This window comes from Halalkalibacter sp. HAAS-P013, assembly GCF_056619925.1.
In genome coordinates this window covers 57,672-221,505 of sequence record NZ_JBWQTU010000012.1, presented here as the reverse complement: position 1 = coordinate 221,505, position 163,834 = coordinate 57,672, and the positions used below count along the sequence as shown (strand labels likewise).

155 protein-coding genes, 2 rRNA genes, 1 pseudogene and 3 riboswitches are annotated in these 163,834 nt (G+C 39.5%); of the genes and pseudogenes, 123 read left to right on the top strand and 35 right to left on the bottom strand.

What is annotated here, in order from left to right:
• The 10 genes from AC1FXP_RS16885 to AC1FXP_RS16840 all read left to right on the top strand — a co-directional run.
• Nucleotides 1-223: ribosomal RNA gene (locus AC1FXP_RS16885) — 23S ribosomal RNA — on the top strand; the annotation flags it as partial.
• Nucleotides 224-328: 105 nt separating this feature from the next.
• A 5S ribosomal RNA gene (gene rrf / locus AC1FXP_RS16880) occupies nt 329-444 on the top strand.
• Nucleotides 445-1,215: 771 nt separating this feature from the next.
• Nucleotides 1,216-1,743: an RNA polymerase sigma factor gene (locus AC1FXP_RS16875; RefSeq protein WP_480063180.1), complete on the top strand. Its 528-nt coding sequence runs from the start codon at nt 1,216-1,218 to the stop codon at nt 1,741-1,743.
• The gene (locus AC1FXP_RS16870) at nt 1,727-2,491 is read left to right on the top strand and encodes a hypothetical protein (RefSeq protein WP_480063179.1); all 765 of its coding nucleotides are present in this window, start codon (nt 1,727-1,729) and stop codon (nt 2,489-2,491) included. Before AC1FXP_RS16875 ends, AC1FXP_RS16870 begins: the two co-directional genes overlap by 17 nt.
• A gap of 201 nt (nt 2,492-2,692) precedes the next feature.
• Nucleotides 2,693-2,953, top strand: coding sequence for a hypothetical protein (locus AC1FXP_RS16865; RefSeq protein ID WP_480063178.1), 261 nt, complete (start codon nt 2,693-2,695; stop codon nt 2,951-2,953).
• Between the two features lie 34 nt (nt 2,954-2,987).
• A complete protein-coding gene (locus AC1FXP_RS16860; RefSeq protein WP_480063177.1) occupies nt 2,988-3,131 on the top strand; it encodes a hypothetical protein in 144 nt (47 codons plus the stop codon).
• A gap of 297 nt (nt 3,132-3,428) precedes the next feature.
• Nucleotides 3,429-4,145: a hypothetical protein gene (locus AC1FXP_RS16855; protein ID WP_480063176.1), complete on the top strand. Its 717-nt coding sequence runs from the start codon at nt 3,429-3,431 to the stop codon at nt 4,143-4,145.
• A gap of 463 nt (nt 4,146-4,608) precedes the next feature.
• On the top strand, nt 4,609-4,854 hold the full coding sequence (locus AC1FXP_RS16850; RefSeq protein WP_480063175.1) for a hypothetical protein: 246 nt from the start codon (nt 4,609-4,611) through the stop codon (nt 4,852-4,854).
• Between the two features lie 368 nt (nt 4,855-5,222).
• Nucleotides 5,223-6,407, top strand: a complete 1,185-nt coding sequence (locus AC1FXP_RS16845) for a KamA family radical SAM protein (protein ID WP_480063174.1) — start codon at nt 5,223-5,225, stop codon at nt 6,405-6,407.
• Nucleotides 6,408-6,709: 302 nt separating this feature from the next.
• Entirely contained in the window at nt 6,710-7,516 is an 807-nt protein-coding gene (locus AC1FXP_RS16840; RefSeq protein ID WP_480063173.1) for a LysM peptidoglycan-binding domain-containing protein, read from the top strand.
• 759 nt (nt 7,517-8,275) lie between these two features.
• On the opposite strand, the gene AC1FXP_RS16835 is transcribed toward AC1FXP_RS16840, so the two are convergent.
• Nucleotides 8,276-9,739, bottom strand: coding sequence for an alkaline phosphatase (locus AC1FXP_RS16835; protein ID WP_480063172.1), 1,464 nt, complete (start codon nt 9,737-9,739; stop codon nt 8,276-8,278).
• 788 nt (nt 9,740-10,527) lie between these two features.
• Entirely contained in the window at nt 10,528-10,977 is a 450-nt protein-coding gene (locus AC1FXP_RS16830; RefSeq protein WP_480063171.1) for a hypothetical protein, read from the bottom strand.
• A gap of 317 nt (nt 10,978-11,294) precedes the next feature.
• Here AC1FXP_RS16830 and AC1FXP_RS16825 point away from each other — a divergent pair, with 317 nt between their 5' ends.
• The 3 genes from AC1FXP_RS16825 to AC1FXP_RS16815 all read left to right on the top strand — a co-directional run bounded on the left by AC1FXP_RS16825 (nt 11,295) and on the right by AC1FXP_RS16815 (nt 12,910).
• Nucleotides 11,295-11,507, top strand: a complete 213-nt coding sequence (locus AC1FXP_RS16825; RefSeq protein ID WP_480063170.1) for a hypothetical protein — start codon at nt 11,295-11,297, stop codon at nt 11,505-11,507.
• 165 nt (nt 11,508-11,672) lie between these two features.
• Nucleotides 11,673-12,224 (top strand): DUF2179 domain-containing protein, encoded by a 552-nt coding sequence (locus AC1FXP_RS16820; protein ID WP_480063169.1) that lies wholly within the window; start codon nt 11,673-11,675, stop codon nt 12,222-12,224.
• A 212-nt stretch (nt 12,225-12,436) separates the two neighbouring features.
• Nucleotides 12,437-12,910, top strand: coding sequence for a hypothetical protein (locus tag AC1FXP_RS16815; protein WP_480063168.1), 474 nt, complete (start codon nt 12,437-12,439; stop codon nt 12,908-12,910).
• A gap of 149 nt (nt 12,911-13,059) precedes the next feature.
• Here AC1FXP_RS16815 and AC1FXP_RS16810 read toward each other — a convergent pair whose 3' ends face one another.
• Nucleotides 13,060-13,503, bottom strand: a complete 444-nt coding sequence (locus tag AC1FXP_RS16810; RefSeq protein ID WP_480063167.1) for a GNAT family N-acetyltransferase — start codon at nt 13,501-13,503, stop codon at nt 13,060-13,062.
• Between the two features lie 214 nt (nt 13,504-13,717).
• Between AC1FXP_RS16810 and AC1FXP_RS16805 the strand changes: the two genes are divergently transcribed.
• The gene (locus AC1FXP_RS16805; RefSeq protein WP_480063166.1) at nt 13,718-14,239 is read left to right on the top strand and encodes a CBO0543 family protein; all 522 of its coding nucleotides are present in this window, start codon (nt 13,718-13,720) and stop codon (nt 14,237-14,239) included.
• Nucleotides 14,240-14,445: 206 nt separating this feature from the next.
• Here the strand turns inward: AC1FXP_RS16805 and AC1FXP_RS16800 are convergent, their stop codons facing one another.
• Complete coding sequence (locus tag AC1FXP_RS16800) at nt 14,446-16,170, bottom strand: WG repeat-containing protein (protein WP_480063165.1); 1,725 nt, start codon at nt 16,168-16,170, stop codon at nt 14,446-14,448.
• A gap of 142 nt (nt 16,171-16,312) precedes the next feature.
• Here AC1FXP_RS16800 and AC1FXP_RS16795 point away from each other — a divergent pair, with 142 nt between their 5' ends.
• Nucleotides 16,313-16,444, top strand: a complete 132-nt coding sequence (locus tag AC1FXP_RS16795; RefSeq protein ID WP_480063164.1) for a hypothetical protein — start codon at nt 16,313-16,315, stop codon at nt 16,442-16,444.
• A 78-nt stretch (nt 16,445-16,522) separates the two neighbouring features.
• Nucleotides 16,523-16,675 carry a hypothetical protein gene (locus tag AC1FXP_RS16790; protein ID WP_480063163.1) on the top strand — a complete coding sequence of 51 codons (153 nt, stop codon included), beginning with the start codon at nt 16,523-16,525 and terminating at the stop codon, nt 16,673-16,675.
• A gap of 52 nt (nt 16,676-16,727) precedes the next feature.
• On the opposite strand, the gene AC1FXP_RS16785 is transcribed toward AC1FXP_RS16790, so the two are convergent.
• A complete protein-coding gene (locus tag AC1FXP_RS16785; protein ID WP_480063162.1) occupies nt 16,728-17,216 on the bottom strand; it encodes a hypothetical protein in 489 nt (162 codons plus the stop codon).
• Between the two features lie 426 nt (nt 17,217-17,642).
• Here AC1FXP_RS16785 and AC1FXP_RS16780 point away from each other — a divergent pair, with 426 nt between their 5' ends.
• From AC1FXP_RS16780 to AC1FXP_RS16715, 14 genes are all read left to right on the top strand, one after another.
• The gene (locus AC1FXP_RS16780; RefSeq protein WP_480063161.1) at nt 17,643-18,938 is read left to right on the top strand and encodes an S-layer homology domain-containing protein; all 1,296 of its coding nucleotides are present in this window, start codon (nt 17,643-17,645) and stop codon (nt 18,936-18,938) included.
• A gap of 215 nt (nt 18,939-19,153) precedes the next feature.
• The gene (locus tag AC1FXP_RS16775) at nt 19,154-19,897 is read left to right on the top strand and encodes a sulfite exporter TauE/SafE family protein (RefSeq protein WP_480063160.1); all 744 of its coding nucleotides are present in this window, start codon (nt 19,154-19,156) and stop codon (nt 19,895-19,897) included.
• 359 nt (nt 19,898-20,256) lie between these two features.
• Nucleotides 20,257-20,484, top strand: a complete 228-nt coding sequence (locus AC1FXP_RS16770; RefSeq protein ID WP_480063159.1) for a KOW motif-containing protein — start codon at nt 20,257-20,259, stop codon at nt 20,482-20,484.
• Nucleotides 20,485-21,111: 627 nt separating this feature from the next.
• Complete coding sequence (locus AC1FXP_RS16765) at nt 21,112-21,903, top strand: alpha/beta fold hydrolase (RefSeq protein ID WP_480063158.1); 792 nt, start codon at nt 21,112-21,114, stop codon at nt 21,901-21,903.
• 88 nt (nt 21,904-21,991) lie between these two features.
• Nucleotides 21,992-24,514, top strand: coding sequence for an EAL domain-containing protein (locus tag AC1FXP_RS16760; protein WP_480063157.1), 2,523 nt, complete (start codon nt 21,992-21,994; stop codon nt 24,512-24,514).
• Between the two features lie 268 nt (nt 24,515-24,782).
• Nucleotides 24,783-25,406, top strand: a complete 624-nt coding sequence (locus AC1FXP_RS16755) for a hypothetical protein (protein WP_480063156.1) — start codon at nt 24,783-24,785, stop codon at nt 25,404-25,406.
• 373 nt (nt 25,407-25,779) lie between these two features.
• A complete protein-coding gene (locus tag AC1FXP_RS16750; protein WP_480063155.1) occupies nt 25,780-26,706 on the top strand; it encodes a ParA family protein in 927 nt (308 codons plus the stop codon).
• 13 nt (nt 26,707-26,719) lie between these two features.
• Nucleotides 26,720-27,301: a hypothetical protein gene (locus AC1FXP_RS16745; RefSeq protein ID WP_480063154.1), complete on the top strand. Its 582-nt coding sequence runs from the start codon at nt 26,720-26,722 to the stop codon at nt 27,299-27,301.
• Between the two features lie 212 nt (nt 27,302-27,513).
• Nucleotides 27,514-28,419 carry a PEP/pyruvate-binding domain-containing protein gene (locus AC1FXP_RS16740; RefSeq protein ID WP_480063153.1) on the top strand — a complete coding sequence of 302 codons (906 nt, stop codon included), beginning with the start codon at nt 27,514-27,516 and terminating at the stop codon, nt 28,417-28,419.
• A complete protein-coding gene (locus AC1FXP_RS16735) occupies nt 28,416-30,062 on the top strand; it encodes a PEP-utilizing enzyme (RefSeq protein WP_480063152.1) in 1,647 nt (548 codons plus the stop codon). The genes AC1FXP_RS16740 and AC1FXP_RS16735 overlap by 4 nt, the downstream gene beginning before the upstream one ends.
• Nucleotides 30,049-31,383, top strand: a complete 1,335-nt coding sequence (locus AC1FXP_RS16730; protein ID WP_480063151.1) for an MFS transporter — start codon at nt 30,049-30,051, stop codon at nt 31,381-31,383. The genes AC1FXP_RS16735 and AC1FXP_RS16730 overlap by 14 nt, the downstream gene beginning before the upstream one ends.
• An 894-nt stretch (nt 31,384-32,277) precedes the next feature.
• Nucleotides 32,278-33,144: a transporter substrate-binding domain-containing protein gene (locus AC1FXP_RS16725; protein ID WP_480063150.1), complete on the top strand. Its 867-nt coding sequence runs from the start codon at nt 32,278-32,280 to the stop codon at nt 33,142-33,144.
• Between the two features lie 82 nt (nt 33,145-33,226).
• On the top strand, nt 33,227-33,862 hold the full coding sequence (locus AC1FXP_RS16720) for an amino acid ABC transporter permease (protein ID WP_250095735.1): 636 nt from the start codon (nt 33,227-33,229) through the stop codon (nt 33,860-33,862).
• Complete coding sequence (locus tag AC1FXP_RS16715; RefSeq protein WP_480063149.1) at nt 33,859-34,581, top strand: amino acid ABC transporter ATP-binding protein; 723 nt, start codon at nt 33,859-33,861, stop codon at nt 34,579-34,581. The genes AC1FXP_RS16720 and AC1FXP_RS16715 overlap by 4 nt, the downstream gene beginning before the upstream one ends.
• A 66-nt stretch (nt 34,582-34,647) precedes the next feature.
• On the opposite strand, the gene AC1FXP_RS16710 is transcribed toward AC1FXP_RS16715, so the two are convergent.
• Both AC1FXP_RS16710 and AC1FXP_RS16705 read right to left on the bottom strand, forming a co-directional pair.
• Nucleotides 34,648-35,838 (bottom strand): YecA family protein, encoded by a 1,191-nt coding sequence (locus tag AC1FXP_RS16710; RefSeq protein WP_480063148.1) that lies wholly within the window; start codon nt 35,836-35,838, stop codon nt 34,648-34,650.
• A 227-nt stretch (nt 35,839-36,065) separates the two neighbouring features.
• Nucleotides 36,066-36,245: a small acid-soluble spore protein H gene (locus tag AC1FXP_RS16705; protein WP_250095733.1), complete on the bottom strand. Its 180-nt coding sequence runs from the start codon at nt 36,243-36,245 to the stop codon at nt 36,066-36,068.
• A gap of 291 nt (nt 36,246-36,536) precedes the next feature.
• Between AC1FXP_RS16705 and AC1FXP_RS16700 the strand changes: the two genes are divergently transcribed.
• From AC1FXP_RS16700 to AC1FXP_RS16680, 5 genes are all read left to right on the top strand, one after another.
• The gene (locus tag AC1FXP_RS16700) at nt 36,537-38,108 is read left to right on the top strand and encodes a response regulator (protein WP_480063147.1); all 1,572 of its coding nucleotides are present in this window, start codon (nt 36,537-36,539) and stop codon (nt 38,106-38,108) included.
• Nucleotides 38,108-39,184: a HEAT repeat domain-containing protein gene (locus AC1FXP_RS16695; RefSeq protein WP_480063146.1), complete on the top strand. Its 1,077-nt coding sequence runs from the start codon at nt 38,108-38,110 to the stop codon at nt 39,182-39,184. The genes AC1FXP_RS16700 and AC1FXP_RS16695 overlap by 1 nt, the downstream gene beginning before the upstream one ends.
• Nucleotides 39,181-40,581 carry a glycosyltransferase family 2 protein gene (locus AC1FXP_RS16690; RefSeq protein WP_480063145.1) on the top strand — a complete coding sequence of 467 codons (1,401 nt, stop codon included), beginning with the start codon at nt 39,181-39,183 and terminating at the stop codon, nt 40,579-40,581. The genes AC1FXP_RS16695 and AC1FXP_RS16690 overlap by 4 nt, the downstream gene beginning before the upstream one ends.
• A gap of 213 nt (nt 40,582-40,794) precedes the next feature.
• Entirely contained in the window at nt 40,795-43,986 is a 3,192-nt protein-coding gene (locus AC1FXP_RS16685; RefSeq protein WP_480063144.1) for a hypothetical protein, read from the top strand.
• 27 nt (nt 43,987-44,013) lie between these two features.
• Nucleotides 44,014-46,035: a sensor histidine kinase gene (locus tag AC1FXP_RS16680; RefSeq protein WP_480063143.1), complete on the top strand. Its 2,022-nt coding sequence runs from the start codon at nt 44,014-44,016 to the stop codon at nt 46,033-46,035.
• Here AC1FXP_RS16680 and AC1FXP_RS16675 read toward each other — a convergent pair whose 3' ends face one another.
• Nucleotides 46,036-46,701 carry a response regulator transcription factor gene (locus AC1FXP_RS16675; RefSeq protein ID WP_480063142.1) on the bottom strand — a complete coding sequence of 222 codons (666 nt, stop codon included), beginning with the start codon at nt 46,699-46,701 and terminating at the stop codon, nt 46,036-46,038.
• A 396-nt stretch (nt 46,702-47,097) separates the two neighbouring features.
• Here AC1FXP_RS16675 and AC1FXP_RS16670 point away from each other — a divergent pair, with 396 nt between their 5' ends.
• The 8 genes from AC1FXP_RS16670 to AC1FXP_RS16635 all read left to right on the top strand — a co-directional run bounded on the left by AC1FXP_RS16670 (nt 47,098) and on the right by AC1FXP_RS16635 (nt 56,971).
• Nucleotides 47,098-48,360: an ABC transporter substrate-binding protein gene (locus AC1FXP_RS16670; protein WP_480063141.1), complete on the top strand. Its 1,263-nt coding sequence runs from the start codon at nt 47,098-47,100 to the stop codon at nt 48,358-48,360.
• A 71-nt stretch (nt 48,361-48,431) separates the two neighbouring features.
• On the top strand, nt 48,432-49,388 hold the full coding sequence (locus AC1FXP_RS16665) for a carbohydrate ABC transporter permease (RefSeq protein ID WP_480063140.1): 957 nt from the start codon (nt 48,432-48,434) through the stop codon (nt 49,386-49,388).
• On the top strand, nt 49,358-50,191 hold the full coding sequence (locus AC1FXP_RS16660; RefSeq protein WP_480063139.1) for a carbohydrate ABC transporter permease: 834 nt from the start codon (nt 49,358-49,360) through the stop codon (nt 50,189-50,191). Before AC1FXP_RS16665 ends, AC1FXP_RS16660 begins: the two co-directional genes overlap by 31 nt.
• 11 nt (nt 50,192-50,202) lie before the next feature.
• The gene (locus AC1FXP_RS16655; RefSeq protein WP_480063138.1) at nt 50,203-51,957 is read left to right on the top strand and encodes a glycoside hydrolase family 2 protein; all 1,755 of its coding nucleotides are present in this window, start codon (nt 50,203-50,205) and stop codon (nt 51,955-51,957) included.
• A gap of 236 nt (nt 51,958-52,193) precedes the next feature.
• The gene (locus tag AC1FXP_RS16650) at nt 52,194-53,219 is read left to right on the top strand and encodes a family 43 glycosylhydrolase (RefSeq protein WP_480063137.1); all 1,026 of its coding nucleotides are present in this window, start codon (nt 52,194-52,196) and stop codon (nt 53,217-53,219) included.
• Between the two features lie 141 nt (nt 53,220-53,360).
• Entirely contained in the window at nt 53,361-54,584 is a 1,224-nt protein-coding gene (locus AC1FXP_RS16645) for an ROK family transcriptional regulator (protein WP_480063136.1), read from the top strand.
• Between the two features lie 95 nt (nt 54,585-54,679).
• Nucleotides 54,680-55,726: an aldose epimerase family protein gene (locus AC1FXP_RS16640; RefSeq protein ID WP_480063135.1), complete on the top strand. Its 1,047-nt coding sequence runs from the start codon at nt 54,680-54,682 to the stop codon at nt 55,724-55,726.
• Nucleotides 55,727-55,966: 240 nt separating this feature from the next.
• Nucleotides 55,967-56,971, top strand: coding sequence for an S-layer homology domain-containing protein (locus AC1FXP_RS16635; RefSeq protein ID WP_480063134.1), 1,005 nt, complete (start codon nt 55,967-55,969; stop codon nt 56,969-56,971).
• A 130-nt stretch (nt 56,972-57,101) separates the two neighbouring features.
• Here AC1FXP_RS16635 and AC1FXP_RS16630 read toward each other — a convergent pair whose 3' ends face one another.
• The gene (locus AC1FXP_RS16630; RefSeq protein WP_480063133.1) at nt 57,102-57,296 is read right to left on the bottom strand and encodes a hypothetical protein; all 195 of its coding nucleotides are present in this window, start codon (nt 57,294-57,296) and stop codon (nt 57,102-57,104) included.
• A 288-nt stretch (nt 57,297-57,584) separates the two neighbouring features.
• Between AC1FXP_RS16630 and AC1FXP_RS16625 the strand changes: the two genes are divergently transcribed.
• Together AC1FXP_RS16625 and AC1FXP_RS16620 are read left to right on the top strand one after the other, a co-directional pair.
• Complete coding sequence (locus AC1FXP_RS16625) at nt 57,585-59,120, top strand: hypothetical protein (protein WP_480063132.1); 1,536 nt, start codon at nt 57,585-57,587, stop codon at nt 59,118-59,120.
• 426 nt (nt 59,121-59,546) lie between these two features.
• Nucleotides 59,547-60,233, top strand: a complete 687-nt coding sequence (locus tag AC1FXP_RS16620) for a response regulator transcription factor (protein WP_480063131.1) — start codon at nt 59,547-59,549, stop codon at nt 60,231-60,233.
• A 114-nt stretch (nt 60,234-60,347) separates the two neighbouring features.
• On the opposite strand, the gene AC1FXP_RS16615 is transcribed toward AC1FXP_RS16620, so the two are convergent.
• Complete coding sequence (locus AC1FXP_RS16615) at nt 60,348-60,947, bottom strand: CBO0543 family protein (protein ID WP_480063130.1); 600 nt, start codon at nt 60,945-60,947, stop codon at nt 60,348-60,350.
• 1,135 nt (nt 60,948-62,082) lie between these two features.
• Here AC1FXP_RS16615 and AC1FXP_RS16610 point away from each other — a divergent pair.
• The 4 genes from AC1FXP_RS16610 to AC1FXP_RS16595 all read left to right on the top strand — a co-directional run bounded on the left by AC1FXP_RS16610 (nt 62,083) and on the right by AC1FXP_RS16595 (nt 64,725).
• A complete protein-coding gene (locus AC1FXP_RS16610; protein WP_480063129.1) occupies nt 62,083-62,298 on the top strand; it encodes a YkvA family protein in 216 nt (71 codons plus the stop codon).
• 124 nt (nt 62,299-62,422) lie between these two features.
• A complete protein-coding gene (locus tag AC1FXP_RS16605) occupies nt 62,423-62,992 on the top strand; it encodes a sigma-70 family RNA polymerase sigma factor (protein ID WP_480063128.1) in 570 nt (189 codons plus the stop codon).
• Nucleotides 62,985-64,166, top strand: coding sequence for a hypothetical protein (locus AC1FXP_RS16600; protein WP_480063127.1), 1,182 nt, complete (start codon nt 62,985-62,987; stop codon nt 64,164-64,166). The genes AC1FXP_RS16605 and AC1FXP_RS16600 overlap by 8 nt, the downstream gene beginning before the upstream one ends.
• A 28-nt stretch (nt 64,167-64,194) precedes the next feature.
• Nucleotides 64,195-64,725, top strand: coding sequence for a hypothetical protein (locus tag AC1FXP_RS16595; RefSeq protein ID WP_480063126.1), 531 nt, complete (start codon nt 64,195-64,197; stop codon nt 64,723-64,725).
• A gap of 84 nt (nt 64,726-64,809) precedes the next feature.
• On the opposite strand, the gene AC1FXP_RS16590 is transcribed toward AC1FXP_RS16595, so the two are convergent.
• Both AC1FXP_RS16590 and AC1FXP_RS16585 read right to left on the bottom strand, forming a co-directional pair.
• Nucleotides 64,810-66,036, bottom strand: coding sequence for an efflux RND transporter periplasmic adaptor subunit (locus AC1FXP_RS16590; protein ID WP_480063125.1), 1,227 nt, complete (start codon nt 66,034-66,036; stop codon nt 64,810-64,812).
• 17 nt (nt 66,037-66,053) lie between these two features.
• Nucleotides 66,054-66,728, bottom strand: a complete 675-nt coding sequence (locus AC1FXP_RS16585; protein WP_480063124.1) for a hypothetical protein — start codon at nt 66,726-66,728, stop codon at nt 66,054-66,056.
• A 439-nt stretch (nt 66,729-67,167) separates the two neighbouring features.
• On the opposite strand from AC1FXP_RS16585, the gene AC1FXP_RS16580 reads away from it, so the two are divergent.
• Nucleotides 67,168-67,776: a thermonuclease family protein gene (locus AC1FXP_RS16580; RefSeq protein ID WP_480063123.1), complete on the top strand. Its 609-nt coding sequence runs from the start codon at nt 67,168-67,170 to the stop codon at nt 67,774-67,776.
• A 504-nt stretch (nt 67,777-68,280) separates the two neighbouring features.
• Here the strand turns inward: AC1FXP_RS16580 and AC1FXP_RS16575 are convergent.
• Nucleotides 68,281-68,562, bottom strand: coding sequence for a hypothetical protein (locus AC1FXP_RS16575; protein ID WP_480063122.1), 282 nt, complete (start codon nt 68,560-68,562; stop codon nt 68,281-68,283).
• A gap of 370 nt (nt 68,563-68,932) precedes the next feature.
• Between AC1FXP_RS16575 and AC1FXP_RS16570 the strand changes: the two genes are divergently transcribed.
• The gene (locus tag AC1FXP_RS16570) at nt 68,933-69,241 is read left to right on the top strand and encodes a hypothetical protein (protein ID WP_480063121.1); all 309 of its coding nucleotides are present in this window, start codon (nt 68,933-68,935) and stop codon (nt 69,239-69,241) included.
• A 59-nt stretch (nt 69,242-69,300) separates the two neighbouring features.
• Here the strand turns inward: AC1FXP_RS16570 and AC1FXP_RS16565 are convergent, their stop codons facing one another.
• The 3 genes from AC1FXP_RS16565 to sda (AC1FXP_RS16555) form a co-directional block, all read right to left on the bottom strand.
• The gene (locus tag AC1FXP_RS16565) at nt 69,301-69,450 is read right to left on the bottom strand and encodes a hypothetical protein (protein ID WP_480063120.1); all 150 of its coding nucleotides are present in this window, start codon (nt 69,448-69,450) and stop codon (nt 69,301-69,303) included.
• A 97-nt stretch (nt 69,451-69,547) separates the two neighbouring features.
• On the bottom strand, nt 69,548-69,727 hold the full coding sequence (gene sda, locus AC1FXP_RS16560) for a sporulation histidine kinase inhibitor Sda (protein WP_480063119.1): 180 nt from the start codon (nt 69,725-69,727) through the stop codon (nt 69,548-69,550).
• Nucleotides 69,728-69,893: 166 nt separating this feature from the next.
• Nucleotides 69,894-70,058, bottom strand: coding sequence for a sporulation histidine kinase inhibitor Sda (sda, locus tag AC1FXP_RS16555; protein WP_480063118.1), 165 nt, complete (start codon nt 70,056-70,058; stop codon nt 69,894-69,896).
• A gap of 133 nt (nt 70,059-70,191) precedes the next feature.
• Here sda (AC1FXP_RS16555) and AC1FXP_RS16550 point away from each other — a divergent pair, with 133 nt between their 5' ends.
• From AC1FXP_RS16550 to galT, 5 genes are all read left to right on the top strand, one after another.
• Nucleotides 70,192-71,301 (top strand): ATP-binding protein, encoded by a 1,110-nt coding sequence (locus AC1FXP_RS16550; RefSeq protein WP_480063117.1) that lies wholly within the window; start codon nt 70,192-70,194, stop codon nt 71,299-71,301.
• A 231-nt stretch (nt 71,302-71,532) separates the two neighbouring features.
• Nucleotides 71,533-72,747 (top strand): ROK family transcriptional regulator, encoded by a 1,215-nt coding sequence (locus tag AC1FXP_RS16545; protein WP_480063116.1) that lies wholly within the window; start codon nt 71,533-71,535, stop codon nt 72,745-72,747.
• 129 nt (nt 72,748-72,876) lie between these two features.
• Complete coding sequence (locus tag AC1FXP_RS16540; protein ID WP_480063115.1) at nt 72,877-74,061, top strand: galactokinase; 1,185 nt, start codon at nt 72,877-72,879, stop codon at nt 74,059-74,061.
• Entirely contained in the window at nt 74,062-75,069 is a 1,008-nt protein-coding gene (galE, locus tag AC1FXP_RS16535) for a UDP-glucose 4-epimerase GalE (protein WP_480063114.1), read from the top strand.
• Nucleotides 75,070-75,086: 17 nt separating this feature from the next.
• Nucleotides 75,087-76,601, top strand: a complete 1,515-nt coding sequence (gene galT / locus AC1FXP_RS16530) for a UDP-glucose--hexose-1-phosphate uridylyltransferase (protein ID WP_480063113.1) — start codon at nt 75,087-75,089, stop codon at nt 76,599-76,601.
• A 358-nt stretch (nt 76,602-76,959) separates the two neighbouring features.
• Here galT and AC1FXP_RS16525 read toward each other — a convergent pair whose 3' ends face one another.
• Genes AC1FXP_RS16525 through AC1FXP_RS16515 form a run of 3 tightly spaced genes read right to left on the bottom strand, consistent with a single transcriptional unit; the run spans nt 76,960 to nt 77,650 of the window.
• Nucleotides 76,960-77,136, bottom strand: coding sequence for a YvrJ family protein (locus AC1FXP_RS16525; RefSeq protein WP_332629777.1), 177 nt, complete (start codon nt 77,134-77,136; stop codon nt 76,960-76,962).
• Between the two features lie 60 nt (nt 77,137-77,196).
• Nucleotides 77,197-77,412: a DUF2922 domain-containing protein gene (locus AC1FXP_RS16520; RefSeq protein ID WP_480063112.1), complete on the bottom strand. Its 216-nt coding sequence runs from the start codon at nt 77,410-77,412 to the stop codon at nt 77,197-77,199.
• Nucleotides 77,413-77,446: 34 nt separating this feature from the next.
• Nucleotides 77,447-77,650 carry a DUF1659 domain-containing protein gene (locus AC1FXP_RS16515; protein ID WP_250095696.1) on the bottom strand — a complete coding sequence of 68 codons (204 nt, stop codon included), beginning with the start codon at nt 77,648-77,650 and terminating at the stop codon, nt 77,447-77,449.
• Nucleotides 77,651-78,004: 354 nt separating this feature from the next.
• Between AC1FXP_RS16515 and AC1FXP_RS16510 the strand changes: the two genes are divergently transcribed.
• Complete coding sequence (locus tag AC1FXP_RS16510) at nt 78,005-78,163, top strand: YjcZ family sporulation protein (RefSeq protein ID WP_480063111.1); 159 nt, start codon at nt 78,005-78,007, stop codon at nt 78,161-78,163.
• 220 nt (nt 78,164-78,383) lie between these two features.
• Here the strand turns inward: AC1FXP_RS16510 and AC1FXP_RS16505 are convergent, their stop codons facing one another.
• Together AC1FXP_RS16505 and AC1FXP_RS16500 are read right to left on the bottom strand one after the other, a co-directional pair.
• The gene (locus AC1FXP_RS16505) at nt 78,384-80,039 is read right to left on the bottom strand and encodes a S8 family peptidase (RefSeq protein WP_480063110.1); all 1,656 of its coding nucleotides are present in this window, start codon (nt 80,037-80,039) and stop codon (nt 78,384-78,386) included.
• A gap of 269 nt (nt 80,040-80,308) precedes the next feature.
• Nucleotides 80,309-81,331, bottom strand: coding sequence for a C40 family peptidase (locus AC1FXP_RS16500; RefSeq protein WP_480063109.1), 1,023 nt, complete (start codon nt 81,329-81,331; stop codon nt 80,309-80,311).
• A gap of 293 nt (nt 81,332-81,624) precedes the next feature.
• Here AC1FXP_RS16500 and AC1FXP_RS16495 point away from each other — a divergent pair, with 293 nt between their 5' ends.
• Nucleotides 81,625-82,476, top strand: a complete 852-nt coding sequence (locus AC1FXP_RS16495; protein ID WP_480063108.1) for a DUF6612 family protein — start codon at nt 81,625-81,627, stop codon at nt 82,474-82,476.
• 44 nt (nt 82,477-82,520) lie between these two features.
• Here AC1FXP_RS16495 and AC1FXP_RS16490 read toward each other — a convergent pair whose 3' ends face one another.
• Both AC1FXP_RS16490 and AC1FXP_RS16485 read right to left on the bottom strand, forming a co-directional pair.
• Nucleotides 82,521-83,453: a polysaccharide deacetylase family protein gene (locus tag AC1FXP_RS16490; RefSeq protein WP_480063107.1), complete on the bottom strand. Its 933-nt coding sequence runs from the start codon at nt 83,451-83,453 to the stop codon at nt 82,521-82,523.
• 462 nt (nt 83,454-83,915) lie between these two features.
• Nucleotides 83,916-86,930: a CotH kinase family protein gene (locus tag AC1FXP_RS16485; RefSeq protein WP_480063106.1), complete on the bottom strand. Its 3,015-nt coding sequence runs from the start codon at nt 86,928-86,930 to the stop codon at nt 83,916-83,918.
• Between the two features lie 206 nt (nt 86,931-87,136).
• Between AC1FXP_RS16485 and AC1FXP_RS16480 the strand changes: the two genes are divergently transcribed.
• Both AC1FXP_RS16480 and AC1FXP_RS16475 read left to right on the top strand, forming a co-directional pair.
• A complete protein-coding gene (locus AC1FXP_RS16480; RefSeq protein WP_480063105.1) occupies nt 87,137-87,889 on the top strand; it encodes a VTC domain-containing protein in 753 nt (250 codons plus the stop codon).
• A gap of 15 nt (nt 87,890-87,904) precedes the next feature.
• On the top strand, nt 87,905-88,594 hold the full coding sequence (locus AC1FXP_RS16475; RefSeq protein WP_480063104.1) for a DUF4956 domain-containing protein: 690 nt from the start codon (nt 87,905-87,907) through the stop codon (nt 88,592-88,594).
• Between the two features lie 696 nt (nt 88,595-89,290).
• Here the strand turns inward: AC1FXP_RS16475 and AC1FXP_RS16470 are convergent.
• Nucleotides 89,291-91,288, bottom strand: coding sequence for an acyltransferase family protein (locus AC1FXP_RS16470; RefSeq protein ID WP_480063103.1), 1,998 nt, complete (start codon nt 91,286-91,288; stop codon nt 89,291-89,293).
• Between the two features lie 311 nt (nt 91,289-91,599).
• Nucleotides 91,600-92,424, bottom strand: a complete 825-nt coding sequence (locus AC1FXP_RS16465) for a tetratricopeptide repeat protein (RefSeq protein ID WP_480063102.1) — start codon at nt 92,422-92,424, stop codon at nt 91,600-91,602.
• 229 nt (nt 92,425-92,653) lie between these two features.
• Between AC1FXP_RS16465 and AC1FXP_RS16460 the strand changes: the two genes are divergently transcribed.
• The 9 genes from AC1FXP_RS16460 to AC1FXP_RS16420 all read left to right on the top strand — a co-directional run bounded on the left by AC1FXP_RS16460 (nt 92,654) and on the right by AC1FXP_RS16420 (nt 102,562).
• A complete protein-coding gene (locus AC1FXP_RS16460) occupies nt 92,654-94,072 on the top strand; it encodes an N-acetylmuramoyl-L-alanine amidase (protein WP_480063101.1) in 1,419 nt (472 codons plus the stop codon).
• A 178-nt stretch (nt 94,073-94,250) separates the two neighbouring features.
• Nucleotides 94,251-95,135 (top strand): UTP--glucose-1-phosphate uridylyltransferase GalU, encoded by an 885-nt coding sequence (galU, locus tag AC1FXP_RS16455; RefSeq protein ID WP_480063100.1) that lies wholly within the window; start codon nt 94,251-94,253, stop codon nt 95,133-95,135.
• Nucleotides 95,136-95,145: 10 nt separating this feature from the next.
• Complete coding sequence (locus tag AC1FXP_RS16450; protein WP_480063099.1) at nt 95,146-96,288, top strand: polysaccharide pyruvyl transferase family protein; 1,143 nt, start codon at nt 95,146-95,148, stop codon at nt 96,286-96,288.
• Nucleotides 96,289-96,304: 16 nt separating this feature from the next.
• A complete protein-coding gene (locus AC1FXP_RS16445) occupies nt 96,305-97,648 on the top strand; it encodes an O-antigen ligase family protein (RefSeq protein WP_480063098.1) in 1,344 nt (447 codons plus the stop codon).
• Nucleotides 97,641-98,759: a glycosyltransferase gene (locus AC1FXP_RS16440; RefSeq protein WP_480063097.1), complete on the top strand. Its 1,119-nt coding sequence runs from the start codon at nt 97,641-97,643 to the stop codon at nt 98,757-98,759. Before AC1FXP_RS16445 ends, AC1FXP_RS16440 begins: the two co-directional genes overlap by 8 nt.
• On the top strand, nt 98,746-99,225 hold the full coding sequence (pssD, locus tag AC1FXP_RS16435) for a PssD/Cps14F family polysaccharide biosynthesis glycosyltransferase (RefSeq protein ID WP_480063096.1): 480 nt from the start codon (nt 98,746-98,748) through the stop codon (nt 99,223-99,225). Before AC1FXP_RS16440 ends, pssD begins: the two co-directional genes overlap by 14 nt.
• Complete coding sequence (gene pssE, locus AC1FXP_RS16430; protein WP_480063095.1) at nt 99,222-99,701, top strand: PssE/Cps14G family polysaccharide biosynthesis glycosyltransferase; 480 nt, start codon at nt 99,222-99,224, stop codon at nt 99,699-99,701. The genes pssD and pssE overlap by 4 nt, the downstream gene beginning before the upstream one ends.
• Before the next feature lie 12 nt (nt 99,702-99,713).
• Nucleotides 99,714-101,270 carry a murein biosynthesis integral membrane protein MurJ gene (murJ, locus tag AC1FXP_RS16425; protein ID WP_480063094.1) on the top strand — a complete coding sequence of 519 codons (1,557 nt, stop codon included), beginning with the start codon at nt 99,714-99,716 and terminating at the stop codon, nt 101,268-101,270.
• A complete protein-coding gene (locus AC1FXP_RS16420) occupies nt 101,267-102,562 on the top strand; it encodes a UDP-glucose dehydrogenase family protein (protein WP_480063093.1) in 1,296 nt (431 codons plus the stop codon). The genes murJ and AC1FXP_RS16420 overlap by 4 nt, the downstream gene beginning before the upstream one ends.
• A 72-nt stretch (nt 102,563-102,634) precedes the next feature.
• Here AC1FXP_RS16420 and AC1FXP_RS16415 read toward each other — a convergent pair whose 3' ends face one another.
• Nucleotides 102,635-104,503, bottom strand: a complete 1,869-nt coding sequence (locus AC1FXP_RS16415; RefSeq protein ID WP_480063092.1) for a SpoIID/LytB domain-containing protein — start codon at nt 104,501-104,503, stop codon at nt 102,635-102,637.
• Between the two features lie 358 nt (nt 104,504-104,861).
• Here AC1FXP_RS16415 and AC1FXP_RS16410 point away from each other — a divergent pair, with 358 nt between their 5' ends.
• Nucleotides 104,862-105,926 (top strand): glycosyltransferase family 4 protein, encoded by a 1,065-nt coding sequence (locus tag AC1FXP_RS16410; RefSeq protein ID WP_480063091.1) that lies wholly within the window; start codon nt 104,862-104,864, stop codon nt 105,924-105,926.
• A gap of 58 nt (nt 105,927-105,984) precedes the next feature.
• Here AC1FXP_RS16410 and AC1FXP_RS16405 read toward each other — a convergent pair whose 3' ends face one another.
• The 3 genes from AC1FXP_RS16405 to AC1FXP_RS16395 all read right to left on the bottom strand — a co-directional run bounded on the left by AC1FXP_RS16405 (nt 105,985) and on the right by AC1FXP_RS16395 (nt 108,542).
• Nucleotides 105,985-106,998 carry an LCP family glycopolymer transferase gene (locus AC1FXP_RS16405; RefSeq protein ID WP_480063090.1) on the bottom strand — a complete coding sequence of 338 codons (1,014 nt, stop codon included), beginning with the start codon at nt 106,996-106,998 and terminating at the stop codon, nt 105,985-105,987.
• 438 nt (nt 106,999-107,436) lie between these two features.
• A complete protein-coding gene (locus AC1FXP_RS16400; protein ID WP_480063089.1) occupies nt 107,437-107,841 on the bottom strand; it encodes a secondary thiamine-phosphate synthase enzyme YjbQ in 405 nt (134 codons plus the stop codon).
• A 62-nt stretch (nt 107,842-107,903) separates the two neighbouring features.
• Nucleotides 107,904-108,542, bottom strand: a complete 639-nt coding sequence (locus tag AC1FXP_RS16395; protein ID WP_480063088.1) for a YigZ family protein — start codon at nt 108,540-108,542, stop codon at nt 107,904-107,906.
• A gap of 248 nt (nt 108,543-108,790) precedes the next feature.
• Here AC1FXP_RS16395 and AC1FXP_RS16390 point away from each other — a divergent pair, with 248 nt between their 5' ends.
• The 13 genes from AC1FXP_RS16390 to csrA all read left to right on the top strand — a co-directional run bounded on the left by AC1FXP_RS16390 (nt 108,791) and on the right by csrA (nt 118,841).
• Nucleotides 108,791-109,924, top strand: coding sequence for a sensor histidine kinase (locus tag AC1FXP_RS16390; protein ID WP_480063087.1), 1,134 nt, complete (start codon nt 108,791-108,793; stop codon nt 109,922-109,924).
• A 56-nt stretch (nt 109,925-109,980) separates the two neighbouring features.
• Entirely contained in the window at nt 109,981-110,685 is a 705-nt protein-coding gene (locus tag AC1FXP_RS16385; protein ID WP_480063187.1) for a response regulator, read from the top strand.
• A 161-nt stretch (nt 110,686-110,846) separates the two neighbouring features.
• Nucleotides 110,847-112,211 carry an ATP-dependent helicase ComFA gene (locus AC1FXP_RS16380; protein ID WP_480063086.1) on the top strand — a complete coding sequence of 455 codons (1,365 nt, stop codon included), beginning with the start codon at nt 110,847-110,849 and terminating at the stop codon, nt 112,209-112,211.
• The gene (locus AC1FXP_RS16375) at nt 112,208-112,906 is read left to right on the top strand and encodes a ComF family protein (RefSeq protein ID WP_480063085.1); all 699 of its coding nucleotides are present in this window, start codon (nt 112,208-112,210) and stop codon (nt 112,904-112,906) included. The genes AC1FXP_RS16380 and AC1FXP_RS16375 overlap by 4 nt, the downstream gene beginning before the upstream one ends.
• A 55-nt stretch (nt 112,907-112,961) precedes the next feature.
• Nucleotides 112,962-113,402: a TIGR03826 family flagellar region protein gene (locus tag AC1FXP_RS16370; RefSeq protein WP_480063084.1), complete on the top strand. Its 441-nt coding sequence runs from the start codon at nt 112,962-112,964 to the stop codon at nt 113,400-113,402.
• 78 nt (nt 113,403-113,480) lie between these two features.
• Nucleotides 113,481-113,741 carry a flagellar biosynthesis anti-sigma factor FlgM gene (gene flgM, locus AC1FXP_RS16365; protein ID WP_480063083.1) on the top strand — a complete coding sequence of 87 codons (261 nt, stop codon included), beginning with the start codon at nt 113,481-113,483 and terminating at the stop codon, nt 113,739-113,741.
• An 18-nt stretch (nt 113,742-113,759) separates the two neighbouring features.
• Nucleotides 113,760-114,254, top strand: a complete 495-nt coding sequence (locus AC1FXP_RS16360) for a flagellar protein FlgN (protein WP_480063082.1) — start codon at nt 113,760-113,762, stop codon at nt 114,252-114,254.
• A gap of 26 nt (nt 114,255-114,280) precedes the next feature.
• Nucleotides 114,281-115,858, top strand: coding sequence for a flagellar hook-associated protein FlgK (flgK, locus tag AC1FXP_RS16355; protein ID WP_480063081.1), 1,578 nt, complete (start codon nt 114,281-114,283; stop codon nt 115,856-115,858).
• Nucleotides 115,859-115,874: 16 nt separating this feature from the next.
• On the top strand, nt 115,875-116,747 hold the full coding sequence (gene flgL, locus AC1FXP_RS16350) for a flagellar hook-associated protein FlgL (RefSeq protein WP_480063080.1): 873 nt from the start codon (nt 115,875-115,877) through the stop codon (nt 116,745-116,747).
• A 20-nt stretch (nt 116,748-116,767) separates the two neighbouring features.
• Nucleotides 116,768-117,349 carry a DUF6470 family protein gene (locus tag AC1FXP_RS16345; RefSeq protein WP_480063079.1) on the top strand — a complete coding sequence of 194 codons (582 nt, stop codon included), beginning with the start codon at nt 116,768-116,770 and terminating at the stop codon, nt 117,347-117,349.
• A 308-nt stretch (nt 117,350-117,657) separates the two neighbouring features.
• Nucleotides 117,658-118,023 (top strand): hypothetical protein, encoded by a 366-nt coding sequence (locus AC1FXP_RS16340; RefSeq protein ID WP_480063078.1) that lies wholly within the window; start codon nt 117,658-117,660, stop codon nt 118,021-118,023.
• Nucleotides 118,024-118,166: 143 nt separating this feature from the next.
• Complete coding sequence (gene fliW / locus AC1FXP_RS16335; RefSeq protein ID WP_480063186.1) at nt 118,167-118,616, top strand: flagellar assembly protein FliW; 450 nt, start codon at nt 118,167-118,169, stop codon at nt 118,614-118,616.
• Nucleotides 118,617-118,841 (top strand): carbon storage regulator CsrA, encoded by a 225-nt coding sequence (gene csrA / locus AC1FXP_RS16330; protein WP_480063077.1) that lies wholly within the window; start codon nt 118,617-118,619, stop codon nt 118,839-118,841. It abuts the gene before it with no gap.
• Between the two features lie 50 nt (nt 118,842-118,891).
• Here the strand turns inward: csrA and AC1FXP_RS16325 are convergent, their stop codons facing one another.
• Nucleotides 118,892-119,230, bottom strand: coding sequence for a DUF192 domain-containing protein (locus AC1FXP_RS16325; protein WP_480063076.1), 339 nt, complete (start codon nt 119,228-119,230; stop codon nt 118,892-118,894).
• Between the two features lie 235 nt (nt 119,231-119,465).
• Nucleotides 119,466-119,548, top strand: a riboswitch (cyclic di-GMP riboswitch).
• A gap of 83 nt (nt 119,549-119,631) precedes the next feature.
• Between AC1FXP_RS16325 and AC1FXP_RS16320 the strand changes: the two genes are divergently transcribed.
• The 13 genes and pseudogenes from AC1FXP_RS16320 to AC1FXP_RS16260 all read left to right on the top strand — a co-directional run bounded on the left by AC1FXP_RS16320 (nt 119,632) and on the right by AC1FXP_RS16260 (nt 134,079).
• On the top strand, nt 119,632-119,805 hold the full coding sequence (locus AC1FXP_RS16320; RefSeq protein ID WP_480063075.1) for a Flp family type IVb pilin: 174 nt from the start codon (nt 119,632-119,634) through the stop codon (nt 119,803-119,805).
• Between the two features lie 92 nt (nt 119,806-119,897).
• On the top strand, nt 119,898-120,389 hold the full coding sequence (locus AC1FXP_RS16315; RefSeq protein WP_480063074.1) for an A24 family peptidase: 492 nt from the start codon (nt 119,898-119,900) through the stop codon (nt 120,387-120,389).
• A complete protein-coding gene (locus AC1FXP_RS16310; protein WP_480063073.1) occupies nt 120,386-120,763 on the top strand; it encodes a TadE/TadG family type IV pilus assembly protein in 378 nt (125 codons plus the stop codon). Before AC1FXP_RS16315 ends, AC1FXP_RS16310 begins: the two co-directional genes overlap by 4 nt.
• 2 nt (nt 120,764-120,765) lie before the next feature.
• Nucleotides 120,766-121,671: a pilus assembly protein TadG-related protein gene (locus AC1FXP_RS16305; protein WP_480063072.1), complete on the top strand. Its 906-nt coding sequence runs from the start codon at nt 120,766-120,768 to the stop codon at nt 121,669-121,671.
• Between the two features lie 17 nt (nt 121,672-121,688).
• Nucleotides 121,689-122,237, top strand: a complete 549-nt coding sequence (cpaB, locus tag AC1FXP_RS16300) for a Flp pilus assembly protein CpaB (protein WP_480063071.1) — start codon at nt 121,689-121,691, stop codon at nt 122,235-122,237.
• Nucleotides 122,234-123,421, top strand: a complete 1,188-nt coding sequence (locus tag AC1FXP_RS16295; RefSeq protein WP_480063070.1) for a CpaE/TadZ family protein — start codon at nt 122,234-122,236, stop codon at nt 123,419-123,421. The genes cpaB and AC1FXP_RS16295 overlap by 4 nt, the downstream gene beginning before the upstream one ends.
• 12 nt (nt 123,422-123,433) lie before the next feature.
• Complete coding sequence (locus tag AC1FXP_RS16290; protein WP_480063069.1) at nt 123,434-124,786, top strand: TadA family conjugal transfer-associated ATPase; 1,353 nt, start codon at nt 123,434-123,436, stop codon at nt 124,784-124,786.
• A gap of 2 nt (nt 124,787-124,788) precedes the next feature.
• Nucleotides 124,789-125,751: a type II secretion system F family protein gene (locus AC1FXP_RS16285; protein WP_480063068.1), complete on the top strand. Its 963-nt coding sequence runs from the start codon at nt 124,789-124,791 to the stop codon at nt 125,749-125,751.
• Between the two features lie 138 nt (nt 125,752-125,889).
• The gene (locus tag AC1FXP_RS16280; protein ID WP_480063067.1) at nt 125,890-126,687 is read left to right on the top strand and encodes a type II secretion system F family protein; all 798 of its coding nucleotides are present in this window, start codon (nt 125,890-125,892) and stop codon (nt 126,685-126,687) included.
• Between the two features lie 146 nt (nt 126,688-126,833).
• Nucleotides 126,834-128,609, top strand: a complete 1,776-nt coding sequence (locus AC1FXP_RS16275; protein ID WP_480063066.1) for a LysM peptidoglycan-binding domain-containing protein — start codon at nt 126,834-126,836, stop codon at nt 128,607-128,609.
• A 226-nt stretch (nt 128,610-128,835) separates the two neighbouring features.
• Nucleotides 128,836-131,331, top strand: a complete 2,496-nt coding sequence (locus AC1FXP_RS16270; RefSeq protein WP_480063065.1) for a sensor domain-containing protein — start codon at nt 128,836-128,838, stop codon at nt 131,329-131,331.
• 278 nt (nt 131,332-131,609) lie between these two features.
• Nucleotides 131,610-131,696: riboswitch (cyclic di-GMP riboswitch) on the top strand.
• Nucleotides 131,697-131,707: 11 nt separating this feature from the next.
• Nucleotides 131,708-131,989 (top strand): annotated as a pseudogene (locus AC1FXP_RS16265) (PP2C family protein-serine/threonine phosphatase); the annotation flags it as partial.
• A gap of 11 nt (nt 131,990-132,000) precedes the next feature.
• The gene (locus AC1FXP_RS16260) at nt 132,001-134,079 is read left to right on the top strand and encodes a flagellar assembly protein A (protein WP_480063064.1); all 2,079 of its coding nucleotides are present in this window, start codon (nt 132,001-132,003) and stop codon (nt 134,077-134,079) included.
• A 105-nt stretch (nt 134,080-134,184) separates the two neighbouring features.
• Here AC1FXP_RS16260 and AC1FXP_RS16255 read toward each other — a convergent pair whose 3' ends face one another.
• The gene (locus tag AC1FXP_RS16255) at nt 134,185-135,918 is read right to left on the bottom strand and encodes a methyl-accepting chemotaxis protein (RefSeq protein WP_480063063.1); all 1,734 of its coding nucleotides are present in this window, start codon (nt 135,916-135,918) and stop codon (nt 134,185-134,187) included.
• A 26-nt stretch (nt 135,919-135,944) separates the two neighbouring features.
• On the bottom strand, nt 135,945-136,406 hold the full coding sequence (locus tag AC1FXP_RS16250; RefSeq protein ID WP_480063062.1) for a chemotaxis protein CheX: 462 nt from the start codon (nt 136,404-136,406) through the stop codon (nt 135,945-135,947).
• Between the two features lie 118 nt (nt 136,407-136,524).
• A riboswitch (cyclic di-GMP riboswitch) is annotated at nt 136,525-136,611 on the bottom strand.
• A gap of 265 nt (nt 136,612-136,876) precedes the next feature.
• On the opposite strand from AC1FXP_RS16250, the gene AC1FXP_RS16245 reads away from it, so the two are divergent.
• The 15 genes from AC1FXP_RS16245 (at nt 136,877) to AC1FXP_RS16175 (ending at nt 147,187) form a co-directional block, all read left to right on the top strand.
• The gene (locus AC1FXP_RS16245) at nt 136,877-138,226 is read left to right on the top strand and encodes a flagellin N-terminal helical domain-containing protein (protein ID WP_480063061.1); all 1,350 of its coding nucleotides are present in this window, start codon (nt 136,877-136,879) and stop codon (nt 138,224-138,226) included.
• A gap of 100 nt (nt 138,227-138,326) precedes the next feature.
• On the top strand, nt 138,327-138,884 hold the full coding sequence (locus AC1FXP_RS16240; protein ID WP_480063060.1) for a hypothetical protein: 558 nt from the start codon (nt 138,327-138,329) through the stop codon (nt 138,882-138,884).
• Between the two features lie 348 nt (nt 138,885-139,232).
• A complete protein-coding gene (locus AC1FXP_RS16235; RefSeq protein ID WP_480063059.1) occupies nt 139,233-139,472 on the top strand; it encodes a hypothetical protein in 240 nt (79 codons plus the stop codon).
• Nucleotides 139,473-139,486: 14 nt separating this feature from the next.
• A complete protein-coding gene (locus tag AC1FXP_RS16230; RefSeq protein ID WP_480063058.1) occupies nt 139,487-139,687 on the top strand; it encodes a YjfB family protein in 201 nt (66 codons plus the stop codon).
• Nucleotides 139,688-139,783: 96 nt separating this feature from the next.
• The gene (locus AC1FXP_RS16225) at nt 139,784-140,158 is read left to right on the top strand and encodes a flagellar protein FlaG (protein WP_480063057.1); all 375 of its coding nucleotides are present in this window, start codon (nt 139,784-139,786) and stop codon (nt 140,156-140,158) included.
• A gap of 261 nt (nt 140,159-140,419) precedes the next feature.
• Nucleotides 140,420-142,225, top strand: coding sequence for a flagellar filament capping protein FliD (gene fliD, locus AC1FXP_RS16220; RefSeq protein ID WP_480063056.1), 1,806 nt, complete (start codon nt 140,420-140,422; stop codon nt 142,223-142,225).
• A 30-nt stretch (nt 142,226-142,255) separates the two neighbouring features.
• Complete coding sequence (gene fliS / locus AC1FXP_RS16215) at nt 142,256-142,666, top strand: flagellar export chaperone FliS (protein ID WP_480063055.1); 411 nt, start codon at nt 142,256-142,258, stop codon at nt 142,664-142,666.
• Nucleotides 142,666-143,028: a flagellar protein FliT gene (gene fliT, locus AC1FXP_RS16210; protein ID WP_480063054.1), complete on the top strand. Its 363-nt coding sequence runs from the start codon at nt 142,666-142,668 to the stop codon at nt 143,026-143,028. The genes fliS and fliT overlap by 1 nt, the downstream gene beginning before the upstream one ends.
• Before the next feature lie 159 nt (nt 143,029-143,187).
• A complete protein-coding gene (locus AC1FXP_RS16205; RefSeq protein WP_480063053.1) occupies nt 143,188-144,066 on the top strand; it encodes an Rpn family recombination-promoting nuclease/putative transposase in 879 nt (292 codons plus the stop codon).
• A 164-nt stretch (nt 144,067-144,230) separates the two neighbouring features.
• Complete coding sequence (sigY, locus tag AC1FXP_RS16200; protein WP_480063052.1) at nt 144,231-144,773, top strand: RNA polymerase sigma factor SigY; 543 nt, start codon at nt 144,231-144,233, stop codon at nt 144,771-144,773.
• The gene (locus AC1FXP_RS16195; RefSeq protein WP_480063051.1) at nt 144,757-145,095 is read left to right on the top strand and encodes a YxlC family protein; all 339 of its coding nucleotides are present in this window, start codon (nt 144,757-144,759) and stop codon (nt 145,093-145,095) included. Before sigY ends, AC1FXP_RS16195 begins: the two co-directional genes overlap by 17 nt.
• Nucleotides 145,082-145,300 carry a transcriptional regulator gene (locus AC1FXP_RS16190; protein WP_480063185.1) on the top strand — a complete coding sequence of 73 codons (219 nt, stop codon included), beginning with the start codon at nt 145,082-145,084 and terminating at the stop codon, nt 145,298-145,300. Before AC1FXP_RS16195 ends, AC1FXP_RS16190 begins: the two co-directional genes overlap by 14 nt.
• Nucleotides 145,301-145,320: 20 nt before the next feature.
• Nucleotides 145,321-145,503 carry a PLD nuclease N-terminal domain-containing protein gene (locus AC1FXP_RS16185; protein ID WP_480063184.1) on the top strand — a complete coding sequence of 61 codons (183 nt, stop codon included), beginning with the start codon at nt 145,321-145,323 and terminating at the stop codon, nt 145,501-145,503.
• Nucleotides 145,504-145,511: 8 nt separating this feature from the next.
• Nucleotides 145,512-146,408, top strand: a complete 897-nt coding sequence (locus AC1FXP_RS16180; protein WP_480063050.1) for an ABC transporter ATP-binding protein — start codon at nt 145,512-145,514, stop codon at nt 146,406-146,408.
• Nucleotides 146,405-147,187, top strand: coding sequence for an ABC transporter permease (locus AC1FXP_RS16175; RefSeq protein ID WP_480063049.1), 783 nt, complete (start codon nt 146,405-146,407; stop codon nt 147,185-147,187). Before AC1FXP_RS16180 ends, AC1FXP_RS16175 begins: the two co-directional genes overlap by 4 nt.
• A 145-nt stretch (nt 147,188-147,332) precedes the next feature.
• On the opposite strand, the gene AC1FXP_RS16170 is transcribed toward AC1FXP_RS16175, so the two are convergent.
• Nucleotides 147,333-148,271 (bottom strand): DUF6612 family protein, encoded by a 939-nt coding sequence (locus AC1FXP_RS16170; RefSeq protein ID WP_480063048.1) that lies wholly within the window; start codon nt 148,269-148,271, stop codon nt 147,333-147,335.
• 545 nt (nt 148,272-148,816) lie between these two features.
• Here AC1FXP_RS16170 and cspD point away from each other — a divergent pair.
• Together cspD and hpf are read left to right on the top strand one after the other, a co-directional pair.
• Nucleotides 148,817-149,014 (top strand): cold-shock protein CspD, encoded by a 198-nt coding sequence (gene cspD / locus AC1FXP_RS16165; RefSeq protein WP_034634086.1) that lies wholly within the window; start codon nt 148,817-148,819, stop codon nt 149,012-149,014.
• 545 nt (nt 149,015-149,559) lie between these two features.
• Nucleotides 149,560-150,111, top strand: coding sequence for a ribosome hibernation-promoting factor, HPF/YfiA family (hpf, locus tag AC1FXP_RS16160; RefSeq protein WP_332629863.1), 552 nt, complete (start codon nt 149,560-149,562; stop codon nt 150,109-150,111).
• Between the two features lie 147 nt (nt 150,112-150,258).
• Here the strand turns inward: hpf and AC1FXP_RS16155 are convergent, their stop codons facing one another.
• Nucleotides 150,259-150,912: a glycoside hydrolase domain-containing protein gene (locus AC1FXP_RS16155; RefSeq protein ID WP_480063047.1), complete on the bottom strand. Its 654-nt coding sequence runs from the start codon at nt 150,910-150,912 to the stop codon at nt 150,259-150,261.
• Between the two features lie 212 nt (nt 150,913-151,124).
• Between AC1FXP_RS16155 and secA the strand changes: the two genes are divergently transcribed.
• The 10 genes from secA (at nt 151,125) to AC1FXP_RS16105 (ending at nt 163,274) form a co-directional block, all read left to right on the top strand.
• Complete coding sequence (secA, locus tag AC1FXP_RS16150; RefSeq protein WP_480063046.1) at nt 151,125-153,635, top strand: preprotein translocase subunit SecA; 2,511 nt, start codon at nt 151,125-151,127, stop codon at nt 153,633-153,635.
• A gap of 63 nt (nt 153,636-153,698) precedes the next feature.
• Nucleotides 153,699-154,803, top strand: a protein-coding gene (prfB, locus tag AC1FXP_RS16145; protein ID WP_480063045.1) for a peptide chain release factor 2 whose coding sequence is annotated in 2 segments (ribosomal slippage) — nt 153,699-153,770 and nt 153,772-154,803 — 1,104 coding nt in all. Because the reading frame shifts where the segments join, the coding sequence is not laid out codon by codon here.
• A 227-nt stretch (nt 154,804-155,030) separates the two neighbouring features.
• Complete coding sequence (locus tag AC1FXP_RS16140) at nt 155,031-155,900, top strand: YitT family protein (RefSeq protein ID WP_480063183.1); 870 nt, start codon at nt 155,031-155,033, stop codon at nt 155,898-155,900.
• A gap of 72 nt (nt 155,901-155,972) precedes the next feature.
• Entirely contained in the window at nt 155,973-156,326 is a 354-nt protein-coding gene (locus AC1FXP_RS16135) for a c-type cytochrome (RefSeq protein WP_480063044.1), read from the top strand.
• Between the two features lie 246 nt (nt 156,327-156,572).
• Nucleotides 156,573-157,259, top strand: a complete 687-nt coding sequence (gene ftsE, locus AC1FXP_RS16130; RefSeq protein ID WP_480063043.1) for a cell division ATP-binding protein FtsE — start codon at nt 156,573-156,575, stop codon at nt 157,257-157,259.
• The gene (gene ftsX, locus AC1FXP_RS16125) at nt 157,249-158,142 is read left to right on the top strand and encodes a permease-like cell division protein FtsX (protein WP_480063042.1); all 894 of its coding nucleotides are present in this window, start codon (nt 157,249-157,251) and stop codon (nt 158,140-158,142) included. The genes ftsE and ftsX overlap by 11 nt, the downstream gene beginning before the upstream one ends.
• Nucleotides 158,143-158,227: 85 nt before the next feature.
• Complete coding sequence (locus tag AC1FXP_RS16120) at nt 158,228-159,583, top strand: murein hydrolase activator EnvC family protein (RefSeq protein WP_480063041.1); 1,356 nt, start codon at nt 158,228-158,230, stop codon at nt 159,581-159,583.
• Between the two features lie 640 nt (nt 159,584-160,223).
• Nucleotides 160,224-161,693: a S41 family peptidase gene (locus AC1FXP_RS16115; protein ID WP_480063040.1), complete on the top strand. Its 1,470-nt coding sequence runs from the start codon at nt 160,224-160,226 to the stop codon at nt 161,691-161,693.
• 115 nt (nt 161,694-161,808) lie between these two features.
• Complete coding sequence (locus tag AC1FXP_RS16110; RefSeq protein ID WP_480063039.1) at nt 161,809-162,996, top strand: PDZ domain-containing protein; 1,188 nt, start codon at nt 161,809-161,811, stop codon at nt 162,994-162,996.
• Between the two features lie 53 nt (nt 162,997-163,049).
• Nucleotides 163,050-163,274, top strand: a complete 225-nt coding sequence (locus AC1FXP_RS16105) for a DUF2198 family protein (protein WP_480063038.1) — start codon at nt 163,050-163,052, stop codon at nt 163,272-163,274.
• Between the two features lie 56 nt (nt 163,275-163,330).
• Here AC1FXP_RS16105 and AC1FXP_RS16100 read toward each other — a convergent pair whose 3' ends face one another.
• Complete coding sequence (locus AC1FXP_RS16100; protein WP_480063037.1) at nt 163,331-163,810, bottom strand: universal stress protein; 480 nt, start codon at nt 163,808-163,810, stop codon at nt 163,331-163,333.
• Nucleotides 163,811-163,834: the final 24 nt, after the last annotated feature.

Genomic DNA, 163,834 nt, shown 5'->3' with positions numbered 1-163,834 from the left:
CACCGCTGGTGTACCAGTTGTTCCGCCAGGAGCATAGCTGGGTAGCTACGTGTGGACGGGATAAGTGCTGAAAGCATCTAAGCATGAAGCCCCCCTCAAGATGAGATTTCCCATGGAGTTAATCCAGTAAGACCCCTTAGAGATGATGAGGTTGATAGGTCTGGTGTGGAAGCGTGGCGACACGTGGAGCTGACAGATACTAATCGGTCGAGGACTTATCCAATAAATGATTCTTGATTTGTTTCTATAATACATTATCTAGTTTTGAGAGAACCATCTCAAATGTGAACTAAGATACTCTGATAGAGAATCCGATGTTCAATAATAGTCTGGTGGCGATAGCGAAGAGGTCACACCCGTTCCCATGCCGAACACGGTCGTTAAGCTCTTCAGCGCCGATGGTAGTTGGGGGCTTCCCCCTGTGAGAGTAGGACGTTGCCAGGCACCCTAAAAGCATTCCCTTGAGGAATGCTTTTTTTATGTGCATAAATAGAAGAGGGGCGTTGAAGAGCTCTGTTCCGGAGGAACAGCATCTTCCTCGAATGGGCCGATGGTTATTACAACGTGATTATGCTTCTTCGAAAGAACATCATGTCCCCCTGTGAGACGAACCCTTTCTCTTCGTAACACGTCGTGAAACACATCTAGGAAATACTACATGTCCAATCATCCCCGTAGAAGAGAAAGGGTGAGCCAGGACGTTGCCAGGCAGGGCACGCTGCGCATGGAAATAGGAGAGACGGACATACGCTGCATAATAGTAGTGCACCCGAAGGAGCAACATCATCCTCGAATAAGCCGATGGTTACATCGTGAAAAGACATCTTGAAAAACATCATGTCCCCCTGTGAGACGAACCCTTTCTCTTCGTAACACGTCGTGAAACACATCTAGGAAATACTACATGCCCAATCATCCCCGTAGAAGAGAAAGGGTGAGCCAGGACGTTGCCAGGCAGGAACGCACCGCATTGAAGAGCAATGAAGGGATGAATCCACCTGTCAGAAGAGCGCCCGAAGGAGCAACATCTTGGGACGATAGTTAATAAATAATTGCTTCGACAGAAAAACACCCAATTTGGACAGAAAGAGGCTCATAAGACCTCGTTCGTATACTGCCAATAGATTAATGAATGGTAAGTACTTTAAAAAACGCGACTTTTTTTAATAAATAACGTCTAAGTAACAATGAACATAAATGCTAGGAGGAAGAACCTTGTCCAATGTTAAACAACAAGTGATTACAGAATGGTACTCACAGTATAGCAATTCTATTTTTAGTTATATTTTACTAATGATTCATGAACATCAACTAGCTGAGGATCTTACACACGAAACATTTATAAAAGCCTATAAAAAGTATGATTCTTTCAAAGGGGATTCCAGTCCGAAGACATGGTTGTTTTCCATAGCGCGTTATACAACGATTGACTATGTAAGGAAACGAAAACCTGTTACTTATCTTAAAGAATTATTTAGTTTGAAAACGGATAAAAGTCCTTTGCCAGATGAGGTTGTTCAAATAAAGGAAAACTCAAGAGAATTATTTGACGCATTAAGTCAATTAAAGAAAACCTATAGGGACGTCATTATCCTTAGAAAATTAAAAGAGTTTTCCACTAAAGAAACAGCGGAAATCCTAAATTGTTCTGAGAGTAAAGTAAAGTCTACGTTAAATAGAGCGATTCCAGCTTTAGAAAAACAACTTCTTAAGGAGGGATATTTACATGAAAACTCAATTTGATGAACGGTTGAAGCAATTAGATGATGATATTCATTGGAACAAACAGAGAAACCAAAAGGTGAAGAAAGAGATCGTAGCTGAAATAGAGACGTATGAAGTGAAGCCTTCCAATATAAAAAATATGCTTGTTTACTCCTCTAGTATCATTGCTTTTGCATTATTTGCTTTTTTAATTGGGGTGAATATGGTTTCGATAAATGAAGGTCAACGATCGTCTAATGAAAAGAACGTGGAAACTATAATAGAAGACAATACGGAAGAAAACGATCTAGATGAGTATGAATGGATAGAAACGAATGATGAGCTCGATCTTGAAGATGAAGTAAAGCTAACAGAAGACAGAAGTACGTGGACAGAGGAAGAAATGTTAAATGATCTATCCGCAGGCATTATATTAACTCATCGTCAATTAACTAAATTCGTTGAGGGTGAATGGTCTCTTGATTATCATACTGTAGAAGATCAACAGATTATTTCAGATCTATTTTCCTATGTAAGTCGGGCAGGTACAGCGGCCTTTCATTTATCTGCTGACAACTATCTTTATGTTGATTTAATGAATTTGAATTCCGTTTTAGGAGAGGCCTTTCAAAACCAAGACGACGATGGATTACTGTTAGCATATCAAGTCGTTCATGATCTCGATGTTGCTTACAACGGTTATGAGGATGATAAAGGTCCGTTTGGGGTTACATTGTATAGAGATGCGACTTATGATGTTGTAAGGACTTATCTAGGACGGGAGTAAGGTTTTTGCCGGAGAAGAGTAAGTAGCTTCTCCGGCAAAAAACAAATTAGCTTCGAAAGCATAGATAGTTGAATTTTATTATTAATAGGTATGACTAAGTTTGAAAAGTGAAAAGGAGGTACCGTATGAAAAGGGTAAAGGTCTTTTTATGGCTATCTTTACTAGTTGCTTTTCTAACTGCTTGTGGTGGAGAAGAACCGGTTGGAGAGGTTGAACCCTGAAGAGGTAATCGAGGAAGAGCCAATTGTTGAGGGAACGGACGACCTAACAGGTGATTATCCATATCCAGAGGATGATAGTGAAACAGGTGAAGGAGTATTAATTATTCAGACTGTAAGTGGGGACTCATCTGAAGGTGACGTACCGGTGATGTTTGTGTCAGATGATACAATCGTTACTCAGATTGGATACATAATTGAAAACTTTGATGGAGACAAAGAAGTGTTCTTTTTATATAAATGAGTTGTTTGTTGAAGCTGCACAAGGCGGCGAACTGATGCAGTCTGCATTGGATCTATATGACTGGATGCTTGAACCTGCAGAGTACGAAGTCACGGCTGTACAGTACGAAGGAAATGATCCGAACGAAGATGTTGTACATTTATCGAAAGCTCAGTATAGAATTGAAGAAGGCAGTTAAGAGGACAAAGGGACAAGATACCTTGTCCTCTTTTGAGTGTATATTATATCTTTTTAATCCGATTGTGAAACGCTTATAGCGCTACGCGATACGGATAAGCCTTGAAATAATACAATAAAAGACTTGTACATCAACAAAATGAAAGATTACAAGAACCAGAGTTTGAGATGCCCGATACATATAAGATTCTAACAAGAAAGGGGCTTTGTGCCTCATTTTCATGTTTTGTATCGCAGGGCGATATATCCTTGCAAATTTATTAAAGAACCTTCATATTTAATAGAAAGGAGGTATGATATGCGACATGATATACAACCGAATGAACGATCTTTCTCTACCAAGGAAGTAGCAGAGGAAGCAGGGATAGCAACCCCCACTGTTCGAAAGTATGGCCAAATCTTAGAGCGAAATGGATATGAGTTTTTGAAAGATGGCGACCGGCGTATCTTTGTTCAATCCGATATTGAATCGCTTATAGCGTTACGCGATACGGACAAGCCCCTAGACGATACAGCTAAAGACCTTGTGTATCAACAAAGAGAGAGGTTAGAAGGATTTAAACAAACAGACATAGCGATACCCGATACATACGACAACTTACCTCGCGATCCCGATCAAATAAAAGAGATCCTATTGTTTTTATCCAATGAACTCGCAGCTACACGTGAAATGAATGCTGAATTGACAGAAAGTATGTCTCAGCTTAAAACAACGGTTTCACGGCTCCAGCAAGATCATCATGTGATCAGTTCCACTATTGGAAATTCAGCACAAAGAACTCATGCTAAAATAGAAAAGTTAACGGAGCAACAAAAGTTCCATTACGAAACATTGCTGCAACAAGAACAACAAAAAAGTGAATTCTTACAACAACAATTACAAAACTTGCGGGAAGAACAGAAACAAGAGTGGCGCACACAAAATGATTTTAATAAACGTTTAGAAGAAGCGATACAAAAACCTAAAGACAAAGACAAGTGGGATTGGATTTTCTCTTTATTTCGAAAATCATAGGTTCGGAAGCTGGCAGTCTACGAATGCAGTTTAGTTTCGCTAATGGGTAAAGGGAATCGATTGAAAAAAGTGAGAGTGGATAGCGAATGGCTACCTGCTTTCACTTATTTTATGTTCGTGTGGAAATTTGTCGTACCTTGTATTTCCCGAGGAATATATGATATCTGCTTACGGTTTATTAAAGTGTTAATCGTTTAGGGGGAGAAGAGGTAAACTTCTTAAGTATCACCGATAGCGTTACTCGATATGGAAAGGTTCCTTAGACGATATAATCAATAGGGGTCTAATAAAACGATATTTGATCTATATGGCAAAGAATGAGGTCTAGCGTATTTTGGGTTGCGTATGCGTATCGCAGGACGATATAACTTGTTATTAATTACCTGAAGTTTGCTGGTAGCTATCGTTTCAGACAGACACCTAGTTTCCCCTTTCGCATATAGTACCAAAGGGGGTGTTTTGTATGAATTGGCAGCAAAAAATTAGTCACTTAATGGGGCAGCCTGTTGGAGTTTCATTTACAAACGGTCAAGGAACATCAGGTATATTGTGTGATGCTAAAGATGGACAACTATATATTATGGAATATATGTACCATTCTCAGTTCGCTTTAAAGCACTATGATTATAGAATGATTCAAGATATTAACGGATTTCCGCCTTGTCAACAGCAACATCATAATCACCACCACCAGCAACCACTATATTAAGGAACAAGCAAATGGAAAGCCGGCTCAAAGCGAGTGGGCTTTTTCTGTGAGTATAATCCAACGTCACATCTGAAATGAGTGGGACAACGGACCTGTCCCTATGTCCCGTGTCCCTATGTCCCGGAAATCGGAGATAGGAGACTGTAAGGCGAGTGTTATGGCGATAAGGTGCGCTTGTATCCTGAAGAGGACGATTTTCTTGTTAGCCGGTGGCACAGGCATATGTTACGATTGAAGGGAAAATACATAGATTTGTTTTCTTTGTGAGCATGCTCAGCCGAATATCTCACCTAAGAACCTACTAAAGCGGGTTGCTTCATGCTTGAAGTAAGAATCTACATACGTTGATTTATTCAGAGGAGGGTACTATGGCACAACCAAAATATTATATGAATCTTGATAAAATTAAAGAGATACCAGAAGAGGAAAAGGCAAAACTAAAGAAGATTACAGAAAAGTACGTGTTTCGTGTAAACGATTATTATTTAAGTTTAATTGACTGGAGCAATCCGAACGATCCAATTCGTAAGCTAGTGATTCCAAATGAAGGGGAACTAGAGGAATATGGTCGTTGGGATGCATCGGATGAGGATACGAATTATTCCGTCCCTGGTTGCCAACATAAATATGCGACAACAGCTTTGCTGATTGTGTCAGAAGTGTGTGGGGCTTATTGTCGTTATTGCTTCCGAAAGCGTTTGTTCCGAAACGATGTCAAGGAAGCGATGAGTGATGTCGAGCCTGGTCTGAAATACATTGAAGAGCACCCAGAAATTAATAATGTTCTATTAACGGGTGGGGACTCTCTTATTTTAGCTACGAAGAAACTTAGAATGATTATTGAGCGTCTGCGTGCGATTGATCATGTGAAAATTATTCGCTTAGGCTCTAAAATGCCTGTTTTTAACCCAATGCGAATTTACGAAGATGAGGAATTGCTCAAATTAATTCGTGAGTACTCGACAGCTGAAAAACGGATTTATGTGATGGCACACATTAACCATCCTGTTGAAATTACAGAAGAAGCCAAAAGAGGGTTCCAAGCTCTGCATGATGCTGGTGCGATTGTCGTCAATCAGACACCTGTTTTAAAAGGAATTAATGATGATCCAGAAGTGTTAGCAGAACTACTGGATAAATTGTCATGGGCTGGCGTTACACCTTACTATTTCTTTGTGAATCGTCCAGTTGCTGGGAATAATGATTTCGTTCTTACTTTGAAAGAGCTTTATGACATTGTTGAAAAAGCAAAAGCGAAGACGTCAGGATTAGGGAAACGAGTACGGCTATCAATGAGTCATACGAGTGGAAAGATCGAAATTTTAGCCATTGAAGATGGAAAAGCTTACTTGAAATATCATCAGTCACGTGATGACGAGTACGGGAAGTTTATGGTTCTTGACTGTCCTGATGATGCGGCGTGGTTTGATGATTTGCCTGGAAATGAACAGTATTGGAAGAAGCCAGAGAAGAAAAGTGAAGAAGTTGTTTCGGTGAATGAGATGCCGGATATGCCAAGAAAGAAGAAGAGAGAGCGTGTGGCGCAGTTGTAAAGGTGCTTTTCACCATCCGAGTTTTTTATCAATTGTTTCTTGAAAGCCAACTTATAGCGAATGAAGAGCAAAAGCATATACGCTTTTGCTCTATTTTTTTATGGAATAAAAAGTGTTTCGAGTATTAGATTTGTATAGGGTAATTATTGAGAGGTACTGGTATCTCAAACTATGTAATCAAACATCTCATATGAAAATGGGACGAGGAACCTGTCCCTCTGTCCCGCCTCTGTCCCAAGAAGGAATATCCTCTCCGTTCCCCATCATACATATAAGGAGCAACCAAAAAGGGAGAGGGAATTATGACCATTATGTTCGGAACCCATATCATTCATACGGTTCAACCTGGAGATACCGTTTACCGCCTTTCTGTTCAATATGAAAGTACAGTGGATGCCATTGCTCGGGCCAATGTCTTGTATCCCCCTTTTGTAGATCCATATACGATCTACCCTAATCAGATACTCGTGATCCCAAAGGTAATTTCAAATGAAACGGCGACTCTTTACGTCATTCGACGAGGCGATACAATTGGAGCGATTTCGCAGCGATTTTCTAGTTATCCAGAGCTTTTAGTTGGGATCAATATCACGATACAAAATCCAAACTTCATTTTCCCTTATCAACAAATTCAAGTGCCAGCAGTGATTTATGAGGTGGATACTGGAGATTCCCTCGCCTTGATCTCAGAAAGATTAGGGATATCAATCCAGACCATCATTGATGCAAATGCTGGGCGGATTACGTTCTCCCCAGATGTACTTTATGTAGGGATGAGACTGATCATTCCTCTTCCGATGTCACAGAATATTGTTGTTACACAGCCTTTCCCTGGGTCTGTTATCCGTGATAACCAATTTATTACCGGATATGCTCGAGCTTTTGAAGCCAATGTGCTGTATCGGATGGTTGATGATAATGAAGTTATCGTTACAGAAGAAACGTTCACAACTGCAGATTATGGAGCACCTTCTTATGGGCGCTTCCGGGATAGCATTCCATTTGATAGGGAGCCAACGACCAGTGGAGGGGTATTGCAGGTGTATACGAGGAGTGCGAAGGATGGGTCGGTTCAGGATCTTGTTCAGGTGAGGGTTTGGTTTGGGTGAGGTTTGGTAGTTGGGTAAGGAGAGGGGGAATTGTTCCGAAGCCACTATATCAATAGCTGAGATTCGAGAGTTCTTATAACCTATAATTAAAATACATCTTTTCTGTTAGATTACTTCACGTGATTGCTTACAGCTCATCTAATGCTTGATAAGATAAAGACATCAAAGAGGGCAGAACATTCGGGAGGTAATCAATATGACAACTACAGGTTTAAGAAATCCAGGAATTTTCACTTTGATTGGACTTACATTTTCAGTGTTTTTTAATAGATAAGATGGTGTTAAAACTACCAGTTAGCAAAAGAGCTAATTGGTAGTTTTTTTCTGTCTATCCTATTGAGTAGAGTCGATTGGGACTCTGAAAAACCAAAGTGGCTCAGAATAGAGAAGAAAAGTCGTTCATTCCCGCCTTTTCTGTACCCACTATTTTATGTGTGTGGAAATTTGTCGTACCATGTATTTCCCGAGGAATATAACATGCCTATATAATAAAATGTGAATCGATGAGAGGAAGAAACGGAAAATTTCATAAACGTATCGCCCATATCGCTGCGCAATACGGGTAGTCCCTAACATTATCTTATGTTTTGTTTCGTATCGCAGGGCGATATAACCTTGGAAATAGCCTTAGTCGCAACAGCGTAAAAGCGTCTGCGTGGTAAGCATAATTATTCAAAAATAAGGATAGTGTTAGCAATATGTTATTTGCTGACCACTATCCTTATTTTTGATATTCCTCTAAAAAAGTTTCAGCTGTTACTAATTTCCTTGAAGTTCAAATTCAAAACCACTAATTTCGGCAATCATTCTTGGAATTTCTGTATTATCAAGTACACCATTAAATTTTTCGGCTCCTACACCAACAGTGAAGACTGGAACCATTTCTCCCGTATGTCCACCTGTGGCACTTTCTTCCCGTACTTGTCGGTCGATCACTCCAGCACGGTAATGATGAGCAATAATACTGCCTACTTCCCAACCAATTTCGTGAGCTAGAATAAGGCGTCCTTCAGGGTCGTTATTATCCCAAACATTCTCTTGGAATTGGCTTATTTCTTCATCTGTTAATTCAATGTTCGCATATTCTGCAAACACTTCACGGATGCTTTCAGCTGTGAAATTGCCTGTATCTTCATCTAATTCTAATTGTTGTGATATATACTCTGGAGAAACTCCTACTTCTTTTAAAGCTTCCATATCCATGACCTCTGTTGCTGCAATACCCATTGTTTCATGGTCAGCAAGTACAACGACTAATGTTTCACCATCTTCTTTTGCCCAATTAACCGCATATTCTACAGCATTATCAAATTCAATCGTTTCTTTCCAGATTCCTACGAAGTCAGCGGCGTGAGAGGCATGATCGATTCTTGCGCCTTCAAGCATAAGGAAAAACCCATCTTCGTTTTGCGATGCAGCCTCAATGGCTTTTTGAGACATTTCCACTAACGTCGGCTCTTCACTGTCCATTACCTCTCGATCGCTTACATAATTCATAAATGATGGGTGAAACAACCCTAGTAGTTTTGAGTCTTCGGTTGGTTTATAGTTATTCAACTCATCCTTATTGCGAACGACATCATAGCCTTCCTCTTCAAAGGAAGCGATTAAATTTGTACCATCTTGTGCATCAGGAAGAAAAAAGTTTTCTCCGCCACCTAATGCGATGTTGTAACGGCCTTCGAAAATTTGCCTTGCAATTTCATCTTGTCCTGCCCGATCTGGAACCTTTGCAACAAACCCCGCAGGAGTGGCATCGGTAACGGTATTAGTGGAAACAATACCAACCGTTTTTCCTTGCTCTTTAAAAATGTCGATCAGACTTGTTAATTCGTCACCATCAGGTCCAACGCCAAGCATACCGTTATTCGTTTTGTCCCCGTTCGCTAGTGCTGTTCCAGCAGCTGCAGAGTCGGTGACAATATTGTTTTCAGAGTATGTTCTAGAAAGAGCCACATTAGGAAGGGTTTCCATGAACAACTCTCCTTCTTTTCCATGCTCAAATAAGCGGGCAATTTCCATCTGTCCCATTCCCATGCCATCACCAATCATGACAATGACATTTTTCGGTGATGATTCATCAGCTTCAGTAGCTTGCTCTTCTTGAGCAGGATCATCAGCAGGGGTTTCCTCAGTTGGTTGGTCAGCGTTTTGTGGGGTACAAGCCACAATTGCAAGTATTAAGTATGTTAAAAATATAACACTAACGCTCTTTTTCAACATTTAATATCCTCCTTATGTATGTCGTATCGTTATTAGGGTTGTTGAAAAAGTTGGAAATTATGCGTGGAGAAGCGATGAAGTCCGAATTGCTTTGAAAAGCTGGAGGAAAAGTCGTTCATAGGAGAGATGAAGGCCTGAACCGCTTGAAAGCTGGAGGAAAAGCCGCTCATGGGAGGAGTGAAGACCTGAACCGCTTGAAATGCGAGAGGCAAAGTTCTTCATAAGAGTGATGAAGACACAGATCGGTTGAAAAACTGGAGGAAAAGTCGTTCATAGGAGTAATGAAGACCCGAACTTCTAGAAATGCAAGTGGAAAAGATATTCATAGGATTGTTGAAGGCCTGAATCGCTTGAAGTGCTTAAGGAAAAGTCTTTCATAGAGGCGATGAAAGCCCAAATCAATTGAAATCCAAGAGGAAAGGTTCATCAGATTTCTCATCTATCCGAACAAACTGCTATTATGAATAGATCTAGTTTGGAGAATTCTTAAAACCTATAACTAAAATACATCTTTTCTGTCAGATTACTTCACGTGATTGCTTACAGCTCGTCTTCTGCTTGATAAGATAAAGACATCAAAGAGAGCAGATCGTTCAGGAGGTAATCAATATGACAACTACAGGTTTAAGAAATCCAGGAATTTTCACTTTGATTGGACTTACATTTTCGGTGTTTTTTAATAAATAAGATGGTGTGTTAAACCTACCAGTTAGCGAAAGAGCTATTTGGTAGGTTTTTTATTTTATTCTATTAAGAAATGGGACGAGGAACCTGTCCCCCTGTCCCCTCTATTCCTTATAGTCCCACATAATTCTGGGTTCCTCGTTATCTAAGGATACATACGTATATTGGACAAACTGGAAGCGTCCATATTTCCCGTTATAATCTTTTGTCACGATCACTTCATATACTTCTATCGGCTCAGACTCCTCAGTCATTTTCCAATTTTTTATTTTATTTGGCCTTGAGGTGGAAAATGTGTACGTATCTGCTCCAAAATGATTCATAAATGTATGAACTCGATCCTGCATATAAGAAGACTTTGAAAAGCGATCTTTCATCTTTGGATGGAGCAACTCCCAGGAAGAAGCGAAATCAGCTTTTTGTTCTGCTTTATAAAATTCATTTACAAGGTTGCTAGCTTGTTTAGATTGGGAGGGGATCAGAATAAAAAGTAAACTAATGATGGCAATGACGGATGGGATGATAAGGATGAGTGGAGATTTATGTTTACGCATAGGACTCACCTTCTTTTTCAAGGGTTGTATCAGATTTTATTCTCGATTGGGACAGAATATGAGTTTGATTTTGGCTTAATGGGACAAATATTCGGTGTTGAATTAATTTTGGGTTAGCGGAAACTGCTGTAAGGGAAAACTACTAAATTGATTTAGTGAAAGGTGGATAATTACCATGTTATACACCTACTTTTCCACATTAAGCAAGATATTCACAGGGGAAGCTACAACTTTTTTTACTATTGTATAAGATTATCCACAGCTAATTCCTTTTTAAAAGAAGTGTTTTATGTTTATAATAGTTCTATAGAAAGGTGATGGTGACAATCAAACCGACTGATCAGTTAGCCCAAAAGCGCTGGCAAGCTATGCCGGGTGAAATTAGAAAGAAGCTTGAAGATAACGTATTTTGTTCCTCATGTGGAGTGACAACGATCGTAAATTATGAAGTCGATTCTACGGATTTCATGATCATTTTAAAGGGTTATTGTAAAAAGTGTAACGGGCAAGTAGCGAGAGTGATAGATTGATATAAAGGAATAACCACCTGTTCTCTATTGTAAGAGCAGGTGGTTTTCTTTTATTCTTACCTTAAGTTTATAAAATACCCCTCAATGTAAAGGGAATAGTGTAGATTCAAAAATGAAATCCTGTTACACTACACAAGTTGAACATTTTAGGGGGAAGGTGAGACGATGCTACAAGCACTGATTATTTTCATAGCCCAGTTGTTATTTGTTCCCGTGCTCACATTGAGAACGATCATGATGGTCAAGGGGATGAAGGAAAAGGCAGCGGTGCTCGGGATCCTTGAAGGACTTATCTACGTTGTTGCACTTGGAATTGTCTTTAGTGATTTATCGAATTATTTAAATATGGTTGCCTACGCATTAGGTTTCGGTATTGGTGTATATATCGGTCAGCTGATCGAACAAAAACTGGCGATTGGATACGTTTCAATTGAAGTGAACATTATGAATAAAAATGAAAAGCTAACGAGCCACTTGCGAGATGAAGGCTTCAGTGTCTCGATGTCTGAAGTGGAAGGGATGAATCACGCTCGTAGATTTCGACTTGATTGTACCGCTAGACGTGATCGTGAAGAAGAGTTTATGAAGATTGTAAGTACGCATGAGCCGAATGCGTTTATCATTTCTTATGAGCCACGGAATTTTAAAGGTGGATATATTACAAAGGCGATGAAGAAGAGGAAAGAAAAGCGGGATAAGGCGGTTCGTGCGTCGTAGTGGTAGGTTGATTGCATAAGGGGGAAAGCTGAGTGGGGTTAGCACTCAGCTTTTTTTGCTTTAATTAGATTGAAGGATTTCAAGAGTTATATAGGTATAATGTATTATGTAAATGTCTATCAATACCTATAAAACCATTGTATTCCAACTACTTTTATAGTAAATTAGAAAATGTGTTTCTTATAGAGAAAAGAGAAAAGGGGAATTTACTTATGAAAAAGTACAAAATGAAGACAGTTTTAGCGAGTGTGGTTGTTGCATCAATGGCTTTAACGGCTTGTGGAAACGAGGAGGAAGCAGCTGAAGAGGTTGCTGCAGACCTAGTGGAGGAAGTGGATGCTGAAGCTGAAGAAGATGCAGATGCAGCAGACATTGACTATACATATGAGTTAAATCTTGACGGACGTACACTAACGTTTAATTGGGAAGCAACAAACTTTGAGCTTTCTGTAGACAATTATGGTGTTGAAAACGTAGATGGTGAAGGACATGCTCACTTATGGTTTAAGGCAGAAGGGGAAGAAGGTTCAGGGACACGTGTTGGTATTAACGACTACAACTTCACAACTGAGTTAGACCCGGAAGATTTCCCAGCTGGAACATATGAAGTAGAAGTTGAATTAGCAGAGAATAACCATACTTCTATTCCTGGAACACAAAAAATTGAAACGGTTGTTATAGATTAATTAGGAAAGAGACTAGCTTTAGGTAGTTTATTCTTGAAATAATAGCGCAAGTTCTTCAACAAACGAAGCAGTTTTCTGGAAGAAGAACTAGTAAAAATGAATGGGGGTGTCTCAAAAGGTCTGTTTTTGACCTTTTGGGACACCCCCACCTATAACAATGACAAATCATTTTTCCATTCCATTACGTATTCTTGCTGTTTAGTATCCTCGTCTATTAGTTCTTCTTTTACTACAAAATCATTTTTTTGATAAAAACGAACTGCTATTGAGTTTTCTTTATATACTTTTAGTTGAATAACATTTCTTTGCTTTTTGATGAAGTGTAACAATTCTTTTCCATACCCATGATTTTGGTAAGGAACATCAACAAAGAGTGCTGCTAAATAGTCACCTACCATTGAAATAAAACCTACGACTTTTGATTGATGGTATATAACATAGGTTTCCGACATTGGAATATACTTCTCTTTCATCTCTACTTTCTTTGATTTCCAATATCTGGGTTCGGTGAAACTATGTGCTTGTATTGAACCTCTATACCAAATATTTATTAATGAATCGATATCACATTCTTTATATATTGCTATATTCATAAAATTAAACAACACCTCCTTTTTATGTTGTTTTGAATATATCTCATTATTTATTTTATCAAAATTTAATTACATTAAGGTCAATCGAACAGCATTCGCAAGCTTGTTTAAAGTAAAGTCTAATAAATCTAAACATAAAGGTATCTTACTTTACATAATTTCTTTTTCTAAGGAAAAAATAAAATAATCAATTTGTGAAGGAAATGATAACCTTATGCATATCGTCTATAACCTTTTGTATTTTTTAGCAGCATGGCGTTGGGGGGATTGGAGAAACTGGCAAAAATATTATCCAACAATCCTCTTTCTTATTTTATGTGACCTACTACATAATTTCTTAGCTTATAATCAAGTTTTATGGATATACCATGAAACCTTATTACCAGAACTGCTTCCGAATCATACAACGATCTCATTATTGTATATGCTGGTGATGTATCCTGCGACGATTTTAATTTATTTGAAGTATTTCTTTAGAACTGATAAATGGAGTAACAGGGTCTTTCATTACGTTTTATGGGTTAGCATATATACTATAGTTGAGTATATAAACATCCATGTTGGTTTATTTTCTCATTACACCGGTTGGGTCATGTGGCACTCAATATTATTTATTATGATGATGTTTATTTTATTTCCAATACATTATAAAAAACCTCTTTTGGCATGGGGGATTAGCTTGCCAATTATCTTACTAATAGTGCTGAACTTTGACTTACCTCTGTATTTTAAGTAACTTTTAGAAAACTAGGTTTATCACCTTGAACTGCGGGTGGTTAAGAAATTTTATACATAGTGAAAACCTCAGACAACCATAAAATTGTCTGAGGTTTTCGTATGCTATTTGTTCGGTTCTTGGTCGTTAACCATTTTATTAACACTACTTTCCCTTCCAGAGCTGAAGCCGGAACTCTAGATGACCGACCTCTTTTTGGAAATTTATCAACCTCTAAAAGACTTCCAAAACGCTCCATCGACATCAATCAAATCCATAATCTCCTTAAAAGGAATCGTAAACGAAGGAAAGCCGAATACATAGGCGGCAATCTCATAAGGTTCAAAATAAATGGTAAGGGACTCTTCGTTTACATAAAAGGGTTGGTCAGGTTGAATGCCTTTGTATTGGTCAGGGAAGTAGTGTTGTGGTTCTGCTTGAATCTGTTTTTCGATGATATCACTAATGACCTTTACATAGTCACTGTCAGGTTTAAAAAGATCTTTGAGCTCATAGATCGTTCCTGTCTTTAGATCGATGGGCACATGTGCTTGATAGGGCATGCCATGTGCTGCACCAAACGGGTAGTCATATCCTTCTAATTTGAGAACGAGTAGATTTTTTTGAAAGAAGGAGACCGAGAAATCGCCGTAATAGCCAAAGTCTAATTGAGTGGGAGGAATAGGGACTACTTTTGATTTTTGTTCGAGTACGTCATTTACGTGTTTCTGAGCTTCAAGGTTTGTCATTCCGTTCACGTTTGGATAATAGACGAGGTAATCTTTATTAGGACTATATTTCCTAATAAGAATTCGATATTGATCATTTAAAGGGAAGCTAGTGTTTGGTTGATAGATGATTCTCCCTGTTTGATCATAGTAGGACAAACTGTGGTCGACATTCGCTTGAATAATCCCTCCAACAAGCCGTACGGTGCCGACACCTGGAATGATCGGGAGCGATAGGGCGCGCCTTCCGCTTAGATCAATAAAAAAAGTGGTTCGATCGGCTGTAACAGAGCTTAATCCTTCCTGATATTCACCTACAGAATCATATAGAAAATCGGTCAAGATTCCCCCAGCTGTTGTAGCAATCCCGTACCGTGAGCCCGCAAATGGCTGTTTTGGATCACGAGCGATTCCGACGGCTACTCTTTGATTACCTAATTGTGTCATATCATTATAGGTAGGTGATATGAGTAAAGTTCCGTTTATATCAATTAATCCGTATTTGTTCTCTATTCCCTCGGCCATGTTTATAACGGCTCTGCCATCTCGAAAAGGCGATGCGTACGTATATTGAGGTTGAATTACAATTCGACCTTGTTCATCTACATAGCCCCATTTGTCTTGAAACGTTTTACTAAAAGCGATCAGTCCTTCACTATAACTCATCATAGAGCTGTATGGATAGGTTTGAAGAGTCTCACCGTTTCGATTAATCAGTGCATATTCATTTTCATTAATTTTCACAAGTGCTTTGCCGTCTCTGAAATCATAGGCTGTATCAAATTGTAGAGGAATCTTTTCATTTCCTCGTTCATCTAAATACCCATAAAGATACCGAGCATTACTTGTATCAGCGAATACAGCACGTTGATCCTGATAGGGCATAATGAGTCCGTATGATTTCTTTGTCAGCTCTTGGCCTGCTTCATTAATGACTTTATATCCGTCTTCATAAAGGACAACAGCACGGCCTTCTGTAAAAGGCATAATTGAATCGTATTTAGGTGGGATCACAAATTTACCTGCTTGATCAATCATGCCAGCTTTTCCGTTTGTTCTCGCAATCGCAAGTCCATTAGGTTGAAAATCATCAGCTTCCTCAAATTGAGGTTGGATAATGAATTGTCCTCTGTTGTTGATATATCCCCATCTTTTCCCTTCTTTTGTGATGATGTAAGCAGGGAGGAGGGCGGTGATTCTTCGTAGTTTTGGATTTAATTTCATTGTTGATTCACTCCGTGTGTCGTTTGTCTAGATAGTATATGGTCGGAGAATTTGGTGGGTGCTTACGACATGAAGCACATTCTTTTTTAAACATGTGGAATCCTGTGAATGTAGTGATTTTATAAGAAAGGAGGGATTTGTGATGAAAAAGCAAGGAAAGCAAAATGGTAAAGGTGCTAAGGGCAGACAAGAGCAGATGCAAAAGGACCAGTCTTCTAGAGATCAAATGCAGCCGGTACCTCAGCCAAAGGATTATGAAGAAATAGAGTATTAAGGATGTAAGGCTTAATGCAGAAAAATAGTGATCACCTCCCCTGAATCAGAATAACCTGTAAAAAGAGGGAGGGGTTTTATGATTCTATTAACAAATCTGAAATCTTGGTTCAAGAAACAAACTAATTCAACCGAGCTTACCTATTATGAAGTCATGCACTTTAAGTCAATCGGCTACAAGGAAATGTATGATAACTATCGCCTTCATGAAAAAAATAAGATAGAGGTTTAAAGCAAAGGGGCTGTCCCAAAAGGTAAAAAACATACCTTTTGAGACACCCCTTTTATTTGCTTATAGTCCGCTGGAAGACCTTATTTCTGTTAAAGTCCACTAGGGAAGATTCAGAGGGCTCCAGCATAAACTCTTCATGCTTTTGTTTTTCTGATAACTTATGTTTAATTTGAGTTTTTTCTAGGGATTCAGGCTTCTCTTCTACTAAAGGTGCCTTTTGCATGCCGGATAGCCACGTTTCAAGCTTATACGTTCCTCGATCAATGATATGGCAAAGATCTTCAAGCGTATCAACTAATTCAACTAAACAATCCAACCCACTCTTAAACTCAGCAACACCTGTGCCTGTAGCTTTATCAGATGAATGCTCCATTTTGTACAAGACTTCATGGTATCGGAATTCAATATAACAACTGCTACGGTCCCAATTGTAGTCGAAATAGGCCACATTTAAACGCTTCATAATCTTTACAAGCTTTCGTTCACACATATCTTGTTCTTTGCTATATGACGTTTTGAATATTTTTAAAATTTTGAGCATGCTAATCACCTTCCTATTTTTATCCCTAGTTTTACAATCCGTTCACCTGTTATCTCTGTTTTCTACAAAATAAGCAAATCCCCTTTTGTAATCGTTTTACATATATCGACTTTGTTTTACAGGAAACAGTGCTGACTGCATTTCGTGAGACGACATAATCCTGTTCACTGCTACGGTTCAGACGGATTTAAAGATTGTCTAAAATTGTAAGGTATTGTTGAAAAGTTTTTTAGATAATTGATAGATTTATAAAAGTATGAAAGATTTGAAAAATGTAAGACTTCAAAGAAAAATAGAATAGACTCCTACATTTACAATTACTTACCATGAGATAATTCTATACTTCATGTCCTTTTCGTTAGTAAATCTGCTATGATACTACCTGTTGTGATTTTCATAGATTACTAAACAAGGGCGGGGAATTTATTGGTAAAAATAACATCTAAGATTGTCCTTTCAATAGTTTTGGTATTTTCATTACTAGCGGTAGGAACTCAGTCAGCTTACGCGGCTCTTTTTGATCCGCTGCCGTTTGAAGATAGAGAGTTAGGGAAAAATAGTAACGCATATAACCCAATGACGATTAGACCGAATACTGAAGAACAAAAACGTTTTATTCAAGAGGTTACTCCTTATGCTGTAAGGGCAAGTGAACAATGGGGAGTGCCGGCTAGTGCTATCATTGGTATGTCTATATTAGAAAGTGGATATGGAACGACGAGAATTGCTTATTATGCAAATAACCTTTTTGGAATCAAAGCGTGGGGATTTAATCCTGCTAACGCTTGGCAATTAAAAGGTCAGCCTGATGAGGATTTTGAAAGAACGATTCCGATTATTGAAAATTTAGGGGCAGACCGTATTATTTTTGATGAAAGTCAAAGAAGAGATAATTGGTACAGACAATTCAACTCTTATGAAGATGCGTTTAATTTCTTAGCAGGGACCCTTCTTCAAAATCAAAGATACGGCTTTGCTCGTGAGAAATACCAAACGAATTTGGCAAATGGTATGAGTATTGAGGATGCATCTAGACAATATTTATTTGATATTGCTCATGCAGGGTATAACCATTTAGGTGGATCTTATTACCGTGATGCAGTAGGAAGAATAATGAATCAGTGGAACCTATTTGAGCATGATCGTCGAGATAATGGAAGTACAAAAAGTACGAATGGGTCAGTATTCAGTGACGTTAATGGACATTGGGCTGAAGAATCGATACTATTTGCAGCGGAAAAAGGCTGGCTTAATGGTCACTCTGATCAAACGTTTAGACCAAATCATCATTTAACTAGAGCACAAGCAGCAACGATTCTTACTAATTTCTTAAACTTACAGTCTGAGGGCACTCCTGTTCGTTTTAATGATATATCAACGAATTTTTGGGCATTCGATGCTGTTAGCTTAGTTGCACAAAATCAAATTATGAACGGTACAGGAAATGGAAATTTCTCACCAAGTACCAACGTAACTAGAGCACAAGTGGCTCAAATTTTTTACAATGCTGGATTTTATACGCAACCAGCACAAAATACAACAAGAGCTTTTTCTGATGTGAGAGATGATCATTGGGCTGTAGTTGCGATTGAAACAATGAGACAAGAGGGGATTGTTAACGGATACTCAGACGGCACGTTTAAGCCTAATCAACCAATGACAAGAGCCCAATTGGCTGCGATTATTCATCGTTTATATGAAAACAATGAAATAAATAAGTAACTTGAGTGAAGAGAAACGATGGTTCGTTTCTCTTCACTTTTTTAGTTGTTGAGTTCCATGAAGCTTCAGACAGTAAGTGGCTCAGTTTGGACAGGAAGCATAAATAATATCCATTGTTGCTAATCAAAAAGTGAAGAGGTGAATGCTATTTTTGTTATAATTAAAACTAGTTTGCTTTTTGTAGTTTATTTTATACTGAAAGGTTCGCTATTTATATGATGTTAGAGTTAGCAATTATCTTTTTGATTCTCCTATTTGGGAGTTTTATTCAAGGGGTTAGTGGCTTTGGTTTTGGGTTGATCGCCATGGGCTTCTTACCTTTAATGTTTACAGTGAAAGAAAGTACGCTTCTAGTTGTGTCGCTCGCCTTAGTACTGTCAGTGAGCATTGCTTTGCAATTGTTTAAGCATATCCAGTGGCGGTCAATACTTGTTATTTTGTCTGCTGCGCTAGTTGGGCGTGTCGGTGGATTTTTTGTTTTGCATAATTATGGAGACCTAGAAATTCTAAAGGTATTCCTCGGTGTGTTTTTACTTTGTGTGGTTATTTATTTGTTCCGAAGCAAACCGCCGAATCCGGATAAAAAAGTGAATGGAACATGGCTTCCGATCATTTTAGGATTAGGTGGAGGTCTAATCGGCGGAGTGTTTGCTGTCGGTGGGCCATTTTTTGTGTTTTATTTTCTTTTGCTTTTTCATAACAACAAATATGCATACAGCGCCAATCTTCAGGTGACATTTGTTATGACCGCGATTATGACAGTGACGCTGCACGGAGTAAGTGGTGACTTTTCGTTAGATTTTCTAGGGTATTTCTTAGTTGGGCTTGTTAGTGTCTTGGTCGGCTCACGTCTTGGTGTAGCTCTCTTTGCGAAGCTTTCTCAGCAAAATATTAAAAAGATCGCAGCTATTGTTGTCGCGATTGCAGCAGCTAACTTGATGGTGACAGCTCTTCTTTAGGGCTTTGGACAGTATAATGGTGAGTTTGGACAGCAAATAAAAGTGCGAGCGATTATGTAGTGCCGGGAAAGGGGAAACCACTAAAAAAGGAAAATCACCTATTTCAGTACCCTCGATTATGTAGCAATGACTCCGCACGTTGCTCGTCTGCTATGAGAAAACCACTCATAGCAGGCTATTTAAATTATTGCAACGGCTCCGTACATTGCTTAGAGGGCACTAAAAAAGGAAAATCACTTATTTCAGTACCCTCGGGAAAGGGCGATAGCTTATTTTTCCCAGCAGTTTTAATAAATAAAAGCACTACAATCGTCAAATGCTTATGATAGTAGTTATTTTGTTCAAAAGGAGATGTGTTCATGTCTGATGTAACAGAAAAACAAGAAAAACAAGAAAAACCCCCAGTCGAAGTACAAATTGACGACAGAGTTCAAGTAACAAAAGGGGAGTACAAAGGGGAAAAAGCAACAGTTATCAACATTTACAATAATACGATTGCGGTTAATTTTGATGACATAAAACAAAATGATGGCAGCAGCATGCGGACCGTTGTGAAGCATGATAGTTATAAAAAAATGGGTAACTAAATATCCCCTCTCTAACCAACCCCACTCAGCACATGGTATCTTCACATTCGCTCTTCTTTGATTTTTTCTCCGAGCATTTTTTGTACGGTCCTAAAGAAATAGATGGAGGGTTGTTTTGATGTGATTACATTTCTGTTGAAAGACGGTACTTTTAAATGCAGTGATGACTATGGATACGGCGTCATTGATCGAGAAACTTAATTTTAACGAGCGTTGAGCGATCAACGCTCGATCCCATAATGAAAATATTTAAAATATGGTTTACCTGCTTCAACAAATGAGCTTAGAATAATAGCTGGCACAAACGAAGCATCAATTGACTTATTAAACTCCTCTTAAATGTGCGAACTGTTCAATTCTTCCTGATTTCATCAGAATTTCCCCTTTAATACGACGTTTTAATTGTATATAAAGAAAGAAGAAAAGCGTTAGTTTATGGAAATTAATGATAATTTTAACTATTTTTTTGATAATGAAGAAATCCCATGTTACCAAATGTTTCACTTTGCTAGTTTCTACTGGAAGAAATATAATAAGAGAGTAAGATTCTCTGTATAACAGATATTCCATAGTAGTATAACTTTCTTGATATAATTTAAAAATAGCCAAAATATAAGAGGTTTCGATATGGAAAAAGAAACGATTATTTTTTTGCATGGGATTGTCGGAAATAAGAATGCGTTTAAAAAGGAAATAGAGATGTTGCAAGGTGACTATCGTTGTATTTCGTACGACCTATATGATGTGAAGGACTCTGAAGTGGACGGGCTACCTATATTAGATGTTTTCATTGAGCAGCTTTATCGTAAGTATATTCAAGGGAATGTCAAAAAGGCTCATTTATGCGCACTTAGCTTCGGGAGTATTATCGCTCAGGCTTTTTCAAAAAAGTATCCTGAATTGGTAACGAGTATGACGTTTGTAGGCGGATATTGTTGTAATGTACCTTCGCAATTCAGTGAAAATCTCATTCGAGTGTTAGAGGAAAAAGAGAAATATGACTATAAAATGTGGTTAAAACAATATGCGACTATGCTGAATCCGAATAGTTCATTTATACGTGAAGACTCGGAATCTATCTTTTTAAATTATGCTCTCCAAGTTCATCCTAAAGTATTGAATAAAGCGATACGATTGCAGCTTGATTTCGATTCAAAGTCAGTGTTACTTGGAACGGAAATCCCTGTATTGTGGGTGATGGGAGAATATGATGTGGTGTATAAAAGTACGCTTGTCAATTTAAAGCAGTATCTTCCTTATGTGAAATATGAAGAAATAAAATATGCTGGGCATGTAGCTCATGTTCACCAGCCTGATCAGTTTCTATCAATATTTGAATCTTTTCTACGATATGACAAAGAACATATGACTAAAGAAGTGTTTATTTCCGACCATGAATTTTTTGAGACAGCCATGTAAAATTGGTTTGGGTTTGTTTCTTTGCATTGGATTTCCTTTGTAGAGGGTTTTTAAAATAGCTTGTTTTAGGTAAAAGGAGGTGCAAGCTGTGTCTATTAAAAAGAAATTACCGTTAATTTTTACGTTATTGGTCTTATGTATTTTAATTGCTCATAGTTCATTACATTACATGCGTTCGAAAGATAAACTTATCGATTATAAGGAAAGAGAAATAGAATTAATTACTCAGGAAATATCATATCAGGTAGAAAACGCCAAGGGCGGCGCTTTGTATGTTGAAGATATTATGGGAAGAGAGTTACGAACGGCTTCAATCGCTATTAGAAACTCCTTGCCTGCCAACTACGAAGATGTCACAAATGAACAGTTAATTGAGTTGGCCGAAGAACTGATGATATCTCATATTACCTTATTTGCTGAAACAGAGGATGACATCATTGGCGTAAAATCGTCTGATCCTGATCAGATTGGGCTGTCAACAAATCAATGGCTGTTTTGGTATGATGCCTTCAAGCAGCTATTCGCATTAGAGCCTGTAACAGTGGAGGAGGGGTTAGCTCTTCCTGAATATTGGACAGGTCCTATTGAAATAGCTACAAGTAATCCTGATCATACGGATAAGTGGGGATATTACTATGATGGATCTACGGATTATATTATTAATCCGTACAATCGTGATAACGAGGTACTTGAGTATGAGAAGCGGTTTGGCCCTGGGAACATCATTGAACGTTTTACAGATAAACTGGAAGGTGTCCTTGAGCTAACTGTAATTAATCCGGAGAGCTTTGGGAAAGAGATGGAAGAGCTTTATCTTGATTGGAATAACTTTATCCGGATTGCGGACCAACCGATTTGGTATGGGACATATGAATATGGCAATCAGGACGTCGATGTAGAGTTCGTTCAAGTAGCTGTAGAAACAGGCGAATCACAGAATTATATAGATGAGATCAATGGAAAATTGGTTTCAAAAACATTTGTTCCAATTGACCTGGATACACAGGATCCTTATGTCATTGTATTATCGTATGACTATAGCTTAATTGAGAACGAGTTAAGAAATGAATTATGGCAACACCTCCTTTTATCAATTCCATTTGTTTTTGGTGTGTTCCTTACAAGTTTCATATTCTCGCGTTCGATTACGAAACCGATTGGATACATTGTTGAAGAGGTAAATGAGATTGCTGGAGGAAATTTTGGGAGAAATATCGAGTTAAAAAGAAAAGATGAGCTTGGTCATCTTGCGCAAAATGTTAGTGCGTTATCCAATTCTCTGCAGTGTTATGTGAACGATTTAAAAGAGAGCCAGGAAGTGATTAAATTCCAAGCTTACCACGATCCGCTCACAGGTCTACTTAACAGAAGGTACTTCCAAGAAGAGTTAGAGCAAAGGCTAGAACAAGCCAAAGGAACTGGAGAAACAGTCGCTGTCTTGTTTATTGATATCGACCGCTTCAAAGATGTGAACGACACGTTAGGTCATGCCAAAGGAGACCAATTAATCCAATTGATTTCTAAACGAATCCAGAGTTGCCTGACTAAAGGAAATAGTGTTTTGACGAGACAAGGCGGAGATGAATTTGTTATTTTGTGCAGCAAGCTTGAAAAAGAAGAGGTTATGACGATTGCTGATACGATTGTAGAGAAGGTTAACCAACCTTTTTTCTTGGATGAAACTGAAGTCACAGTAAGTGCGAGCTGCGGCATAAGCCTGTATCCGGAACATACTGACAATATGGATACTCTGATAGTAAATGCGGACGGAGCGATGTATGTTGCCAAGAAAAAGGATGGTAATAAAGCGATACTTTATGACGAGAAAATCAGCATAGAGATAAACAAGAAACTACGTATTGAAGCGCGCTTAAGAAAAGCAATAAAAAATAAACAGATTGAAGTTTATTATCAGCCAAAAATCGATGCCAAAAAGGATAAAATGACGGGAGTAGAAGCGTTACTCAGATGGACAGATGAAGAGCTTGGATTTGTACCTCCAGACAAGTTTATTGCTGTTGCCGAGGAAACAGGACTCATTAATCCATTGTGGGAAATTGCCATGAAAAATGCTTGTTCCCAGGTCACAAAGTGGAATGAAGGTCGAGTCGAACCATTAAGTCTTGCGGTGAACTTCTCTGCGAAACAGTTCCAGGATCCGTGCTATTTAGTCAGACAAGTGAAAGAAATCCTTGCTGACTGCGGGTTAGCACCCGAACATTTTGAAATAGAAATTACAGAAAGCACCCTCCTTTTCAATTCGAAAGAAACGACTAGGGCGTTAAAGGGATTACAAGAATATGGAATTTCCATTTCAATTGACGATTTTGGAACAGGCTATTCTTCGTTAAGCTATTTAAAGACATTGCCGATTAATTGCCTGAAAATCGACCGCTCCTTTATTCAAGATATAAGGGAGGATCATAGTAATTCTGAAATAGCAGAAACGGTTATTCACCTCGCGCGTGGCTTACGCCTGCACGTTATCGCTGAAGGGGTAGAGGAAGAATATCAGAAAGAGTTTCTGATGAAGAATAACTGCTATCACATGCAAGGCTATATGTTTAGTAAACCGGTTTGTGCGGAGGAGTTGGAGAGGTTGTTGGGGTAGGTGGATGTTACGTAAAGTTTGTCGATTGACCGAGTGTTGTTGCACTCGGTTTGTTTTCGTTTAACAGTGGGCGTGTGTTGGCTTTTTATAATAAAATACCCATAGTAATTATTTGTAGTGAGATAATAACTATGTATTAATCAATTGTTGTTCTATCGATAGCTTACCTCATAAGTCTTGAATTATTCGAACATAACGGTGAAAACCCAAGAACTAACAGTGTAAAATCCCCCTTTTTAAGACAGTTTATAAAAAGGGGGGATGTAATATGAGAAAAATTACGATGTCAGTTGCTGCAGCCGCGATTTTGGTCAGTGGTCTTGCAGGCTGTGGAGTGGATAATCAAGCAACTGATATGGGAGCACAGCAACAACAAGGTATAGGTGCTGCAGATCGCCATAGTGCGTTTGGAGTTGATAGAAGAGGTCCAGGCGTAGGGGTTCGTAATGATTTGGGAGGTCGAGTCGACCATGATGGTGGTTTTTTTAGAGGTCAAGGTCGTGATCCCGGAGAAGTTGAAGTAGGTCAGGATCGTCCGAGAGGATTTGGGACAGACTTTGGCCAAGGTCGAGCTGGCGGATTTTTTGGATTAGAGGGAGATAGACAAGGAGAAAGAGGGACGGCTCAGGGTCAAACCAGAGGGGCTGGTCGTCAAAATGGACAGAATTTAAGGAGAGATCATGACCGAATTGGTGGACAAAATCAGGTCCAACGAAATGGTCTAACGATTCAAAGTTTACTTTCGCGTATTCAAGACATTGATGGCGTAAAAGAAGCACGTATGAGTGACAATGTGATTGAGATTACAGTGGATGATGATGCTGATAAAGAGGAAGTTAAGCGTAAAGCAGAGAAAATAGCTGAGGGGAAGACGCTTAGGCTGGCAAATTAGATATTGTGTTTCAGAAGTACTAAAAGATACTGGTAGACAAGTAGAAGGGCAGAGTTTTACCATTAAAAACCTTTCGGATGAAAGAAAACGCTATAGTTTTGTGGTTGAGTTGGATGGGAATCCAGAAGGTATTAAAGTAATGACTAGTAATAACCTAAATGTGAATGCGGGCAAAACGCAGCAAGCAGGTGAGATTGAGTATAAAGCTTATTTGGTTACTAAAAACTAGGTCACCACCCCAATTTTGTCAAAAGCCTCCTATTACAAAAAAAGTAATAAGAGGCTTTTTTTCTATTGGCATTTCTCTAGCTCATAACAACAGGAAACATCCCGACACTCCAACATATACATCTACAAGAATGGGGGGGATGGAGTGACAGTTATTTCAGTCATGAACTACAAAGGTGGAGTGGGGAAAACGACGCTCTCAGCGAATCTGGCTGCGGAGTTGGCCTTTCGTGGGAAGAAGGTATTGTTAATTGATTTAGATCCACAGACGAATTTGACCTTATCGTTTCTTAGTTTTGATGAGTGGCGGAATTATGATCGCAAAGGAAGGACGATTAAGCATTGGTATGATCAGTTTTTGGATCAGGATATTGATTCAGCGCTTACGGAGCTGATTGTAACACCGAGTCGGGTGAATCTTCAGTTACAGGCTTATGATTCAGGGGGAAGATTGGATTTAATATGTTCGCATTTGGAGTTAATAAATGTCGATATGGAGCTTTCGAGTAGGCTTGGTGGGAATACGGATCGAACGATTAGAAGCAATTATTTGCGGGTGATGTCGCGGCTTAAGACGAAATTAGATGAAATCAAAGGTGAATATGATGCAGTGATTATCGACTGCCCGCCTAACTTTAATCTTGTGACACAAAACGCGATGGTGGCGAGTGACTTTTACATCGTACCAGCAAAGGCTGATTATTTATCGACGCTTGGGATTGATACTCTTTCCAAGCATGTTACCGAGCTAACGAAAAAATACAATTTGTACACGAGTGAGATTGATCATTCGGACTGGCGAGCCATTTCTCCAAAGATGTTAGGGATTGTGTTTACGATGGTCTCGTATTACGGGCAGAAACCGATTGCTGTTCAACAGGAGTATATTACTCAAGTCAAACGAGAATATCACTGTCTCACTCATTTTCTACGTGAGGGTCAAACTTTGTTTGCGGGTGCTCCTGGATTTGGTATTCCTGTTGTCCTGAAACAAGGAAGCAGTCATCAAAACATTCGGACAGAACTCGTGGAGCTTGTTAGTGAAATGATGAAACTAGCCGCGATCAAGTAGTAGGAGGAAGCAAATGTCAAAGAAAGAAGTGGAGCAGGCATTGAAGCTTGTATTAAAATTTGTTGAACAACTGACGAATGAACAATATGAAAAGCTAGTAAATAATGAAGCAAGTATCTGCTATGTTGAGGAGCACCGTAAAGGTAATAGTGATGTCGAATTTGAAAAACTGAAAGTAAGGATGATAGAGGAACAAGATGTCGAGAAAGTATTGAGAAGAAAAACGAAAAAGGAGATAGTAGAGTTTTGTCATTATTACAACATCCCAACGGTGACGAAGGACACGAAGACCCTTTTATACGAAAAAATAAGTGAGAATTTTCAAATTGGAGCTGGTGCTTTCGAAGTCGAGGAAAAAGATACGATAGCGGATATAGGGAAGGATCTTCAGAAGATTGAGGATGTCGAACAAGCGTTAGATTTTTTAAGGAAAGAAGAAAGTCTCCATACGAAGTCCAACGTTATCAAGCTTGCTAAATCTTTGGATGTGTTTGTGAATCAGAAGCAGAGCAAGCAGGGCATTTTAAATAGAATTGTTGATTCGGTGGTAGGAGCGAAGGTTAGGGCAAGGGTGATTCGTGGTAGAATGCCTTGAAGAAGGAGAAGCACAATACCATAAAAGGGAAGTACTGATTAGGTGCTTCTCCTTTTATGGTGTTATAAGCTAGTTTACTTTAATAAGTTATAGGACTAATTCCCTAAAGAATGTTGAAATCTATAGATGATTATGTAAAAATTGTGTTATTATTGTAAATTTAATTACATAAAGATGAAACTTAAGTAAATTTTGTTAGGAGGATATATCCTTTGTACGTATTATCACTTGTAGATTGCCATGTGAACAGCAAGGAACAAGTAGGTTCTAAAGCTATGAACCTATCAATCATGAAAAAGGCATTCCCATCGATTCCAGATGGTTTCGTTGTGACATCAGAAAGTTTCGGAACGTATCTTAAGCAAAATCAAATTGATCTTGAACAGAAAGAAACGATTCTAGAGTCCATTTTGTGCGGGGTGTTTCCCGAAGAAGTAGAAAAGGAGATAACGTGTGCCTACGATTCGCTTGTTGGAACATATGATGCGGTTGCGGTTCGTTCTTCTTCGGCAATGGAGGATTTGCAGGGAGCATCGTTTGCCGGACAGTATGAGACGATACTAAATGTTACAACGAAGCAGGATCTGTTTAACAGCATAAAACGATGCTGGGCTTCTTATTTTTCAAGCGATGTCCAAAATTACGCGAGTAACCATGACATTGCGCTTGAGGATCTTCGTATGGGAGTCTTTGTACAAGGGATGGTTGATGCAGAAGTATCTGGTGTAATCTTTAGTGCTAATCCGGTTACAGGGAATGCGGGAGAAGTGCTGATTAATGCAAGCTATGGCTTAGGAGAGGCGATTGTAGATGGCAGTGTAACGCCTGATATGTATATTGTAGGGAAAGAGACAAACCAGGTGACTAGAGAGTTAGGCGATAAGGAGGTCCAAGTAGTTCGAACTGAGAAAGGGAATGAAACAGTTGACGTTCCTTCAGAATTACAGGGAGTGTTTTGTTTAGAGGGAGAAGAAGTATGGGAGCTCACGGAGCTTACAGTTGATATAGAAAACTACTTCAACCACCCGGTAGATATTGAGTTTGCGATAAGCAAGAAAGATATTTTTATATTACAAGCAAGGCCGATTACGACGTTGAAAGGGGAACATTTAGCATGAGCAGCGAATTGCAGAGCGTAGATTTCAAAGACTTTAAGAAAGAGTTATTTTTAGCAGAGGAAGACAAACATGTTTTTTGGGAAATTGATGGGGCACATTTTCAAAAGCCATTAACACCGCTATTTTCCTCGTATATGGTTCCAGCTTTAAGTGCAGGTACATTGGAAGCATTTGAAAAGTTGAAACTACCGGTGAAGCAGTTTCATGCAAAGATTGCCAACGGCTATTTCTATCAAACGGTACCTATGCACGATGATCCAGAAGCAAGAGTCAATGAGCATAAAGCAGCGATGCAGTCAGTGTTTCCAAGAGCAACAGAGATTTTAAATGAGTACGTAGCAGAAACGATTTTGCCGTTTTATAGCAAATTAGATGAGTATAAAAGTTTGGATCTTTCTTTAGAAGAAGCAAAGAAGGCTGTATTAGAGCTGTATGAAATGTACAGAAAGATTTGGTCGATTCATTTTGAAGTAGTCATGCCAAGATTGTCTTTAGGCGTCGCTCTTGAAGAGGTGTACGGGGCTCTTTTACAAACAGAAAATACAACAGAAGTGTATGATTTATTACTAGGTGTAATGAATAAGTCGTTAGAGACAGATCGTGAGTTGTGGAAGCTGTCGCTAGTCGTAAAAGGCTCGAGTGTGCTGTCAAAAGTGTTCCAAGACACAGATGTAGAGCAACTGCATGCAGCACTGCAAGATGTAGAGGAAGGCCGTGCATTCCTTGCAGCGTTGGAAACCTTCCTCAAGGAGTATGGGTACCGCACTGCAGTGAGTCATGAGTTTGCGGAGGAAACTTGGGTTGAGAATCCATACCATGCCTTGAAAGTGATCAAAAACTATTTAGAGAAAGACTTTGATTTTGAAGCAGAGTTTCAAGAGGTGATTGAAAAGAGGGAAAAGAAAGTAGAAGAAACACTTGCTCGTATGCCTGAAGGAGAACTAAAAGAGACATTCAAAGCTCTTCACGCGATGGCATTGAATGTGTGGGGACTAGATGAGGATCATCACTTCTATATCGATGCGATGCTTCCGGCAAAAGCAAGACCGTTTCTCCTAATAGTAGGGCAGACGTTAGTCAATCATTCGGTGATTGATCATAAAGAAGATGTTTTCTTTCTATATTTAGATGATTTAGTCGAGTTGCTGAAAAATCCAACTTCAGCTACTGCGTTAATTGAAGAGAGAAAAGAAATGCATCGTCAAAATGAATCGATGACTCCGCCTCCATTTTTTGGTCCGCAGCCAGAAGGTCCTGTTGATCCGATCGTTGAGCGTGTATTTGGAACAAAAATGGCTGATTTAGATGAAGCGACGAAGAAATTCACCGGTTACTCGGGTTCGCAAGGGACACATACAGGTACGGTAAGAGTCGTACGTGACCAAAGTGAGTTCGACAAAGTGAAAAAGGGCGACATTCTTGTTTGTAAAACAACGACCCCTCCTTGGACGGTTCTGTTTAATTTGGCTGGTGCGATTGTGACAGATGTAGGTGGGATTTTATCGCATGCGGCAACCGTTGCAAGAGAATATGAGGTGCCTTGTGTCATCGGTACAAAAATTGCAACGGCTACACTAAAAGATGGAGATGTTGTCACGGTTGATGGAACAAAAGGAGAAGTCATTATCCGTGAACAAAACTAATTATCAGCTCATACTGCTAGGGATATTAACAGGAACCTTTTTGGTTCCTGTTAATTCTACCATGATCGCGGTGGGGCTTCCGGTGATTGCGGGTGACATTCAAGTATCGATTCCGCAAATCACGTGGGTCGTAACGATCTATTTAATCATCATGGCTGTTGCACAGCCCATTGCAGGCAAGTTAGGTGACATGTATGGAAACAAAAAAGTCATGACGATTGGATTTCTTTTGTTTTTGGTTTCTTCTATAGCTTGTGCGTTCTCTTATAATATCCTTTCGCTGATTATCTTTCGCTCGTTGCAAGCACTTGGGGGCGCGCTCGCTACTCCTAATGCAACAGCGATTATTCGATATGTGATGCCAAAAGAGAAGCTAAGCAATGTCTTTGGGATCTTTGGTCTTTCAATGGGACTCGGGGCAGCGATTGGTCCGTTAGTTGGTGCGGGATTGATTGGATGGATAGGCTGGCAAGCGATTTTTTGGGTGAATGTTCCGTTTTTGCTTTTTTCCCTAATTCTAACTTGGACTTTAGTGCCATCTGTTAATGTTGAAACAAAGCAGGCCCTAGACGTTCTTGGTTCGTTGTACTTAGGTGTGATGCTCACACTGATTACTTTATTTGTCACAAACCCTGAATTTGTAAGCGTTTGGACGATTCTGTTATTACTAGTTAGTATCGCGTTATTTATTTTCCAGGAAAGAAGGGTGAAATCGCCAGTAATTGAGTTTGCCTTATTTAAAAACATTGGTTTTTCAAGCTCTAATGTTTCTATTTTTATCAATAACTTTGTTATGTATAGTACGGTTCTTTTTGTCCCGATTATTTTAGTGATGTATGATTATCCGATTGGGTCAGTCGGTTTGCTATTGTTTGCCTTTTCGCTAGCTATGTCGCTTTCATCTTTGTTTGGCGGGAAACTAGCTAATCGTTATGGGAAGGAAAGGGTCATTGCACTCTCGTTTTTCCTGCTTTGTATGAGTGTGTTGTTGTATTTTGGATTTGGAGAGCAGGCCTCTTCTCTTTATATGACGCTCGTGCTCATTCTAGGCGGCACTTCAGCTGGGATGGGTGTTGCATCGATGCAAGCTGCCAATCTAGAGTCGGTACCTAAGGAAAAGTCAGGAGCGGCATCTGGTATCTATTCAACATTTAGATATATGGGAGGTATGATGGCTTCTGCGAGTGTAAGCTTGTTAGCGGGAACGAGTCTTTTATATGTGCTGCTGCTTGTCTTCTCAGTTGTGGGTCTGGTTATGTCTGGTATACTGACAGTGCGAAGTCGTAGTAAGGGAGAGAGTTCCGTTGCAGAGGGAGCCTGATTTATAAGGGTTCTAAGTACAAATTTCCTAAAGGTTGTTGCAATAATATTTCCTCGTAGTGAAATGGAGCGGAAGTCACTCGACTCCTGCGGGATGAAGAGGAAGGCCACTGAAAAAGGTACGGTTTTGACTTTTTTCAGTGGCCTTTAAGCAATGAGCGGAACCGTTGCTTTGTCTTAAAGCCTGCTATGAGTGGGTTTCTCATAGCAGGCGCGCAACGTGTGGAGCCATTGCTACTTCCTCGAATCCGCTAAAAAGGACTTTTTCAGTGGCTTCGCAGCCGAGGAGGCTCGGCACCTCCTTGCGGGTGCGAGTGACTGGAGCGCAATGGAACGAACATATGGAGGACACCGAAGCCATAAAAACAACAAAGTATTGCGAAAACAGCCTTTCTAAAAGAAGTATTCTAAATATAGATTTACTGGGACATTATCTGACAAGTTTGCTTACAGCTCTTTGGATGCTTGGTATGATTAACTCAAGTTAAAGAGATGAACAAACAGGAGGTAATAATGATGATGACAAGCACAGAACTTAGAAACCCTGGATTCCTAACGATGATGGCTCTTACTTTTAAGGTATTTTTTAATAAATAAATAATAAATATGAAGCTGAGCTCCTAGTTTGGGGGCTCAGTTTTTTTTACGCAGATTTGTTGCTGTATGAACCTTTCACACCCTCGAATAGAGCATTCAAGAGTATACCCAGTTATTTGGGAGGAAAACAAAAGGTTGACAACATGACCTACTCTGATCCGATTCAGTCCATGAATAAACGATAATTTCATAATTTACACAATTTGCCTAATGACGAAATTGTGTATAAAGTTAGAAAAGTCAAAGATTAATTTAGTTTACCTAAATATTGAATGTTGAACTAAAAGGGGGAAGCAAGATGAAGGGAACACACGGTCAAAAGAGAAAACACGTGTCAATGAAAAGTACATTAATGGCGTTGTTCACGGCCGCATTGTTAATGATGCTTGCAGCTTGTGGAACAGCTGAAGAAACGCAAGATGAGGAGCAAGCAGGTAGTGAAGCTGGGGAGGAAACGACGGAACAAGAAGCAACGGAGCCAGCAGAAAAAGAAGAAATTAAAGTGGCTGTCGTACAAGACTACCCGCCATTTGAATATATTGTTGATGGGGATTTAACAGGATTTGATATTGACATTGTTGAGGCCATTGCTGAGCTGCAAGGGTTAGAAGTTAGCTGGGAGATTATGCGATTTGATGGAATTATTCCAGCGTTACAAGCGAATCAAGTAGATGCGGCGGTTTCGGCAATTACAATTCGTGAAGATCGTGCGGAGGTTGTTGATTTTACACAACCATATTTTGAATCTGGTCTATCACTTGTTGTTCCAGTAGATAGTGAGATTGAGAGCGTTGAAGATTTAGAGGGAGCACAGCTTGTTGCAAAACAAGGAACATCAGGTCTTGAAAAAGCGAGAGAGTTTGCTGAAGAGTATAACGGAAATGAAGTACAGGTTCTTCAAGAAGATGCAACGATGTACATGGAAATTATATCTGGAAACGCAGATGCGATGATCAATGATTATCCAAGTGTAGCGTACAAAATTGCCTTAGATGGTGACGATTCTGACGTTCGTATTGTTGGGGATCGCTTAACGGGAGAAGATTACGGAATTGCCGTTTCTAAAGGAGCAGAAGGCTTGCTTGAGTTGATGGATGAGGGCTTAGCGGAAATTATGGAAAACGGCACATATGATGAAATTTATGATCGTTATTTTGCAGAGTAAAAGAGTTAAAAAGGTGTGGCTGAATACAGTCTCACCTTTTTTCACAAAGAGAGGGTGTTGAACAATCGGAACGTTAGAGATCATGATCGATGCCTTACCAGTGCTATTAAAAGGGTTGTGGTGGACTGTTGTTATTACCGTTATTTCTCTTTTAATTGCACTCGTAATCGGTTTAGTTTTAGGGTTATGCAGCATCTCAAGAAACAAACTGCTAAAAGCTATTGCAACGATCTATGTAGACATTATTAGAGGAACACCGATTTTGGTACAAATTTTGTTTATTTATTTTGGTTTGCCAGCAGGGACAGGAATTACGATGTCGGCGTTAACGGCCGGGATTATTGCGATTAGTATTAATGCCGGGGCTTACTTAGTCGAGATTTTCCGTGCAGGAATCAACTCGATTGATAAAGGGCAAATGGAAGCTGGACGTACGCTTGGTTTTTCATACGGGGAAACGATGCGGTTAATCATTTTGCCCCAGGCTGTCCGTCGGATGATTCCGGCATTTGTGAATCAGTTTATTGTTAGTATTAAAGACACGTCGCTTCTTTCTGTAATCGGGATTGCAGAATTGACGATGTCTGGTCAGTCGATCTATGCGATGAACTTCCGGGCATTTGAAATTTTAGCGTTAGTCGGTATTTTGTATTTTGTTTTAATTTACGCACTGACGTTATTTTCTCGTTGGCTTGAAAGGAGACTTGATGTCACATGATAAAAATAGAGAATTTACGTAAGTCTTTTGGGGACTTAGAAGTACTTAAAGATATTAATGCAGAAGTGAAGGAACGTGAAGTGGTCTGTGTCATTGGTCCATCAGGTTCTGGGAAAAGTACGTTTCTACGCTGTATTAATCGATTGGAAGAGCCTACGGGCGGATCGGTTTACATTGAAGGAACAGATATAACTGACCCAAAAAATAACATTAACAAAATGCGCCAAAGGCTCGGAATGGTGTTTCAGCAGTTTAACCTTTTCCCGCATATGACGGTGTTGGAGAATGTGACGGTTGCTCCGAAGCGCCTGAAAGGGAAAACAAAGGCGGAAGTGGAGCAGCTTGGGAAAGAGCTGCTTGAAAAGGTTGGTTTATCAGATAAAGCAGGTGTATACCCAGATAATTTATCTGGGGGACAGAAGCAGCGTGCAGCGATTGCGAGAGCGCTTGCGATGGAGCCCAATATTATGCTGTTTGACGAGCCTACCTCGGCATTAGACCCAGAGATGGTCGGCGATGTGTTAGCGGTCATGAAGGATCTTGCTAAAGAAGGAATGACGATGATGATCGTGACCCATGAGATGGGGTTTGCTAGAGAAGTCGCGGACCGTGTGATCTTTATGGATGGCGGGTATATTGTCGAAGAAGGGAAACCTGAAGACTTGTTTGGAAATCCTCAGCATGAGAGAACGCAGGCGTTTTTGTCGAAGGTGTTGTAGAATTTGAGAGAAGCTCTGTAGACTGGTGTCTGCAGAGCTTTTTGTGTTGCTTTTTTAGGAGATTTATTAATTCCCACAACATTTTTTATACTTCTTTTTACTCCCACATGGACATGGATCGTTTCGGCCGACCTTTTGTTTCGTTTTCATGTCATAGACTTTGCTCCGGTCAGAAGGTAATGGTCGTAAGAATTTCTTCTCTGTTTGAAAGACTTCATGCGGAGTATGGCCTTTTAAAATCCACTGCCTTGTGTTATTCATAAAATCCATTAGTTGATCCATTGCTGCTTGTACGTCTTTGATACTGTCGAATTCGATATAATCTTGCAACATATCAAGAAGTTCAGATGGTTGTTGTCCCGTTTGAATCGCTCCTTGGAACTCTTCTACAATATCATCAGCTTCTTGCTGGTTTATATTAGTATGTTTTAGTAGATATTGAGCGAATTTACGATAGTTAGCGTTTCGTTCTGTATAATATGGCGTCCCTGATTCTAGCAGTTTTTCTTTAGAGAATGGATAATATTCCAGATTGCTTCGCATCTTTTGTTCGGTTAGTACTTCTTCTGGATGTAAGACCTCAACATGTGAGAAGTAATCTACGTGAGGCTCTATTTCATCATAGTATAAAAGAGAATCGTAAATCACATTGAAAAATTCAAGTAAATCGATGTCGGTTTTTGTGTATTGTTCAACCATTTTTAGCAATGTGTCTACCGGCAGCACTCCATAGAAGTAAAGCATTCCGTACGTAAGTTTGATCCACTCTGTATTTCGTTTTATTGTGGCCATTGCGTTCTTGTCTTTTTCTAAGGAAGTGAGTTGTTTGACCATATCTGTTGGCATTGCTAAAACCTTTTCGCCGTTATAAGTTCCCGTCAGGATAAATCCAGTCGTCCGAAAATAATCGATTTGTTCCAACTCGAGCCAAGGGGCTTTGATCACTCCACCTTTTTGAATGAGTTTTTTCAAAATGCTGTAGCGCTCTGTATCCCATGTTAAGAAAAGATTCTCAAATAAAGATGGGATCTTTTCGTGAAATAACGCAACTAATTCTGTTTTATTCAAGCTGCTTGCGTTTTTAATAGAGTAAAGTTTGCGGATGTCATTTAATTCATCTTTAGTCAGCAATTTTAAGCTTTCATTAAGTGTAGAAGGAATAGAAAGGTTGCTCCAATATTTTCTATTAATTCGTTGGTTTGTCATTTTTATTTGTTTGTCGAGCTCATCATAATGATGTTGCTTTTGATTGTCCATATGTATCACCTCTAGATCGGTGCGTTGGTTTCCGATTTCGTTTTGCGAGCTTGTCCTGATTATATAGGATTTATTGGTGGTTTGTATAGGTTGAGGGGGAGATAAGTTTTTTTAAAAAAAAGGAGGGGGCAGATCTAAAAAGTTCGATCATCTTCTCTCCACGATAGCTGCTTAAGCTAGATCAACCTCTCATCACTTGAATGAGAGGTTAATTTGTTTTGGGGAGCTTATTGCTCAGTTAACTCGTTTACCGAAACACTTTGTTTGCTGTTTGGATTATCTAGTGGATGAACTGTAGCTTGTCCACTACCTTGATCTACATGCTCAATGTAAACAGCTTGTCCGTTATACATCACGTTTTTCATTTCTGTTGATGAGCAGATTTGTTGTGCGCGCTGTGCGTCCATAATGGCTGTACCTCCTTTGGATTTTAACATTTATACTATTTGTCTTCTGCCCGGAAGATATACAGAATTTGTGGAAATGATTTCTTCTTTTTGCTGGAAGCTAGTATGAGGAGCGGATATGTCGGTTGGACAGAAAGTAGATCTAGAAAAAATGCTAATAGGTGTTAATGAAAAATGAGATTTGTAAAATAAAGGGCTTTTTTTATGACTTTAAGTCACTACAACAGGACTTTCTTCCTGCATACAATAAACATATACTATTTGAAAAATCGAAAATAAGAGTGATGCATAATGGCATTTTCAAAAATGGAATTGAACCAGTATTTTTGGGAGAGAAGTAAGAAGGAGTTAGCAAATTATTTAATTCTTGCTAAAAAGGATAACCATTTTTTTGATAATACGGATCAGGTACAAAACGTGTATGATTCTCTTCAGAAAATAAAAGATAGCGCCTACTTACTTCATGAAAAAGATATTCATTTACTTGTCGTTTATTTATTAAAACAGTTTAAAAAGAAGAGAGTATTTGTAACCGTACCGCAAGAAAAAAAAGCAATAATCTTGTTTGGGTTAAAAACATTATTGAAACTCCTTCTAAAGTATACAGACGATCTTTATGAAAAAAAAGAGTCTGAACAGAACGCTATCATTCTTGTTTATGATCATGACGAACTGTTTGTTCAATGGTTACAGGATGAGTTCGTTCATTCGCCATTTCATATTCTTTTAGTGAAACCCGGTGATATTGTCCCACTTATGTTACAAAAAGCTCCACAAGCGGTTTGTATAAATTTGTCGGAACCATCATTTCTCAAATCTATTCGACAGTATGAGCAATTGTCACATATCCCTTTGATCGGATTCTGTTCAAAAGTAAATGAAGAGCATCTACGGATGGGGGTTGATCATGTCATACAGAAGCCTTTTTCAGCCCAGTTACTAGCTTCATATTTAGTAAACAGTATCCGAAATAACAGGAGTTTAGCGCGCTCCACTTATAGCATCCAACAAATTGAAATGTCACAGATTATAGAAAAAGAGTGGCAGAGGTATAAGGACTCTCACGCTCCATTTACATTAATACACATCCGATTACAAGTAGCCCAATCGCCTCACGAACTACGAGTAGAAGAAATCTCTATGTATATGCAGCAGCTTTATCATCAAATATCGAAAAAGATGAAAAGTTACGCAGAGATAAGAGGGTGGGATCAACAGTCTATTATGGTGATGCTGCCGATGTCAACGATTGAGAACACACCTACCTTTATTGAAAAGGTCGAGACGTTGCTTACAGAAATGCAAGATGAGTTAAATCTATCGTCTCTAGTAAGAATTCGAGTAATTGAGAGTGAACATACGTATAGCGGTTATAAAAATATGGTGAAGCGATTAGAAACGGCTGTTGTTCACAGCAAAAGAACGGTCTACTATTTTTCTCGCTTTATAAAGCCTTGTGTAAGTGAAACGATAAAGAAGCCGAAAGTACTAATTGTAGATACGGACCCCATTTCACCAACGATCTTACGTAGTCATTTTCAGGCAAAAGATTGGGAAGTGAGAATTTGTTTAGATGTTGAAAAGGTTTGGGAGGAAGCTATGGAATTTTCTCCGAACATCGTTATAAGTGAAACGAAAATGGATGGGCTGGATGGTTTGACGTTTTGTAAAGAGATTCTTCAAATGCCTCAATTTGCAAACGTTATCTTTGTTTTCTTGAGCGTTCAGCGCTTAAGCCAAACGATTATTCGAGGGCTCGAGGCGGGTGCTGATGATTATATTTTCAAGCCATATGACGTAGAGGAAGTGGAGGCACGATTACTTAAAAGTTGGAAGAAGATTGCGAAGAAAGGGGAAGGATAATGCTATTTTTTTCTCTGCTCATTGTCTTTTCATGTATCGTTTTTCTGTTATTGGTGATGCTGCTCGTTTCCCTTATTATCCGAAAAGCAATCTTTAATCATCAAACGAAAAAAAAGGAACAGTATTATGAATGGATGTATCCAAAGCTAAGTGCTTATATATGTACAGGAAACAAGGCTTTTACTCGTGGACTGTATCCTAAAGAAAAATGGAAGCGTAAGGTAATCCTTAATATTTTAGCGAAAGTGATTTCAACTATTAACCGACCTCAAGAAATTCAGCGTATCCAAGAATGGTGTAAAATAAACGGAATCACGAACCAATTGAGGAAGGGAATGGAAGACAAGCGTTGGTGGGTTGCTGCAGAAGCGATTCGACTTGCTGGAAAACTGCAATTGGTGGAATTATCTCCATCTATCGCTAAGAAATTGAGCTCAAAAAGGGATGATATTTGGCTCGATTCAGTTCGGACGCTTAGCTTGATGGATCAAAATAAGGATACGATTCGTTTTCTCGCCGAATCCGGTCATAAGGTGAAAGCCGCTACGTTGTTTCAAACAGTTGAGATTTTAGCAGCTGGGAACGAACAGGATATGGAGATGATGCTGTCATCTGTTCAGCGCTGTATTCCACCGGTGCAGCTTGTGTTTATAAAGGTGTTTGAGTTAAGACGGCTCGTGCGGGCGCTCCCATTTCTTGAGGAGTCGTTAGCTTCACATATTGATGCAGAAATGCGCCTGCAGTCGTTAAGAGCGATTGCTTCGATCAGAGTAACTTCGATGCCGGATCAGATTATTACTTTTTTAACTTCTCCGTCTTGGATGGAACGCTTGAGAGCGTTGGAAGTTATTCAAGCTTGTCATATCAAAAGTGCTTTGCCGTTATTTGAACAGTTGTTAGCTGATGAGAATTGGTGGGTTCGGCTGCGCTCGGCGGAAGCTTTATTCGACTTTGGAGTGAGCGGGAGGAAAAAGCTCGCGTGGTACAGCCAATTTCATACAGATTTATATGCTTGTGATATGGCGAAAAAAGTTTTATATGAGAAGGGAAAAAAGAAGGAAAAGATGATTATATGACGTTCTTTTACCAGCTTTTTTACTTGTTTAATATGTTCATTTTTCTTTATGTTTTGTTTGTTGCTTTGTTGTACTTATTCCTGCTGATTTTATCTTTGATTCACATTCGAAAGCATATGAAAAGCTTGTATAACCAAAAATATGAAGAACTAAGTGTGTCGCCTCTTACCCCGCCTGTATCGGTTATTGTGCCAGCTTATAACGAAGAAATTACGATTGAAAATAGCATTCTCTCTTTTTTAAATCTTAACTATCCAGAACATGAAGTGATTGTCATTAATGATGGCAGTCAGGACCGGACGTTAGATGTCTTACTAGAACGTTTCAATTTGTTTCAGATTCCAAAAGCGATCAGTCAAAAAGTTCCTACGCAATCTATTCAAGCTGTGTACCGTTCAGTTCAATATCCTAATTTGATGGTGATCGACAAAGAGAACGGGGGGAAGTCGGATGCGTTGAATGCGGGTATTAATGCGTCTAGTTGTCCTTATTTTTGTACAGTTGATGCAGACTCAATCTTAGAGCACGACGCATTACTGCGGACGATGGGGCAAGTTGTTGAAGGAGACAATGTGATTGCTTGCGGAGGCATCATTCGGATTGCCAATGGCTGCCGCATCCGTAACGGGAGGGTCGAGAAAGTAAGTTTGCCTAGAAATGTTGTGGCTTTGCATCAGGTGATTGAATACTTGCGATCTTTTTTAACGGGACGAATCGGCTTTTCTAAAATTAATGGGTTGCTAATTATTTCTGGAGCCTTTGGGATCTTTCGGAAAAAAGATGTTATTGAAGTTGGGGGCTACTCTACAAAGACGGTTGGAGAAGACATGGAGTTGGTCATCCGTTTACAAAAGAATTTGTATCGAAAAAAGGAGAAAGCAAAGGTACTCTTTGTGCCCGATCCGGTTTGTTGGACGGAGGCACCTGAAAGTTTGAGAGTTTTGTATAGGCAGCGGTCGCGGTGGCATATCGGATTGCTGGAATGTCTTCTGCTTCATAAAGAGACAATATGCAACCCGAAATACAAAAATATGGGACTCATATCGATGCCATATTTCCTCTTTGTCGAATTGTTAGGACCTACTCTTGAGTTAATCGGTCTCATTCTCGTTCCTATCGGCTTATACTTAGGGATTATTAATGTTCCTTTTGCAATAGTCTATGTGATTGCGACGATTCTATTTGGTATTTTCTTATCGCTAGGAGCTATTTTATTAGAAGAAATCAGCTTTCGAAAGTATTCGAGGGTTCGAGATTTAGTCAAATTAGCTTTTTTTTGTTTCGTTGAAGCACTTTGGTTTCGGCAGATTAATGCTTTTTGGAGAACGTGGGCGTTTATACGGTTTCTCAAAAACGATAAAGCGTGGGGCAATATGGAGAGGAAGGGGTTTCACTGAGGCCACTGAAAAAGGTGTGGTTTTTACCTTTTTCAATGGCCTTTAAGCAATGAGCGGAACCGTTGCTTTGTCTTAAAGCCTGCTATGAGTGGGTTTCTCATAGCAGGCGCGCGACGTGTAGAGCCATTGCTGCTTCCTCGAATCGGCTAAAAAGGACTTTTTCAGTGCCCTCGTTTCACTCTTCCTCTAAGTAACTAAAAAGGAGGCCGTTGTATGAGAATCATTATAAAAATAATGATTGCTTTGTCCATATTTGTAGTAATGGGTCTTCCTTGGATTGTATGGCATTTTCAAGAAGAGCGAGTTGTCAATGTGGCTATTGTTGATAAAACGGTTCCAGACTCGACGTATCGGGAGCATAAAGGATTAACATGGCTTCTGAATCATTTTAAGTATATAAAAAGCGAGGAATTTCCTAGAAGTGAGAATAGAAGATATGAACTGGAAAGCGATTATTTCGGCTTTTTTCCACTTGAAGAGGAGGAGTATGAAATTATTGAGCTGCCTTCTGCTCTTCCATCCGTCGATCTGGTCTATGTGGCAGATACGTATGGTGTTTACGAAGAGGAGTTTTATGGGGTAAATATGGAAGGGAACCGATCGGAGAAAATCTATGGTGGGATGACAATGGAAGAGTTGAATACGATTAAGAACGAACTCTTTCAAGGAAAAACGTTAATCATGGAATTTAATACGTTCGCATCGCCCACGGCGCCTAATGTCAGAGAGCAAGCCTATGATTTGTTAGGAATCAAGTGGACGGGGTGGATTGGTAGATATTTCGAAGATCTTTCAAGTGAGGAAGTGCCTGTGTGGGCCATTCAAAATTATGAAGAACAAGAACAATATCCATGGACTTTTCAAGGGGCAGGGATGGTTTTTGTCGATGAAAAAAATGACCGAGTTCTCGTCCTGGAGGAAGGTGGAGAGTTAGGGAGGCGAGCTTGTCAACTGACATTTACCGAGAAAGGGCAAGAACGTTTTGGTTTGAAGGGAGACTACTATTATAACTATTGGTTTGATATTAATGAAGCAATCAATGGAAGCGAAGTCCTAGCTACCTATCAGTTGGATGTGACGGAAAAAGGGCGGAAAAGGCTTGAGGAGTTTGGAATTCCGGTTACCTTCCCGGCAGTTGTTCAAAATTCTCAATCGAACTATCAAACGTACTATTTTGCAGGTGACTATGCAGATACGGATGACGTTCCTTTCTTCTACCAAGTCTATGGAGTAGATAAGCTGTTGCAGTGGTTTAGCTTAGACTCGAAAACGAGCTTAGCGCCATTTTTTTGGAAGGTGTATGTGCCGATGATGAAACAGATTTTAGAAGATGTGTATGAGCAAAAGCAGTCGTATGAAACGGTTAGTCATGACATTGATACTGACGGAAGTATCAAGCTGAATGCCCGGACACATGGGAAGAAGTTTCAAGTTAGGAGAGACGGAGGTTGGACAGATTTCACGATAAAGGGAGTGAATGTCGGTATTGCCTTACCTGGAAAATGGTTCACCGATTTACCGGATCGCGAAAGAATCTATTTGGAGTGGTTTGAGAAAATAGGCGAGATGAATTCGAACACCGTTCGTGTTTATACGTTAATGGATCCGTCTTTTTATCGTGCTCTTTATTTATACAATCAGCAAAACGAAGAGAATCCTTTATGGCTCATGCAGGAGATATGGCCATTTGAGTCGTTGATGGAAGAAGACTACCAATCTAGTGCTTATAAAGAAGAGTTTTTACAAGAGATTCGTTACGTCGTTGATGCCATTCACGGCAACGCGTCGATTGAAGAGCGGAGCGGAAGAGCCTATGGTGAATATCGCTTTGATGTTTCCCCTTATTTACTCGCTTATCTCGTGGGCAGAGAGTTTGAGGCAGAAGAAGTGATAACGATGAATAAGTATGATAATGGCTATGTGTTTAAAGGTGACTATCTTGGCGCTGAACAAGGAAGTCCTTTTGAAAACTGGTTAGCTTTTAATTGTGATTATTTAGTAGCGTATGAATCGGAGAACTATCAATGGCAGCATCCGGTTGGAATTGTCAGCTGGCCAACTCTCGATCCGTTGGAACATGATTCTGAGTGGAATGTGGAAGGTGACAAATCGTTACGATGGAATGACAGTGTATCGATCGATATTCGTCACTTTACGATGGAGCCTAAAATGAAAGCCGGTTTCTTTGGTGCGTACCATATTTATCCAAACTATCCTGATTTTATGAACAACGAGGAATCGTTTAACGATTATCATGATGACGAAGGGAGATTGCGTTACGGAGGCTATTTACAAGCATTTATGGAGACACACGGTGAGTATCCAGCTGTAGTCGCCGAATTTGGGTTAGCAACGGGGATGGGGAATGCTCATGTGAGCCCTGATGGCTATCACCACGGCAGTTTATCCGAAACGGAACAGGGAGAGGGCACGGTTCGGATGATGAAAGCAATTCTTAGAGAAGGGTATGCTGGAGGACTCATTTTTGAGTGGATCGATGAATGGGCAAAAAAGACATGGACGACTGAGTCATTTATGATTCCATATGAGAGACATGTGCTATGGCATAATGTGATTGACCCTGAGCAGAATTACGGGTTACTAGCCATTGAAGCGATCGAACCGGAAGAACCGGAATTAACGATTTACGACCATGACGATCAGTACATTCAAAAAATTAACGTCGCTCATAATGAGTCGTTTTTGTATTTGGATGTCGTCTTCGATCGACCTTTGGACTTGACCAACTATCAATTATTTATAGGTTTGGATACGTATGACCGGAAAAAAGGAGAGCGGCGTTATCATCCTGATCTCTCTGTGGAGGCCCCTTCAGGAATGGAGTTTTTAATTAGCATAAGAGAAAAAGGAGATGCACAGCTCCTAGCGATTCCAAGTTATAATAAAGGGGAGTTGACATTAGCTTCAACTCGAGCAACAGATGGCATTTTTACAGAAATTCGACCATTAATTAATGCTGCGGTCTATATGAAAAATGGGGAATGGACAGAGGCGATTTATGAAGATGCCAGCAAGCTTCGTTATGGTCCTTTTAAAGGGACATATTCTCACTGGTACAAACATGAAAACTCGTTATTAATTAGGATTCCTTGGGGACGAATTAATGTAACTGACCCCTCTAGTCGAATGGTGTTGCATGATCAAAGAACCTACACGTACTACCCCGAAAGAGACACGTTTCAGACGGTCCAAACGGATGGCTTTTTGATCACCGCTGTATTGCAGGAAAATCATGATGGGAAGATTGCTGACCTCTTCCCAGGTACGAATTTTATCGAACGCCCTCCTTTATATACGTGGCCAACGTGGGAGTTCCCTCAGTATGAAGTGCGTTTGAAGGACAGCTATTCGATTATTCAAGAATACTTCGGTACGATCCCATAAGATATGAAAAAGGTAGGGGGGAGGCAAATGAAACGAGCTGTTATGCTCATTTTCATGTTGTGTATGGCTTGTCTCATAGTGCTTCATACAAACATGTTTGCAAAAGCTGAATCAAGATTCGTCATAGATGATTCAAATCATGATCAAATTGTGTCGCTAGAAGGTGAATGGGAATTTTATTGGGGACAATTGCTCACTCCAGGTGTGGATCACTTTTTGGACTTGGAGCCAGATTTGGTTCAAGTCCCAGCATCCTGGAAAGACCAGGTGGCAATTGGAGAACCGATCCCAAAAGAGGGATATGCAACGTATCGTACTCAACTGGAAATTCCTGCAGAGGAAGTCGGAAAAAACAAAGCTTTGTATGTCAGGCATGTAGGAAGTGCTTATGATCTATGGATTGATGGCGACAAAAAAAGCAGCATCGGAGTAGTGGGAACAAATGGAGAAGAAGAAGTTCCAATGATGCGCCTGAAACTTGTTTTTTTTGAACCGAAACAAGAAACCATTGAAATCGTCGTTCAAGTTTCCAATCATTCGTTCCGTGAAGGAGGAATCTTTGGCGATGTTTTATATGGGAGTCCTGAAGCACTGATTCCAGCCATATTAAAGAATTTGGTCAAAGATCTATTTCTTATTGGTGGCCTATTTCTCATTGGTTTGTATCATCTAATAATTTTTGGTTTTTGGAAAAGAGAGCTTCCGATTTTAATGATCGGCCTCGGTGGAATAGCAGTTGCTGTAAGAATGTTATTGCTAAATGAATATCTTGTATTTTTGTTAGTTCCGGTGATAAGCTGGGAGTTCATGGTGAAATTGGAGTATCTCATAGAAGTAGGAGCTTTCTTGTGCCTTGTTCTTTTGATGAAGTTTATGTATCCAAAGGAAGTACAGAAAATGCCGCTAGCAATTGCCAGCCTTTTTGCTGGAGTGGTTAGCTTATACATTCTCTTTTCACCTACTCATTTGTTTACGGAGACGATGCTGATCCATGTGCTGATTATGGCTCTCATTCTGATTTATTTTGTTTTTTACGTTGGCATGTTAGCTGCAGTTAGAAAAAGAGAAGGGGCGATTGTTAATCTTATTGGGGTTTCGATTATTATGATGGCGGCCATCAATGATGCCCTCTATTGGACTCAACTAATTCAAACGATCAATCTCCTCGAGTTTAGCATTGTATTATTTATTTTATTTCAAGCAGTTATTATTTCTTATCGTTACTCGTTACTCTTTCATAAAAACAAGCAACTTACCAATGAGTTGATGACGATCAATCAAACACTTGAGAAAAGAGTTCAAGAACGAACACAAGAGTTAGAAGAAAAAAGAGATCAATTAGTGCAAAAGAGACAGATTCGAACGAAAATGTTAGCAAATATTGCCCATGATCTAGGGTCACCTATCGTGGGGGTCCAAACATACTTACAGCTGATGAAAGAAGGAAAAGTAAAGAGTACTGATCAGATTCTACATCAGCTATTAGCAAAAATGACTTATATGAAACGCCTTGTTACGGATCTATTCGAATTATCAAAGCTAGAGTCAAGAGAATTATCATTTCAGTATGAAACTATGAGTGTGAAAGCATTCGTACAAAAAGTTAGTGAAAAGTTTTCTTCCGACTTAAAGCGCCACAACATGGAACTAGAGATGGGAGAAATTGAAACAAAACTGGCTGGAGAAGAAACCTATATTCATATTGACTTATGGCGTATTTTCCAAGTTCTTCAAAATTATATCGACAATGCGATCAAATTTAGCGGCCATAAAGCTTCGACAATCACGTTGAACTGTTACTCTCGTCAGAAAGAGGCTGTGATTTGCGTAGAAGTAGTGGATTACGGGATTGGTATTTCTGAGGAAGACTTGTCACAAGTGTTCCATCGTTTTTATAAAAAGCGAGAAGGAAACGGAGGAGGAAGCGGACTTGGATTGACCATCTCAAAAGAAATTATCGAGCAGCATAACGGCAAAGTCGGAGTCGTGAGTGAAAAAGAAAAGGGAAGTACCTTTTCTTTTACATTGCCGATTGTTCGTCCAGAGTAACTATTGTTGACGTTTTGATAAATATTCAATCGCTTCTCGGCGGTTTTTTACTTGGAGTTTGTCATAGATGTTGGTTAAGTAATTTTTGATCGTTCCTTCACTTACAAATAACTTTTGAGCAATTTCTCGGTTCGAGAGCCTTTTGAACAAAAGGCTCATTACTTCTTTCTCTCTATGGGTAAACAGATTACTAGATGAGATAAACGACGGAAGTAAGGTACTTTCGTCATTTGATTTCCCCTCTAATAAAAATTTCGACAACTTTTTCGCTGCATCAGGTGAAATTAGGTGCTGTCCGTCTGCAACATCTCGGATGGCTTTTATTAATTTCTCGAAGTCAATCCCTTTAAGCAAGTAGCCATTTGCCCCATAAGCGAGTCCTTCAATAACATAATCTTCTTCATTGAACGTTGTTAAAAGCAGGATCGGAACGTTTAAGTTTAATTTCCGTATTTTTTTTATGCATTCAATCCCACCCATGACAGGCATTTTTATATCGATGACGGCAATATCAGGCTGGAGTTTTTGGATTTTATGGATCGCGTCTAAGCCATTTTCGGCTGTACCAACAACTTGCATATCTTTCTCATCGTTAATGACGATTTCTATACCTGTACGAAAAAACTCATCATCATCGACGATCAAGACATTTAATATTTTCATCATGTAAAACCACCTTTTTTCAGAAAGTTCCGTCTACGTTTGTAGGTATATAGTAACATGTGAGTATACTATTATTCTATATAAATAATGTCGGAGTATTCTTTGTTTTTTTTGAAAGGGATGGTGGGTAGAATATAACATTTAAGCATCTAAAAAATTTCCTGTGGAAGAAACGTGAAAGAAAAATCAGGAACAAGAAAATGAATCGCGCAAGAACATAAAAATAAATTAATTTAATTAATTAATGGTAAAGCCGGAAATTCGGTCTATAATAGGTGTATACATTGTATATTTAAGTTTGAAAACTAGTTGACAGCGTTTGCATATGGGTATATTATGATTATAAATTAAATTAATTAACTAATTTGATTTGGTTCTTCAAATAAAGGGGGAATAGTAATGAAAAGGTTTTTAAGTGGAAAGTTATTGATCATTCTTTTATTAGTAGGGTTAGTTGCTTGTGGTAATGACGAGGGCTCAGGCACAGCTGGTGAAGATACTAAAAGTGCTGCAGGAGGAGAACAAATCACGTTATGGGTTCCTTTCTCTGGTCCGGATGGTCCGAAGATGCAGGAAATCGTTGACGCGTTTAACACATCTCAAGATGAGTTCTCTGTAAACTATCAAGTTGTTCCTCAATCTGAGTACTATACGACAGTTGATTTAACATTAAACGACAATCGCAATGTACCTGATTTAATGGTTATGCATGGTAATCAAATTCTTACTTATGTGGAAAATGACCTTTTGAAAAATTTAGATGATATTACTGGTGAAACAGTTAATCTAGAAGATTACAACGAGAATGCATTAGAAGGTGCGATGGTTGATGGAGAACTATACGGAATTCCGCTAGATATTCACCCGTTAATGTTCTATTGGAACAAAGATCTATTTGAAGCGGCAGGTCTAGATCCGGATGTACCACCAACAAATCGCGAAGAGTTCGTAGAGTTTGCGCAAAAGTTAACCGATGGCAATGGTCAATATGGTTATGTTGTACCAACTTTATGGCCGCAACAATTTATTATGCCGACAATTGTCTATCAAAATGGCGGTAAGTTAATTGATGATGGACAAGTACTTTATGATTCAGAAGAAGTAGTAGAAGCATTAGAGTTCCAACGTTCTTTAATTACGGAGTATGGTGTATCGCCGTCTGATGTTCAACAAGATGGAGAAGTTACTCTATTCTTACAAGGCAAAAACGCAATGCACATGAATGGCCCATGGATGCTGCAGCAATGGGAAGATGCAGGCATGAACTTTGGTGTAGCGCCGGTTCCTATGCTTGGTACGGAGCAGCAAGCTGTTTTTGGAAACTCACATAACTTTGTTGTTCCAGAAGTCGTAGGAGAAGAAAAGCACGAAGCGATAAAGCAATTCTTAAGTTTTACAGCTGAAAATGGGATGGCATGGGCTGAATCTGGTCAAGCACCTGCTTCAAAAGCGATATACGAAAGTGCTGAGTTCCAAGAAATGAAGCAACAGCCTGAGGTTGCAAAGCAGTTTGATTATACGCAATTCTCACCTCGAGTTCGTAACTGGGGACAATTATCAGACCCTCTAATGGAAGCGATTAACGAAGTGCTTCTTGGGCAAAAAGAGCCAAGAGAAGCATTAGAAGAAGCGACCAATCGAGCTCAACAACGACTTAACTAAACATGGGAGCAGGGTTACCCTGCTCTTTCCTATTAAAAATACGAAAGATTAATGAAAAGGGGGGGGATTGGATGAAAAACTCAAAACTATCACAATTAACCTCGTTCTTGTTTGTTTTACCTTATTTTGTGATGTTTGTTTGCTTTCTCTTAATTCCAATCATTTATGGAATATATATTAGTTTTCATAGTTGGGATTTGCTTTCGAAAGATCGACCTTTCGTAGGATTACAAAACTATATTGCTATTTTCGATCCAAGTTCTCATCTTAACTCTGTTTTCTTTAATGGGTTATTTAATACATTTAAGTTTGTTATCTTTTCGGTTCCATTATTAGTTGTGATTGGTTTGTTATTAGCATTGCTCGTAACGAATTTACCGAAAAAAATTCAAGGGTTTTTCAGAACGGTTTACTTTATACCATATGTTGTATCTGTGTCGGTAATAGCGATTGTGTGGTTATGGCTTTTAGATACGAACTCTGGTCTAATTAACGAATATTTAAGTGTATTAGGTCTTGATCCGATCCCGTGGCTGACAAGAATTCCTTATGCGTGGATTTCGATTGTCGTTGCTACGCTTTGGTGGACGATTGGATTTAATATGATTCTGTTTATAAATGCGTTAAATGAAGTATCTGAAGAATTATATGAGTCTGCATCGATTGATGGTGCTAGTCCATGGAAGAAATTGATTCATATCACATTGCCAACCATTCGACCTGTGATGTTGTTTGTGTTCATTACATCAACGATTGCGTCATTTAATGTGTATGGGCAGCCGTACTTAATGACAAGGGGCGGCCCGGGGAATCAAACAGAGGTTTTACTTATGAGTATTGTCGATGAAGCCTTTTCTCAGCGTCAGTTAGGATCCGCTTCGGCTATGGCGATCTTAATGGCACTAATAATGATTGCAATATCAGTAATTCAATTTAGAATCAATCGGGCAAGTGAAGAAGGCAAATTTAAAAGGAAAAACAAGAAAGGAGTGGGAGTATGGGCAAAAGGAAAAAATCAATCCTTCTAGTTAGTATAGCTGTAGTGGTCGCGATCCTCTTTTTAATGCCTTTATTCTGGATGCTTTCCACTTCTTTTAAAACAGATACAGAAGCGTTAACAGGCGGATTAAATTGGATTCCGCAAAATTTTACGATTGAAAACTATACGTACACGTTATTAGGAGAAGGGTTGAACGTACCGGTTATTAGATGGATGTTTAACTCGATTTTCGCTGGTCTTGTTGGAACGTTGATCATTGTTTCGATCGATGCGATGGCAGCTTACGGATTAGCGCGGTTAGATGTTCCTTTCAAAAAATATCTATTCCCGCTATTTGTTAGTACGTTAATGATTCCGTTTGTGATTACATTTTTACCAATGTACATGCAATTTAGTAATCTAGGTTTATTAAATACGTATGCGGCTTTAATTTTGCCATATACAGCGAATGCGTTTGGCGTGTTTTTACTCTATCAATTTTTTAAAGTATTCCCGAAAGAACTTGAAGAAGCTGCAAAATTAGATGGTGCTAATAAATGGCAAATTTTCATCCGTATTGTCGTTCCTTCTGCTAGACCAATTTTATGGACGTTGTCTATCTTCTCTTTCATGATGATCTACAACGATTTCTTATGGCCGCTTGTTGCGACAAGTTCCCCAGAAATGAGAACGATCGCTACAGGTATCGCTGTTATGCAGCAAGGAAGCTTTGTTTCATCATACGGAAAATTAATGGCGTTAACGTCGATTGCGACGATTCCGGCAGTGATCGTGTTTATCATCGGACAGCGCTACTTCATTAAAGGTGTTACACAATCTGGTATTAAGTAAGGAGAGATAACATGAGTACAATTCGAAACGAATATCCACGACCTCAGTTCGTGCGTCAGGAATGGTTAAATTTAAATGGTGAGTGGGATTTTGCTTTTGACGACGAGAACCGTGGCTTAAAAGATAAATGGTATAAAGAATTTCCACAATCAATGAAAATAGTAGTTCCATTTGCTTATCAAACTGAGAAAAGCGGGATTAATGATCATAGTTTTCATGATGTTGTTTGGTATCGCAGGACTTTTACAGTAAGTGAAGATTGGTTAGACCAAGAGTTAATTCTGCACTTTGGAGCCGTTGACTATAAATCTTGGGTTTATATTAACGGGGAGCTTGTGACATTCCATGAAGGGGGAAATACACCGTTCTCAGCAAATATCACGCCACACTATAACAAAGATGGTGAGAATGACATTGTTGTACGAGTGGAAGACCCGTCAGAAGATGTAACGATCCCAAGAGGGAAGCAATATTGGCATGAGCAGTCTGCATCGATTTTTTATACAAGAACAACTGGAATCTGGCAGCCGGTTTGGCTCGAGCCAGTTTCTGAGAAAAAAATTGAAGGCGTCCGCTTTACGCCGGACATTGATCGAGGGGATATTATTGTCGAATACGATGTACCAAAAGATACGTCATTGACGATTAAAACAACCATCTCTTTTGGTGATCAAGTTCTCGTAGAAGAAGAATCAAAAGTACTAGAATCATATATTAAACGAAGCTATAATTTGCGCAATCGCTTTACGGATCGAAGCAATGTTCATGACGATGGCTGGTATTGGACTCCAGAAAATCCGAATTTATTTGATGTCAATATTAAGCTAGTAAGTGAAGGTGAAGTGCTAGACTCCGTTGATACGTATTTTGGGATGAGAAAGATTTCAATTGAAAATGGAACGTTTAAGCTTAACAACAAGCCTTACTTCCAAAAGCTAGTGCTTGACCAAGGGTACTTCCCGGGTGCGTTATTAACAGCTCCGGCAGATGATGATCTAAAGGGTGACATCTTAGTATCGAAGGAAATGGGTTTTAACGGTGCGAGGAAACACCAAAAAGTCGAAGATCCACGTTATTTATACTGGGCTGATAAACTAGGATTTTTAGTTTGGGGCGAGATGGCGAACTGCTCAGAGTATAGCGAAGAAGCTGTTCGCCGAATGGTAACAGAGTGGGTAGATGTTGTAAAACGTGATTACAACCATCCGAGTTTGATCGTGTGGGTACCTCTAAACGAAAGCTGGGGAATCTCGCGTGTTGCTCATGAAAAACAACAGCAGGACCATGCAACATCGATGTACTATTTAACAAAATCAATCGATACGACACGTCCTGTTCTTTCTAATGAAGGATGGGAGCACACGATTTCAGACATTTGCGGAATCCATAACTATAAATCTGCTGAGCATATTAAACAATCATATGAAACGGTTGAACGTGCGATTAGTACTGAGCCGGCGAATCGTGTCATCTATGCAGAAGGATATGAGTATCGCGGGGAACCGATTCTTATTACAGAGTATGGCGGGATTGCATATAAAGTGGATGAGCAAGATGGCTGGGGCTATTCATCGGTAAAATCAAGTGAGGATCTGATTGAGGAATATCGTAAAGTGACAGGGGCCATCTATCAATCTGATATTTTACAAGGGTTTTGCTACACGCAATTAACCGATGTTGAACAAGAGATTAACGGACTGTTAACATACAACCGCGAACCGAAGTGCGACTTAGCTAAAATCAAAGAGATTAATGATCAAAAATAGTTACAACCAAGCGCCTTGTGAAATGAGATGGCATTGAAAAGCGTTTGGAAAGTTATTCAAGGAAGCCGCAATGGCTCCACGCGTTGCGCGCCTGCTATGAGAAAACCGCTCATAGCAGGCTTTAAAAGATTGCAACGGTTCCGCTCATTGCATAGAGAGTACGGCAAAGGGAAAAAACACCCTTTTCCGTACTCTCTACAGGGCGTTTCTTTATAACAAAGGAAAGGAATACTATAATGAAAAAGTGGTTTTTATTATTTGTACTTGGAGGTTTACTCATGACAGGCTGCCAATCTAAAGAAGAAAAAACATTTCAAAATCCAGTATTTGAACCGGTTATTGCCGATCCTTCGATTGTTCATGCGCACGATGGATACTTTTATGTGTACGGGACAGAGGATCATTTTGGAGATGAACGAGGTCAACCGTTGATTCCGATCATAAGATCAAAGGATTTAGTCGAGTGGGAGTATGTCGGAGAAGCACTAGAAGCGAAGCCAGAGTGGAAGGACCAGGGCTTTTTATGGGCTCCAGATATTGTACACAGAAATGATAAGTACTATTTATATTACGCGGTTTCAACATGGGGCGACCCGGACCCTGGAATCGGGATCGCGATTTCTGAGAACCCTGAAGGACCATTTGAGGATCTTGGAAAATTATTTACAAGCTCAGAAATTGATGTTCGCAATTCGATTGACCCGATGTTTTACGAGCATGATGGGAAAAATTATCTTTTCTGGGGCAGCTTCCACGGCATTTATGGAGTGGAGCTCAGTGAAGATGGGCTTGAAGTCACAGGGGAAAAATTTAGAGTCGCAGGGAATGCCTTTGAAGCACCATATATTATCGAGCGCGACGGATATTTTTACTTTTTTGCCTCACTTGGTTCATGTTGTGAAGGGTTAAATAGTAAATATAGAGTCGCTGTCGGCAGAGCTGAATCGATTGAAGGACCTTATCTCGATAAGGACGGAAACGATCTTCTTGATTCTGAGGGGACGCTAATCCTAAAAGGTGAGCCAGCCGAAGATAGTGAGTCTGTGTTTGTTGGTCCAGGACACAACGCCATCATTACGGATGATGAAGGTACGGATTGGATTGTATACCATGCGATTGAACGTGACAAACCTTATTTGCCACTCGGGGCAACGAGACGACCATTAATGATTGATCCGATTATTTGGGAAGATGGCTGGCCGACAATTGAAGGCTTAGTCCCGAGCAGCACGCCTCAGAAGGCACCTATTTTTAACGATTAAGTTGGTAGAAAGTTTTAGTTTTAGCAGGCTAACTTATTGACCAACCTTATGTAATATATGATACTTAAGCTAATTAAAAAATTAAATTAATGAGTCGGAAGAAATAGTTCAAATGTGAATCTAAATTGAAGGCGGATGAATATGGTTTATAAAACAGGTAGTTTCGAAGGGATGAAGTCACTTAATCAATCAACAATATTAAATTTAATACGGTTAAAAGGTCCCATTTCTAGAGCGGAAATTGCCAAGATCACGAAATTAACCCCGCCTACTGTTGGAGGGCTAGTAAATGAGTTAGTAGAAAAAAACCTCATCATTGAACAAGAATCTAGCAAATCAAACGTCGGTGGCAGAAGGCCGATTATGCTAAGCATTAATTCCTCTGCTTATTTTGTGATTGGCGTCTATGCAGCAGCGGAAGTGGTTCGGGTCGTCATTGCTACGCTTGATGGGAAAATCACATTTGATTACGTTCAAAAAATAACAACCTTACCGACAAAGAGTGAGTTTCTTGCAATGGTCAAAGAAAGCATCCATTATGTTCTCACGGAACATGAGGTTGATAAGAAATACATTCTTGGATTAGGTGTGGCTATGCATGGGATGGTGAATCCGGAAAAGGGATTGGCTATCTTCTCGCCTCACCTGCAGCTTCGTGATGTCCCGTTAAAGGATGTACTAGAAAATGAGTTTAACATCCCTGTAATGGTTGAAAATGATGTCCGTGCTTTGGTTATTGCAGAAAACTGGTTTGGCCAAGGACAAGGCGTTTCCGATTTTCTTTGTTTAAGTGTTGGCCGCGGGGTTGGTTCCGGAATTTTTATTAATAATGAAGTGTATCGAAGTTCATTTAATACAGCAGGAGAAATTGGTCATACGATTGTAGATGTCAACGGACCGGTTTGCCGCTGTGGGAACAGAGGCTGCTTGGAAGCGTGTGCATCAGAAACCTCTATTTTAGAGCGGGCACAAGAGGCAATCGAGTCAGGCAGGGAAACCATTTTGGCAGATTGGACGAACGGTGATGAGTCTATTTTATCAATTGAGTTGGTTTTTAAAGCAACCAAAGAGGGAGATCAGCTAGCGAGGACAATTTTAGAGGAAACAGGCAGGTCTCTAGGAATTGCAACCGCGAATATGATCAATATTCTTAAGCCGTCTAGAATTATATTAGAGGGTCAAATTTTTGAAGGGGAAGATAATCCCGTAATTGATTCGCTGCAGCAAATGGTCAATCAATATATCTTAACGAACTCATCAGAGGATATCAAAGTGGTTTGTTCAAAGCTTGGTAAAAAGGGGATGGTTTTAGGCGCGGTTGCATTAATTATAAACAAAGTCTTTATGCCTGGCGGGGTGAATTAGTATGATAGAGCGGCTTGAGCGAGCAGGCCGCTTTCCTTTTTAATATATTAGTAAATTAAGTTAATTAATTAAGTGTGTTTAGGAGGCTTTTATTTATGAGAGTGATGAAAGAGTTATTTGGTACGTTAAATGAGAAAGAGGTCACATCCTTTACTCTTCGTAACAGCAAAGGAATGGAGATGACGTGTCTAAACTATGGAGGAATTATCACTAGACTTTTAACGCCAGACCGCAAAGGAAAAGTAGAGGATGTTGTGCTTGGGTTTGATAATGTTGAAGACTATGAGCGTCACTCTCCTTATTTTGGAGCAATTGTTGGCCGTTTTGCAGGGAGAATAAGTGGTGCGGAGTTTGAATTGGAAGGAAAGAGCTACCGCTTGCTGAAAAATGACGGGGAAAACCATTTACATGGAGGAAAAGTTGGGTTTAGCCATGTTACTTGGGAGGCTGAGACATTTGAAGCTGAAGATCGAGTGGGAGTTACATTCAGATACTTAAGTAAGGACGGGGAGGATGGCTACCCTGGAAACCTCGATGTAACGGTTACATATACGCTGACAGAGGAGAATGAGCTTCTTATAGATTATTCAGCAACAAGTGATCAAACAACGATTGTGAACTTAACGAATCATACGTATTTTAATTTAAGTGGCGATCTGAAAGAAGATATTCTAGACCATACACTTACAATTACTAGTAGTGAGTTTCTAGAGCTTAAGCCCGATCTAATGCCAACAGGTGAAAAGCTTCGCGTCGATGATACGCCATTTGATTTTAGAAATGGAAGAAAAATTAGAGATGGTGCTGTGTCGGAGTATGAGCAAAATGTCTTGGCCGGAAGAGGCTATGATCATCCGTTTATGTTAAATGCCAACAATAATAAAGAGATTAAGTTAAAAGATGACAAGAGTGGTCGTGTGCTCGTTATCGAGACGGATGAGCCTTGTGTTGTTTTGTATACAGGTACTCAGATTGAGGATAATTATAAAGTGAAAGATGTTCAAGCACGCAAATATTTAGGACTATGCTTGGAAACGCAAGGAGCACCCGATTCAATTAATCAGCCTCATTTTCCATCGCCAGTTCTGCGGGCAGGAGAGAGGTATGAGACTCGTACGCGGTATGTGTTTGGTGTGGAGTAAGAGGGTCTCAAATAGTAAGGAAGTCTACTATTGTTTTTGTAATAGTGGGCTTTTTACTCGTTATGGGTGTTTGGACAGAATAAGCCATTTTCGGACAGCAAGTGGTGATGTTAGCATGCAAGCATCTATTCAATAGTAGCTTGAAGTAGGAGAATGGCATTATTTACATGAAATTTTCACAGAGAAAGATGATAAAGTGATAGAATAGATGCTTGTAAGATGAGTAGAGGAGGAACGAAATTGAAGATTGCTAGTGTACTACTTAGTTTACTATTCGCTTTTAGCGTTGCGATTACACCGGTAGAAGCGGCGAAGAGCTTTTCGGATGTAAGCTCTAATTATTGGGCAAAAGAAGAAATAAGTTTTTTATCAAATAAATCGATAATTGGTGGGTACAAGAACGGAACCTTTCAACCAGGGAACAATGTAACAAGAGCTCAAGCTGCGATTATGATTGCGGGTGCTCTTGACTTGGATCTTGAGAACCGTCCGACTCCGCAATTTAGTGATGTTAACGCAGGTTTTCATGCTTATGATGTAGTAGCAGCGATAGCGGATGAGGGAATTATTACAGGTCGTGATGGTCAATTTATGCCAAATGCTCCACTTACTCGTGGTCAGATGGCAGCCATCCTGCAGCGTGCCTTTAACCTACAAGGGAAATGGGATCGAGAATTTAGTGATATTAGTACGAGTCATACGTTTTACAAGGAAATTCAAGCACTAGCTGCTAATCAGATTACGACTGGTCATAAAGACAATACGTACCGTGCGTACAACCCAACAACAAGAGCTCATTTTTCGGTCTTTTTAGCACGTGCGTTAGATGACCGTTTCAAAGAAAGCGATAAACCTGTTGTTAGTAAAATTGATGAGATTGAGGCAAAGGTAGTAGAGCTCACGAATGTAGAGAGAAAAAAGCATGGATTGCCAGAGTTGAAGGCAGATTCAGCATTATCAAATGTTGCTAGAGTAAAGTCGCAGGATATGCAGAGAAATAATTACTTTTCCCATTCAAGCCCAACGTACGGATCGCCTTTTGATATGATGGATCATTTTGGCATCTCTTATCGCATGGCAGCAGAAAATATTGCTCAAGGTTATCCTACGCCAGAGAGGGTTGTCGAAGGCTGGATGAATAGCGCGGGACATCGTGCGAATATCCTGAATGCAGATTTAACGCATATTGGTGTTGGCTATGATGAGAAAGGACATTATTGGACGCAGATGTTCATACGCAAGTAAAACGAAGAGAAACGGGATTCCGTTTCTCTTTTTGTATGGGATGGCTAGTTGTAGTCGTTCGGACAGCAAATGTTTAAGTTTTTGGACAGAATCCGGTCTAGCTGTTCCTCACCAAGGTTAGGCACGTTGGTTATAAATTGACCTCCGTAATGTCTGTGATTAAATCGTAGAAAACATCCTCTTTTTCAGGGAAGTAATGTTCTTTTAAATATTGGTTAATCTGACTACCGGTGGGCTTTTCTTCAGATTCAACAATAATTCCTTTAAAAGGGATATCATATTCTTTTATGATCTCTTCGCCCAATTGTACGGCCCATGTTTTCATATAGATCGCCTCCTTAATTAAATTCAATATAGGAAGTTTCCCCTTTTTTTGGATATGTATTCTTTAAAAAATGTCGGGAGTTCATAAAAAGGTCTAAATTCTATCTAATTTAGTTCATAGATTAGTTACATTTCTTCTGTAAAGTGTAGAACAAGCAGTTAACGAAACTGCAAAAAATGACAAAAGGAGGGTACGAACTATTCGTTTCGACAACTACAGAATGAACGTCTGTAACGTAATAGGTAGCCCACCTAAAAAACAATCTTACACATTAAGGGAGGAAGAAACATGGTGAAAAAGAAAGATATGCAATTGAAAAGGAGAAAAAATTCTAAAAAAGTAGTACCTTTCGTGTTATCTACAGCGATGGTGGCAAGTGCATTTGCTGCTGCGGGCGCACCTGTTTCCGCATCGGAATTAGGAAATAACGAAGAAAGCCATGGTGAAATCGTTTCAGAAGTAGCCAAAAGCATTCCTGGATCGCCTGAAAAAGGGAAGATCATGCGAGAGGTTGCAAAAGGTAATTATGAAGTATTAGAGGATTTGCTTAATGAGCATTCGGAAGATGGCTTAGATGATGAGAATGATACAGAAGATGCAATTGATGAAGATGACAGCATAGATGAATCGTCTGATGAGGAAGACGAAATTGAAGAAACAGACGTTGTGGAAGAAGACGGAAGCGAAGAGGAAGCAACTGAAGAAGCAGAAGTTGTGGAAGAAGAAGGAACAGAAGAAGAAGCTGAGGAAGCAGACGTTGTAGGAGAAGAAGGAACAGAAGAAGAAGCAAGTGAAGAAGCAGATGTTGTAGAGGAAGACGGAATCGAAGAGGATACGGTTGAAGAAGCAGACGTTGTAGGAGAAGAAGGAACAGAAGAAGAAGCTGAGGAAGCAGACGTTGTAGGAGAAGAAGGAACAGAAGAAGATGAAATTGAAGAAGCAGAAGTTGTAGAAGAGGACGGAAGCGAAGAGGAAGCAACTGAAGAAGCAGAAGTTGTAGAAGAAGAAGGAACAGAAGAAGAAGCAAGTGAAGAAGCAGATGTTGTAGAGGAAGACGGAAGCGAAGAGGAAGCAACTGAAGAAGCAGAAGGTGTGGAAGAAGAAGAAGGAACAGAAGAGGAAGCAAGTGAAGAAGCAGATGTTGTAGAAGAGGATAAGTCTGTTGATGAAGATGTTATCGAAGAAGAATCGGATGTTGAGGTAGTAGAGGAAGAGGTTATTGATAACAATGATGATGGCCTAATTAAACATGATGTTGAAAATGCTATCTACGAAAACTATCAAACTATTTTCAATCATTACGATCAGTTAATTCAATATAAAGGTCAATACATCGAGAACCACCTTCAAAACATAGAGCTAGAACCAGTGATTGACGAAGTAGAAGAAGGAATCGAAGAGGTGGAGCCAGTAATCGATGAAGAGGCACCAGAAGTAGAAGAAGGAATCGAAGAGGTGGAGCCAGTAATCGATGAAGAGGCACCAGAAGTAGAAGAAGGAATCGAAGAGGTAGAGCCAGTAATCGATGGAGTAGCACCAGAAGTAGAAGAAGGAATCGAAGAGGTAGAGCCAGTAATCGATGGAGTAGCACCAGAAGTAGAAGAAGGAACAGAAGAAATTGATCCAGTAATTGATGAAGCAACAACAGAAGCTGAAGAACCAACAGATGCTAATGCGGGAGTCGAGCTTGACTCGGAGGCAGAAGCAGAAGCAGAAGCAGAAGCAAATGCTAACGTGCAATATGAAGGTACGTTTGATAAGTTGTTTGGCTATTATGAGAGACTGAAGACGGCTTATACAAACTTCCTTTCTTTCTTGAAATAGGTGAGACCAAAAGTCTGGAACAGAGAAGGCAATGGCTCCGTTTGCTACGCGCCTTGAGAGGAGAAACCCACTCCTCTCAAGGCTTTTAAAAGATGTAGCGACTCCGCTCATTGTTTCGGGGGTGTCTCAAAAGTCCGGAACAGAGGTGGCAATGGCTCCGTTCGCTACGCGTCTTGAGAGGAGAAACCCACTCCTCTCAAGGCTTTTAAAAGATGTAGCGACTTCGCTCAGTGCTTCGGGGGTGTCCCAAAAGGTCAAAAACAGACCTTTTGGGACACCCCCTTTCTTAAATTGGAAAGAAGATAGGACTGAGTTTCAAACTTATGTCCCTTGAAACGTGCTAATTGTTAATGCTACCTTGTATATGTGTAAAAGCTTCTTAGTAAGATTCCAATAGAATACGAGGAATTAAAGGAGAGGTTTTATTTGCTAAATGTTTTGGTAGCAGATGATGATGATAATATTAGAGGAATTATTGATCATTATTTAAAAAAGCAAAAATATAACGTAGTTGAGGCTGAGAATGGCAGAGATGCACTCGATTTAGCCTTAGAAAAACAATTGGACATGGTCATATTGGATATATTGATGCCTGAAATGGATGGGTATGACGTTTGTCGTGAAATTAGAAAAGTTTCTGATGTCCCGATTATTATACTAACCGCTAGTGGGGATGAATTGGACCGAGTCCTTGGTTTAGAGCTAGGAGCTGATGATTACATAATTAAGCCATTTAGTCCAAGAGAATTGGTTGCAAGGATTAAAGCAATTTTGAGAAGAGTCGAACCTTCAAGTAACGAGAGTGTGAAAGAACAAAGCTACACATATGATTATGGAGAATTTAAGATTGATGTTGATCGAAGAGAAGTGATCTATAAAGGTGAGAAAGTGACATTACGGCCAAAGGAATTTGATTTATTGGTGCACTTAGCGAAAGCCCCTGGGAATGTGTACACACGTGAGACGTTATTGGAACATGTTTGGGGATATGACTTTTTAGGTGATATTCGGATTGTCGATGCTCATGTAAAAAAGATTAGAAATAAGTTTAAAGCAATGGGGTGTGATGTGCTCCGTACCGTTTGGGGAGTCGGGTATAAATTTGAAGTATAGGCGGGGCAAGCAGTTTTGCTTCAAAGAAGCGCAGGTGGAGTCATGATATGATACCACCTGCGCTTTTTTATAATATAATCGACGTCTTTCACTCATGCCCGTTCGCTGAAATGGTTACTTTAATGTACCCAAATAATAACCAGCAAGAAAAATAGTAATAATGAGTATAAAATGGATAAGAAACCAGCCAATTTTACCGTACTGTAAATGTTGAATGCTTATTGGCTTTCGTAAATGGTCGGGTAGGATCTTCCCGCCAATCCATTCAAAAAGTAAAAAATAAATCCACCACCATGTATAAGAGTCCCAAGTATTCCATTTAAACTCATATTCAATAAGACGTGTATTCGTTAAAAATAAGACTTCAAAAAACATGCCTAAATGGATAACGGTCCAATAAAAGGGGATTTTCCACATCCAAAGTTTTGGACTATACCTAACACAAATCAAAACAAGTAACGGAAAACTAGCTGTTATAGCGATTACAGGCATGGTTGCTAGTTTGGGAAATAGACGGTAAGGATACGAGTAAAATCCTAATTTCACAAATAATAAGCATAAAATATTTGCCACACTGGCACTTAATAAAAACAACAGACCGTACCGTTTCCAATCTAATCTAAAAAATAGAATTAATCCAACCACTCCAATGCTAATTATCGCCAATAGGATAAACGTTTCTATGTTTGCACCAAAATTAATGTATTGATTCATACACCGTCCCCTTATCAAAGCATTTTGAGTATGTATTATTCTACTTTCGACGTGATGTATTGAAACTGCTACTGTGACAATAAAAAATTAAAGAGATCCCGTATTCCGTTCAACATGATTTTCGTACGTTTTGTAATAGATAACCATAGTATGGATAAATACATGTTTTGAAATTATCCATGATAGGGTATTTTTTCTTCCTGACAAATAAAAAGTAAGGACCTCTCAATAACCGCCCAGTTATCGGGACCTTAAATACTGTCATAAATAACAGGACAGAAAAGAATGAAAGAACCCATATAATGATAGGTTTTTTTAGAAAGAAATAACTAAATAAATACATCTGTAAATAGATCAGTCCTGACCAAATTACATTCCAACCGTATTTGAATCGAATCATTTTTTTCTTCACTAAAAAATACTCAGCGAAACTAGATGCCAATACCCACTTCATAATATGGATGACTTGGTTTATAAATGATGTTGGAAATCGTGATAAAAATAGGAGCACTAACATAGGAGAGAGAAAAAATATATGTAATCCCCTTAAAAACCTCCAGTTCATATCTCCCGGTTTGAATTCCCAAAGAAGATTTCTTTTAAAAATATAATAATAAAGAGCATTAATAAAACTTGTGTAAAGCATACTTTTGTAGTACTTCGGGAGGTCTTTCCATGTCCTATGATAAAGACTTAGTAGCAGAATAATAAGTATTAATGCAATCTGTTTGTGTTTTTGCTTCATTCATTTTATTCCTCCAAAAATTTGGTGTGTTATAAGTATCTCTTATCTAACTTCGAATATGTAAATTAATTGGAAAAAATATTTATGTTATTATTATGAGGCTGTTCATTTAATTGGAATTATGCTGGTATATACATTTATAAATATCAATTTATTGACGCTGGATCAAGCACAGGTTGAATAATTCGAATTAGAAGCACGTTAAAGTCAATACGATAATGAGTCTTTTAAGCAAAAGCTGATGAATCATGCTCTTTGCTTTGTTTTTTGGTTGAAGAGTCTATCTAACGTATTTTATGATAACCTAAGCATAGAAAGTTGGTGAGACAGTTGCGAAAAGTGTTAAAGAGATTAACATTTATTTTTAAAGTGTGGAGGTTTGCTCCTTTTTTGAAAGATTATTTTTTATCAAAAGAGGTCTCTGTTGGTAAAAAGTGGATTGGGGTCCTGTTGATCATCGGATATGCTATTTTTCCAATTGATCTCATTCCTGATTATATCTTATTTTTCGGGATTCTAGATGATATCGTTATTGCAACATTTATCTTCGAACGCATGGTGAAAATGGCTCCGGATTCATTGAAGGAGAAGTATAAACTCAAATAAATCTTGAATTTCAAAAGCCTTGACAAAAAGGCTTTTATCTTTTGAAAAAATATCAAAAAAAGTGAATCCAATCTCTTACAATATACGTCAAAGGAAGTGGGCTGGTCTCTAGGGGGGTGGTTAATTGAGTGACTTGTTAGCAACAATAGGAGATTTGTCCGGAATGACAGAGAAAGAAAAAGAAGATCTGTTGGAAGCGATCATTAATACATACGGGAAACAAGTTACAAATTTTGCTTATACATATGTGAAGGATTGGGGCATTGCTGAAGATGTTGCGCAAGATGTGTTTATTAAAGTGTATCAACATTTGCATCGTTTTCGCAAAGACTCTAGCTTGAAAACATGGATTTATCAAATTACAGCTAATCATTGTAAGGATTTACTTCGGAAAAAGTACTTTCAATCAACGTTTCTTACAGATTTGGTTGGCCAAATCATCAATGGAAAAGCAGTAATCAAGTCCTCTGAACATACTTTTTTACAAGTAAATCAGGAAAAAGAAATGGCAGAGCATGTACTCCATCTGCCAATAAAGTATCGAGAAATCATGATTTTATATTATTATGAAGAGTTGTCAACAGAGGAAATTAGCGGATTTTTACATATGAGTGTGAGTACAGTAAAGACAAGGTTACAAAGAGGGAGAGAGCGGTTAAAACGGCGATTGAAAGGAGGGGATTGGCTTGACTGATCAATTCAAGAATCTCAAAAATGGATTAGAGAAGCATGTGTTCAATCAGCATTCGCTCGATCAAGAAAAAATGATCGCTGAGATTAAGCTAAAGAGGAAAAAAAGTAGAAGACCCTTTGTCTTTTGGGATATAAAACCGGTATTATCTATGACTTTATTCTTTTTTGTGATGGTAACAGCGGGAGCGTTGTTTTTCTTGCAGGGAGATGATTTTGAGCGTTTGGCGATTGAAGATGGTTTGATCGCAGAGCTTGCAGCCATCCCTGATCCTAATTTACAAAATGAAATAGAAGAGAACAAATTGTTGCAGCAACGGTTTATGGAAGACTCAGAGTTTCGTGTAAATGCACTCTCAGGAAAAACCTGGTATTGGAGTGAGGGGGAAATTAGATTTGTAGAAGAACCGCCAATATTAGATGCTTCGTATGAGAATGAGTTTTTGGTTTTGCCCGAACACATTCAGAAAGTTATTCGTGATGACCCGTTTGTTTTGTTGGCACAATTTAATGGAAATGAAGACTTCAGAGAGAGACTAAGTTTAGCGAGTGAGAGAATGGATGAGTTGCAAAAGGAAGATGTTTACACTCTTTTAGAGTATGATGAGAATGTAGGACGTTCTGGTTTATATAAAAGAGGAGAGGAAACGATTTTTGTAGAGTATGGTTCTAATTATAGGAAAGCTTATGAGAGTTTCCATAAAACAGAATTGAATCAAAGAAAACAACTCATTTTGGATAATTTGTATTTACTAGCATCGTCATTTCACTTATCAAAAGATGGAGAGGCATCAAGGCCAGCAAGTATTGAGGAGCTTGAAAAAATAAAGAACTGGTCCTTGCAGAACATGAACTTAGATGAATTACAGCAAATAAATTATACTTTATCCCAAGATGCTAGAAAAAAAAGCATTTTAATTGAGGATACGATAAGGCTTATAAGAGCAGAGGATGTTCTTTTCCTTGAACGTAATTTAAGGAGTGTATTAGATCATCTTGAAATAGTGATTGAAAGAGATCAACTACTATCGGGAACTGAGTACTACTACGACGCTGCTCGTGAATTATTTATTATTAATGAAGTATTTAATGAGCCTCTGCCAGTACAATTTATTGATTTTAGCCAACCACTTTCCAATGAAGAGATTGTTGAAATGTTAACTAGAGAGAAAGAGTAAGACTAGTTAAGGTTGAAAGGAGATTATAATGAAAAGTAAAAAGTTTGCGTTTATTTTAGTATATTCCTTAATTGCATTATTTGGTGTTGTCATTGCCGTAAATTGGTATTCAGTTAGTCAAGGTGAGGAGACTATAGAAGAATATCTTGAAGAGGAAGAGGCCGTAGAGGTGATTACAGTTAGTCATGAAGAAGGGGTGGAGGAATCGGATCTGTCTAATAATGAGGAGACAGAGAGTGGTTCAGGAGAGATCATTGCAGATGTGCATGCTGAGTTAAACAGCTTAGTAGGATGGAATCGCTACCGTGGGTTTTCTTGGGGGCGTAATGAACCTCGGCTTGAAGGAATTGTTGAAGATCTTGAAACGATGTTAGAGATAGAAACGAACGACGCTCGACGTAAAGATGCACAAAGAACGATCCTGGCCATTGAGAAAGCATTAGATGGAAGTGATGTAGAAGGGGTACGACTAGCTCATAAAATTATGCATGACCTAGACTTTTACGTAAACGGGAATGTTGGAGATGGGAAGAGGTATGGGATTACGGAGTATCAGTAGGAATAGGAAAACCGCATGGGTCTTTCACCCGTGCGGTTTTTAGCTATTGCAAACTTTATTATGATTCCAACTTGTAGGAAACCACTACTGAACAAATCCCTGCAACATAAGTGTTAATAGTGTTTTCTTCCTAAAAGCTAATTGGGCCGTTTCGTCAATATCTTGTAACTGCAATTTCGTAACAAATGGGTTGTTATCCAGCATGCCAGAAGGGTTCGCTACAATCCGCTCTCTTAACACAACCCCTCTTGTTACTTGTTGATGGTTATTTTGCGACATGCCTAATTCAATTTGGCGTTGTTCGAGAAGGCCGTCTTCAATAACGAAGATCGAATACTCATCATTCTCTACTAAAATGCTAGACTCAGGTATTGTGATCGCGCTATGAATTTCATTTTGAATAATATTGAGATACACATGGTATCCAACCTTTAGTTCGTCATCTTGCTCTTCCATATCCCAGTCTACATAAAAAGGATAAGTTGTTTCTTTATCAAGAGAGGGGTCTTCAGCAGGTAGGTTGGAAATCCGCGAGAGGATCCCGTTAATTGGTTCTTGATTATATGCTGTGATTTCCACTCTTAATCCTTCATGAATCTCAAACGACTCTGCCTGTGTTAGCTCGCCTTGGGCTAGTAATGTGCTAGAGACAATGGTTAATAGCGGTGTGTTTTGCTGGGTGTTCACTTCTTTAATGATTCCTGTTACTGGACTGGTCACCTCTAACTCATATTGTTGGCTATTTAAAGCGAGGAGGGATTGCTGATGGATATCCCTCTCAAATTCAAGCGCTTCGATTTGATGTTGCTTTTGTAAAATTTGCACTTCATATTGGTCTATTTGTTGATTTTGAAATGCTGTGATTTCTTCTTCTGCTTCATCATCGAATTGATAATTTTGTTGCTCGAGCCTGTTTTTTATTGATGTAATTGTCCAAATTTCGTCAGATAGCTGAGATGTTTTCAAATCAATCTGATCAATTTTTGACTGTAATTCTTGCTGGGTAGATTCGATTTCAATGTTTTCATAAGTAAATAGAATATCTCCAACATGAACTTCTTGTCCCTCTTCTACGTAAAGGTCGCCCATTGAACCGATATTTTCATTAAAGTAAATAGGCTCTTCATTCGTAGATAAAATAATTCCTGGTTTTTCTATCGATTCAACAAGATCGCGTTCAGTTGGCGATAGAATGTCATCAACAATTTGTAAGCGTGCAATGTTACTTTCACTCCCGACGATGAGGAAGACATTAACTGAAATCAATAAGACACAAGCAAAAACGATTACATTCACTTTCCACTTTTCCACTAGTTGTTACCACCCTTTTACATCAAATCAACGCTAAGAAAGTTTGATAGAAATAATAAAAATACCGATGTGACAATCATGATGAGATGAACTAACACAGTTACAAGAATTAAGAACCACTTCCTCGTGTAAGCAATTTTTGAAAATGCGTAGATCTGGTAAATTATTGTCGCTATGAAAAATAATGAGATTTGCCCAAAGAAATGAATATAATATTCATTTGTTGTCCACAAATGAGCAAGAACACCTAAAGCAAAGGGAGATGTAGCTGATTGAACTCCAAGCCAAACTTCAAAAGGCAGCAGCGCTATGTTTCCAATAGTAAGAATGAAGATGCTAATGGTTGATACGACAAAGGCTTGTCGATAATGTGTTTCTTCTAAGAACACCCAAAACCATACACTTGTGAACATCAAGTAGGCGAGGGGTGACACGAGCGCATCCAACACTCCGCCTAGTCCAATCATCAGTTTGGCTAATTCAAATTGGCTCGATGTATAATTAGTAATGACGTTAGAAATGCCTGATGTATGTAAGCCGTAGTAGGCTTGTACAATTGAGACGGATAACCCTAGGAAGAGAATGAATACCACTTTCCCTAGGTTAAGAGGGATCTCTTCTGCAATCGTTAACTGGTCAATCTTTGTATCTGGTTCTACTAAACTCCTTACTAATTCTAAATGGTACCTCATTATATAAATCCCCCATGTGAGTCGATATGTTAAGACTACTTTATTTTACATTTTTTTGTAGCTGTTGCCTAGGGAGTGTCTGTCAACACCCGAACTTTCGACTTTTGACAAGTCATTATGTAGATTCTGTAAATTTGATAAATTATATGCCATACATGATGTGTGTGAGACAAGGTGCTGTTATGATTACAGTGAGGTGAGGGAAATGACTAACAAGACGATTTTGGAGAATTTGAAGATTTATTTTGAAGAGAAGCTGAAGCGGAAATTGAAGGTTGAGGAAGTTGCAGTTTTATCTCAAGCGATAGAAAAAGCTCACCGGTAATGTAGAAATACTAAGATGAGAGCTCAGATGAGTACTTAGAATTAAGTACTAGTGTAGAGCTCCTTTTTTGTTTGATATAATAAAGCAGGCATTCATTTAAAAGGGGATAGGAAAATGTTTAATAGGAAGATATTGTTCTTGTCGTTCGCTCTATTACTTAGTGCGTGTGCACCGGTGGAAAGTGAACTACCAGTAGAAATTGTGGCCAATGATGCTGCATTTTTTGAGAGTGATTGGATTTTTGCAAGCGTTGAGAGAGTAGTAGATGGGGATACCATTCGAATTAAAGATTTAAATTTGGATTATGTTAGTGATCTAGACTTAGTGCAGGAACTGTCTGAGATTGGTTCTTCTGTAAGAGTGCGGTTTCTAGCAGTGGATACCCCAGAGGATACGAATGTGAAGCAGCTGTATGGAAGAGAAAGTACCGAGCTCGTTCAGGAGTTATTGGAGAGCGGATATGTCGTCATTGAGATCGATGAAAAGGCTGATTTTGACCGGTATGATAGGTTGCTTGGTCATGTTTTTACTGTGGAAGGTGTGAATGTGCAGGAGGCGCTTTTACGTGAGGGCTTAGCGCGAGTCGCTTATTTGTATGATGAGTACAAATATGTGGATGATTATTTTGAAGCGGAAGCAGAAGCGATGGCAGAAGGTGTGAATGTGCATTCCATTGAGGGGTATGTGACGGAGCGAGGATTTGATATGAGTGTGGTAGAGTAAGGATTTTTTTATAACCTGTATTTAAAATACAGATTTATTGGTAAATAACCTGACAAGAATGCTTACAGCTTTTTGGATGCTTGGTAGTATGAAGTTATCCAAAAGAGATGAACATTCGGGAGGTTATTCAAATGACTAACACACTTAGAAATCCAGGGATTTTCACGTTACTTGCTCTGACGTTTACGGTATTTTTTCAAAAATAAATAGATAGCAGTGGAGAAGGAGGGGGCTGTCCCAAAAGTCCGGAACAGAGGTGGCAATGGCTCCGTTCGCTACGCGCCTTGAGAGGAGAAACCCACTCCTCTCAAGGCTTTTAAAAGATGTAGCGACTTCGCTCATTGCTTCGGGGGTGTCTCAAAAGGTCAAAAACAGACCTTTTGAGACACCCCCTTTTTTTGGGGGGGACAGCAAATCGGCTTGTACAGCATCACGCCGACTCATAGAAAAAACAGGAGCGAGCATCACATGCCACTCCTGTTTTCCGATCAATTTGGTTAAATGTTAGCTATTTGCTCCTGTTATTCTATTTACAGCATCTTGAATTGTCGTAATAAGGTTGTCCATGCTTTCTTTAATCGATTCTGTTACTTGTGTTTGTTCTTCAATTGCCTCTGTTTGTTCTTGGATTGACTTGTTCATATTAGAGACTTCATCTGTTAAGCTGGAAAGAGCGAAAAACAGAACACCAATTCCGACTGTAGCTACAATGAGCCACATCCAGCCTTGATTGTACCAAGGCTTTTTATTATTAGAATGTCTTTTTTCATTTTTATTATTGTCCATACCAATCACACCTTTGTTGAATTGATTAGGAGCACTCGTAATCTATTTTTTATATACCCTGAATTGATCTATATAAACACCTCCCCAAAAAGGGAAGCCATTGAAAAAGGTAAAACCCAACCTTTTTCAGTGCCCTCCCCAAAAGGAGAGGTGATATTGTCACTATATCTTATTCGATTGGTGAAAAAAATATAGTGAATCCACGACATCTACATTCTTATTGTAGAGTTTTACAATGTTTGCGAGCCGTATTTTAGAGTTTCTGAGATTGTTGTAGAATCAGCTGCCAAATGCCTAATTTCCAAAAGGATAAGCTCTTATCCCGTCCCTGTTCAATAGGATATATAAGCTCTTAGGAAAAGGTGATGATATGTTTGTAAATGCATTTCACGGGTATGGTCCAGTTACTCCGCCACGGTATGGCCATGGGCACATTTGGCACCACCCGGGCTTTTATCCAGGTCATTATGGGCATGGACATGTTGGACATTATCCAGGGTACCATGGACATCCTCAACAGCAATGGCATCACGGATATCAGCAACCTCAACATGAAGCGCTAATTGAGCAAAAGCCTGCTCAAAAGAAAAAGAATCTTCATGATTATCATTGGCAGCATGGATACACGTTCGGACAAGGTACGGGTCAGTTCCCGGATTACTACAATCATAACTACTGATACTGATCTAAAAAAGGAACGAGAGCTAGCTAGTAGCTCTCGTTCCTTTTTCGTAAATATTACCACCATGGACGACGTGGATACCATGGGTTCCATGGAGTCCAATAAAACAATAGGTGATCTTGGTACGAAGGATTCCAGTGTCCGTGTTGACTTGGAGTATGGTTCACATGTGGATGAAGACTCATTTCTTGAAGCCAAGGAAACATATTATCACCTCTTTGTAAGCTGGATAATATAGTTTATTTGGCTTTTTTCAGATTAGAGCTTTTCCAAAAAAAAATTTATAGCGACAATTTGCTTTAACTAAGATTCTTGCTTTCTCTCTGTAGATTTATTTGAAGATAACTTTTCTCTGAGTTCTATTTCTTTCTCTATTAACTCAATAAATCTTGGGTCTAATTGAAGTGCGAGGGCTTTCTGTCTTGCATCTAATAGAATTTCATGATCAAGTCTCCATAACCCTGTGAAAGTGTTCTTCATCATATATCCCCCTTTGTATTGAGTCATATAGGTGAATACCACAATAATAAGTCCTTAAACATCATTCATACATTAATTATACAGTTTATAGACAATTTGGTGAAGGTATTTCGATGTGTATTCGTAAAAAAATGAGAGCTTTGGCGTTTGATGCCTAGCTCTCAATTGTTTACAAATGCTTTTTAGTCGTCATTTTTTCTCTTAAATATAGCTCATTATCCAACAATGTAATAAACTCTTCATCCAACTGGAGTTTCATTGCTTTGTTGCGTGCATCTAGTAAAATTTCTTTATCAACGTTTGCTAGAGCACTTTCCTTCTTGATACTTTGCATAAGAGAGCCCCCTATTTGAGTTTTATATATTTTCTACCACATTACTTCAATTCGTAAACATACTACGAATCTAAGCTAGTTTCGACTTTTTGTAATCTATCCATTATAATAAGAAGAAAAAAAGGATACGATTATGTCAATAAATCAGAATCTATCAGAGTGTGAACTGAAAAATAAAATAGAGAAGTTGAATCAACTAAATCAATCAATATTAGATTCAGTAGCCGAAGGAATCTATGGAATTGACCTACAGGCAAACGTCATTTTTTGGAACAAATCGGCTGAAGAGTTAACGGGTTTTCTAATAACTGATTTTGAGAAGCAAAATCTCCATGACTTAATCCATCATACAAATAAGCAAGGGGAGCACGTTCCTCTAATCGATTGCCCGGTTTATCATGCGTTACATAGTGGGGAAAGTATATTTGTTGAAGATGATATCTTTTGGAGAAAAGATGGTACTCCTTTTCCTGTTGAATACACAGTGAAGCCAATGATGGAAAAGGGAAAGTTTATTGGCACTGTCATTACGTTTAGGGATATCTCTGAGAAGAAGAAGACAGAGCAAATGCTAGCTGAATGGGAGAAGCTTTCGTTAGTTGGACAAATGTCTGCTGGGATTGCTCATGAAATTCGTAATCCAATTACGTCTTTAAAAGGCTTCGTGCAGCTAATTAGAGAGAGTAAGGAATTAAGAGAAGATTATTTTGACATCATAGACTCAGAGTTTAATCGCATAGAAACGATTATTAAAGAGCTATTAATGTTTTCAAAGCCTAAAGAAAGTAATTTTACTCAACATGATATAAAGGAGCTCATTACTCAAGTCGTAATGCTCATGGAGCCGCAAGCTATTTTGAAAAATATTCGAATTGATACAGAGTGGAACTCTAACGAAGCAATTATTTCGTGCCTCGAACATCAAATCAAGCAAGCCTTTTTAAACATAATAAAAAATGCAATGGAAGCGATGATAAATGGTGGAAATATCATCATAAAAGTAGATGCAACTGAGAATGATGTTCTTATTCAGGTCATAGATAATGGCCCAGGAATTCCAAAAGAGAAGCTTGGAAAAATCGGGGAACCCTTCTTTACGACAAAAGAAAGCGGGACTGGTCTTGGAATGATGGTAACAAAAAACATTATAAAAAATAACCATCAAGGAGCATTAGAGGTAGAAAGTGAAGCCGGTAAAGGGACGACGTTTCATATTCGTTTGCCGCTTGAAATGGATTGTTAGAGGGAAAGGTTTGATTGAATTTCCAAAAATATCACATCACATAATCAAATGTAGAGAACTGAAAAAAACACCAGTTCTCTTTTTGTTTTAATGGTTTAATGCAGTAAAGAGGGGTCTGACCCCCGGAAATAAACCGCTATTTCCCAAGTGTGTTTTTTGCCGCTAGATTTAAGGATTATTAACTAGTGACGAAACAGTTATAATAGAGGGTGAGAGAAGGAGGGACGATGGATGTCGAGGAATCAAATGACCGGTAGTTTTCAGTGGATGAAAACATTAAATAAGTCGACAATCTTAAATACAATTAGACTTCATAGCCCGATTTCTAGGGCTGAAATAGCAAAGAAAACGAAATTGACTCCACCGACGGTTACGAATATTGTTGCTGAATTAATCGAAGCCAATTTAGTAAGGGAAAGCAAGGTCGGCACGTCTCAGGGAGGTCGCAAACCAATCCTTTTAACGATTAATGACCAGCACTCATTTATTGTTGGAATTGATGTAGGTGGGCATATCGTTCGGGCCGTTGTGACGGATCTCAATGCAGCGATTCGAGCGAAGTGTGAGGTCGAACTTCCTAAGCAGTTAACGAATGATCTCTTGCTTGAGACGATCGTCACAGCCGTCGGTGCAGTCATTAAAAAGTCAAAGGTATCCAAAGAAAAAGTCGTTGGAATAGGCATTGGGATGCACGGGATTGTCGATCATATGAACGGGGTTGCTGTCTTTGCGCCCAATTTTCAATTGAGTGATATTCCAATAAAAGATACAGTTGAACAGCATTTTCAAATCCCGGCCTTTGTTGAAAACGATGTTCGTGCCTTAGCGTTAGGGGAAGCATGGTTTGGAAATGGCCAAGGGATCGACAATGTTATTTGTATTAACATTGGTGTCGGAATTGGGGCCGGGATCATTTTAAACAATGAGTTGTTCCATGGGCAAAATGGCATTGCTGGGGAATTTGGTCATATTATTGTCGATATTAACGGAAGTCGATGCTCCTGCGGAAGTTACGGATGTCTGCAAACGATTGCGGGTGGTGGTGTCCTCAGGGAGCGTGCCCTGCAGTCTGAAAGAAACGCGAAGCTGTTAGAAAAAGCGAATCACAATCCTGATGCAATTAATGGTGCGCTCATCTATCAATGTGCACAAGAGGGCGATGAGTTTTCAATCCAACTGTTAGCTGAAACTGGACGTTTCATCGGAGTTGGAGTAACGAATTTAATCAACTTAATTAACCCAACTCGAATTATCGTTGGAGGCGGTGTGTCAAAGGCCGGTGACTTTGTGTTAGGGCCGTTACGTGAGGTTGTTACGCAGAGAGCACTGACATCACAAGCGCGTGAGACGGAGATTATCGCATCAAAGTTAGGCGATAATGGAACGGTGATAGGTGCAGCAACGCTCGTGTTAAAGGATCTATTTAGCCCACAAGTTCCAAACTAATTAAGCGTTTGCAATATACTTTTGATAAAGGGGTTTTATTTTATTAAAAGTATGATACAATCTTTATTAATTAAATTAATTAATAAAGTTTGTCTTTAATAGAAAACCATTAAAATGAGGTGTGCACATATGTGGAATACGACGAGTCTTTTAGAAAAGTTAGATCAGCTGTTTCCTGAATCTGATAAAGAAAAGCGCTTATTCTTTGCTCCGGGACGTGTGAATTTAATCGGAGAACATACAGATTACAATGGTGGATATGTTTTTCCTGCGGCACTGACGATCGGAACAGAAATGGTCGTTCGTGAGCGCGAGGATGGAACATTCCACTTAGCGAGTACGAACTTCGAACAACGTGTCTCTTTTACGTTAGATGAATTAACGTACGAAGAAGATGATGACTGGGGCAACTACCCAAAAGGAATCATCAAAGAGCTCGTAAATGAAGGCGTTGTCTTAAAGGGTGCAGACATCCTGTACGAAGGAACAATTCCAAATGGCGCAGGGCTTTCTTCTTCAGCTTCAATCGGAATGGTGACAGCTTATGGGTTAGCTGAATTAGCCAAAGCTCCCCTTTCACGAGTCGATTTAGCGAAGCTTTGTCAGCGCATGGAAAACCATTTTATCGGCGTAAATAGCGGCATTATGGATCAATATGCTGTAGGCCTTTGCAAAGAAAAGCATGCGATTTATTTAAATACGATGACGATGCACGCAGAGGATGTTCCTTTAGAGCTTCATGGCCACAAAATCGTGATTACGAATACAAACAAGCGCCGAGGTTTGGCAGACTCAAAATATAATGAGCGCAGAGCGCAATGTGAGGAAGCATTACGCAGAATTCAAGCGAAAAAGCCTGACACACAAACATTAAGTGACCTAACAAGCAAAGACCTTCCAGAAATGGAAGCACTAATCCAAGATGACCTGCTTTACCGTCGTGCGAAGCATGTGGTAACAGAAAATAAGCGCACAAACGGTGCGAAAGAAGCATTGCAAAACGGCGACCTAGCTATTTTTGGTAAGCTCATGATCGGTTCCCATCTTTCGTTAAAAGAAGATTATGAGGTAACAGGAAAAGAGCTTGATGCTTTATTTGAAGCACAAAGAAAAGTAGAAGGCTGTGTTGGTACACGTATGACGGGAGCTGGCTTTGGCGGGTGTACCGTAAGTGTTGTGAAAGCAGAAGCAGTTGATACATTCAAAGAGCAAGTGACAAAAGAGTATGAAAAGGAAACAGGGTTAACACCAACCTTTTATATTTGCGAAGCTGGAAACGGTGTTCATGAACGTCAATTGGAGGTGCAAAAGTAAATGAGTGTCTTAATTACAGGTGGAGCTGGATACATTGGAAGCCATACGGTTCTCTATTTTTTAGATAAGGGTGAGGACGTTGTTGTATTAGATAGTTTAGAAAAAGGGCATAAACAAGCACTTTTAGATGGAGTTACTTTCTATCAAGGATCGATTCATGATGAGGCTCTTCTCGGTGACATTTTTGAAAAACACAATATTGAAGCCGTTGTTCATTTCGCAGCTTCATCCTTAGTTGGAGAAAGTGTTGAAAAGCCTCTAGATTACTATGAAAACAATGTCATTGGCTCTCACACGCTTGTGAAGCAAATGGTGAAGCATGAAGTAACGCATATTGTCTTCTCATCAACAGCTGCGACTTACGGTGAGCCAAAAAACATTCCAATTAAAGAAACGGACCCAACGATTCCAACGAATCCTTACGGTGAAACAAAGCTTGCGATGGAGAAAATGTTCCGCTGGTGTGACGCAGCATACGGATTAAAGTCGGTTTGCTTACGCTATTTTAATGCAGCAGGAGCGGATCCAGATGGCCGCATCGGGGAAGACCATACGCCTGAATCTCACTTGATTCCAATCGTTTTGCAAGTCGCATTAGGACAGCGTGAACAGGTACAAATTTTCGGTGAAGATTATGATACAAAAGATGGAAGCTGCATCCGCGACTATATCCACGTCATGGACTTAGCAGAAGCGCATTATTTAGCATTAGAAAAATTACGTCGTGACAACACCACATCGATTTACAACTTAGGAAATGGGAAAGGGTTTACTGTAAAAGAAGTGATCGAGACGTGCAGGCAAGTAACAGGTCACGAGATTTTAGCTGTTGTCTCAGAAAGAAGAGCGGGAGACCCAGCAACGCTGATTGCTTCAGCAGAACAAGCAAATCTTGAGCTAGGGTGGCAGCCACGTTATCCAGAGTTGAAGACGATCGTTGAGCACGCTTGGAAGTGGCATGTGGCTAACCCAACAGGCTACGATAAAGAGATCGCAGTAAATAAATGATAGAAAGGATGTCAGACATGGGTGTACACATTCATGAACAAATTGAACGACTCCTACATTACGGTTTACAAAAAGGTCTCATTACGAAGTGGGACCTCGATTATAGTCGAAATCAAATCTTTCAAGTATTAGGAATCGATGACGCAGAGCCGGTTCAAGTTGAAAAGGAAGAGTTAGAGACGCCGGTTGAGATCTTAAGTGAAATAGTAGATTGGGCGGCAGAACATGACATTCTTGAGGAAAATACCGTTACGTATCGTGATCTATTAGATACGAAAATCATGGGCTGTTTAACAGCACGTCCTTCAGAGGTTGTGAAAGATTTTTATGAGCGTTATGAAAATAGCCCAACAGATGCAACGAAGGCTTTTTATCAATTTTCAAAAGATGTCCATTACATCCGAACAGACCGGATTGCGAAAAATGAGCATTGGTATGCGCCAACCGAATACGGCGATATGGAAATCACGATTAATCTATCTAAGCCAGAAAAGGATCCGAAGGCGATTGCAGCCGCAAAGCAGCTTGCATCGACCTCATATCCGGAATGCTTGCTATGTAAAGAGAACGTCGGCTTTGCCGGAAGAGTGAACCACCCTGCCCGACAAAATTTACGAATCATTCCGCTAACGTTAACAGAGGAGCAATGGTACCTTCAGTTCTCGCCTTATGTTTATTACAACGAGCATGCAATTGTCTTTTTAGGCGAGCATGAGCCGATGAAAATCTCTCGGAAAACGTTTGCGAGGTTGCTTGAATTTGTCGAACAGTTCCCACATTATTTTCTCGGATCAAATGCAGATCTGCCCATTGTCGGAGGATCGATTTTAAGTCATGATCATTTCCAAGGTGGAAGCCATGACTTCCCGATGGCTCAGGCGCCGATTGAACATTCGTTTTCGCTTGAAAAATTCCCGGACGTTCAAGCAGGAATTGTGAAATGGCCGATGTCTGTTGTTCGGCTTCAAGGAGAGTCGCGTGACTCACTCGTTGAGGCTGCGGATTATGTCCTCGCTCAGTGGAAACAGTATGAAGACCGCGATGTGGATATTCATGCGTTTACAGGTGATACACCTCATAACACGATTACGCCAATTGCGCGCAGACGTGGGGAATTGTTTGAGATCGATTTGGTGTTGCGTAACAACCGCACAACTAAGGAGCATCCAGATGGTCTTTTCCATCCGCATGCTGAAGTACATCATATTAAAAAAGAAAACATTGGCTTAATTGAAGTAATGGGTCTTGCCGTGCTCCCGGGACGTTTGAAAGAAGAGTTAGAGGAGCTTGCGGACGTGTTGCCAACCGATGATGCGGAGGCGGTCATTTCTCGTAGAGAGAGCATTGTGAAGCATCTTGAGTGGGCTTTGAAAATGAAGGCGGCTCATCCAGAGTTGTCAGAAGAGAATGTGACATCGATTTTACAGGATGAAGTAGGAAACGTATTTGCAACGATCTTGGAGCATGCGGGTGTGTTCAAACGGAATGATAAGGGAACAGCTGCATTCCTACGTTTCATCGAATCATTATGATTGAACAAGTTAATGAGCTAACGGTGGGGTGTTAGTTCATTAACTTTTTTTTAGAGAAAACGAGGGCACTGAAAAAGTCTTTTTAGCCGATTCGAGGATAACTACCTTTATAGCAACAATCTTTACGAAAAGCAGCCTTAGCCAAAGAGGATGAAGACTCAATGCCATGACACGGAGTAAGGAAAAGAGCTTCATGGAGTTGATGAAAGCCTAATCGGCCAAAATAGAGCAAGGAAAAGGCCTTCATCGAGGTGATGAAGACCCAAACCCTCAAAACAGAGCAAAGAAAAGTTCTTCATTGAGGGGATTATATAACTAGTGTTCAGTTGACTGCGGTTTGAGGCAGCTTTGTCTCCTGCTACTCTATCATCTTTTTCTGCTCCACACCCCGATAAGTCTGTTGGTACAAGTTTTCTGGCAGTTTTAAAATTGATTGGTTGACGAGGTCGAGCTTGTTCTCTATCCGGTGAAGAAGGTAGAGAGTCACAATGACCGGAAAGCCAAACTCACTTAAAACTGGCAGCCATGCATCCATGTGAATGTCCTCCTTTCGAAAAAAAGAGGGAGGATACAATTTCCTCCCTCTCCTTACTCTTTAAATTTCAATATCTTCAACAGTACGATCAACAATTCTCGCGGATTTCTTAGCGACAATGTCTCCACCAGAGGATAGAAACGCATTTTGCGCGACAATCGTATCCATCGCTGAACTAACGGCAGCGGCATTCGGTGGGTAGACTGGGTTGTCTAGAGAAAGAGTGACATTGCCACCCATTTCGTTTTCAAATACTAACTCAAGTCGTTTGCTCAAAGTATTTCCTCCTTTCTAGTCATTTTTCAAACCATTACATCAAGCTGTGAATGTTCGTACGGTCAACAGAGACTAGGTCCCACTCTTGAAGAGGAGCTAATACAGTTGCAACCGATGTAAGCTGCTGATCGGTAGCTGTTGGTTTGACGTTGTTGAAGCTCTTCGTTCTTCGAATTGGGTTACCCTCGTTGTCTTGACCGTTTTCCAAACTTAGGATTAAGCGAGAATCGACTAGCATCGTATCACCTCCTCTCACTTTGTATATATAAGAGGGAGTGGGAAAACGTTTAGAGGCAGGGAAGAAATTTTTTGAAAAATGAGCAGGTAGAGGGTTTAACTGTAACTAAATGATAAGTTTAATAAAGCGAACCCAGTTAAAATACAAGCTAGCATTAAAAAAACCAACTACTCATGCTTCACCCCTCCTTTCTTACTCATATATGTACAAGTAAGGAGGGAGTGCTTGTCTGTACCTAGATTATGTTTTGTGAAAAATTCTTCTACCCCATTTTTTCTAACTTGTGACCATCACCTAAACGGATTTTTTATTTGGACATACAATGTAGCATAACTGGTGGAAGGAGGGGAAAAGATGAGCTACTATGGATACGGATATGGCTGCTGCGATTATGGTCCACAGGTGGCAGGTGTGTACCATCGACCTGGAACAGGGTTTGCGTTAATCGTAGTTCTGTTCATTTTATTAATCATTGTTGGAGCTGCTTTTGTAGACGATAAAAAACGTTGCTAATAGAAGCTCTAATGAGAAAGCGCCTTGATTAGGCGCTTTTTTATTGGAAGGAACTGATCCGTCGTCTCGAGCCCAATTTTCTCAAGGCCACTGAAAAAGGTGTGGTTTTTACCTTTTTCAATGGCCTCATTTTCTCATATCCTGAGACCTCATAGGAGTCGAGAGTGGTTTATGTAGAAATAAAAAATGCTGGAGACGTTATACCGCCTCTAGCATTTTTTTATACCCTTAAATCCTCGTTCAGTAATCTTGCCATAATAACCGCAAATTGAATCCGAGAAATCGGTTGATTAGGTCGAAACGTTCCATCAGGATATCCACCGACAATACCAAGCTCAACTAGGATAGGGAGAGCTTCTGCTCCTGTTGTTGTTTCACTCACATCAGAGAACGTCTTCTCATAGTCTCCTTCTCCTTCTAAATTGTAGGCTTTTCCAATAATCTTGACCATTTGTCCACGTGTCATAAAGTTATTAGGTCCAAATGTTCCATCTGAGTAGCCAGATAAAACGCCTCTATTTGTAGCTTCTAGCACATAACCTGAGGCAAAGTAGTCTTGTCTAACATCTGGAAATCCCGTACTTCTTTGTGTACCATCCCAATTACTGGAACGCCCAATCATTGCAACGGCTTGACCACGTCTCACCTTATCTTGAGGTTTGAAGTATTGGTTGTTGTTATACCCTGTAATAATGTTTCTTTCAAATAAGTAGCTAATATGTTCAGCTGCCCATGAATTCATACTTACATCTTTGAAAAAATGCAAAGTAGGATCAGTAGAACCTTTCTTAATAGGGGGCTGGACTAGTCCGAAGCCAAATAATTCGTCACGCCCTCGTACTCCTAAATCGAGAGCATTGTTCCTGACGAGCCTGCGAATTTCAATATTAGAAGCGTTAGGATATGCTTCTTTATAAAGGGCAATGACACCAGCAACAAATGGAGAAGACATGGAAGTTCCATCCATATGTGCAAAACCATTATTTAAAAATGTGCTGTAAATATCAACACCAGGTGCCGTTAATTCAATGGCTGCGCCTGTGGCAGAAAACTTAGCTATCTTGTTATTTTTATCAAGAGCAGAAACAGCGATCACACTTCCGTATCGTGCAGGGTACTGTACAGGCATAGGCTTATCAAAGTTGCTATGCTTGTTACCGGCTGCAGCGACAATGATTACACCGCGTTCATGGGCTTCGTCTACTGCAGACCTTAATGCTGTATGTGATTCATCGGTACCTAAGCTTAAGTTAATAATATCCATTCCATTATTAACAGCCCACTCAATCCCTCGAATTGTATCATTCAGTCGTCCCATACCGTTTCGATCCAATGTTTTGACAGCATATAATTGAACTCCTTGAGAAACACCAGGAGCCTTACTTGCAGTGGAAGCAATAATTCCAGCTGCGTGAGTGCCATGTCCAAAATCATCATTGTAAGAGTTTGTATAATTAACCATGGATACCCCACCTGCTACTTTAAGAGCAGAGTGATTCGTTGCAATGCCGCTATCAATGACAGCGATTTTGACTCCTTTTCCAGAATAACCAGACTCCCATGACTGAGGAATATTTAAATGTTCAATTCCCCAATTTTTTGAGGTGGAAGAAGTTGATGTTAGCTGGATGTTTGGTTCAACAGTATGAATACTAGAATGTAAGATTAGTTGTTCAAGCTGGTCACTACTAGTTTGCACAACCACACCTGGAAATAAGTCAAAACGCTCAATAATCTCAATATGTGCATTCTCTAAAACTGCTTCATCTATGTGATCGTTAAATGTAATAATGTATTCTTCCACTTCTTTTGCATGATCAAGTCCTAGTAAAAAAACTAGACTTAACATTATAAGTATAAATGGTTTTGCCTTCATGAACAGCCTCCCCGTATTCGTTTGTAACGATGACTCTTACTATCATACCTAAAATTTCAAAAAATTTGAAGAGAGTATCGTTGGAAATAAAAAAGGGGATATCCCAAAAGGTCTGCTTTTGACCTTTTGGGATATCCCCGAAGCAATGAGCGTAGTCGCTACATCTTTTAAAAGCCTTGAGAGGAGTGGGGTTCTCCTCTCAAGGCGCGTAGCGAACGGAGCCATTGCCCCTCTGTTGCGGACCTTTGAGACATCCACTTTAAAATATATTATTCATATAATGCACGGTGTAAGAAAACGGCAAGCTGTGCTCTGGTTGTTGAATTATTTGGTCTAAATGTGTTGTCATTATGTCCAGTTGTAATTCCACTTGCTGCCAATCTTTGGATAGCATCAAACGCATTTGATGATGAAGGAACGTCTGCAAATCCAGCAGCTGTTACAGCTTCAGGTAAATCAAAAGCTCGGTCAAACACAATCGCTATATGTGCTCTAGTAAATGGATCATTCGGACGGAAGTTGCCATTTGAATCACCTTTGAATAATCCCGCATCTACTACTGCTTGAATTTCATCATAGCCACTTGTATTAGAATGAACGTCATTAAAGTCACCAGAGTAATTCGTTGGTTTTAAGTCTAATGCTCTTGCTAATAATCGAGCAACTTGAGAGCGAGTAATTTCATTGTTTGGCTTAAAAGTAAAGTCACTATAACCATTAATGATTCCGGATTCTCCAAGTCTTTTAATCATGTCATGTGCCCAAAAAGAGTTATCGACATCATGATATTGACCAGCTGGCAATGAAACAGGCTTTGCTTCTTGCACAGTTGGTTGTTTTTCTTCAATCACTCGTTTAGCCCCTAAATAACGAGGGCCCCAGTAATGAGGATCATTAATGGAAGACGTACTCACTCCATTGGAAGAGGATGCATGTACAAATTGATTGTTACCTATGTATACACCAGAGTGTGAGGCTCCCGGTTGATAAGTTTCAAAGAAAACGAGATCACCAGGTCTTAGGTTCGATTTAGAAACGTTTTGCCCAACACGATATTGTTCTGCAGTTGTACGTGGAAGCGAAATTCCAACTTGATCATAAACGTAACGCATAAATCCAGAACAATCAAAACCACTTGGTGTTGTTCCTCCCCATCTGTAAGGAACTCCTATTTGTGCTTTGGCAGTTGCAACGACTTTGTCTGCTGTTGACGACGCACTTACCTGATTACTAGGATACAATGTAACTAGTAAAATGACGGCAAGAAGAGTCATCATTATTCTACTAAACAAGAAAATCACTCCTAAATTTCTACAATATGTATGTTTTATATCATTTATTACGGGTATGTACTCTGTTAGTCTATCATAAGAAAGAAGTGTCGAATATTACAGTTTCGTAACAGAATAATGTCAAACAATGAAAAGAAAATTGTAATAATTGGTAGTTTTATGATGCAATTACTTTGAATTCATTCTTAGATGAAATATCGCTTGTTTTCGGCTAACCCATTTATGTACAATAGGAGGAGTGATTAATTGGCGTAAATTGTAGTTATTTGTTGTCATAAATAGGAGAGATAGTTATGAAAAGAAAGATATCAGCAGGGATCATACTTATGGTCATAATCATCTTAACAGGTTGTCGTGAATCAATTTCAACGGAAGAAGTCTATGATGAAGGCTTGGCCCAATTAGAACAATTAGAAACCGTGTCATTATCAAGGACGCAAAGCTTACGAGCTCAACAGCAGACATTTCGCAGTACGATGGAGGCAGATGTACAATTTGAGCCGTTAGAAATGTATGGAACGATTGAAATGTCCTTACTCGATTTGCGGGAACCTCTGCAATTTCAAATGTATTTAAATGATGATGAATGGCTTACTTTGCCAGACCATCAAGGAGCTACATGGGAAACAAATGATCGTGAACAATTTGATGACGTAGTTTTTGAAAATATATCTTCGTTATTATCAATTTATAAGCCATATCGCCATGAATTTCTAATGAAAGAAGTGGATGTAGTATTTGCAGAAGATGTGACAGAAGTGGAAGTTATTGATGAGGCTGAGGAAGTAGACCTCGAACTGGAAGAAAATGAAAACAAGCAAATCGTTGCAGCTTATGAAGTATCGTTTCGAGGTTCTGATGAAAAGTATAAGCCTCTTGTTCGCAGTCACCTTGAACAAATGAATTTAAGCGAATTACAAGGAGTAGATTTAGATTTTGTTATGGAATCAGTTGAAATTGAGCGGATTGATATGATTGTGCAAGTAGATCAAGAAACGTTTGATATCCTAAGGTTCCAAACCAGGTTTCGATATTTAGTAGAAGTTCTTGATGAATTTCATGTCATTGATGAGTCGGTAATTATTAATTTACGAGATCATAATGAGCCAATTGACTTTGATCAGTTGCGAGAACAAGCTATATAAATAAAAGCAGAGCGTGCTCGCACGCTCTGCTTTTTTGAATGCCTTTATATCCCTTCATCAAAAACAGAAGGCTTAAACGTCTCGATTCGTTCAATTAATTCTATACCTGACACGTTATCATTAACATTAAGGCGGTTAATTCGCAGAGGATTGTCAGTTATATGGCTTGTTCGTCTCCCTGTTAGTAATACCAATTCAAATCCGACATCTTGAACAATTTGTTCGGTTGTATCGTTAAAGGCTCCAAAAGGATAAGCGAAGGAGAAGACCTTTGTTCCAATTTCTGTTTCAATGACATCAATTGATTTTTGTAAATCATCAAAAATCCGAGTATAGTATTGCTCGTCTATTTCCTCTTGATCATCCCGTTCCTCACGAAGAAGCATGGCTTCAAGGCCCTTTTTTTCTCGATGATGCAAATCAAACGTATGGCTTTGAATATCAATCAACCCGGACTGGACCATCTCACGAGCATGGTCCCATGTAAAGTGGGGGATGTTCAATCGTTCTTTCCCCATTTTGCTAGCGATAACGTAGATCGTTGCATTCATATTTAACTCTTTTAAAATCGGAAAAGCAAATTCATAGTTACTTAGATAGCCGTCATCGATTGTGATCCAAACGGGCTTATCTGGTAGACCATCATGTTTCTTTTGATAAAACTGTAGAGCTTGTTCGGTCGTAATAGTTTCATAGCCCGCTTCTTTTAATGCGAGTAATTGACTCTTAAACATTTCTGGAGTTACGGTCATGGATGGGTAATTCGTGATTTCTTCTTCAAAATGATGATACATGAGTACAGGAAGAAACTCTGATTTCGCGTATAGGTTAAGCTTATTTGATGTGTTTTCTAGGACATATGACTCGTTATTCTCTAGAACAAGTTCTGGATTATAGGTTTCTTCGGACTGGAAAATGCTATATAAACATGTACCAATGGTTATTAAAATAATGGACGTGGCAAATAGGCTTCTCAATGAAATGCTCCTCACATAAAAGTTAGTAAGTAGTAGTCGAAAACTCCTATATTAGATTATCATTTTATTACGAGAATGCCTATGAGGCTTTAAGTGGAAAATAGAAATATAAGTGAAAAGCGAAGCCACTGAAAAAAGGTACCATTCAATTTTTTTAGTGGCAATGACTCCGCACGCTAAAAAAGCCTGATATGAGAAGATCGCTAGTATAGATGAAGACCGAAGTTTTTTAAGATAGTTTGAGAAAAGGTCTTCATAGTGCCGATGAAGACAGAAGGAAGAGGGGAGAGGTCGAGAAAATGAGCTTCATAGCTATAATGAAGACCAATTTTAATGTAAATCAGTTGCAAAAAGTCTCTCATAACTCAAATTACAACTTTAACTTGTATCTCTACAATAAAATGTAAAAATGCACACGAGAGTTTCACATAAAATACCTCGTGTGCATACGTTGTTATTCACTTACTTCAAAACTTGAATCCCATCAATATGAATTCTTTCATTCGTAGCTTCAGATCGGCTCTCACCTTTCACAACAATCGTAACTGTATGCTCACCATGTTCTAATCCGGTCAACTCAAATAACTCATTTTGGAAGACTGCATTAGGTTGATAAGTGTCGACTTCAGCAATTAGCTCATCGTTTACATAAACATCAGCTAACCCTTGAGTACTTGCGCTGTATCCATACCAAATAAATCCTGTTCCTTCAAAGGTGAAAGAGACTTCACTAGCTTTTTCGTTTGAGAAGATAGCTAGTTGATCTCTATGTTCAGCAATTCTGCTTTGTTGCCATGTTCCAGAGTAATGGAAGATCGGACTATTTGCATTGTAAAAATCAGCGGTTCCGGCGATATTGTTTGTAGAAACATTTAGAATGTGAATGACATTGCCTTCACGGGTGTGGCCTGTAACAACACTTGAACCAAAATCATTAATTTGGAGAACATTGTTTTCATCGATAGAAGCAACATCTGCGTCACTTGTTTCCCAGCGTACAACGTTAGTATTGATTAACTCAACTGTACTACCTAGTTCTACCGTTTCGTTGTTTTGCTTAATATGAGAGACATCGATGGTTAACTCAAGAACAACTTCATTAGCTGTCGAGAAAGTAATCGTAGAAAATCCCTCTTCTTGTAAAAGTAATGTACCGTTTTCTCCTACTTCCACGACTGTTTCATCACTAGAATCAATTTGGATTTGCTCCAATTCCGGGAACGATACATCAATTGGTGTGTCTGTAAAATACGTTCCACTCCATCCAGCAGGTAAATCACTTGCATCTCGTCCAGCAATTTTCCAATTTAGCTCAGGATCAACGGTATCTATTGTCATTTCACCTATTCCACTTAAGTTAAAATAGCTCAAAAGATGAGCTTGAACGAAATCTGGTCTCCCTTCGGCAAAGCGGCGCATTGTATCGACTTCATCATTCCATTTTTCAACATCGACAGGTGCACCCCAACGATCTATATGACTTGGCATCTCAGGCTCAATAACCGCAGCCATGTTATCAATCGTTTGAATGACATGATCTGATTCGAAATTCGTATTTAAATAATGAGCAAAGCGTGAGATGAATGTCTCACGGAATGAATCATTTTCAAGAAGTGTTCGTAATAAGAACGTCGAGTAATCTGGATTTGGCCAGCTTGTCCCACCTGGTTCTGTAGCAAACGCGAGCGTATGATGAGCAACGGTCCCAATAGCTCCAGGTAAGTCAAAGGCGAAATCAAGATCATAGACAGACCAGCGCCACTTCCCATCAGGCCGCTCACGCCAATAACGGTTGTTATTTCCCGGCCAATCTGTGTTTCTGACAAAAATTTGTGCAATTTGATAATCAATAAAATTGTTTACATCAATTTGGTTTGCAACATGTTCATAGACGTCAGGTTGTGATAGATCATTTTCTCTCATATAGGCAAGGAGAGCAACATAATCATCATTTGTTCCCTCTATAATCGTTGCATCTCTTTCAAGAAAATCAAGATTTTGAGGGTCGACACCATGTTTGATTTCGTAATAATGGCTATCATACCGCTCTCTCAAGTTATAAATACCCCAATACTCGCCATTTACATATAGCGTAGTAGGGCGGTATAACTGTGTTTCTAAGTCGAAATCTTTTATTAGTTCTTGAAGCATGGCATCACGGAACAATGTGTTATTCCAATCGTTTCCGGAATTTCTTAAAAGTAACCGGTTATACTCACTTCGCGTGTCATCTTCAAAGAATGGGTAACGGAATCTATTTTCACCGTAATCACTCCTAGCATAAAGACGGAATGACTTTCGATCAACGGTCCTTGATGCACCTCCATGCATTCGGATACCTGCACCTTGTGATAAGACTCGCTCTCCGTCTTTTTCGAAAAACTCGAGGTTAATTGGGCGTTCCCATTCTACTCCGCTTTGCGCAAAGTTTCCAGTGTGATGTGGGTTCGGTGCATCTGGGTTGTAGTAAATACCTGGTACATAGATACCAATTTCTCGGTCAAATAGGTTGGCTGGATCAGTAGAAATAGAAACAATTGGTAATGTTGTGTCAACACCAATTAAGTATGTGTGAGTAACCTCATCACTTTCCTCTATCCCTTCCGCGAAAAACTTAGCACGAATAACCGTATTCTTTGCAATTTCAATAGGATCACTATAAGCAGTTGCTGTTTCATCTGGAGCTGAACCATCCGTTGTATAACGAATGACACCTTCAGCATCTCCTTCAGTAGATATGCTTACCGCAATCTCAGAATCGAACAATCCACCTGTTTCAGAAAAGACTAAGTGATGTTCAGGCCGTGCAAAGTCTTTATCTTTGATTAAGTCATATGCCCCGGAAAGTAAGATCCAATCTGTAATGGGATTTCCTTCTAAATAAAGACGCTCACGTAAAGTGGGTAACGTTGTTAACACTTCAACGGATCTAATATCGTTATATCTTGCATTTAAGTCGTTAAGCTCTGTCAATTTACTAAGAGGAGTTAAATCATCAATTTTGTTTTCACGAATGTTTAGTGAAAGTAAATTTGTTAAATCTCCAATTGGTTCCAAGCTCTCAACTTTATTCCCACGTACATTTAAGGAAGTTAATGCTCTTAATTGAGCTAATGGCTCAAGCGTAGTAATGTTATTATCTCGAACGTCCAAGCTTTCTAGTCGAATCATCCGTTGCAATGGTTGCAAATCAATAATTTTATTGCCAGATATGTCTAAACTTACTAAGCTCTCAAAGGCTTGTATCCCTTCAATGGAGGTGATGCCACTATTTGCTAGGGAGAGCTTTTCTACTCGATTGAGCATATCTTTGCGGATAGCTTCTTCTTCTAATTGTAATTCTGTCCGAATGGCTTCTTCAAAAGCAGGATCTTCAAATACCAATTTTTGATCATCGGCAATTTGAAATCCTAAGCCCCATATTAGGGCAATAATAGGGATAAGCCATAGTAAATTCTTAAACAATTGCTTCTTCAATTTATGAGTCCTCCTGTATGAAACCTGAATATGATCATGAATTCAAAACGATTTTCCCATTAGTAAAACTCTTAGAATTTGTAATGACAGTTGAATTCAACCAGTGTTATACTACTAATTATGTTAACGTTCTGTAAAAATCAATAGTCTTATTATAAAGACTTTGTAAAGCTTAAGTCCAATATAATTTAAGGTGGTGATTGGTCTTGGCACTTGAGATATTTAGTCGTTTTGAAGTGAAATATTTAATCCCATATAATATTTACGAAAAATTAGTCCCTTATTTATTAGAAAGAATGCGATATGACAAATTTGGTACAAATGGTTATTATAACATTGTTAGCTTATATTTTGATTCCCCTGATAAAAAGATTTATTATGAAACAAGAAATAAACTTAGGTTCAGACAAAAGCTTCGACTTCGTGTTTATGAAGATGCAACGATTGAGGGGCCCGCATTTTTAGAAGTGAAGCAAAAGTATAACAATGTTGTTAATAAGCGTCGTACGAAAATTAAATTAAGTGACGCTTACCATTACTTACAAAGTGGCACAACTGATTTTATGGAAGGCTACGACCTTTCAAACCCGCAAATCCTAAAAGAGGTTCATTCGTTCAAGAGCTTATATGACTTAGATCCTCGAATCATTGTCAGCTATGATCGCCAGGCGTTCCATGGTCTATATGAAGACGACTTGCGTGTGACGTTCGATTTTAATTTAATGTGCCGTGATGATAACTTGCGGGTAGAAGATGGACCACAAGGGAAGCACTTTGTTGATCCGAATTTAGTTATTATGGAAGTGAAGGTTACGCATAGTGTCCCGCTTTGGTTAACGCGTCTACTTAGCGAATTTGAATGTAAAAAGCAAAGTGTCTCGAAATTTTGTACAAGTATCGATTTAATGGAAGAAGCTCGTAGGGACGCTGTAACATTGAGGGAAAAAGTCATTATTTAGCTTGAGGAGAATACGATGAATCAATTGTTTGAAGAACTTCAATTTTTTGCAGATCATACTACACGGTTAGCTGTAATTGAGTCATTTGCAGCCATTATTTTAAGTTTTATTTTAAGCTTACTGATTACATGGGTTTATAAACTCACTCATAAAAAAGGTCAATATTCGCAATCATTTATTCATACAATCATTATTATGTCTGTCGTTGTTTCAGTCATTATGATTGTCATTGGAAATAATATTGCTGTAGCCTTCGGTTTGGTCGGGGCATTCTCAATTATTCGCTTTAGAAGTGCGATGAGTGATCCGAAAGATATTGCATTTATCTTTTTTGGAATGGCAACAGGAATTGCTTGCGGATTAGGCTTTTATATTTTAGCTATTTTATTTGCGATTACGCTGTCTGTTTTAATCTACATTTTATTTATTGTTGATTACGGTAAGAAAGATGTAGAAGAAAAAACACTGAAAGTAACAATTCCAGAGAACTTACACTATGAACAGTTATTTGATGAATTGTTTGATAAATACTTGAAAAGCTATACTATGCAGCAAGTTGAAACGACAAGTCTTGGGACTATGTATCAACTGACATATACGATTACGTTAAAGGAAGGCGTGACAGACAAAGAATTTATGGACGCCATCCGTGAGCATAATGCTAACTTAAAAGTATCCATAATTATGCCGTCGCGCGTGTATTAATACGATGACGAGGCTGGCTCATAGGTCAAAGATAAGACCTTTTGAGCCAGCCTCGTTTTTGTTTTAAAATGCAAAAAAGAGGGGATCGCCTTAACGGGTTCCGTTTCCTATCGCGAAACGTCAATTTGCAAAGGGAAATGCAAACCAAAACGTAATTCTTTTTGCGCAGGTATGAGAATTCATAGGCGGAGAATTTCCTCCTAATGTATATAAAGGAGGTTAAGAAGCGGAGATAAGCGGAGATATTCCCGTTAACTGCTCTAATTAAGGAAAAATCTAAAGATTTTGATAATATAAGCGGAAAAACTCCCCTTATTATTAAGGAAATATGGGTATTTCCCAATTTAGCCGGAATTTCTCCCTTTATTTTTCAAACACAGTGAAATTATCATTCAGTTATAACAGTGCTTAACCAATATTTTCTGTATATCAATTTGCAAGTAAAAATATAGTGTCTTTTTCTGCGGTACACTGGCTATTGTATCCCCGCATTTTAATAGATAAATTGCATTACAAATCCCCCGAAAATAATTATCGAACTCCCTTTATATCAACAAAAATAGACCTTCAAATTCCCATACAATTTGAAGGTCATTTTGCTTTACATTTTTAATGTTTGCGATAGTTAACGGAACCCGTTAGGATCACCTAAGGTCTTTGTTTGACCTTGGGCGATCCCCCTAAATGCAATGGTTCTTATTTATACAGCTTTTCAAAAGCTTCAACCATATATTGCTCTAAAACAGGTCCTAGCGTTTCAGAATATAAAGTGGAAAGGTGATGATTGTCACGGTAAATTAATACATTTCCAATAACAGCCTCACACGTTCCCTCGGGACAGAAATAGTCGGATAGGTCGATAAAGAATACATTGGAAGGAATCCCTTCTGTGTTTTCCCACGGAGGAATGTCGGACAAGGCGTCTTGTCTTGGAACGGAACATTCATCAGGATTTACCTCGACACATAAAGGAATATCATCTGCCATCCTCGGATTATCACGGATGGCGATAACTTCAGTAATGCCTTCGAGCTTTTTCCATTGATTGAGATATCCTGGAGGGACGGTATCGCCTCTATTGACGTTTGCTGTTGTAAATATGAAATCAGGTGGATCTGTTGTTAGTGGATCAAGAACATTTTCATTCCACTCCATACAAGACTCGTTCAGGATTCCATCGAAATCATCATCGGAAAATCTGCAGCCATCTTTATTATAAACATCGATTCTTATATTCAATCTTTCTGACATTTCTTCTAAAGCAGGGAACCAGTGCCCTGAATGGGAACCACCGACAAGAGCAATCGTATAGTCAGGGTTTTCTAGGTTACCATACGAGCAGAGCGTTACCCTAGGGTCATTTAAACCGGAGTAGCAGTTCAACTCTTCTTCATTATAGAAAGTTGGCAAGTGAGCTTTTGCCTGAACGGCATTGGGCAACGGCTCTAACCCAGGGGTTGGTTCAATTCCATAAAAAATCGATTGTGCACCTGGATAATCCTTAATAGAATGGTACCCATCTAAGGATTGGCTATTGGCAACATATACGCTCCAAGCGGTACCGGCGACGAGAACAGGAACCATGAAGCTCACCAAAATGGCTGATAACTTGACCTTTGATTGCTTTACATTCATGTTACGGACTGGTGACTCGATTATTTTTACTGATGCCATTGATAATGCTATTGAAGCAAGGATAATCGCAACCCCGCCAAAGATCGACACAGTCTCAGTCCTAAAGTAATCATAATAGAAAACCAAGATCGGCCAGTGCCATAAATAAATTCCATAGGAAAAGTTCCCTAAGAATGAGAGTGGCTTTGATCCTAGTAACTTCTCCACTCCCAACTTACTGCCCCCCTCAGCTGCGATTATGACTAAAATGACCCCGGTTGTTGGCAATAGCGCAGCATATCCTGGAAAGACGGTTGATACAGGCAAAAGAATTCCGGTTAATAAGATAATCGTTAACCCGAACCAACCTAGTATAAAACTAACTGCTTTATTAAATGAAAGATATGGAATCAGTAGCGCCAATATTCCGCCTAAACTAAATTCCCATACACGAGCGAACGTGTCAAAATACGCCCACGGCTGATTAACTGTCGTAATATACACGGAATAACTAAGTGAAGCTGCAAAAATAGTGAGCAGCACAGCAAGCAATGTCATTCTAGCAGGTGTTTTTAGCACTTTTCTAGCAATAAAAAAGGATACAAGAATAATAAACGGCCATAGTAAATAGAACTGGCCTTGAATCGAGAGAGCCCAATAATGTTGGAATGGACTTGCTTCATTGTTTTGTGCTAAATAATCGACTGCATTGTGGGCCAATTGCCAATTTTGATAATATAACGCTGATGCAAAAAGTTGCGGAATCGTTTCTCCCCATTGTGCATGCGGTAAGAGGAGAATAGCACCAAGGGTTGTTACTAAAATAACGGTAAAGGCAAGGGGGAATAACCTTCTTGCCAAACCTAATATATACTCAAATACGTTGACTGAACCGACTTTCTCCATCTTTGATAATAAAAGAGTGGTAATTAAATACCCTGATACAATAAAGAAAACATCTACTCCACCAGAAACGGAGCCTAACCAAATATGATAAATTGCAACCAGAAGTGCAGCAACTGCTCGTATCCCTTCTAATTCGGGACGGAACCTTCTTTCTGGTGATTTTAAATCGACCATAATATACATCTCCAATTTAATAATTTCATTTAATCAAAAACTCCGTTTGTACTCTGACTAATGCCTATTTGTTATAGTAGTCTCCACTTTTTTTGTCAGTATTAAGATACAAAGTGAAGAAGCAAAGGAGCTAGGGCCCTCTCATCGCTTGTCTATTTTATACTAGCTTCATAGTTTTATCAATGTAGCGGAAGATGGACTTGGAAGCATCATAAACTAGCTGGTTTGAGGAAAGGAGAGGACCCTAAAAAGAAAAGACGGAAATCAAACTGATTTCCGTCTTTGGCTTGCAAGCTCCCTTTTATTATTCTCTAATTCAATTTGGAATCAAAATAACTACGATACATCCCGAACGTATCTGTACCGTATGTCTTTAAAAAATCGGTCGTAGGAGAGTATGTCATCTCTAGGTAAGCTGCTGCTGCTTCGTGTTCTCCCATTTCTTCTAATACGTAACTTAACGTATAGTATAGGGACATATCATCAGGTTCCAAGGCGATTAAGAAAAGATAATTCTCCACGCTTTCTTCGTAATTCCCTTTTACATAATGTGCATTGGCAAGTGCGTGCAATGTTTGCTTATTCGGATCTTCTCCACTAGCGTATAAATCTTCTTCCAATTGTAAAAGTAATTCAACTCCTTGATCGATATCATACTTTGTCTCAATTAGGAGTGAAGCATAATAGGCCACGTTATTTTGTCTTTCTGGCTCACGCTCGTACTGACGTTTAGCTTGGGTAAGTGTATCTTCTACCAATTTAGGAGAGGGATTGTTCGTATTTCTCACGTGAGCTTGCAGTGCTTCGTAATAGCGTTCTGTAAACATTGCTGCTTGTGACTCTTCTTCAGCTAAAAGATAACGTAAATAAATAATAACTTCATTATAATTCCCAGCAGCGATCTCATCTTGCATAATGCTATTTACATTTGTAGTCGATAGTTTCTCGAAGCGGAAACGCTCTGCGAGGGTTTGAACCAATGAATCATTATATTGAAATTGTTCATCGTCATAAGCGTAAAGTTCCGAATCAATACGACGTTCTTCAGCAAGCTTCCTCTCCATATTCATTGTCGAACATGCGGATAAAAAACTGAAAATGAGTATTAAAAAAAGAGAAAAAAGAGTTTTCTTCATTATAATTTACCACCTTATATGAACAGTCTTCTTATTTTAGCTTTTTTTCATACGATTGTGAAGGGAGCGGCAACGGTTTTTAAGTGATTACCACATTTATATAGAGTATACGATCAACAAAATATACGAAAAAAATACTAATTTCGATATTTTTCTAAAATCGCTAGTTTCATAGAATTTTACATGGTATTCTATGATAGAACAAAAAACGACGATGGGAGGCATGTAATTGTTAAAAAGAGGAGTTTCTTTGTCTTTAGTTTTCGGACTCTTGTTCTCCCTATTTTTGTTAGGAACAGGGACGACTGCTTCAGCACAAAGTACGTTTAGTGATGTCCCATCTAGTGCATGGGGACATAAAGAAATCCATTATTTAAAAGATAACGGGATTATTGGAGGCTATCCAAATGGAACATTCCGTCCGAATAACTCGTTAACTCGTGCTCAGGCTTCCGTCATTCTTACAGGAGCTCTTGGTGTAGATGGTCTTAAAGTTAGTAGAGCCACATTTCGAGATGTGAGTCTTTCTTATTGGGCTTCGCCAGAGATCGAGCGTGCTGCTTCAATGGGAGTTTTGACTGGACGCAGTGATGGAAGTTTTTCTCCAGGAGATAACCTTACAAAAGCTCAAGCATCAGCGGTTATTGCCCGTGCCTTTAATTTGAATGGTTCTGGATCTAGCTCTTTTAGTGATGTCAGTTCTGGATATTGGGCTCAAAGAGAAATTAAAGCTTTAGAACAAAATGGCATTGTTGAAACAGGTGGACGCTTTGAACCGGGAAAAAGCATTTCGCGTGCAGAGTTTGCTACATATGTGGCTCGTGCGATGAACACCACCTATCGCTTAGGCGCATCACAGCCGAAACCGGAAAGCGCTCAGTTTACAGGTATGGTTAATGTATCTAGCACATTAAATGTCCGCTCTGGTGCAGGGACGAATCATTCAACAATTGGCAGTTTGAAAAATGGACAAAAAGTTGATGTGTATGAAACGATCGGGTCTTGGTACAAGATTAAGTTTGGCAATGGTTGGGGATTTGTAAGCTCAACGTTTGTCAAAAAGGAATCTAGTAATTCATCGAATAACTCTAACTCCAAGTTATCAAACCGTGTCATTGCGATTGATCCAGGACATGGCGGTCGTGACCCAGGCGCAGTCGGTAACGGTTTGCAGGAAAAGGATATTGTATTAGCTGTTGGCCTTGAGTTAGAAAAGAAGCTTAAAAGTGCTGGTGCGAAGCCAGTTATGACGCGGAGCACAGATGTTTTTGTTGATTTAGATCAACGTGCTAAAATGGCTAACGATGCAAAAGCTGATATTTTTGTAAGTATTCATGTAAACTCAGGACCTTCAGGAGGTCATGGTACAGAAACGTGGATTGGCTCATCGTCTTCATCAAACAGTGAGAGCAGAAAGCTTGCAGAAAAGATTAATAAACGTCTAGTTGATGAATTAGGCACCCGTGATCGTGGAGTGAAAACAGCGAATTTCGCTGTACTTAGTGAAACAAATATGCCAAGTGTTTTAGTTGAACTTGGATTTATTACAAATAGCAATGATGCATCTATCATGAAGCGTTCTAACTTCAACGAAAAAGCCGCAAATGCGATCTACAAAGGTATTGAAGATTATTATTCTAGTAAATAAAGAAGGAGAGTAGCAGAGGGCCTGCTGCTCTTTTTTGTTATAGTAAGATTCCTTCATAGAATGTACATTTTCATATACTTTTACATCATTGAAACGAAGAATTAATCTGCAATGTAGGAATGACTCATGTATAATGTAGAAGGAATCAACTCTGAATGAGAAACGGGAGGGTACCGTCTTGAAAGTAAAAAAAGCGATTATCCCTGCAGCAGGTTTAGGGACGCGGTTCTTACCAGCTACAAAAGCGCAACCGAAGGAAATGTTACCAATCGTTGATAAACCAACGATCCAATATATTGTAGAAGAAGCTGTGAAATCAGGTATTGAGGATATCTTAATCATTACTGGACGTGGGAAGCGAGCGATTGAGGACCACTTTGACAGAATGGTTGAACTTGAGGAAGAGCTAAGAAAAAAAGAAAAAGAAGAGTTACTAAAAACGGTTCAACAAAGTACGGACCTACTCGATATTCACTACATACGTCAGAAGACTCCATCAGGATTAGGGCATGCTGTCTATTGTGCGCGTAAGTTTATTGGCGATGAGCCTTTTGCTGTCTTGTTAGGTGATGACATTGTTAAGTCAGAAGAAACTCCGTGCTTGCAGCAAATGATGGAGTTATATGAGAAATATGAAAGCCCAATTATAGGGGTACAAGAAGTTTCCGATCATGAAGTGGAACGTTATGGGATTGTAGATTGCAAGCCTTATGGCAAAGGGGTTCATAAGGTGAAGAGACTTGTAGAGAAGCCATCGAAGGCAGAAGCCCCGTCAAACATTGCCATCATGGGCCGCTATATCCTTACCCCAGATATTTTTGACGTTCTTGAAAGTACGGCACCTGGAAAGGGCAAGGAAATCCAGCTGACAGATGCCTTGCAGGCATTAAGTCAACAGCGTGATGTACTTGCCTATGAGTTCCACGGGACCCGTTTTGATGTTGGGGAAAAGCTAGGATTTATCCAGACGACGATTGAATTTGCCCTTGATCGAGCAGACTTAAAGGATGAGATGGAAATATATTTAAAGGATCTTGTTGAAAAACGATTCACAGGAAAGTAGGACGTAGAACATGAAAGTTGGAATTATTGGGAATTACGGAAATAACAACAATGGAGATGAAGCGATCTTAACGGGAATTTTGAATCAAGTAACCGAACATCTCCATGTGAAGAAAGAGGACATTGTAGTCTTCAGTAATAATCCTGAGAATACGGTCGAGCGTTACGGCATTACAGCGAAACCTCTCATCCACAAAAAGGGGAGTATCTTGAAATCAGGGACAACAACGATTCGGGCGAGTTACCGTGTGATGAAAGAGCTCGATCTGCTTATTATCGGAGGCGGCGGATTGTTAATGGATATGTATAAGCGGGATGCGCCGCTTTATAGCACTCTTGGTCTAACAGGTAAGCGTGCAGGATGTAAGGTTGTGGTATATGGAGTTGGCGCGGGTCCACTGAACACAGCGATTGGGAAGTTTTTTATTAAACGATTAACAAATGCGGCAGAATCTGTCTCTGTTAGGGATAAAGACTCGCAAAAATTGTTACAGTCAGTTGGAGTAAAAACGCCTGTATCTGTCATTGGAGATCCTGCATTTTCTGTACCAGCGGAAAAAATTCATACGCATTCTGATACGATTAAAAAGGTAGGAGTGACTGCTGTTCCTTACTTCAGTGATCAATATTGGCCGACTGCAGATCTTGTAAAGTACAATTCCTATGTAGAGGGGATGGCTGCTGGACTTGACCAATTGATTGATGGCAAAGGGGTAGAGGTTACTTTCTTTTCGACGAAATTTCCAGAAGATGTTCAAGTGACAAAGGATATTTTTGCGAAAATGAAACATCAAGAAAAGACAGCATTACTTGAAGACAATCTTCATCCAACAGAAATTGTTCGGATTAGTGCGGAGCAGGATTTAATTATTGGAACAAGACTTCATTCGCTTATCCTATCTGTTGTCGCACAGACACCTGTTATTGGGATCGGCTATCATCATAAAGTAGAGGATTTTATGAAAGTGATTGGCATGCCTACATCGGGAATTCCGATTAACAAAGTCACTCCTAACTCAACAGCGATTGTTGATGTTTTTCATGGAATTAGTGAGAATTGGGATTCGGTTCAACATGCGTACGTGAAGGTATCAGACCAATTAAAACAAGAAGCGTTAAAAGGTTTGAAACAGCTAGAATTAGATAAAAAGTGAATGGTGTGAATTTTTTATGATAGAGAAATATTTACCGGTGGAACGAACGAATCGGATCCTCTTGGTAGCTACCGTCTTGCTTGTTATTTGGACATCGATTGAACTACAGTTTACAAGGATTTGGGGGAACTTACTTCCAGGGATCGTCCGAATGGCCATTTCCTATACGGGGGAGATGCTCCTTGTTGCCATGGCTCTTATTGTGATTATCCATCCTCAAATTGGTCGGAGACATTTACTAACGAAATTGAAAAATCCGATTAACGGGAGTTTAATCCTCTTTATGAGTTTTGCATTATTTAGTATGTTCGTGAACAATGTTCCGTTTACTCAAGGTGTCTTTGGAGTCCGTGCATTGTTTCAATATGCCATTTTGTTTTTTATCTTGCTTGCCTTGGACATTCCGGCTAGCTGGGTGAAAAAAATGTTTCATTTAATTATTGGTTTGGCTATTTTTCAATCAATTATTGGCTTTGTTCAAATTGCCTTACTGATTCCACTACCGTTACGAGATGTTTCACAAAGAAGAAGCATTGCGATTGGGGAAGAAGTTCGTGCATTTGGATTAATGGACTCAAGTAATACACTTGCTGGGTTTTTAGTTGCTGTGCTTTTGCTTGTCGCTCTCTACGTATTTGTTTATCGACAAGAGCTCTCTACAAAGAAAAAGACGATTTATTTGGTGATCGTTGCGGTGTTATTAACGGCAATTGCTCTGACGTTTTCACGTCAAGCCTTTTTAGCGTTAATAGGCTGCTTTGCTATAATTGGTATTATCAATCGAAAAAACAATGCATTTCGTATTCTATTAAAGGTTGCTATCGGACTCATTATTTTATTTATCGTAGGATACGGTCTTGCTCTTGCTTTTCTTGAAGGGTTTGCTCAGCGGAATTTATATACGTTAGATTTAACGAAAAACTACCGTTTCCTTATTATATTAAGTGGGTTAGAAGTGTTTATGTTTAATCCAATTGCTGGGGTCGGTCCAGGGATGTTTGGGAGTAATGCTGCGTTTGTCTTTAACTCACCCTTTCACCAATTTATGCATGAAGGGCTTCCGAGTACGATGCGTACAGTAGATAACAATGCGTTGTATGTTCTTGTTGAATACGGCATTATTGGAGTTATTCTACTCGGTTATTTCTTGTTTAAAGTGTTAAAGGAGATGACCCTGTTTGCTGAACGAAATCAATTGATTTATAAATGGGTAGGTTTATTTGTTGTTACATTTGGAATTGCCTTTGTCATTATGGGGTTATTGTCTACAGCCTGGGAAAATCACCAAATCGCACTATGGTTTTGGCTCTTCTTAGGAATCGGGATGAACTGGCATATGAAGGAGAAAGAAAATGAATAAACAAAAGCGGGTACTTGTTTTAAGTAACATGTACCCTGGTGCAAAAAGTTCAACGTTTGGCATTTTTGTAAAAAATCAAGTTCAGGCATTAAGAGAACATGGGGCGAAAGTTGACGTTGTTGCTGTATCTGATCCAGATATGAACAAGCCCAACGTGTTAAAAAAGTATCTAAAATGGGCAACGGAGACCGTGTTTTCCTTACTATTTAAAGGAAGGCGCTATGATGTTGTCCACGCTCATTACGTCTTTCCTACGGGAATGCTTGCCCTCTTCTTTAAAAAATGGTTCAAAACAAGAATGGTTGTGACGGCTCATGGTGGAGATATTAACCGGATGGCTAAGAAAAGTCAGCGAATTAAGCAATGGACGTCAAAAATATTAAAAGAGGCTGACCACGTTATTACGGTAGGGCATGATTTATATCGTGAAATTCATGAAGAGTATCATATCCCAGAAGAGAAACTTTCGGTCATTAATATGGGTGTCAATTTAACGGTTTTTCAACCACATGATGTTAGTGAGGCCCGTCAAGTTCTTGGGATCAATGAGGGTGAAACACCAATTGTTTTTGTTGGTAACATTATAAGAGAAAAAGGGATTCTTGAATTGCTTGAAGCTTATAAAGAGCTGAAGAAAGAGCATGAACATTTATCTCTTTATTTAGTAGGAAATCCTAAGCTTGAATCTTTTAAAGTAGAAGTTGAAGAATATATTAGGCAGCATCAACTAACAGATGTACATCTTTTTCCAGCCGTTCCTCAATCTGAAGTTGCGATATGGATGTCAGCGGCGGATGTGTTCGTCCTTCCGTCCCATATGGAGGGGTTTGGACTTGTTGCAGTGGAAGCAATGGCTTGTGGAACACCAGTTGTTGGAGCGAGGGTAGGTGGACTTCAAACTCTACTAGAAAATGATCATGGGGTTTTAGTTGAAGCGGAAGATCCTAATTCATTAGCAAGCGGTATTAGGAAAGTCATTGAGAATGAGGACTACAAAAAGCAGTTAATTAAGGCTGGAAGAAAAAGAGCGCTAGAAAACGATCAAGAGCTATTAATTGAAAAGGTTTTTGAGATATATGAGAATAAGGTGATCGAAGATGAAAAGAAATAAAAAGAAAAAAGTAATGTTCATCTCCTCGATTGGTGGTCATTTGACACAACTTTTGCAGTTGAAGCCATTATTTGAGAAATATGACTACCATATTGTAACAGAAGAATCGAGTATCACGAGAGAATTAGCAAAGGAATATCCTGTGTCTTTCTTAGTGTATGGAGCTCGTAATTACTTATTTAGTTACTTATTTAAGTTTTCCTTTAATTGTATTAAATCCTTTTTTATTTTTTTAAAGGAAAGGCCAGATGTCATTGTTACAACAGGAACTCATACCGCAGTTCCAATGTGCTATATTGCTAAGTTGTTTGGAAAGAAAGTGGTTTACATTGAAAGCTTTGCTAAAACGACAACTCCAAATCTAGCTGGGCGTATGGTTTATCCAATTGCTGACTTATTTATTGTTCAATGGGAATCGATGAAAAAAGTTTATCCGAAAGCCGTGAATGGGGGGTCTATCTATTGATATTTGTAGTATTAGGAACGCATGAGCTGCCCTTTACGCGATTACTAGAAGAGGTTGAACGTCTGCAGAAGGAAGAAGTAATTTCAGAAGAGGTTGTCGTACAAGTAGGGCATACTCCGTATGAAAGTGAGACAATGAAGCTTATTCCATTTATGAGCTATGCTGATATGGAAGCATACTTTGATCAGGCGAGACTAATCATTACCCATGCAGGCACTGGCTCGATTATTACCGGTGTGAAAAAAGGCAAAACCGTGATTGCGGCTGCACGCTTAGAGAAATACGGAGAACATAATGATGATCATCAAATTGAAATCTCTGAAACGTTCAGCAAGAAAGGTCATATTTTGAGTGTTGTAGAGATGGACGATCTCGAGTCGAAACTCGAAGAAGCAAAAAGCTTTGAGCCCGTTCCATTTGAAAGTGGCAGGGATCGGATGATTGGACTTATTGATGATTTTATTAAATCAATCTAATTTTATTAGGGAATGACGGAAAGAAGTGAACGGAACGTGAAAGGCAGTACGTTATTTAAAATTATTGGAGCGGTAGCCGTGATCAATCTTGGGTCGCGGTTTATCGGTTTTTTACGAGAAGTAGTCATAGGTTATCAGTTCGGAACAACAGATATTGCAGATAGCGTCATTGCGGCCTATACGCTGCCGAACTTCTTTTATGTTGTTCTTGGTGGAGCGATCACGACAGCATTTATCTCGATATTTAGTAAAATGGATGACCCGTTGAAAAGAGAGACGTTTGTAAGCTCCATTTTTACGTGGCTCTCGCTGCTGTTATTGGTGTTTACGGTGTTACTCATGGTATTTTCAGAAGCGGTTATTGGTTTGTTGTTTCAAGGATTTGCAGTTGAAGAAGTCAAATTAACAGCTGACCTCTTTCAAATTATGGCTCCAGCTACGTTGTTTCTTGTCTTGTCGATGTGGTTTACGGGCATATTAAATGTAAATGGAAAGTTCACGTTAGCAACAACGTCCACTTTAGTGATGAATGTGGTGTTTGTGATTATTGCGGTTGTTGCTTTCCCATATATCGGACCGTATGCGCATGCGTATGGTGCAATCGTTAGTGCGATTGCTATGGCGATTATGCTAGTAATTCTATTAAAGAAAGGGAAGTTTGTGCGCTTCCGTTTAAATTTCAAGTTGGATGATGATTTCAAGAAAATGTGGCGCTTAGCCCTCCCAATTATTTTAGGAGGTGCTACCTTACAATTTTATTTTCTGATCCATCGAATTTTCGCATCGGAGTTAGCATCAGGGGCAATTGCCGCATTAAACTATTCATCTAAAATTGTTCAATTGCCGCAAAGTGTGCTAATGACAGCTGTGACAACAGTTATTTATCCACTGCTTGCTAAAAAAGTAGCGGCAAATGAGCAGGATGATATCCAAGCTCTTTACCAAAAAGGGCTGCGAATGATGACGATCATCATTATTCCAGCAACCATTTTTGCTTTCTTTTATGCTGAGGAAATTTTTAGACTTGTATTCGAATATGGAAGTTTCACAAGAGAATCGACGTTAATCGCCGCACCTCTTTTTCAAATACTAGTTATTGCCATGTTTGCTCACTCAGCTAACCTTTATGTGACACGTTTTTTCTATGCAAAGGAAAAATCAGTGCTACCAGTATTATTAGGGACGATTTCGGTTTTTGGAATCAATGTTGTACTTAATCTTTTATTTATCGAACGGTTTGGTGCTGCGGGCTTGGCAGCGGGGACATCCATTAGTGCGATTTGTAACTTCATCATGTTAATTGTTGCAGCAAAATATGTCCTTAAATTAAAATTAATTGGTCCCAAAATCATGAGCACAGCTGTAAAGTTTGCTGTTCTATTCGGGGGGCTAATCGCTGTTCAATTAGCTGTAAAAAGCGTCGTTACGATTGATGTACCGATCGTAACCCTTGCTGTTGGTGGGGTTGCTTCCATTATAGTAGTAGGTTTCATTTTGTACGTAATGCGTTTTCCAGAATATGAAGCGATTCGTACTAAGTTAAAGAAAAAGGTTGTGAAACGAGGATGAAATTAGCTGTTGTAGGAACTGGATATGTAGGACTCGTCTCGGGAACTTGTTTTGCCGAACTTGGAAATACAGTTATTTGTGTTGATAAAATAGATGAAAAAGTTAAAATGTTAAAGCGTGGAGAGATCCCTATTTATGAGCCTGGATTAAAAGAATTAGTGGTTAGTAATCAAGAAAAAGGCCGATTAACATTTAGCACAGACTTGGCTACAGCTGTTGCAGCGTCAGACATTATCTTAATTGCTGTCGGAACTCCTGCTTCAGAAGATGGGTCGGCAAATATGTCCTACGTTTATGCGGTTGCCGAAGAAATTGGAGAAGCGCTTGATTCAAGTTATAAAGTAGTTGTTAATAAATCTACGGTCCCTGTTGGAACAGCAGAGAAGATTGAAGAGATTATTAAAGAAAAGAATGAGAACGCGCAGGTTGATGTATGTTCTGTTCCCGAATTTTTAAGAGAAGGATCAGCTGTTAAGGATACGTTTAACCCTGATCGAATCGTCATTGGGACATCGTCCAAGAAAGCAGAAGAGATGCTCGTTGCCCTACATAAGCCTTTAACAGAAGAGATTGTGGTAACAGACGTCCGTAGTTCAGAGATGATTAAATATGCGTCCAATGCCTTCTTAGCGACAAAGATTTCATTTATTAATGAAATTGCCAACATTTGTGATGCGTATGGAGCCGATGTGAAAGCTGTCGCAAGAGGAATGGGTCTTGATAACCGCATTGGGCCGAAGTTTTTAAATGCTGGACTTGGCTATGGTGGGTCTTGTTTTCCGAAGGATACGAAGGCTATTATTCATTTAGCACAATTAGCAGGATATACACCTGAACTTTTGCAGGCGGTAGAAGGGGTTAATGAACGTCAAAGCTTCCGGATTATTGAACATGTAAAAGGTATTTTCGGAACGGAATTAAGTGGTTTAAAAGCAGCTGTACTTGGCCTTGCCTTTAAACCTGAAACCGATGATATCCGTGATGCGCCAGCTTTGAAAATTATTAATCAGTTACTAGAAATGGGCATGTCCATTAAAGCGTACGATCCAATTGCGGTTGAAAATACGAAAAAAGTACTTGGTGATCGCGTTGTATATGGAGCGAGTGTAGAAGAGACGCTTGAAGGCGCGGATGTAATGATATTGGTAACCGAGTGGAATGAGTTTGTTACGCTTGATCCAGAAATGATCAAGAATAAGCTCAATCGAGCGATCGTTGTCGATGGAAGAAATGTATATGAACCGAAGGCTATGAGAGAGGCTGGATTCATATATCATGGAATTGGAAGATAAAGAAAGACGAAGCTGTGAGTAATCAGCTTCGTCTTTTTGGCTGCATATTTTTTTGAAAGTAACAAATACTACTTATCTAAACGACTCATCAATGGCACGTGTCATAAAACGTGAGAACTGAACGCGATTTGTAGTCTGGTTAGGACGGAATGCGCGATCACCGTGTTCTGTTGTTAAACCGTGATAAGCAATCGTATCAATCTCTTTTAACAGTGATTGATTATACGTATTTCTATTGATGTCAGCATACGTAAACGTTACGCTATCTGGTTTTGTTAGGTTAAAGGCACGAGTTAGAACGGCAGCCATTTGTGCACGTGTTAAGTCCCCACCAGGATTCATTTTTCCGTTGCTGCCTGTCATAATACCGTGATATTCCATCTTTCTGAAAAGATCATAGTATGACTGGTCTTTTGAAATATCGGTAGCTTTCAGATTGTAGCTGCTTGGAGGAGCTGATAAATTCAACTCACGGTCAAGCATTCTTGCCGTTTGTACACGTGTAATGGTTTGGTTTGGTCTGAAGCTACTGTCTGGATAACCAGTAATAACACCACGATTATAAAGGAACATTATTTCTTCAAAACCTGAGAACGTGTTTGTTACGTCAGTGAAAATGTCATTGCGCTCTACATCGAATTTGATGCTATTTAATGATCGACCGCCAAACGCTGAGCGTAAACTATCAGGATTTCCAGACGGCAATGTGACAGTTGACACCTTACCTGTTGTTCTATGTTTTCCTGTCACTTTCACTTCTTGAACAGATTGTGCACTAGTTCTTTTTGTGATGTTTATGTTTTCAACCATAATGTCTTTTGTACCAAAGACAGCTTGAGCAATTGTTTCATTATTTAAAGTGACTTCCCAGTTTCTGTATGCTTGGTCGTATGAATCGTCCACAGCTCTTAAGTAAGGAAGAGTACCTCCCCACACATTTTCGCTGTTTTCTGTATGTCCACCAGAACTAGCATGAAATACAGCGTTAATTACGTTGTTGTTGCTATCTATTGCTACTTTTCCGGCCGTTTGTTTAATTGCATTATCAGATCGTGAATGTTCTGAAGCTAGCCAATTAGAATTTGAATTCGTACGTGTTGCTTTCCCTTTGTACACTTGGTTTGTCACTGTATCAACTAATGTTCCACTTCTTGAATTGAGTTGAACATGTGCATAGGTACGAGCAGCAACAGCTTGTGCTTTTAATGCTTCCATTTCCCATGATGCAAACATCTCATTAGGAACAACACCTCGTAAATATGTTTCTAAACTTAACTCGTTAACAAGAGTTGGGCGGTTCTCACCAACGCCAATAATAAATGATCCACGGTATTGCGCATCAACTGTTGAGCTTCCTTGTGTAACTTGTGAGATAGAAGCAAAGGTATTATCAGAGTTATTCGTCGCTTTAAGCTCGAAGCCTTTTTCTGAAGAGATTTCCTCTCCGTTTACTTTGGCTAATACTTTATTACTATTTTGACTAAATTCAATTTTACCGTTAAACGAAACTTCTTCATCTTTTTCGGCGTTAAATAGTTTGTAATTGCTCGTTGGTTCAATCGTAAAAGTTTCAGAAGGAGTTAACCGAATTTTAACATCACGATCGTCTCTTGTACTAAGTTTAATTCCTTGGTAATAATGTTTTAAAATTTGTTCATGACTTTTACCTGCTTTAGCCATGCCTTGTGCACCGTATTGGCTCATACCGATACGATGACCAAACCCATCACCAGTAAATGTAAACGTAGCACCACTATTTGAAGATGAAGCTTGAACAACTTCAACTGGATCAACATATTCAACACGTTCAATTGGTTCGCCGTCAATAATTGGATATGTTTCTACGTTGTCTTCAATGTCATCAGCTAAAGCCAATCTACTACCGGAAAAAGCGACAATAGCTAATAAAAGAAGGATAAAAAGGGAACGTAATCGTTGCATAAATAAACTCCTAACTTATTAAATGTTTTGCTAAACTACTAGATCTTGCTCGTGATTATGAGTTAAATTATTAAATTTCGACCTCCTCTTACAAAATCTTTAGTTTTATTATAACAAAATGTTACATGTTTCATAGAGTTAACGATTGGAAAGTGTAAAAAAGGTAAATTTACACATCTATATTGTGTGAAATTGTGTCAATCTGCATAAAATGAAAAGTTTTTGATTCCGCTTTACAATCTTTATGGTACAATCCATTATGGGGAAATTGCTTTGGTATAAAAAGATACAAATTAAGTTCTTAAAAATGAAATAAAAGTGATGATACTGGAGAAGGTAAGAAATAAGGAGGGTAATTATGCTTGCTCTTGCTTTAATCATATGCTTTATCGTGACGGTGCTTATTACACCGCTAGTAAAGCGTTTTGCAATAAAAATTGGTGCAACTGACACACCAAATCACCGCAAAGTACACCAAACGTTAATGGCACGTTTAGGTGGTTTGGCGATATATATTGGATTTCTTGTAGGTTTTGTTCTTTTACAGCCAAATAGTGAATTTACATTGCCTATCTTAATTGGAAGCTTCGTTATTATTGTCACCGGTTTTCTCGATGATATGATAGAGCTTTCGGCTAAATGGAAGCTATTTGGTCAATTGTTGGCAGCGGGTGTGGTCATTTATGGAGGAGTACAAGTTCAATTTATTAACTTGCCATTTGATGGTCAATTGCAGCTTGGCTGGTTTAGTATCCCGTTAACGTTGTTGTGGATTATTGGGGTAACGAATGCGATTAACTTAATTGACGGGTTAGATGGTCTGGCAGCAGGGGTTTCTTCGATTGTGTTAATTACAATTTCATCATTAGCGATTATGCAAGGGGATCTTTTTGTTGCATCGCTAGGTGTGATCCTGTTAGGAAGTACGTTAGGGTTTCTCATCCATAATTTCAACCCAGCGAAGATTTTCATGGGTGATACTGGAGCTTTATTTTTAGGTTATATGATTTCGGTCATTTCCTTATTAGGGTTTAAGAACGTAACAATGTTTTCACTGTTAATTCCCGTTATTATTTTAGCAATCCCTATTTCGGATACACTATTTGCCATTGTTCGCCGTTTAGTGAACAAGCAACCTTTGTCTTCGCCGGATAAGTCTCATTTGCATCACTGCTTGCTAAGATTAGGGTTTTCACATAAGCAGACAGTATTAGCCATTTATGCGATGACAGCGTTCTTTGGGCTAGCAGCTGTAATGTTGACGATGTCAACGTTATGGATATCAATGATTATTATGTGTGTGATTATTATTGCAATCCAGCTGATTGTGGAGCGTGTAGGGTTGGTAAGTCAAGACTACCGACCGATGTTAAAGTTTTTGAGAAGATTTAGTGCAAAACGACCGTTAAAATATGAAAAATGACTAGGTTAACGTAACCTAGTCATTTTTTTGTGTCATCATAAAACAAATGACTCAGAAATTATTCTGAGTCATTTTCATTATATTCTGTTTCGTATTGAGGTTCCGCTTCCTTCAACCCCAGGTGAACTTGGAAAATCTCTGATAGCTCGTTTACTGATTGATCATGAAGCTGATAATAGTAAATACCATTTATACGTGCGTCGCTTCCTGCTAACGATAAAGATTCAATGTCATTTAGACCACTAGCATAAGAGTGAAGAGCAATGATGTTTCCAAAGCTTAAGTTTGTACTCATATGGTCTTCCACACTTTGCATCACATCTCCATAGTTTCCAATTGATGAAAGAGATGCTCCTTTATCAATAATTCCTTTGATTACTTGCTGTTGACGTTCACCGCGTCCTAAGTCTCCGCGTGGATCTTTCTTACGCATCCGTGTAAATGCTAATGCTTCTTCTCCGTTTAACGTATGTCTTCCTTCGAATAAAGTAATGCTCTCTTTGTTGTTTTGACTGTCCATCTCACTGAACGTAAATGGTACATCAACCTCAACACCACCAAGCGCATCAATAATTTCAACAAACGCGACAAAGTTTAATTTTACGAAATAGTCAACTGGAATATCAAATAAATGCTCTACTGTTTCAATTGTTAGATCGAGCCCCCCATATGAATGGGCATGGTTAATTTTATCGTGATTCAACCTGCCTGGTATTTCAACATAGGAATCACGCGGAATGTTTAAAAGCTTAATCGTACCTAGCTCTTTGTTGAAAGTTGCAAGAAGCATGGCATCTGTTCGCCCTCTTAAATCGCCATCACGATCGTCAACTCCAAGTATCAATACAGAAATGTTATCCTTGGATGGATCAACGGCGACCTCTCTACGCTCCGACTTTTCACCACGGTCAAGTTCTAACTGAGTGTTGGCTGTTACATTAGAGAGCTGATAAATGAAATAACTTACTGCAGCTCCAAGCCCCAATAGACTCACAAGACTAATAACCATAATGATACGAAATATATTTTTTTTCTTTCTTCTTTTGCGGCGCCTAGACTTTATTTGCGTCATACGCAATACCTCACTTTTACTAATAATGTATTACTTCTTTCAACTATATAGTCCAAAAGGGATAAACCCAAAAATAAGACAATATTCTACACTTATTTCATAGTAACGAAAAAAAGTAGATTAGTAAATAAGAAGATTGAGGGAAAACATGTAGGAGTTTCATAGGGGGGAAGGGGGGCTGACCCGCTGTGCGGTGCTGCAGTGAAGAAGTGCAGAGGGGTCTGACCCCGGAAGCATAACTTCAGCTGCCTAGCTGGATTTATTCATATTCCGGCAGTCATGAGCTGGCAGTTACGAACATGCAGCTTCCAAGCATGTCACTGCAAGAACTAACAAGAGGAGTAACACTCATACTCCATGCATAACGGAATAAAAAAGGAGAATTAAGGCCTAAATAAGCCTTCAATCCTCCTCCGGGGTAACGCGATAAGTGCACTCTTATCCTTCCAACACCTTCAAAAATACCTTCCGGTGACGCGGGCCATCAAACTCGCAGAAATACACCCCTTGCCATGTCCCTAGCACAAGCCGGCCTCCAGAAATCACAATCGACTGGGCATGTCCAACCGTACTCGTCTTCATATGTGCAGCGGTATTGCCTTCCATATGGAGGTCCTTATCATGATGCCATGGATAGATCTCGTCAAATCGTCTAAGCATGTCTGTCTTTACATCAGGGTCAGCATTCTCATTTACAGTAATGCCGGCAGTCGTGTGAAGGGAAGACACAATAACAATCCCGTTTTTCACCCCAACCGAGCGCACCCAGTCATTAATTTCACTAGTAATATCAATCATCTGATCACGAGAGTTTGTTTTCAGTTGCAATGTTATTTCAGCCATAAGTAATCTCCTTTCTCTACATAAGTACCTATACCCCATTAGGGTAGGGCCCAGACCCCTCTTTACTCCACTAAAGTCTCCAAATACGTTTCTTCGCCTTGGTGAATCTTCGCTTGGCCGTTTGTAATGTTTGTCATCCATTCTTCAAACGCCTCAAGGTCAGCAACCTCGACATACGTCTGGACATCAACTTGTTCCAAGTATTCAGTGCCTTTCATTTGATAAGGTGATTCTCTTAACGCGTGTTCAACTTTTCCGAGCCAGTGGTAGTCCACTTCTGTATGAACGACTTTCACCAGTGAACGCTTGACGACACCAACGGCATTGAGCCCCTCGCTGACTGCACCACCGTACGCGCGGATCAATCCGCCAGCACCAAGTTTGATCCCGCCAAAATAACGGGTAACAACGACGACTGTATCCTTCAGCCCACGCTTTTTTAATACCTCAAGCATCGGCACACCTGCTGTACCACTAGGCTCGCCGTCGTCATTGGCTTTTTGGATTTCGTCGCGTTCGCCGATCATATAGGCAGAGCAATTATGATTTGCATTCCAGTGTTCTTTTTTAATCCGGTCGATAAATGCTTGAGCGTCTTTTTCTGTTTCAACACGATCAAAAAACGCAATAAAGCGTGACTTTTGAATGACGATTTCATGTTGACCGGGTCCTTTTACCGTTTGATAGGTTGCTAGAGCCATAACTTATTCCCCCTTCTTTTTTCATAGTTTTACAAAACTGAGCAATCATTATGTAATAAAGCTATGGTACGATAGGCTTGTTGCAGGAAGTGTCCCAACCTCAAATACCTAATCCTTCCTTACTAAAAATAGCGCCCAAAAAAAGATTTATGCGTTATTTCGTTGAAGATGTTGTAAAATAAGGATATCGAATTCTTTTTTACATAGCAACTGGATCGCTTTATCTTCAACTAAGGGTTGGTGTTGGAATGACAGACACAAAAATTTTGGACAAGATTATAGATCAGACGTTAGATACAGTAGGCCAAAGTCGTGAACAAATTTTTGAAATTGAGGAACATTCAAGGCTCGAACAACAAGCGCTTGAAAAAGAGTTAGAAGAAGTCCGAATGAAAGTAACAGAAGTAATCGAAAAAACGGACAAGACACAAGTGTACGCCCGACTTGCACGCAGCCGATTAGTTGAAGTTAGTAAAGCCTTCGATAAATTTACAAATGAGGAAGTTCGCATTGCCTATGAAAAAGCGAATAACTTTCAGGTGCAACTAGCTGTTTTAAAACAGGAAGAAATTCAATTACGGGATAAACGTGACCAAATTGAACGAAGGCTGATTAATTTGAAGGATACGGTCATGCGAGCAGAACAACTTTCTGGGCAAATGTCTATCGTTTACAAATTCCTATCTAGTGACATTAAGCAAATTACTGATGTTATCGAGGATGCGCGCGAAAAGCAAGCATTTGGATTGAAAATCATTGAGGCTCAGGAGGATGAGCGGAAAAAGATTTCACGAGAAATCCATGATGGGCCTGCCCAAATGATGGCTAATGTAATGCTGCGTTCTGAGCTAATTGAACGAATTTATCAAGAAAAAGGAATAGATGAAGCGCTGACCGAGATTAGAGACATGCGAAAAATGGTAAAATTCTCACTTGCGGAAGTGAGAAGGATTATTTACGATTTGAGACCGATGGCGCTTGATGACCTCGGATTAATTCCTACTTTAAAAAAGTATTTGAGAACATTTGAAGAGCATAATCAAGTATCTGTAGTGTTTCAACATTTCGGTAAAGAAGAGCGGCTGCCTCAACAATTAGAAATTGCCTTATTTCGTCTCGTACAAGAATCGGTACAAAATGCCTATAAGCATGCCGAACCGACGGAGATTCAAGTGAAAATTGAAATCAAGACAAACAAGGTTATAATGATAATTAAAGATGATGGCAAAGGCTTTGATCCTGCTCAGAAAAAGGAAGGATCATTTGGATTAATCGGAATGAAAGAAAGAGTGAACATGCTAAAAGGTGAGATGAAGATTCAATCAGAATTAAAGGTTGGAACGATTGTCATCATTGGCATCCCATTGAACTCTGCAAAGTAACACACGATAAAAAATATGTAACTAGTAAAAAACATGTCAGCGGAGAGGTGAAAATGATGAGTGAAGTCAAAGAGAAAATTAAAATCGTCATCATTGATGACCATCAGTTATTTCGTGAGGGAGTCAAGCGAATTCTAGCGATGGAACCTGAATTTGATATTGTGGCAGATGGTCAAGACGGCTCACAAGCTATTGAACTAGTAAAAATCCATCGTCCTGATGTCATTCTTATGGATATAAATATGCCACAAGTGAACGGAGTAGAAGCAACAAAAGAACTCATTCAAACGTTCCCAAATGCTAAGGTGTTAATTCTATCAATACATGATGATGAGTCGTATGTGACTCATGTATTAAAGACAGGGGCATCTGGATACTTATTAAAAGAAATGGATGCATCAGCACTAATTGAAGCGGTAAAAATTGTTGCTTCTGGTGGAGCGTACATTCATCCAAAGGTTACACATAACTTAATTAATGAATACCGCAGGCTTGCAACTGAAGATGACCTTCATGAAGAGTCGATTGGCTTCCGCGAAGTCGAATATCGCAAACCATTACATATTCTCACTCGTCGTGAATGTGAAGTGCTGCAACTAATGACAGACGGGCAAAGCAATCGTGCCATCGGGGAAACGTTATTCATTAGTGAAAAAACGGTCAAAAACCACGTTAGCAATATTTTACAAAAGATGAGTGTAAATGACCGAACCCAAGCTGTAGTTGAGGCAATAAAAAAAGGATATGTGATTGTTAGGTAATGATGAAGAGAGAGATAGTAGGCGCTGCTTTCTCTCTTTTCGCTTAAAAGAAAAGCGCAAACACAAGGGGGCTGTCCCAAAAGTGTGGAACGGAGCCATTGCCATCTCTGCTCCTGCTTTGAGACAGCTCTTCTTTATAAAAAATGAATAGAGGTGCTCCAGTGAAATTCTCCCCACAAATCGAATCACTTGCTCATTTCCTCGTAGGAAAACGACTCCTTCTCTCGGAAATTCCCTTCCGAAAAGATGTTATTACGAAAGCGATTGAACAAAACGATATAGAAAAAGTGATTGGTTTACAAAGAAATGGAAGTCATCTTAAATGCCAGCGGTGCGGCAATCAAGATCGTTCCTTGTTTGGAATTCATCATTGTGCCCGTTGTGAGCAAAACTGTTCGTATTGCCGTCATTGTTTGCAGCTTGGAAAAGTCAGTAGCTGTCAACACTTGTACTCGTGGATAGGACCACCAATCTCTCACGGCAATCTACAAGATACGCTAAAATGGCAAGGAGAATTGTCTCCTGGACAAAAACTAGCATCCGAATCGGTCATTCAAGCCATTATCGGCCAGACAGAATTACTCGTTTGGGCCATATGTGGTGCAGGAAAAACGGAGGTGCTGTTTCACGGATTAGAAAGAGCTTTTTCCACAGGAAAGCGTGTCCTCATTGCCACCCCACGTACGGATGTTGTAAAAGAACTGTATCCCCGCATCCAAGCGAGTTTCACGCAAGTCTCCATCACTGCCTTGTACGGCGGTAGCAAAGATCGGCATTCGAATGCACAACTCGTTCTCGCTACAACTCACCAAACGATGCGCTTTTACAAAGCGTTTGATGTCGTCATTGTCGATGAAGTCGATGCCTTTCCGTTTTCATATGATGAAAGTCTTCAATATGCTGTTGATCAAGCGAAAAAACCAACCTCAACAACGATCCTCCTAAGTGCAACCCCATCAGCCCAATTACTCAAAAAACGTTCCCTCAACATTGTCAAAATTCCAAAGAGATATCACGGTTTTCCTCTCCCTGTTCCTCGATTTCAATGGATAGGTAATTGGAAAAAGCAAGTCAAAAAGAGTCAATTGCCACCTAAGCTACATCACTGGATCCAAACGTATCTCTCTAAGAAAAAACCACTTCTCCTCTTTGTCCCTTCTGTATCCACCCTTGCAACGATTTCGCAAATCTTGATAGAAAACTCCATTGAACATGCTTCTGTTCATGCGGCTGACCCTAATCGTCACGAAGCAGTACAAGCATTCCGACGCAAAAACATATCACTAATGGTAACGACAACAATCCTTGAACGCGGAGTAACATTTCCTGATGTACAAGTGGCGGTACTTGGTTCAGAGGATGATGTATTTACAGAAGCAGCACTTGTTCAAATTTCTGGGCGTGTTGGAAGGAAAAAAGAAACACCTACAGGCGATATTGTCTTTTTTCATTACGGAGTAACTAAGGCGATGCGGGCAGCGCAGGCTCATATTGAACAAATGAATCGTGAAGGAGGATTTTCATGAACAGATGCTTAGCTTGTCATGGAACGTATTATGATCAGCCAGGGTGGAGACGGTTGTTGATGATCGAGCAACCATCACAGATTTGCCAAACTTGTGAATCGAAATTAGTTTTGATTAGTGGACGTCGTTGTATAAAATGCTCTCGCTCATTAGACCAGTTATTGCAAACATACAGAAAAGGGGAGCAATGCTTGGACTGCTGGCGCTGGGATCAGCAAGGAGAGACTCTTTGGAAGAATCTCTCCATTTATGAATACAATGACTTTTTAAAAGAATGGTTAGCCACGTTTAAGTTCCGTGGTGATGCGATCATTGCGTCCTATTTCACAAATAAACTAGCCAAAATGTATGAGAAACATTTTCAAGGGTATGTACCAGTACCAATACCATTAAGTAATGAACGTCTTCTTGCCAGAGGGTTCAACCAGTCTAGTTTACTGATGAAAGGATGGGTCGATGCCGTAGAAATGTTAGTAAGAACAGAAGGAGAAAAACAAAGCAAAAAGAACCGCAAACAACGAATTAGACAATTCAAACAAAATCCATTTTCTTTCAAAAGTGGGGGCGATGTAAAAGGAAAAAACATGGTACTTATTGATGATATTTATACAACAGGAACAACTGTGAGACAAGCAGCAAGGGTGTTACAGGAACACGGGGCAACGAAGGTAGCTTCGTTAACGATTGCAAGATAAATCTGACAGTTGTTAAGACATTCGCTATAATGTAAGCAAGAGGAGGGGAAAAGCTATGAAAGATGTAGCGAACTGCGCGAAATGTGGGCAGATTTTTGTAAAAGCACTTCGACCAATTTGTCAGCATTGCTATAAAGAGCAAGAAACGAACTATGAAACGGTTTCAAGATTTATGAGACGACAACAAAATCGAATGGCTTCGATTCGAGAAGTACATAAAAAAACGGAAGTGCCACTAGAGCAGATCCATCAATTTGTTCGTGAAGGGCGCTTACATGTTACTCATTTCCCAAACTTAGGTTATCCGTGTGAATCGTGTGGGGCGATTATTCAACAAGGTAGACTATGTACGACGTGTACCGATCATATTAAAGGTGGCCTTGAGAAACTGAATAAAGAAAAAGAGTTTGAGCAGAAGAAAGAAGAAAGCCTAGCAAAAGAACGTACAGAAGATGTAACGTATCATTCATTAACGGGACGTTTTAATAAAAAGTAGTTAACAATAGTGAAAAACGTGCCGATATAAATGAAAAGAGAATCGTGCGTTTTTAATACTTTCAGTGAGGTGAGAAACATGAAAATCAATCCATACAATTCTATTCATCAAAATCCGTATCGTAAACAAATGGATAAGAGTGAGAAAGCTGCTGGGGTTTCAGCAAAACGAGATAAGCTTGAGATTTCTTCTGAAGCGTTGCAAATGCAAAAAGGTACGAAGATGGAACAAGAGCGAGCTGAGAGAGTGAAAGCATTAAAGCAACAAATTGATGCTGGAGAGTACAAGGTCGATGCAAAGGCTGTGGCCAATAAGTTTTATGACTATTGGAACAAATAGAGTGAAGGGGGAAATGGGATGTCTGCTGCAGCAATTGCTCAATTAATTGAGCGTTTAATTGAGATACATGAAGGGTTAATCGACCTTGCAGAGCAAAAAGTCGAACCAATTAAAAAAGGCGATATGCCAGCCCTTGAGAAACTTGTTCGGGAAGAATCCAAGCTTGCTAATAAGTTGCAGACGACCGAGATGCTTCGCACAAAGGTTGTACGGACATTTTTGCTAGAAAAGGGAGAGGTAACAGAAAACGCGACGTTATCAGACGTGAAGAAGCATGTAACAGAAGCGGAACAGAAGCATTTCGATGAACTTCAAAAGAAGCTAGTTGACTATGTCATGACATTAAAAGATCAAAATGAATTGAACCAGTCACTTATTGAAGAATCGTTGCGGTTTGTGAATCTTTCCCTTGATTTAATGATTCCGCATAAAGAGGATGTAAGTTATAACCCACGAGCGAGAGAAGATCGACCATTTGAAGGTAGTCATTCCCTCTTTGATTCAAAAGCATAGGAGATTAGAAACCGGAGGAGCAACACATGCGATCAACATTTCATGGATTAGAAACGGCAAAACGCGCAATGATGACTCAGCAAAGTGCCCTGCATACGACAGGTCATAATATCGCCAATGCTAATACACCTGGCTATACAAGACAACGGGTCAATTTCACTCAAACAGAACCATACCCATCGATTGGTATGAATGCACCACGTATTCCAGGCCACCTTGGGACAGGGGTTCAAGCAGGTTCGATTCAGCGTGTTCGGGAGGCGTTCCTTGATGTTCAATACCGAAATGAAAATAACAAAGTAGGCTATTGGGATGCGCGCTATCATGCGTTAGAGAAGATGGAAGATATTATAAACGAACCTTCTGAACAAGGATTAAGCAGGCAGATTGATATGTTTTGGACGGCTCTTCAAGATTTATCTGTAGATCCAGAAGACGCTGGGGCTCGCTCAGTCGTGCGCCAGCGAGCTGTAGCAGTTGCTGAGACATTTAATTTCCTTCATAGTTCGTTAACGACGATTCAAGCTGATTACAAAAATGAAATAAGCGTAACAGAAAATGAAGTAAACGCCATCTTGCATCGGTTAGAAAATGTGAACACACAAATACGCGAAACCGAACCTCATGGTTATGTGACAAATGACTTGTACGATGAACAAGACCGACTTCTTGATCAATTGTCAAAGATTATAAATATTAAAGTAGAACGCGAAAAAAGTGGGGGACAACCGAATCCAGCTGCAGAGGGAGTTGTGACGGTTTGGCTTGTGAATGATCAAGGGCAGGCAATCAATGATATCAAACTAGTTGACGGTAAGGGGATCGAACGAGAAAAGAAAGTAGATATTTCATTTGGAGAAGATGGAACGTATGTGAAAGGCTTTCGAGTTATAGATGCGGACTTTGAAGGGGATGTTGAATCAGTTCCGAATCTTTTAGACGTCATGCCGCGTGGTGAAATGAAAGCTTTAATTGAAGCGTATGGATATGGACCAGATGCGGAAAATGTCCAAGGGATTTACCCTGAAATGTTACGAGATTTAGATGAAATGGCTTTTGTCTTTGTTAATGAAATAAATCAGATACACAGCAGTGGGTATACTCTTGCAACGGCAACAGAAGAAGCGAAACAAGGCGTTCTTTTATTTGACCTTGGGGATACAACAGAGACGGGTGTGGGCGCAGCAAGACAGCTGAAATTGCATGCTGACATCCACCTGTCATTAAATAATATTGCAGCAGCAACAGGCAGTGCAGACGGGGTATTTTCTGGAGATGGTACGAATGCAAAACGTCTTGCTGATGCAAAGGACGCGCTTCTATCATTCCGTGGCGATACGGGTACGGTTAGTAGTTTTTATCAAGGTGTCATTGGACAAATGGCTGTAGATACATCAGAAGCTCAGCGTATGCTAAGAAGCAATGAGTCTTTACGAGATAGTGTTGATTATCGTAGACAATCTGTTAGTAACGTATCACTAGATGAAGAAATGACGATGATGATTCAATTTCAACATGCGTACAATGCAGCAGCAAGAAATATTACGATGGTCGATGAAATGCTAGACCGGATCATTAACGGCATGGGTGTAGTCGGCAGGTAAGGATAGGTGAAAATAGATGCGAGTAACACAAATGATGCTATCTCAAAGCTCATTGCGGCATATTAACCAAGGCTATGATCGCTTAGCGACGATTCAAGATCAACTAGCAAGCGGGAAAAAAATAACCCGTGCGTCTCAAGATCCTGTTGTAGCCATGAAGGGGATGCGATACCGAAGTCAAGTAACAGAAGTCGAGCAATTTAAGCGAAACCTTGCAGAAGCATATAACTGGATGGACACGACAGATTCAGCCTTAGATCAAGGAACGCAAGCGTTAGCGCGTATTCGTGAACTAGCAACACAAGCGGCTAATGATTCCTATACACCTGAAGAGCGAGCAAATATTGCCAAGGAAGTAACACAGCTACGTGAACACCTTGAGTCGATTGCTAACTCTAAAAATAGCAACAAATACATTTTTAACGGAATGAATACGACAACGGCTCCTGTACAAGACGGATTAGTGACAACAAATGGACAGCCAGTAGAAATTGAGTTAATGAAAGGCGTGACTGTTCAAGTTAATGTGAATCCTGGAAGTGTATTTACGAACGAGCTATTTAATGATATTAAGGCACTAGAGGCAGCACTTGCAGGTGAAACGAGTAGCGGGAGTGACTTGTCTGGTTTTATTGATACCATCTATGGTCATGTGAATAATTTTGTTGCTGAGCGAGCAGAGCTTGGGGCTAGAGTAAATCGTGTTGAAATGATGGAAAATCGATTAATGGAACAAGAAGTGATTGCTAAGCGCATTATGTCTAATAATGAAGATGCGGAAATGGAAGAAGTGATTATTAATTTGATGACACAAGAAAGTGTACATCGTGCCGCATTATCAGCTGGGGCAAGAATTATCCAGCCAACGTTAATGGACTTCTTACGTTAATCAGAGAGGAGCAGAGTAGGATGAGGCTACCTTCATTACACATACAACAAACGGATGCCTTAACTGGACTCCGCTCCAATCGACCTGGACTTCACATTAGACAACAAAGTCCAGATCTACACATAACCCAAGAGCATCATGGACTGATTGAAATAAGCAAAACAGCTGCTGTGATGCATATTGATCAAACAGAAGCATTTGCTGATGCCAATCTAGTACCTGCACTAAGGCAAAATAAAGAATATTTAGCTAGTGGCAAAAGTAAAGCCGCTCAGTTTATTTCCCGAACTGTGCAGCAAGGCGATCAAATGATGCGAATTGAAAATGGAACAGGTGCTCTTGCTAGAATTTCTAAGGTGAACAGCGAACCCCCTGAGAAACAAGCGACTCTTGGATATATGCCTCTGTCCATGGACAGAGTGAAGTTTCATTTTCAACCGAGTGATGTCTCTGTACAGGCAAATTACAAGCCAGTTGGAATTCAAGTTGATCGCAAGGAAATACAGATTGACATTCCGAAATGGCAAACAGAAACGTACGTAAAGCAAAAAAATCAAATGTCTTTTCAAGTTGTTGGTGGCAATGTGAATATGGCGTTGTAGAGAAGTCGCTCTGCGAGGCCACGGAAAAGGTCAAAACCGTACCTTTTTCAGTGGCCTACGCACTGCGGCTTTTTTGTTGTTCAGGTAATTAAAAAGCGAACCAAACACATGGCTTTTAAACAAAACCGTCCTGTGGATTTGTTTCATTATTAAGGAAATAAGTAACACCTTTCCCGGGAAATCGACAAAGGAATTGGGGAATAATGGCTTAATATAAGAGCGGAAGTAAGACTGACTTTACAATTTCCCGTCTTCGACATAAACTGATAGAGAGATTAGTGCTCAATAATAATTTGGAGGTGGATGTGATGGAAAAGGAAATCTTAACTCTTTTAAAACAAATGAATGAGAAGATGGACAAGCAGTTTGAACAGATCGATGTTAGGTTTGGTAGGCTTGAAGAAAAGTTAGACAATGTAGATCAGAGATTAGATAGAGTCGAAGAACGATTAGATAGGGTAGAAACTCGTCTCAACCAACATGAACGACTTTTAGAATCTTTGATTAAAATGACTGCTCAAAACACAGAAGACATCACAGCACTCCGAACAGAAACGAATGAACGTTTTGACAAGCTAGAGCTCTCCTACTATAAAATGACTGCTGACATTAACCTCCTATTCCAAGAAACCCAAACAAACAAGCGTGATATTGCATTATTAAAAAATCAATAAGAATCCGCTCCCCACTACGCAAGCTGTTTGTGGGGAATTTTTTTGTTGAGAAACAGCTATTAATTACGTAGAAGAATGACGAATTGTGTTATGGTACAATGAAGCTAATAATAACTAGTACAGATGGAATGAGTGAGGATACGATGAAACTAGAAACGAAATATCAAGGTCAAATTGAAGTAAACGAAGAAAGAGTCATTACGTTTGAAAAAGGGATTCCCGCTTTTGAAAGCGAGACCTCTTTTGTGCTTCTTCCTTTTGAAGAAGGAACGCCTTTTTTTGTCCTGCAATCAACGAAAACAGCAGAAGTTGCCTTCATCTTGATTAGTCCGTTTGAATTTGTCCCTGGTTATCAAGTGAAGCTACCTAACTCCACTCTTGAAACACTTGAGATTGAAAGGTCAGAAGATGTAGCAACATTTGTTATGCTTACGGTAAAAGAGCCGTTTAACGATACAACAGCGAATCTTCAAGCACCAGTCATCATTAATACGAACAAACAAAAAGGGAAACAACTGCTTATGAGTGACAGTCATTATCAAACGAAGCATGCTATTTTTAAAGAGCCTGTAGCAGCGAAGGGGGAAAAGTAAATGCTTGTTCTCTCTAGAAAAATAAAAGAAGCGATTCAAATTGGTGATGACATTGAGCTGAAAATCATTGCCATTGAAGGCGATCAAGTAAAGATCGGAATAGATGCCCCGAGACATGTCGAAATACATCGTAAGGAAGTATACTTGGCGATTCAGGAAGAGAATAGTGCGGCAGCGCAGACGGTTTCAGTGGATGTGTTGAAGGGGTTTTTGAAAGGGAAATGATATGCAAGTAAGCTAGCTATCCTACACAGGAATAGCTAGCTTTTTCTATGTTAAAACACAATGGCATCTCCTCTTTGAAGTGAGTAGGTGGATATCGTGCCAGCAGGTAACTCTAACACAGAAGTTGCCTGTTTTATGGGGAAGATCATCGTCCATGGCTGGACTTTTTCTTTTAAATGGACAATTTGTTTCTTGTCATTTAAAAAAACAACATCAATGGGAAAGAACATAAAAAACATATGAATCGAATTACAAGGTGCAAGGAGGATTCCTTCGTTCACAATTGGCTTAATACGAAACATCAAGCCTTTTAACCTTTTATAGAAGGTCTCATATTTCATAATGGTAATTGGCGTTTGAATAGTTTTATTTTCAGAAATGATTTTCATAGCAAAGCACGACCTTTTTTCGAACTTAAAAAGCTGGATATATTAGATATTTATGGAATGGTAGGAATATTTTAGAGAAAAACAGGCAATATGTTAGGTTTTTGATAAGGTTATTACCAAAATAATGTAATAGATGAAGAATTTTGTCATTGTTGATCAGACTAAGCAGATGTATTATCAAATTACAAACAGCGCCGTAATTTTACATAATGTTACACAGTTGATTGTAGACAAATAATGAAAAGGGCAAACCAGTGGAAACGTTGGGACGCAAAACTATAGGGGCTTTTATCTTAGATATGCCAGCCAGTTGCCGGAAATAGTAACTTACATACTATTCTTCGGGGAGTAGTATTTTTTTATGCAGTTATACAAAAAACATTTTTAGGGGGACTCACATTATGATGAGCAAAGTTATGAAGTTTTTTAAAGAAGAAGAAGGACAAGGTATGACTGAGTATGGTTTGATTTTGGGGGTTATTGCTATTGGAGTAGTTGCGGTTTTAGGGTTCTTCCGTGATGATCTAATAGAGGTATTTGATGCTGTTAGAGGTTCATTATTTGGTGAAGATTAAATAGTTTTAAAACGACTTAACTAAATTAAAAAGCCTACTTTTAGGAGCATTTGTTCCATGAGAAGTAGGCTTTTTTTTCGAGGTGATACACAATGACATTATTTATCTTATTCCTAGCCCTAGGCATTTCCCTATTCACAGACATCAAAAATCGTAAAATCCTTAACATCGTAACCCTCCCAGCGATGCTATTAGGGTTGATCCTTAACACCATCATTTACGGCTGGGAAGGTCTTCTACTAAGTTTCCTAGGTCTACTAATTGGCTTCTGTTTACTCGTCATCCCTTACGCATTAGGAGGTATGGCAGCAGGTGATGTGAAACTTCTTATGGCAATTGGAGCGCTGCAAGGACCAGCTTTTGTCTTCGGATCTTTCTTATATACAGCTATATTTGGCGGAATCATTGCTCTCATTATATTAGTAACAAAAAAGGAATTACTAAGTTCATTAAAGCGCATTCTCTTCACCCTTCGTTTAAAAACATTGGATGGATTAAATAAAGATGAAATGCACCATGCCTTTCCATATGGTGTTGCGATCGTGTTGGGGACTGTGTGCTATTCGGGAGTGAATTTGCTGTGATTCGGTCAGAAAAGGGTCAAGCAGTTGTTGAATTAGCATTAACCCTCACGATCCTTGTTTTTTTGATATTTGGGATTATCGATTTTGGACGGATTTTCCATGCGTATTTGACACTTGAGCATGCTAGTCGGGAAGGGGCTAGAGTAGCTAGTGTTGGTGGGACAAATGCGGAAGTGGTATTACGCATTAAAGAAGCGTCGCCTTCATTACGCGCTGAAAATATAACCATTGCGCCCATTACAACAAGCCGGACACGAGGTTCGTATGTAACGATAGATCTATCATATCCTATTTCCTTTTCGATTCCTTTATTCAGAAGTGTGTTACCTGACCCTCTTACAGTTAGATCCAAAACGGTGATGAGGGTGGAATGAGGATGAAGAGGTTTCTTAAGCAGGAAGAGGGAGCGGTCATTGTTTTAGTTGCATTATGTATGACGATGTTTATAGGCTTTATGGCATTAGTTATTGATATGGGGTCTCTTTATCTTGAAAAAAGTAGACTTCAAAAGATTGCAGATGCTGCCGTGCTAGCTGCGGCTCAAGAACTCCCCGAAAATCGTGATAAATCAATGGAGATAGCTCGACAAACAATTCTGATGAATAATGGAGAGCCAGCCCATTTTCAAACGAGCATTAATCAAAGTAACTCCTTAGTTGAAGTAATCGGAAGCCAAAAAGGAACGTTGTTTTTTGCTAAAGCACTTGGAATCAAAGAGCCATTGATTCAAGCGAGTGCGGCTGTCCAGCTTCAGCCACTTTCGTCGGGGAAAGGTGCCATTCCATTAGGCGTTCAACCTTCTATGGATTTGTCCTTCGGTGCAGTTCAAACGTTAAAAGTAAGCGATTCTGCAAGCGGAAACTTTGGAGCAATCGCGCTGACAGGGACTGGTGCTAGAAACTACGAAACCGACCTAAGAAATGGGTATGAGTTTGAACTAAAAGTAGGAACAGTTCTCGGTACGCAAACGGGGAATTTAGCTGGTCCAACAAGGGATGCGGTCACGCCACGAATTGCAGCTTGCCCGAATGCAACGTATTTGGATTACCCGCCAGGCTGTCAAAGAGTTGTCTTAATACCAATCTTTGAACCAGTACAAGCAGATCAAAACCAAATTAAACAAGTTCGCGTCCTTGGGTTTGCATCATTTTTTATTGAAAGTGTGGCCTCGACAAATCAGGGAGCTGAAGTAACAGGACGATTTATTCAATTTGCTCATTCTGGGGAGTCTTCTCAAGGTCAAACGAACTACGGAACATTTGGTTATAAACTTATTCAATAAATGAAGGTGAGACATAAATGAGTACGAAAAAAATATGGATGCTTGCAATTATTTTTGGAATGATGATGTCGATCCTTTTCTTTATTGTCATTTCCTATAATGACAATACGAATCAAGTTGCAACAGCAACAAGCCTCGAAAGTGAAGAGGGAGAGGAAACAGAAGAGGAAGTTCAGCAAACGATTGAAATCGAAAAAGGAAAAAGGGCGATTTCGATTGCTGTTAATGAGGTACAGAGTGTTTCTGGATTTGTTAGACCGGGGTCTTTTATTGATTTAGTCGCGGTTTTGCCGACACCAGTTGGGGAAGAAACAACATCACAAATTTTACTTAACAATGTCAAAGTACTAGCTGTAGGGAAAACGTTTGTTGATGAATATAGTGAGAACCATGATTCGTATCAAATGGTGACTCTTCAAGTGAGTCCAGAAGACGGAGCTGCTCTTGCCTTTGCTTTAGAATCTGGGGTCTTTACACTCATGCTACGAGGGGAAGAAGATAACGAGCTCTCACCACGTGTCAACATATCCTTAGAGCAATTGAAAAAAGGAAAGATGTCAAAATGAGAGTAAACTATTATATCCTTTCTGAAAAACGAATGTATTCGACGGCAGTGAAAATGATGCTCGATGATTTGAAAAAGGTCAATAAGATTTATGATCATGTATCTGAGTTGAAAATAGATCTTGCCAATTCAAAAGGAACGGTTGTCATCATTGGTCCTAATACGGTTTTTGATCCGTATGAAGTGTGTCAAGGTTTGTCTCGACTGTTTCCATTAACAGCAGTGCTTTTATTACTAAACAAAGACGACATTGACTACAAAAAAGCAATGTTTTCAGGAGCTGTTGATGTACTTGATATTGAAAGTGATGAAGCTGAAGTCATTGAGTCGATCAAAAAGGCTGAGAAAGTGATCGGTATAAAAGTAGTGAGTGACCCAAATAAAGATGAGCAGAAAGAGGCAAAGATCATTACGGTTTGCAGCACAAAAGGCGGAGTTGGAAAGACGACGATCAGTGTGAATTTGGCGGCTGCTTTAAGTAAGCATAACTTAAAAGTAGCGGTTATAGATTTGGACTTGCAATTTGGAGATGTCGCTCTTTTGTTTGATCAGCTGCCAAGTCAATCAATTTACGATTGGGTCAAACAGTCGTATGAAAATGGTGACAAGTCCTTTGGTAATTATGTTTTGAAACATAAAACAGGAATAGATCTTGTTGCAGCTCCTGACTTGCCAGAATTTTCCGAGCTCATTGCTGGTGAACATATTGCTTATTTAATTGAAGCAATGAAAAAAGAGTATGACATTGTCATTATTGACACCCCGCCTGCCTTTGTTGAAACGAGTTTAGTCGCGTTAGAAAGCTCAGATTTGATTTTACTTATTGCATCGCTTGATTTGCCGGCGCTAAAAAACGGAAAGCTAGCGATCGAAACGTTAGATTTATTAGGATTAAAAGAAAAGATTCACATTTTATTAAATCGTGATTCGGAAATGGAAGGCATGACTAAGGAGTTGATTGAGGACGTGTTAGGCCTTGAGGTTAATGGAAGAATTCCAAGTGACTATCGTACGGTCATTTCTTCGATTAATAATGGAGAGCCATTTGTTTTAAAAGCGACAAGAACCCCTGTAGCAAAAGCAATCATGAAGCTAGCTGAACAAGTACTAGACACATTCGCTCAAGGGGAAAAAGTGATCAAAGTAAAGAAGAAAAAAGGACTGTTTTTCCGCAAGAAAAAATAGGGGGAGATTTACTTGTCATTATTAAAACGTTTAAATGAAAAAACTCTCTCTTCTTCAGCAACTGAAGGAAGGCAAGATTCATCCACTCCTCAAAAAAGGGAAGGGACAAGACCAAAGGATTCTGATTTGAAGATCGCTTTACAAACTCACTTAATCTCAGAGCTGAAAAAGAAGCCAGACCTGACAGATAAGGAGCAAAAAGAGTTAATCGAAGTGGAAGCGATGAAATTTTTCAATGAAAAAAATGATCGGCTCTCATTTGAAGGAAAAAAAGAACTAACGGATACTGTCACCCATGAATTAATTGGATACGGCCCTATTACAGCTTTGTTAAATGATCCCGAGGTATCAGAAATCATGGTAAACGGTCCTTATCAGATTTATGTTGAGAAAAAAGGGAAGTTAGTGCTGAGTGATTATTATTTTCGAGATAATGATCATATTTTACAGGTGATTGAGAAAATTGTATCGCCGCTTGGGAGAAGAATTGACGAAAGCAGTCCGATGGTGGATGCGCGTCTTCCTGATGGATCAAGGGTAAATGCGATTATTCCCCCATTATCATTAGTAGGTCCGACGATTACGATCCGAAAATTCCCGCAGAATCGCCTGCAAATTGCAGATTTAGTCGGTTTTCAGTCGTTAACAGACGAGATGGCACAATTTTTAGATGCGTGTGTTAAGGCACGGTTGAACATCTTCATTAGTGGAGGTACAGGGAGTGGGAAAACGAGTCTCTTAAATGTCCTGTCTTCGTTTATTCCGGATGATGAACGAATCGTGACGATTGAAGATGCTGCAGAGCTTCAATTGGGTCAAGACCACGTTGTTTCCTTGGAAACGAGACCCCCGAACATTGAAGGAAAAGGGGCAGTGACGATTCGCGACTTAGTAAAAAACTCATTACGAATGCGTCCAGACAGAGTTGTCATCGGTGAGGTTCGTAGTGGAGAAGCACTAGACATGCTCCAAGCAATGAACACAGGACACGACGGTTCCTTAGCAACAGGACACTCCAACTCACCAAGAGAGATGCTCTCGCGCCTTGAAACGATGGTTCTCATGGCAGGGATGGATTTGCCGATTCGAGCAATTCGAGAGCAAATTGCTGGTGCGGTTGATCTAATTATCCAACAGTCGAGGTTGAAAGATGGCAGCCGTAAAGTCGTGAAAATTACTGAGGTCATTGGGATGGAAGGCGAGACGATTGTTTTGCAAGATTTATTTATATTTAATCAAACAGGGACGACAGTAGAAGGAAAAGTTATTGGGAGCCATGTTTCTACGGGGATTCGCCCATATTGTTCGGAGAAGTTGGAGCGGTATGGCTATGAAGTGCCTGCAGAATGGTTTAATGGTGAATAACGATGGCCATTATTATCGTTTTTCTGCTGTCAACCGTTAGCTTTGGCTTTGTCTGGTCGTATTACTTTAATAAGCAGCAAAAAGTAAAGAAAAGGCTTCACCGGTTTATTCCAACCGATGTAAAAAAGGCAGCTCCTGAAAAAGTACCAAAATCAGGTAAAAAAGTTACTTTGAATAGCTTTATTCGCAAGCTTTCCAAAAACATCAAAACGACAGATACAAAACGAAACCACCTCGAAATGGAACTAGAAAGCGCAGGACTCCCATTAAAGGTAGAAGAGTTTATTACGATCAGAGTCGTTATTTTTGGCTTTGTCTTCTGTCTGACATTGCTGATGGGGATCCAATTGCTTCTTGCAATTATATTGGGCTTACTAGGATGGAAACTGCCGTCTATTTATTTGAAAAAGAAAAAAAGTGCCAGAGTCGCAGCATCGGCAGCTCAATTGCCACAAGTGTTAGAAATCATGGCAAATTCAATGAAATCTGGCTTTAGTTTTATGCAGGCGATGCAGTTAGTGTCGAAGGAAATGCCCGATCCCATTGGTGTTGAATTTCAACGCACAATTAAAGAAATTAATCTAGGGGTATCGACTGAAACTGCTTTTGAAAACTTATTACAACGATTGCCTAATAAAGATTTAGAAATTGTTGTAACAGCGGTACTTATTCAGCGTTCTACAGGTGGGAATTTGGCTACCATTCTAGAAACAATCCAAGAAACGATAACTGAGCGTGTCCGGATGAAAGATGAACTTAAGGCCCTTACTTCTCAAGGTAGAATGTCAGCATTAGTCATAACATTATTACCTGTTATTCTCGGGCTGCTTTTAAATGTCATGAATCCTGATTATTTCAGTCCGATGTTCAGGCATCCTTTAGGATGGGTGCTGTTAGGTGGAGGAATTTTCTCTGGACTATTAGGGTGGATTTTTATTCAAAAGGTAGTAACAATTGAGGTGTAACCGATGTTGATGTTATTGTTATGGATGTTTTCATTTGTATTTTTTACATGTATTGGTTTTTTGTTGATGCATAGAATTCACAAAAACAGATTGATTATGCAACGAAGAGTGGCTCCTTATCTCACTAAAGGGACGGATTTGAGTCGGCCAAAAGAAGAGGAAGACCGGAAAAATCAAACGTTTTATGCAAGACTGGTGAAACCATTGTTGGTAAAAGTACAAACCATCATTATAGGAAGACTGCCCAAGCACAAAATGGCACAAATTGAGAAAAGGCTCCAAGCAGCAGGATATCCACTTGGTATGTCAGCGGGCGATTTTGTTTTGCTTCATCTCTTTCTTCCGGTAACGTTATTTATCCTATTTCTCCTTTTGTTTGTACCAGTAGCAGAGGAGACAGCAAAAGTCGTTATCCTCTCAGCCATTGTCGCTATTTTTACGTATAGTTATTCGAACTACTATTTAGCAGCAAAGAGCAAGCAACGAACAAAGTTGATTGATAAAGCAATGCCTGACTTTTTTGATATGTTAAATGTCTCAATTGAAGCAGGAATGGGATTAGACGGAGCATTAAAGAAAGTATGTAGTCAAATGGATAGCCCTCTTTCTCAAGAGTTTCTGTCGAGCTTAGAGGATATGAAGCTTGGGAAGTCAAGAAAACAAGCGTTTATCGAACTAAGAGATCGTGTCCCTTCAGACTTTTTCAAAAGTGTGATGAGTTCTATCATTCAAGCCGATCAAATGGGGATTGGAATGAGCAAGGTGCTACGGACTCAGACTGTGCGAATAAGAGAAAAGCAACGGTTCAGTGCAAAAGAGCAGGCAATGAAAGCTCCAGTTAAGATGCTAATACCTATGGTTTTATTTATTTTTCCTACTTTGTTTATTGTTCTGATTGGGCCAGTCATTGTGAATTTAGTTATGCAATTTATGTAATGAAACCTCCAATCTATTTTGGAGGTTTTTTCGTACAATGGACGGTTCTTTCTTATTCAGCGACTCTGCTTTGAAACTTCTTGTTTTAATAAAAAAAACTCAAAAGGAAACTCTACTCGTGTAATAGTTAAAAATGAGGTGAAGAAATGTCTTTATTTGACCATCATCAACTCAAAGAAGAAAACGGTGAATTAGTCGTTTATTTATATGTAAATCCTGCTACTGTTGAATTTTCTAAAGAGCTAGGAGAAGTGCAACTGAAAGATCACTCAGAGGTTCGGGAAGAGGCAGAGCGTTACGTTATTACCCACTCATTGTTTAGAGTGAAAACAGTCAAAGTAGTTGTCGGTTCATTTATCGTAGTATCTTTTTTATTTTCAGATATCAATTCGAAAGCGGAAGCCTCCACCACTAATGCTGTCGTGGCAACAAGTCAAATTGAAAGTTATCCGACTTTATTTATAAATGGTCAACGCATTACTCAACTTCAACAGCCTGCCATATTAATGAATAGAACGATCTATGTACCATTACGAGAAATTACCGAAACTCTAGGGGGGACGATTTGGCGAGATACGAAAACGAATACAACGGGGATAGAAATTAACGGGACAACGATTTCTTTTGTTGTTGGTTCCAATTCAGCTCGAGTCAACGGCCAAGTCGTTCCGATGACGAATTCAATCATCTTAAATGGGCGAACGATGATTCCTGTAAGATTCTTAGGAGACAGCTTAGGCATGACAATCGAGCGAGATGCAAGAACGAACACTGTTGGTTTGTCAGAGAAATCTTCGCAAACGGGAAATTCTTCCACCTATACAGTTGTTGCGGGGGACACACTATCTACAATAGCGAGCCGTTTTAATACAACGGTAGCGACATTAAGACAGGCTAATAATCTAACCTCCGATGTTATTTTTGTAGGCCAAGTCCTAACGGTTACGGAAACGTCATCTCCTAGCAGCACTCAGCCAACGAGTACACCAACTACTTATACGGTTGTAGCAGGAGATACCTTATCAGGGATAGCTAGCCGATTTAATACAACGGCGGCAGCATTAAGACAAGCTAATAATCTAACCTCGGATATGATTTTTGTGGGGCAAGTGATGACGATTAACGGAACATCAACTCCAAGTAACAGTCAACCAACGAGTACTACAACTTATACGGTTGTGGCAGGGGACACACTATTTTTAATAGCAAATCGGTTTAATACAACGGTTACCGCCTTACGCCAAGCGAATAACTTAACATCTGATACGATTCGAGTTGGACAGGTCCTAACCATTCCAGGTGCTGGGGCGACACCATCTAACAACCAAGCCGTAACAAAGACGGAAACGACTCATACTGTACGTTCAGGTGATACAATGTGGGGAATTAGTCAGCAATATGGGATACCATTTAATGAGCTTTTATCTTTTAATAACATGACTGATCGAAATACATTAACAGTAGGTCAAATCATTAGAGTACCCGTTTATCATGTACCAATTAGACCTGTTGTGAGTGAGCGGCATGGGGAACTGTTAGATTGGTGGACAGAGGCGAGATATGTCTTTTCAACAGGGAAAGTTGCAACGATTACGGACTTTGATACAGGACGTACTTTTCAAGTTAGGCATACAATGGGTGGAAACCATGCCGACAGTGAACCATTAACGGCAAGAGACGCGCAAATTATGAGGGAGATATGGGGTGGCAGTTACACCTGGACACCAAGAGCCATCATTGTTGAAGTGGATGGTAGAAAATTAGCAGCAGCCATGCACTCTTTCCCACACGGAGACCAGGTGATAAGGGACAATAACTATAATGGACATTTTTGTATTCATTTCTTGAATAGTCAGCGCCATAATGATGGGCAAGTTCAGGAGTCTATGCAAACGCAAGTGAGGAGAGCGGCTGGGAGGTAAATGCAGATGAAATATAGGTCGGGAACATTTGTTGTTTTATAATAAATGATGGGGATATTTACCTATCAATTGTTAAGATTATACAAAATAAAACTATTAGTTAAAGAAGTTATGATAAAAAAACAAAAAAATGCTTCCGAATTACAAAATTCGACAAAGTTAATTGTTATTTTCCTGTAAAATGGTTAATAAGATTTGTGACTAATAGACTATATAGGGTGGTTTTATGATTTCACTACAAAACTTTTTCGATACGTCAGCATCCTCCGTTGATCTTGAAGCACTTGAAATATATAAAACAATTCTTACTCATAGTACGGATATAACGTTTATTTTAGATCTTAATGGAACGTTATTATCTACAAACAGTAAGATGGAACAAACGATTGGTTTTAAGGCAAATGAACTACAAAACCAATCATTTTTAACATTCCTGCCAAAGGGTGAGCCAGTTAAGTTTTATACAGCATTGTCAACCATTAGAAAAGGGAATCCGATCACAATTACGTTTGCACTTCAACATAGGGACGGACACTTCATTGATTTAGATATTACGGCGATTCCAATTAAACACGATAATAAAATTACTGGTGTGATTGGAATAGGAAGAAATATGACGAAAGAAAAACAGCAAGAACGTGAATTAATGAAAATTCAAGAAAATCTTAATCACGTGCAAATGATCGGGAACACGGGCAGTTGGGACTATGACGTGATTGAAGATGAAGCATATTGGTCAAAACAGATGTACCGTATTTTTGGAATGCAAGAAGATTCCTCTTTTGTACCAACATATAACAGTTTTTTAACATTTATCCATCTGAATGACCGTGAACGCTTTGTTCGTTTCTTAGAAAAATCATTACAAAATGGAGAAAGCTTTCAAATAGAGTTTAGCATTGTAAGACCCGACGGGAATAAGAGGGTCCTAAACCAGCAAGCTGATGTTATTTTAGATGAAAACGGGAACTCAGTTCGCCTTATTGGAACGATCCAAGATATAACGACACAGCGGCGGACAGAGGAATTGTTAAAAACGAGTGAGGAACAAAAGAATTTCATATTTAACAATCTTGAAGTGGCTATCTGGTCTGTAGAGGTTGCAACGAATAGAGTGCTGTACTGTACAAAAGGATTTGAAGATATATTTGGTTATCCTCGGCATGTAGTTGAAAACGCACGAGATTTCTGGCTCAAAATCATTCATCCAGATGATATTCAAGCTGCGAGGAACAATCAAAATGTCCTCACGGAAGGCAAGGATATTAAACACCAATATCGAATCATTCATGCCTCTGGAAAAGTTAAGTGGATATCGGACCATACAATTCCTGTTTTAGATGAAGAAGGAAACCTCATTCGATTAGATGGGATTATTTCAGATATATCGGATCAAAAATTTGCTGAAGAGAAAATGAGTTATTTGGCCCACCATGATCATTTAACGAAGCTTCCAAACAGCAGGATGTTTGACCAAGTCCTTCGCAATAACCTTGTTCAAGCAAAAGAGAAGAACATGCAGTTTGCCATTTTGTATTTGAACTTGGACCGCTTTAAGAAAATTAACGATACACTTGGACACCTAGTTGGAGATGAATTGTTAATAGAGGTTTCAAGACGGTTAAAGTCATTGATGTTAAAAGAGGGCATCGCTGCTCGGATGGCGGGGGATGAAATTGCGGTTATTTTAGCAGAAATAAAATCAGTAGCAAAGGTAAGAGAGTTTGCCAATGATATCCTTCAAACTATGCTTAATCCTTTTCAAATAAAGGGTTTCGAGCTTTATATGACAACTAGTATAGGAGTGAGTATCTACCCTGAACATGGTGAGACAGCAGATGTCCTTATGAACAATTCAAAGGCTGCCGTTAATCGAGCAAAACAACTAGGGAAAAATAACGTTCAATTATTTAGTAACGCAATAACGGGGCAGTCTTCTAATCATTATTTGTTAGAAACAGATATGAGGAAAGCGTTAGTAAACAATGAGTTTGAAGTGTACTATCAACCACGTGTCTGTACAAAAACAGGGAAGATTCTTAGTGCTGAAGCGTTAATAAGATGGAGCCACCCAGAGTTAGGCTTTTTACCTCCTAGAGAATTTATTCCATTAGCTGAAGAGAATGGGTTAATATCGGAAATCGGCGACTGGGTTGCTAAAACAGTCTGTAAGCATTTGAAGGCGTGGCAAGAAGAACAGATACAGGTTACACCGATATCAATTAATATTTCAGCAAAAGGATTCTTAAGAAATAACATAATTTCGAAGTTTAAGAGTCTCATGGCTGTATCAGAAATAAGCACGCAACTTTTAGAATTGGAAATAACAGAAAGCTACTATATGTTGAACATGGAAAAGGTCGTACAGGACCTTGCTGAACTAAGAAGTATCGGCATTAAAGTAGCGTTAGACGATTTTGGTACTGGTTTTTCATCTTTAACACAATTGAAAGAGTTAAAAATTGATACGTTAAAAATCGATCGGTCTTTTATCAAACATATCGTCGAAAAGAAGCAAGATGAAGTGATTGTATCGGCGGTTATCGAACTTGCCCACGGGCTGGGTATTCAGGTCGTGGCTGAAGGTGTTGAAACAAAAGAACAATTAGCTTTATTAAAAGAAAAAGGCTGTGACCAAATACAAGGATACTTGTTTAGTAAGCCAATACGAGCAACAGAGTTTCAAAGGTTGTTAGAAAAAGGGATTATCGATCTTTCATGACGGATTAGTGATCATAATTGCTTTTCGTAGGTAACGGGGAGATATTATTTTTAAAAAAAGTCTGCCCTTTCTTATTTCCTCGGTACTATCAAAGAAATTCTATCAGGTCTTATTGAGATACGATGGAGCCCCTAATTTCTTTAATTAGTAAATTACCAAAATAGGAACATACTCCCACTGAAGTTAAACTAAAAAGGATTGAATGAGAGTACAAGGTGATATACGGACAGTAAACAACAAAGAGACAAGCCAAGATATAAACAATAATGAAGATAAACCTTCGATACTGGCAAACTTATTGAAAGATAAGGGCGCAAAGCTACGGGTCTAAGGCTGTGAACAGCTAAGATCGCCGGGTTAAGTTTATCAAGAAGAAACGATAAAATTAAACAACAATGATACGGTATTTTTCTATACAGATGGCATTATCGAAGCACAAAACGAAGCTGGCGAGCAATATCAGCTCGAGCGTTTAACAAATACGTTAGCGAAACATCAAGATAATGGTGTAGGGGAAATTGAAAAAAGTGTGATTGAATCTGTCCATGCATTTATAGGTGAAGCAGTACAAAGGGATGATATCACAACGGTTGTTTTGAAACTATCATATGAAAAATCAAATATTACTAGCTTAAATTCACCAGTATTAAATGTATAGGTGGGATAGGTATGCAAAGTATAGTCTCGAAAGGAAAAAACATTACAGAAGCTATTAATGTAGGGCTATCGTTACTAGAAACCTCGAAAAAAGAAGTAGATATAGAAATTATTCAGTATGAAGCAAAGGGATTTTTAGGCATTCGGTCGAAAGAAGCGATCGTGAAGTTGACGAAGCTAGCACCTAGAGCTCAAGAAGTCTTGAAAGAGCGTGAAATAGCAGATCCTCCATATGAGTTGATAGAAGAGGCCATTGCTGATATTCCTGATGAACAAGTGTTGATCAATGATGATGAGCGTTACATAAAGGAAGTACATCCTAACGAGCAAGCTGATCGTCTGACTGGGAAGGTTTGGATTGAAAATGGTCAATTATATTGCCAAGCATCTCCTGATCAATATCCTATGATTACCGTTCCGAAAGGGATTCAAGTTATAAAAAACAGACAAGTAGAAAAAAGAAGTACGATCATTGTTACCGAGAATGATACGTTTGATTTTAAATTAGAAAATGAAACGAAAGAAACAAGATGGAGTATTTCAATGGATCAGCATAGAGTCAAAGTCTTGCTGCATGTGGAGCCAGGCTATCGAATCATTCGAAGCATTCCTGATATAGAGCCTGATCGGCATATTAAGTTATCCATTCATGAAATAAAAGAAATTGATAACAGTTTAAGCTACGCAAAGGTTCTTCAAAAGTTAGAAAATTTACGAGTCATACATGGATTCAATCAAGATGAAATCATCAAAGCAATAGAAACAATAGAAGCAGGGACTTTTGAAATTGCAACAGGAATTATGGCTAAACCGGGTAAGAATGGTTGGATTGAATTAAAAGTGAATATCGATACGCAAGTAGGGCCGAAAGAACAAGAAGATGGCACGGTCGATTATAGAGAAATAAAAGCTATACCGACCGTTGAACGTGGCCAAGTTGTTGCTGTTGTTCACCCGCCTATCCCGGGGGAGTGCGGATACACGGTAACAAATGAACCACTTCCTGCTAAACAAACGTTTCCGATTCATCTCAAACTCGGAAAAGGCGTAGATTTAGTTGATGATAAAATTGTCTCAACCGAACCTGGACGTCCAAATATTGTGAAAAGAGGGCAATTAGTCAAAGCTTCCATTATGCAAAAGCTTACGCACAATGGCGATGTTGACATCGCTTCAGGCAATATTCATTTTACTGGCGATGTAGAAGTGTTAGGGCGAGTGGAAGAAGCGATGAAGGTTGAAGCGGAGGGAGATATTACGATCCTAAAAGAAGTAAATCGGGCAAGTGTTACTGGGCAAGGGGCTATTATTTCTTATGGAAATATCGTTAACTCTGAAGTGTCAGCAGGTAAGAATAATATGCTAATTGCTGAATTAGGGCATATCCTTGGTATTCTTCATAAGCATATACAGCAAATAATCAACGTTATTAATCAACTAACACAATCTCCTGCATTTAAGAATAATGATGTTTCAGCAGGTGGCCTGCAGCCATTAATTCGAATTTTGATGGAAAAGAAATTTAAAAATTTCCCGCCGCTAGCTAAAAATTATGTAGAGGTCGTTAGAAGAGGGGATAAATACTTAGATGACGATGAGTGGAAAATAATCGCGGGTGATTTGTCTCGAATTTTCCTTTCAATCTCGAATGAATTAGTAACTGTTGAAAGGCTAACCGATCTCTCTCAAAAAATGAAAGATTTACACGAAATAAGCAAGACTCCTGTTGAGCCAGATTCCTATATAATAATTCCGAATGCATCGAACAGTCGTCTTTATTGCAGCGGCAATGTAGAGGTAATTGGACAAGGTTGTGTAAATACAAAAATCCATGCTGGTGGCACGTTATCAATTAGAGGTATTTTACGCGGCGGCGAAGTATACGGCAGGTTAGGTGCGCATATTCATGAAGTTGGTTCAGAAGTGGGAACACCTACTGTGATCACTGTTCCATACGATCAGGAAATTAAGATTGGAAAGGCATTAGAAGGCACAACAGTAAAAATAGGAAATGTGAAACATGTTTTCACAGAAACAAAATATGATGTACATGCTTTTCTTGATAAAAAAGAACGGATTGTCTTTACATAATATCTGTCTTTTAGGCTCGAATTGAAGTAGCACGAAGTTGTGGAGGGGGTGTCTCAAAAGGTTTAAAAACAGACCTTTTGAGGCACCCCCTTTGTTTGAGTGCGATTATAAAGTAAACTTCTTCACGGTTTCCTGCAGTTCCTCAGCCATTCTCGATAACATCTCAGCCGACGCAGAAATCTCTTGCATCGTTGCTGTTTGCTCTTCGACTGCAGCAGCGACATTTTGTGAGTAAGGTGATGCGTTATCCGCAATCGTAGACGCTTCTTTAATCGATTCAAGCATGTTCATTGTACCAATGGCAATTTGCTGAACGGCAACAGACACTTCATCGACTTGAGTGAAAATGTCATTGATGGAAGAAGAAATTCCCTGGAACTCTTTCCTAGCTTCTGTCGCATACACAAGTCCTTGCTGGACCGTGTCACGGCCTTCAGCCATCGAAGAAACAGATCGTTGAATATCATTTTGTATATCTTTGATTAACGTACTAATTTGTCCAGCTGATTGGTGCGACTGTTTTGCTAGTTTACGAACTTCAGCCGCTACAACAGCAAACCCTCTTCCGTGCTCTCCGGCTCGAGCTGCTTCAATTGCTGCGTTTAACGCAAGCAAATTCGTTTGGTCTGAGACAGCTGTAATGAGGGAGATGATTCTACCGATTTCGCTCGACTTTTCCTCTAAGTTCGAAATAACTGTAGTTGTTGCATGAGCTTGGTTGTTAATGGCATTCATTTGGTCGACTGTCTTTTCAACAATCTCTAACCCATTATTCGATTTCTGCCTAGCCGTGTTTGTTGCTTCTGAAACAGAAAAGATGTTCCTAGCGATTTGTTCAACCCCAGCAGAGATTTCATTCGCTGTATCATTCGCACTTGCTGTACTCTCGGCTTGCTTTTCAGCGCCTGAAGCAACAGATTGAATCGATTCTGTAATTTGGTCAGTTGCTTTTGCCGATTCGTTGGCACTTGCATTAAGTTGCTCAGATGAAGCTGCAACTTGTTCAGAGTTCGTCTGAATGTTTGAGATCATCTCTCTTAAATTGTCGGTCATCTTGTTAAATGACTCGTTTAACTCATGAATTTCGTCTTTGCTTTTTATGTTCATTCGCGACACAGCTAAGTCTCCGGAAGCAACTTGTTTTGCTAGAGCGTTTAGATTAATAATTGGTTTTGCGATGAGGTTAGAAACAAAAATCCCACTTACAATGGCAAGTAAGAAAGCGGCGATACTAACGACAAGAACCAAAAAGGAAGCTCCTTGTGCCATTTGACTTACTTCAGCTTGTCTATTTCCTAGTATCTCTCCTTCAAACGCAGTGAGTGTCTGAGATACCTCGCGCATTTCCATACTAATTGGCAAAACATTTTCATTTGCTACGTGAATCGCATGATCATGCATAGAACTCGAAATGTTAATCGCTCTTTCGGATTCACTCAGGAAAATATTATTGAGTGTTGCAAGTTGGTCTAGATGACTTACTGTTTCTTCTAAGAACGTTAAGTTACGAGCCTGTTCAATTAAACTATGTATCTCTCGATTATTTGCATTCATTTCTTCAATAAATACTTCTTCTTCAAATAATAAGTAAGCATTGAGATCACTTGCTTGGTTACTAATTAATGTTTCAATATCCTGACTAATAGAGCGAATCTCATACACATTTTCAACTAAATACGTGTATGAATCGTTCGTTTGCTTAAGGTTATAAAAGGAAATGAAACTAGCAATCCCAAATAAAAGGGCAATTAAAAGAAAACTGCTAATCAATTTCTTTCTTATGGTAAGATTCATGAACTTAGTGCGTTTTTCGGAATTCTTTTCTTTGCTTAATTCCATGGGTTAGCCTCCAAGTGAAATTACGATTAATCTATTAATAAATATATATCAATATTCCCAGTGTTAACCAATGTGATAGGGACTTGCATGCCTTTGTCGAACTCAGTTAGGATCGTGCTTTCTTTCATAACAAAAGGAACAGTAATATCTGTAGTCACACCATACTCATCAATGATGGTCGAAAAACATCCGGCTATCATATTACCTAACTCACCTATAAACGAGTCTAGCATCTCGCCCTCAAGTGATAACCCGAACATGGATTGACCAATTGCCGAGAAGACTGATAAATCTCCAGTCATGACTAACTTCCCTTTAATATCACCCGTAATTTTAATGAAAACACCATAATCGAGAAAAATTGATTGTCCAGTAATTTGTGGAAAGGAATTTGTTAGATGGAGAGGGACGACATTTTTCATAGAGGTAATGATGCCTTGTAGTAAATTAATATTTGTCTGATATGTCATATCTGTTGTAGAAATCATATTCATCCTCCTTATCCTTATTAGAGTAGTTTTTTGCTGAAAAATATTGTGTACTAAAAATGGCTACTCCTAAAAACAGGAATAGCCAAATAAACATAGTATGTACACTATCATTTTGTTTGGTAACCAGGCGAACATAGTATGGTAATACCTTAGTCCCTAGGCTTTGCGTCCTACACTTTCGAGTAGTTTGCCTTTTTCAATTATATATGTAGAGCTTTTGCCTTATTATCATATACTGAAAAATATGCTAATTCAACTGATTCTACAAATTTCTACAAGGTTGGTACAGAAAAAATAGAAAAATAATGAAAAAGATTTAGAATTTGCTAAACATCTACCAATGTCCGTCCGATAATAGAGTTGTAAAGCTGAAAGTGCGTATGGCGGCCGACATAGGTGCTTGAGGCTTAAAATTAAAGATCCCGACACAAGGACGTGGAGGGAGTACATTCAAGGAGGAAATTTAGATGATTATTAATAACAATATTCCAGCGTTGAACACTTATCGTCAGATGGGCGTTAACCAACAAAACGGACAAAATGCAATGGAGAAACTAGCTTCAGGTCTTCGTATTAACAAAGCAGGAGACGATGCAGCAGGTCTAGCAATCTCTGAGAAAATGCGTGGACAAATTCGTGGTTTGGATCAAGCTTCTCGTAATGCTCAGGATGGTATTTCTTTAATTCAAACAGCTGAAGGTGCTCTACAAGAAACACACTCAATCCTTCAACGTATGCGTGAGTTAGCTGTTCAAGCTTCAACCGACACTAATACCAAAGAGGATCGCGGAGAAATTCAAAAAGAGATTGATCAATTAAAAGAAGAAATTGATAGAATTGGTAATACAACTGAATTTAATACAAAGAAATTAGTTGATGGATCACAATCACAAAAAGCTGAATTAACAGCTGGTGGAACAAGCATCCAAGGTGCAAAAGCTGTAAATGCTATGAATGAAGGAACATATGATGTGAGTGTAGCATCAAGTGCAGCAGTTGCAGCAAACGTTAATGACAGTGGTACTGGTATTGATGACGCTGCTATAACAGCATTTGGTTCAAATGTGGATATTGGTGACTCTTTTAATATTATAGTAGAAGAAGGTACAAACTCAGGTAAGAAAATTACATTACAAGATAAAGAAGGTAACTTACTTCAACAATTAGATGATCAAGATGTCACAGGTGCAATCACAATTGGTGGGAATGATGGTCTAACTATTGGAGCTGGCTCAATAACTGGTAACGGGAATGTTACTATGGATTTTGGTATGGAAGCTACTTTTACTGTTGAAAAAGCAGGAGTGCAGCTTGATCAACAAACTGTTACATCAACAGACGGTAAAGTTAATGTTGGTGGGTTCCAACTTACTGTAGATAATTCGTTAAGCGACGCTACAAACGGTGCTATTGAAGTAAAAGGTGCTGCTCTTCAATTTCAAATTGGTGCAAATGAAAATCAGTCAATTCGTTTAGCTATAAGTGATATGAGATCAGGAGCTCTTGGGGTGGAAGGTGTTAAAGTAGATTCACACGATAATGCTAAGGCAGCCATTACGACTATTAATACTGCTATTGAATCTGTTTCTGCTGAACGTTCTAAATTAGGTGCTACTCAAAACCGCTTAGATCATACTATTAATAACTTAAATACGTCAGCTGAAAACCTTCAAGCTGCAGAATCTCGTGTTCGTGACGTAGACATGGCTCGTGAAGTAATGGAAATGACGAAGAACAACATTCTTTCTCAAGCTTCTCAAGCAATGCTTGCACAAGCTAACCAAGCTCCACAAGCTGTATTACAATTACTTGGATAATTTTAATATTCAACTTAAGGGAGGCTCTAGATATGCTAGGGTCTCTTTTTATATAGGGATGATTTTCATAGACAAATAAAAAGAAAAAGAGGTATCTATCTTGTCAATAAAAGAGTACTTGGTTAAACCAACTGAATTGCAGATAAAAGATTATATAGCTAGTGACTCTCTTGAGAAGTATATTTTAAAAGTTAAAGATATTTTGGATATTCAAGAAATGGATACGATGTTCGATCTATTTGAAAATAGTGAAGTAAAACTGAAAAGCTGTACAGTAGCAACTATTAGGAGTATTAAGGAATTTAAGGATTCAAAAAAAATATTTTTAAATACAAGAAGGATTGCCGAAGATTGTACTAAAAGATTTGAACTAATTTATAATGAAAAAAGTATATTCTATAAAATAGTTAAAGTTTATGTTAGGTTAGCAATAGTTCATGAGTTAGTTCATGTTCAGCAAATAAAGATGGGGAAGCTAAGTGAGGAAATAGTTAAGTCTGAATCTGAAAAACTATACGCAGATAGAATTCATGAAAAAGAAGCCTTAGAAGTAGCAGATAGTATAGTATCTTGCAGTGATGAATTTTCAAAGAATATTATTGAAAATATGAATGGAAAGTTTATTTCGGAAAGTATAAATGAACTTATAACTAGGTAGACATAAAACATTTAGTGAGCTTTAGATTCATATTTTAGAGGTGTTCATAAGACTCTTTCAACCGGAGAAACGTTGGGACGGTTCTTGTGTTTCAAAGAGCAGGGTCCTTACTCTAAAGCGTTTCCTGCGTACAACTAGATATTAGAAACAAATGATCCAACGCCTCGACTTCCATTATGAGATAGGGGCTATTTCTATTTTTAGGGAAATGTGAATGAGAAGGTATAGCTACAATTGCTAGTGAGCTGTAGATATATTAGTAGGTATGTTTGGAAATTGTCAGTTTTCTATATGCGATAGTATGAAATAATGAAGTAAATAAGTTTATGAAGAGGATAGGTTGATATCATGAACAAGGACTTGCATCAAAAGAAACAGTTTCTCGAAGAACAGCTTCAATGGACGAAAGAACGAGACAGCATCTTAGCTCAAATAGAAGAGAAATTATATGAGATGAAAGACATTGCAGAGACTGCTCTAGTAAATAAGCTTTCTACTTCAGAAACTGAGAAACTTAATCGACAACTCCACGAGCTAAAAATGGAAGTCCAATGCTTAGAGAAGAAGTTACACTCTGTTGTACATTAAAGGGAGGTGTTTTAATGGATATCGCTCTACTTTCTATGGCATTACATCAAGGTCAAGTTCAGCAACAGGCAAGTTTGTCAGTTATGAAAAAGGCTTTAGGGAATGCTGAGCAACAAAGTGAAGCTCTTCAGAAAATGATGAGTTCAGCTGATGTGAAAGCTATTCAACAGACAGCTCAGCCTCATCTCGGAAGCTCTATTGACCTAAAAGTTTAATTAATTTGCCATAGTATGTATTATTTTTAGAATTTTGCTTAAACTCACTTAGAATTTTCCGATATAAAAGAAAAAAGCCTTCGGAGGTGCACATAGGTGGAAGTGAAAAGTGCTTCGTTTCATCATAGTTCTGAACCGATCATCGGTAAATCACAGAGTATCATTAGGGGAGGCAAAGAGCTAGAGCCAAGTGCAATGGCTTCAAAAAAAGTATTAGAAACGAGTGAGCTTGGGAGTCGTAACTCTTCAAAAGAAGCACTTGATAAGCAAGTAGAAAATATGAATGAGCTGCTAGATAATCATGCTACGACGGTTAAATTTAATGTGCATGAAGATTTAGATCGGTTATATGTACAATTGGTTGATAAGAATACAAATGAAGTAGTGAAGGAGATTCCACCTGAGCACTTTTTAGATATGGTCGCATCGATGCTGAAACATGCAGGGTTGATTATTGATAAACGAGTTTAGGGGGCTGTCCCAAAAGGCCGAAACAGAGGTGGCAATGGCTCCGTTCGCTACGCGCCTTGAGAGGAGAACCCCACTCCTCTCAAGGCTTTTAAAAGATGTAGCGACTTCGTTCATTGCTTCGGGGGTGTTTCAAAAGGTCGAAAACAGACCTTTTTGAGACACCCCCTTTGTTATATCCAGGAAATTACGGAACAGTGTTAAACAATCTAGTAATGATGCCGATAATAAAAGTAATTAGTAGGGTTTGGGGGAGTACATAATATGAGAATAGCAGGTCTCGCCACAGGGATGGATATTAATCAAATTGTTTCAGATTTAATGCGGGCACATCGGATGCCGGTGGATAAAATGGTCCAAGACCGTCAAGTTATTGAGTGGCAAATGGAAGATTATCGAGAGATCAACCGAAAATTAAATGAGTTTCGTACAAATATATTTGATACGGTTATGCGTCAAAATACTATGCAGTCAAAGAAAGTGACAAGTTCGAATGATAGTTTAGTAACGGCAACGGCTTCTTCCACAGCAGGAAATATGTCTCTTCGAATTAGCAATGTGCAAAACCTTGCTAAGGCAGCGACATATAGCAGTCAAACAGCTGATGGAAAAGGCATTTCTGGTGATATGAAAATTAGCGCAAGCGGAGCTCTTGGTCAACAACAATTTGATGTGGCAGAAGACATATGGAAGGAAGGGATCGTCAATCGTCAATCGATTCGCCAAGCTTCTACTTCTACTGTTGTTGATTTAAAGAGAGGTGACATTATCAATACAGAAGATATGATCGTAAAAGTGAATGGGAAAGTTTACGATGTTGTGACAGATGGAGAACTACAAGATCATCAAGTAAGACTTGATGCAGAAGGGAAGCTTCATTTTAAATCTCCCGTCGCACAAGGGACGACAATCTCAACCGTTTTTATCACGGCGGCACCTGAAGGCTCCTCAGACCCTAAACATAAATATACAACTGCAGGAGTAACAACCTATAATGAGAACGGAGCACAAAGAGATAAGTTTATTTTTACGTCTGATCAATCGTTAAACACGGTTTTTAGTGAGCTAGGTCGCTCAAGTGTTGGAGTAACCGGCTTCTATGATGAGTTTTCGGATAAAGTAACTGTATCGCGTTCGGCGACAGGCATTTTTAATAAGGATGGGCAAGAAATTGAGTTTGAAGGTGCTTTTTTCCAAGATGCACTCAAGTTAAATTTTAACGCTGATTACAAACATGGTGCCAAAAACGCTGAATTTACTATGAATGGGTTATCAACTCAACGTCGTTCCAATACTTTTACCGTTGCGGGGATGACCGTGACATTACGGGATACATTTGATGGGGAAGTCAATTTACAAGCATCGACGGATACAGATAAAGTATTCGATACGATTCAAAAGTTTGTCGATGATTATAATGAAATACTTGATTTAGTGAACGGAAAGCTTGGAGAAGAACGTCATCGTGATTACCGCCCATTAACCGATGAACAAAAAGATGCCATGTCAGAAAAAGAAATTGAAAAATGGGAAGAGCGTGCCCAAAGTGGACTTTTACGAAATGATATGGCGCTAAGAAATGCTGTGGATCGTATGAGGTCGGATTTATATAGTCCTGTAAACGGCTCACTGAATACTTCTTTCAATCAATTAACAACAATTGGAATAAAGACGACTAGTAATTATATGGATGGCGGGAAGCTTGAGATTGACCCGGAAAAGCTACGTGAAGCCATCGAACAAGATGTTGAAGGTGTGTACCAACTATTTGCAGGCAATGGGGAAGCGAGTAGTGAACAAGGGATTGCTCGAAGGCTTCGGTCTACATTGGATGCTGCTATTGGTTCTGTCGCTGATCGAGCTGGTGGCTTGCGTGGAAAAGTGCAAAACAATCAGTTTACATTAGGACGTAATTTAAACCGAATCAATGATCAGATTTCTAACTTTGAGCGTCGCCTTCAACAAGTGGAAGATCGCTACTGGCGCCAATTTAATGCAATGGACGCAGCGGTAAATCGTGCCAATCAACAAGCGGAAACACTGTTTGCCCAGTTGTTCCCACAAGGATAATCAAACGTTTAATTAGGAGAGGGTTATAAAATGGCTACAAACATGCAAAACGCGAACGCCTACAAACAAAACGCTATGAAAACCGCATCACCAGGTGAGCTCACATTAATGCTCTACAATGGCTGCTTGAAGTTTATTAAACAAGCAAAACAAGCAATAGAAGCTGAGAATATTGAGCAGCGTAATACGTCGATTACAAAAGCGCAAAACATCATCCGTGAGTTGATGATCACGTTAAAGACCGATTCAGAAGTTGGTCAAAACATGATGCGGATGTATGATTACATTTTAAATCAATTAGTAGACGCAAATGTAAAAAATGATCTTCAAGCACTTAATTATGCAGAAGAACTTGTCACAGAATTCCGCAACACGTGGAAAGAAGTGATTCTAATTGATCGTCAGCAGCGCCACAGTGCTGGTACTGGTGGACGAGTATAATGTCAGCGGTGAAAGAGCTTTATCTTCAAACGGAGTCGCTGTTTCAGTTTGTGAAACAGGGGCTGCCAAAGGTTGATGATGAGCGGGATCATTTTATTGCTGAGGTGGATGAGAGATTAGGGCAACGGGATCATTTTATCGCGCGAATAGATTCTAGCAAGTTGACTGAGCCTGAAAAGAAGCTCGGTCAGGAATTGGTGAAGCTAAACAAACGTTTGAATGAACAATTGGAAATGATCCGCGCAGAAATTCGTGCCAATCTCTCAGATATTAAAAAGAAAAAAGAAACAGGACGCAAATACGATAATCCGTATGATGGTCCAACATCAGACGGAGTGTTTTTTGATAAGCGTGGTGTGTAGGGAGAAGTCAGCTCAATGGGGAGAGCTAGCTTTTTTGATTTGCGAATAAATGGCTATTAAATTCTTTGGAAGTGTTGTTATGTCTTGTCAAGTATTTTTCTAAAAATATGAAATACATGATATAATTATAGTAAGGATTATCATTAGGGAGATGATGCGATGTCAGAACAGACGCCTCTTCAGTGGTTGAAGCCCAAAAATGATTTTGTGTTTAAGCTGCTTTTTGGAAGTGAAGATGAGACATCAAATCAATTACTATTAGCTTTTTTAAATGATGTGCTGGATGTACCAGACGGACAAAGTTTAGTAAAAGTTGAAGTCTTAAATCCCGCTCTAAACAAGAAAAGTCTTAAAGATAAGGAAGCAATCTTAGATGTTAGAGCAAGAGTGGTAGGTTTAGGTTATATTAACGTAGAAATTCAGTTAACGAATCAGAAGAACATACACAAACGTTCGCTTTTCTATGCGTCAAGATTATACGAGGGACAGCTAGGGGAAAAGGGGAAATATAAAACATTAACAAAAGTAGTCGCAATTAACCTCATCGATTTTAATTATTTTCAATCTGAAGATTACCGAAGAAGTTTTGGACTTAAGGAAGATGGGACACTACAACCGTATCCAGATGATTTATTAAGATTACACTTCTTTGAAATGCCTAAGTTTAGAAATTTAGAACAAAATGGGAAGATAACACCGAATGATCGGATGGCGAAATGGCTACGCTTTTTAACAAATACGGACGATACGAGGTGGGACGAAATGGCGAAACAAGATCCGATGTTGGAGCTAAGTGTGGAAAAGTTACGACTTGCAAGCATGGACCCAGAAATTCGAATGCAGTACGAAGCCCGTGAGAAAGCATTAAAAGATATCGAGTCTATTCGAGATGATGCTTTAGAAGAAGGAAAATTAGAAGGAAAAGAGGAAGTGGCTATAACGCTGCTTAAGGAAGAGATGGACATTCAATTTGTCATTCGTATGACTGGACTTCCAAAGGAAGTTGTAGAAAAAATAGCAACGAAGCTTGATAACTAAAGATGATCAAATGGATAAAGTCAGCTCATAAGGAGAGCTGGCTTTTTCATACATTCTCCTGCTCTTTATGACTACTACATAACAACCGAGAAAAAATTAAAAACATATGAACGATTCACGACTGCCAATCGTCATATCAATGAGCACATAGAAAGGGGCCTTTTATGGAACATGAGGAGGACGTTCGTTTAATTGAAAAAGCGCTGGCTGGCGATGATGATGCGTTCGCCCATCTCTTTCAACGTTATTATTCTTTCTTATACAAATATCTTTTGAAATTGACGCTTGATGAGGAAGTGAGCAGTGATCTGGCGCAAGAGACGATGATAAAGTGCTACACGCGTCTTTCCTCGTACCAGGGGGAGGCGAAGTTTTCGACGTGGATGATTTCGATTGCATCAAGATTGTACATGGATCTTCTCCGGAAGCAGAAGCGTGAGAGGAAATGGCTTGACCAAGTGAAGCAGACGTTGTCACGGCAGCTTTCTTGGCAGGCTGATACGAAGGGGATGGAGTGGAGCGATGTATTCGCTGACTTTAATCAGCTTGATGCGGATGTGAGGGTGCCGATTCTTTTGCATCATTATTACGGGTTTACGTATGGCGAGATTGGAAAGATGATTGGCATTCGCGAGGGAACGGTGAAATCGCGGGTTCACAATGGGATTAAACAAATACGAAAGGAGTGGGATGATGAAGCGAAGTGAGGATCAGGAGCATATCCGAAAATTGCAACAGGATTGGAACCAGCTAGATGAACTAGGTGATCGTTCATCCGCTTCGTTTGCAGAAATTAAGGAGCAGCTGGCAACATATCGGGTTAAGCAGAAACAAGTTTTTATTAAGGAGCTCATCATTTTCTTAGTAACAGCCGTTTTAATCTTAAGTGTCACCTTGACGAGTCTATTCCAAGCGCCAGTCATTTTTATCATTATACAAGCGGGGGCGGTCGTTGTTGCGCCGATTCTTTTGTTCGTATTGATAAGGAGAAAGAAGCGTGAAGGGACGGTTGTATATGACGACGTTTGAGTTGTACGTGATCCTTCCGCTCGTCATTGTCCTGCTTTTTACACAGAGTACGATCCTATTTATTGATGCGAAGAAAAAAGGCAGCTTTGCTTGGTTTTGGGGAATATGGGGGCTGATTCAGTTTCCGCTGCCGACTGTGTTTTATTTATTATTTGTCATTTTGCCTCGGAGAAGAAAGGCAAAAAGAAAAGAAATGGAGAGATGAGAGTGGACGTATTACATGAAATGAACTGGGCATTACTTGCGCCACTTATGGTGTTACAGGCGATTTTAACTTTCGCAGCGCTTTTTAGCTGTGTGAAACAAGAGGAGACGAATGGTCCGAAATGGATGTGGATTTTAATCATTTTATTCGTCAATTTGCTTGGAGCGATTCTTTACTTTGTGATTGGACGTAAAAACGGTTAGGAGGTGGTATGGTGCTTGTTTCGATTAATAAGTTGAGTAAGTCGTTCAAAGAGCATAAGGCTGTTAAGTCGATTTCCTTTGAGATTGAGAAAGGACGTTGTATTGCGCTACTAGGGCCGAATGGAGCAGGAAAGACGACAACGCTGCAAATGTTAGCAGGGCTTTTAACGCCGACATCAGGATCGATTGAATTTGTTGGTTATGAGAAAAAGGATTACCGGTCGCTCATTGGCTTTTTACCGCAGCATCCATCCTTTTTTAATTGGATGACACCAAAGGAGTTTCTTCAGTTTGCAGGAGAGCTGTCCAATGTACCGAAAAAACAGCTAGGTGCACGTATCGAGGAGACGTTGGATTTTGTTAGTTTGAAGGATGTGAAAAACAAGAAGATTGGCGGGTTTTCAGGAGGGATGAAGCAGAGGCTCGGCTTGGCGCAGGCGTTGCTTCATGAGCCGGAGCTTCTCATTTTAGATGAACCGGTTTCCGCGCTTGACCCAACAGGAAGACGGGATGTACTCCAGCTTATTGACCAGCTAAAAAGCAAAATGACGATTTTGTTTTCGACTCATATTTTGCATGATGCCGAGCAAGTGTGTGAAGAAATATTAATGTTAAAAGACGGCGAACTAAAGTGGAATGGGACGCTTGAGGCGTTGAAGACAGAATTTGATAGCCTGGCGATTAAACTTCGAACACAAGAGCCTATTGGAACGTTTCTCGAACGGTTGGATTATGTGGAAGACGTTACGTACAACGATTTAACGACGGCTACGATTACGTTAAGTGATTTGTCAAAAACAAATGAACTGTTGCAAGAAATCTTTCGACAAAATACAACGCTTGTTCACTATGAAATGCTGCAGGATTCTTTAGAAGATGCCTATATGAAGGTGATGGAACGATGAACAATTTTCTAGTATTAGTGAAAAAAGAAATGAAAGAAAGCGCAAGAAACGGCAAGTGGATTTGGCTGCCGGTTGTGCTCATGATCATTGGAGTATCACAGCCGATCACGAGTTATTATATGCCGCAAATTTTAGCGGCAGCCGGCAATCTGCCGGACGGAGCTGTTATTGACATTCCAACGCCAACGGGGGAAGAAGTGCTGATTGGAGTGATGTCGCAATATGGAACGATTGGTACGTTATTATTTGTCTTAGCAACGATGGGCGTTATTGCCCAAGAGCGCCAAAATGGATCGTTAACGCTTGTCATGGTGCGGCCGGTTAGTGCATTTCAATATATCGGGAGCAAATTTACTGCGCAACTAGCGATTTTGCTCGTGTCACTCATCGCGAGTTACTTGTTGACATGGTATTATACGAATTTGCTTTTTTCCTCCGTTTCGTGGACGCTCATGCTAAGTAGCTTGGTCGTTTATAGTCTTTGGGTAGTATTTATTGTGGCTGTTACCATTTTGGCAGGGACGTTGTTAAGAAATAATGGGGGGATAGCTGGAGTTAGTGTTCTTTTTTTAGCCGTGATTAGTCTTTTAACGACGCTGTTTCCAAAGTACATGGAATGGAGTCCGGGGAATATTCGAGGTCAGGCCTCGATTCTTTTATTAGAAGGAGAATGGGTTCGGTCGGTTTGGATCGTTGTTGGGAGTACAGTTGGGCTTTCGATACTGTTCTTAATTTTGGCGGTGTGGATGTTTAAGCGGTTTGAGAGTTATCATGGATAAGAGGGGGGAGCGACTCATAAAATGGGTCGTTTTTTTATGGGAATTTCGCTTTACTTTATTAAGAGAGTGGTTTATTATAAGAACATAAGTTCGTTAATGGTCGCAAAAAAATTAGGCGATACCTTAATAGGTACCACCCTTATCTCTAAAAGCCAATTGGCTCTTCGACATGCTTGAAATCATTCATGTCAAAGTTATGTACGTCTTCAAACTCTGACAAGTATAGGTTGAACTCTTCCGCATCTTCCAAAGCTTCTTGTGGAACAACGATCTCTGTAATTTCATTAAAATGATCGAGTGTTTCGGTTACACTGATTTCTCTTTTAATGGAATCTTCGTCCAAAGACAAGTCTAGCACGAGCGACATGGTCCACTGTGTTTGTAGAAATGTCTCCTTCTCAATAAACAACTGATACTCTAATTTGTGAATGTCAGCCATCGTCATGAATTCTTCTAGCTCTGCAGCTAGCTCATCCAACATTAGGTGATTTAATTCTAGAGCAAAAGCCGTTAGGACATCAGGGTTTGCCTCAAATGTTAGAATGAAATGTGTTTCATTTTCTTCATGGGCAAGCTGTTCTGTGTACTTAGCTAACATCTCTAAGTGTTGTTCTTGTGGGTTTACCTGTTCTTCTTCAATTGCGATAATTTCATACGTTACATCTTCTGGGTATGTGAACCAAGTATCTTCCAAACCGTCTCTAAAATAAATACCGTCCTCCACTACAAAAATATCTGTAATGAAGTCGCCCATAATAGGGACTTCGGACACTCTCTTTCTATACATTGATAACGGGTCTTGGATCACTTCTGTGTATAAACTCGTTGTCGTGGAAAAGGGCTCTTCATTTGGCAATGAGATATGTTGAGTTAATTCTTTCGTTGATGAGAGACTCTCTACATGTTGCAGTTCGCCAAGTGATTTTAATAAGATTTCTTCGACTGTAAGGGTGTCTTCCGTTTCACTTTCTCTTGCTTCTTCCTTGTCTTCTTGCGTTGGCTCTGCTTGAATGACAGGGTTTGTTTTGCTGCAAGCCGCAAGAAAAACCAATGCACTTACTAGTAGGAACCATTTATATGCCATTTAGTTCCTCCCTCCCCAAATGATAGAACACTTTATTTTAACAAACATTTTTTCTGAATTATAGAGACAAAAGACAGAAATAAAAAATGTACACTCCCTCATACTTGAGTCAGTGTACATCATAAGCTAAAATGGGCACGTGCTAGGAGAATCTGCAGGTCTAGTGGCCGCGATTTAGCAGGTAGGATTATCTGATTTATCGAAGGATTATGTAGTTCTTTGTTAGTATTTGTTAAATTATGTATTTATTTTACTGTGAAAAAAGTATGAATACAATAAAGCTCGTCAGGAAATCATACATAGTAACTGAAATAAACTGAATTTAATCATTCAGTTTATTTCTAATAACATTTGTGGGCAACTTTGTTAGGGAAAGGTAACTTCAGGTAAGCGATTACATTTTTCGACAAAAGTAACCCCTGAATGTTGACTTTTGCCGAGTTGTCAGACGTTTCAAGCGTTTGACAAAGGCGTGAGAGCGCTGTTATATTAAACATGTGGAAAAAAACACCACAGTATTTTAGTTACGAAGGGAATGTGAAAGCATGCAAGGAAAAGTAAAATGGTTTAACGCAGAAAAAGGTTTTGGATTTATTGAGCGCGAGGATGGGGACGATGTATTCGTACATTTCTCAGCTATCAACTCTGATGGATTCAAGTCTTTAGACGAAGGTCAAGACGTAGAATTTGAAATCGTTGAAGGTGCTCGTGGTCCACAAGCTGCGAACGTAGTTAAGCTTTAATTCACATTCCTGGGTAGGAAATGAATCATAGCTAAAACCATACAGCCTATCTCAGTTTACTGGGATAGGCTTTTAGTGTATATGAAAAAGGACGACCTTCCCTTTTTCATATACACTAAGCGGTGAGCGGAACCGCCGTTATCTATTAAGCCTTTTGAGCGCACTTCTCAAAAGGCGCACGGCGAGAGGAGCCACCGCCACGTGTTCGCACTGTTAATAGGAGAAGTGCAGCTTTTCACTTTTATTTATAGAAGCTACGCGAAAGACCTGCCGATGTTCTAAGCTAGTCATATTGTAGTCATTGTCCTTGCTCGCACGAATAAGTCCTGTCTGAATGTTCATCTTAAAAAGAAACAGGTAAAGCCATCTCCATAAATTTGGAAAATAAAAAGAGGGAAAACAGTACTGAAACAAAGGAATTCCTCATAAAATATAACCGACACCATTGTAACAAAAGCGACATAAATTTTATTTTTTTTTATGTTTAAGCAGGACTTTCAATGGGGTAACTAGAAATAAGTACATAGAAAAGGAGGAGTTATTTTATGAACTATAATATCCGTGGTGAAAACCTGGAAGTAACGCCAGCTTTACGTGACTATGTACAAAAGAAGGTCAATAAACTGGAGCGTTATTTTGATACTACTCCCATAGCAGATGTCAATGTTCGTATGCAGGTATTGAACAATCAGCATATCATTGAGGTCACGATTCCGATGCCACAGCTCTTACTTAGGGGAGAAGAAGTCCATACGGACATGTATGCAGCTATAGATGGTATTGTAGAGAAATTAGAGCGTCAAATTCGTAAGCATAAAACAAAAGTAAATCGCAAGTTTCGCCAAGAGGGAAGCTTGAAATATATGTTTAAAAATGATTTAGAACCACTTGAACAAGAGGCTCCAGTTACGGACGAGCTAGAAGTTGTCCGTAAGAAGCGTTTTAACTTAAAGCCAATGGACGCTGAAGAAGCAATTTTACAAATGGACATGCTTGGTCATAACTTCTTTGTCTTTTCAGATGCTGTGAACGGTTCAACAAATGTTGTTTACAAGCGTCGAGATGGAAAATACGGTCTGATTGAGCCAGAAGCGTAAATCGAATAAGTAAAAAGGGGAGTGCAGCGTGGCTGTGCTCCCTTTTTTTTCAGAGAGAAAAGTATAAACACGTGATCGCTTTTCGAAGAAGCCTGAAAGTTTAACGAAAGAAGAGCAGTGGCTCAAAATGGGCGTGCGTCTTTTCTTTTAGGCTAGCTCCTGATATAGGCGATTTTCCATTAAGACGGTATCGATTGGGCATTCATCTGCGTCGCGGCCATATTGCCACGCCCACACGTTTGCTTCGCAGTCAGGTCTGCTTGGTGTAAATTGGCGCGGGGCATTTCGTTTTGTTGTCGTCCCAGGCTCCGGTTCCGCACTCCAAATAACAGCTTGCTCGCGAACGAGATTGCTCATCGTCGCTGCTTGGCAATACGCTTCGTTAAATGGACCTTCATCCGGATCGGCATAAATACCTGGACGATAAGGACTTCTGTAAAACGCTTCAACCCAAGCGATAATCCAATCAGCATCCACATCAAAAAAACGCTCGACATTGGCGAAGATAAATGTACCTTCTGGGATGCCAAGTTGTCTTGCTTTAAAAATCGAGTTTCTTGCAGCGACAGACCCAGCACGAGCTCCAACAGCTTCGCGGAAATTATTATAAATAGGCATAAGCTTCATTCCGTGATTTTGAATGAAACGATATTCTTCGGGAGTTAGTCCTTCACTGACGGCGGGAATCGTTGATAAGTAACGACCCCAGAAGTCAGGTCGGCCGAAATTATCTATGACACATTGATACAAGTCTTCGGTTACGGCAGCAGCGGAATCTACTCCCCAGTTTAATATTCTCATAAAATCCCTCCTCATGAGTAATCTATGCGGCAAGTGCGGAGAGAGCGACTTATGACTTTTCAAAAAATGAACTTTTTCTACATTCTTTTCGAATCCATGTCATAAGGGTGTCCCTTGTAAGACCATGTTTTACCTGATAAAATTAAACTTAGTGAAAAAGCGTCATGCTCGTATTTAGATTGGACGAGCTGAAAAAAGAGAGGGCGAATTTGATGTTAGGTTTATTGAAGAAAGTGATCGGTGATCCGAGTCAACGACAATTGAAAAAAAATGAGAAGCTCGTTGACCAAATTGAAGCGTTAGCATCAGATATGAAGAAGCTATCTGATGATGGACTTCGTAATAAAACTAGTGAATTTAAAGAGCGTTATCAAAAAGGGGAAACGCTTGAAGATCTTTTAGTTGAGGCATTTGCGGTTGTTCGTGAAGCGTCAACACGTGTCTTAAAGTTGACTCCATACCCGGTTCAACTACTTGGTGCGATCGCACTTCACCAAGGAAACATTGCTGAAATGAAAACAGGGGAAGGGAAAACGCTTGTTGGTACGATTGCGGTTTACCTTAACGCATTAACCGAAAAAGGCGTTCATATCGTTACGGTCAATGAATACCTTGCCCGTCGTGACTGCGAAATCATGGGAGAATTGTTTGAGTTTCTTGGACTAACCGTTGGACTAAATGCGAACGATCTTTCAAAGGATGAAAAGCGTGAAGCGTATTTAGCAGACGTAACCTACAGCACAAACAATGAACTAGGGTTTGATTACTTACGAGACAACATGGTGTTATATAAAGAGCAAATGGTGCAGCGTCCTCTTAACTTTGCCCTCGTCGATGAGGTCGATTCCATCTTAGTCGATGAAGCGCGTACGCCATTAATTATTTCTGGTTCTGTTGAGCGTTCCACTCAGCTTTATCAACAAGCAAACTCATTTATCCGTATTCTGAAAAAGGAAGAGGATTATACATTCGATGAAAAAACAAAGAATGTGCAGCTGACAGAAGATGGTGTGAACAAAGCGGAGCGTGCATTTGGCATCGACAACTTGTACGATTCAAAGCATGTTCAATTAAATCACCATTTGAATCAGTCATTAAAAGCACATGTTGTGATGCATCGTGATACGGACTATGTCGTTGAAGACGGTGAAGTGGTGATCGTTGACCAATTTACTGGTCGTTTAATGAAAGGTCGACGTTATAGTGATGGCTTGCACCAAGCCATTGAAGCGAAGGAAGGCATGCAGATTCAAAAAGAAAGCATGACTCTTGCTTCGATTACATTCCAAAACTATTTCCGGAAGTATCAAAAGTTAGCTGGGATGACAGGTACAGCGAAAACGGAAGAGGAAGAGTTCCGGAACATTTACGGAATGGACGTCATGGTCATTCCAACGAATAAACCGATTGCACGTGATGATAAACCTGACTTAATTTTTAAAACGATAGAAGCCAAATTCCGTGCAGTTGTGAATGAAATTGAAGAACTATACAAAAAGGGACAGCCTGTTCTTGTTGGTACGGTAAGTGTTGAAACATCAGAACTTGTCTCAAAAATGTTAACAAAGCGCAAAGTTCCTCACCATGTGTTAAATGCGAAAAACCATGAAAAAGAGGCAGAAATCATTGAAAATGCAGGGCATCAAGGTGCGGTAACGATCGCTACGAACATGGCCGGTCGTGGGACGGACATTAAGCTAGGTCCTGGTGTGCTTGAGCTTGGCGGCTTGCATGTTCTTGGTACAGAGCGTCATGAATCTCGTCGGATTGATAACCAGCTTCGTGGTCGTTCTGGTCGACAAGGGGACCCAGGTTCAACTCAGTTCTACTTATCGATGGAAGATGAATTGATGCGCCGCTTCGGTTCCGATAACATGAGAAACATGATGGAACGTCTTGGTATGGAAGAGGATCAACCAATCGAGAGTAAGCTCGTTTCTCGTGCGGTAGAGACGGCTCAGAAGCGAGTGGAAGGCAACAACTTTGATGCTCGTAAGCAAATTCTTCAATATGATGACGTCATGCGTGAGCAACGTGAGATCATTTACAAACAGCGTATGGAAGTACTTGAATCAGAGAACCTTCGTGAAATTGTTGAAAAAATGATCAAGTCTGTCATCGAGCGTACGGTGAAACTGCACACGCCTGAAAGTGAAGTGCCTGAGGATTGGGATCTTTCTGCGATCGTCAATTATATGAAGGCAAACCTTTTACATGAAGATGATTTAACGGAGAAAGAGTTAAAAGGAAAAGAGCCTGAAGAGTTGATTGAGTTGATCGTTGAAAAAGTAACGGCCAACTACAATGAAAAAGAAAAGCAGTTCACGCCAGAGCATATGCGTGAGTTCGAGAAGGTTATCGTGTTGCGTACGGTTGACCGTAAGTGGATGAACCATATCGATCAAATGGATCAGCTTCGCCAAGGGATTCATTTACGTGCATATGGTCAAAATGATCCGCTTCGAGAGTACCGCTTTGAAGGCTTCGAAATGTTCGAGGCAATGGTTGATTCCATCGAAGAAGAAGTGGCCATGTACATCATGAAAGCACAAGTGCAACAAAACTTACAGCGTGAAGAAGTTGCTCAAGGAAAAGCGATGCAACAAAGCGATAAAGAAGAACCGAAAAAGAAAAAACCAATCCGCAAAGGCGTAACCGTTGGTCGTAACGATCCTTGTACATGTGGAAGCGGGAAAAAATACAAAGCCTGCTGCGGCAGATAAAAAAGAAAGAAGCGTAGGTGCAGAGTCTTAAGACTTTGCACTTCGCTATGAGGTGAAGAATATATGGAATTAGTAGAAGTGAAGCAAGAGCTAGCCCAGGTGGCCAAACGATTAATTGAATTTAGGGGGTCTCTTTGACCTCGATGAGAAGCAAGAGCGTATCGCGGAACTAGACGAAAAAATGACCGATCCAGATTTCTGGAACGACCAAGATGCAGCACAAGTCGTCATTAATGAAGCGAATGCGTTAAAAGAGCAAGTTAACACGTTTCTAGAGTTGAATGGTCAATTTGAGGACTTAGAAGTTTCATATGATTTAGTGAAAGAAGAACCAGATGCTGATTTGCAGCAAGAGCTGGAAGAGGGAGTCAAGTCGTTATCGCAAGCAATGAACGACTTTGAGCTTCAGCTATTATTAAGTGAACCGTATGATAAGAACAATGCGATTTTAGAGCTTCATCCTGGAGCAGGTGGAACGGAGTCTCAAGACTGGGCTTCCATGCTTTTACGGATGTATACGCGCTGGGCAGAGCGGAAGGATTTCAAAGTAGAAACGATGGATTACCTTCCTGGAGATGAAGCAGGTGTTAAGAGTGTGACCCTTCTTATTAAAGGTCATAATGCGTATGGCTACTTAAAAGCAGAAAAAGGAGTTCACCGTTTAGTGCGGATTTCTCCTTTTGATTCATCAGGTCGTCGCCATACGTCGTTTGTTTCATGTGAGATTATGCCTGAGTTAGATGACAGTGTTGAGATTGATATTTCTCCAGAAGATTTAAAGATCGACACGTACCGTGCAAGTGGAGCAGGTGGTCAGCACATTAATACGACAGACTCAGCTGTTCGAATAACGCACTTACCGACAAATACGGTCGTTACGTGTCAAACGGAGCGTTCGCAAATTAAAAACCGTGAACGTGCGATGAAAATGATGAACGCGAAGCTCTATCAATTGAAAATTGAAGAGCAGCAGGCAGAGCTTGCAGAAATTCGTGGTGAGCAAAAGGAAATTGGCTGGGGAAGCCAAATCCGCTCGTATGTGTTCCATCCTTATAGCATGGTCAAGGATCATCGTACTGGACATGAAATTGGAAACACGAATGCCGTGATGGACGGAGACTTAGACGGGTTTATTGATGCGTACTTACGTCAGTCTTTAGGGAAATAAGAGCTATTTCGGTAAATAGCTTAGCTTAATAATGAAAGAACCAAACCGAGCGCAAAATCGAGAAGGATTTTGCGCTCGGTTTTTTTTTTGTGGAGCATTGGGGTCAGACCCCGCTTTACTTCACTACAGCATTAGCGAAGTCTCGTTTACATATTTGACACCTGGTGCTATACTACGCAATGATTATTTGGTTATTCTAAGAAATGAAGGAGTGAACATGTATGATGATGCGACCGAAAAGAGGCCAGCAGCCGCCAAGCACGATGGTGCAATTATTAACCGATTATACATATATACTTGTCGGTGCTGCGATTGTGGCGATTGCGTTTAACCTCTTTTTGCTTCCTAATAGAATTGCGTCAGGCGGTGTGAGCGGGATCAGTACGATTGTCGCTCATATGATGGGGATTGAACCGGCCTTTACGCAGTGGGCTTTGAACATCCCCTTATTTATTTTAGGAATCCTGCTTCTTGGCGGGCTTAAATACGGGATCAAAACATTAGTTGGTACGCTATTTTTGCCGCTTGTCGTTTATTTAACGAGAGATTGGTCGGTAGGATTTGAAGATGCGTTATTAGGAGCATTATTTGGTGGAATTGGTGTCGGGATTGGGATTGGTCTCGTATTCCGAGCTAGGGCAAGTACAGGAGGAACGGACCTCGCTGCTCAAATTATTCAAAAATATACTGGATTAACATTGGGAGCGGCAGTTTTTATTATTGATGGTTTAATTGTGATTACTTCTGCATTTACATTTGGGATTGAGCTAGCCCTGTATGCACTTATTAGTTTGTATGTAACCGGAAAAACTGTGGACATGGTTCAGGTCGGTGTCGGTTATGCGAAGGTGGCGCTTATTATTTCAAATCACCAAGAAGAAGTTCGTCAAAGTCTCTTAAGAGATGTTGATCGTGGTGTGACGAAATTAAGTGGCTATGGTGGTTATACAGATGAAGAGCGCGATGTGTTAATGTGCGTTGTGAATCAAACCGAGGTCACAAAATTGAAACAAGTTGTGAAAGCCGTTGATCCGAAAGCATTTGTCATTGTGACGAATGCAACTGAGGTTCTTGGGGAAGGCTTTAAACGAGCCTAGCGGTTGAACTAGGTATATAATTCCATTGGAGGAAACTCCAGAAAGCTACATAGTGAAAGGAGGTACTTTTATATGAAAAAGCTATTGCTAGCATTAGGTGTTGTTGTTGCTCTTTCTGCCTGTGGTGGAGGAGACGAAGCAGCTCCAGCAGAAGAAGCTCCAGCAGAGGATCCTGTAGCTGAAGAGGCTGCTGATGAATCGGCTGGTGAATATGATGCCACAGCCGCACGTGCTTCGTATGAAGCGAACTGCCTTGCTTGTCATGGTGGAAACCTTGAAGGTGGAGGTGGTCCGAGGTTAGCTGGGGAAGAGCATGATCCGGAGTACATTTATGATGTTATTATTAATGGCCAAAACACAATGCCAGCTATTAACATTCCAGCTGAAGAAGCAGAAAATTTAGCGCAATGGATTTCTGCACAGTAAGAAACACGGGCCCATTCTCCTAGGAGAATGGGCTTTTTTAGTGAAAATAACAATAAGTTTACGCAAAGTGAAATGAAATTGTAACATAAAAGACCAAGCCTTTTTATTTTTTAGGTGTTATAATGATGTAGATTACGACAAATGACGCGAAATTTTTTGGAATTTCAACAGACGGCTTTGTCGGACAAGCTAGTATCCTGTGCCTTGGTGTTAGCAAAATGTAAAACGCAGGGGTGTGATTAATTAGTGATAGAAATGAAGGATGTTTGGAAGGCCTATCCCAATAATGTTAAGGCAATTAATGGGATTTCAATACGAATTGACAAAGGTGAGTTTGTTTACGTTGTCGGGCCAAGTGGAGCGGGGAAATCAACATTTATTAAATTGATGTACCGTGAAGAAAAACCGACAAAAGGTGACATTTTTATAGATAAAACAAATTTAGCAAAATTAAAGGAAAAAGCCATTCCGAAAATGCGACGAAAAATGGGGGTCGTGTTCCAAGACTATAAATTGCTTCCGACTCTAACAGTCTTTGAAAATGTGGCTTTTGCTCTTGAAGTAATAGAAGAAAATCCAAACGTGATAAAGCGAAAAGTGATGAACGTATTGGAAATTGTAAATTTAAAAAACAAGGCAAGATCATTACCAAATGAACTTTCAGGTGGAGAGCAGCAGCGCGTTGCGATTGCAAGAGCGGTTGTGAATAGTCCTGAAGTGTTAATTGCTGATGAACCGACAGGAAACTTAGACCCGGATACAGCTTGGGAAATTATGGACATCTTAGATGACATTAATCATCGAGGAACAACAGTAATCATGGCAACACATAACAAAGACATTGTAAACACAATTAAAAAACGAGTGATTGCTATTGAAAGTGGACGAGTTGTCCGAGATGAAGCGAGGGGGAGCTACGGTTATGAAGCTTAGAACCCTTGGACGGCATGTTCGAGAAGGAACAAAGAATTTAGGACGTAATGGCTGGATGACATTTGCTTCGATTAGTGCAGTGGCAGTAATGCTTCTGGTTGTCGGAGTCTTTCTTTTGTTAATTATGAACGTCAACAATGTGGCTTCAACGATTGAAGATGATGTTGAGATTAAAGTGTACGTTGAATTGACGGCGACAGAAGAACAGCAACAAGACCTGCTTGAGGAAATGGAACAGCTGCCGAATATAGAGAGCATTACGTTTGTTGGTAAGGAAGAAGGGCTTGATAAGTTAATCGATAGTTTAGACGAAAGTGGAGAAGTATTTGAATCGATTCGTGAAGAAAATCCACTTAATGATGCGTTTGTTGTTCGAGCGATTAACCCACAGTTAACCGAGCAGGTTGCAAGTACAATTGAACCTCTTGCACATGTTGAGCGTGTTAATTATGGAAAAGATTTTATTGAACGTTTATTCGCTGTAACAGATTTTGTGAGAATGGTTGGACTCATTCTCGTTATCGGTATGATGTTTACCGCAATGTTTTTGATCGCCAACACTATTAAACTAACAATTGTAGCGAGAAAACGAGAGATTCAAATTATGAAACTCGTAGGAGCAACAAATGGGTTCATTCGCTGGCCATTTTTTGTCGAAGGAATGCTTCTAGGGGTGCTCGGGTCACTAATTCCGATCTTAATTACCATATTCGGCTACTCATATTTGGTATCGAACTATGGAGCTAGAATTGAAATTCTCTTCTTCTCACTCGTACCTCCATTTCCATATGTGTGGCAAATTGCAGGGTTGTTAGCAGTGATTGGTGCCTTTATTGGCGTGTGGGGAAGCATGATGTCCGTTCGTAAGTTTTTAAAAGTGTAAATAAAAACGGTGAACCAGTGAGGCAATTGTCTCACTGGCTTTCAGACCGTTTCATGATTGTAGATAATTAAGGGGGAGCGACTGGATGAAAAGGAAAGTAGGACTTATAGCTATTGCTGTTCTATTAACTGTTGGTTCTTTTGGATGGGTACCGTTTAACGAAACAGCATCAGCAAACTCAGAACTACAGAACAAAATTTCTGACGTGCAACAAGAACAATATGAAAATCGTGATCAGGCTCAAAAGACACAGGCGGAATTAGATAAGCTTGCATCGGAAATGAAAGAGCTAACAGATGAAATTGAACAGATTGACCACGAAGTAGCGGAAACAAACCAAAAAGTACGCGAGAAGCGGGCTGAAATTGAAGAAGTACGTAAGACAATCGAAGAATTGCAAGAGGAAATTGCTATTTTAGAAGAGCGGATTGCTGAACGTGATGAATTGTTAAAAGAGCGTGCACGTTCGATGTATCAATCAGGCGGACAAATTAATTACATAGAAGTCATTCTTGGTGCTCAAAGCTTTAGTGACTTCTTAGACCGTGTGAGTGCATTAACCGTTATTGCACAGCAAGACCGTAATATTCTTGATGCTCATATTGCTGACCATTATGCATTAGAGGAAGCAAAAGAACAAGTTGAGATTCAACTTGAGAAACTAGAAGGGCACCTAGAACAGTTAGAAACGTTAATGGCGGAATTAGAAGCTCAGCGCCAACAAAAAGACAGAGTCATGAAACAGCTTGAACAAAAAGAAGGCGAGCTTCACGCAGATCTTGGCGCATTAGAAGATGAAGCGGGAATTCTGCGTGCGCAAGAACGAGCACTTAAGCAAGAGTTAGCTGAATTTGAAGCAGCTGAAGAAAGACGTAAGCAAGCAGAAGCAGAAGCAGAAGCAGAGGCTCAAGCTCAAGCTTCTAGAAGCGGTTCTAGTTCAGGTGGGAGCTCATCGGGTAGCAATTCATCAGGTGGAAGTTCATCTGGTGGTTCATCACAAGTGCATAGTGCACCAGCTGTAACAAACTCTGGATTCATGCGCCCAGCAACGGGAACCATTACCTCAAGATTTGGCCCACGTGCGACATTTGGTGGACGTATGCATTACGGAATTGATATTGGTAAAAACGGTCGTACTGGTGATGTACCAGTTGTAGCTGTACAAGATGGAACAGTCGTACGTTCTTACTATTCATCTAGTTATGGAAATACCGTTATCATTGCACACCAAGTAAATGGACAGCTTGTAACAACATTGTATGCTCATTTAGAAAACCGTGAAGTATCAGATGGACAGCGTGTAACTAAAGGGCAGCGTTTAGGTATGATGGGGAACACTGGACAATCATTTGGACCACACCTTCACTTTGAAGTACATGAAGGCGGTTGGAATGGTGCGAAGTCAAATGCCGTTGACCCATTACGTTATATACCACGTTAATTAGAAAATGAAACATGAAGGGGATGACATTGCGTCATCCTCTTCATTTAGATATGTATGTAAAAAAGCAGGTAACATACATCAAAACACTTGATTAGACAATTATGTATTTAAAATCTGTTGCAGGTCTACTAAAGTCGAGCCTCAATAATTATTTTCACTTATTTACCATAAATCTCCTTATTTTTACACATTATAAAAATCCCTTACATGGCGACGGTTTTCGGCATTACCGAGCTTTGACTTATTTACGATCATTGACTAAAATGAAGAGAACACTGAACATAATATAGTAAAAAAAGCATAGGTTAGAATGAAGCCACTGAAAAGGTATAAATCAGAGTTCACTGAAAAACCTCTTGGAAGTTAATCAAGGAAGCCGCAATGGCTCCACACGTTGCGCGCCTGCTATGAGAAACCCACTCATAGCAAGCTTTAAAAAAATTGCAACGGTTCCGCTCATTGCTTCGAGGGCAATGAAAAGGTACAAATCAACCTTTTCATTGCCCTCTAGAATAATACTCCATTTCATGATAAGAAGAGCGTTAAGGATTTTGCCTTCACCTTTCTATGACTGAAAAACAGGATTGGGTTGGCTGCGATAATTGAAGTTGTAGATATAGTAGGAGTTGATGAGGATATGAACAAAAGACAGTTTCTTATGATCGTAGCAGCCGTATTAGTGTTAGGTGCGTTTGGTCTTTATTTTCAAACGGGTCAGCCTAGTGTTGAAACGGATACCGCTGCATCAGATGTATCAGAAAATGGAGGACAAGCAGAATCAGAACTGACTGAAAAGGAGCTTTTAGATAAGTTCCAAAAAGCATTAGGAATTATTCATGAACAGTATGTCGATGAAATAAGCGAGCAAGAGTTATATGAAGGAGCTATTGAGGGGATGCTCCGGACTTTAGATGATCCTTATTCCGTTTATATGGACCAAGAAACGGCAGCTCAATTTGTTGAATCACTTGGGTCACATTTTGAAGGAATTGGGGCAGAAGTAAGTATGACAGACGGAAAAGTAACCATTGTTGCTCCTTTCCGAGAGTCACCAGCGGAAAAGGCTGGCCTTCAGCCAAATGATAAAATCATTGAAATTGACGGAGAATCAATTGAAGGTCTGTCATTGTACGAAGCAGTCCTGCAAATTCGCGGGGAAAAAGGGACAATCGTTAACTTAACGATTGAACGAGCTGGGCAAAGTGATTTATTTGAGATTCCAGTCGAGCGTGGCTTGATTCCAATTGAAACGGTTCGTTCTGATGTCATTGAGCGTGACGGGAAGACGTTAGGTTTGCTTGAGATTACGTCATTCTCCGAAGATACAGCCGCTCGTTTTAAAGAAAAACTAGACGCACTTGAGGACCAAGGGATTGATGGCTTACTCATTGATGTGCGAGGAAACCCTGGTGGCTACTTAAATGCGGTAGAAGACATTGGGAAGCTTATTATTCCTGGTGGAACACCAATTGTTCAAATCGAAAATCGTGATGGTGAAAAAATTCGTTATATGTCCAATTTAGATGAGCGAAAGCCTTACCCAATTATTGGATTAACTGACCGTGCTTCCGCATCGGCATCTGAGATTTTATCGGCTGCTTTAATTGAAGGCGGAGGGTACGATGTTGTTGGAGAGCAAACGTTTGGGAAAGGTACGGTTCAACAAACGATTCAGCTAGGGGATGGTAGTGAGTTAAAGCTATCGTTGTTTAGATGGTTAACATCAGCTGGGAATGACATTAATAGAGAAGGTGTGAAGCCGACTGTTGAAGTCAAGCAACCTGATTACTTCTACACAGCACCAATTTCGATTGGAGAAGAAGGCGAATTACGTCTTGATATGATGAGTGAGCAAATTAAAAATGCTCAAATCATGTTAAAAGGTCTTGGACATGAACCAGGTAGAACAGATGGTTATTTCAGTGAACAGACGGAAATTGCTGTTATCGCCTTCCAACGATCAAATGACTTAGAACCTACTGGAAAAATTGATGAAGAAACAGCGTCGATGATTCAGCAACGTACCGTTGACATCGTTCGTGAAAAAGAAAATGACCAACAGCTGCAAAGAGCGATTGAATTGTTACTTGAACAAACGAATGAGTAAAAGAGGATTTTAACGACAAATGTCGAATGAAAAAGGTACATCCTGTAATGAAGGATGTACCTTTTTGCATAAATGTGATACGTTAAAAGGAAGAATAGTTGAAGGAGATACAACTATGCTAAATGACATTTTACAAAGTATTGGAATCCTTTTAGTCTATTTTTTAATTAACCCCCTATTGTATATAGGCCTGTTTGCTGTGTATTTATTTTCTGGCAATCGCGTGAAACAAGAACGACTCTCGTTTCATACGAGAGTGTATGGACGAATGGCCGATATTACGATTCCGTTTTTATCAGCGGTATTGTTAGGTATATGTGTATCAATCGTCACGATTATGTTAGGGCTAACGATTACGTTGCCGTTTGTTGCGGTGCTGGCGATTATTTATATTATCTTTGCGCTGACAACACAGCTTCGCTGGATCTCACCGACGTTTGTACTTGGTGCTGTCTTGCTTCTATACGGATTCGAGCCGTTTCTAAGTACGGTTGAAACGTTCACGCCTTTGTATAACATTCTATCGCAAATTCCGATCTTCGTCCCTGCATCCATTTTAGCGATCATGGCGTTAGCAGAAGGATTTTTGATTCGTATGAATGGGCATGTATACACGTCACCATTGCTTGAGCGAAGCAAACGTGGCAAGTGGGTCGGCATACATATTGCCAAAAGACTATGGATGGTCCCGATTGTTCTCTTTATACCTGAAGGGATTATTCCGGCTTTACCGTATTGGCCTGTCTTAACGGTTGCTGATGTAGGGTTACAACCTGTTCTCGTACCGTTTTTAATAGGCTACCAGCACCGAGTGAGGGGAACATTGCCTCAGATTCAGATTCGAACGATGGGGCTTCGTGTAATTGGATTAGGGGTAGTCTTTGCACTACTAGCTGCCGCTAGTTATTTTGTCCCTATTTTAGCGGTTCTGTTAGGTGGACTAGCTATCGTTAGCCGTGAGCTGCTTTCCTATCTTGCGAAAAAACACGATGAAAAACTACCCGCATTTTTCTCAAGTCAGACAAAAGGCTGTGTCGTTCTTGGCGTTCTGCCAGGGAGCCCAGCTGATAAGATGAATATTGTTGTTGGAGAAACGATTGTTAGAATTAACGGTCAAGAAGTACTGGATCAAACAAGCTTTTATGAAGCACTACAAATCAATTCGGCTTTTGCTAAAGTAGATGTTCTAGACCATGAAGGGGAAGTACGATTTGCCAAAGGAGCTCTTTATGATGGGGAACATCATCAGCTTGGTGTATTATTAGTGAAGGATGATGCCGATTTGCAAGATTCGATCGTGTAGGTCGATTGGAAGAAAGAAAAAATAGCAAGAGCAAAAGGAGCTTGAACAGACGGATGTTGGACTTAGTCCTTGCCCTCGTCATCCCGTTTCTTTTAATGATTGTTGTCACAAGAGTTACGTTTAGTATACTAGGAGCTTGTATTGTGACATGGATGATTGTCCTATTTGTTTTACAAATTCATCAGCAATCATGGTTTGTTGGGGTGTTGGCCATAATATCATTTATCTTGGGATTAATCGTAGCAAAAAAAAGATTAGCGCAGAAACAAGGAATGTAATAGAGGAGGTGGTGTCTTTTTGACACCGCCTTCTCTTGTTGAAAACAGTGTAGACGTTATTTTACTGACTGTGATGAAGGGAATTTAGTAGCTACAATATTTGAGGTCTTTGAAGGTTTTTCTTTCACAATGAGAACGGGGGACTGAACGCATTTAGCAACTTTATGACTGACACTGCCAAGCACGAGCTCTTGAAGCCTGTTTTTTTTACGATTGCCGACAATAACTAGGTCAAAATTGTGTTCATTTGCAAATTTAATAAGAGCAGGTCCTGGCTCGCCTAGTAAAATTTCCGTTTTATATGAAATCCCAGTTGCTTTGATTAAGTCCTCAGTTAATTTTACTTTTTCATATCGATTTGCTTTTATCGTAGAGTTCCAGTTTACTAGAGCTTCACTTTTGGCTTTAGATATATCAACAACATAAACAATGTGAATCGTTGCCTTTGGGTTAGACTTGGCAATGTCAATGGCTTTTTCTGCAGCGTGAATAGCACATTTAGAACCGTCCGTAGCTAGTAGGATGTTAGTTAACATGTTACACCTCCAGTAGATAGTAGA

Excerpts from the sequence above, each read along its gene's own strand:
- AC1FXP_RS16870 (WP_480063179.1), top strand. The coding sequence starts at position 1,727 with ATGAAAACTCAATTTGATGAACGGTTGAAGCAATTAGATGATGATATT.
- AC1FXP_RS16860 (WP_480063177.1), top strand. The coding sequence starts at position 2,988 with ATGCAGTCTGCATTGGATCTATATGACTGGATGCTTGAACCTGCAGAG.
- AC1FXP_RS16855 (WP_480063176.1), top strand. The coding sequence starts at position 3,429 with ATGCGACATGATATACAACCGAATGAACGATCTTTCTCTACCAAGGAA.
- AC1FXP_RS16850 (WP_480063175.1), top strand. The coding sequence starts at position 4,609 with ATGAATTGGCAGCAAAAAATTAGTCACTTAATGGGGCAGCCTGTTGGA.
- AC1FXP_RS16845 (WP_480063174.1), top strand. The coding sequence starts at position 5,223 with ATGGCACAACCAAAATATTATATGAATCTTGATAAAATTAAAGAGATA.
- AC1FXP_RS16840 (WP_480063173.1), top strand. The coding sequence starts at position 6,710 with ATGACCATTATGTTCGGAACCCATATCATTCATACGGTTCAACCTGGA.
- AC1FXP_RS16835 (WP_480063172.1), bottom strand. The coding sequence starts at position 9,739 with ATGTTGAAAAAGAGCGTTAGTGTTATATTTTTAACATACTTAATACTT.
- AC1FXP_RS16830 (WP_480063171.1), bottom strand. The coding sequence starts at position 10,977 with ATGCGTAAACATAAATCTCCACTCATCCTTATCATCCCATCCGTCATT.
- AC1FXP_RS16825 (WP_480063170.1), top strand. The coding sequence starts at position 11,295 with ATGGTGACAATCAAACCGACTGATCAGTTAGCCCAAAAGCGCTGGCAA.
- AC1FXP_RS16820 (WP_480063169.1), top strand. The coding sequence starts at position 11,673 with ATGCTACAAGCACTGATTATTTTCATAGCCCAGTTGTTATTTGTTCCC.
- AC1FXP_RS16815 (WP_480063168.1), top strand. The coding sequence starts at position 12,437 with ATGAAAAAGTACAAAATGAAGACAGTTTTAGCGAGTGTGGTTGTTGCA.
- AC1FXP_RS16810 (WP_480063167.1), bottom strand. The coding sequence starts at position 13,503 with ATGAATATAGCAATATATAAAGAATGTGATATCGATTCATTAATAAAT.
- AC1FXP_RS16805 (WP_480063166.1), top strand. The coding sequence starts at position 13,718 with ATGCATATCGTCTATAACCTTTTGTATTTTTTAGCAGCATGGCGTTGG.
- AC1FXP_RS16800 (WP_480063165.1), bottom strand. The coding sequence starts at position 16,170 with ATGAAATTAAATCCAAAACTACGAAGAATCACCGCCCTCCTCCCTGCT.
- AC1FXP_RS16795 (WP_480063164.1), top strand. The coding sequence starts at position 16,313 with ATGAAAAAGCAAGGAAAGCAAAATGGTAAAGGTGCTAAGGGCAGACAA.
- AC1FXP_RS16790 (WP_480063163.1), top strand. The coding sequence starts at position 16,523 with ATGATTCTATTAACAAATCTGAAATCTTGGTTCAAGAAACAAACTAAT.
- AC1FXP_RS16785 (WP_480063162.1), bottom strand. The coding sequence starts at position 17,216 with ATGCTCAAAATTTTAAAAATATTCAAAACGTCATATAGCAAAGAACAA.
- AC1FXP_RS16775 (WP_480063160.1), top strand. The coding sequence starts at position 19,154 with ATGATGTTAGAGTTAGCAATTATCTTTTTGATTCTCCTATTTGGGAGT.
- AC1FXP_RS16770 (WP_480063159.1), top strand. The coding sequence starts at position 20,257 with ATGTCTGATGTAACAGAAAAACAAGAAAAACAAGAAAAACCCCCAGTC.
- AC1FXP_RS16765 (WP_480063158.1), top strand. The coding sequence starts at position 21,112 with ATGGAAAAAGAAACGATTATTTTTTTGCATGGGATTGTCGGAAATAAG.
- AC1FXP_RS16755 (WP_480063156.1), top strand. The coding sequence starts at position 24,783 with ATGAGAAAAATTACGATGTCAGTTGCTGCAGCCGCGATTTTGGTCAGT.
- AC1FXP_RS16745 (WP_480063154.1), top strand. The coding sequence starts at position 26,720 with ATGTCAAAGAAAGAAGTGGAGCAGGCATTGAAGCTTGTATTAAAATTT.
- AC1FXP_RS16735 (WP_480063152.1), top strand. The coding sequence starts at position 28,416 with ATGAGCAGCGAATTGCAGAGCGTAGATTTCAAAGACTTTAAGAAAGAG.
- AC1FXP_RS16725 (WP_480063150.1), top strand. The coding sequence starts at position 32,278 with ATGAAGGGAACACACGGTCAAAAGAGAAAACACGTGTCAATGAAAAGT.
- AC1FXP_RS16720 (WP_250095735.1), top strand. The coding sequence starts at position 33,227 with ATGATCGATGCCTTACCAGTGCTATTAAAAGGGTTGTGGTGGACTGTT.
- AC1FXP_RS16715 (WP_480063149.1), top strand. The coding sequence starts at position 33,859 with ATGATAAAAATAGAGAATTTACGTAAGTCTTTTGGGGACTTAGAAGTA.
- AC1FXP_RS16710 (WP_480063148.1), bottom strand. The coding sequence starts at position 35,838 with ATGGACAATCAAAAGCAACATCATTATGATGAGCTCGACAAACAAATA.
- AC1FXP_RS16705 (WP_250095733.1), bottom strand. The coding sequence starts at position 36,245 with ATGGACGCACAGCGCGCACAACAAATCTGCTCATCAACAGAAATGAAA.
- AC1FXP_RS16700 (WP_480063147.1), top strand. The coding sequence starts at position 36,537 with ATGGCATTTTCAAAAATGGAATTGAACCAGTATTTTTGGGAGAGAAGT.
- AC1FXP_RS16695 (WP_480063146.1), top strand. The coding sequence starts at position 38,108 with ATGCTATTTTTTTCTCTGCTCATTGTCTTTTCATGTATCGTTTTTCTG.
- AC1FXP_RS16690 (WP_480063145.1), top strand. The coding sequence starts at position 39,181 with ATGACGTTCTTTTACCAGCTTTTTTACTTGTTTAATATGTTCATTTTT.
- AC1FXP_RS16685 (WP_480063144.1), top strand. The coding sequence starts at position 40,795 with ATGAGAATCATTATAAAAATAATGATTGCTTTGTCCATATTTGTAGTA.
- AC1FXP_RS16680 (WP_480063143.1), top strand. The coding sequence starts at position 44,014 with ATGAAACGAGCTGTTATGCTCATTTTCATGTTGTGTATGGCTTGTCTC.
- AC1FXP_RS16675 (WP_480063142.1), bottom strand. The coding sequence starts at position 46,701 with ATGATGAAAATATTAAATGTCTTGATCGTCGATGATGATGAGTTTTTT.
- AC1FXP_RS16670 (WP_480063141.1), top strand. The coding sequence starts at position 47,098 with ATGAAAAGGTTTTTAAGTGGAAAGTTATTGATCATTCTTTTATTAGTA.
- AC1FXP_RS16665 (WP_480063140.1), top strand. The coding sequence starts at position 48,432 with ATGAAAAACTCAAAACTATCACAATTAACCTCGTTCTTGTTTGTTTTA.
- AC1FXP_RS16660 (WP_480063139.1), top strand. The coding sequence starts at position 49,358 with ATGGGCAAAAGGAAAAAATCAATCCTTCTAGTTAGTATAGCTGTAGTG.
- AC1FXP_RS16655 (WP_480063138.1), top strand. The coding sequence starts at position 50,203 with ATGAGTACAATTCGAAACGAATATCCACGACCTCAGTTCGTGCGTCAG.
- AC1FXP_RS16650 (WP_480063137.1), top strand. The coding sequence starts at position 52,194 with ATGAAAAAGTGGTTTTTATTATTTGTACTTGGAGGTTTACTCATGACA.
- AC1FXP_RS16645 (WP_480063136.1), top strand. The coding sequence starts at position 53,361 with ATGGTTTATAAAACAGGTAGTTTCGAAGGGATGAAGTCACTTAATCAA.
- AC1FXP_RS16640 (WP_480063135.1), top strand. The coding sequence starts at position 54,680 with ATGAGAGTGATGAAAGAGTTATTTGGTACGTTAAATGAGAAAGAGGTC.
- AC1FXP_RS16630 (WP_480063133.1), bottom strand. The coding sequence starts at position 57,296 with ATGAAAACATGGGCCGTACAATTGGGCGAAGAGATCATAAAAGAATAT.
- AC1FXP_RS16625 (WP_480063132.1), top strand. The coding sequence starts at position 57,585 with ATGGTGAAAAAGAAAGATATGCAATTGAAAAGGAGAAAAAATTCTAAA.
- AC1FXP_RS16615 (WP_480063130.1), bottom strand. The coding sequence starts at position 60,947 with ATGAATCAATACATTAATTTTGGTGCAAACATAGAAACGTTTATCCTA.
- AC1FXP_RS16595 (WP_480063126.1), top strand. The coding sequence starts at position 64,195 with ATGAAAAGTAAAAAGTTTGCGTTTATTTTAGTATATTCCTTAATTGCA.
- AC1FXP_RS16585 (WP_480063124.1), bottom strand. The coding sequence starts at position 66,728 with ATGAGGTACCATTTAGAATTAGTAAGGAGTTTAGTAGAACCAGATACA.
- AC1FXP_RS16580 (WP_480063123.1), top strand. The coding sequence starts at position 67,168 with ATGTTTAATAGGAAGATATTGTTCTTGTCGTTCGCTCTATTACTTAGT.
- AC1FXP_RS16575 (WP_480063122.1), bottom strand. The coding sequence starts at position 68,562 with ATGGACAATAATAAAAATGAAAAAAGACATTCTAATAATAAAAAGCCT.
- AC1FXP_RS16570 (WP_480063121.1), top strand. The coding sequence starts at position 68,933 with ATGTTTGTAAATGCATTTCACGGGTATGGTCCAGTTACTCCGCCACGG.
- AC1FXP_RS16565 (WP_480063120.1), bottom strand. The coding sequence starts at position 69,450 with ATGTTTCCTTGGCTTCAAGAAATGAGTCTTCATCCACATGTGAACCAT.
- sda (WP_480063119.1), bottom strand. The coding sequence starts at position 69,727 with ATGATGAAGAACACTTTCACAGGGTTATGGAGACTTGATCATGAAATT.
- sda (WP_480063118.1), bottom strand. The coding sequence starts at position 70,058 with ATGCAAAGTATCAAGAAGGAAAGTGCTCTAGCAAACGTTGATAAAGAA.
- AC1FXP_RS16550 (WP_480063117.1), top strand. The coding sequence starts at position 70,192 with ATGTCAATAAATCAGAATCTATCAGAGTGTGAACTGAAAAATAAAATA.
- AC1FXP_RS16545 (WP_480063116.1), top strand. The coding sequence starts at position 71,533 with ATGTCGAGGAATCAAATGACCGGTAGTTTTCAGTGGATGAAAACATTA.
- AC1FXP_RS16540 (WP_480063115.1), top strand. The coding sequence starts at position 72,877 with ATGTGGAATACGACGAGTCTTTTAGAAAAGTTAGATCAGCTGTTTCCT.
- galE (WP_480063114.1), top strand. The coding sequence starts at position 74,062 with ATGAGTGTCTTAATTACAGGTGGAGCTGGATACATTGGAAGCCATACG.
- galT (WP_480063113.1), top strand. The coding sequence starts at position 75,087 with ATGGGTGTACACATTCATGAACAAATTGAACGACTCCTACATTACGGT.
- AC1FXP_RS16525 (WP_332629777.1), bottom strand. The coding sequence starts at position 77,136 with ATGGATGCATGGCTGCCAGTTTTAAGTGAGTTTGGCTTTCCGGTCATT.
- AC1FXP_RS16515 (WP_250095696.1), bottom strand. The coding sequence starts at position 77,650 with ATGCTAGTCGATTCTCGCTTAATCCTAAGTTTGGAAAACGGTCAAGAC.
- AC1FXP_RS16510 (WP_480063111.1), top strand. The coding sequence starts at position 78,005 with ATGAGCTACTATGGATACGGATATGGCTGCTGCGATTATGGTCCACAG.
- AC1FXP_RS16505 (WP_480063110.1), bottom strand. The coding sequence starts at position 80,039 with ATGAAGGCAAAACCATTTATACTTATAATGTTAAGTCTAGTTTTTTTA.
- AC1FXP_RS16495 (WP_480063108.1), top strand. The coding sequence starts at position 81,625 with ATGAAAAGAAAGATATCAGCAGGGATCATACTTATGGTCATAATCATC.
- AC1FXP_RS16475 (WP_480063104.1), top strand. The coding sequence starts at position 87,905 with ATGAATCAATTGTTTGAAGAACTTCAATTTTTTGCAGATCATACTACA.
- AC1FXP_RS16470 (WP_480063103.1), bottom strand. The coding sequence starts at position 91,288 with ATGGTCGATTTAAAATCACCAGAAAGAAGGTTCCGTCCCGAATTAGAA.
- AC1FXP_RS16465 (WP_480063102.1), bottom strand. The coding sequence starts at position 92,424 with ATGAAGAAAACTCTTTTTTCTCTTTTTTTAATACTCATTTTCAGTTTT.
- AC1FXP_RS16450 (WP_480063099.1), top strand. The coding sequence starts at position 95,146 with ATGAAAGTTGGAATTATTGGGAATTACGGAAATAACAACAATGGAGAT.
- AC1FXP_RS16445 (WP_480063098.1), top strand. The coding sequence starts at position 96,305 with ATGATAGAGAAATATTTACCGGTGGAACGAACGAATCGGATCCTCTTG.
- AC1FXP_RS16440 (WP_480063097.1), top strand. The coding sequence starts at position 97,641 with ATGAATAAACAAAAGCGGGTACTTGTTTTAAGTAACATGTACCCTGGT.
- pssD (WP_480063096.1), top strand. The coding sequence starts at position 98,746 with ATGAAAAGAAATAAAAAGAAAAAAGTAATGTTCATCTCCTCGATTGGT.
- murJ (WP_480063094.1), top strand. The coding sequence starts at position 99,714 with ATGACGGAAAGAAGTGAACGGAACGTGAAAGGCAGTACGTTATTTAAA.
- AC1FXP_RS16420 (WP_480063093.1), top strand. The coding sequence starts at position 101,267 with ATGAAATTAGCTGTTGTAGGAACTGGATATGTAGGACTCGTCTCGGGA.
- AC1FXP_RS16415 (WP_480063092.1), bottom strand. The coding sequence starts at position 104,503 with ATGCAACGATTACGTTCCCTTTTTATCCTTCTTTTATTAGCTATTGTC.
- AC1FXP_RS16410 (WP_480063091.1), top strand. The coding sequence starts at position 104,862 with ATGCTTGCTCTTGCTTTAATCATATGCTTTATCGTGACGGTGCTTATT.
- AC1FXP_RS16405 (WP_480063090.1), bottom strand. The coding sequence starts at position 106,998 with ATGACGCAAATAAAGTCTAGGCGCCGCAAAAGAAGAAAGAAAAAAAAT.
- AC1FXP_RS16400 (WP_480063089.1), bottom strand. The coding sequence starts at position 107,841 with ATGGCTGAAATAACATTGCAACTGAAAACAAACTCTCGTGATCAGATG.
- AC1FXP_RS16395 (WP_480063088.1), bottom strand. The coding sequence starts at position 108,542 with ATGGCTCTAGCAACCTATCAAACGGTAAAAGGACCCGGTCAACATGAA.
- AC1FXP_RS16390 (WP_480063087.1), top strand. The coding sequence starts at position 108,791 with ATGACAGACACAAAAATTTTGGACAAGATTATAGATCAGACGTTAGAT.
- AC1FXP_RS16385 (WP_480063187.1), top strand. The coding sequence starts at position 109,981 with ATGAGTGAAGTCAAAGAGAAAATTAAAATCGTCATCATTGATGACCAT.
- AC1FXP_RS16375 (WP_480063085.1), top strand. The coding sequence starts at position 112,208 with ATGAACAGATGCTTAGCTTGTCATGGAACGTATTATGATCAGCCAGGG.
- AC1FXP_RS16370 (WP_480063084.1), top strand. The coding sequence starts at position 112,962 with ATGAAAGATGTAGCGAACTGCGCGAAATGTGGGCAGATTTTTGTAAAA.
- flgM (WP_480063083.1), top strand. The coding sequence starts at position 113,481 with ATGAAAATCAATCCATACAATTCTATTCATCAAAATCCGTATCGTAAA.
- AC1FXP_RS16360 (WP_480063082.1), top strand. The coding sequence starts at position 113,760 with ATGTCTGCTGCAGCAATTGCTCAATTAATTGAGCGTTTAATTGAGATA.
- flgK (WP_480063081.1), top strand. The coding sequence starts at position 114,281 with ATGCGATCAACATTTCATGGATTAGAAACGGCAAAACGCGCAATGATG.
- flgL (WP_480063080.1), top strand. The coding sequence starts at position 115,875 with ATGCGAGTAACACAAATGATGCTATCTCAAAGCTCATTGCGGCATATT.
- AC1FXP_RS16345 (WP_480063079.1), top strand. The coding sequence starts at position 116,768 with ATGAGGCTACCTTCATTACACATACAACAAACGGATGCCTTAACTGGA.
- AC1FXP_RS16340 (WP_480063078.1), top strand. The coding sequence starts at position 117,658 with ATGGAAAAGGAAATCTTAACTCTTTTAAAACAAATGAATGAGAAGATG.
- fliW (WP_480063186.1), top strand. The coding sequence starts at position 118,167 with ATGAAACTAGAAACGAAATATCAAGGTCAAATTGAAGTAAACGAAGAA.
- csrA (WP_480063077.1), top strand. The coding sequence starts at position 118,617 with ATGCTTGTTCTCTCTAGAAAAATAAAAGAAGCGATTCAAATTGGTGAT.
- AC1FXP_RS16325 (WP_480063076.1), bottom strand. The coding sequence starts at position 119,230 with ATGAAAATCATTTCTGAAAATAAAACTATTCAAACGCCAATTACCATT.
- AC1FXP_RS16320 (WP_480063075.1), top strand. The coding sequence starts at position 119,632 with ATGATGAGCAAAGTTATGAAGTTTTTTAAAGAAGAAGAAGGACAAGGT.
- AC1FXP_RS16315 (WP_480063074.1), top strand. The coding sequence starts at position 119,898 with ATGACATTATTTATCTTATTCCTAGCCCTAGGCATTTCCCTATTCACA.
- AC1FXP_RS16305 (WP_480063072.1), top strand. The coding sequence starts at position 120,766 with ATGAAGAGGTTTCTTAAGCAGGAAGAGGGAGCGGTCATTGTTTTAGTT.
- cpaB (WP_480063071.1), top strand. The coding sequence starts at position 121,689 with ATGAGTACGAAAAAAATATGGATGCTTGCAATTATTTTTGGAATGATG.
- AC1FXP_RS16295 (WP_480063070.1), top strand. The coding sequence starts at position 122,234 with ATGAGAGTAAACTATTATATCCTTTCTGAAAAACGAATGTATTCGACG.
- AC1FXP_RS16285 (WP_480063068.1), top strand. The coding sequence starts at position 124,789 with ATGGCCATTATTATCGTTTTTCTGCTGTCAACCGTTAGCTTTGGCTTT.
- AC1FXP_RS16275 (WP_480063066.1), top strand. The coding sequence starts at position 126,834 with ATGTCTTTATTTGACCATCATCAACTCAAAGAAGAAAACGGTGAATTA.
- AC1FXP_RS16270 (WP_480063065.1), top strand. The coding sequence starts at position 128,836 with ATGATTTCACTACAAAACTTTTTCGATACGTCAGCATCCTCCGTTGAT.
- AC1FXP_RS16260 (WP_480063064.1), top strand. The coding sequence starts at position 132,001 with ATGCAAAGTATAGTCTCGAAAGGAAAAAACATTACAGAAGCTATTAAT.
- AC1FXP_RS16255 (WP_480063063.1), bottom strand. The coding sequence starts at position 135,918 with ATGGAATTAAGCAAAGAAAAGAATTCCGAAAAACGCACTAAGTTCATG.
- AC1FXP_RS16250 (WP_480063062.1), bottom strand. The coding sequence starts at position 136,406 with ATGATTTCTACAACAGATATGACATATCAGACAAATATTAATTTACTA.
- AC1FXP_RS16245 (WP_480063061.1), top strand. The coding sequence starts at position 136,877 with ATGATTATTAATAACAATATTCCAGCGTTGAACACTTATCGTCAGATG.
- AC1FXP_RS16235 (WP_480063059.1), top strand. The coding sequence starts at position 139,233 with ATGAACAAGGACTTGCATCAAAAGAAACAGTTTCTCGAAGAACAGCTT.
- AC1FXP_RS16230 (WP_480063058.1), top strand. The coding sequence starts at position 139,487 with ATGGATATCGCTCTACTTTCTATGGCATTACATCAAGGTCAAGTTCAG.
- fliD (WP_480063056.1), top strand. The coding sequence starts at position 140,420 with ATGAGAATAGCAGGTCTCGCCACAGGGATGGATATTAATCAAATTGTT.
- fliS (WP_480063055.1), top strand. The coding sequence starts at position 142,256 with ATGGCTACAAACATGCAAAACGCGAACGCCTACAAACAAAACGCTATG.
- fliT (WP_480063054.1), top strand. The coding sequence starts at position 142,666 with ATGTCAGCGGTGAAAGAGCTTTATCTTCAAACGGAGTCGCTGTTTCAG.
- AC1FXP_RS16205 (WP_480063053.1), top strand. The coding sequence starts at position 143,188 with ATGTCAGAACAGACGCCTCTTCAGTGGTTGAAGCCCAAAAATGATTTT.
- sigY (WP_480063052.1), top strand. The coding sequence starts at position 144,231 with ATGGAACATGAGGAGGACGTTCGTTTAATTGAAAAAGCGCTGGCTGGC.
- AC1FXP_RS16195 (WP_480063051.1), top strand. The coding sequence starts at position 144,757 with ATGATGAAGCGAAGTGAGGATCAGGAGCATATCCGAAAATTGCAACAG.
- AC1FXP_RS16190 (WP_480063185.1), top strand. The coding sequence starts at position 145,082 with ATGACGACGTTTGAGTTGTACGTGATCCTTCCGCTCGTCATTGTCCTG.
- AC1FXP_RS16185 (WP_480063184.1), top strand. The coding sequence starts at position 145,321 with ATGAACTGGGCATTACTTGCGCCACTTATGGTGTTACAGGCGATTTTA.
- AC1FXP_RS16180 (WP_480063050.1), top strand. The coding sequence starts at position 145,512 with ATGGTGCTTGTTTCGATTAATAAGTTGAGTAAGTCGTTCAAAGAGCAT.
- AC1FXP_RS16175 (WP_480063049.1), top strand. The coding sequence starts at position 146,405 with ATGAACAATTTTCTAGTATTAGTGAAAAAAGAAATGAAAGAAAGCGCA.
- AC1FXP_RS16170 (WP_480063048.1), bottom strand. The coding sequence starts at position 148,271 with ATGGCATATAAATGGTTCCTACTAGTAAGTGCATTGGTTTTTCTTGCG.
- cspD (WP_034634086.1), top strand. The coding sequence starts at position 148,817 with ATGCAAGGAAAAGTAAAATGGTTTAACGCAGAAAAAGGTTTTGGATTT.
- hpf (WP_332629863.1), top strand. The coding sequence starts at position 149,560 with ATGAACTATAATATCCGTGGTGAAAACCTGGAAGTAACGCCAGCTTTA.
- AC1FXP_RS16155 (WP_480063047.1), bottom strand. The coding sequence starts at position 150,912 with ATGAGAATATTAAACTGGGGAGTAGATTCCGCTGCTGCCGTAACCGAA.
- secA (WP_480063046.1), top strand. The coding sequence starts at position 151,125 with ATGTTAGGTTTATTGAAGAAAGTGATCGGTGATCCGAGTCAACGACAA.
- AC1FXP_RS16140 (WP_480063183.1), top strand. The coding sequence starts at position 155,031 with ATGCGACCGAAAAGAGGCCAGCAGCCGCCAAGCACGATGGTGCAATTA.
- AC1FXP_RS16135 (WP_480063044.1), top strand. The coding sequence starts at position 155,973 with ATGAAAAAGCTATTGCTAGCATTAGGTGTTGTTGTTGCTCTTTCTGCC.
- ftsX (WP_480063042.1), top strand. The coding sequence starts at position 157,249 with ATGAAGCTTAGAACCCTTGGACGGCATGTTCGAGAAGGAACAAAGAAT.
- AC1FXP_RS16120 (WP_480063041.1), top strand. The coding sequence starts at position 158,228 with ATGAAAAGGAAAGTAGGACTTATAGCTATTGCTGTTCTATTAACTGTT.
- AC1FXP_RS16115 (WP_480063040.1), top strand. The coding sequence starts at position 160,224 with ATGAACAAAAGACAGTTTCTTATGATCGTAGCAGCCGTATTAGTGTTA.
- AC1FXP_RS16110 (WP_480063039.1), top strand. The coding sequence starts at position 161,809 with ATGCTAAATGACATTTTACAAAGTATTGGAATCCTTTTAGTCTATTTT.
- AC1FXP_RS16105 (WP_480063038.1), top strand. The coding sequence starts at position 163,050 with ATGTTGGACTTAGTCCTTGCCCTCGTCATCCCGTTTCTTTTAATGATT.
- AC1FXP_RS16100 (WP_480063037.1), bottom strand. The coding sequence starts at position 163,810 with ATGTTAACTAACATCCTACTAGCTACGGACGGTTCTAAATGTGCTATT.